Annotated in this window: 151 protein-coding genes, 1 rRNA gene and 2 pseudogenes (1 of these 154 cut by a window edge); 30 read left to right on the top strand and 124 right to left on the bottom strand. The window is 51.1% G+C overall.

All coding sequences use genetic code 11. The annotated features are described in order from the left end of the window. A 16S ribosomal RNA gene (locus AC0YNX_RS22640) occupies positions 1-306 on the bottom strand; the annotation flags it as partial. Positions 307-642: 336 nt separating this feature from the next. After that, positions 643-1,518 (bottom strand): nucleotidyltransferase-like protein, encoded by an 876-nt coding sequence (locus tag AC0YNX_RS22635; RefSeq protein WP_475817971.1) that lies wholly within the window; start codon positions 1,516-1,518, stop codon positions 643-645. 144 nt (positions 1,519-1,662) lie between these two features. On the opposite strand from AC0YNX_RS22635, the gene AC0YNX_RS22630 reads away from it, so the two are divergent. Next, complete coding sequence (locus AC0YNX_RS22630) at positions 1,663-2,037, top strand: YgzB family protein (protein ID WP_475817970.1); 375 nt, start codon at positions 1,663-1,665, stop codon at positions 2,035-2,037. A gap of 74 nt (positions 2,038-2,111) precedes the next feature. Here AC0YNX_RS22630 and AC0YNX_RS22625 read toward each other — a convergent pair whose 3' ends face one another. The 6 genes from AC0YNX_RS22625 to gatC all read right to left on the bottom strand — a co-directional run bounded on the left by AC0YNX_RS22625 (position 2,112) and on the right by gatC (position 9,717). Beyond that, the gene (locus AC0YNX_RS22625) at positions 2,112-3,836 is read right to left on the bottom strand and encodes a glycosyl hydrolase family 18 protein (RefSeq protein WP_475817969.1); all 1,725 of its coding nucleotides are present in this window, start codon (positions 3,834-3,836) and stop codon (positions 2,112-2,114) included. A gap of 138 nt (positions 3,837-3,974) precedes the next feature. Beyond that, positions 3,975-4,409, bottom strand: coding sequence for a Fur family transcriptional regulator (locus AC0YNX_RS22620; RefSeq protein ID WP_475817968.1), 435 nt, complete (start codon positions 4,407-4,409; stop codon positions 3,975-3,977). Positions 4,410-4,487: 78 nt separating this feature from the next. Next, on the bottom strand, positions 4,488-6,323 hold the full coding sequence (locus tag AC0YNX_RS22615; protein ID WP_475817967.1) for a DUF4097 family beta strand repeat-containing protein: 1,836 nt from the start codon (positions 6,321-6,323) through the stop codon (positions 4,488-4,490). A 125-nt stretch (positions 6,324-6,448) separates the two neighbouring features. Continuing rightward, complete coding sequence (gene gatB, locus AC0YNX_RS22610) at positions 6,449-7,891, bottom strand: Asp-tRNA(Asn)/Glu-tRNA(Gln) amidotransferase subunit GatB (protein ID WP_475817966.1); 1,443 nt, start codon at positions 7,889-7,891, stop codon at positions 6,449-6,451. Between the two features lie 36 nt (positions 7,892-7,927). Continuing rightward, entirely contained in the window at positions 7,928-9,385 is a 1,458-nt protein-coding gene (gene gatA, locus AC0YNX_RS22605; RefSeq protein ID WP_475817965.1) for an Asp-tRNA(Asn)/Glu-tRNA(Gln) amidotransferase subunit GatA, read from the bottom strand. A 44-nt stretch (positions 9,386-9,429) separates the two neighbouring features. Continuing rightward, positions 9,430-9,717, bottom strand: coding sequence for an Asp-tRNA(Asn)/Glu-tRNA(Gln) amidotransferase subunit GatC (gatC, locus tag AC0YNX_RS22600; protein ID WP_090581334.1), 288 nt, complete (start codon positions 9,715-9,717; stop codon positions 9,430-9,432). Between the two features lie 240 nt (positions 9,718-9,957). Here gatC and AC0YNX_RS22595 point away from each other — a divergent pair, with 240 nt between their 5' ends. Continuing rightward, on the top strand, positions 9,958-11,091 hold the full coding sequence (locus AC0YNX_RS22595; protein ID WP_475817964.1) for a hypothetical protein: 1,134 nt from the start codon (positions 9,958-9,960) through the stop codon (positions 11,089-11,091). A 222-nt stretch (positions 11,092-11,313) separates the two neighbouring features. Further along, positions 11,314-12,384: a fatty acid desaturase gene (locus AC0YNX_RS22590; RefSeq protein ID WP_475817963.1), complete on the top strand. Its 1,071-nt coding sequence runs from the start codon at positions 11,314-11,316 to the stop codon at positions 12,382-12,384. A 101-nt stretch (positions 12,385-12,485) separates the two neighbouring features. Here AC0YNX_RS22590 and AC0YNX_RS22585 read toward each other — a convergent pair whose 3' ends face one another. The 16 genes from AC0YNX_RS22585 to AC0YNX_RS22510 form a co-directional block, all read right to left on the bottom strand. After that, a complete protein-coding gene (locus AC0YNX_RS22585; RefSeq protein WP_475817962.1) occupies positions 12,486-12,866 on the bottom strand; it encodes an ATPase in 381 nt (126 codons plus the stop codon). An 86-nt stretch (positions 12,867-12,952) separates the two neighbouring features. Beyond that, on the bottom strand, positions 12,953-13,750 hold the full coding sequence (locus tag AC0YNX_RS22580; RefSeq protein WP_475817961.1) for an ABC transporter permease: 798 nt from the start codon (positions 13,748-13,750) through the stop codon (positions 12,953-12,955). Then, positions 13,747-14,712 carry an ABC transporter ATP-binding protein gene (locus AC0YNX_RS22575; RefSeq protein WP_475817986.1) on the bottom strand — a complete coding sequence of 322 codons (966 nt, stop codon included), beginning with the start codon at positions 14,710-14,712 and terminating at the stop codon, positions 13,747-13,749. The genes AC0YNX_RS22580 and AC0YNX_RS22575 overlap by 4 nt, the downstream gene beginning before the upstream one ends. A 17-nt stretch (positions 14,713-14,729) precedes the next feature. Next, a complete protein-coding gene (locus AC0YNX_RS22570) occupies positions 14,730-14,933 on the bottom strand; it encodes a PLDc N-terminal domain-containing protein (RefSeq protein WP_475817960.1) in 204 nt (67 codons plus the stop codon). A gap of 3 nt (positions 14,934-14,936) precedes the next feature. Beyond that, the gene (locus AC0YNX_RS22565) at positions 14,937-15,149 is read right to left on the bottom strand and encodes a hypothetical protein (protein WP_475817959.1); all 213 of its coding nucleotides are present in this window, start codon (positions 15,147-15,149) and stop codon (positions 14,937-14,939) included. Next, positions 15,137-15,541, bottom strand: a complete 405-nt coding sequence (locus AC0YNX_RS22560) for a YxlC family protein (RefSeq protein WP_475817958.1) — start codon at positions 15,539-15,541, stop codon at positions 15,137-15,139. The genes AC0YNX_RS22565 and AC0YNX_RS22560 overlap by 13 nt, the downstream gene beginning before the upstream one ends. Next, positions 15,538-16,080 carry an RNA polymerase sigma factor SigY gene (gene sigY, locus AC0YNX_RS22555; protein WP_475817957.1) on the bottom strand — a complete coding sequence of 181 codons (543 nt, stop codon included), beginning with the start codon at positions 16,078-16,080 and terminating at the stop codon, positions 15,538-15,540. Before sigY ends, AC0YNX_RS22560 begins: the two co-directional genes overlap by 4 nt. A 134-nt stretch (positions 16,081-16,214) precedes the next feature. Further along, a complete protein-coding gene (locus AC0YNX_RS22550; RefSeq protein ID WP_475817956.1) occupies positions 16,215-16,916 on the bottom strand; it encodes an SDR family oxidoreductase in 702 nt (233 codons plus the stop codon). Between the two features lie 140 nt (positions 16,917-17,056). Then, complete coding sequence (locus tag AC0YNX_RS22545) at positions 17,057-17,914, bottom strand: AraC family transcriptional regulator (RefSeq protein WP_475817955.1); 858 nt, start codon at positions 17,912-17,914, stop codon at positions 17,057-17,059. 85 nt (positions 17,915-17,999) lie between these two features. Further along, positions 18,000-19,085, bottom strand: coding sequence for a Gfo/Idh/MocA family protein (locus AC0YNX_RS22540; RefSeq protein ID WP_475817954.1), 1,086 nt, complete (start codon positions 19,083-19,085; stop codon positions 18,000-18,002). Further along, positions 19,072-19,884, bottom strand: coding sequence for a sugar phosphate isomerase/epimerase family protein (locus AC0YNX_RS22535; RefSeq protein WP_475817953.1), 813 nt, complete (start codon positions 19,882-19,884; stop codon positions 19,072-19,074). The genes AC0YNX_RS22540 and AC0YNX_RS22535 overlap by 14 nt, the downstream gene beginning before the upstream one ends. Positions 19,885-19,929: 45 nt before the next feature. Further along, positions 19,930-21,075 (bottom strand): Gfo/Idh/MocA family protein, encoded by a 1,146-nt coding sequence (locus AC0YNX_RS22530; RefSeq protein WP_475817952.1) that lies wholly within the window; start codon positions 21,073-21,075, stop codon positions 19,930-19,932. Further along, positions 21,076-21,966 (bottom strand): sugar phosphate isomerase/epimerase family protein, encoded by an 891-nt coding sequence (locus tag AC0YNX_RS22525; protein WP_475817985.1) that lies wholly within the window; start codon positions 21,964-21,966, stop codon positions 21,076-21,078. 32 nt (positions 21,967-21,998) lie between these two features. After that, the gene (uxuA, locus tag AC0YNX_RS22520) at positions 21,999-23,051 is read right to left on the bottom strand and encodes a mannonate dehydratase (protein ID WP_475817951.1); all 1,053 of its coding nucleotides are present in this window, start codon (positions 23,049-23,051) and stop codon (positions 21,999-22,001) included. 659 nt (positions 23,052-23,710) lie between these two features. After that, a complete protein-coding gene (locus AC0YNX_RS22515; RefSeq protein ID WP_475817950.1) occupies positions 23,711-24,940 on the bottom strand; it encodes a M24 family metallopeptidase in 1,230 nt (409 codons plus the stop codon). 149 nt (positions 24,941-25,089) lie between these two features. After that, positions 25,090-25,929, bottom strand: coding sequence for a helix-turn-helix domain-containing protein (locus tag AC0YNX_RS22510; protein ID WP_475817949.1), 840 nt, complete (start codon positions 25,927-25,929; stop codon positions 25,090-25,092). A 177-nt stretch (positions 25,930-26,106) separates the two neighbouring features. Here AC0YNX_RS22510 and AC0YNX_RS22505 point away from each other — a divergent pair, with 177 nt between their 5' ends. From AC0YNX_RS22505 to AC0YNX_RS22495, 3 genes are all read left to right on the top strand, one after another. Beyond that, positions 26,107-27,003: a carbohydrate ABC transporter permease gene (locus AC0YNX_RS22505; protein ID WP_475817948.1), complete on the top strand. Its 897-nt coding sequence runs from the start codon at positions 26,107-26,109 to the stop codon at positions 27,001-27,003. Beyond that, positions 27,000-27,833: a carbohydrate ABC transporter permease gene (locus AC0YNX_RS22500; protein WP_475817947.1), complete on the top strand. Its 834-nt coding sequence runs from the start codon at positions 27,000-27,002 to the stop codon at positions 27,831-27,833. Before AC0YNX_RS22505 ends, AC0YNX_RS22500 begins: the two co-directional genes overlap by 4 nt. A 74-nt stretch (positions 27,834-27,907) precedes the next feature. Beyond that, on the top strand, positions 27,908-29,224 hold the full coding sequence (locus tag AC0YNX_RS22495) for an ABC transporter substrate-binding protein (RefSeq protein ID WP_475817946.1): 1,317 nt from the start codon (positions 27,908-27,910) through the stop codon (positions 29,222-29,224). A gap of 124 nt (positions 29,225-29,348) precedes the next feature. Here AC0YNX_RS22495 and AC0YNX_RS22490 read toward each other — a convergent pair whose 3' ends face one another. The 10 genes from AC0YNX_RS22490 to AC0YNX_RS22445 form a co-directional block, all read right to left on the bottom strand. Further along, positions 29,349-29,831, bottom strand: coding sequence for a hypothetical protein (locus AC0YNX_RS22490; protein ID WP_475817945.1), 483 nt, complete (start codon positions 29,829-29,831; stop codon positions 29,349-29,351). Between the two features lie 21 nt (positions 29,832-29,852). Further along, positions 29,853-30,278, bottom strand: a complete 426-nt coding sequence (locus AC0YNX_RS22485) for a hypothetical protein (RefSeq protein WP_475817944.1) — start codon at positions 30,276-30,278, stop codon at positions 29,853-29,855. Then, positions 30,275-30,421 carry a hypothetical protein gene (locus AC0YNX_RS22480; protein WP_475817943.1) on the bottom strand — a complete coding sequence of 49 codons (147 nt, stop codon included), beginning with the start codon at positions 30,419-30,421 and terminating at the stop codon, positions 30,275-30,277. The genes AC0YNX_RS22485 and AC0YNX_RS22480 overlap by 4 nt, the downstream gene beginning before the upstream one ends. Before the next feature lie 18 nt (positions 30,422-30,439). Further along, entirely contained in the window at positions 30,440-30,592 is a 153-nt protein-coding gene (locus tag AC0YNX_RS22475) for a hypothetical protein (protein ID WP_475817942.1), read from the bottom strand. A 21-nt stretch (positions 30,593-30,613) separates the two neighbouring features. Beyond that, positions 30,614-31,504 carry a hypothetical protein gene (locus AC0YNX_RS22470; RefSeq protein WP_475817941.1) on the bottom strand — a complete coding sequence of 297 codons (891 nt, stop codon included), beginning with the start codon at positions 31,502-31,504 and terminating at the stop codon, positions 30,614-30,616. Positions 31,505-31,557: 53 nt separating this feature from the next. Next, on the bottom strand, positions 31,558-32,493 hold the full coding sequence (locus tag AC0YNX_RS22465) for a type II secretion system F family protein (protein WP_475817940.1): 936 nt from the start codon (positions 32,491-32,493) through the stop codon (positions 31,558-31,560). A gap of 9 nt (positions 32,494-32,502) precedes the next feature. Continuing rightward, complete coding sequence (locus tag AC0YNX_RS22460; RefSeq protein ID WP_475817939.1) at positions 32,503-33,909, bottom strand: ATPase, T2SS/T4P/T4SS family; 1,407 nt, start codon at positions 33,907-33,909, stop codon at positions 32,503-32,505. Continuing rightward, the gene (locus AC0YNX_RS22455; protein ID WP_475817938.1) at positions 33,909-34,778 is read right to left on the bottom strand and encodes a CpaE/TadZ family protein; all 870 of its coding nucleotides are present in this window, start codon (positions 34,776-34,778) and stop codon (positions 33,909-33,911) included. The genes AC0YNX_RS22460 and AC0YNX_RS22455 overlap by 1 nt, the downstream gene beginning before the upstream one ends. Next, complete coding sequence (locus AC0YNX_RS22450; protein WP_475817937.1) at positions 34,775-35,500, bottom strand: SAF domain-containing protein; 726 nt, start codon at positions 35,498-35,500, stop codon at positions 34,775-34,777. Before AC0YNX_RS22450 ends, AC0YNX_RS22455 begins: the two co-directional genes overlap by 4 nt. A 185-nt stretch (positions 35,501-35,685) precedes the next feature. Then, positions 35,686-36,612, bottom strand: a complete 927-nt coding sequence (locus AC0YNX_RS22445; RefSeq protein ID WP_475817936.1) for an AraC family transcriptional regulator — start codon at positions 36,610-36,612, stop codon at positions 35,686-35,688. Between the two features lie 87 nt (positions 36,613-36,699). On the opposite strand from AC0YNX_RS22445, the gene yicI reads away from it, so the two are divergent. Next, complete coding sequence (yicI, locus tag AC0YNX_RS22440) at positions 36,700-39,024, top strand: alpha-xylosidase (RefSeq protein WP_475817935.1); 2,325 nt, start codon at positions 36,700-36,702, stop codon at positions 39,022-39,024. A 123-nt stretch (positions 39,025-39,147) separates the two neighbouring features. Here the strand turns inward: yicI and AC0YNX_RS22435 are convergent, their stop codons facing one another. The 12 genes from AC0YNX_RS22435 to AC0YNX_RS22380 form a co-directional block, all read right to left on the bottom strand. Further along, a complete protein-coding gene (locus tag AC0YNX_RS22435; protein ID WP_475817934.1) occupies positions 39,148-39,978 on the bottom strand; it encodes a carbohydrate ABC transporter permease in 831 nt (276 codons plus the stop codon). Continuing rightward, positions 39,975-40,859: a carbohydrate ABC transporter permease gene (locus AC0YNX_RS22430; protein ID WP_475817933.1), complete on the bottom strand. Its 885-nt coding sequence runs from the start codon at positions 40,857-40,859 to the stop codon at positions 39,975-39,977. Before AC0YNX_RS22430 ends, AC0YNX_RS22435 begins: the two co-directional genes overlap by 4 nt. A 123-nt stretch (positions 40,860-40,982) precedes the next feature. After that, complete coding sequence (locus AC0YNX_RS22425) at positions 40,983-42,311, bottom strand: ABC transporter substrate-binding protein (RefSeq protein ID WP_475817932.1); 1,329 nt, start codon at positions 42,309-42,311, stop codon at positions 40,983-40,985. 152 nt (positions 42,312-42,463) lie between these two features. Further along, complete coding sequence (locus AC0YNX_RS22420; protein WP_475817931.1) at positions 42,464-44,071, bottom strand: response regulator transcription factor; 1,608 nt, start codon at positions 44,069-44,071, stop codon at positions 42,464-42,466. Beyond that, positions 44,049-45,935 (bottom strand): cache domain-containing sensor histidine kinase, encoded by a 1,887-nt coding sequence (locus AC0YNX_RS22415; RefSeq protein ID WP_475817930.1) that lies wholly within the window; start codon positions 45,933-45,935, stop codon positions 44,049-44,051. Before AC0YNX_RS22415 ends, AC0YNX_RS22420 begins: the two co-directional genes overlap by 23 nt. Before the next feature lie 293 nt (positions 45,936-46,228). Next, complete coding sequence (locus AC0YNX_RS22410) at positions 46,229-46,900, bottom strand: hypothetical protein (RefSeq protein WP_475817929.1); 672 nt, start codon at positions 46,898-46,900, stop codon at positions 46,229-46,231. Positions 46,901-46,913: 13 nt separating this feature from the next. Beyond that, entirely contained in the window at positions 46,914-47,606 is a 693-nt protein-coding gene (locus AC0YNX_RS22405; RefSeq protein ID WP_475817928.1) for a polymer-forming cytoskeletal protein, read from the bottom strand. 165 nt (positions 47,607-47,771) lie between these two features. Next, the gene (locus tag AC0YNX_RS22400) at positions 47,772-48,122 is read right to left on the bottom strand and encodes a type II toxin-antitoxin system PemK/MazF family toxin (RefSeq protein WP_090581240.1); all 351 of its coding nucleotides are present in this window, start codon (positions 48,120-48,122) and stop codon (positions 47,772-47,774) included. Between the two features lie 3 nt (positions 48,123-48,125). Next, positions 48,126-48,407, bottom strand: a complete 282-nt coding sequence (locus AC0YNX_RS22395) for a CopG family ribbon-helix-helix protein (RefSeq protein ID WP_090581236.1) — start codon at positions 48,405-48,407, stop codon at positions 48,126-48,128. Positions 48,408-48,644: 237 nt separating this feature from the next. Beyond that, on the bottom strand, positions 48,645-49,829 hold the full coding sequence (gene alr / locus AC0YNX_RS22390; protein ID WP_475817927.1) for an alanine racemase: 1,185 nt from the start codon (positions 49,827-49,829) through the stop codon (positions 48,645-48,647). A 165-nt stretch (positions 49,830-49,994) separates the two neighbouring features. Continuing rightward, positions 49,995-51,305, bottom strand: coding sequence for a DUF4367 domain-containing protein (locus AC0YNX_RS22385; RefSeq protein WP_475817926.1), 1,311 nt, complete (start codon positions 51,303-51,305; stop codon positions 49,995-49,997). Between the two features lie 179 nt (positions 51,306-51,484). Continuing rightward, positions 51,485-52,459 (bottom strand): MraY family glycosyltransferase, encoded by a 975-nt coding sequence (locus tag AC0YNX_RS22380; RefSeq protein ID WP_475817925.1) that lies wholly within the window; start codon positions 52,457-52,459, stop codon positions 51,485-51,487. A gap of 201 nt (positions 52,460-52,660) precedes the next feature. Here AC0YNX_RS22380 and AC0YNX_RS22375 point away from each other — a divergent pair, with 201 nt between their 5' ends. Beyond that, complete coding sequence (locus AC0YNX_RS22375) at positions 52,661-54,145, top strand: esterase-like activity of phytase family protein (RefSeq protein ID WP_475817924.1); 1,485 nt, start codon at positions 52,661-52,663, stop codon at positions 54,143-54,145. Positions 54,146-54,860: 715 nt separating this feature from the next. Here AC0YNX_RS22375 and AC0YNX_RS22370 read toward each other — a convergent pair. The 5 genes and pseudogenes from AC0YNX_RS22370 to AC0YNX_RS22350 form a co-directional block, all read right to left on the bottom strand. After that, the gene (locus AC0YNX_RS22370) at positions 54,861-55,316 is read right to left on the bottom strand and encodes an antibiotic biosynthesis monooxygenase (protein ID WP_475817984.1); all 456 of its coding nucleotides are present in this window, start codon (positions 55,314-55,316) and stop codon (positions 54,861-54,863) included. 30 nt (positions 55,317-55,346) lie between these two features. Next, a pseudogene (locus tag AC0YNX_RS22365) lies at positions 55,347-55,733 on the bottom strand (ankyrin repeat domain-containing protein); the annotation flags it as partial. A 31-nt stretch (positions 55,734-55,764) separates the two neighbouring features. Next, the gene (locus AC0YNX_RS22360; protein ID WP_475817923.1) at positions 55,765-56,622 is read right to left on the bottom strand and encodes an ABC transporter ATP-binding protein; all 858 of its coding nucleotides are present in this window, start codon (positions 56,620-56,622) and stop codon (positions 55,765-55,767) included. Further along, the gene (locus tag AC0YNX_RS22355) at positions 56,619-57,650 is read right to left on the bottom strand and encodes a FecCD family ABC transporter permease (protein ID WP_475817922.1); all 1,032 of its coding nucleotides are present in this window, start codon (positions 57,648-57,650) and stop codon (positions 56,619-56,621) included. The genes AC0YNX_RS22360 and AC0YNX_RS22355 overlap by 4 nt, the downstream gene beginning before the upstream one ends. Before the next feature lie 3 nt (positions 57,651-57,653). Beyond that, positions 57,654-58,931, bottom strand: a complete 1,278-nt coding sequence (locus AC0YNX_RS22350; protein ID WP_475817921.1) for an ABC transporter substrate-binding protein — start codon at positions 58,929-58,931, stop codon at positions 57,654-57,656. Between the two features lie 323 nt (positions 58,932-59,254). Here AC0YNX_RS22350 and AC0YNX_RS22345 point away from each other — a divergent pair, with 323 nt between their 5' ends. Together AC0YNX_RS22345 and AC0YNX_RS22340 are read left to right on the top strand one after the other, a co-directional pair. Continuing rightward, a complete protein-coding gene (locus AC0YNX_RS22345; protein WP_475817920.1) occupies positions 59,255-60,826 on the top strand; it encodes a methyl-accepting chemotaxis protein in 1,572 nt (523 codons plus the stop codon). A gap of 476 nt (positions 60,827-61,302) precedes the next feature. After that, positions 61,303-62,202 (top strand): copper amine oxidase N-terminal domain-containing protein, encoded by a 900-nt coding sequence (locus tag AC0YNX_RS22340; RefSeq protein ID WP_475817919.1) that lies wholly within the window; start codon positions 61,303-61,305, stop codon positions 62,200-62,202. An 87-nt stretch (positions 62,203-62,289) separates the two neighbouring features. Here the strand turns inward: AC0YNX_RS22340 and icmF are convergent, their stop codons facing one another. Together icmF and AC0YNX_RS22330 are read right to left on the bottom strand one after the other, a co-directional pair. Next, positions 62,290-65,586 carry a fused isobutyryl-CoA mutase/GTPase IcmF gene (gene icmF, locus AC0YNX_RS22335; RefSeq protein WP_475817918.1) on the bottom strand — a complete coding sequence of 1,099 codons (3,297 nt, stop codon included), beginning with the start codon at positions 65,584-65,586 and terminating at the stop codon, positions 62,290-62,292. Positions 65,587-65,723: 137 nt separating this feature from the next. Beyond that, entirely contained in the window at positions 65,724-67,328 is a 1,605-nt protein-coding gene (locus tag AC0YNX_RS22330; protein ID WP_475817917.1) for a PAS domain-containing sensor histidine kinase, read from the bottom strand. A 162-nt stretch (positions 67,329-67,490) separates the two neighbouring features. Here AC0YNX_RS22330 and AC0YNX_RS22325 point away from each other — a divergent pair, with 162 nt between their 5' ends. Then, a complete protein-coding gene (locus AC0YNX_RS22325; RefSeq protein ID WP_475817916.1) occupies positions 67,491-67,838 on the top strand; it encodes a VOC family protein in 348 nt (115 codons plus the stop codon). A 108-nt stretch (positions 67,839-67,946) separates the two neighbouring features. Here AC0YNX_RS22325 and AC0YNX_RS22320 read toward each other — a convergent pair whose 3' ends face one another. Beyond that, positions 67,947-68,930 carry a phosphotransferase enzyme family protein gene (locus AC0YNX_RS22320; RefSeq protein WP_475817915.1) on the bottom strand — a complete coding sequence of 328 codons (984 nt, stop codon included), beginning with the start codon at positions 68,928-68,930 and terminating at the stop codon, positions 67,947-67,949. Between the two features lie 288 nt (positions 68,931-69,218). Between AC0YNX_RS22320 and AC0YNX_RS22315 the strand changes: the two genes are divergently transcribed. Further along, complete coding sequence (locus AC0YNX_RS22315) at positions 69,219-70,016, top strand: class I SAM-dependent methyltransferase (protein ID WP_475817914.1); 798 nt, start codon at positions 69,219-69,221, stop codon at positions 70,014-70,016. A gap of 413 nt (positions 70,017-70,429) precedes the next feature. Here AC0YNX_RS22315 and AC0YNX_RS22310 read toward each other — a convergent pair whose 3' ends face one another. The 10 genes from AC0YNX_RS22310 to AC0YNX_RS22265 form a co-directional block, all read right to left on the bottom strand. Then, on the bottom strand, positions 70,430-72,211 hold the full coding sequence (locus tag AC0YNX_RS22310) for a DUF5107 domain-containing protein (protein ID WP_475817913.1): 1,782 nt from the start codon (positions 72,209-72,211) through the stop codon (positions 70,430-70,432). Then, a complete protein-coding gene (locus AC0YNX_RS22305; protein WP_475817912.1) occupies positions 72,205-73,995 on the bottom strand; it encodes a DUF4091 domain-containing protein in 1,791 nt (596 codons plus the stop codon). Before AC0YNX_RS22305 ends, AC0YNX_RS22310 begins: the two co-directional genes overlap by 7 nt. Further along, positions 73,995-75,584 carry a DUF4091 domain-containing protein gene (locus AC0YNX_RS22300; RefSeq protein ID WP_475817911.1) on the bottom strand — a complete coding sequence of 530 codons (1,590 nt, stop codon included), beginning with the start codon at positions 75,582-75,584 and terminating at the stop codon, positions 73,995-73,997. Before AC0YNX_RS22300 ends, AC0YNX_RS22305 begins: the two co-directional genes overlap by 1 nt. A gap of 26 nt (positions 75,585-75,610) precedes the next feature. Further along, on the bottom strand, positions 75,611-76,381 hold the full coding sequence (locus AC0YNX_RS22295; RefSeq protein ID WP_475817910.1) for a glycoside hydrolase family 16 protein: 771 nt from the start codon (positions 76,379-76,381) through the stop codon (positions 75,611-75,613). 73 nt (positions 76,382-76,454) lie between these two features. Next, entirely contained in the window at positions 76,455-78,071 is a 1,617-nt protein-coding gene (locus tag AC0YNX_RS22290; RefSeq protein ID WP_475817909.1) for an extracellular solute-binding protein, read from the bottom strand. An 85-nt stretch (positions 78,072-78,156) separates the two neighbouring features. After that, on the bottom strand, positions 78,157-79,068 hold the full coding sequence (locus AC0YNX_RS22285; protein WP_475817908.1) for a carbohydrate ABC transporter permease: 912 nt from the start codon (positions 79,066-79,068) through the stop codon (positions 78,157-78,159). Position 79,069: 1 nt separating this feature from the next. Beyond that, positions 79,070-79,987: an ABC transporter permease gene (locus tag AC0YNX_RS22280; protein ID WP_475817907.1), complete on the bottom strand. Its 918-nt coding sequence runs from the start codon at positions 79,985-79,987 to the stop codon at positions 79,070-79,072. A 973-nt stretch (positions 79,988-80,960) separates the two neighbouring features. Further along, the gene (locus tag AC0YNX_RS22275) at positions 80,961-82,481 is read right to left on the bottom strand and encodes a response regulator transcription factor (RefSeq protein WP_475817906.1); all 1,521 of its coding nucleotides are present in this window, start codon (positions 82,479-82,481) and stop codon (positions 80,961-80,963) included. Then, positions 82,474-84,252, bottom strand: coding sequence for a sensor histidine kinase (locus tag AC0YNX_RS22270; protein ID WP_475817905.1), 1,779 nt, complete (start codon positions 84,250-84,252; stop codon positions 82,474-82,476). Before AC0YNX_RS22270 ends, AC0YNX_RS22275 begins: the two co-directional genes overlap by 8 nt. Before the next feature lie 120 nt (positions 84,253-84,372). Further along, complete coding sequence (locus AC0YNX_RS22265; protein ID WP_475817904.1) at positions 84,373-85,386, bottom strand: iron-hydroxamate ABC transporter substrate-binding protein; 1,014 nt, start codon at positions 85,384-85,386, stop codon at positions 84,373-84,375. 249 nt (positions 85,387-85,635) lie between these two features. Here AC0YNX_RS22265 and AC0YNX_RS22260 point away from each other — a divergent pair, with 249 nt between their 5' ends. After that, on the top strand, positions 85,636-86,745 hold the full coding sequence (locus AC0YNX_RS22260; protein WP_475817903.1) for an undecaprenyldiphospho-muramoylpentapeptide beta-N-acetylglucosaminyltransferase: 1,110 nt from the start codon (positions 85,636-85,638) through the stop codon (positions 86,743-86,745). A 412-nt stretch (positions 86,746-87,157) separates the two neighbouring features. On the opposite strand, the gene AC0YNX_RS22255 is transcribed toward AC0YNX_RS22260, so the two are convergent. The 3 genes from AC0YNX_RS22255 to AC0YNX_RS22245 form a co-directional block, all read right to left on the bottom strand. After that, on the bottom strand, positions 87,158-87,817 hold the full coding sequence (locus AC0YNX_RS22255) for a P-loop NTPase family protein (protein ID WP_475817902.1): 660 nt from the start codon (positions 87,815-87,817) through the stop codon (positions 87,158-87,160). Positions 87,818-87,949: 132 nt separating this feature from the next. Then, the gene (locus tag AC0YNX_RS22250; protein ID WP_475817901.1) at positions 87,950-88,492 is read right to left on the bottom strand and encodes a hypothetical protein; all 543 of its coding nucleotides are present in this window, start codon (positions 88,490-88,492) and stop codon (positions 87,950-87,952) included. Between the two features lie 77 nt (positions 88,493-88,569). Then, on the bottom strand, positions 88,570-89,601 hold the full coding sequence (locus AC0YNX_RS22245) for a CobW family GTP-binding protein (RefSeq protein ID WP_475817900.1): 1,032 nt from the start codon (positions 89,599-89,601) through the stop codon (positions 88,570-88,572). Positions 89,602-89,753: 152 nt separating this feature from the next. On the opposite strand from AC0YNX_RS22245, the gene AC0YNX_RS22240 reads away from it, so the two are divergent. Next, positions 89,754-90,866 carry a CobW family GTP-binding protein gene (locus tag AC0YNX_RS22240; protein WP_475817899.1) on the top strand — a complete coding sequence of 371 codons (1,113 nt, stop codon included), beginning with the start codon at positions 89,754-89,756 and terminating at the stop codon, positions 90,864-90,866. 109 nt (positions 90,867-90,975) lie between these two features. Here the strand turns inward: AC0YNX_RS22240 and AC0YNX_RS22235 are convergent, their stop codons facing one another. From AC0YNX_RS22235 to AC0YNX_RS22210, 6 genes are all read right to left on the bottom strand, one after another. After that, positions 90,976-91,530: an MOSC domain-containing protein gene (locus tag AC0YNX_RS22235; RefSeq protein WP_475817898.1), complete on the bottom strand. Its 555-nt coding sequence runs from the start codon at positions 91,528-91,530 to the stop codon at positions 90,976-90,978. A 110-nt stretch (positions 91,531-91,640) separates the two neighbouring features. Then, the gene (locus AC0YNX_RS22230; RefSeq protein ID WP_475817897.1) at positions 91,641-92,294 is read right to left on the bottom strand and encodes a hypothetical protein; all 654 of its coding nucleotides are present in this window, start codon (positions 92,292-92,294) and stop codon (positions 91,641-91,643) included. A gap of 11 nt (positions 92,295-92,305) precedes the next feature. After that, complete coding sequence (locus AC0YNX_RS22225) at positions 92,306-92,677, bottom strand: iron chaperone (RefSeq protein ID WP_475817896.1); 372 nt, start codon at positions 92,675-92,677, stop codon at positions 92,306-92,308. Between the two features lie 754 nt (positions 92,678-93,431). Beyond that, a complete protein-coding gene (locus AC0YNX_RS22220) occupies positions 93,432-95,132 on the bottom strand; it encodes an S-layer homology domain-containing protein (RefSeq protein WP_475817895.1) in 1,701 nt (566 codons plus the stop codon). Positions 95,133-95,135: 3 nt separating this feature from the next. Next, positions 95,136-96,320, bottom strand: coding sequence for an S-layer homology domain-containing protein (locus tag AC0YNX_RS22215; protein WP_475817894.1), 1,185 nt, complete (start codon positions 96,318-96,320; stop codon positions 95,136-95,138). 175 nt (positions 96,321-96,495) lie between these two features. Then, entirely contained in the window at positions 96,496-97,416 is a 921-nt protein-coding gene (locus AC0YNX_RS22210) for an aminoglycoside phosphotransferase family protein (protein WP_475817893.1), read from the bottom strand. Between the two features lie 91 nt (positions 97,417-97,507). Between AC0YNX_RS22210 and AC0YNX_RS22205 the strand changes: the two genes are divergently transcribed. Together AC0YNX_RS22205 and AC0YNX_RS22200 are read left to right on the top strand one after the other, a co-directional pair. After that, positions 97,508-97,939 carry an NfeD family protein gene (locus AC0YNX_RS22205; protein WP_475817892.1) on the top strand — a complete coding sequence of 144 codons (432 nt, stop codon included), beginning with the start codon at positions 97,508-97,510 and terminating at the stop codon, positions 97,937-97,939. Positions 97,940-97,946: 7 nt separating this feature from the next. Continuing rightward, on the top strand, positions 97,947-98,882 hold the full coding sequence (locus AC0YNX_RS22200) for an SPFH domain-containing protein (RefSeq protein ID WP_475817891.1): 936 nt from the start codon (positions 97,947-97,949) through the stop codon (positions 98,880-98,882). Between the two features lie 44 nt (positions 98,883-98,926). On the opposite strand, the gene AC0YNX_RS22195 is transcribed toward AC0YNX_RS22200, so the two are convergent. The 4 genes and pseudogenes from AC0YNX_RS22195 to uxaC form a co-directional block, all read right to left on the bottom strand. After that, the gene (locus AC0YNX_RS22195) at positions 98,927-99,610 is read right to left on the bottom strand and encodes an HAD family hydrolase (RefSeq protein WP_475817890.1); all 684 of its coding nucleotides are present in this window, start codon (positions 99,608-99,610) and stop codon (positions 98,927-98,929) included. 67 nt (positions 99,611-99,677) lie between these two features. Continuing rightward, positions 99,678-100,088, bottom strand: a pseudogene (gene fabZ, locus AC0YNX_RS22190) (3-hydroxyacyl-ACP dehydratase FabZ). A 378-nt stretch (positions 100,089-100,466) separates the two neighbouring features. Beyond that, entirely contained in the window at positions 100,467-101,972 is a 1,506-nt protein-coding gene (locus AC0YNX_RS22185; RefSeq protein ID WP_475817889.1) for a tagaturonate reductase, read from the bottom strand. 27 nt (positions 101,973-101,999) lie between these two features. Beyond that, the gene (gene uxaC, locus AC0YNX_RS22180) at positions 102,000-103,406 is read right to left on the bottom strand and encodes a glucuronate isomerase (RefSeq protein ID WP_475817888.1); all 1,407 of its coding nucleotides are present in this window, start codon (positions 103,404-103,406) and stop codon (positions 102,000-102,002) included. Between the two features lie 159 nt (positions 103,407-103,565). Between uxaC and AC0YNX_RS22175 the strand changes: the two genes are divergently transcribed. After that, positions 103,566-104,447: a helix-turn-helix transcriptional regulator gene (locus AC0YNX_RS22175; RefSeq protein ID WP_475817887.1), complete on the top strand. Its 882-nt coding sequence runs from the start codon at positions 103,566-103,568 to the stop codon at positions 104,445-104,447. A gap of 804 nt (positions 104,448-105,251) precedes the next feature. On the opposite strand, the gene AC0YNX_RS22170 is transcribed toward AC0YNX_RS22175, so the two are convergent. From AC0YNX_RS22170 to AC0YNX_RS22130, 9 genes are all read right to left on the bottom strand, one after another. Next, positions 105,252-106,853 carry a response regulator gene (locus AC0YNX_RS22170; protein WP_475817886.1) on the bottom strand — a complete coding sequence of 534 codons (1,602 nt, stop codon included), beginning with the start codon at positions 106,851-106,853 and terminating at the stop codon, positions 105,252-105,254. Position 106,854: 1 nt separating this feature from the next. Continuing rightward, entirely contained in the window at positions 106,855-108,750 is a 1,896-nt protein-coding gene (locus tag AC0YNX_RS22165; protein WP_475817885.1) for a cache domain-containing sensor histidine kinase, read from the bottom strand. A gap of 123 nt (positions 108,751-108,873) precedes the next feature. Then, a complete protein-coding gene (locus AC0YNX_RS22160; RefSeq protein WP_475817884.1) occupies positions 108,874-110,604 on the bottom strand; it encodes a type 2 periplasmic-binding domain-containing protein in 1,731 nt (576 codons plus the stop codon). A 91-nt stretch (positions 110,605-110,695) separates the two neighbouring features. Beyond that, positions 110,696-111,583, bottom strand: a complete 888-nt coding sequence (locus AC0YNX_RS22155) for a carbohydrate ABC transporter permease (RefSeq protein WP_475817883.1) — start codon at positions 111,581-111,583, stop codon at positions 110,696-110,698. 24 nt (positions 111,584-111,607) lie between these two features. Continuing rightward, positions 111,608-112,582, bottom strand: a complete 975-nt coding sequence (locus AC0YNX_RS22150; RefSeq protein WP_475817882.1) for an ABC transporter permease — start codon at positions 112,580-112,582, stop codon at positions 111,608-111,610. A gap of 852 nt (positions 112,583-113,434) precedes the next feature. Beyond that, entirely contained in the window at positions 113,435-114,013 is a 579-nt protein-coding gene (locus AC0YNX_RS22145; protein ID WP_475817881.1) for a GNAT family N-acetyltransferase, read from the bottom strand. Between the two features lie 25 nt (positions 114,014-114,038). Next, positions 114,039-114,398 (bottom strand): VOC family protein, encoded by a 360-nt coding sequence (locus AC0YNX_RS22140; RefSeq protein WP_475817880.1) that lies wholly within the window; start codon positions 114,396-114,398, stop codon positions 114,039-114,041. Positions 114,399-114,422: 24 nt separating this feature from the next. After that, a complete protein-coding gene (locus AC0YNX_RS22135; protein ID WP_475817879.1) occupies positions 114,423-115,436 on the bottom strand; it encodes a dienelactone hydrolase family protein in 1,014 nt (337 codons plus the stop codon). 172 nt (positions 115,437-115,608) lie between these two features. Beyond that, the gene (locus AC0YNX_RS22130; protein WP_475817878.1) at positions 115,609-117,807 is read right to left on the bottom strand and encodes a hypothetical protein; all 2,199 of its coding nucleotides are present in this window, start codon (positions 117,805-117,807) and stop codon (positions 115,609-115,611) included. Positions 117,808-118,111: 304 nt separating this feature from the next. Here AC0YNX_RS22130 and AC0YNX_RS22125 point away from each other — a divergent pair, with 304 nt between their 5' ends. Continuing rightward, positions 118,112-120,184: a GxGYxYP domain-containing protein gene (locus AC0YNX_RS22125; RefSeq protein WP_475817877.1), complete on the top strand. Its 2,073-nt coding sequence runs from the start codon at positions 118,112-118,114 to the stop codon at positions 120,182-120,184. Between the two features lie 99 nt (positions 120,185-120,283). On the opposite strand, the gene AC0YNX_RS22120 is transcribed toward AC0YNX_RS22125, so the two are convergent. Then, entirely contained in the window at positions 120,284-122,389 is a 2,106-nt protein-coding gene (locus AC0YNX_RS22120; protein WP_475817876.1) for a copper amine oxidase N-terminal domain-containing protein, read from the bottom strand. A gap of 520 nt (positions 122,390-122,909) precedes the next feature. Here AC0YNX_RS22120 and AC0YNX_RS22115 point away from each other — a divergent pair. Both AC0YNX_RS22115 and AC0YNX_RS22110 read left to right on the top strand, forming a co-directional pair. After that, on the top strand, positions 122,910-124,661 hold the full coding sequence (locus tag AC0YNX_RS22115; RefSeq protein ID WP_475817875.1) for an ABC transporter ATP-binding protein: 1,752 nt from the start codon (positions 122,910-122,912) through the stop codon (positions 124,659-124,661). 35 nt (positions 124,662-124,696) lie between these two features. After that, the gene (locus tag AC0YNX_RS22110; protein ID WP_475817874.1) at positions 124,697-126,754 is read left to right on the top strand and encodes an ABC transporter ATP-binding protein; all 2,058 of its coding nucleotides are present in this window, start codon (positions 124,697-124,699) and stop codon (positions 126,752-126,754) included. A 680-nt stretch (positions 126,755-127,434) separates the two neighbouring features. On the opposite strand, the gene AC0YNX_RS22105 is transcribed toward AC0YNX_RS22110, so the two are convergent. Further along, on the bottom strand, positions 127,435-129,036 hold the full coding sequence (locus AC0YNX_RS22105; RefSeq protein ID WP_475817873.1) for an ATP-binding protein: 1,602 nt from the start codon (positions 129,034-129,036) through the stop codon (positions 127,435-127,437). A gap of 543 nt (positions 129,037-129,579) precedes the next feature. Here AC0YNX_RS22105 and AC0YNX_RS22100 point away from each other — a divergent pair. The 6 genes from AC0YNX_RS22100 to AC0YNX_RS22075 all read left to right on the top strand — a co-directional run bounded on the left by AC0YNX_RS22100 (position 129,580) and on the right by AC0YNX_RS22075 (position 137,322). Next, the gene (locus AC0YNX_RS22100; protein ID WP_475817872.1) at positions 129,580-130,482 is read left to right on the top strand and encodes a response regulator transcription factor; all 903 of its coding nucleotides are present in this window, start codon (positions 129,580-129,582) and stop codon (positions 130,480-130,482) included. A gap of 2 nt (positions 130,483-130,484) precedes the next feature. After that, on the top strand, positions 130,485-131,552 hold the full coding sequence (locus AC0YNX_RS22095; RefSeq protein ID WP_475817871.1) for a HEAT repeat domain-containing protein: 1,068 nt from the start codon (positions 130,485-130,487) through the stop codon (positions 131,550-131,552). Beyond that, positions 131,549-132,964: a glycosyltransferase family 2 protein gene (locus tag AC0YNX_RS22090; RefSeq protein ID WP_475817870.1), complete on the top strand. Its 1,416-nt coding sequence runs from the start codon at positions 131,549-131,551 to the stop codon at positions 132,962-132,964. The genes AC0YNX_RS22095 and AC0YNX_RS22090 overlap by 4 nt, the downstream gene beginning before the upstream one ends. Further along, the gene (locus AC0YNX_RS22085; RefSeq protein WP_475817869.1) at positions 132,961-136,263 is read left to right on the top strand and encodes a hypothetical protein; all 3,303 of its coding nucleotides are present in this window, start codon (positions 132,961-132,963) and stop codon (positions 136,261-136,263) included. Before AC0YNX_RS22090 ends, AC0YNX_RS22085 begins: the two co-directional genes overlap by 4 nt. Positions 136,264-136,492: 229 nt before the next feature. Further along, positions 136,493-136,771 carry a helix-turn-helix transcriptional regulator gene (locus tag AC0YNX_RS22080; RefSeq protein ID WP_475817868.1) on the top strand — a complete coding sequence of 93 codons (279 nt, stop codon included), beginning with the start codon at positions 136,493-136,495 and terminating at the stop codon, positions 136,769-136,771. A 47-nt stretch (positions 136,772-136,818) separates the two neighbouring features. Next, positions 136,819-137,322, top strand: coding sequence for a VanZ family protein (locus AC0YNX_RS22075; RefSeq protein WP_475817867.1), 504 nt, complete (start codon positions 136,819-136,821; stop codon positions 137,320-137,322). Positions 137,323-137,440: 118 nt separating this feature from the next. On the opposite strand, the gene AC0YNX_RS22070 is transcribed toward AC0YNX_RS22075, so the two are convergent. The 22 genes from AC0YNX_RS22070 to AC0YNX_RS21965 all read right to left on the bottom strand — a co-directional run bounded on the left by AC0YNX_RS22070 (position 137,441) and on the right by AC0YNX_RS21965 (position 163,349). Next, on the bottom strand, positions 137,441-138,820 hold the full coding sequence (locus AC0YNX_RS22070) for a sugar phosphate nucleotidyltransferase (RefSeq protein WP_475817866.1): 1,380 nt from the start codon (positions 138,818-138,820) through the stop codon (positions 137,441-137,443). Positions 138,821-138,917: 97 nt separating this feature from the next. After that, a complete protein-coding gene (locus AC0YNX_RS22065; RefSeq protein ID WP_475817865.1) occupies positions 138,918-139,949 on the bottom strand; it encodes a GDP-mannose 4,6-dehydratase in 1,032 nt (343 codons plus the stop codon). After that, positions 139,930-141,300, bottom strand: coding sequence for a UDP-glucose dehydrogenase family protein (locus AC0YNX_RS22060; protein WP_475817864.1), 1,371 nt, complete (start codon positions 141,298-141,300; stop codon positions 139,930-139,932). Before AC0YNX_RS22060 ends, AC0YNX_RS22065 begins: the two co-directional genes overlap by 20 nt. Positions 141,301-141,328: 28 nt before the next feature. Beyond that, a complete protein-coding gene (locus AC0YNX_RS22055) occupies positions 141,329-142,798 on the bottom strand; it encodes a lipopolysaccharide biosynthesis protein (protein ID WP_475817863.1) in 1,470 nt (489 codons plus the stop codon). Positions 142,799-142,808: 10 nt separating this feature from the next. Further along, positions 142,809-143,321, bottom strand: a complete 513-nt coding sequence (locus tag AC0YNX_RS22050) for a DUF1854 domain-containing protein (RefSeq protein ID WP_475817862.1) — start codon at positions 143,319-143,321, stop codon at positions 142,809-142,811. Between the two features lie 29 nt (positions 143,322-143,350). Further along, entirely contained in the window at positions 143,351-144,454 is a 1,104-nt protein-coding gene (locus AC0YNX_RS22045; protein WP_475817861.1) for a glycosyltransferase family 4 protein, read from the bottom strand. Further along, positions 144,451-145,671 carry a glycosyltransferase family 4 protein gene (locus tag AC0YNX_RS22040; RefSeq protein WP_475817860.1) on the bottom strand — a complete coding sequence of 407 codons (1,221 nt, stop codon included), beginning with the start codon at positions 145,669-145,671 and terminating at the stop codon, positions 144,451-144,453. The genes AC0YNX_RS22045 and AC0YNX_RS22040 overlap by 4 nt, the downstream gene beginning before the upstream one ends. 83 nt (positions 145,672-145,754) lie before the next feature. Further along, positions 145,755-146,882, bottom strand: a complete 1,128-nt coding sequence (locus AC0YNX_RS22035) for a glycosyltransferase family 2 protein (protein ID WP_475817859.1) — start codon at positions 146,880-146,882, stop codon at positions 145,755-145,757. A gap of 15 nt (positions 146,883-146,897) precedes the next feature. Beyond that, positions 146,898-147,800, bottom strand: coding sequence for an ATP-grasp fold amidoligase family protein (locus tag AC0YNX_RS22030; RefSeq protein ID WP_475817858.1), 903 nt, complete (start codon positions 147,798-147,800; stop codon positions 146,898-146,900). Between the two features lie 60 nt (positions 147,801-147,860). Beyond that, the gene (locus AC0YNX_RS22025; RefSeq protein WP_475817857.1) at positions 147,861-149,021 is read right to left on the bottom strand and encodes a glycosyltransferase; all 1,161 of its coding nucleotides are present in this window, start codon (positions 149,019-149,021) and stop codon (positions 147,861-147,863) included. 18 nt (positions 149,022-149,039) lie between these two features. Then, positions 149,040-150,344 (bottom strand): hypothetical protein, encoded by a 1,305-nt coding sequence (locus AC0YNX_RS22020; protein ID WP_475817856.1) that lies wholly within the window; start codon positions 150,342-150,344, stop codon positions 149,040-149,042. Position 150,345: 1 nt separating this feature from the next. Then, entirely contained in the window at positions 150,346-151,440 is a 1,095-nt protein-coding gene (locus AC0YNX_RS22015) for a glycosyltransferase (protein ID WP_475817855.1), read from the bottom strand. A 60-nt stretch (positions 151,441-151,500) separates the two neighbouring features. Then, complete coding sequence (gene gmd, locus AC0YNX_RS22010) at positions 151,501-152,496, bottom strand: GDP-mannose 4,6-dehydratase (RefSeq protein WP_475817854.1); 996 nt, start codon at positions 152,494-152,496, stop codon at positions 151,501-151,503. Between the two features lie 24 nt (positions 152,497-152,520). Beyond that, complete coding sequence (locus AC0YNX_RS22005) at positions 152,521-153,459, bottom strand: GDP-L-fucose synthase family protein (protein WP_475817853.1); 939 nt, start codon at positions 153,457-153,459, stop codon at positions 152,521-152,523. Between the two features lie 29 nt (positions 153,460-153,488). Beyond that, the gene (locus tag AC0YNX_RS22000) at positions 153,489-154,187 is read right to left on the bottom strand and encodes a sugar transferase (protein ID WP_475817852.1); all 699 of its coding nucleotides are present in this window, start codon (positions 154,185-154,187) and stop codon (positions 153,489-153,491) included. A 15-nt stretch (positions 154,188-154,202) separates the two neighbouring features. Continuing rightward, on the bottom strand, positions 154,203-155,093 hold the full coding sequence (galU, locus tag AC0YNX_RS21995; protein WP_475817983.1) for a UTP--glucose-1-phosphate uridylyltransferase GalU: 891 nt from the start codon (positions 155,091-155,093) through the stop codon (positions 154,203-154,205). A 253-nt stretch (positions 155,094-155,346) separates the two neighbouring features. Further along, entirely contained in the window at positions 155,347-156,051 is a 705-nt protein-coding gene (locus AC0YNX_RS21990) for a CpsD/CapB family tyrosine-protein kinase (protein ID WP_475817851.1), read from the bottom strand. Continuing rightward, the gene (locus AC0YNX_RS21985) at positions 156,032-156,781 is read right to left on the bottom strand and encodes a YveK family protein (RefSeq protein ID WP_475817850.1); all 750 of its coding nucleotides are present in this window, start codon (positions 156,779-156,781) and stop codon (positions 156,032-156,034) included. The genes AC0YNX_RS21990 and AC0YNX_RS21985 overlap by 20 nt, the downstream gene beginning before the upstream one ends. Before the next feature lie 22 nt (positions 156,782-156,803). Continuing rightward, entirely contained in the window at positions 156,804-157,565 is a 762-nt protein-coding gene (locus AC0YNX_RS21980) for a tyrosine-protein phosphatase (protein WP_475817849.1), read from the bottom strand. Between the two features lie 295 nt (positions 157,566-157,860). Continuing rightward, on the bottom strand, positions 157,861-160,833 hold the full coding sequence (locus AC0YNX_RS21975) for a right-handed parallel beta-helix repeat-containing protein (RefSeq protein WP_475817848.1): 2,973 nt from the start codon (positions 160,831-160,833) through the stop codon (positions 157,861-157,863). A 169-nt stretch (positions 160,834-161,002) separates the two neighbouring features. Then, positions 161,003-162,106, bottom strand: a complete 1,104-nt coding sequence (locus AC0YNX_RS21970) for a sugar-transfer associated ATP-grasp domain-containing protein (RefSeq protein ID WP_475817847.1) — start codon at positions 162,104-162,106, stop codon at positions 161,003-161,005. 169 nt (positions 162,107-162,275) lie between these two features. Further along, entirely contained in the window at positions 162,276-163,349 is a 1,074-nt protein-coding gene (locus AC0YNX_RS21965; protein WP_475817846.1) for an acyltransferase family protein, read from the bottom strand. 294 nt (positions 163,350-163,643) lie between these two features. Between AC0YNX_RS21965 and AC0YNX_RS21960 the strand changes: the two genes are divergently transcribed. The 3 genes from AC0YNX_RS21960 (at position 163,644) to AC0YNX_RS21950 (ending at position 165,186) form a co-directional block, all read left to right on the top strand. Continuing rightward, entirely contained in the window at positions 163,644-164,096 is a 453-nt protein-coding gene (locus tag AC0YNX_RS21960; protein ID WP_475817845.1) for a Calx-beta domain-containing protein, read from the top strand. 114 nt (positions 164,097-164,210) lie between these two features. After that, a complete protein-coding gene (locus AC0YNX_RS21955) occupies positions 164,211-164,858 on the top strand; it encodes a hypothetical protein (protein WP_475817844.1) in 648 nt (215 codons plus the stop codon). A 67-nt stretch (positions 164,859-164,925) separates the two neighbouring features. After that, positions 164,926-165,186: a hypothetical protein gene (locus tag AC0YNX_RS21950; protein WP_475817843.1), complete on the top strand. Its 261-nt coding sequence runs from the start codon at positions 164,926-164,928 to the stop codon at positions 165,184-165,186. Between the two features lie 184 nt (positions 165,187-165,370). On the opposite strand, the gene AC0YNX_RS21945 is transcribed toward AC0YNX_RS21950, so the two are convergent. The 3 genes from AC0YNX_RS21945 to AC0YNX_RS21935 form a co-directional block, all read right to left on the bottom strand. Continuing rightward, positions 165,371-167,233, bottom strand: coding sequence for a stalk domain-containing protein (locus AC0YNX_RS21945; protein ID WP_475817842.1), 1,863 nt, complete (start codon positions 167,231-167,233; stop codon positions 165,371-165,373). A gap of 394 nt (positions 167,234-167,627) precedes the next feature. Next, a complete protein-coding gene (locus tag AC0YNX_RS21940; RefSeq protein ID WP_475817982.1) occupies positions 167,628-168,734 on the bottom strand; it encodes a glycoside hydrolase family 172 protein in 1,107 nt (368 codons plus the stop codon). A gap of 79 nt (positions 168,735-168,813) precedes the next feature. Then, positions 168,814-169,170, bottom strand: coding sequence for a LytTR family transcriptional regulator DNA-binding domain-containing protein (locus AC0YNX_RS21935; protein WP_475817841.1), 357 nt, complete (start codon positions 169,168-169,170; stop codon positions 168,814-168,816). 269 nt (positions 169,171-169,439) lie between these two features. Here AC0YNX_RS21935 and AC0YNX_RS21930 point away from each other — a divergent pair, with 269 nt between their 5' ends. Continuing rightward, complete coding sequence (locus AC0YNX_RS21930; protein WP_475817840.1) at positions 169,440-169,784, top strand: helix-turn-helix domain-containing protein; 345 nt, start codon at positions 169,440-169,442, stop codon at positions 169,782-169,784. Here the strand turns inward: AC0YNX_RS21930 and AC0YNX_RS21925 are convergent. The 11 genes from AC0YNX_RS21925 to AC0YNX_RS21875 all read right to left on the bottom strand — a co-directional run. Next, on the bottom strand, positions 169,753-169,884 hold the full coding sequence (locus tag AC0YNX_RS21925; protein WP_475817839.1) for a hypothetical protein: 132 nt from the start codon (positions 169,882-169,884) through the stop codon (positions 169,753-169,755). The two genes, AC0YNX_RS21930 and AC0YNX_RS21925, sit on opposite strands and share 32 nt — an antisense overlap. A gap of 159 nt (positions 169,885-170,043) precedes the next feature. Then, positions 170,044-171,258 carry an iron-containing alcohol dehydrogenase gene (locus AC0YNX_RS21920; RefSeq protein WP_475817838.1) on the bottom strand — a complete coding sequence of 405 codons (1,215 nt, stop codon included), beginning with the start codon at positions 171,256-171,258 and terminating at the stop codon, positions 170,044-170,046. Next, entirely contained in the window at positions 171,249-171,560 is a 312-nt protein-coding gene (locus tag AC0YNX_RS21915; RefSeq protein ID WP_475817837.1) for an antibiotic biosynthesis monooxygenase, read from the bottom strand. Before AC0YNX_RS21915 ends, AC0YNX_RS21920 begins: the two co-directional genes overlap by 10 nt. Before the next feature lie 25 nt (positions 171,561-171,585). Then, on the bottom strand, positions 171,586-172,506 hold the full coding sequence (locus tag AC0YNX_RS21910) for an ATP-dependent DNA ligase (RefSeq protein WP_475817836.1): 921 nt from the start codon (positions 172,504-172,506) through the stop codon (positions 171,586-171,588). 38 nt (positions 172,507-172,544) lie between these two features. Next, positions 172,545-173,150 carry a pyridoxamine 5'-phosphate oxidase family protein gene (locus AC0YNX_RS21905; RefSeq protein WP_475817835.1) on the bottom strand — a complete coding sequence of 202 codons (606 nt, stop codon included), beginning with the start codon at positions 173,148-173,150 and terminating at the stop codon, positions 172,545-172,547. Positions 173,151-173,223: 73 nt separating this feature from the next. After that, positions 173,224-174,447, bottom strand: a complete 1,224-nt coding sequence (locus AC0YNX_RS21900; protein WP_475817834.1) for an MFS transporter — start codon at positions 174,445-174,447, stop codon at positions 173,224-173,226. Between the two features lie 187 nt (positions 174,448-174,634). Beyond that, positions 174,635-176,221 (bottom strand): polysaccharide deacetylase family protein, encoded by a 1,587-nt coding sequence (locus tag AC0YNX_RS21895; protein WP_475817833.1) that lies wholly within the window; start codon positions 176,219-176,221, stop codon positions 174,635-174,637. A 20-nt stretch (positions 176,222-176,241) separates the two neighbouring features. Beyond that, complete coding sequence (locus tag AC0YNX_RS21890; RefSeq protein WP_475817832.1) at positions 176,242-178,029, bottom strand: type 2 periplasmic-binding domain-containing protein; 1,788 nt, start codon at positions 178,027-178,029, stop codon at positions 176,242-176,244. A 177-nt stretch (positions 178,030-178,206) separates the two neighbouring features. Continuing rightward, positions 178,207-179,112, bottom strand: a complete 906-nt coding sequence (locus tag AC0YNX_RS21885) for a carbohydrate ABC transporter permease (protein WP_475817831.1) — start codon at positions 179,110-179,112, stop codon at positions 178,207-178,209. A 16-nt stretch (positions 179,113-179,128) separates the two neighbouring features. After that, entirely contained in the window at positions 179,129-180,037 is a 909-nt protein-coding gene (locus AC0YNX_RS21880; protein WP_475817830.1) for an ABC transporter permease, read from the bottom strand. A gap of 233 nt (positions 180,038-180,270) precedes the next feature. Next, positions 180,271-181,342, bottom strand: partial view of a response regulator gene (locus tag AC0YNX_RS21875; RefSeq protein ID WP_475817981.1) — the 3' portion only. 554 nt of this gene lie beyond the right edge of the window; only the last 1,072 of its 1,626 coding nucleotides appear in the window; its start codon lies beyond the right edge, outside the window; its stop codon occupies positions 180,271-180,273.

Below are 181,342 nucleotides of genomic sequence, written 5' to 3'. Positions count from 1 at the left end.
ACCCTCTCAGGTCGGCTATGCATCGTCGCCTTGGTGAGCCGTTACCTCACCAACTAGCTAATGCACCGCAGGCCCATCTGTAAGTGACAGCTTGCACCGTCTTTCCCAACTCAGCCATGCAGCTTAGTTGCATATCCGGTATTAGCATCCGTTTCCGAATGTTATCCCGGTCTTACAGGCAGGTTGCCTACGTGTTACTCACCCGTCCGCCGCTAACCTTGTCCCGAAGGACAAGATCCGCTCGACTTGCATGTATTAGGCACGCCGCCAGCGTTCGTCCTGAGCCAGGATCAAACTCTCCATAAAAGTGATCCGAAGATCATTCATGAATTTGCTTGTTAGCTCATTCAAAAAACTAGCTTGTTTTAAGACCTTTAACAGGTCGCTCATTGTTCAGTTTTCAAGGAACAAATTCGTTTCATTTATTCGCCCATGTCTCAGCGGCGACTTGATTAATATATCACATCCGGACGTTCAATTGCAAGCACTTTTTTTAAATCTTTTTCTTACTCGCTTGCCAGCCTTGCGGCTACTTGTCCGTTTCTCGGAGGCGGTAATAAAGAATTTATCACATCCCCCTATAGCTCGTCAAGCATATTTCGACAAAAAAATCGCAGGCCATTATAGCCTGCGATTCCTCCCTTATGAAACGCTGTGATAACGCAGTTCAAGAGCCTCCGTATCACCGGCTAACGGCATAAAAGCGACCTCGCGAATGTAGCCCCGTTTGACCAGCTTTTGCAACAAGAGCGATAAATCAATATGCAAATCCATAAGCAGTGGATGAAGCTGAAGCTCCATTACGCTCCACGCCTCCTCGCGGCTGGATAGAATCGTAAAGAGCAGCTCGCAGGAAGATTTCATTTTGCTCATCACAGAGAACTCACAAGCAAGCAATACAAGCTGCACCCGCTTCTCCAACGATTCAGGCGAAGTGGTTAGCTCTTCATACAACTTATAGATGCCGGGATTGAACCTGCGCATCTGCCGCCATACGGTAAGCTCCGGATGAGCGCCTTCTTCTATAAGTGCAATATGCGCCCAATGATGAAGCGCCGCAAGAATATGCGTATACGCATCAAGCAGGTTGTTGTCTTCCAGATCTTGCTTCGCTTGCAGATAAGTGCGAATAAAGTTTGAGAACTCGGCAAGCTCCTTCTGTCCGCGTACGGAAGATGGGAAGGACAACAAGCTGTCGCGTAAATCCGTCAAGTAATTGTCTCGATCCAATAGGATCTCCCCCTGTGCGAGCCATTGTATGATGCTTCGGTTCTCCACGCCTGCTGTCCATTGCTCAAGTACAGAAGGACTTACGGTACGAATTTGAATTCGTTCACCGCCGTAGCTGACATGCTCAATGCCCCGATCTGGTTCATCCACTGAAGATACAACGAGCAGCAGAAGATCCAAACCATCGATTAGCGGATTATACGGAAAAGGGTTCTCAATCGCGGCTAAGCTGATCACGTTCTCATTATGTTCAAAACTTTGTTTAAAATGTTCTTTTATATGCTCCACGTCTATCCTCCATATAGCTTCATGCATTCGTTTAAGCTATAATGATTTCGCAGTTGTTTATATATGTTGTTCGACAATGTCTGCGCATTTTCCTGCTTAGCTTATATAGAAAAGCGCTGGTAACTGTCAGAAAGGATTGAAGGCATGTTTGGAAAATCAAGCAAAATTAACGAATTTCGGCTCTGGGGCCTATTGTTCACGCTATTCGGCATGGGCCTAATGATACTGGGTACGGCCGGGATTGTATTCTGGGGACAAGCAGGCAAAGTATTCGCAGCAATCTTCATGGTCATCGGGATGATTGCCATGCTGGCCAGCGTAGGCGTCTACTTCTGGGCAGGCATGCTCTCCACAAGCGCGCGCATCATCACATGTCCGGAATGCAACCGTCAAACGAAAATGCTCGGCAAAACAGACCGCTGTATGTATTGTAAAACAAAGATGACGCTTGATCCAAAGCAGGCGACAGATCTAGACGAGACTGAGGAAATCGCAGAGAGTACACAGCCGCAAGTCTAACTCCATAAACAAACGAAACGCCCTTCACGCGAGTCCGCCGGACCGCATGAAGGGCGTTATTGTTTAGATAAGCATTATGGCAGCTGTTTCAATGATTGATTAATGATGCCCCAAATATCGTCTGACGAAAACTGTCTTTGCCAAGTGGCAACGCCAGCAAGTCCGTATTTCTTCGCGAGCGCGGTGCGTGATTTCATGGATGTTCCATCTTCGATCCAGATGCGCTGAAGTGCGCCGTCTTCTTTATATTCCACATAGTGCTGACCGGAATCTGCGTCAAAGGTCGGCTTCAGTTTACGCTCTGCAATGATTCCATTAACGGTGTCCATCCCGATTGCCTTCGAAGACACCTTTGTTTTGCCGTTATCGTCCTTCTTCTCGGTCCAAAGCCTTGCATAAAGAGGCATGCCCAGCACGAGCTTGTTAGCCGGAACGCCGTCCTCTTCAAGAATGGTCTTAAGCGCTTGCTCCGTCCAAGGCAGAGACGCTACGGAACCGGAGACAGGACTAGACGCCCAGTGCTCATCATAAGCCATAATCATCATGTAATCGACGGTCTTGCCAAGCGCGGCACGGTCCAAGAACAAGGACCACATCTCGCTGTTCGACTTCGGCGTCACGTCGATAGATACAACGACGCCTTGTTCATGCATAAGCGGAGTCAACTCACGCACGAACTGAACAAGATTCGCCTTGTCAGACGTGTTTACATTTTCAAAATCCAAATTGATTCCTTGAAGCTGATACATCTCCGCAAATGCCGACAGCTGGCGGATCATCTGAAGTCTTGCATTCGCGCTGCCGAGCGCTGCCGTGGTCCGGTCCGGCTCAAAGCTGTTGCTGAACACAGCCCACACCTGCATACCACGATTATGCGCCCACTGAACATAATGCATATCCGCTTTGCTCTTAATATTACCTTCGCCATCCAGCAGTTCAAACCAGGTTGGCGAGACGACGTTCACTCCTGTCAGGTCGCTGATCTTGCTCGTATCGACCGTCTGCTGGTAAACGGCCTCCCAAGTCAGATTAATTTTGCTGCCGATGACCTTCCAAGCATTATAAGGAGCCGGCTGCTGCTGCGTCTTCACTTGCTCGAGTTCCGTGAGCTCGATAGCCTTCTTCGGAGCGTATCCGGCAACGCCGTCGATGCTCTGAACGATGTACCAGCCATCCTTCTCGCCCCAAATGCGAAGCTCATCCTTCTGAGCCAGGCGCTTGACGATTGCTGCATGAATGGACGGGCTTGTCCGAATTGCACTCTCGGCAGGCGAGATCCCCCGCTGTACCGCGTCTCCGGCACGCATGACCGTGACGATATCAGCATCTTTGTTATATTCGATGTGTAAACCATAAAGCTCTTCAAGCGGCGTCGTAGGCAAGTAAACCTCTTTGTCCTTCACTTCGGCCGCAATACGAAGCGGATATGCCGCCTTGTTCATCGTCGCCGTCAGTGCATTCGTCTTGAAACGAAGCACTTTATTAGCATTCGTCATGACGATCGTGCCTGTCTTGTCCTCGAAGTATACCTCTTGCTCCAGCCCTAATTGATTATGAATAAAGGACAATGGCAATCTGATGTTGTCTCCATCAACTAATGCTCCGATATTGGCAGCCTCGCCATGATAGAGAATCGGATGCACTGAACCATAGTCAGGCTTCACTTCTTTATTGTTAGGGGACAGCCGTTCCCAGCCTACCCAAATCACACTTAGCATTGCGAGCAATCCGCTCAGCACGACAATCCATTTCAGCCAGCCGCCACTCTTTTGTCTGGGCCGGAAACGTACGGGTTCCACTTGGTAACACTCCTCCCTGATCGTAAACAATATGTGTCGCCCGGAATATGGGCATAAAAAACGCGCATGAAGGTGTCTTCCACTCCCCAGGCGCGCGTCAGGTTCAACTGTTCAGATCTTACAAAATAATCGTATCAATTAATGATTGTGCCGCGCCATGCAATCTGGGCAAATGCCGTAGATCTCCATGCGATGACCTTCTACCTGAAATCCGGTTTCTTTGGAGGCAGCTGCTTCCACATCTGTCAGCGGCGGATAGTCGAAATCTACAATGGTGCCGCAGGATCGGCAAATCGCATGATAATGCTCAGACAAATCAGCATCGAATCGGCTTGAATCATCACCGTAAGTCAGTTCCCTAATAAGACCTGCTTCAACAAACAGACGGAGATTATTATAAATGGTCGCAACGCTCATACTAGGGAACGAAGGCGAAAGCGACTTATAAATTTCATCTGCAGTGGGATGAGTCATGGCATGCATAAGATAGCTTAAGATAGCATAACGCTGCGGGGTCATACGAACGCCGGTGCTTTTTAATTGTTCTAGTGCTTGTTCAACGGTTGCACCCATATTGGCACGTCCTTTCCGCTTTGTTAGAACCATTTTACGTGGATGCTTTTCATTTTGTCAATGAAGTGGAAAATCATTTTATGATTTGTAACGATTTACCAGTATGCTGCTGTTCGCATTTATATTGATCCGAAACGTGCCTGCGCCGATGTTTCCACGAATCGTCTTCTTGCTGATCGTAAGCGGCAAGTCGCTCGAAACATCTCCAAATGTAACAGAGCCGTTAACGGAATAATTGCCCTGTACAGGAAGCTGCAAGCGGATCTCACCTATAGAACTGTCAATATCCCAGTCACCGCCAACGGCAGCACTAGCCACTCCAATATCACCATTGAGCGTATCTGCCTTAATTGCGCCTGAGGCTTCCTTAATCGTAATCTGGCCATTCTTCGTGTCCGTCTCGATATCCCCAGTAATTTGCCGCAGCTCGATGTCGCCGCTTTGCGTAGAAGCCTGCACAGAACCGGTAGCTTGCACCAACTTAATGTTACCGTTAAACGCGCTCAACATAGAATCTCCTTGCAAATCGGAGACGGCAATGCCTCCGTTCTTCGTCTCGGCGTCAACAGGTCCTGTGAGATTGCGTAGCGTAAGCTCCCCATATGTTGCTCGGATACGGAGACCCCCGGGCAGATTGAGACCAGAAATATCAACGGAGCCATTCATAATGTCGAGGCTAAGCTCTGGTTCAAGTTCAGCTGTCTGATCAGACGCCGTGTTGGTGCCAGCTGTCGCATTATTATTCGTAGACGATCCAGGCGACGTTATTGTTGCTTGCGGGCTGCCAAAAATGGATTGCGATGGTATCGTCACTATCATATTCATACGCGGTATACGGTTGCCATTAGCACCGTAGGGATGGCCTTTCGCCTCGATTTCTATTTTCTTGCCGCCGTTCATTGTGACAATCGACTTCTCCGCAACTTCGTCAGCTTCTGCCTTATCAGCCGAATCAACCCACATGACCGTCTCTACCGTGATTGCAAGAACATCACCGCGCCTCACAATCACTTTACCATTCGGGTTCTTGATCGCAACGCTTATGGAGTCGGACTGCAGCACCTCGCTCATCAGACCCTTATTATATTGAAAACCTTTCTCTTCGCTATATCCGCTCGTACCGGTCAAATTCACCTTGAATTCGTCCAGCCAGCGAAATGGCATTGAAGCATACTGCGTCACGCCGAAAGCGGTAACGGCAATTATTGTTGCGAGCACGGCACCGCCGATATCAAAGGCCGGCTTCCTCGTAGCTGTACGGTACACAAGGCTAAGCACGACCATCTCTATGCCGAGGATGACAAAAGCAGCTGGCCACCACTTACCGAGAAGCTCGATATCGTTGCGACCTCGGATTTGGTCCCAGAGCAGGAATGCGCCTATCGTCATCATTATTGCGGCTGCGGTAAAGCGGCCTAGCCTGAACATCGCATTCTTCTTCCTTGATGCCGCGAAGAGCCCAAGAATGATCAAGCCCGCTCCAGGGGCGTATGATCCTACATCATCAAGCGCAGCGAGCAGCGCTTCGGGGGCTTGCACGAGCCAGAGCAGGATAAGCGCCAGTCCGATGACGCCAACTCCTTGCAGCGCAGTGACGAACACATTCGCCCGCGGAAGCGATGTTGCCTCCTCGCTGCCCGCGGAATCAGAGATGCGCAGCTTGGCGGCTAATTGCAGCGTATCGAAGACGCTGTAGAACCAGAAGAATGGCAATGCAAGGCCAAGGAAAATAATAAGCAGCGCAAATTTGCCGCCGCCTTCATCGGCGAAACGAATCATCGCAGCTATATCCGTCAGCGTCCCGAGAAGCAGGAGCAGCCCTGTCAAATGTTTGCCCAGCGCCAAATGTCCGCCGCCAGGGACGATAAATGCAAACAGCGGCGCAAAGAACGCACTCCATGAACGCTCACGCATTGGCATGCCTCCTTCTTCTCCTTCATCCTGTCGTTATTATGTAGTACATATTGTATCACATTTATTGCCATGCAAAAGAGGCATGTCCACGCTTGGCGGACATGCCTCTCACTTTATGGTGAAGCCTATTGATTCAGGCGCTCAAGCAGCAGCTTGTTAACAAGCGCTGGATTCGCTTTGCCCTTCGTTTCTTTCATAACTTGACCGACGAGGAAGCCGATTGCCTTCTCTTTGCCGGCTTTGAAATCTTCCACCGACTGCGGATTGCCGCTTACGATGCGGTCAACCACTTCGGCAATTGCGCCTTCGTCACTGATCTGAACAAGCCCTTGTTCTTCGACGATTTGCTGCGGTCGCTTGCCAGTCTCAAGCATTTCCTTGAACACTGTCTTCGCAATCTTGCTGCTGATCGTCCCTTTCTCCATCAGACCGATCATCTCGCCGAGACCTTGGCCTGTCAGCTTGATATCATCAAGCTCAAGACCGCCAGCGTTCAAATAACCGAGCAGGTCGCCCATAATCCAGTTGGAAACGGCTTTGGCATCCTTCGTATATTGAAGGGATTCTTCGAAGAAATCTGCGAGCTTCTTCGAGGACGTGATAACGCCTGCGTCGTACGAAGGGAGCCCAAACTCCGCGGAGTAGCGAGCTTGGCGCGCATCCGGCAGCTCCGGAATCGACGCGCGCACGCGTTCCTTCCACTCGTCGTCGATATGCATCTGCACGAGATCTGGGTCCGGGAAGTAGCGATAGTCATGCGCTTCTTCCTTGGAGCGCATGGAGAACGTCTTCCCTTGCGTCTCATCCCAGCGGCGCGTTTCTTGCACGACTTTGCCGCCGCTATCCAGAATGTCTGCTTGGCGCATTTGCTCATACTCGAGACCGCGCTGAACGCCGCGGAACGAGTTCATGTTCTTCAGCTCGGCACGTGTGCCGAATTGCTCTTGGTCGTAAGGACGGAGACTGATGTTGGCGTCGCAGCGAAGCGAGCCTTCCTCCATCTTCACGTCGGAAACGTCGCAATAGAGCATGATTGCTTTGAGCTTCTCAAGGTAAGCCTTCGCTTCTTCAGGCGTACGGATGTCCGGCTCGGAAACGATCTCAACGAGCGGCGTACCGACACGGTTGAAGTCCACAAGGGAGCCGAAGCCGCCTTCGATATGCGTCAGCTTGCCCGCATCTTCTTCAAGGTGAAGGCGAGTAATGCCGATGCGCTTCGTCTTGCCGTCCACTTCAATGTCGATCCAGCCATGCTCGCCGATCGGCTTGTCGAATTGCGAGATTTGGTATGCTTTTGGCGAATCCGGGTAGAAATAGTTCTTGCGGTCGAACTTGCTAATGTCGGCGATTTGGCAGTTGAGCGCCATTGCAGCCTTCATCGCATATTCAAGCGCCTGACGGTTCAACACCGGCAGCACGCCAGGGTGCCCGAGACAGATCGGGCATGTATGTGTATTCGGCGGGGCGCCGAAGGACGTGGAGCAGCCGCAGAAGATCTTGCTCTTCGTGTGGAGCTCGACGTGCACTTCCAGCCCGACGACCGTTTCATATTGGTTCGGTTCAAACATCTCTTAGCCCTCCTGCTTCATTGGCATCCGCGTATCTTATAGCTGCGGACGCTGTTTGTGATGCTCAGTGTGCTGCTCATACGCATGCGCGGCGCGAAGCACCGTGCGCTCGTCGAACGCTTTGCCGATAATTTGCAGGCCGATTGGCAGGCCGTCTGCGAAGCCGCAAGGCACGCTGATCGCCGGAACGCCAGCAAGGCTGACCGGAATCGTACAAATATCGTTCAAATACATCGTGAGCGGATCGCCCACTTGCTCACCGATGCGGAAAGCCGTTGTCGGCGCAGTCGGCCCGATAATGAGGTCAAAGTCTTTAAACACATTGTCGAAGTCCTGCTTGATCAGCGTGCGGACCTTCTGTGCTTTCAGATAATAAGCATCATAATAGCCAGAGCTGAGTGCATACGTACCAAGCATAATCCGGCGCTTTACTTCAGGACCGAAGCCTTGGCTGCGGGATTTGCGGTACAGGTCAAGCAGATTGTCCGGGTTCTCTGCGCGAACGCCGTAACGGACGCCGTCGAAACGCGCCAGGTTGGACGATGCTTCGGAAGAAGCGAGAAGGTAGTAAGTTGCAACCGCATATTCGGTATGCGGCATCGACACTTCTTCCCATGTTGCGCCGAGGCTCTCGAACTGTTTCAGCGCTGCAAGCACAGCTTCTTTGACAGCCGGGTCAATGCCTTGGCCCATATATTCCTTAGGCACTCCGATGCGAAGCCCTTTAACATCACCGGAGAGCGCGCCGACATAATCGGGAATTTCCACATTCGCCGAAGTGGAGTCGCTCTGATCATAGCCGGCAATGGCTTGCAACACATAAGCGGAATCTTCAACGTTCTTCGTCAGCGGACCGATCTGGTCAAGCGATGAAGCGAACGCTACGAGACCGAAACGCGACACGAGGCCGTAAGTTGGTTTGAGGCCAACGATACCGCAGTATGCCGCAGGCTGACGGATCGAACCGCCTGTGTCGGAGCCAAGCGAGAAATAGACTTGTCCAGCAGCAACGGATGCTGCGGAACCGCCGCTTGAGCCGCCCGGCACATATTCAGTATTCCACGGGTTGCGAGTCGGGAAGAAGCTTGAGTTCTCGTTCGAGCCGCCCATCGCGAACTCGTCCATGTTCAGCTTGCCGATCGTAATCGACTGCGCTGCCTTCAGCTTCTTCACGACCGAAGCATCATAAATGGGATCATAATTGCGCAGGAACTGGCTCGCGCAAGTTGTCGTGATCCCTTCGGTTACGATGTTATCTTTAATGCCGGCTGGGAGACCGAACAACAGTCCTTGCTCTCCGCCTGCTTGCAATGTGCTGTCCAGCTCAGCCGCAGCCTTGCGCGCGCCATCTTCGTTCAATGTCAAAAAGGCTTTAATGGATTCATCCGTCTTCGCAATTTGCGCGTAGGAAGCCTCTACGAGGTCAAGAGCCGACAGCTCTTTCGTTCTTAACTTGCTATGTACGTCTTGAAGGCGTAAATCAAAGAGTGCCAACAGCCTTTCCTCCTTTCGCTATATAAGCGTATCTCGTAAAACTCTTATTCCAATACAGCCGGCACTTTAAACTGGCCGTCATCTTCGTCTGGTGCATTGCGCAGCGCCGTTTCATTGGAAACCGAAGGTTTAATGACATCATCGCGCATCACATTATATACCGGCAGCACATGGCTGGTCGGCTCTACATCATCTGTATTTAGCTCGTTCAGCTTCTCTGCGTATTTGAGAATCGCATTCAACTGACCGTTAAACTGCTCTTTCTCCTGTTCGGAAAGCTCCAGCCGGGCCAGATTGGCCACATGCTCAACATCTTTGATCGTAATGCTCATCGTTTCATGTCCCGTCCTTTCTAACCATTTTGCACATATTCTACCTATTATAACGTAAGCGGTCGTTCAAACTCAATGATAAAGCGCATGAGCGGAAGCGGCAAAAGGTTACCGAATATGAAGAGAATCTTCATCTGGAGCTAAGGGTGCACTATAGATTATTTCAGCTTTATTTAAGGTTAGGCGTACATACTGGGTCTCGTAACCAACTCCATTCCCAAAAAACAGGAGGAAACAATAATGAACAAAACGATGAAAGCGATTGGACTAACAGCAGCCATTGCGGTGATGATACCGCTGAGCGCGTACGCAGCAACAAACTCTACTTCTACTACGACGACAACGATCACGCCTACAACTACCCAGCAGCAAGGCTCGGAGAACGGCAAATTCAATGTTCGCTTCGAGCAAAAGGTTGGTTTCGGCGGCGCAGTGAGCCAAGAAGTGCTTGATCTGCTCAAGCTGGATGCTGCAGCGCTAAAAGAGAAGCTGGCTGCCGGCAAGACACTCGCGCAGGTTGCTGATGAGCAAGGCGTATCTCGCGACGCATTGAAGCAAGCGCTGACTGCAGCTTTCGATAAACAGCAAGCGACTGCGAAGCAAAATTTCACGGACAACCTCGACAAGCTTGTTGACAGCGATTCCGGTGCAATGCTGGGCGGGCATGGCGGTAAGGGCAAAGGCGGCTTCGGCATGGGATTCCGGGGCAATGAAGGCTTCCACTTCGAGAGCAAAACAGATATTAACGCAGCGGCAGCCCCCGTTCTCGGCATGACAGCGGACGATGTGAACACGGCGCTGAAATCCGGCGACAAATCGTTGGCAGACCTTGCAAAGGATAAAAGCGTGGACGTGCAGAAGGTCATCGACGCCGTGAAGCAAGCGATCGTCAACGATCTGAATGCATCCGTCACAGCAGGCAACCTCACACAGGATCAAGCGGACAAAGCGATTGCAAATGCAGCGAAGATCGCGGAAAACACAGTGAACGGCAAAGGCTCCCGCGTGAAGATGGGCGGTCAATTCGGACTTGACAGCAACGCTCTGACTTATGCTGCAACAGCGCTTAGCATGAACGTTGATGACCTGAAGACAGCGCTAGCTTCCGGCAAGACACTAGCAGATGTTGCGAAGGATAAAGGCGTAGGCGTGCAAAATGTCATCACAGCCGTGAAGCAAACGATCGTGGACGGTCTGAATGCAGCTGTAAAAGCGGGCAAATTGACGCAGGAGCAGGCGGATGCACAAATTGCGAAAGCGGATGAGCTAGCAACGAATTTGGTGAACAACAAGATCGAGCGTAAATTCCATATCATGCAGAAGCACGTGAAGGATGGCGACACTAGCGCTACAACTTCAACGACAAGTGCGTAATCGGGAAGTATACTTAACGGATTGAATTGAATTGGATTGATGAAATGGCCGTTCCTCTGTCTCTTGTGGCAGGCGGGCGGCTTTTTTCTATGGAGTGCGCTGTTCACGGCTGTTCATGTGTCAAATCCTCTCACGTAATTTTCGGAAAGCTTCACGCGCTTCATTCCCTTACACTAGAAAGTAAGCGTTGCCACTTTAGATGATAAGGAGCGGAGCGTTCCGATGAGTGATACTGCTGCAAAACGAGATTATAGCATTACAGGTCCCGAGCGGTTCCATGCGATGGAGAAGGGGCTCGTGTCGGCCGATTGGTACAAATGTGCAATTCCACGGAAACGATTGAAGGAGCTAATGGTGAGGCGGAACGGCCCGGCGCTGAGAGATATCTTGCTCTATCTTGCCGCTATTATTGGGACCGGTTATATCGCGTTTCTATCTTGGGGCACTTGGTGGGCTATCCCCGCTTTTGCCTTATACGGCACCGTTTACTTCGTTGGCTCTGTCTCCAAATGGCATGAATACAGCCACGGAACACCGTTCCGAACCGGCTGGCCTAATGAAGTGGTCTATCAATTCACTTCGTTCCTCATCCTCGTGCAAGCGACGAACTTCCGCTGGAGCCATGTCAGGCATCATACGGACACGTATATCGTCGGCAGCGATCCGGAAATTATGGCCCCTCGTCCGCCGAAGTTCAGCCAGCTAATTCGGGCAGCTTTTCGAATTGAAGATGTGAAGGGCAATACGCCAAAAACATTGTTCCAGCATGCCATCGGCCGTCTGAATAAGGACGAGAAAGAACTTATACCGGAAAGTCAGTATGGCAAGCTTATCTGGGAGGCACGGATATTTATCGGCGTGTTCTTGGCCTTAATTGGACTTTGCTTCTACATGCATAGTATTCTGCCGCTTATGTTCGTCGGATTGCCCGCTTACTACGGTTCCTTCCTGATGACCGTGCTGAATGTAACTCAGCATATGGGGTTGTATGAAGATAAACTAGATCACCGGCTCTGCTGCCGGACCTTCTATACAAATCCGATTCTCCGGTTTCTGTACACGAACATGAACTACCATATGGAACACCATATGTTCCCGATGGTTCCGTATTACAACTTGCCGAAGCTTCACGATGAGATCAAGCAGGATTGTCCTGCCGCCGCCCCAAGCTTCTTCGCTGCAGTTCGCGAGTCGGTCTCCGCTTTATGGCGCATCCGCAAGGAGCCGACGCATGTCGTGCAGAAATATCGCGAGTTCGCTGAACGGATTGAGCAGGATGCGAGAGGCGCATAGATTAGGTAGATTAGATGATATTAGATTAGAAAAAAAGAATTGCTTAGCGCAAAAAAGGCTGACACTGGTTAATCCCAGCATCAGCCTTTTTATCTAGTTCGTTAAATCCAAGCCTTCAAATGCACTTGGCGAATAAATTCTTCCCGTGTCTGAGGCTCGCCTTCTGTTTCTTCCTCTTCGGCATCCTCGCCGTCACCGTTCATAATACGCTTGAACAGCTCTTCATTATGCGTCGCCAGTGCAAAGTCGATAAGCGCTTCTCGCTCCAAACGATCCACTTCAAGTCGTACCAGCACTTCTTCAAGCTCCACATCCGCAGCAGTCACATAGAAATTACGGTTCGCTTTCGGAACCCGAATTACATAATCAAACACATTGTCCGCATTGCGGTCATACGCGATGATATAGCCATATTCCCCTACCGGAAGCCCCTGTTCAAAAAGGTCCGACATAATTACAACACGCTGGCCTAGCTTAAACATGTACAACCACTCCCGTCACCTTTAACCAAAGCTCTATCCTTCTATCCTACTAAAAAAAAGGAGTGAAGTCCAATAGAGCGAGATTGCTAGAGGGCATCTAGAGAAGGGCGTTTGCGAAGCAGCGCGGATGCAGCGACAAGTAAGGCGAGCATGAGTAAAAGAGTAGTCATGACGCTTGCTGCCAGGTACTGATTACTCGCAGCAGCGTCGTATTGCGAATACGCCAAGTGCGGCAGCATTCCCGGGCTAAACGCGAGCTCATGCGGAAAAGCAGAAGCGGTCAATGCGAGCAGCGCCGCCACGCCAAGCGCACAAGCCGCAGCTGCTGCTCCGCTTCGCAGCCATGAGCTAAAGAACAGCGTCAGCGAGCCCGCAAGGCAGAGCCACAGGCTGAATAGCAGATAGGCGCACATGCTGCTCTGCCAGTCGACGGAATGGAATAAAACCGTCGTATAGTACAGCGCAGCGCCGAAGCCCCCCGCGAAAGCAGCGATGACGAGCAGCGCCATTGCTGCCCATTTGGCCGTAACGTAAGAGAGATAGGAGATTGGTTTTACGAGAATCATGCTCGTTAAACCGCTTGATCGTTCTGCAGAGATGATACCCATGACCGAGAGGGCCAGAATAAGGACGCCGATCGAGTTGAACTGCCCCAGCGTCTGAGCCATCACTTCGGGAGCCGCCTGCTTAGGAATGGAAATGACAGCCCCAGGCGGCAAGTTCCCGGCATGCGCAAGAATGTCCGGCAGAAAATAGGACGTAACCGGCTGCATCGCGCCATACAGAATAAACACAAGCGGCACCCATAACAGCTTATAGCTGCGTAGCAGCTCCAGCTGTTCTTTGCGATACAGGACAAGCCACTGCCTTAATCCCATAGTCATTTGCGATTCACCACCTTCATGAAGAGATCCTCCAATGTTGAATAGCCGACTTCCAGCCTTGTTACCGGGAGGTTCGCTTCGAGCAACCGGGTCAGCACGATGCGCCTTGCTTCATTAATGTCACGCACGATTAGCTTTGCTGCGCAGCTGTTGAGCGGATCGATTTCGTAACGCACGATGCATGGTTCAGCTGCTGTCGGAGGAGCAATCTCTTGCAGCCATTGCGCCAGCGCCTCACGAGATCCTGATGCCGAGTCATTCTCGATTTCGAGCAGCAGAACCGGATCACGATTCTCCGCGCGGATTGTGCTTAGCGGTCCTTGAACCGCGATGCGTCCGCTCTCCATAATGAGCACATCATCGCACAACTCCTCCGCATCGTGCAGCACATGCGTCGAGAATAGGATCGTCGTCTCCCGCTTCAGCTCGCCGAGCAGTTCCATTACATCGCGACGCCCGATCGGGTCCAATGCGGACACCGGCTCGTCCAGAATAAGCAGCTTCGGACGGTGGATGAGCGCCTGCGCTAGTCCGAGGCGCTGCTTCATGCCACCGGAATAGCCGGCGATGCGCCGTTTGCCAGCTGCGCTAATTCCGACTCGCTCCAGCAGCTCGGCGCTTCTTTGAGACGCTTCGCGTCTCCCCATGCCGCACAGTTCAGCCGCGTACTGGGCAAATTCCAAGCCGCTCATCCAGCCGTGAAAAGCAGGCGTCTGCGGCAAGTATCCAATTAGCGCGCGGTGATCCGCTCCTTGCGGCACATCTCGGAAGCGAATGCTTCCCGATGTAGGAGCGAGCAGCCCGGTCAGCATGCGGATCGTCGTCGTTTTGCCAGCGCCGTTCGGTCCAAGGAGCGCAGTGCAGCGCCCTTCCCCGAGCGAGAAGGAGACATCCTGCAGTGCTTTGGCTGAGCTGCTGCCGAACTGTTTGGTAAGCTTATGAACCTCGAGAAGTTTCACCATCACGTATAACCCCTATCTTACGTTTGCTTTCTTCCAATAAGGAAGAACAAGACCGGACCGATGATATTGACCAGCACGATGATAAGAATCCACATCCACTTGGGTCCTCTTGTCTGTTCCGCCCGAGCGCATACGACGATTGCTGTAATCATCAGAAGAAGCTGAACGATCGCAAGCGGTAAAATGATCGTCATCAGCTGTGTAGTTGTAAGTTGATCCATCTTCTAATCTCCCTTTCTCTTACGAAATCGGCTCCAGTCTACCCGTACGATTGCTAGATAGAACAGAAGAGGCATCGGAAACTGGATGAGTCCCCATATTCCCCAGAACCATGGATATCTGCTATGCTTCCGCGCATCCGTAAACAGCCAAGAGGATTGGCCGATCAGCAGAATTGCGATTCCAACAAGAAGGAGGACAAGCTTCATTCCTGCCATTCGCGTCTCCGCCTCTCTCTGCGATTCACGCCGCTCACGGTCAGGAACACAGCTGCTGCCACAAAAGCTGTGCCTTGCACAATTGCGAATAAGACAATGCTGCTGTGCCAGATAAGCAACAGCCCGCTCAGCATGAGTGCGCCAATCAGCCAGAGCAACGCCAGCTCCTTCCAGTATCGCTGCTTCTGCGCTTTATTACGCTCGCCGACAAGCGTAGTTAGAGCGGCAAGCGAAGGCGGATTCGGTGGTGCGATGGACCGATCCCATTGCTCAACGTGAGGGGCGAGCAGCTCGCGGTAATCCTTTTCCAGTGCTTGCTCCGTTGTTTGCTCCAGCTCCCCCTCTTTCTCCTTCTCTTGCGCCGGAAGATTCTTATCTTCGCGCTTTCTCATTCGTCGTTCAGCTCCTTCCTCAATTGCTTTAATCCGTTATGCAGCCTGGATTTCACGGTCCCGACCGGAATCTCGAGCCATACAGCAATTTCCTCATAGGCGTAGCCGTAATAATATTTCAATAAGATCGGTACCCGGAGTTCATAAGACAACGCGCCGAGCGCATCGAGGGCATCCGGCCAATCTTGCTGCTGCATCGCGGCATCATATCGTATGGCATGCAGAGCCTGTTCTTCGGTCTGCCATCGCTTCTCCCGGTTCTGCTTGCGCATCTCATCCAAGTACCGCCTTGTCGCAATCGAGATTAGCCATGTCGAAAACTTGCTTCTTCGCTGAAAGCTATGGATTCGCTCAATCGCTCTCAGCATCGTATCCTGAACCAGATCTTCCGCTAGCGCCTTGTTCATCGTCACCTTCAGCATGTATCGGTACAGCATCGGATAATGGCTGTGCAGCAAACTCGCCAGCGCATGCTCGTCTCCGCGAACCGCGCGCTTGATCAGCTGCTCGTCTTCAACTGGCGGCTGTACTGTGTTCATGCCCTAGCTCCTTCTTATGTCTTTATGTTCGTTGTCGCCAATATGACGTACAGGTATGCCGATTTGTTCACTGCCCCTGCAAAAAAAAATCGGCCCGCTTCTGCTATGCAGCAGAAACGAGCCGGATATTCACGTTATATGGTCATTGCGCCGTAGCCGCCATCCACTCGAATGAGCGAGCCGGTCACGTAGCTGGACGCCGCATCGGAAGCAAGCCAAACGGCCGCGCCTTGCAGCTCCTTCGGGTCTCCGAAGCGCTTCATCGGCATATGCCCCATGATGCTGCTTACCCGCTCCTCCGACAGAATCGCGCGATTCTGCACCGCCGGGAAGAACCCCGGCACAATGGCATTAACGCGGATGCCGTGCGGCGCGAATTCGCGCGCCAGAAACTGCGTCATGCTGTTCACGGCATGCTTCGACGCCGAATACGTGAAGACACGGGACAGCGGCGGTCCTGATGAGACCGAGCTGACCGTAATGATGCTGCCGCCAGCGCCGGCGTCGATCATCGACCTGCCGAACACCTGGCAGGTGAGCATGACGCTCTTCGCGTTGACGTCCATGATGCGATCCCATTCTTCTTCGGTAATCTCGAAGAATGGGGTCGCGCTGTTCGTGCCTGCCGTGTGCAGCAGGATATTCGCCTGCCCTGACGGCGACCACGCGATGATCTCGCCGAGAACTCGCTCGAGATCCGACTTCACAGCGGCGTCCGCCTGGAACAACGCCGCGCGGCCCGTTGCCAGCAGCGCTTGCAGCTTCGGCTCCGCCTTCTCGGGATCGCGCACGACTAGTGCCGCGTGCGCGCCGTGATCGATAAGCGCCTCAGCCATAACGCTGCCGAGTGTGCTGGCAGCGCCAATGATGACCGCGGTGCGGCCGGTTAGGTCAAATAATGGGCTAGCTTGTGCGATGATAACCGCCTCCGATGGGAACCGGCGGCGGGCAGACAGGCCAATGCTTGATGCTTAAGCTAATGCTCCATTACATACTGAAGCATCTTTCTCCGGTACGTCTCAGGACTTGCGCCCACTGTCGTCTTGAACAACCTGCTGAAATGAGCCAGATGGTGAAAGCCGACTGCACGGCACACTTCCGATACGGACTGGCGGGGCTCGAGCCGAAACAGCATTTTGGCCTGATTGATTCGCCGGTTGTATAAGTATTTGAAAACGGTCGTACCTGTCACATCTTTGAACAAATTGGACAGATACGGCTTGGTGAGGTGAAGCGCGCTTGCGATATGATCAAGCGTGATCTCCTCCAGATAATGGTCTTCCAAGTACGAGATGACGCTCTGCACATGCTGCTCCTTCAGAGAGCGGTGATCGCGCTCATAGGCCGGCTCGCTGCACCAATCGCGAACGAGATGCAGCAGCTCGACGACTCGCAGCACGAAGCGGTCATAGGCGGTTCGCACGCCGGACTCGCTCTTGCGCAGATAGAGCTGGTTCATCTCTTCAAGCAGCCCTTCGAGTTCCGCTTGGTCGCGCGGGCTAAGCGAGATGCGGATGTTGCGCAGCTCCTCGAAAGGTCTAAGCAGCATCGCGGCGGTGTCCGCTTGAAGCACTTTATGTATGTAGGCCGGATCCATATGAATGATCGTGCGAATGTAAGGCTTATGCGGAGACGGGTTGGGACAGTGAAGCGTCATCCCATGCATGAGAATCAAATCACCAGGCTGAAGCGTTATCAGCTTATCGCCGATCAAGTAATTGCACTCGCCCTCTTGAAAATAATACAGTTCATAGAAGGCATGCGAATGGAATTGAGCACCAGGCATCGGTTGATCGTTCCGATACATGAGCTCGATCGGCTGTTGCCATTGCATCGTGAGCGGCACTTAGTTCCCCTCCATAGTGAAGTACATATGAACTGATTTTATCATGCCGCTCCGAATTTCAGTACCAGTTTTGCTAGATACGGATCGCTTTATTTTGCGCGAGCAGACAAAGCTCTGCTGCTTTGAAGGCATGTGCCTGCGTCATCGCGTTCTCCGTCCGGTTCAAGCAATCCAAGATGAGCTCCCCGAAGAAAGGAAATCCGATTTGACCGCCGACAGACAGATGATGCTCGCCCTCGTGGTTGACGAGATAGACGTGATCGCCGGTCTTCTCGCGCCCGACATCAATATACTTGCGCAGCTCGATGTAGCCGTCCGTGCCGAGGATTGTCGTTCTGCCGTCACCCCAAGTGCCAAGGCCGTTCGGAGTGAACCAGTCCACGCGAAAATAATTCGTCGCCCCGTTATCCCCGACAAGCGTTGCATCGCCAAAATCCTCCAGCTCCGGATAGTCCGGGTTGCTGTAATTGGCAACCTTGCTGTGGGCAACCGTTGCGTCCTTGCAGCCAGCAAAGTACAGAAACTGCTCGATCTGATGGCTGCCGATATCGCAGAGAATGCCGCCGTACTGCTCCTTGCGGAAGAACCAGTCAGGCCTCGAAGCTTTGTTCAACCGGTGCGGACCCGTGCCGAGAACCTGCAGGACGCGCCCGATGGCGCCATCCTGAATGAGCCTGCCCGCGTAGATCGCGCTCTCGACATGCAGCCGTTCGCTATAATACACCATATATTTGCGCCCGGTGGATTCTGCCGCTGATTTTGCCGCTTCAAGCTGGTCGAGCGAGGTGAACGGCGTTTTATCCGTAAAATAATCCTTGCCGTGGTTCATTACCTTCACGCCTAATGCTCCGCGCTCGGAAGGAATGGCAGCGGCTGCAACGAGACGCACCTCTGGATCTTCAAGAATCACTTCTGGGGATGAGGCGACTTGCGCCTGCGGGAAGCTCTTACGGAACTGCTCGACTCTCGCCGGATCAGCGTCGTACACCCATTTGATCGTACCGCCTGCTTCCAGCAGTCCGTTCGTCATCCCGTAGATATGGCCGTGATCGAGCGCCATTGCCGCGAAGACAAACTCTCCCGGGCCGCACACAGGCGACGGCTTCACGATGGATACCGGCGCGTAATTCATGCCGTCATTTCGATTAAACAGTGACATCGCCCTTTAGCTCCTCCTCCTGATAAACCCATTGCTGCAGCGCTTTGTAGCTGATCGCCAAGCTCTCGAACGGGTCGCGCTGGCATGTATCCTGCTCCACGACATACCATTCGACGGCAATCTCACGGCATGCTTCAATAATGGCCGGCCAGTTCAGATTGCCTTCGCCAATCTCTGCGAACACTTGCTGATCGTTCAAGATCGCCATGTCCTTGAGATGGATGACCTTCATCCGCTCGGACTTGCGAATCCATGCAACCGGATCGGCTCCTCCTGCCTGCACCCAGTACGTATCCAGCTCGAGGCTGTAAGCAGCTGGTTGTCCTTGCGGGGTTGAGCCATCAAGAAGGATATCCATGCCTGTTACGCCGCCGCTTCCGAACTTCTCGAACTCAAACTTATGGTTGTGATACACCAGCTCAAGGCCTGCAGCTGCGAGCTTCTTTCCGATACCGCAGAGAATTGCCGCCATCTCTTCATAGCCTTCGCGGCTAGCGCGATACTGCTGCGGCAGCCCGCCTAAGCCGATGTATTTGCAATTCCATAATTGGTGCTCGGCAATGAGCCCATCCAGATCGTCCAGCAGTCGCTCATACGGCACATGCGTCGCGCAGATCGTCAGACCATGACGTGCGCAAATGCTGGCAACTTCCTCCGGTGCAATCGGGCCGATACCGGATAGCTGTACGGCGTCGTAGCCGATCGCTTTTACTTTCCGCAGCGTTTCGTCGAGCTCCTCGGCAGTTCTCACATAGTCGCGGAGCGTATAGAGCTGCGCGGCGATTTGCTTCTTGAACAAGGTGGATCACTCCTTATTGGATGATGGTGGACGTCAATGTATGAACTATTTTGTCGCAGCAGGGGCTGGTTGCTTCTGGAATTTGGAGCTGGCGATTCGCTTGTTCAGCTCTGCCTCGTGCAGCGCTTCGTCAAGCGGCAGGTCAACCCAGCCGTCAATCCATGTCGAGAGATGCATCGCGTTCGAGAGCGTGAGGCCGAAGATGCCTTCCTCGCCCGGCGCAACAAGCGGCGTTCCATTCAGCACCGCGTCGGTGAAGTTCTGCAGAATGCCCGCATGCTCAGGGCTTTGTCCACCGCTTGGAATGTCGATCTTCCAGCATTCCGGCGAAGCGAACGGCACCGTATTGCGCGCGTTGAAGTCTGCTTCTTCCTCGCGGATACGGTAGAACGTCATTTTGTCGTCTTCGATGACGATTTTGCCGCGGCTTCCCGCTACTTCGAGCCTGTTCGTGCCCGGCGCTTCGGATGTCGACGTAATGAACACCGCTGTCGCACCGTTCTCATATTCCGCATAAGCGGTCACTTCGTTCTCTACCTCGATATCGCGATTCTTGCCAAATTGACAGAACGCGCGCATGCGAGTCGGCATCATGCCGGTCGTCCACTGCCACAGATCGAGGTTGTGCGGACATTGGTTAATGAGCACGCCGCCGCCTTCGCCGCCCCAAGTTGCGCGCCAAGTGCCGGAATCATAATAGGCCTGCGTCCGGTACCAGTTGGTGATGATCCAGTTAATGCGACGGACTTCGCCGACTTCACCGGATTGGATCATTTCGCGCAGCTTCTGATAGAGCGGATTCATCCGCTGATTGTAGACGATACCGAAGGTTCGGCCGCTAGCTGCTGCCGCTTCGTTCATCTCCCGGACCTGCTTCGCGTAAACGCCAGCCGGCTTCTCGATGAGAACGTGCATGCCTTTGCCGAATGCATGGATGGCTTCGGACGGATGGTCATAGTGAGGCGTTGCCACAACAACTGCATCCACGAGACCGGAATCGATCATTGCTGCGGAGCTCTCGAATACTGCAATCTGCTCGCCGTATGTTTCTCTTGCCCAAGCGCGTTTGCTCTCGAATCCGTCGCATACTGCGGTGAGGACTGCACCTTTGATATTGCCCGATGTCAGGATAGACGCGTGGCCCGAACCCATATTGCCGATCCCGATAATGCCGTAACGAAGCTGTTTCACTTAAATCTCCTCCATCCAAGTTTGAATTTGGTTCACATAGGTTTGAAGCATTGTTGGTGTATCAAAGGTTTGGCTAAAATCCTCAAGTCCCAGCCAGCCGTCATAGCCGACCGCCTTCAGGTCGCGCAGCACTTGCTTCCACGGCACTTGCCCGTTCGCGATCGGACGCCAGCCGCAGCTCCATTCGATGGATTGAAGCGGATCATCGGCTGATGCTGATTGCAGTGATTGTGCTTGCTGTGCCTGTGGATGCCAGCCTGCGTTTTTGACATGAACGTGCGCCAGATAAGGGCCGAGCAGCTCAAGCCCCATCCGGTAGTTCTCGAAGCCTTCGTATACCATGTTGCCGGGATCGTACAGCACCCCGATATGGTCAGGATTGAATGATGAGACAAGCCGGTGCGCAAGCGAGGCGCTTGGCGCGATGGTCACGTGATGCGTCTCGATGATTGCCTTGACGTTGTAGGTGCGTGCGAGCTGTTCGACTTCGTGCAAGTAGGTTTTGGCTTGATCATATAGATCGTTATAATTGCGATTGCGGTCGTAGCCGGGGACACCGGCACGGATCATAGTGGCGCCAAGCTGCTTGGCTAGACGCATGATCTGTTCGGTGCCCTCGACGTCGCCGCAGGTGAGATATGGCGTGACGGATATCGCTTGTCTGTTATGTGCGGATGCGGCTTGCTTGAATCGGCTGCTCTCGTCATCGTCCGCGCTCGGCGAGAGGGTGCAGCGGTTGTTGCCCCAGAAGGACGGCGGCTCGCTTAGCAGATGCGGCGCCGTTTCTTTGCAGCGCCATTCGATGCCGTCGATGCCTGCAGCGGCTGCGGCTTCGCACAGCTGCTCCGGTGTCACATCCGGCGTAGCAACGGTGAATACGGATAACTTCAGCTTGGATGATGATGATGCCATTGTGAGAATGGTCAGCTCCTCGTCTTCGTCTTCGATAGCGCTTCCCAAATGCCGTTCAAGTATGTCGCGCCAAGCGCTCGATCGTAGAGGCCGTAGCCTGGGCGGCCTTGCTCGCCCCAGATCATTCGGCCGTGGTCCGGTCTGAGCGGACCAGTGAAGCCGGTGTCGTAGAGCGCCTCCAGCACGCGAACCATATCAATGGAACCGGCAGAGGAGAGATGCGCCGATTCTTGGAACGAGCGCGGGCCGGTACGCAGGATATTGCGCGTATGAGCAAAATGCAGCTTTTTACGTGAGCCAAAATGATGAATGATCGCGATCAGATCATTGTCTTCGTTCGCGCCGAGCGAGCCGGAGCAGAACGTTATTCCGTTCGCGGGGCTGTCGACATGCTCCGTGAGGCGGCGCAGCTGATCGAAGTTGGTGACTATGCGCGGCAAGCCGAAGATTGACCAAGGCGGATCGTCCGGATGGATCGACATGACGACGCCCGCTTCCTCTGCGACTGGAATGACACGCTCGAGGAAATACGCGAGATTGCTCCAGAGTTTGTCCTCGTTCACATCAGCATAAGCGTCGATGAGCTGCCCCATCTCTTCTTTGGTATAACTGGCATCCCAGCCGGGAAGCGAGAGATCGCCTTTGACCGGATCCATGCGCGAAATCGTCTCGTCCTCGAACGTGAGCGTATTCGAGCCGTCTGGCAGCTGGAATGCGAGCTGGGAACGTGTCCAATCGAATACGGGCATGAAGTTGTAGCAAATGACCGGTACGCCAGCCTCGCCCAGGCGGCGTATCGTTTGACTGTAGTTTTCAATGTAGCGGTCGCGAGTCGGGCGTCCGAGCTTGATGTCCTCGTGCACGGGAACGCTTTCAATAACCGAGATCGTGAGTCCGGCAGCTTCAATCGTCTGTTTCAGTGCGAGAATGGACTCCATCGGCCAAGCTTCACCGACAGGCACATCGTAAAGCGCCGTAACAATACCGGAAACCCCAGGAATTTGGCGGATATTTTGCAAGGTGACCGGATCGCCTTGGCCGAACCACCTAAATGACATAATCATGCTCTACACCTCTTGGATTAGGAATGTTAGTGTCCGGCTAGTTGTTTATATATAGAATTTCAAGCTAATTGTAGCATAGCGCGCATAAATAAAAGCCAACTTCAAGGATGTGCTTAACCACAGTTAAATGAAGGGGTGAAAAGCAGTGTTTGAGTTAAGTTGGTGTGGTTGGCGAGATGGGTTGATGGGAGAGTGTGATGGGTCGTGGAGCGAGTGATGGGAGCGTGCGGCGGGATGGTGGAGCGTGTGGATAAAGGTGGCTGCCGGTAAGACGGTGGTGGGTGATATGGCTGATGGTGCTGGAGGCGTTCTGTAGTGTACATTTCGGCAGGTGATGATAGCTGGTGGTAATGCAGGCTAGGTGGATGGTAAGGCATGTTGCTGAGAGCACGTATATGTTCTCTCAGCGGATTTTGGTCGAGTTTTTGCGTTTGAGAGTACATATGAGTTCTCTCAAGTGCAAAATACTGCGGGTGTGGTTCGGTTTTGTCGCTGAGAGCACGTATGTGTTCTCTCAGCGGATTTCCGCCTCGTTTTTTGCTCTGAGAGCACATATGTGTTCTCTCAAATGTATAAAGGACGCTCCGACAACACTCACATTAAGTTAGTGAGAGAGGAAAATGCCTCTCTCACCTTCTCAAGCATGCCATTTCGCTCCACTAAGGAAGCACAATCAACCCTTCCGGCGAACGGGTCAATTGACGGCAGCCGGTGTCCGTAATGAGGTAGCTGTTCTCGATGCCGACAACGCCACGGCCGGGGAATGTGAACTTTGGTTCAACTGCGAGCACCATGCCGGGAGCAAGCTGTGTGTTGAAGCCTTTGGCGAGGACCGGCCATTCGTCGACTTCAAGGCCAATGCCGTGGCCGAGGAATTTGACTTGATTGACGCCATAGCCCATGAAGTGGTCGGCAAGTCCGGCAGTAGCCGCTCCTGCGAGCGCATCAGCGTAGAGACTGTCGCATGCAATACCCGGACGCATCGCAGCTTCCGTCTGATGGATGATCTGCTCCGCCGCCGCATACGCAGCTGCCAGATCGTCCGGCAGTCCCCCGATGACCGCCGTGCGCGTCTGATCGATGACATAGCCATCAATACAGCAGCCGATATCAATGAGAATCGGTTCGCCTCGCGTAATCACTTTCCGGCTGGTGCTCTGCGGGAAGGATGGCCCTAGACCAAGCCCTCCGGCAGGGCCGTCAAAAGCACTCGGCGTCGCAACTGCCTCGCCTGCCCCAACCATGCCCGTCGTAATTTCCATGTTAAACGTCCGTGTCCGCATCAATCCGATATGCCCGCGAACCCTGATCTCATATTCAATACGAGCCATCAGCTCAAGCTCCGTAATCCCTTCCCGGATGATGGAAGCCGCTTCCACAAGCGCTTTAGCAACGACCTGCGCCGCCGCTTCAATTCGGCTTATTTCCCATTGTGATTTCACCATGCGCACTTGTCTCATCAGCGATGATCCGTCCACTAGCGCACAGCAGCCGCCAAGCACATCAACCAACCGCGCATAGCTTGCCGCAGGCAACACATCCATCTCCGTCGCGATTCGAACCGCCTTCTCACTGCTGCCATTCGCGAACACAGCCGGATGATCCTGCTCTAGCTGTGCCCTAAATCCGCGCAGTGATGGCATCGCCTCAACGCGCACAGCCGACTCCAGCTTCGCCCGCTCCAAGCTGCGCCTGACATAGAAAACTGGCGTTCCCACCGCAGGAATAAAAGCATAGCCCGCCTGCATGGATCCCGTTATATAGAATAAGTCGACATGCTGCGTCACCAGGAAAGCATTCATAGACTCAGCAACCATCAGCTGCTGAAGCCGGACGACTCGCGCCAACACTTCATCCTTATCGATCGTTGCCACTACATTACTGTGCACCGCGTTCGCTCCTTGCGTAAAGCCGTATTTTCCTCCATTACAACAAAAGAACAGCGGCTGAGTCAACTAAGACGTCAGCTCTCCTGTTCCTTTAATTGTCCATTCTATCGAGTAAACGCCTTTATGCTCTCTTAGCCGCCCCTTGACATTTACCCCTCTGACCGGTGCAGCTTGCGATATTTGTGCGGCGGCATGCCTATTGTCTTCTTGAACACATTCTTGAAATGCGTCTCGCTCTGGTAGCCTACCAGCTCTGCGATGCGGTAGACTGGCTCGTTCTCCGTCCTCAAGTAATGCTTCGCGACCTCTATCCGATAACTGACCAAATACTGAATCGGACTGATCCCTTCCGATTGGCTGAACACGCGGCACGTATAGCCAGGGCTAAAGAATGATGCCTTCGACAATTGTTCAAGCGTTATTGCATCCATGTAATGATTATGGATGTATTGCTTGATGGCGTCGACGGTCCGGTTGCTGCTTGTGGACGTTTCCTTTGCAAAACCGCCATGTGTGATTTTGGCCATTTCGATTAATAACAGCGCCATATAGTAACGAGTGCTAAAACCGGCGGGCACGTAAGGATCATCGGCCAACCGGACAAGCATCCTCGACAGCTCCAGCGCTTCAACGTAGCGTTCGCCAAGATCGATCACAGGGCTAGCTCCTTGTTTGATGAGAGTACCCGGCTGCTGATCGGTCAGCTGAAATGCCGAGAAGGACAAGGAAATGGCCTTGAACGGCGAAACAGGATCCGCAAACTCCTCATGCCATACGCCGGTATCGTAGACCAGCAGCGAACGTGGACCTACCCGATAAAGTTTGCCGTCGATCTCGAACGAACCGCTTCCCTCGCAAATAAGCAATAATTGCGCTTGATCCGGATGATGATGCATCGGGAATGCGAATGATTCGCCCCGTTCCAAATCAAAATCCAACACCGCATGTACGTAAGGCAGGAATGGTTCAATAAATAGCGATTGAGACATGAGATCACCCCTCTGTTTATAAAAAACAAAAGCCCATATCTTTTCGTCCAATATACCATCTGCTAAGCGCTTACAAATTATCATATACTCGGGTTACCAGATATCGCAAGCGCTTTCCTTACCATTGTAGCAGTTGCAAATCTAATACGAATTCAACTCGGCGAGAGGTGAAAGGCTTTGGGAAAAGAGGCTAAACGCGAAGCAATCGCAGGCTATTTGTTCATTGCTCCGTGGATCGTCGGTTTCGTCGTATTCGTGCTGGGAGCGCTGGTCACCGCCTTCTACGTCAGCATGACGGATTGGGATTTGCTGACCCCATCCAAATGGATCGGCATGGACAATTACGAAGCACTCTTCCATGACAAGAGGTTTTGGATCTCGCTTCGGGTCACGGTCATCTATGTCGTTACCGCAGTCCCGCTCGGGATCATCTTCGGCTTCAGCATCGCGCTGCTGCTCAATCAGAAAATCAAGGGGTTGTCGATCTGGCGCACAATTTACTATTTTCCCGCTATCTTATCCGGCGTCGCCGTGTCGCTCATGTGGATGTGGGTGCTGAATCCGGATTTCGGCGTCATCAACCTGCTGCTCTCGTATGTCGGCATCCATGGCCCGGGCTGGATTGCCAGTCCGACATGGGCACTCCCTTCCCTCGTGATTATGAGCGTCTGGGGCTCGGGCGGCGGCATGATCATTTATTTGGCAGGCCTGCAAGGCATTCCTACGGAGCTGTATGAAGCAGCAGAAATCGACGGCTGCAGCAAGTGGAAGAAGCTGTGGAAAATTACGATTCCAATGATGACTTCCGTCATTTTCTTTAACCTCATCATCGGCATGATCAGCGCGTTCCAGACGTTCACCGAAGCTTACGTCATAACCAACGGCGGCCCGGACAACGCGACGCTCTTCTATGCGATGTACTTGTACCAAAATGCCTTCAAGTTCTTCAAGATGGGCTATGCGTCGGCCCTGGCCTGGGTTCTGTTCCTAATCATCCTCCTGGTGACGATGTTACTGTTCGCTTCTTCGAGAAAATGGGTCTACTATGCGACCGGAGAGGAGGACCGTGGATGACTTCAACCTCCGAGAAGGTGCAGAAAGCCATTGTGTATTTCATCATTGCATGCGGGGCACTCTTCCTGCTCGTTCCGCTTTGGTGGATGATTACAACCTCGATCAAACCTTATGCGGACGTGTTTATTTTCCCGCCGGAGGTCATTCCTTCGCGGTTCCGCTTCGAGAACTATTCGGATATATTCCGTATCCTACCTTTCGGCCGTTACTTTCTGAACACCTTACTCATCGCTGTATTCGTCGTCAGCGGCACCGTCTTCTCGTCCGCCATGATCGGCTATGGCTTCGGCAACCTCAGATTCCCGGGTAGAAACGCTTTGTTCATCGTCATGCTCTCCACGATGATGATTCCCTATCATACGACCTTGGTGCCTCAATTCATTATTTTCAAAGAAATGGGCTGGCTCGACACCTATCTGCCGCTGATCGCGCCTGCGTTCTTCGGCACTCCCTTCTACATCTTCTTATACCGGCAGTTCTTCATGAATATCCCGAAAGAATATAACGATGCGGCGAAGATTGACGGCTGCGGCTACTGGAGCACCTTCCTCCGCATCATCATTCCCATGTCGCTTCCGGTCATCGGCGTCGTGACGATCTTCTCCTTCAACGGGGTATGGAACGATTTTCTCGGCCCCCTGATTTATATCAATTCCGAGAGACTCCGCACCATTCAGTTAGGCATTAATGCGCTGAGAGGACTGCACACGGTAGAGTGGCATCTGCTCATGGCAGCTTCCGTTATCGCGCTTGTTCCAACGGTCACGATCTTCTTCCTATTCCAACGCAAGATGATCCAAGGCGTGGTCGTATCCGGAATCAAAGGGTGACGAGAGGGGGGATGCGCGAAGCATTGCACCGTGAGCATACCAAAGACGTAAGAAACCAAGGGGAGGCAACAAAAATGAAAACGCCGTCACTATCAAAATGGAAACGTTGGCTGCTGTTAGCTGCAGTTGGTCTACTCGCCTTATCAACGGCCTGTTCCAGCGGTAATTCAGGCAATTCCAAGGACAAAGTGACAATTAAGATGACGTACACCGGCGACGAGAACGCGACGAAGGTACTGAAGGCACGAATTGACAAGTACTTGGACAAATCGCTTAATATCGACGTCCAGGTGACAGCGATTCCGGGCGGCGAATATTGGGATAAAGTCACGACCATGTTTGCCGGCGGCACGCAGCCGGACGTTCTGTTCATGAGCGAGCCGCTTAAGAAGTTCGCCAGCCAAGGCAAACTGCTCGATATGACCTCATACATCGATTCCAGCTCTACTTTCAAGAAAGACGATTTCTATCCCGCTTCCCTGCAGTTCTATCAATATGACGGCAAGCAGTACGGTGTCCCGCAGGACTTAAATACGGCGCTCTTCTTCTATAACGAAGATTTGTTCAAAGCATCCGGCTTGAAGACCCCTTGGGAATCGTACGAAGAAGGCAACTGGACTTGGGATACTTACTTGGAAGACGCCAAGAAGCTAACCATTAAAGACGGTGACCGCGTGACGCAATTCGGAACCAGCTATCCGGGCATCGGCGGCTGGTGGTACAGCGCGTGGGTATACACGAACGGCGGCATGTATTTGAGTGACGACAATTCGAAGTCGGTATTCACGGATCCGAAGGTCGTCGGAGCGCTCACGTTTACGAGCGAGCTAGCCAACAAGTACGGCGTCGCCCCTTCACCTGCCGGTGGCGGCCAGGACGTGACAGGCATGACGTTCGCAACAGGAAAAATCGCCATGGAGCAGAACTTCTCGTGGGCCATCGGCGGCTACAAGGAATTGCCGTTTAAATGGAATGTAGCGCCTATGCCGGTTGCCAGCAAAGATATCGATCCGCTGACAACTTACATTCATAACTCAGGCTTCTCGATCTCGAAGGATACGAAGCATCCTGACGAGGCTTGGGCCGTCATCGAGGCGCTTACGACGCCGGATTCGTACGCGGATGATGCGGCGAGCCGCGGCATTATCCCGCCAAGACCGAGCGTCGTCGACAAGAAGGAGATTTTGAACGCCACAGGAATGCCGTCCAACGCCAAAATCATTTCGCAAATGTTGCAAAAAGGCAAGCTCTATCAGTTTACAGAAACGCAACCGGAAGAAGATCAAGTTTATTCGACGTATGGCGACCAGATCTTGAACAAGAAAGTAACACCTGAAGAAGGCGCCAAGAAGATCTCGGAAGAAATCGATGTGATTTTGAGTAAAAAGTAAATTTCATCTCCCTTCTATGATGAAGGCACTTCTTATGACGGGAGTGCCTTTTTTTCTGTCGAGCAGAGTTCGAAGCCGAATCTATTCGCTCGAATCCAAGCTCGAAGAACAACGGCTGAGTCAACTAAGACGTCAACTCTGCTGTTCCTTTGATCGTCCATTCTATTGGGGCAATCACATTGAATACGCGCGGATACACAATCCGGGCAATCAATACAACCCCAGGCCGCTGCAGCGTCACTTCGTAATCGAAACTATCGTTGCGATAGTTATACGGAAAAGCCTCGTCGTCATTAACCACTTCGAACGCCACCACCTCAACACGCTCTTTCAAAAAAGTGCCGGGAAGCGGCAGACCATTCGTATCCAGCTGCAAGTTTCGCTGCAAATAGAAGTCCGCCTTCGCTCTTGCGGCAGCTTCATCAATGTGCAGTCGGCCATTCGCTAACGCAGACTCATCTATCTGCTGAGCAGCTGCATGAGCGGCTCGGTTGACGGCATGTTTCCCTTGAAACAAGGCACTGATTGCCATTTCCTCATCTATTTGCAGAGCATGCAGCAGCATCCAAATGACCATCATCAGCATCATAAACACAAGCTTGTACATCGCTCTCGCCCCTTTCTCGCTCTAAGGGACATATTCGCTCATTTTCATGCCCGAAGCGCTTAGCTTCATCGCTGCTGGAGGCGCTGCAATGCCAATTAACTGATCAATAGCGAATAAGCCTTCAACCGGATAACTCGCTCGCAGCGCAAGCGTTGCTCCTCTTGGAAGCGGCGCTGCAGCATTCGTAGCATCCGCGCCTCCATCTGAGCTGACTTCAAACGTAACAGATCCTGGCTTGAGCCCAAACGCTGAGAGCCGAACTCTTGCTTCCTGCATCATTTGCGCGCTTATGTAGCCATGATTGCCATTCGCCCCAACCTCCAGCAAATAATCCACTTCCTGCTGCAGCACAGCTTGCCTAACGATAAGCACATGTTTGTAGATTGGAGAGAACATGAACCAGCACATCATCGCTGCAAGCAGAATAAATACAAGCAAACTCTTCATGGGCTCATGCTCCGTATGCGTTCCTGCATATGCGTGCCTGCTTGAACGAGTTGTTTCTTGGTGCCTTTCTCACCGCCGGTCACATTCGAGTAAATGACAAGGACTACGACAATGAGCAGCATGGTCATCAATAACGAACGCACAGCGAACCCTCCTTATCCTTATGGAAGTACGATGGTTCCGATCTTCGTATTGGCATTTACACCTTGTGTTTCAATCTGATCCTTCGTGCCAGTCGAATCCTTGGCAACTACAGCATTAAACAGAAGCACAACGACAACCAGCATCATGACCGTGATCAAAATATTTCTCATCCTCTTAAACGCCTCCAATAATTAGTTTAAAGTACTAAACAACTTCTGCCCTTCTCTAACCCATGGGTAGATGAAGATCTGAAACGTGTACATAATCGGCAAGCCAGCGAGCACGAATAACAGATAAGAAGTCGATTCCTTCCGACTGTTCTTCGCAAGCTCAAGCTTCTCCTTATAATCCTGAATTCGCTCGCGCAGCAGCTCATAGTAATGCTCGCTCTCATGTAATCGAAGAGAATCGATCGTCTCGACGAAGCTTAACCCCTCCTCAGTGCCGAGGCGCAGCTTTAGCCTTCGTAGCGCTCCTTCCGCATCGTGATACCACTCGCCAAGAAGCATCTGCATCTCGCTGCGCATCGTGCGGGTATAAGGCAGACATCGCATGAGCTTCGTATGAATATGAAGCGAGGAGCCTGCGAGGTAGAGCAGCTGGTTACTGACAATATAAATTTCTTTGGTCATTCGTTCCGCGCGCGTCCTTCGAATCGCATCCAGCCATGTCTGATCCCAGAGCAGAAGCAGCATAACGATAGATAGCAGCAACGGAGCGGCCACTCGCGGTATTCCCCCCATATCGACTAGCGATAACCCATATGCAATTAAGCACCAGAGAGGCGTCCCTGCAAAAAACAACCGGCGCGCCAATACGTACAGCGCCGCATCGCCAGTGAATCCGCAGCCTGCGAGCAGCCGCTCCCGCTCCTTGAACGAAGCTTCTGCCCGATTAATTCTAGCGACGGCAAGCCACTTGTCGCTCACTATTCTGGTCCGCCACTGCATGAAGGCCAAATGCGCGAACCTAGGCCGTCTTGCCGTAATAACCCTCAATAGAGAAGCGACGAATACAAAGCCGAGCAAGAATTGTCCAGCAAGCGCCGCCCACATGACCGTTGCACCAATGGAAATACTCATAAGTCCCACGTCTCTCCTTCCCTCCGCAAAGTTACCATCGTAGCTTCACATCTTCACATCTTTTTGCGAGACAGCCACAATCCCATCAAGAAGGAACAGAATATCATTACCGCTGCATTTAGCAGCATATTGCGGCCGCCTTGGTCGGCGATATAGTACTGATACGCATTGTCCGCGTTGTAATGAAAGTTGATCCCAAGAAACAAGATGAGGAAGAGCACTGGAGAGAAGTTGGCGATGCGAATCTCAAGCAGCTTGTTGCGCTCCTGTTGATTGGCGATGCGGGCTTTACGCATATCAACGATCAAATCCTTCAAGTTAGCAGCTATGGGATGTCCCTCTGCAAGTCCTGACCGGACGATATTGACGAAGTAATCCGCCCACACATGACCGAGCGACGCTGCAAAAATACGCAGGCTTGCTTCATCATCGCCACGAACGGACACATTGCGGTACAGCTGCTCGAACACGGCTTGCATCGGTCCAAGCAGCCGTTTCTCCTCGACAGTCCGCTGCAGCGCCGCACGAATTTGCCTGCCGCCGCTAACGAGACAGCATTGATAGAACAGCTCGACAGCCGGCAAGAAGTCAACGCGAGTCTTCATCTGACGGCGAATGAGCATGGAGCGCAGCGTCATATAAGGAAGCGATACGAGAAGTCCGCCAAACAGCAACGAGCCTTTGAGACTTTGAAAGAATAGGGCGCCGAATGAAACGCCGACGAGCAGCAACAGCAAGCTCAATCCGGCAATTGAACTAACTCTCCATTCCAGATGCAGCGACTCGAGCAGCTCCGACAAGTGGCGGTGCGGCCGTTCAAACTGTTCTAAATACCTGGAGATGCGCGCTTGCAGCCGTTGATCCTGCTTATAACTGAGCCGACCGGCAGCCTGCTGATGATGCAGCCATACGCCAAGCAACCCCCTAAATACGATGTACATACAGCAGAACAACGCAACTGTAAAAGTAATCAGTCCAAGCTTCAACATTCGCTTCGATCAGCTCCTCCCCCCTGGCCATGCACGCTGTATAGTGAAACCATCACAACTTCTCCCACCTTGAACTAGCTTCGTCCAAGCCTGCTCCGAAGGTGACCCCGGATAGCTCCATTCCAGTGACTCTTCTTGAAACACAGCCCAATCCCGAACCGCTGGCGAGCCATCCTTCCAACCAATCTCCGCAAGTCTCACTAGTCTGCGCTTACCTGCCGTGAACTGCATCTCTATGCCAATTTGCGTGACATATTCAGTGATCCGCTTCGCCAGCCGCTCCGGGCTCATACCACGGCCATCAAGCATGCACATATCAGTAATTGCTTCCGGCACATCCTCAAGCGCATTCGCATGCAGTGTCGTCATCGAACCGGCATGCCCGCGCGTGCAGGCACGGACGTAGATGTTGGCATCATCATCCCGTATCTCCGCGTGGATGATTCGCTGCGGCGACTGCCGCAAGGCCAGCTTGAACGCCTGGTTCGATCGGTGCTGCACATCTTCTTCGTCCACCTCGTATTCGATGACGTTCTTGGATGGAAAATCCCGCTGCAGCATCAGCTCATGCCGGCTCTCAATCGTCACAAGCCGCTCCTCGTCAGGCAGTTCGCCGATAAGCGCCTTGATAAGGTTCGTCTTGCCGGAGTTCGTCGGACCGATTATGACAACATTGAACCTTGCATCTAACACAGCAAGCAGCATCATGCGCAGCCGCTCGCTGATCGTGCCATATTCCGGCGTGCTTAGCTGAGCGAGCTGAAACCTGCGCACCGTGTAGAACCGCAGCGTCAATGTCGGCAATGCCGTGAAGCCAAAGCCGGTCATCGTCACTCGAGTTCCGTCACGCAGCATCACTTCGGCCCATCTTTTGCGCGGATTAATCCGGTCATTGTTGTAGAGCACGAGGTTCTGCTGAATCCGCTCCACCTCTCTTAGCGACTCGAATGCATACGCCGATGGTGCACTATGGCCGTCGCGTACTTCGAAGATGCGAGTGCCGACAACTTGAATTTCCTCAAGTCCATCGCGATCAGCCAATATGAGCTCCAGCACGTTCATGCCGATAACTTCTGCGAACAACGCTTCTGCAAGTGTGCCATAAAGATGATTGTGTCCAGGCAGCTCATGGATCCTCTGACGCAGCAGCCGATCTGCAATAACCGCTAATATACGCTCACGGTCATCCGTGTAGCCGAGCACCGCTCGGTTCAAGCTCTCGTTATATTCGCGCCTCTCTTCTTCCGTATCGCCGCGAGGCAGTGCAAGGTACGAGCGAATATCGTCGGCAAGCCGATTGAAATCCCGCTGCGCGCTTGCATCGCTGCCGCCCTCCGCCACCGCAGCTACGCCCGGCTCCATCGCCCAGAGCTTCGCAGAGAAAGCAGATGGAGAGAACTTCTCTTCCCGCTGCATCAAGAGCTCACCCCTCTGCGATGCGTCAGCAGCTTCTTATACCACGGCTGCACGGCAAGTTTGGCTGGACGCTTCAGTCCGTAGGCCGCTATAAGCTGCCTCGCAGGCTCCTTCATCGCCTCTCTACCCAGCTCGCTTTGCATCATCCACTCATCTAGCGTTCCTCGGTCAAGCTGCGAAAGCATTGGCTGGGACATAGCCATCTCCCCAAACAGCGAAACCCCCATCTCTTTGCAAATGTCCTTCACTTGAAAGCCTCCCTTACCCCATGGCTGATGTATAATAACCGCCTCGTAGTCATGAATCCCAATGCCGTAAAGTATAGAAAGCTGTTTCATCCAGCGCTGGCCATCCTCTTGAAAATGGGACAAAGCGCTCGTAGTAGTCATCAGCCGCCGGTCAGCTCTACGCAGCGCGCAAAGAATGGCTGCATTATCCCAGTAAGATCCGGCATCAACGACAACAACGTCAAAAGCCGCTTCAGCTGCACTCAGTAGATGCTCAATCTCTTCAATTGCGTAGAACTCAGCCTGATCACGCATCAGATTGCCAAGCAGCATATGAAGACCAGGCACCGCTTGGCTCATATGCATCGAGCGAAGCAGCTTATCTATTGTAAGCGTCCCCGTCCGCAGTTCAGGCCGAAGTGCATCCAGCGTAGCAGCAGGATGATCGATGCCAATGAAACGATGGAGCTTAGCGCTCTTCAGGTTCAACTCCAAATACCCGACCGACAAGCCGCTGAACTGAGCTAACCGACAAGCGGTTGCGAACGCGGTCACTGTCGTCCCGATATTCGGCGTCGTGCCGAAGAATGTAAGGAGCGGCGCTCTGTGCGCCATTCCCTTTTGAATTCGATCACCAATCATCGCACCGCCCCCTCACTAGAAGCTGTAATGTCGAGTGAATCCGAGGAGTATGCGATGACGACTTTGCTCGTGCCAGCCTTGCACAATGCATCAAGCTTCAGCCACTGCGCCTCCGTCAAATTCAAATTAATCGCATCGATGACGCCATTCGCATCGCGCCTTGCTGCGTACATCGCTTCCTGATCGCTGCTGGCCAGTGCTTTCAAATTCGAATCGTTCATATCGTCAATTTCCAAATTTCCTGATGTTTTCACAGAAGCGACCGTTATCGGTTCTGCAAACAACCGTACCGACTCCGTTTCCGCTCCCGATCCATATACAATGACCTTATCTCCTGCCCGGATGCCGCTTGATACAGACAGGACATAATCTCTTGGAATTTGGAAGGTCGACTCATTGCGCCCTGGCTGCAGTCGGAATTTCCCTACCTTCCATGACAGTACAGGCTCATTCGCGCCAAGCGGCACAACGGCCTCCGATCCGATCAATTCCTTGGCATCTATGGACATCTCTGGCTCATACGATGCTTTGGCGATCTGCTTAACTCCCAGCATCTCTACGCTTAATCGCTCACCAGCAGCCACAAAACGCTGAGGTACCACGATGTTTACCGTTTCTTGAAACTGTACCTGCCGCAGCTGAAGCACATAAACACCATATACGAGCAATGCCGACAGCAGCGCAGCCGTGACCGTGATGAGCATATTCCGCTTTCTGTTCATCTGTTATTAGCCCTTCCTTTCCGCAGCCTCAAAGCGAGAATAAAAAAAAGAACGCAAGCCGGGCATGTGCCCGTGCTTGCGTTCTTCGCATAGCGGTCGCTAATCATCTGCTTCTTAATATTGAACTCATAATAGCAGACAATAATAAAACTGTCTACCATAAAAATACATATTTTTCTCAAAAACTAACCTAATCCCTCGCGTTCCCGATAATCTGTCGGCGTGCATTGATAGACAGAACGGAACATTTTGCAAAAATAACTGAAGTTATCAAAACCGGACTCAAGGGCTGCTTCACCAATGGAGATTCGGTTATCGGCAATGAGTGCGGCAGCAATTCGAAGCCTCAGTGCATTAATATAATCGATCGGAGTCTTACGCATAAAAGACTTAAATACTCGCGTGAAATGCCCCTCGCTCATGCCGGCCTCCGCCGCCAGCTCCTTGATTGTCAGCTTCCTTGCATAATGAGTATCAATATAGGTCAGCACTGTTTTGAGCCGTTCCTGTGTATGCATATCGAGCGACGAACGCGGCTCCCTACGAACGAACGCATCCCGCGTGACATATTCCGCAAGCAGGAGGAACAACCCTGCCTTCAACCGCATCGGCTTCGCCGGATCTTCCGAATGCTCCATTGCAATCAACTGCATAAGCTGCCCATATAAACCTTCCGCGAGCTTGCCAGGCCCAGCTGTGGCATGAGGCTCCGGCACAAGTCTCCCCCGCCGAATCGGCTCCAAATATTGCGTCGTCGCGCTGTCCCCTTGGCTCATCAGCCAGTCCTGATGGAAGACGAGCGCCGCATACGAGCACGCAGCTCCATCCAAAGAATAGGCCCCGTGCAGCTCCCCGCCTGGAATAAACAGCACATCCCCAGCTCGAGCCGTATAGGTAGACAAGCCAATCTGGAACACGGCCTCTCCGCTCACAACTGCGAGAAATTCCGCTTCCTCATGCCAATGATTATCAAGAATAGGCTCACCTGCCGCCTGGTCCATAAGGTAGATGCCGACAGGCAATCCGGTGCTGCCATGACGGCGATTTTCGCGTAAATGATGGATATCCATCATACCATCCCCAAACATCATAATTGTATTAATATTAAGCATAATAATACAAGAATGAATACTTTTCAATCAGTATACTGTTATTAAATACATTGATTAAACAACCATTTTGAGAGGATGAACCGATCTATGAAATTCAGCGACGGTTACTGGATGACCCGCGAAGGGTATCAAGTACTCACCCCTTATGAAGTCCATGACGTTAAAGTTACTAATAATCGCATTACCGTATATGCTACTCACCGGCACTTGGAGAACCGTGCAAACACGCTGAACGAGCCGCTCATGACGATGGAATTCTCGTCGCCGATGAAGGATATTATTCGCGCAAAGTTCTATCATCATAAAGGAACTCGCCGTCTTGGCCCAGCATCTTTCCCGCTTATGAATGAAGGCGATGCCTCTGTCGAGATTCAAGATTCCGCAGAATCCGTTACTTTGAAGAGTGGAGACACAGCAGTTACGATTACCAAAGCACATCCGCTTACGATTACGTACACATACAAAGGCCGCAAGCTGACTCGCAGCGGCTTCCGTTCCACTGGTTATATCAAAGCAGCAGACGGCAATCACCAATTCCGCGAACAGCTGGACATCGGCATTGGCGAGACGGTATACGGACTTGGCGAACGGTTCACACCTTTTGTGAAAAATGGACAAGTCGTTGATATCTGGAACCAAGATGGCGGAACAGCTTCCGAGCAAGCGTACAAAAATGTACCGTTCTATGTAACGAACCGCGGCTACGGCGTATTCGTGAATCACCCTGAGCTCGTTTCCTACGAAATCGCGTCAGAGAAAGTGTCCAAGGCGCAGTTCAGCGTAGCCGGCGAACAGCTTGAATATTACATCGTTGGCGGTGAGCAGCTCAAAGACGTTCTTTCCAACTACACAGCGCTAACAGGAAAACCGGCACTTCCACCGGCATGGTCGTTCGGCCTGTGGCTGACAACTTCGTTCACAACAAACTACGATGAAGCGACAGTAACTAGCTTCGTCGACGGCATGGCTGAGCGCGATCTTCCGCTTGCGGTGTTCCACTTCGACTGCTTCTGGATGAAGGAATATGAGTGGTGCAACTTCGAATGGGACGAGCGTGTATTCCCGGATCCGAAAGGAATGCTGGAGCGCCTGAAAGCAAAAGGTCTGCACATCTGCGTCTGGATCAACAGCTATATCGCGCAGCGATCCCCATTGTTCGATGAAGCGATGGAGCTTGGCTACCTCGTGAAACGTGCGGACGGCAGCGTATGGCAGTGGGATCTGTGGCAGTATGGCATGGGTCTGGTTGACTTCACAAATCCAGCAGCGTGCGATTGGTTCAAATCCAAGCTTGCAGTGCTGATCGATATGGGCGTTGACAGCTTCAAAACCGACTTCGGCGAGCGTATCCCGACAGATGTCGTCTACTTCGATGGCTCCGATCCGCAGCAGATGCACAACTACTACACGCAGCTGTACAACAAAGTCGTCTTTGAACTGCTTGAAGAGAAGCGCGGCAAAGGCGAGGCTGCTTTGTTTGCCCGCTCCGCTACGGCAGGCGGTCAGCAGTTCCCGGTTCACTGGGGCGGCGACTGCGAAGCGACGTATGAGTCGATGGCGGAGAGCCTCCGCGGCGGACTGTCGCTAGGTCTGTCCGGCTTCAGCTTCTGGAGCCACGACATCGGCGGCTTCGAGCAAAGCTCCCCGCCAGATCTATACAAGCGCTGGGTTGCGTTCGGCTTGCTCTCGAGCCACAGCCGTCTGCATGGCAGCACATCGTACCGCGTGCCTTGGCTGTATGACGAAGAAGCGGTTGACGTGCTTCGCCACTATACGAAGCTGAAGCTGCGCCTTATGCCGTATCTGTTCGGCCAATCCGTAGAGTCCGTGAGAATCGGCCTGCCGGTTATGCGTGCAATGGTGCTGGAATTCGGCGAAGACCCGACTGTCGATTACCTCGACCGCCAGTACATGCTGGGCGATTCCATTCTCGTCGCACCGGTCTTCAACGCAGAAGGCGAATCGACGTACTACTTGCCGCGTGGCACGTGGACACACTATCTCACTGGAGAGCAAGTAGAAGGCGGCGTATGGCGTCAAGATAGCTATGACTATTTCAGCATGCCGCTCTTCGTTCGTGAAAATTCACTTATTCCTGTCGGCGCGGAAGACAGCCGTCCGGATTATGATTACGCAACAGGCGTTACGCTTGAGCTGTTCGCGCTTCAAGACGGCGCTGGGGCAACTGCGGTTGTACCGACGGTTACAGGCGAAACTGCATTCACAGCTCGGGCAACTCGCAGCGGCTCCACGATTACGGTGGAAACAGCGGGTCAAGCTGTGGGCTGGACAGTTCTTCTTCGCGGAGTGAACAGCGTTGTCTCCGTTCAAGGCGGCATAGCAGATGCTGGCGCTGAAGGCGTTCGGATCATCCCGGCTGCAGGTGCAGCGCAAGTGGTTATTGAGCTTTAGAATTAATAAAGGACGTAGGCAGATTGAATGATCTGCCTGCGTCCTTTTTTTCGTTCCGCCCCCACCCAAAACCAAAACCAACAAAAAAAGCCCACCGTTCTCATAACGGCGGGCCCCAACCTATTAACCTTTTACAGCACCTGCAACCATGCCTTTGATAATGTACTTCTGCAGCACGAGGAACACCGCAATCGGCGGAATCGACGTGTAGACAACGGCCGTGAGCGCGTATTGCCATTCGCTCTTGTACTGCCCGAAGAACTTGTACGATGCGAGTTGGAGCGTCGATTGCTTGCCATTCAGCATAAGCAGCGGCAGCAGGAAGTCGTTCCAGATCCACATGACATTCAAGATAATAACCGTGCTGATGACGGGCACCATAACAGGGAATACGATACGGACGAACACGCCATAACGCGATGCGCCGTCGATCGCGCCGCTCTCTTCAAGCTCCATCGGCAGCGACTTCACGAAACCATGGAACATGAATACCGCAAGCGGAGCGCCAAGTCCCCAGTAGATCACGCTTAAGCCGCCAAGCGAGTTGATCAAGTGAAACTGTTTGGACAGTTTCGTGAGCGTAATCATGAACGACTGGAACGGAATCATCATTGGCATGATACATAGAAAGAACAGGAAACCGCTCAGCCTTGTTTTCGTCCGGGACAGCTTGTAGCCAGCCATCGAACCGAATACGACAATGCCTGCAACGCCAGCAAGCGTAAGCAAGAACGTGTTCACGAACAGCTTCGGATAGCCCATCAGCTTCCATACTTCCGTGTAGTTGTCCAGCATGAGCGACTTCGGCAGTGCCAAGATATTCGTAAGGACTTGATCATACGTCTTGAACGAGTTGAACACGACAAGGAACAGCGGGTATAGGAACAATAGGGCGAGGATCGCGATGACGATCTCTAGGATGATATCGAATCTTCTCTGGTTGCGATGCGTCACGCTTCCACCTCCCTGCTTTTTGTAAAGCGCACTTGAATAACGGTAATGAGCAGGATGAGAACGACGAACACGAGCGACTTAGCCGTTGCGTAGCCAAAGCGGTTATTCACGAATGCTTCGTTGTAAATATCCATCGTAATACTGTTTGTTGCTCCACCTGGTCCGCCGAATGTCAGCGTGTAGATAATATCGAATACCTTCAGTGAGTTCGCAATCGATAGGAACAATGCGACTGTGATTGAAGGCATTAATAGCGGCAGCGTAATCCGGAAGAACCGGTTAAGGCCAACGCAGCCGTCAATCGAAGCCGCTTCGAGCAAATCGCCAGGAACGGACTGCAAGCCTGTGATGTAGATCATCATGTAGAAGCCGACCGACTGCCAAATACCGACGAACAGAATCGACCAGAACGCCAGATCCGCGTTTCCAAGCCAGCTCCACTGGAAGATGCCCCAGCCTGTTGCCTCGAACAAGACGTCGAAGCCCTTCGTGAACATAAACTTCCACACGAAACCGATAATGATCAAGCTGATAATATAAGGCACGAAGAACGAAACCCGGTACAAGCCGCGCAGTTTAAACGCCTTCGTCATTAGTACAGCCAGCACAATCGCGATTACGTTCGTAAGCACGACAGCCAGCAGCGTGTATTCAAGCGTAAAGATAAGTGCCTTTAGCGCGTTAGTGTCTGAAGTCAGCAATTCTTTGAAGTTCTTGAGGCCAATAAATTTAATGTGTTTGCCTACGCCATTCCACTTGGTCATGGAATAGTACATGGACATTACGAAAGGTATGATGGCCGAGAGCAAAATGCAAACGACGGCCGGCAATACAAATACGCCAAACTCAACTCTGTTTCCCCATCTGTTGCGTGTATTCATCCTGTCACTCCACTCGAATGCTGTAATGAACAGCAGGCCGGAAAGGATGCTTCCGGCCTGGCTGTCAGACTTGATGCTGTATCACTCGTTCGAGAACGATTGTTGTTGCTGCTGCGAAATTGCTTATTCCGCGGCTTCCGCCAGCGTGCGGTACGTCTTGTTCATCTCTGCCTTAACTTCATCTGCGCTCGCGCCGCCTGCAATGTACTTCTGCAGGATTTCGCCGACTTTCTGCTCGAAGCCGTCTGGCCAGTAGCCTTTTACCCAAGGGTAAGTAACGCCGTTCTGCAGGAAGTTTTGCGTTTCTTTGGACAGCTCAGCATCCGGGAATGGAGCGCTCGCTACTGTCGAGATTTGTTTCGTGCCAACCGGGATGAACGACTTGCCCGCTTCGGACGTTGTCATCCAGTCAAGGAATTTCAATACTTCCTTCAGGTTGTCGGAATCTTTGTTCACGCGCCATACGATGTTGGAGTCAACCATCAGACCCGCTTTCGATGCATCGTCGCCTACCGGACCTGGCATGAAGCCCATGTCAATGGTCGGGTTCAGCTTGCGTACGGAATCTTCAACCCAAGTTCCTTGGTGCATCATCGCTGCTTTACCTTCTGCGAATAGAGCAACCTGCGAGTTTAGATCCGTTTCAAGCGGCTTTGGATTGCCGTATTTCGTTGTCAGGTCGATCAGCTTGAACACGTTCGAAGCTTCCGGAATGTCGAACAGTTTCTTGTCGCCGCTGTTCAACTCGCCAAACGTCTTCGCGTAGTCGCCACCCATGGATGCCAATACTTGCGTGAACGTCTGCTCGAGAACCCACCATTCTTTATAGCCATTGGAGAAAGGAATAACGCCTTTCGCTTGGAGCTTCTTCGCTGCTTCTTCCAATTGAGCGAACGTCTTCGGAAGCTCAGTGATGCCAGCGTCTGCGAACAGTTTCTTGTTATAAATGAACGAGTGCGATTGCAGTACGAGCGGGAAGCCTAGTACTTTACCGTCCAGCGTCACGCCCGGAAGCGCGGTTGGAACGATATTTTTCATGAACGGCTCGTCCTTCAGGTCGTAAACATAATCTTGATACGTCTTATTCTCGTTATAAGCACCTGTCATAAAAATATCAGGGATATCACCAGAGTTGATGCGGGACTTGAGCAAAGTCGGGTAGTCATCTTGGTGAATCGTCGCCGTAATGGTAACGTTCGGATGCTCCTTCTTGTAATCCGCCGCCAGCTTGTTGATCGCTTCCGTCATCTCCGGTGCGTACTGGAGAATCGTGATTTCAACTGGCTTCGTGCTCTCGCTGTTGTTTGCAGCGGCGTTCGAGTTTGCATGCGCGCTCGTATTCGAGCCCGTATTCGCCTCGTTGCTATTATTCGAATTGCTGCCGCATGCCGTCAGAAGTGCCGGCACAAGTGCTGCTGTTGCTGCTACTGTTATCCATTTCTTTGCTGCCATGTTTCGTAAGCCTCCCCTGTTTGTTTAACGCTTACATGTTGCTGTAATGTCTTGCTGCTTCTTTATTTTCGACGGAATCGGGCATTATCACAATGCAAAAAACAAACGCCTTATGGGTAAAAAAATGACGAGTGGAACATGTCCACCCGCCTCTAGGATTCCATCTTTCCCCTAAACTCTTGCGGGGTCAGACCGGTATATTTCTTAAACGCCTTGCTAAAATAGTTCTGGTCGCGGAAGCCGACTCGCTCGCTCACCGTCTGAATCTTTAGCGACTTGTCGCTCAGCCATTCCTTCGCTTTGCCCATCCGAATCTTCAGCTGGTACTCGTGAATGCCGATGTCGTACTTCTGCTTGAACAGCCTTGCCAAGTGCTCTTTGCTCATATGGAATCGCTCGGCGAAGAACGAAACCGGCAGCTCGTCGCCGTAATGAAGCTCGATATACGCCTTAATCTTCTCTGCCGTCGACGCGTTCTCGCCGGATCGCCCCGCTTCGGCCAGCACGGTGAAGAACGGCTCGAAGTAATCCAATACAGCCGCCTTGAAGGCTGTAAAATCATACACGCGGCGGCGGAGCGTGCGGTCGAACAGCACGATGCTATCCGTGGCTTCCTGCTCTTCCGTCTTGAACTGAGCGAGCAGCGACTCCGCGAACATTCGCAGCTCCGCTTCAATCGCCAGCATGCCGCTCATCGTGACGACGCCGGAAGCTTCAAGCTCCTCTAGCCATTTGCGCAGCTCCTGCATCGCTTGTCGCTCACTGCCGGATTCGATTGGCTGGATGAACAGCCTTGCCCGCTCCAAGAGAGATCTGCGCCCTTCATCCATCTCCTTCTGCTGCGACGGTGAGACCGGACGCAAAGTAATCATGTTCAGCTCCATGAGCGATCTCAGCGCCGCATCATACGATTCACCCAGCCGCTCCATCGAAGCATCAGGTCCTTCCTCGGCAACCAGCTTAATGCCGAAGACAGAGGCCAATCGAGCTGCTAGCTCGCTGATGTCCATTCGCTGCGGATTGTTCGGATCAGCCAGCTTGATCACTGCTACGATTTCCGTGTCGTCGCGATTGTTCTTGAAGCTGAACGTCTTCCCGAATCGGCCAAGCAGCTCGTCCATCGCATTGGTAAGCGCGTAGTAGAAGGCGTGGGAATCGTACTTAAACCGCAGTTCAATGACATCTTGCGCATTGAGCAGCTTGAAGACGACGACGCGGCAAAGCGAGGACAACTCTTCTGTATCGAGCACAGCACGCAGCTCGTCAATGTGATGGAAGCGTCCGCTCTTGTCGATGATGGACGAATAGATCTTCTCCTTAACGAGCGGTGCCGACAGGTTTCTGTAAATTTGCGAACGACTCTCGCTTAGCAGCCGCTCCCGGCGCTCTACGATCATCGCAATCGCGCGGCCAATAGCGGCGTTCAGGTCTGCCTTGCGGATCGGCTTGAGCAAATAATCAACTGATCCTGCTTGCATGGCGCTTCGTGCATAAGAGAAATCGTCGAACCCACTGATGACGATATAACAGGCTTCTGGATATGAAGCTCTCGCCTTATCAAGAAACTCGACTCCGCCCATCAGCGGCATTTTCATATCGACGAATACCAGATCAGGCTCCTCTTCTTCTAGCAGAACCAGCCCCTCTTGCCCGTTATCTGCTTCCGCAATAATCTCAATACCGTAATACTCCCACTCTCCAAGCGCCCTTATGGCCCGGCGTGCCGGCAATTCGTCGTCAATGATGATAGCCTTGTACATAGGGTCTCTCCTCTCTTAACGGCAGCGTCACGATGACAGCCGTCCCATCACCATGCCTGCTGCGAATGTGAAGCGCGGACTCCGGCCCGAACAACAGTTTAATTCTCGCATTAATATTATTAAGACCAATGCCTTCCCGATACTCGAGCACTTGGCTGTCCAGCAGCGACCGGATTTCAATTAACCGCTGTTCCGATATGCCGGGGCCATTGTCAGCTACCGTTATGATGAGGTTGCCTTCAGACGCTTCCGCCTTCACATGCACCTGCATCTGTCCTGTCATCTGCTCCAGCCCGTGCTTAATGGTGTTCTCGACCAAGATTTGCACGGTCATCTTCGGTATCCAAGCTTCCATCACCGCATCTTCAGCCTCGACATGCAGCTGCAGTCTTGCGCCGAACCGCGCTTGCTGCAATAGCATATAGTTGCCGACGTGAGCAAGCTCCTCTTTCACCCGGACCGTCTCCGCTTGCTTGATGGCATATCGCAGTGAAGAAGCCAGCGCGTCGACCATCTCTTGAATATTATCTTGGTCGCTAATAATCGCCTCAGTCGAAATCGCTTGCAGTGAATTGTACATGAAATGCGGATTGATCTGCGCTTCAAGCGCAATTAACCGCGCATTGCGTTCACTGATCTGCATCTCATAGCGTTCGCCAATCAGCTCATTGATTCTCACGATCATTTGGTTGTACTTTCGGGACAGATGCGCAATCTCGTCGCTGCCCTCAATCTCGCTCTGCACCTCGAAATTACCGTCTCCGAGCATGACAATTTGCCGCGACAGCTTCATGAGCCGTCTCGTAATGGCATTCGCCGCTATGACGATGACGAATATGAGCAGCACGACGACTGCCGCGCCAGCGATAAGGTTGATCCAACGGGCATGCGAAGCTTCCTTGTTCAGCACGCTATATGGCGTCAAGGTCACCAGCTTCCAGCCATTCTCTTGCGAGACATTGTAAATCGCCAAGTACCGCTCTTTGCCAATCGTCCAGCTCCGGTGCTCCGTATCTGTCGCATCAATCGGAATGGTCCGCAGGAGCTTGGCCGTCTCCGATGCTGCCAGCTCGGGGCCTTCGGCGTAGAATAGCTCATTCGCCTCATTATAGATGCCGATGTATTCACCCGATTTGCCAGTCATGTCCTTCAAAATGCGCTTAATTTCATTGAGATTGTACGAAATGGATACCGCTGCGAGCGGCTTCTTATCCGCGATGTTTATGAGGATGCGATGAAAAATAAGGAAGTGTCCGCTGCCATTCTTGCCCGTGGCCGTTCCGTCGCCTGCACCAGCCCCCGTGTCGTTCGCAGCATCTGTGCTATCCTTTGCCAATGCCGCCGTTCCGCCCGAGCTATAGCCCGATTCAATACTTCGGAACCGCTTGCTCTGCAATGCTTCTCTATACCAGCGCTGCGCCTGAGGCGCGTTCGTCGCTTCCTGCTTGAGGTTTACGAATGCTTTCGACATCGTGTACTGCATGCCGTTAATCGGCGTAAAGATCGACACCGCTTCAATGTCATCACTGGAGTAATATAAGTTCTTCAGCTGATTCTGAATATATAACGGTCCACCGTACTCTTTGGAAATAATCGCGTCCATGAACTGAGCATCCTTGCGCAGCGAGATCGACAGCTCGTCCATCCTGCCCAAGTAGCCATCCAGATTCTGATTGACCAATTTCAGAATTTTACGGTTGCTCTCGATGAAATTATCCCGATTCATGCCTGCGGACTGCAAGTAGGACAAGTAGGTCAGCAAAATAACGATACATGCCCCAATCGCCGAGAACAGCGTAATAAGCTGGTTGCGCAGCTTGCTTGATATGTATCCATGAAGTCGTTGCCACAGCTTTACGATCACACTAGTTCCTCACCTTACGCAGAATAGTCTTATTATAGCGCGCGGGTAGGATTATACAACGTCAGAAGGAAACTCGGGCTAACGAATCGTATAGCGCTTATCCCGCCCATTTCGCCCTAGTAAAATCAGCTAACGAACTGAAATCACGCTATTGGCCCGATTTTGCCACCCAAATCATTAGAGGGAGAGTAGGGTAAGGTTTACAAAAGAGGCCGCAAGCTACCTGTGGAGAATCAGCCTGCAAAGCTGTTCCACAAGGCCGCCTGCGGCCCCTCCTATAAGCTGCTGCTCGATCACAGCTTCACCTGTTCACTCACTTCCGCATCCTTGCTCAGCTTGAGCGTCTTGCGATATTCCACGAGCCCGATCCGGCAGCCGGGGCCGATCGTCACTTCCGTCCCGCGAACGACATCCGCCGTCGTATGCTCCAGATAGATGTTGTCGCCCTCAATCAGCTCCGCCGTCAGCTCCCGCTTCTGCGAAGACGAGAACCACTGCTTCATGCCGCCCCATCTGCTCTTGCGCACGGTCACCTTATTGCCGCCAATCTCCTTCGCTTTACACGGCCCCCAAGTCCGGATGTCGACTTCCTTGCCGCTCAGCAGTCCATGGATATGGAAGCCTCCTCGCGCATCGAAGTGATCGACTTCGCATTCGCCGAGCACATCCAGCTGGCCTCTCAGCTTCATCGATCGGCAGCGGACGCGGCCGGAAACGCTCAGCTGACCGAGCACATTCAAATACCCGCCTGACACATCGCTGGACACTGTCGTCTCGCCAATTTGCTGGTACTGCCCCGCTTTAAGCGAGCCGGATACGTTAAGCGAGCCCATGCTTTTGAACGATTCGCTCTCAATATTGCCAAGCACTCTGCCTTCGCCCATAACACGGACGCTATCGAACAGACCGCCGGATGTCGTTCCCGAGCCGGTAATCTTCACTTTCCTGCTTACGCCTGTTGCCATCGCCTGCTACCTCCTAACGCACGAGCTGTTCGCGCGAGTGGACAACTGCGTCCGGATGCACGATAAGCTCGCTTTCATATTCAACACGGTTAATGACGCAGCCTGGTCCAATCGATACCCGGCGTCCCCGAACGAGCGAGGCAGTTGTATCCCGCAGCTCGATCTCATCGCCTTCAATGTAATCCGCACGCAGCTGTGTATGCCATGCAGCAGGAAGGATCGAGTGAAGCAGCCGCTTCAGCGTGCCGCTGTGCGTATTCTTCACACGCAGCTCTCGGCAGCGAATCGACTCTGCGCGAAATGGACCTTCCAGCCACACTTGCAGCTGATCCGCGCTGAGCACGCCGTCAACGGCGAGCGCCCCCCGCATGTCACAGCGGTTCGTACGGCAATCACCGCGCACTTTCACATAGCCGCTGCCTTGGAAGACGTCGCATTGTACGGACCCGTTCACCGTCACTTGACCCTCCAACTTCATCACTTCGGCCGCTACTGGCCCTTCCACCTTCAGCTTCCCGTTGCCTTCGAATCGTTCCTCCGCCCTAACGCTGCCTTTCACCGTCGCCATCCCGTTCATCTTGAACGAATAGCAATCCAGGTCACCATCCACGGTGCTGACGCCTTCCAGCTCTACGCGATGAAAGTCTCCGCCGCCTGTCCGTCCCATCCCTGAAATTGCAAAATCCGGCCGATTCATTGTGCTCATATCTGCATACCTCCATCAGTTCATCATCTTACTCTCATTATGGACCTGATGCGCAGCAGCCGACAGCGCCGCAAGATTGAACTTCCACTACGTCCGAAGACCGACCTCTATAAACACAAAAAAAACAGAGCCCTATTCGGCCCTGCTGTCGTTAATATCCCATATTCAAAAATCAATAAGTCCAACGCTGATCTGCAGCGCCTCGTCTACTTTGCGCATCGTTTCATCGTCGAGGTGTGTGATCTTGTCGGTAAGACGCTGTTTATCAATCGTGCGAATCTGTTCGAGAAGAAGGACGGAATCACGGTCAAACCCATGAAGCGCCGCATCAATCTCTACATGCGTCGGCAGCTTAGCCTTCTGTATTTGAGCTGTAATCGCAGCTACAATGACGGTTGGACTAAAGCGGTTGCCAATATCATTTTGAATAACGAGAACAGGACGCACTCCTCCCTGTTCAGAACCGACAACAGGTGACAAGTCAGCAAAAAACACATCGCCGCGTTTAACGATCAAGCTTTACACCCCGCTTACGAGTCGGCCGAGCGTATCGCCGGCATCTTCCTCCGCTTGAAAAGCTTCCGACGCCATCACTAAGTTGATTTTAGCCATTTCCAAATAGCCTCGCTGCATCGAATCGCGAATCTGACGTTTCTTCCGTTCAATCAAATACAATTTCATTGCCTGACGAATGAATTCGCTCCGGTTCGAGTTTTCTTTGGCGACGATTCCGTCGACTTCCTCCAGCAAATGATCCGGTAAGCTGATCATAATCCTTTTGGTGTTTTGCATATTGGCCACCGAACTCGCACCTCCAAAACATTTCCAACAAAAAACAGTAACAGTATGTCATTGTTTGGTCCGTATTATACACCCTCATATGTATGCGAGCCGTATATCAAGTATGCTGCATAACTGTATGACGTGGTTGACCTACAATGCATCCGCGAACGCCTCTAAGTTACATTATTCGCGGTAAGATGATAAAATCCTCTAAATCCAATGAAAATCCTTCACAGGCAAATGCTTCCTATGAGGTTACAGCAGCGGATTGGTTACCGCTGTTACGCTGCCTCCGCGCAAGTAAACGCGGGGCACGCGGTTTGCGATCATGCAAGTGATTTCATAATTAATCGTACCAAGTTGATCGGAAACATCGTCTGCCGTTATTGCTGCATCGCCTTGTCCGCCAATCAGGACAACTTCCTCGCCGACCTCGACCGGCTTGTTCCCTACCGCTGCCGCAGCATCAAGCCCAATCATGCACTGGTCCATGCAGATCGTGCCGCGCACTGGAACACGAACGCCTCGCAACAGCACCTCTGCCTTGCCAGTCAGCATCCGGCTGTATCCGTCTGCATAACCGATCGGCAACGTACCGATTGCTTCCGTCCTTTGCGTGAAATACCGCGTTCCGTAGCTGATTCCCCAGCCCGGAGGAGCATCCTTCACCATGACCACTGCTGTCTTCAAGCTCAGCACCGGCTCAAGCGCGATCCGTGTCTGATTCACTTCAGCAGACGGATAAAGGCCGTACATGCTAATGCCAAGACGCAGCATTCCGCAGCCCATCTCGGGCGTATCAATGCCTGTCGCGCTATTCGCGGCATGAATAATCGGAATTTCAAGACCCGCTTCCTTCAGCTGCTTCACCACCAAGGAGAAGCGTTCGTATTGCAGCTCCGTGTAGCTCTTATCGGTCTCATCCGCTCGTGCGTAATGCGTGAACAGCCCTTCGACTTCCAAGCTAGGCTCTTGCATTGCGCGCTGGATGAACGGCAGCGCATCGTCGCCAGCTAACACGCCAAGTCGGCCCATGCCGGTATCGACCTTGACATGAACCGTCAATTTCTTATCGCTTGGCGGCAGCGCAGCAGCTGCTGCGATAATGGCGTCGCTGAACAGCGCGATCGCGATGTTCGCTTCTCGTGCGGCAGCCAGCCCTTCCGGCGGCACATAGCCGAGCACAAGAATGTTCGCGGCGACGCCCGCCTGCCGAAGCTGCAGCGCTTCGTCTAGGAATGCAACGCCGAGGTAATCAATGCCGCAGCGCTCCGCTTCACGGGCGACTTCAACCGCGCCGTGGCCGTAAGCGTTCGCTTTCACGGACGCCATGAGCTTCATGCCTTGCGGCATCGCCTCGCGAAAGGACTGCAAGTTGCGCGCGAGCGCATCTAATGATATCTCTGCCCGAGTGGGGCGATAATAAGCACCAAAGTCCAACTTGGTCCACCTTCATTTCCAAAAGTAAACGCCTACCGCAAATTGGGCAGGCGTTTTCTTATTAAACCCGTAGCCTATATGTTAAACGCTTAGGCTTACGACTGTCAATGAATTGGCGGGTATTTCGGGCCAAACAAGTGCTGGAAATTGTTTCGTTCTCCAGCATTATTTTGACATTTCGCCTTGTACCGATTGTGCGATCTTCAGCATTTCGTTCTCTGGCAGGTCACCGCTCGTTAGGCGGAACTCCGTACCATTATAAGTCCAAGTCAGCGTCTGCTGTTCGCCGTCCAGAAGGGAGCCAGAGAGGGAGGCGACCGTGAAGCCAAGGTCTTTCAGCTCGCCCTTCGTTTGAGATACGGCAACATCCTTCGGTTGTGTCTGAATTAATGTATATTCGTAGTCGCCGGCGTAGCGGATGATGATACCCGGATTGCCTCCGAATACGATGTCTTGCTGATCCTTCTCCGACACGCCGTCAGGCAAGTAGGAAGGCTCCAGCGCTACGAAGCCTTGGCTGCCAACTGGCGCCATTGTATCCTCAGCATCCTCGCTTGCGTTAGTGCTGCTGTTATCGCTGCCGTTGCTGCTTGTATCGTCTGCATTGGTACTGCTCGAAGCGCTGTTGTCCGGATTGTTGCCGGCGGAATTGGAATCGGCATTAGAGTCCGCCTGCGCATTATCCGTTTGCGATGCGTTGTTGTCAGGTGAAGTCGCCGCTTGATCCGAATTGTTGCTGCTTCCATTGTTCGCTGCACTGCTATTGTCGGTGCTGCTGCTATTATTGCTGCTGCTGTTGCTGTCATCCGACGGAAGCGCTGTTGTCGGCTTGTCTCCGGCCGGCGTGCCCATATTCGTCTGCGTATCGAATACGCTCTTCTCCAGCTTCGAACCAAATTCGAAGGAATCGAATTTAACCTCGACCATCACCGCGGAGTTCGCGTCGCTCACTTCCACTTTGCTCGGCGCATAATCGGACTTGTTCAGCCAAATCTTCTGGCGCGCCAGCGAGCCGTTCTGATAGTTCGCCATGACGTCAAACACATACGCATCTTTGTCTACGGCAAACTGACGGGAATTATCGAGCAGGATGCTCTGCACCAGCGTTTGATACAAGTAGACTTGTCCTTGGTTAGCCGGCCAATCGCTTTGGAAACGGAACACTTTATTGAGGCGCGGCGTCAGAACGAACACGCCTTCATCGTTGCGAAGCACAATTTGCGTAATATCCTTCTTGGCATTCGTGAGGGCGATGCGATAGTACTGCGGCTTCTGGTACGATACGTCCACTTGATATTCCAGCGGCTGCTGGCCTGTATGCAGAATCATGGTGCCCTTGCCGTGATAGCTGCCCAATCCGGTTAACGTTTTGTCCAAATCTTTGACAACCGATTCCGCGTCCTTAGTCCCGCAGCCTGCGAGCACCGCCGTGAGGCACACCATAAGAACTACGAGAATACTGATTCGACGACGCATGAGATCAACCCCTCATTCCATTGATTTAAACGTATCCGGAGTTGTACGCATGCTGCAAAATAGTTGGCAGCTCGTACGGGACATAAGCCGTTTACGCTTCAGTTGATCTATGTCTATGAGGGGACTTGGACAATTATGCAGACTAGCATGACAAGCTTATTGAACGAGTTTGGCCGGGCCTACACTTGAACCAACATTAAGATAATGGAGGTTAGCCCGAAGCATGTGCTTAGCAGCATGAGTACCATAAGAGCTTGCTTCGTGTTAAGACCCGCACGCAGCAAACGGTAATGCGCCTGGCTGGCATCCGCTTGATACATCGGCTTGCCTTGCAGGTAACGTTTCACAACAACAAACAGATTATCAAAGATAGGTACGCCCAGCGCCAAGATCGGGATAAATAACGATAGGACCGTCGCCTGTTTGAACGCCCCATCCAGCGCGATAACGGCAAGTAAGAATCCTAGGAAGGTAGCACCGGCATCCCCCATGAATACTTTGGCAGGCGGCTTGTTAAACCGTAAATAGGCAAGAGTAACACCTAGCAGAATAATAGCCATCAACGCTGAATTTGACTGTCCCATAGCAATAGCTACAATAAATAGCGTTGTCGCCGAGATCGCCGATAGTCCTCCCGCCAGACCGTCCAGACCGTCGGAGAAATTGATCACCGTCGTCACTCCGAAGATCCAGAGAATGGTGAGCAGGAACTGAAGGATGACCGGCAGCACGATATAATCGCCTGACAACGGATTAATGAATCCCGTAAATACGATACCTGACGCATAAACGAGAATAGCCGCCGACATTTGAACAACCAACTTAGGCAGAGCTGGGAAGTCTTTTCCTTTTGTTTTGTACCAATCATCAACTGTGCCAATAATAAGCAGAAGAACTCCGCCCGCAAACAATGCGCCGGTCTCCCACGATACTCCTCTTGAAACAATTAGATATGTAGCAAAAAATCCGATGAAAATCGCATAACTGGCCGTAAGCGGAATCGGTTCACGGTGGATCTTGCGTTCAACGTTCTTACGAGGCTTGTCCACGAAGTCGAGCTTGAAAGCAAGCTTGCTTAAAGGAGGAATGAGCAGGTACACGATAAGGAATGAAACCATAAAAGCAATGAAATAACTGATCATAATCACCGCCATCTTATTATATTCGCTTCCATAATCCACCTTCTCTAACGATCTCTTTGAGACTAAAGTTGCAGAAAGTGACAATTTTCGAATAAAAATGATAGCGGCATTTACAAAAGCTCATTTCTGCATTGATACCCCGTTAACACAACTCCACTACTCTAGTTAAAGTTACTAAGCCTCACCACTATATTAGAGAATTGAGGAGAGCTAATGAAGAAGTTCCGCTTTACAAAATGGGCCGCAATCGCGGGGGTCGTATCCGTTGCCGTGCTCAGCTCGCAAATCGTAGAGGCTGCTGATACAGCGCTCAAAGCGATCGCGATCAAAGTGAAAGTGTTTGCTGGCGATAACGAGGTAGCGCTAGACAAGGACGCTGTCACAATCAACGGCAGCCTGTATGTGCCGGTTAGAGCGATGGGCGAAGCGCTCGGTCAGAACGTCACTTGGGATAATGCAAGCAAGAAGGTGACGCTTCGCGAGTATCCTTTTGTCGAAGGTAAATATACATGGACGAACGCGCCAAGTCTTGGATTCGGGCTGAAGGAAGGCGGCTTCTCTGGACTTCTGCATATGCCGGGCGACCCGGACAACGTGTTCTACACGCTGGCTGACCGCGGTCCGAACGGACAAATTACGATCGACAAATCCGTAAACCGCACGTTCCCGGTTCAGGATTACGTGCCGCGTTTCTATAAGATCAAGCTTGAGGGCGGACAAGTTACGATATTGGAGACGAACAAGCTCCTCCTTCCAGAAGGCAAGAAAGGCGTTGTCTCCGGCAACCGCAACACGACAGGTCTTAGCAATATCGCAAGCGACGAGAAATCCTACGATAATACGGGCACGAAGCTGCTTCCGCTTGACCCGGACGGCCTTGACCTTGAAGGCATTGCATACAGCCCGTCTGACGATACGTACTGGATGGCTGACGAGTATCGCCCATCCCTCATTCAAGTGAAGCGTGACGGCACAATCATTAGCCGCTATGTGCCTACTGGCGACAAAGCGAAGCTTGCGAACGCGCAGATCCCTATCGTTGAAGCGTTCCCGGCTATCTACTCGAAGCGCATCGTGAACCGCGGCTTTGAGGGCGTAACGATCAGCCCGGACGGCAAATATTTGTATGCGTCCATCCAGAGCCCGATGGCTGTGCCTGACAAAGCAACAGGTGAGGCATCCCGCAACCTTCGCATTCTGAAAATGGATCTGGCGACGAAGCAAGTCATCGGCGAATACGTATATATCGCTGAGGATGCGAAAACATTCGTCAATGTATCGCAGAAGGATGTCGTCATCTCTGACCTGCATGCGCTGTCGGCAGACGTACTGCTCGTGGACGAGCGTGACAAGAACGAAGGCGCAGCAGCGCAAATCAAGCGCGTGTACAAGATTGACTTGTCCAAAGCGACGAACATCTTGAATAAAGCGGACATTAGCAGCAATGTCGAAGCGCTTAGCAGCGACCAGCTGAAAGCTTCCAGCATCGCAACGGCGCCAAAATCGCTCATTCTCGACCTGACGAAGCTCGGCTATCCATTCGAGAAGTTCGAGGGACTTACTGTACTGAACAAGAACACGATCCTCGTTGCCAACGACAACGACTTCGGCGTAGGCGAATACGACGCGAACGGTGTTCTCAAGGTGACGGATAAGCAGACTCAAGTGTGGGAGATTGCAGTAAAAGATTTGTGGTAGTAGTGAGGAAGCAGGAGGGTACTTGGTACCTCTCCTGTTTTTTTGTGTTCAGATGTGCGTGCTGGTCGGGGTGGGGGACTTCTCCGCAGCCGCTAACGTTACTCCTATTCATCCAGCCCTCGCTCGGCCGAGTTTCCGCTCATGTAGGTACCTGGGGTACTCTCTTTGCCTCAAACTGGCGAGTTTCCGCTCTTGTAGGTACTTGGAATACTCTCTTTGCCTCAATCTGGCGAGTTTCCTCTCATGTAGGTACCTGGGGTACTCTCTTTGCCTCAAACTGGCGAGTTTCCGCTCTTGTAGGTACCTGGAGTACTCTCTTTCACTCAATCTGGCGAGTTTCCGCTCTTGTAGGTACCTGGGGTACTCTCTTTCACTCAAACTGGCGCGTTTCTGCTCATGTAATTACTTGCAGTACTCTCTTTTCTCTCAAACTAACCGCGCTTTCCCCTCTCTCGCATCTGCGCCACCGCTAACGAACCGTATTGTGCTTATTTGCCGAAAATCAGCCCTCCCCGTGCGCTAACGAACTCCAGCGTCCTTATTCGGCCCAAATCAGCCACCTTGAAGCCGCGTGGAGTCAAATAACGCTCCTGGAGTTCGTTAGCCTAGAAAAGCAGCCTAATGGGTCCGAATAGCGTTACCTGAGTTCGTTAGCGGCTGACGCGATTACAAAAAAGAAAACCGCCCAATTAACTCGGGCGGTTCTTCATAAATTCTATACCGTTTCAGCCGCAGCTTCTGGCTGGTGGGAAACGACAACCTTGTAGATCGTCACTTTGTTGCCGACGATCGGACCGCTTGCCGGCGCTTCGCCAGCTGCTGCCGATTGACCGCCGCCATGAGCGCCTTGCCCGCCATGTCCATGGCCTTGACCTTGGCCATGCGCCGAGCCGTGCGCAGGCTGCGCATCGGATTTGACAGCAGCTTCAGAAGCCCGCTTCGCGTGCGCATGTCTGAACGAGTCGCTGTTTGCCCATGCTTGGAAGTCCGCTTCGCTCTCCCAAGTGGTGCAAACGCGAATTTCTTCCGTCTCCTCGGATACTACAGCGTGCAGAACGTCCATACGGACGAAGCCTTTGAACGTATGTACACTCTTAGGCGTACGGAAACGCTCCAATACAGCGTCCGCCATGCCCGCACGAACTTCGATGCGATTCTCAACGACGATCATATAGCCACTTCCTTCCTCATCTTTGTACAGTAGCGATTTCAAATACGCCGCGACTTCCTTCGCTTGCTCGCCGCCGATTAAGGCATGCTGATATAGTGTAATGCCATGCGGCCCGAGTGCATGCAGTTGCTGCGGATATTGCGTTAGCGTCGACTTCACGAGCTCCAGCTCGCCAAGCATAGCTGCAGCGAAGAGGTCAATGCGCGCTCCTTTGGAAAGCAAAAATTGTGCAATGTCCCTGCGTCCAACATGGGATGCCGCGCCAAGCGCCGTCTCCCAATCATCGCCGCCCCAATTCATTGAAGCGTGCAGCAGACCCGGCTCCTGCGCCAGCAGTGCCTGCACCTTCGCGAGATCCGCATGTGCGGAGCCTACAAACTCACGTACGAGCTCATTGCTTAAAGCTGACTTTGCCATATTCTCTCTCCCTTTCGTTCGTTACTGCGGATTAGATTGCCGCGACTGCGGCTGGGGCTGTAGCTGTAACCTTCTGCTGAACGATCCCGCACGGCAAATAGACCGGCACGCCGTCATCATGGTAGACTTTCGCTTCGATGCCGAACACCTCGCGGAAGAAATCGACGCGGAATACGTCCGTCGGCGTACCTTCCCGTACAATGGCGCCCTGCTTCATCGCAATAATGCGGTCGCAATAACGCGCGGCTTGGTTTAAATCATGCAAAACCATCACAACCGTTATGCCCTGCTCTCTGTTCAGCTCACGGATCAGCTCCATTAACTCCAGTTGATGAGCAATATCCAAATACGTTGTCGGCTCATCAAGCAGCAGAATGCGCGGCGTCTGTGCCATACACATCGCAAGCCAAGCGCGTTGGCGTTCGCCGCCGGACAGCTCCAGAAGCGAGCGGTTCTGCAGGTCGCTCATGCTAGTAACATTCAGCGCCCAATCCACCACTTCCTCGTGCTTGCCTCTGCATTCCTCGTACCATTTCAAATGCGGATTGCGCCCCCGGCGAACAAGCTCGCGAACCGTAATGTCGAGCGAACCCTCCTGGGTTTGCGTCAGCATGGTCATCTGGCGAGCGATCGCCTTCGTATCCATGCCAGCCATGTCTTTGCCTTCCATCGTGACCGTGCCGCCCTGCGGCGAGACGAGTCTTGCTAACATACGCAGCACAGTCGACTTCCCGGAGCCGTTCGGTCCGACAATGCCGAGCCACTCGCCAGGCGACACTTGCATATGGAAGCCGTCCACGATTGGACTGGATGCATGGTAGCCGAATTTCAGCCCCGCAGCAGCCAAAGCTGAAGTTGATGATGAAGTTGATGATGGAGTCTTGCTCATCGTCTAGCCCCCCTTCGCAGCAAGTAGAGAAAGAACGGTGCGCCAAGCAGTGCGAGCAGAATACCTACAGGGAACTCAATAGGGTCGAACCAGCTGCGAGCAGCAGTGTCCGCCGCAACGATGAGCGCCCCGCCGCCAATCGCGGAGATCGGCAGGAAGATGCGATAGTCGTTGCCGACAACAAGCCTAGCTATATGCGGCACAACGAGGCCGATAAAGCCAACCATGCCGACAATGCTGATCGCCGCTCCCGCCAAGAAGGTCGAGAGCAGAATGATCAGCAGCCTGCCAATTTCCACCCGGCTGCCGAGCAGCTTAGCCGCATCGTCGCCAAGCACGAGCAAATTCGCGGTCTTAATGAGAAAGACGGACGCGATAAGGCCGACGATCGTATACGGCAGCAGCGTATCGAAGTGCGGCCAGCTTCTGCCATTCAAGCTGCCTGACATCCAAGGCAGAACCGACTGCACCTTCTCGCTGTTCAAGATCATAAGCGCAGTCATCGCCGCGCCGAGCAAGGAGTTCACCGCGACGCCAGCCAGAATGAGCCTAATCGGCGATGCCCCGCCTTTCCAAGCGAGCGAGTAGACGACTGCAGCAGCAGCCAATGCGCCGAGGAACGCAGAGATCGGCAAGTAAGCGATATGCTCAGGGAACAGAATCATTATAACAACAGCGGCGAGTCCGCCTCCAGACGAGACGCCGATGATGCCCGGATCAGCGAGCGGATTGCGGAACACGCCTTGCAGGAAAGCGCCTGAGATCGCAAGGCAAATACCTGCCAGCATGCCGGTTAATACGCGCGGAAGCCGCAGGTTCCACACAATCTGTCTCGCTTCCGTATCCGAAGCATGAAGCAGTGACGTCCATACATCACGGGCGGGAATCGCAATCGCTCCGGACATCAGACCATATAACCCCGCTAACACAAGCAGTGCCGCACTTATGAGCAGCACGGCACTGTTGCGGGTGAGGCGGGCAATGCCCGCCTCCTTCACACTTTGCTTGGTAGCAATTGTTGTAGCCATTGATTATTTCACCTGCAGCAGCAGCAGTTTGTTGATCGTTTCAATCGCTTGCGGAGCACGGATGCCTGGGTTCGCTGCGAACAGGTCGCTTGGCAGCACTTCGAAGCGGTCATTCTTCACAGCCGAGAGACTCTTCCAAGCCGGATTCGTCTCGAATTGTTTCTTGAAGCTTGCTTTTACTTCAGCAGCATCGCCGTGAGTAATCATTAGAATAAGATCTGGATTCGCAGCAATGATACGCTCCAGGCTAAGATCAGCATATTGTGGCATCATATCCATCTTAGGGAAGTTTGCCGCAACGTTCTTGCCGCCTGCAAGCTCAAGGAAGTTGCCTGGGTAGCTTGTAGGAAGAGCAACGACGAAGCTGCCTGGCGCGCCGTACACAATCAGCGTTTTTGGCGCTGTAGCTGGCTTTTTCAAGGAAGAAATGTCCAAGTTCATGCCTTTGATGATTTGCTCCGCTTTCGTTTCTTGGCTCAGCACTTTGCCATACAGACGAATCGAAGCTTGAATATCCGTGAACGTGTTGTGCGAGTTGAACAACACTTGCGCACCTAGCTTCTCAATTGTAGCTTGCTGCGACTTCAGCGATGGGCTGGCAATGACCAGATCAGGCTTCACCGAGGCGAGTGTCTCGAAATTAATGCCATGCGTGCTGCCCACTTCAGGTACGGAAGCTGCTGCCGATGGAATAACCGGACCGATTGCTGTCGAACGACCGACAACTTTGCCGCCAAGCGCATAGATAATTTCTGTATCCGATGAGGATAGCGTTACAATGCGGCTCGGTTTCTTCTTCAGTGTGAAGGCGCCTGTGCTTGTCGAGACGGTCAATGTGCTGCTGATTGCAACTGTGCTCGAGCTAGCGTTGAAGTTGACCCACTTGCCGAATGCTTCAGACACAAGGCGAAGCGGCACATATGTCTTGCCTCCCGAGATATAAGGAGCGGAATCCAGATATGTATATTGGCCGTTAATAGAAGCGGATTGCGAACCGACAGTCAGCTTGACGGTTGTATTGTCTTTAGTAGCTGTAACCGTCTTCGTGCTCGCATCCCAAGTCGCTTTGCCGCCTAGTGCGCTAACGATGCCGCTGTAAGGAATAAGCGTTCTGCCTTTCGAAATTTGCGGTCCGCTTCCAAGCGACAACGTCTTGCCATCCAGCGTTACTTTAATTGTAGATCCTGCCGCATTGGCAGTCTTGTCGACGCCTGCCGCCGTTACCGGAGCGAGCAGCACAGCCGCCGCTAATAAACTACGAGTTAAAACCTTGTGAAACACAACATCATCCCCCTGAAATATAAATTAATTAATAATGAGAATCAATCTCAATTCAATACTCACAGTTTATTCGATAATGATTCTCATTGTCAATTATAATTAATCGATACCTTTCGACATTATCCGAGTTCTATTCATTAGGTCGCTGTCATCCTATGTCGGAATATTTTTCTAGCACTTTTCTAGCAATTTGAACTTGAATCCGTTCTCAACGGCTATGAGCATACACAAACCAAATAGTTTTTACCCATTTTTTTTAACACTTTCGCACTACTATTAGTACTACAGATAGACAAATCGACGTAACTGGGGGAAGAACATTAATGAAACTATCCATTCGCACAAAGCTGATGTCCAGCTTTTTTGCCATTCTATTGCTTTTGGTTGGCATTGGAACGCTAGCCATCGTAGAAATGGCGTCCTTGCAGAAATCCAGCTACATCATACAATCGAACTGGCTGCCAAGCATGAGCAAGATCAGCGTCATCAAGGACTACTTCGCCGAAGCGCGCACCAATGTCAACAAAATAAATCTGGAGAGCGACTCAACTGAAATCGATAAAATCGCAAAAATAATTACTGACAGCATGGCGTCCGCTCAGCAAGGTATGCAAAGCTATGAACCCTTAATTAGTTCGCCGAGAGAAGAGACGATCTACAAAGAACTGGAAGAAGATCTGCAGGCTTATTCCGATAAGCTGCCTGCCATTATTCAAGCCCGCAAAGATAATCAGCCGGAGAAGGGCTATCAACTTGTGAAAGAACTGTCGCCGATCCGCATAGAAGTAATGGAGGATTTTACAAACTGGCTCGATTTCAATAGCGACGGCGCCAAAGCCGAAGTGGATAAAGCGGCCAATACGAACGCAGTAGGCAGAACGCTAATAATCGTCTTCGGCAGCATCGCCGTATTGATTGGCCTCGGCCTCGCTTACTGGATCTCTGGATCGCTAGTCAGAGGAATTCGCTCCATTCTTGAAGTCGCAACCAAGGCGGCAAAAGGCGATCTGCGCGACCAAGCAGCTGCAAAGAGCAAGGATGAGCTTGGCACGCTGGCGACAGCATTTAACGATATGATGGACAATTTGCGCAAGTTGATCAGCCAGACGTTGCATTCTTCCCAGAGCGTATCCGCAGCTTCGCAGGAAATTTCCGCAACGACCGAGGAAATTGCCAAGGGCAGCACGGAGCAAGCCGGATCGGCTCAAAGCATCAGCGAGCTTGTGCGTGAAATGTCCATCGCCGTTAACGATGTGGCAACAAAGGCAAGCCTGGTAGCCGATCTGTCCGAAAAGACGAAACGCGGCGCACTCACTGGCAGCGAAACGATTCAAGCATCCGTTCATAGCATGGAGAACCTCTCTTCCCAGATGAAGCTGCTGGAGAGCGACTCACAGAAGATCGGCCAAATTATCGAGGTCATCGACGATATCTCCGAACAGACGAACCTGCTTGCTCTGAACGCTGCCATTGAGGCAGCCAGAGCCGGCGAGCAAGGACGCGGCTTCGCGGTCGTTGCCGATGAAGTGCGCAAGCTCGCGGAACGCAGCAGCGAAGCAACGCAGCAAATCGCCGGAATCATTAAAGGCATGCAGCATAATACCGACCAAAGCCTGCGGGCGATGGAGCTTGCGACAACGCAAACATCCAAAACCGGTCAAACCTTCGACAACATCGTCCGCATGGTAAGCGATACAGCGGATCAAGTGACGGAGATTGCAGCTGCGAGCGAGCAGCAAACATCGCAGACAGAAGAAGTAATGCGCGCAGTCGAGACGATTGCCGCAGCAAGCGAAGAATCGGCAGCAGCGGCGGAGGAAAACGCCAGCTCCTCACAAACGCTCGCCCATCTCTCCGATGAGCTCAACCGGAATATTAATTTCTTTAAAGTCTAACTCGGTCAGATCAAGCTGGCGGCTTACATGCGGTCCGGCTTGATCTCTGCCTGCCGGAACTGCCGACAATATCGCAACTGGCGGCATTCCGAAGGGCATCTCGCATGACCTGCTCCTTCAAGTACAGTCGGTATTCGCCTCGTCGTTCAGGAATATTTTCGAAATCTCGCTCGCCTTCGTCATTGCTGCCTTCATCCTCTGCTGGTTCCTCAAGAAGGAAGTACTAACGAAGAGAGAAGACGACGATTCTGCGAGTGGCACGGGCTCTGGTTCGAGCTCTGATTCGCCAGCGGCTGCAACTGCTGCGCAGTAAATTGGTAATAATAGGCTGCAGCACGCACAACAAGCTATGGAACGAGATAGGATTTATTCCATTTATTTTCATTTAATAACCAAATTATTGAAACCTTTTCTCTTAACTGCCCGTCTGTATTTCGAAAACCTACAATAATTAATACAGATGGGAGTAGTTAAGTATGAAAATTGGAATGAAAGCTTTGATCGCCGCTTCTTTGTTCGGCAGCCTGTTAGCCGAGGGATCTTCGGTTCACGCGAGCAGTCCCGTTGAGAACCAGGTCTATATCGATGGTATGAAGCAAGATAATGTCATATCTCAACAGGGCAGAACACTTGTAGAGCTGAAATCTCTCGATGATCCGCAATGGCTTACTTATCAGTATGATGCGAAGACACAAACCGTTTCCATTCGAAGTAAGGATAATAGCAAAGTCGTGCAACTGAAAGCAGGTGAGAAAGTGTTCACCGTAAATGGGAAACAGATGACGCTGGATGTTTCAATTGTAAACAAAAACGGTCGTACCTATGTACCTCTCCGATTCATCAGCGAATCGTTGGAGGGCTACGTCTCTTATAATGCTGCAGATAGACGTGTCATTGTTAGGACTCCGGCGGGGCAGAAAGCATATAAGACTTTAATGAGCGGAGACCTGGCGGAAGCGCGGAAGATTGCGATCAAGTTACCCAAGTACCGTGCCGAGGGAGCATTATCTTCACTGGGCGAAGGTTTCACTACCGTATATAAATTTCCTGAAGGGCAGGCTCTGCTGTACACTTCAGATTACAAAGGACTGCTGGAGTACGTGAAGATTAATGAGGACGGTCTAGCAGAGGTTACCTATCAAACGGATTCCCCTGATATGGCTGGCAAGAAACGCGAATTCGGAGTGAAACCGGACAAGCTAGGCAATCAGGTATACTTTATCGATAATTGGATGGGCGGATCACTCACATATGGCAAGGAAGACGCTAGCGGTAAAGATACGGATCTCGGACAAATTAACCGCGAACAGCAGCCTGAATACAATAGTGTAGTCATCGTCCCGATTGAAGGCGAGGTTCGAACGGACGCGAAATAATAGTACCAGCAACAAGAAGAAAGGCTGTCTCAAAGTGAGGACACTTTGGAGACAGCCTTCTTTTGGTTGACGAATGGACCGTACACTCTAGATGTTACGCCGGTACTGCCCGCCTACCTCATACAGCGCATTCGTTATTTGCCCCAGACTGGCGACTCTCACCGTCTCCATCAACTCCGCGAACAGATTGCCGCCGCTTACCGCCGTTTGCTGCAGCCGTTTCAATGCCTCCGGAGCATGCTGCTGATGCCGTTCCTGGAACTTCAATAAGTTCGCAATCTGCTGCTCCTTCTCCTCGTCGCTCGCTCTCGTCAGTTGAAGCTGCATCGTCTCTTCCTGCGTCGGGTTCGGATTCAGAAACGTATTCACGCCGATGATCGGCAGCTCGCCGCTATGCTTCTTCATCTCATAAACCATCGATTCATCCTGGATGCGACCTCGCTGATATTGGGACTCCATCGCTCCAAGCACGCCGCCGCGCACATGAAGCCGCTCGAACTCGAGCAGCACCGCTTCCTCCACCAGATCAGTCAGCTGCTCAATAAGGAACGAGCCTTGCAGCAAATTCTCGCACCGCATCAGCCCAAGCTCCTTATTAATAATGAGCTGAATCGCCATCGCACGGCGAACCGCCTCCTCAGACGGCGTCGTCACCGCTTCGTCGTACGAATTCGTATGGAGCGAATTGCAATTATCCATAATCGCCATCAGCGCCTGCATCGACGTGCGGATATCGTTGAAATCCACCTCCATCGCATGAAGCGACCGTCCTGACGTCTGGATATGATACTTCAGCTTCTGACTCCGCTCGTCAGCACCGTATTTATCCCGCAGCACGATCGCCCAGATGCGCCGCGCCACTCGCCCGATGACCGAATACTCGGGGTCCAGCCCATTGCTGAAGAAGAACGACAGGTTCGGCGCGATTTCATTAACAGGCATCCCTCTGCTCAAGTAATATTCCACATACGTGAATCCATTAGCGAGGGTAAAAGCAAGCTGCGTAATCGGATTCGCCCCCGCCTCGGCAATATGATAACCAGAGATCGAGACAGAGTAGTAATTGCGGACATGGTGATCGATAAAATATTGCTGGATATCGCCCATCATCTGCAACGCGAATGCCATGGAGAAGAGACAGGTATTCTGTCCCTGATCCTCCTTCAGCATATCCGCCTGCACCGTGCCGCGAACGTTATGCAGTGTCTCCTTGCGGATATGCGCAAGCTCGTCTTCGGTGAGCGCCCTGCAATGCTTCGCGGCAGCTGCGTTCGTCTGCTGCTCAATCGCCGTATTCAGAAACATCGCGAGAATGATCGGCGCCGGACCGTTGATTGTCATCGACACCGACGTGGACGGATGGCATAGATCGAAGCCGGCATAAAGCTTACGCATATCGTCAAGCGTACAGATGCTGACGCCGCTCTCGCCGATTTTGCCATAGATATCGGGCCTGTAAGCCGGGTCCTCGCCATACAGCGTCACGGAATCGAACGCTGTGCTGAGCCGCTTCGCCGTGTCGTCCTTGGACAAGTAATGGAACCTTCGGTTCGTCCGCTCGGGCGTTCCTTCGCCGGCAAATTGCCGTTTCGGGTCCTCCTCCTTGCGTTTGAACGGGAACACGCCCGCGGTGTAAGGGAACTCGCCTGGCACATTCTCCTTGTACATCCAGCTGATTCGATCACCATCGTCGCGATAAGCAGGCAGTGCGATCCGCGGAATATCAAGCCCCGAGAGACTTCGCGAATACAGCTCTGTGACAATCGGCTTGCCCCGAACGAACGTGGTATAGGTCGCTGAGGAGTAAGCTTGAGACACGGACGCCCAATCCTTCTGCAGCTTCCGAGTATGCTCGCTCAGCTTGCTGGCATACGCAGCATAAAGCTGCTCAAGCACCGGCAAAGCCGCTTCTTCTCCCTGCAGGCGCGCCGCTTCGATCGCGCCTTCGATGCGATGGCAGGAGGAGGCCGCATCCGCCTGCTCCTCCGCCAGCTGCCGATACTGCCGCACCGCCGCGGCAATTTCGCTCAAATACCCGCTCCGATCATCGGGGATGATCGAGCGTTTGTGCGAAGGCCCCTGCCCGGCATGCACCTCTGCCAATGCTAGCGGCGCATCCCAGCCTAAACCGCACTTCTCATTGAGCCTCGCAATAAGCGCAGCGAAGAACCGGTTCATGCCGGCGTCATTGAACTGGCTCGCGTTCGTGCCATATACCGGCATGTCATGCCAATCGCGCTCGAACTGCCCGCGGCTGCGCTGCACCTGTTTCTTCACATCGCGGAGCGCATCTTCGGAGCCACGCCGGTCGAACTTATTAATCACGAAGAGATCGCCATAATCGATCATCTCGATCTTCTCCAGCTGGCTTGGAGCTCCATACTCGCTCGTCATGACGTAGACGGAGAAGTCGGCAACGGCGGTAATCTGATTATCCGCCTGTCCGATGCCGCTCGTCTCGATAATGATAAGCTCGTAGCCAGCTGCCTTCGCCGCAGCAATCGCATCCGCAAGCGCGCTCGACAGCTCCGAGCGCGAGCCGCGCGTCGCGAATGAACGCATGAAGACGCGGTCTGCATACACCGCGTTCATCCGAATCCGATCGCCTAGCAGAGCGCCGCCGGTCTTCTGCTTCGTCGGATCGACCGACAGAACAGCGATGCTGCGCTCCGGGTAATGCTGCAAGCAGCGGTGGACGAGCTCGTCGGTGAGAGAGCTTTTGCCGGCGCCGCCTGTGCCGGTGATACCAAGCACCGGCGCAGGTGTGCCAGCACCGGACTCCACCAGCTTGCTGACTTCAGCGAACAACGCACCTAGCAGTGCCTTCTCTTCGCTCGTCGTCCGCGGCTCTACCTTCAGCTCGGCGAGCGTCATAAACTTCGCCGTCGTGACGCTGCTTCCGGCTGCGAGCGTCTCCGGCTTAGGCTCGTAATCCGCTAAGGTGCTGTAATCGCAAGCCTGCAGCATCACATTAATCATCCCTTGCAGACCGAGCTTTCGCCCGTCCTCCGGCGAGAAGATCCGCGAAACGCCATACCCATGCAGCTCCTCCATCTCGGATGGAATAATGACGCCTCCGCCTCCGCCGAAGATGCGAATATGATCTGCCCCCAGCTCGCGAAGCAGATCCACCATATATTTGAAGAAGGCGACATGCCCACCTTGATACGACGATACCGCGATTCCTTGCACATCCTCCTGGATGGCGGTTCGAACAATTTGCTGCACTGATCGGTTATGGCCCAGATGGATAACCTCCGCGCCGCTTGCTTGCAGGATTCGTCTCATTATCGTAATAGAAGCATCGTGACCGTCAAACAATGCGGAAGCCGTGACAAAACGAATGTGATGAACAGGCACGTACCGACTGATCTCCTCGCTCATACCGATCGCCTCCGAAGCTATCCTTGTTTGTTATCTGTATGCTTTGGGGGCAGGTGTCATGTTGCTGGACATGCAAATAAGGCTCCCGACATGTGCTGTCCGGAAGGCTGTTCTATCGCACTACTATGGCCGTACTACTATGCGGCTGCACGATTATTAAGGGGCAGAATAAGTTCAACTGTTGTGCCGAGACCAACCCGGCTCTCAATCCGAAGGCAGCCTTCGTGGGCTTCTATAATCTGATGGCAGATCATCAGGCCAAGCCCTGTTCCTTTCTCCTTCGTCGTGTAGAAAGGCTCGCAGACCGATGCCAGCCGTTCCTCTGCAATGCCGCAGCCGTTATCCTTAATCCTAATCGCGACCTGCTGATCGCTTGCTTCCATCTGAATAACGATTTCGCCCCCGCCTGCCATCGATTCAATCGCATTTTTGAGCACATTGATGAATACCTGCTTGAGCTGATTCTGCTGGCAATAGAGCAGCGGGATATCGGGCGCCAGCTCAGCATGAATCTGTACATCTCTTAGCGCAGCTTCCGTTTCGAGGAGCGAGATAACGTCATCCATCATTTTGCGGATATCATTCATTTCAAAGACAACCGCCTGCGGCTTGGCAATCACCAGAAACTCGCTGACAATATCATTGATCCGGTCGAGCTCCGACAGCATGATCTGGTAGTAGGTTTGGTTAATTTTCGTGCTGTATAGCTGAACGAAGCCTCTTAATGACGTCAGAGGATTGCGGATTTCATGCGCGACACCTGCGGCAAGCTGTCCCACGACGGATAGCTTCTCGGATTTCAGCAGCAGCTCTGCCGTCCGCTTCAGCTCCGTAATGTCTTTGGCAATGCCATAGACGCCTACGATCTTGCTGTCTACAATGATCGGAACCATTTTTAAGTTAACATCAATATGCGTTCCATCCTTGTGGAGGATCGTAATTTCAATACTGGTAGACTCCCCTTGAAGGGACTGCTCGAAAATCGCTCTTGCAGGCGGTTTATCCCGTTCAAGAATCATTCCGCAAAAGGATTGCTGCAGCAGCTCGTCCTGCTGATAGCCGGTAATTCTCGCGATAGCCGGATTGACACTCAGCATGCAGGCATCCAGATCGAGCGAGAAGATCGCATCCGGATTATGTTCTACCAGCGATTTGACGGCCTGTTCATTCTCCGCCAGCTTGCGCCCTGCGCGCTTGCGTTCCGTAATATCCCGGCATAGCAGCTGCATTGCAGGCTTGCCCATGTACGTAATCGGCACAGAAGTAACTTCGACATCAATCGATTGACCATCCACCCGCTGAAAGACCTGTTCCGTAGACACGCCAGGATGAGACGCGCTTAGCAATACGTAGTCGTAAGAAACAAGGTGGACAATCGGTCTGCCAATGAGCTGCCGCGGTTCCGTCGCTCCAAATACGGTTGCCCCAGCAGGATTAATAAACACAATATTGCCTTCGCAATAAACCGCAATCGGTTCGGGGGAATGCTCGACAAGGATGCGGTATCGCTCCTCGCTCTCAGTAAGATCCTTCTTCGCTCGTTTGACCCAGAAGTATAAAATAAACGCGGTAATGAATACGTAGAAAATCCCTTTAGTTGAATGAATCCGAATGACATCGGCAAGATGCAGCAGCCCCATAATCTGATCGGACAGCAGGATCCAAATGGCTCCGATAATGACATAAGAGAGCGCAATTTTGAGCGCCGTATTCGATCGATGCTTTTTTGACCAATTTCGCATAGTGTCAGATCTTCCTTAAGTTTCAAGTAATTAGTCGTGATTTCTTGTCAAGTATACCATTTATCGGTCTGAAGAAGCTTATAGTTCTTTTTACCAAAGGGGGGAATCATAGAAATAGGAGCGAATACCTATATTATATTTGTCAGATAGGAGTGAAATAGAATGATTAAAGGCGTTGGAGGCATATTTTGGAGAACGAAAAATCTTGAAGCGATAAAAAAATGGTACAGTGACGTATTAATGCTTGAAATCAACAATTGGAATGGCACAGTAATCAAATCCGAAGCAGAACATCAGACGATCTTTTCTTTCTTTAGCGAGGATGCCGATTATTTTCCAAGCGATCAACAAGTGATGTTGAATTTCCAGGTACATAATCTAGACGAGACGATTCAGCATCTAGAACAGCTTGGCGTGCCTCTTGCAAAGAACAAAGAGGTTGGTGAATACGGAAAGTTTGTTTGGATCGAAGATCCTGACGGTCGACTAATCGAGCTGTGGGAGAAATGAAAATGAATAAACAGAGAATAATGGGGGGAGAGAACAATAGATAGACAGACAGAAGCAGCCGATCAGAAATGATCGGCTGTCTTGGTAATGATAAATATATATCGATGTTTACCTGAACGCTTCCCGCATCTGGCTGCACCAAGTCTGAACCTTCTGATGAAGCCCAATCACCCATTCCGGAGCATTCGTAAGTTCCAGCCCTTCGATGCATCTCAATAGTCGGGCGAAGGTGTACAGCTTAGCAAAGCGTCTGAATCGAGGCAGATCATTCAGGAGGTGCTCATCCAGCGATTTGAGTGACCGGTACCCTTGCAGGAATTGCATCCGGGCATAGACAGCTCGCTCTTCTTCGAGGTCATCCAGATCAGCAAGCGCGGCTGCAATGTCCATCGTGTACCAGTGGTACATCGCATCATCGAAATCGATGACACTGAATGCCTCGTGCTCCCCCATATCGAACACATTATCAAGCTGAAAATCATAATGGATAAGTCCTGTGTGTCCCGCTTCGTTCGGCAGTGTACGTAGCCATTGCTCAGAACGGCTAATCTCGGCTATGGCTGTATTCTCGTTCGGGTGACGATCCAGCACGTCAGAGATGAAGCGGAGTATATCTGCCCAGCTTCTTCTTGCTATGGTTTCAGGAGGCGGCTGATAGGCTTCCGCGTGCAGATGCAGCTGTGCCAGCGACTTGCCCCATCGCTCAAGTTGATCGTCTGTCACTTCGTTGACTTGTACGCGGACTCCCTTGGCCTGTTCAAAGACAACACCGTAATAAAGCCCCTGCTCCGTCTCGATGGTTTCGACGAAACGTCCGTTCAACGACAAGACAGGCGCAGCCGCAGAGTATCCCGTTGCGATTAAGTATTGGATATAGTGCAGCTCGGCCTCGATATTCGAGATCGTGTTATCCGCCTCGTGTATGAAACGAAGCCAGAATGACTTACCGCCGTCTGCTTCAAAACGATATACGAAATTGCTGCTCGCCCTCCAGAACTGGAGCGTATTCGGGTCGTGATTCCATCTGGAAATAAGTTGTTTCGCTGGCGCGTCATCGACTGTCGCACGCCACATGTTCTTAAGTAACATCATTGTCGCCTATTGGCCTCCCAGTGCCTGATGAGAGGTAAGTAGCATGGCGCTGTCGTTTCAACGGTTATGCTTCTTCGCGACCTCTCACCGGCTTATTGAAATGTTCGTTCGTATGCAAACATCATCACTCCTTCAGTAAGAGATAGTGTAAAAAAGGTTCCTCTAGCCCCCGTATTCGGAAGCTAGTTTCATTGTAGATCGCGCAGGGAGAAACTTCCATCTTTTTTATTCCACTTCGAGTTTGCTTGTGTCATAGTTGAAGCATACCGAACTAGGGGGGATGCTAGAATGGACACTCAGCAGCAGATCATTAGAAACAGTTGGAATGAATGGTCAGACACCTGGTACTTACGCTACCGGACAGAAGAAGCCATCGCTCAAATCATCAACGATCCAGCGTCAGCCTTCCATCCCGTGACCTACTCACTTATCCGAGAGGCATTCCCGAACCTACAGGGCAAAAAGGTCTGTGTTCCGTCGAGCGGAGATAACCACGCGGTGTATGCTTTTCATCTGCTCGGCGCAGAGGTCACCTCCTGTGACATCTCGGAGAAGCAGATGGCGAACAGCGCAGCTATTGCCCGCAAGCATGGGTGGGAGATTGAGTTTGTCGTGGACGATACGATGCAGCTGGGCAGCGTGGCGGATGGCGCCTATGACCTGGTGTACACCTCCAACGGGGTTCATGTCTGGATTCATGATTTGAACGCGATGTACCGGAGCATTCATCGGAAACTGAAGCCGGGCGGATGCTCGGTCATGTTCGATGTTCACCCGTTTATGCGACCGTTCTCCGGTGAAGCTGGCACAATTGAGGTCGTTAAGCCTTACGATATGACAGGTCCCCTCGGAGACGTTCCGACGTACAAATGGCGGGTGCAGGATTTCGTGAATGCGATGGTGTCATCTGGCTTCAGCGTAGCACGAATGGAAGAGATGTATGCAGTTGACGGCACGTTCTGGGTAGACGAGTCGGACGACAATGCGACACAGCCGTCGCAAGCCGAGCTGGACAGCTATTGCGACTGGAAGTCGAACCCGCTTGCGGCATTGCCGCAGTGGCTGTCGATAAGGTTAGTGAAATAGTCAGCGCGGAGAGGTGATTGTCAAAAGCAAAAAAGCGTGCATTCAAGTGGAATGCACGCTTTTGCGTTGCTGCAGTCGGTCGTATGTGGTGATGTGCCGAGGGAACGTTTTGCGTGCAGAGCTGCGCTGGCGCTTTCGTTGCGTGAGAGCACGTATACGTTCTCTCGGCGCGGATTGCGGCGAGTTTCGGGGCTGAGAGCACGTATTTGTGCTCTCAGCTTTATTATTGCTGCTGCGCTGGCACTTTCGTTGCGTGAGAGCACGTATATGTGCTCTCAGCTTTATTATTGCTGCTGCGCTGGCGCTTTCGCAGCGCGAGAGCACGTATATGTTCTCTCGGCGCGGATTGCGGCGAGTTTTGGGGCTGAGAGCACGTATTTGTGCTCTCAGCACCTTCGCCCGCCAAGCCGCTGCTACTTCTGCGCGTGCTCCGACACGCGATACGCTCCGTAGACGGCGAGGTCGTCTTCGCCGAGGCGAGCGAGCATGTCTTCGCTCGCGCCGCCTACCGGCTCCCCAGCCGTTGCAGCAAGACGCTGCCATAGCTGCGAGCGATCATACCGCTGGTGCACCTTGCCGAAGGCATGGCGCTCCAAGACCGCCTTCGCTTCGGCGACGTCGCCGCGGTCGAGCAGGAAGCTCGCTCTCCGCTCAATCAGCGCGTCATCCTGCAGCGAGTCGACCTGCGCGAACCACCGCTCGCGCTCCTCGAAAGCTTCCGCTCCGAAGTGCGCGAGGGTCACATCGCGCTCGAAGAACAGCTGCGGATGCAGGCTCCACGCCGCGGAGCGAATCCGTGCGTATGCAGCGCGCGAGCCTGCGTAATCCTGCCTGCTCACGCGCAGCAGCCGGGCAAGCAGCGCATAGCCGCAATCCAGCCGGATCGCCGCAAGCGCAGCAATCGCCTCATCGAGCGAGCCTCGCCCCGCTAGCCAGACGGCGAAGTAATACCGCCATAGTTGCCTGTGCTCCTCGCCAGCGGCACCACCTGCTCCTGCTCCCGCTTCCGCGGCCCACAGCAGCGCTTCGCCTAGCTGCTCCATACAAGGCGGCGGCCAGACGCAATCCTCGGCCGCCGGCGGAGCCGCCAGCGCGCCAGCTTCGCGACTAGCATATGCCGCCGCAAGCGCCAGCCACGGCGCCGTGCTCGCTCGCGGCGCCCAATCGAAGAGCGGGACCTCTTCGATTGGAATGAGCTGCGGCGCAGGCAGCTCAAGTTCCCGGATCTCCAGCGGCTCCGCGCTTGGGATCCAGAACTCCGTATGCATATGCCGCGCACCCGGCTGCAGCTTCTTATTGTCCGCTTGCTCAAGAAGCGGACCTGCTTGAATCTCTACATAGCTCTCTCGGCGAATCGCCGTCGAATGTGCCCAGTCCTCGTGCTTGCCGAGGCCATATAGCCACAGCTTTATGCCCGGCGTCTCCGCCGGATCTGCAATATGGTACAAGCCGCTGCCAAGGCTTGGCGTATACATGCCAAATGCGTTGCAGTCGGCTGATTTCCAGAAGAAGCCCTGCATCCGGTCGAAGTCCGCCAGCTCATAGCCGCGCTCACGAGACCAATCGATCTCTTCAAGAATATCCGCATGCCGCAGCACACGTCCCGCCGGAAAATGAAACTGAGAGTCTGCGCGCACCGGAAGCGCCGCATTGGACCAAGACATCCACGAATGCGCCTCCGAGGTCTTGTTCACGAACGTCGCCCGCTGCGTCAAGAAACGATCATTCTCGCCTAGCGAATATTCGACCGTCCAATGCATGCCGTAGCGCACTTCGCGCTCGCCGCACCAGATATAGAGACGGTCGCCGATTTGCCTCGCTTCCGCATGAACGGCTTCAATCTGCACAGGCGTATGCGCGATCGGGAAGCTCACCTCAATACCGCCGCTGATGAACGCCATGCGCGGGAGGATTCGCACAGGGCGCACCGCGCCTGCGTCGAACAGAATCTCCTTCCCGCTCGCTTTCAAGAAGACAGAGTGGATTTTGCCGCCGAGATCGGGACAAACGGTCACTTTCATCCACTCATTCTCGATCGCGATCATTCGGAACTTGCGCAGCACCGGCCGCTCCGCCGTCTCGCTGAAGCTCTCGTACGGATAGATGCCCTCGGCGTCGCAGATGGTCGGAACCGGACCACTCGGCACGACCGGATGATACAGCAGCGTCTCCTGCCATTCCGACAACTTCAGCACGACAAACCACGTCCCTGCATTTTTTCCTGCTCTTGCTCTTTGTCCTGCCCCTGCAGTCGCTCGTGCCCTTGCTCTTGCCCTTGCCCTAGCTCTTTCCCCTGCTCCGCCTTCATAACACACTCTGCAATATGTTGATTCACTCGCTCGCGCATTGCAAGCATCCACGCGCTGCCATGCTCATATTGGCGGAATGTAATCGGCTCGCTTAAACCTTCCTCCAGAAGCGCAATTACTTCCTCTTTGCTCGTCAAACTCTCCAGCAGACGAAGCGCCCGAATATCCTGAAGAGCTTCACGGAGTACCACGAGACGGATCGAGTCAATCGGACCGTCCTCTCCCGGATAAACAAGGAATGCATCCCCTGACGGGAACGCCATGTCGGCATCCGTCACTTGATACGGGTTGATTTCCCGCCGTGAACGCTGCGAGTACCAGTGGTTGTAGCCCCAATGCAGGAAGCCTTGAATGTCATACTTGTACAGCTGAACGCCGATGATCCGATTCCGCGCCGATGGCATGTTGAAGAACCGGTTCGATTCGTTATGCTTGTACTCGCAGCAACAGTAATACGCCCATAAATTGTCAGCTTGGTTCTCGATATACGTATGGATGTGCTCGGTCGACACGACCGGATGCGTCAGCAGGCCGCGCTTGTAGAAATCATACTCAGACAGCGCATCGATAATCGGAAACTCATCATTCAGCAACGAACGAACTGTCTCGCTCGCACTCGTATACGAGTCAAGGCACCATGTATTCGGCTCATCCGACAGATGGAAGTAACACTGCTGCTCAAGCCCATGCGCCCGAATAAACTGCACCAGCTGCGGAATAAACTGCATCAAGAAACCCTGATACGCTTCCCCTTCCGCATCTGTCTCCCAGCCAAAGATCTGCTGTTCACCCTCGCCATCCACTTCTGCATAGATTTTCGGTGCATGCTTCGCCCCCCACTGAGTGAACAGATGCGAGAACTCGAAATGCTTGACGCCATTTCGCAAACACACCTCAACCCACCGCTCCAGAAGCGCAAAATCAAACGTATACGTGCCTCCGGCAAGCTTCACGCCAATCAGTTGCACCGTCGGACGGTACTTCCCGTAATCAAGCTCAAGCGGAGGCGAGAACAGCGGCGTCAATATCATGTTCATGCCCGATTCCACATAGTGAGCCACATACTTCTCAATGATCTGCCAGTGGGCTTCGGAGAACGTCTCCAGCTTGTACCAGCTTGCAAGGCAGTCGAGATAGAACCACTCGGTATGCACAAGCTGCTGCTCCGGCAGTTCAGCGCCAATGACCTCCAGCTCGAACACGCTGGAGCCCAAAGCCTCTCCGTTCTCGTCCGTGAATGCGATCTCTACAGGATACTTAGCCGGTGCCGAGTCACCTGCGACTTGAACCGTCACCCACACCGAGCGCCACTGATTCGGCAGCGCATGGACAACTCCGCTTCCGGCTTCAAGCGGATAGAGCGGGTCCGGATACAGACCCGGAGTCGTCCGAAGCAGATAGTCATCCGGGTCATTGTAATTGGGCAGCTCGGAAGGAGCGAGGCCAACGCTTCTCAACGTCACCACCGAATCAGCCAAACCGCTTTTCACAGCCACCTTAATATTTTTCATATATAAAGCTGTTCGATAAGCCACCTGGAATGAATAAAACTCACCTCGCAGCGCAGTGCCTCGCTCGTAAGCCGCCTCTTGCAGTTCCTCATCCGCGAACACCTTCACCAGCGAATGAAGGCATCTTGTCTCGAATTTCACCGTCTGTTCTGACATCATTAAGCCCCCTCCGATACAGCTTCCAACAGCTTGCGAGTCACCTCGGCAAAATGAACCGGGTCTTCATTCGCCCGATTAAAGCTCATCAAGCAGGAGTCCGTCAGCTCGTCAGCGAGTGTTTTGTTCTTCGCAGCCAGCTGCCTGAGCAGCTCGTAATCCTCGACGCCCGCCCGCATTGCCTCGAGCCTCATGCCCCCAAGCGGACCGTTCGCCCCAGGGTACGTACAGTGCGTATCGCCCGGCGGGAAGAAGATATCTGTCTGATTGAGCGGGTCCTTATCATCGTCGCAGTGGTTAAGACCCCAATGCAGAAACCCTTCCAGATCATATTTATAATTGCCCCAGTGCAAGTAACGCGAGCGCAATAGCGGCATGTCCCATAGCCTGTTCATCCAAGTGCCGCCAGGGATGCAGCATGTGTAGTACCACAGCTTATCCCCGAGTGAACGCAGCTTCTCGAACTGCTCCCGATTCTCCTGATAGTAGATATTCTTCGGAACGAGAATGTCGACCGCGCCTGCCAGATCATAAGTCTCTACTGCTTCCAGCAGCGGAACTCCCGGCATAAACTTACGCACCATACCGGACAAGATGCGATACTCCGTCACGCTGTTCTCCGTCGGCTCATCGGCAACATGCTGCACGAGAACATCCAGCCAGCCGTTACGCTTAAGGAATTCACGCCATGCAGGCAGATACTGCGACAAGTACGCGTAGCCTTCCGCCGCGATCGCTTTGAGCGCCTCGCCGCCGTTCCATGTGTTGAAGATGTGGAATTCGGAACCCCAGAAGTCTTTGCGTCCTGCAACCAAACCTCCTTCGATATGCGTAAATCCGAGCTCGAAATAAAGCCTGATCAAGCGCTCTGCCCGCTCGAAGTTAAACTGATACCGGTCTTCGCCAACCAGAGTGACCTGAATGGCATCCATCGGTACCCAGAAATGCGTCTGCCGCGCGCGGCGCATCAAACGGCCGTATTTCTTAATCATTTCCCAGTGCTCTTCCGACCAGAGCTCTACGCCATAACGTTTCGCCATGTTCGGCAGACTGAACCAGTTCGTGACGGCAAGCGTCTCCTTCACAGGCACGACGGCAGCGAATACCTCAATCTCTACCGGAATGAGGCAGTTGTCCTCTCCGATTGTGATGGACAATTCACCATTGAACTTGCCCGCAGCAGCATCCACCGGAATTTCCCAACACACATAAAGCGCTTCCGTAGCTGCACGCGAAGCGGTAGCAGACACAAGAGGCTGCAAAGCTTCATAGACGCGGAAAGGCGCCTGTCTTGTCGTATAGCCTTCCGCCGACTCGCCCTCTTGCACGCAAAAGCTAACCGGGCCTGTATTTTTCTCCACGAAAATATCAATCAACTGATAATATTCCGGCTGGCGCAGAAACACGCTGCTCGTCGATCGAATAAATTCGCAATGAATCGGTGCGTTCGGTGCAGCATCGCCCAATAGAATCTGACATGCCGCATAGCTGCCTCTCGCCGTATTTAACTGGATCGCCTTAGCACCGCTGTCACTCACCATGCTATCTGGGTAAAGCCATTCATTCATGCCGACAACTTCGAATTTCATCATAATGGCCTTTTGCCTCCTAGCCTGGTTTAAATTGCAGATCCGTAATTCCCGTCTTCCGGCTGATAGACCCTAATATAATCAACCTCCAGCATCTGCGGAAACACCGTTGATTCGTCCGGATGTCCAGGCCAGTAGCCGCCTACTGCGAGATTCAGCGCCAAATAGAACGGTTTATTGAACGGCGCCGGAAACGGCACAGGTTCAGAAGATTCCGTCTCGCGCGAATACCACCCGCTGCTCTTATAGTACAATTCGCCGTCGATGTACCATCGTATTTGCCCAGGCGTCCAATCGAGCGTATAGATATGAAAGTCATCGGCAAAATTGCCATCCTTTAGCATGAAGCTGCCGCCTTGGTAGATGTGCGGGTTACCCATATGAAGCGTGCCATGCACCTTGTTCGGCTCATGGCCGACCATCTCCATCATGTCGATCTCGCCCGAGCTTGGCCAATTGCCATGCACCTGCGGATCGGTCGGCAGCATCCAGAACGCCGGCCAGATGCCCTGCCCATAAGGGAGCTTCGCACGAATCTCGAACCGGCCATACAGCCAATCCTTTTTGCCCCGTGTCACCAGCTTGGCCGATGTATATGCATTTCCCTCGTACTCTTCCTGAATGGCTTTAATGAAAAGTATGGAGTCTTCAATATAAGCGTTTCTGGCTTCTCTGGTATAGTGCTGCAATTCCTTATTCCCCCAACCGTGACCGCCAATATCATAATCCCACCGTGCCTTGTCGAGCCCCGCTCCGTCAAACTCCTCGTTCCATACGAGCTTCCAGCCGTTATCTGCCATTTCAGCGCCTCCAATCAAAAGGGAAAAAACAAGGGCGGAGTCATCCCGACTTCCACCCTTGTTTCGCATTCGCTTAGTTCTCGTCCTTGAACTTCTCATTCACTTTGTCGATCGCATCTTGGAGACCAAGTCCTATTTGCTCATCAGCAAACTTCTTCATTGCTTCCTTGATGTCTTCTTTGCCCATTACGAGCTTCGTTACGAGACCTTGCACGTCGCCGCCGCCTGTGTTGAGCGAGCCTGCGTATGCGTTGACTACCCAGTTAACAGGCGCTTTCTGACCCGTTTGCAGCTGTTGCGCCTCGACTTCATCGAGGTACTTCTGCGTTTGCTCGACTTCGCTTGGACCGTAGCCTTCTACGTAGCGCTTGCCGTCGGACCAAATCGACATTCCGTTAAAGATCGAGGAGGACGGGTATTTCTTCGCCAGATCAAAGTCCTTCTCTTCGGCATGCTTGTTCGTTACCAAGTCGCCTTTCGGCTCCCAGTCTACGCCTTGCAAGCCGTATCGAACGGTCTTCTGACCTTCAGGCGAAGCCAGCCAGTCGAACACCGCAAGAAGTCGCTCTTGCTTCTCGTCGCTCAAGCTGCCGTTAAACATCGTGCCAGACCAGTAATCATAGTAACCGTACAGGTAGTTATTGCCGTCAGCTGCCGGGATCGGAGGCAAAATCTTCACCGCGTCGATATATTTGACGCCTGGATTTTCTTTCGACCAGCTCGGCACGTCGTAAGCCATATTCTTAACCGTGTTTACAAGCGCTGCCGCTTTGCCTTGATTGAACTTCGCGCTTGCATCCATGTTCGGTACGGAGAAGTCTTTATCCAGAATGCCGGATTGGTACAGATCACGCTCATGCGCAACCACGTCAGCGAATGCATCCGTCATCCAGCCTGGCTTCCATTGTCCATCAATCTTCTGCCACCATTGCATCGCAGGAGCAAGGTTATGGAACACGCTGTCGCTCGTCCAGTCGATGCTTGAAGTTGTGAGAGGAATAACATGCTTCTTCTCACCCAGCGTCTTCAATACCACTTTCAGCTCATCATAAGTTGTCGGATCTTTAAGTCCGAGCTCTTCCATCCAATCCTTACGGATGAGAATACCGCGATCGTTCGGAAGCTCGTTGCGGCTTGCCAACATACGCGGAATGAAGTAGTTCTTGCCATCCGCAGCCGCTGCGCCTTTCACGTCTGGGAGATCCGTATATTGCTTCAGGTTCGGATATTTGCTCATATCATCCGGAAGTGCTTTGATGATGCCCTGCTCTACCCACTGGTTGAACAGATCGCCGCTCGTTGCATCCGTGAAGAATGCATCAGGCAGTTGGCCGGATGCTGCCCACAGCTTCGTCCGGTCGCCATAGTCGCCCCAAGATTCATTCACCGGCTTAATCGTAATGTTGAACTTATCCTCCAGCATCTTCAACATGTCATCCGTCTGGCCTTCCTTAATGACGGTGCCGATGTCCATGTAGGCAATCGAAATATCGAGATGATCTTTATATAAATCTTCTGGCGCTGCGTTGCCGCTGCCATTGCTGCTCGTATTCGCAGTGCCGCTGTTTGCAGCCGTATTCGCATCTTCAGAATTGCTTGTATTATCACCGTTAGAGCCGCAACCCGCCAGTAAACCGGATGTGAGCAGCAGAGCACTAAGACCAACCGTAAGAGCATTCTTTTTCTTCATGTCTCTTAACCTCCTTGGCATATGAACATTTTCTCGAAATTATCTGTTGACCCCACTAAACAATTATCGCTATTTCAGGCTGGCATCAGCCTTTGATCGAACCGATCATCACCCCCTTGGCAAAATACTTTTGCAAGAAAGGATAAACGGCCATAATCGGCACGCTTGCAATCATTATCGCAGCCATCTTCAGCGAATCCTGCGGGATGTTGATCTTGCTCTGCGCGACAGATGAGATGCCTGCATTCGCGCTAAGAATTTGGCCGATGTTCGCAAGCATGTTCTTGAGCATCAGCTGTAGCGGATACTTCGTCGTATCTTGCAGGAACAGCATCGGCGTGTACCAATCGTTCCAACGGTCAACCGCATAGAAGAGCGAGATCGAAGCGATGACCGGCATTGAAGTCGGAATGACAATCCGAAGAAGTATCGTAAAGTCTCCGGCACCGTCAATCTTCGCAGACTCTTCCAAGCTTACAGGGTAATCGCGGAAGAATGAAAGCATAATCCAGATGTAAAAAGTGTTAATTGCCGAGGGCAGGATCATAACCCAGTAGCTGTTGAACAGCCCCGCACCTTTGACGGTCAAGTAGTATGGAATAAGGCCGCCGCCGAAAAACATCGTGAATACGATAAAGCCCATCAGATATTTCCAGCCTGGCATTCCTTTCTTCGATAATGCGTAAGCAGCAATTGTCGTCAGGAACAAGCTCATGAACGTTCCGACCAACGTGACGAGAACGGATACGGTAAATGCGCGTCCCACGCCATACTGGATAATTTGCTTATAGCCTTCAAGCGTGAACCTCGTCGGCAGCACATGGCCTGTCGGCGTGCCGAATGAACTGATGACAACGGTATAGAACGGGAAGATCGCACATAACGCTACCAGTATGAATAAGACGTGCAGCACCAGATCGACACTGCTCTTGCCGCGGTTTGCGACCCGGGATTCCGAGAGGCCAGTAGCTTGATTGAAATCAGTCGTAGTGTCCATTTTACATCAGCCCCTCCTGACCCATACGTTTCACAATAAAGTTTGCCATGACCAGCAACACGAGGCTGATGACGGATTTGAACAAGCCAACCGCTGTTACGATGCCGAAGCCTAGCGATACATTGCCGGAGAACGACAATCGGTACATGAACGTATCGAGAATGTCCGACACATCATAAACGCCAGGACTGTACAGGTTAAAGATTTGTTCGAAGCCGCCGTTCAGGATGCCGCTGATTGCCAGAATGAGCATCATCGCAGCGACGCCGCTAATCGAAGGCCAAGTGACGTGCAGCATTTGCTTCCAGCGGTTCGCTCCATCCATATATGCCGCCTCATACAGCTCTGGGCTGATGCCCGCAATGGCAGCCATATAAATGATCGCTCCCCAGCCGGCTTCCTTCCAGATGTTCGTCAGATAGAGGAAAGGTCTGAACGTATCCGGATTAGATAGGAAGTTGACTTCCGGCAAGCCAAGCACTTCAAACAGCGCGTGGACCGTGCCGGTGTTGCCGAGTATATTGACCAGAATGCCTCCGAGAACGACCCAGGACAGGAAGTGCGGGAACGTAAATACGGTCTGGTACAGCTTCTTCAGGCGTGAGCCTCCAATTTCGTTGAGCAGCAGTGCGACGATAATCGCCATCGGGAACTCCACGAGGAGCCTGCCGAAGCTGATCATGATCGTGTTGCGGAACGCATTCCAGAATGCGGAATACCGGAAGATGTAATGGAAGTTGTCGAAGCCGACCCAGGGACTTCCGAGTACCCCTTTGTTGAACATGTATTTCTTGAAGGAAAGCGTCACCCCGTACATCGGGATGTAAGAGAAGATAGCGTAATAGACGACTACCGGCACCAGAAGCAGGTAGAAAATCCGATACTGCATCACTCTTCTCCATAAGGAGTTCTTCATCATGACCATCTCCAATCAGCTGTGCATGCACTAATCGTACTGATTTATGAAAGCGCTTTCCATGTACGGTGGTTAGCTGCTTTTGTTGTTGCAATCGTTGTTTTGCGGTCATCTCCGTGCGCGGGCACAAGTATTATCTAATCAAAATACAAAAAGATATAGCAATTGTCCATTTCTGTGGTGAAAATAGTTGGAGCATAGGTGATTACTGAGCAAATTGGTTGTAATTGCTCGTATGTGGGGTAGCCAGTACACTTCTTTGGCTGATTGGGTGGGAGTTGATCGTATGAAGGGTAGCTACTACCCTTCTTTCGCCAATTTGGCCGGGTTTGCTCGCATGAGGGGTAACCAGTACTCTTCTTTGGCGAGTTTGGTGGGGATTGCTCGTTTGAGGGGTACCCACTGCTCTTCTTTCGCCAATTCGGCTTGGATTGCTCGCATGTGGGGTAGCCACTACTCTTCTTTGGCCAGTTTGGTGGGGATTGCTCGTTTGAAGGGTACCCACTGCTCTTGGTGAAGTATTCTCTTTGAGGTAAAATTGCTGGTTTCACTCGATGAGTATCACTGGGGGATACTCTCTGAGATAATTCCGCTGACTTCAATCCATGTGTATCCCTGGGGGATACTCTTTGGGATAATTCCGCTGATTTCAATCCATGTGTATCCCTGGGGGATACACTTTGGGATAATTCCGTTGATTTCGCTCCATGTGTATCACTGGGGGATACTCTTTGCGGTTAACTCGCTGAATTAGCTCATTGTATATACTTGGTGGACTCTCTTTGCAATAATTTCGCTGAATTTGCTCATAGTAGATATTTGGAGGACTCTCTTCGTCTACTTTCACTCATTTCCAACCCATGTAGTCCACCTGCTGGACCTCTTTCGCCACTCTCGCCGCTCGCCACTCCCTCACAGCACAAAAAGAGGCTGCCCTTCGGCAGCCCCTCCCGCTAGTAAAGCTAATCTCACTCAATTAGTCGTTTCTACTCACTGTTCCTGTCCCTGTTCCCGTTCCCGTTACTGTCCCTGTTCCCGTTACCGTTCCCGTCCCAGCCCGCTGTTCCTTCTGCACAGCATCACTCGCGGCCCGATATTCCCGAGGCGTCTTGCCAATCATTTTCTTGAATATCTTACTGAAGTAGTACGCATCCGGATAGCCGGCTCGCTCCCCAACCCGGTGCACCGGCAAATTGCTGCCCCGCAGCAGCTCGCACGCATGGCGAACCCGCAGCTCGGCCAAGTAATCGGTGAACGACTGGCTCACATGCTTAATGAACAGCTGGCTGATATAGTTTCGGTTCATATAGAACTCATCGGCAAGCATCTGCAACGATATATTTTGATGAAAGTTACGGTTCACATAATCGATGACGGCGCTGAACGACTCGCTGCGAATTTGCCCCTGATGGTAGAGGCCGCCTAAGTACGCGCCAGACATCCGTTTCAAATCGTGGATCAAGTCGTCCATATCTGAATAACGCTCGATGAGCCGTTCGTAATCCACGATCCAATATTTGGCCAGCAGCTCTTCCTCGACATGCTGCGATTGAATAATCGTCGACATGACCGTGTTGTAGAGGTAGAACACATGCTTCATCTGATAAGCGCCCGTCCGAAACCATTCCGCATATTGGTCATATAGAGCTAGCAATGCAGTCATATTCTGCTGCCCAAGAGACGTCGTGAGCTGCTTGAAATCGCCGAATCCCTTGCTGCTGCTTACGTTCGCCACACAAACCGTCGGTCCACCGGCGATAAAATATTGGAACGCCGCAAGCTCCGCGTCCTCAATCGCTTCACGCAGCTGTGCTGTCTCGTAGACAAGCGAGCTTATGCCCATACCACGGAACTTCCCGCGATACGCTAGAAGATGGGCGTGGACCGAATCCGGGCCCATCTCTTCCGCTACATACAACACCTTGCCGCTTCCCGTGCTAAGTTTCAGGTGGCGGAACGGACGCAGCAGCTCGGCATCTTCTACATCCAGCCCTGCAATCGCACGCAACCCCCTCGCGGGATCCATGCCTGCGTTCGATAGCAGCCGACCGATCCGCTCGCCGCTCTCCTGTTTGTCCTCCATAATCCAGTCTATTAAGGACGGTACATCTCGGGCAGAACGGTCATCCAGCTTGTCCTTCGCTTTCTTCAATAAAGGAATAATCTCCTCTTCCTCAATCGGCTTCAGGCAATAGCCGAGCGCTCCGAGATTCATGCACTTCTGCACATAAGAGAACTCCGCGAAACCGCTGACGACGATAAAGAGCGTATCCAGCTGCGATTCATTGCATCTCTTAATTAGCTCCAGTCCGCTAATCTCCGGCATCCGAATATCAATAAACACTAGGTCCGGATTCATATCCTTGATAAGCTGCAACGCACGCGGGCTATTCGTTTCCGTGCCGACAATTTCAAACCCGAAGCGAGGCCACTCCACCGCATCCAGCAGGTTCTTGACGACCCACTGCTCATCATCTACAATCATCGCTCTATACATGGTGCCCCACCTCCATCTGCACAGGAATGCGAAGGGTTACAATTGTACCCGCCTTCTCTTTGCTCGAAATATCAATTCCATATGGATATTCATACAGATACTGCAGCCGGTTGTGAACATTCGCCAGTCCAACACCGTTACTGCCTTCTTCTTCACTTGCTGCTGCTACTTCCCGGTTTGGATGGAGCTGCTGCCGAACACGCTCTAGCTGCTCATTGTCCATGCCGACGCCATCATCTTGCACCGTTAGAATCAGATCTTGCCCGTTCGCGTCCAGCTCTGCGGTGACGGTAAGCCTCCCCTTCTCGTAGCGAGGCTCCAGCCCGTGATAAACAGCGTTCTCAATGATTGGCTGCAAAATCATCTTCGGCACCTTCAGCTGCCTCAGCGGCTCCGGTATATGACAGCTCAGCTCGAACCGATGCGAGAAACGGACCGCTTGAATGTTCATGTACGCTTCGACAACCCGTATCTCTTCGGACAACGGAACGGCATCGCTGCCTTTGATGCTATAGCGGAAGATGCGCGATAACGCGCCTGTCATCTCCCGAATTTCCGGCACGCCTCGCTCAGAGGCGAGGCCGCGTATCGTATCGAGCGTGTTATATAGGAAATGCGGATTCACCTGGCTTTTCAAAAAATCATACTCCGCCCGCTTCTTCTCAATCTCCGACGTCAGCAGCCGCTCCTTCGAATCGACAAGCTGCTCGGTCAAGTCCTGCACATTCGAGAGCATCTGGTTATAACGCGCCCCGATGACCTCCGCTTCCGCAGATCCGCTCAAATCAACACGCCGGTTCAAATCGGCCTGATGATTAATCCTCATATAATAATAAAGCTTGCGCAGCGGCAATATCATATTGTTCAAAATAAACAGGAACGGAATCAGCAACAGCAGCACGCCAATGCCCACAGCAATGAGCGTCTGCTCGCGGAGCTTGCGTATGTCCTTGAAGAACACGTCATCCGGAATGACACGGACGAACTTTCCGCCGATCTGGGGAATGTCCTTGATCTGGATATGTGCCAGCTTCCCATCGATGCGAACGAGGCCGCTAGTATCCTCGCCGCTCGGCAGCTGAAACGGCCTTCCGATCTTGTCGCGGTCGTTGCTCATGAAGATCGTATTGCCGCGATCGAGCAAATAGACGGTCGTGCCCGGTTGAAGCGTCTTCAAATCATAGCCGCCGGTAAGCGTTGTTGCATCAATGACCACGATAATCTGGCCGATCTCGCTCGTATACTTGTTATGAATGTTACTGGAGAAAATATTAGTTCCGACAGCGAAGCAATACCGCTCGATGCTGCCGGAAGGACATTCTGCTACGTTCGAGAAGTACGAATCGGCCCGTTTCGGCATAAAGTTGCCGAATGGCTCCGTTGAAAATCCCTGCAGCGAGAACGAATCGCCGTTCTTGCCGCTTACGATCAAGTCGAGGACGCCTGACTTGACCGTCGTCAAGTTGATGAACAAGTTCTTGAGCGTCGGGAAACGCTGGTACTTGGTTAGCGGATTCTCATCAAGCAGATAGTCTTGAATGGTTTGGTTATACGCAACGTTATAGGTTAGCCATTTGATGACATCATAATTGGATAAAATCGTCTGCTCCAATTGGTTGGAGATGTCCCTTGTATACATCTCATTGTTCTTCGTCAAATACGCAGCGCTGCGGCTATAGTTAAAGAGCACGATTACGATGATAACGCTTACGGTTAGTACAGCGATTAAGTACATTTGCCCGCGAATCGGCAATTTGCGTAACAGGTTCATCGGCCAGGCCATCCTACTTTTTTTTGCCTCATTATAGCACAAAGAGCGTACCTCCTCTTCGAATTTCGAAAAAGGAAATACGCTCCATTGTTAAGCTGCTGCTCGTACTAGCAGCCGTTATTATTTCGCGAGGTTCTTCAGAACATCGTCGATAATCATTTCGCCGGCGATTTTACCGGAGTACAGCCATGCGCTCGATGCTGGAAGCTCGATCACGTGCTTGTTCTTAACGGCAGGAATGTTCTGCCATACCGGGTTTTTCAATGTTTCAGCTGCTTCTGTCTTGTCGCTATTCACGAGGAAGATGTAGTCTGCGTTCAGTTCAGCCAGCTTCTCCATTGTAACGGGGTTCCAGCTTGCTTTCGCTTCAGCAGGCATGTTGGAAACAAGGTTTGGAGGCGTCAGGCCAAGGTCTTTGTACAGAACCGCGCCGCTCGACTTCGTATCGTCTACAAGGTAGAAGTTCTTCGCTACAAGCCACAATACCGCTGCGGATTTCTTGCCAACCGAACCTTCCAGCTTAGCTTTCGCATCTGCTGCCTTCTGATCGTATTCAGCGATCGCTTTGTCAGCTGCATCGCTCTTACCGAGCAGGCCGCTGATTGTCTTAAGCGCTTCGCGCCAGTCATTGTTCACTTTATCGCCCAGTACATAAGTAGGAGCGATCTTCGCGTATTGCTCGTACAGACCTTTCTGAACGGCAGATTCAGAACCGATGATGATCAGGTCAGGCGCGAAACCAAGCACGGATTCAACCGGCAGGTCGTACGAGATTGTAGGTACACCATTCAATTGCGGTGCCAAGTAGTCTTGGATGCCGTTCGCTACAGACCATTGTGCAACTGGCTTGAGACCAAGCGTTACAATTGGATCTTCGAGGTAGGAAGCCAGGATCTTCTGCGGGTTAGCTGGAATTGTAACTTCATGACCCATTGCATCTTTGACAACCTTTGGCTCAGCTGTTGCATTGTCTGAACCTGTATTTCCTGTATTCGCGTTTCCTGTGTTCTCGGTTCCCGTATTGCCGCTATTGTTAGCTTTGTTATTTCCGCAAGCGGAAAGTACAAGCATAATGGCTAGAATACTCATGAATACAATGCTGAATTTCTTAACGCGATCTGTTTTGCGCAACAACGTAGTAGCCCCCTGATAATGGTGATTTGTCTATGGATGAATGATAATGAATATCATTTTCAAAGTCAAGAGGTGTCAACAGTTCGTCACATAGAAAATAATGGAATGAATGCCAGGTCCGCGCATATGGTTTCTAAGATGTACTCCATCCATTGGCAAATACGACTGGTAGCAGCTTGATTTGCTCACGCAATGACATTATTTTGTGGTACGCTGGGCTAACGAGATTGTGATTAAGGAGTTCGGACCATGCCAACTAAACCCGCATCCCCCCCGCATCAGGATTCACCGCGCCATATTCTGTTTACCGGCGGCGGCTCGGCGGGACATGTGACCGTCAATACAGCAATCATCCCAACGATGATTGAACAGGGCTGGAAAGTGTCCTATATCGGCTCGCATAGCGGCATCGAGAAGCAGCTGATCAGCCGGCTGCCGGAGGTCGATTATTACGGAATCGCCACTGGCAAGCTGCGCCGGTATATCGATCTTGAGAATGTCAAAGACCCCTTCCGTGTCGTGAAGGGGGTATACCAGGCATACCGGCTCATTCATCGTCTGAAGCCGGATGTACTGTTCTCGAAGGGCGGCTTCGTCTCCGTCCCCGTCGTGCTTGGCGCTTGGCTGAACCGAGTGCCGGTTATCATCCACGAGTCGGACTTAACGCCTGGCCTTGCCAATCGGATTGCCGGCCCGTTCGCCAAGAAGATCTGCGTCACCTTCGCGGAGACAACGACACTGATTAAGGACGACAAGTCGGTGCATGTCGGTCCGATCATTCGCAGCGATCTGCGATCGGGCAGCGCGTGGAAAGGCATCCAGTGGTGCAAGTTCACGCCAGGAAAGCCGGTACTGCTTATTATGGGCGGAAGCCTCGGCTCGCAGCGCATCAACAACGTCATTCGCAGCAATGTAAAGGAGCTGACAGGGACGTATCAGATCATTCATATCTGCGGCAAAGGCGAGCTCGACAACAAGCTGAATGGGACGCCTGGCTATCGGCAGTACGAGTACATTCACGATGAACTCGCGAATGCGGTTGCCTGCGCGGATATCGTCGTCTCGCGGGCGGGCTCGAACTCGATCTTCGAGTTTCTGGCGCTGCGCAAGCCGATGCTGCTCATTCCGCTCTCGAAGTCTGCAAGCCGAGGCGATCAGATTCTGAATGCCGAATCGTTCCGTTCGGCAGGCTATTGCGAGGTGCTTCAAGAGGAGGAGCTGAGCGACGAAACCTTCTTGCAGTCGCTCGGCAAGGTGTATGATAGCCGCGAAGCGATTAAGAAGCAGATGCAGCAGGGTCAGCAAGGCGACTCTACGCTGCAGGTAATCGCGCTGATTGAGAAGTTGGCGCGTGAATAGTGAACGGCTGCCCGTGGGGGCAGCCGTTTCAGAGGTCCGAGAATGAAGTCCTTGCGACTTCCTCTCGGACTTTTTCTATCTCGTGCGGCCCGCTCGCGAACGCTAGCATGAACGCATGGGGGGCACTTGTTTGTAGACTAGACTAACGAGACTAACGGAACTCAGACGCGTTATTGGGGTGAATTAGGCGGCTTGGGAATTGTAACGGAACACAGAGACCTTATTACCTGCGATTTTGCCCATTTAGGGGTAAGATCAGGGCATTAACTTCTCTATGTTCCGTTAGCGCGCTAAATGCGCGGAAAAATGGCGAATAAGCGCTTGACGTTCCGTTAGGCCAACCGAGCAGCAGGTTGGTATAGTTGTGAGCGCAATGTTAGTGAAACCAGTGTGATAATTGGTGAGTGCAACCCTATAAAGACCGCCCCACACCCAGCGACTCCGCCAGAAACCGCTCCACCCGTTCCGTATTCTCATCCCAGCGGTAATCGCGATTCTCGATAATCAGCTTCGGAATGGACCAGTCATCGACTACCCCGCGGACGAAGACTTGAGCGCGTGACCATACTTCGCCAGCTTCCCTGAAGTCCTCGTTGGTATGCAGCGATACCGGCCCCCATTCATTGCCGCGAACACCGCAAATAAACCGCCACTGTCCCTCCACGTCCATCTGATAATAATAGATGAGCCGAGGATTCAGCGGTTCGAGCTGCTTCTGTAGCGATATCGCCAGTTGATGCAGCTTGCCCCGGTCCATCCCGCACAAATGCGAGACGCTGATGACGTCCTGCAGCATGACGCTCTCGATGATCGTGACCTGCTCTTCCTGACGAAGCCGTTCCTGCACGAATGCCTTGTAGGAAGCTTCCAGCTCGGCAATGAACTTGTCTGCTCCCTCGCCTTGTGACAGCGACGCATAATCGACGTCCTTTAGCATGAGCGGGTGATTCTCTTCCTGCTCCAAATAACAACGGTGCGATACGCCCGCAACCGCGAGCATCCCGGTTATATGCGTCGCCATCGTCGTCTTGCCTGATCCCGGCATCCCGTCGATAATAATGAGCTGCTTCATGCACATTCCCCCTCTATAACGTGATCTCCCATTGGTATTCCACAACTAGCTTCCTATTCCTGTAAAATCGGATATAAAAAAGCAGCAACTCGAGCACGATGCTCTTGCCGCTGCTTCTTATGTGCTTAACCGCTAATGTTTGCTAGGGACCTGGGAGGACTGAGCTCCCGATTCATCCTTGCCGCCGTTCTTCTTCGCGCTCTCCTTGCACTTCGCATGGATTTCCTCACGGAGCTGATGCGCCGTCTTGCCTTCGGTCTTGATGCCAAGGCCCTTCGCGACTTCCTGCAGCTTAGCGAGCCGCTTCGCTTTCATCTCGGTCTTGAACTTGTCCCACTTCGCCGGATCTGCATCACGCGCCGCTTTGAGCTCCTTAATGATCTGCTCGTTCGACTTGCCCTCGGTCTTAATGCCGAAGTAAGCTGCCGCTTCGTTCAGATGCTTGAGCTTGCGAGCTTCGTGATTCGGACCGTGATCGCCCTTGCCATGATCGCTCTTGCCATGATGTGACCAGCGCCATTGGTGGCCGCGTTCTTGCTCATGCTGCGCTTCCAGCTGCTCCGAAGGCGGAGTTGCCGTGCTTACAGGCTCCTGCGCGTAAGCGGGCACTGCGGAGAGCAGCAGAGCCGCTGCCGAACCGAGTACGAGAAGTTGCTTGCGTAGTTGTTTTTTCACTATGTAATAGCTCCCTTCCAGGACTGGAAATCAAATCCAGCCCGTTCAAGCGGTAGCATGCCCATGAGTGGAAGCTTCTATCCAAGACGGTTCTGCTCAAGTTCTTCCAGCTCATGCTGGAGCGCTTCCTTGCCGAAATGCTCTCCAATAAATACCGCGACATCACTCACATTCCCCTGCGGCGTGATGCGGATGAACTCCACTTCGCGATAGGCGTATTGGAACAGGAAGCGGCTGTTCGTGTCGGTGAACGTGACGATTCCTTTGGCCCGGTACACTTCGTGCGGGAGACGCTGGATAAGCTCCTCGAAGGCGTGGCTGTTAATCGGTCCGGCAAAATAATGCGTGAGCGTCATGACATGAGAATGCGAGCTATACTCGCCATGTTCGTGGTCGTGGTCATGATCGTGATTGCAATTCGCGCCGCATACATGCTTTCCACTCGCCGAGTCATCGAGCCTCTCCGCGGATGATTCGAGCTTCGCCTTGGGTGCTGCCGACAAGTCGAAGATACTGAGGTCCGTCACGCAACGAATGGTCACAGTCAGCGGAGCGAACGCGTTCAGCTCCCGCACCAGCTGCTGCACCTCAACAAGCTCTTCGGGCGCGAGTTTATCCGCCTTGTTCACGATCAGATCCGTCGCGCAGCGGATCTGGTCCTGCATTAGCTTGAAGGTCTTGCCGCCACGGCGGCTGCGCTCAAGCAGCTCAGGTCCGTCAACGACGGTCGCGATCGTACGCAGGTCAATGCGCATGAACAGCGCCGCCTCCGTCACCGCGTCGATAATCTCCATCGGATTCGCGGCGCCTGTCGATTCGATCAGCACGACATCCGGCTGGTGCTCGTCGATAAGCTCCTTCAGCTCGATGCTGAGATCGCCGCGAATGGTGCAGCAGATGCAGCCGGACAGCATCTCTGCCATCGGCACGTCGCCCTCGACGAACTGCCCGTCCAGATTGACGTCGCCAAGCTCGTTCATAATGATAGCGACCTTCACATCCTGCGCTTTATAGTAATCAACCACTTGATTAAGCAATGTCGTCTTGCCGCTGCCGAGAAAGCCGGACAGCAGATGAACCGGAATCGAATGTTCAATAGAAACTGGCATAATTTACGTCCTCTCACACATAGAATAGCTGGCTCAAATTATACCTTTATTTGAGCGAATTTAACAGTTGAGGAACGCCGGGGTTTTATTTTGGCTTACAGCCGCATATTCTTTCTTGCAATGGACCTTAGAGGGAGAGTGAGCGCGCAATCATGGAACAAACAGCAATTCCAGTAATCGTATTGAGCGGCTTTCTGGGCAGCGGCAAAACGACTCTGCTGCTAAGGCTGCTACAGCATGCGAGGTCAAGCGGCCTGCGGGCATCGGTGCTCATGAATGAGATCGGCGCCGTCGACGTGGACGGCACCCTCGTCAGCAGCGAGTCCGCCTATCAGATGCTGGAGCGCATTACAGAGGGCTGCCTATGCTGCAGCAAGAAGAACGAGCTGGCCTCTTGCCTGGAGCGGCTCGCCCTAATGCGGCCGGACGTTATTGTAATGGAGCTGACCGGCGTTGCGAACCCGGAAGAAATCGCGGAGGCGATTACCGAGCCGGACATTATCGGCAAAGTAAAGCTGCACCGAATCGTCACCGTGCTGGATGCCGAGCATGCGCTTGATTATAACAGTATCTTCTCATCGGATCGCGAGCTGATCCGGACGCTGCGCAAGCAGATTGAGGTCGCGGATCTCATCATCGCGAACAAAGCCGACCTCATCTCGAACCGTACGGCGGACAAAGTACACCAGCTCGCGCTGGACCGCAATCCTGACGCTCGCTATGTGCCGGCGATCCGCTGCGAGATCGACTCTGCAGTCGTCTTCGAGGGCGTCACAGCGACGGGACGGCGGCAGCCAGCCGTTGTGACCGGCGCGCGAGCTACCGCGACAGGCGGCGGGCGCATCGCCGCCGGCTCGGTAGCGGCCGGGGCCGGCAAGGCCGCTGCGGCGAGCGCCAGCGCCAGCGGTGGCGCGGCGGCATCCCGCAGTGGCGGCAGCAGCGCGGCGGGTACCGCGACCAGCACGTCGTTCGCGCGCATCCGCACCGCGGCGATCTATCCCGGCGCTGACGCCGGAGGACTGACGCGCCGCCAGTTCGAGAGCTTCGTCAGCGGGCGCGGCAACAATTGCTTGCGCGCCAAAGGGTATATGCCTTTCGGACGCGATGGGAGCCTAATGCTGTTCCAGCTGGCGGGCAAGCGGATCGAATGGGCGCCGAGCAGCTACGTCGGTGAGCCGTACTTCGTCATGATCGGCATCGAGCTCGACGAGAGCAAGATCAAGCAGGAATGGACGCGCTTCACCGCAGCAGGTGTGCGCAAATAAGAAAGGCGAGCAGGGCTTATGACCAGCCCCGCTCGCCTTTTTCATATGCCGTGATTTGCTACCCTTAGCCTAACGCTCGCAGCAACTTTTCTAGTGTGAGCCGAATCTTTTAAACCCGCTCCAGTGGACGATATGGCTCCGGCGGCAATTCGGCGCGGATTGTATCCCCTGGTGCAACGTCCCCTCCAGCTAGCACGATCCCCATCACGCCAGCCTTGCGAATGAGCTTCCCGTTCTCATCACGGTCCAGAACCGCGCTTAACAGCCCTTGCTGGAACTGGTCGATCTGCACGCATGGATTGCGAAGGCCAGTAAGTTCAATAATCGCTGTTTCGCCGATATACAGCTTTGTACAAGTAGGGAGCGCTAGCAGCTCGATCCCGCGGGTTGTAATGTTCTCACCCATCTGCCCCGACTCGACGTGAAAGCCAGCGTTCCGCACTTCATCGAACAGCTCCGAATGAATGAAATGTACCTGACGCAGATTTGGTTGACTCGGATCTTGAGCAACCCGTGAACGATGCTTTACGGTCGTGCCCGAATGCGCATCCCCCTCCACGCCTAGCCCGGCAAGCAGCCGTATGATCTGGACAGTTTCTTTGCTGAAAGTATGAGCTGTGCTGCGACTTACTGAAACGACTGTTCCAACTGTGCTAACTTCCATAACGATCATCACCTTTCGAATCTCTTCGAATAAGTATTCTAGCAGCATTGTAAACAGTACTTCTCTAATCGTGCAAGAAAAAAGCCCGCAATCTGCGGACTTTAGCAAGCTCAGTGGAATGATTCGTCGGATTGATCTCTCGGTACCAAAGCAAATCGACGATCCACTAGCCAAAGCGGCTGGGAAAATGAAATGACCTCATTCTCCCCACGGGGAGTCGATTCGATCGTAATCTCGACATGTACATCTCGAAATTGGAACGACGATGATGCTCCTTCAATCTGCAACAACCCTTGGCTATCCACTTCCCACGTGAATCGTTCAACCATTTGCTCGAATGCGTTCTGAAAGCATAACCAACCTTCCCCTGTCGGAGTGAAAACAACCTCGGTATCTTCCATAGCGCCCGGTGCGTAAAGCTGATCTGCCGACCATCGACCGATTATATTTACTGCAAGATTGCCCTCTTTAATGATTGCCGCCTGCTCTGCTACTTCCTCCTCCAGACTATCTTCCATTAAGTCTGGATAAGCATCCCCCAGCCATGCATCGATATCTACGGGTTCTAATATGGTTCCGCCTCTTCTTCTATGCGCGTCCTCACATCTCTTACATACGCTCACCCCTTCTCTGGGCCTTGTTTCATATCCAGAGAGGTGCGTGCCGCATAGAATCTGTTCGGTTTCATCATCCATGTAATGCAGCTTCATCCGCTTCTTCCCAGCGAATGCGCCTGCCGTAATCATTCTATATTCTTTTGACATGCGTTCCCTTTCTACTTCCGCCAAAAGGTCGTGCAATCCGCTTTGTCCAACATATTAAACGCAATAATTCGCTCAAGCAGCTCGTAATTAACCGAACTATTCCACTTTATACGGAACAACAGGTCTGTCCGGTCATAGCCCGCCTGTTCAATATCATCAGCAAAATGAACCATTCCGGCCCGTTCAGGAGCAACCGCCATATGTTGTTTGGAGACGCTAAAGCCGATGATGTAGGTATCGTGATCGGTAAACATCGGCTGTTTCCATGCAATGATTGGCACTAAGCTTGGGTATTTCTCAATAATCCAGCCGAGCACTTCTTCCGTACGAGCCCGGTGCAGCGGATCCTTGACGCTTGCCAAATATTCTGCAAATACTTCCATTATGATTCCTCCCAAAATAAGTCTATGCCTCAATCCTGCCCGCTAATAGTTTAACTCATTCCCTACATATACGGTTGTATACTCGATTATTTTCAGTTTTCTAAAAAGGTCATGTCGGTGAGCGAAAATAGCGAAAATGGTGTTGAGAGAGGCGAAAACCTCTCTCAGCAGGAGAGAACCGCTTCGCGCTCTGATTTTCTGCTCCGAGAGAGGAAATACCCGCTCTCGGTGTGCGAAAACAGCGAAAATGGTGCTGAGAGAGGCGAAAACCTCTCTCAGCAGGAGAAAACTGCTACGCGCTCTGATTTTCTGCTCCGAGAGAGGAAATACCCGCTCTCGGTGTGCGAAAATAGCGAAAATGGGTGCTGAGAGAGGCGAAAACCTCTCTCAGCGAATAATCGCGCGCGAGCAGTGGGGCAACCCCATCCGCAAAACCTCGCAAAAACCAAACTGAGAGAACCTATACGTGCTCTCAGCCTCCTAAATACGCCGAAAGCCTGCCGAGAGAACACATATGTGCTCTCAGCACCGAAATTGAACAAACTAACCGATTTTCTTTGTCTGAGAGAACCTATACGTGCTCTCAGCCTCTTAAATACGCCGAAAGCCCGCTGAGAGAACACATATGTGCTCTCAGCACCGAAGTTGAACAAACTAACTGATACTCTGTTTGAGAGCTGGTTTTTCTTTTGCTCGACTAACAGATCCACTAAAAAAAAGAGCAAGCAGGCCACAGCCCTGCTCACCCTTTCAATTAATTCCCTTGAACAACAAGTCCCGTTACGTCCCCGTCCGTCACTTCCAGCTCTGCTGTAGCCTTGGGATTGTTCGTGTCCCCGACTACAATCGTGTATGTGCCCGGAGCAATGTCGTTCAGCTTGAAGCCGCCGTTTGCATCCGTCGCCGGCCAATAACCGCCGGTATTGCTATCTGTTACTAACGAGATGCGGGCACCTGAGATCGGATTGCCTTCCGCATCGAGTGCTTTGCCCGTTACCGTAAAGGTCGGCACTGCGAGCTGCAGAGCTATCTGCTTCACATTCCCGCCATTGATCGTAATCGTTCCCGGCGTTTGCAGCACGTAGCCTGCATAGTGGAACTTGACTTCGTATATGCCGTTCGGAATGTTAGTGAAAGAGTACGTTCCGGTATCCCCACTATTACGCGAGGTTGGATAGTCCTTGCTCTCGCCTCGCAGATAAAGCCCTGTATTGACGGCGTTGCCATCCGCATCCGTTACTTTAACGGCAACGGAATACCCTTGCCCATCATCTTCTGGCTGCTCGGCATCTTCATTACCAGTTCCCGAATCGATGTCGCTATCATCGAGCTCAACGATCTCTTCCGTATCGTCCGACTTATTATCATCGCCGTACTGGTAAGCCCGCCATAGCATGGACGCCGCTTGCGCGCGCGTCACCGGCTGCTGAGGACGGAATGTGTCATCCGGGAAGCCTGAGGCGATGCCCGACTCGACTGCAATCGCTACGTAGTTGCGAGCATACTTGGATATGCCGCTGAAATCCTTAAACATCGCCTGCAGCATGCTTTGGTCAGGCAGATGAGTCTTGTCGTAGCCCTTCAGCTTCACTAGCGCAACCGCTATATCTTCTCGGATAGCCGGCGAGTCCGGCTTGAAGAGGAGCTTGCCGTTAGTTAGCTTGTAGCCGTTCAAGTAAGTCTTGGACGCTTCAACAAAAGGCGTTTCCCAGTCGGACGGCTGCAAATCGGCAAAGGTCGATTTCGTTACCTTCTTCGCTTTCGCGCCAGAAGCCAGAACCATAATCTTCGCAAACTCTGCACGCGTTACAACCTTGGTTGGCCTAAACTTCCCATCCGGGTAGCCGCCTAATACGCCACGGCCTGCTAAATCTTTGATCGCACTCAGCGCCCAGTAGTCGTCAGAGACATCGCTGAATGGGGAGCTTGTCTGCTTATCAGGCTCCGGATCAAGCTCACTGCCGTAATCGAGCGGATTACCCCCGTTGCCAGGCTGAGTTGTCGAAGAGCTGGAACCACCCTTGCTTACCGTTACGCCCGGCTCTACTTGCCAAGTGTACTCGGAGCTAATGGACGGCGGGACGAGCTGATAGTGTACGCCTTTTACCATCTGGCTGAGGTCTTCCACATGAAACTCAAAGCCCGTATCGGCAGGATCTCCGAAGCCGCCCATAATGGTAGCAGCAACATCCGGATGCCCGTCTGCCCGTAAAATAAAATCTTTGCCCGCTTTATCAAGGAACACCATATCTTCGCCATGGATATGTTCTCTCGTCGAAACGATGAAGTCGAAGGAAATCCCTTGAATCGGTTTAATGATGGCGGGATCACCTTGCCACAGCACCCTGTAAATATGAACATTGCGAAGCTGGCTTTCTTGCGCCGAGACGGAATAGGCTGGTATGAACATCGCAATGCATACCATTAACAGCAATAGCTTAGATATTCTCTTCATCCGTTACTCCGTGAACTCGACGATCTCTTCGCCATCGCCAGTATCGGCAGATTCCGCATCGTCGCTGTTCTCTTCCTTATTCTCATCGCCGTACTGGTAAGCTCTCCATAGCATCGACGCGGCTTGCGCGCGATTCACCGGTTGCTGTGCGCGGAACGTCTCGTCCGGGAAGCCGGATACGAGGTTATTCTCAACCGCCAAAGCGACATAATCCTTGGCATAAGACGAGATCGAGTTGTAATCCTTGAACATCGCTTGAATGATCGTACGGTCAGCCAGCTTCGTCTTGTTGTAGCCCTTCAGCTTCACGATAGCCACTGCAACATCCTCACGAGTTGCCGGCGCATCTGGCTTGAACGCCAGCTTACCGTTTGTTAGTTTGTAAGCGTTCAAGTACGGCTTAGCTGCTTCCACGTATGGTGCTTCCCAGTCCGTCGCCTTGATGTCGGAGAACGTAGACTTGTCCACTTTAACCGGGTCAAGACCCGCAGCCAGCACCATGATCTTCGCAAACTCGGCGCGTGTTACGACTCTCTCCGGACGGAACTTACCATCTGGGTAGCCAGTGATAACATTACGTGTGACCAAGTCTTGAATCGCGCTAAACGCCCAATATTGATTCGTAATATCCGTAAATGGGGAATCGCCGACATTATCGTAGTTCGGGTCGATATCGCTGCCATAGCTGTTCGGATCCGTTGATTTAACAGGATCCGGTTGCGTCGGCTGCGTGCCTTCATCGCCAGCGACAGTTACAGTCGCCTCGTTGTAAGCAAGTACATGACGATTGTTATCGTAAAGAATTGTCAGCGCATAGTACGTGCCGCCATTCGGTAGTCCACTGTTATAGCCCGTTTGAGAATACGGCTCCGGCAAGCCTGCGAACGCTTCGATGCCTACTTCGCGTGCAGCGAACGGCGCATTGGACGACTGAACCGTAATATGCGTGAAGCCCTGCGCTTGCTCCGGCAGCTCCGAACGGGTAATGACCGTCTTAAATCCCTTAACGCCTGGAATATGCTTCACGCCTGCCGTCAATTCAACCGCAGCTGCCGCTGTCGATTGTTCCGCCTGCTGCGCCTCCGTCTCTTCCGCATGGGCATAATCCTTCAGCCCGGCCGTAGCAAATACAAAGATTAAAGCAGCGGAAACCATAGACTTAACCCATCTGTTTCTTACTCGACTCATTACGACTTCCCCTTCCTATTGGCAAAAAATCCATCTATTAGGTTATACCATATCTACTAGTTATTTAGTAGGGTTAATAGGACATTTCACCTGGTTCACCACAGAAACCAATTTTCCCGTTCGACAGCAAAACAAAAAAACCGCCCCTTCAGGGTGCGGTTTCTACATAAATCAGTTATTGATCTATCAGAAGCGATTCTGCGAAAGCAACCACCTGAAGCAATCTTGGCAATTCCTCCGGAGGCGCTCCGTCTTCCACCATCCAGCATTCTCCCATTGCTGTTTCAACATAGAGACATTTTCGCAAGATATCATTAGGAATCTGAAGCTTCTCTTCTAGGCTGTATATGATACCGTTTATTTTCTGATAAACCTCTTGATTCACTTCATCTCCGAACTCATTTAATATAAACCGCGGCACATCAAATACAGGGTCGCCAATGACACCTTTAGGATCAATAATCACATACTGCCCGCCATCGCCCAGCAAAATATTATCATGATGAAAGTCGCCATGCAGCAGCATCTGCTTCGAATAGGAGGCAGCAACCGATAGGCAGATATCCTCTGCTTGTTTCATATGCCGGTATAGCTCCTTACAATCTTCGCGCGTGCTCATGTATGCTGTTATTTTGCTGACCCACTCTGTGTAAGTCGTATATATCTCTGCATTAGCAGGTGCAATGTGCAAACCATTAAATAGAGAAGCAAATACAGATAATCTCTGTTCAAGAGAACTCTCAGCCCTTAAAGGAATCCCCGGCTGCAAACACTCTTCAAGGATGACACCGTTCTCAATATTAGCGTCAAACACTTTGCCATATCGTCTGCCATTATATTCGCGCATCGTGCTGAATTCTGTATCTATGACACCTTGAGAAAGTCTGCCTAGCTTGAGAACGGCGCTGCCATGGACTTCCGAATTGCATTTAAAAACAAGCTTCGCGGAATAGGACGGGATAAGCTCAAACGATGTTAGCCCCCACTTCTCTGCATATACCTCAATATCCCTCTGAACCTTCTCATAGAAATCCGTGCCAAATTCCTTGATAATATTGTCGATCTCATCTTGTTTGAAGCTATAACGTGTGTTCATCCTCGCAATCATTCCTCCTGAACGGTTCTGTTCTACCAATTCAAACATAGAAATAGAAATGGACGCTTCGTTACGTGAAAGGGGGACTTCCTTGTACGCAATCGCTTGGCTCATTCTGGCCGCTGCGCTTGTGCTGGTTGAGCTGTTTACGGGAACGTTTTATTTTCTGCTGATGGCTGCCGCTTCTGCTATTACTATCATAACCGCACTGACCGGATTACCGCCATTGGTTCAATGCTTTACGTTCGTAATCTTGCTGGCACTGCTGTATATTTTCTTGCTGCCCATCCTTCGAAGAGTCGTCCCTTCGAGTACAAGAACGTTAATGAGGCAAGGCTCCGATTACTTGGTGGGACAAGAAGCGTTCGTCATTCAGACCATCACACCTGATGAGGCGGGGTTAGTCAAGGTGCAAGGCGAGATTTGGTCCGCGGTTTCTAACGCTGGCGAGAAGCTTGAAGAAGGAACGAAAGTAACCGTCGCCGAGGTGCGAGTAACGAAACTAATCGTGACAAAGGAGTAGATGCAGATTGGTTGGCATTATTGTTTTCATTGTTATCCTTGCCGTGGTTGCAGTCATTATCATAAAAGGCATTCGGATTATTCCGCAGCAGACCGTAGCGATTGTGGAGAGGCTCGGCAAATACAACAAAACGCTGCATGCTGGTGTAAACCTCATCATACCGGTCATCGACAAAATCCGGCTGCGCCACGATCTTCGCATTCATCAGGAAACCGTGCCCTCACAATCGGTCATCACGAAGGACAATGTTGCGATTGGGATAGAGCTTGCGACCTTCTTCAGCGTTGTGGATCCTAAGCTCGCCACCTACGGCATTGCGAACTATGTTGGCGGTATCCATAACATTGTGGCATCGGCACTGCGGGCGACCATTGGCAAAATGGAGCTCGACGAAATTCTCTCCAATCGCGATCGTATCCAGACGGAACTTAGAATGGTGCTCGATCAAGCGTCGGAGAATTGGGGCGTCCGCATTGAGCGCGTTGAGGTGCTGCAATTAGCCATCCCATCGGATATCCAGAATTCGATGGAGAAGCAGATGCGAGCGGAGCGCGAGAAGCGCGCCATTATCCTGCAGGCTGAAGGCGAGAAGCAATCGACGGTATTGCGTGCAGAGGCGCAGCGGCAAGCGGTCGTTCTCGCGGCCGAAGCAGAGAAGCAGCGGCAAATTCTCGATGCGGAAGCGAAGCAGAAGGCGCAGGAGCTCGAAGCGCGAGGCAAAGCGGAAGCGATCAAGCATGTCGCCGATGCAGAGCGAGCGAGGATCGAGGCCATTAAGCTGGCAGGACTGGACGCGCAGATACTGGCTTATAAGTCATTCGAAGCTCTGGGACAAATGGCGGAAGGCCGAGCAACGACGATCTTTATCCCGACGGACGCGGTCAATACGCTAGGCTCCGCGGGGATGATCGGCAAAATCTTCGATATCACCAATCCCAAATAAAAAGGGAGGTCCGCTTGCGGACCTCCCTTTCGTTTGGCTTGCTTTTACCCTGTCATTGAACCGCTACTGCTATTGCTATCTCTATTTCTAATGATCGACTTTAGCTCCAGCAAATCATCGATAACGAAATCCGCCTGTGCCAGCTCGTCTTCTTGGGAGAAGTCAAATCGGCAGCCGATGGATGGCAAACCATTGCTTCTCGCGGCATGAATATCGATAAGCCGATCGCCAACGACAACAGCAGCTTCAAGCTGGTACGCTTGCATCATATGTCTAACCAAATCCGCCTTCTCATCCGATTCGATCTGCTGGATGCTGAACGTCTCTGTTATCCATTGATCGAGCCTGTAGTAGCTCACGATGGCATTCAGATAATCCTTTGCCCCGTTGCTGGCAATGAAGATCGGGCAGCCTGTCTGCTTCAAGTAAGCGAGAATCTCACAGACATGCGGATACAGGGCACCTCTGCCCTTCCCAATGTAGTCGATTAGCCTGTCATGGAAGATTCTATTGGCATGCTGTCTAACCGTATCCGAGCGATTCGGAAGCAGTGTCTCCCACACGACCTGCAGAGGCACGCCCATAATTTCACGGTACGTATGGATCGGCGTCTCCCATGACCACTCCCCTGCTGACCTCAAGTATCTGAATGTATCCTCGAGCGACAGCTCCAATATCGTATTCGTCTGAAAAAGCGTTCCATCCATATCAAAAATGACGGCATTCATCGGCGATCCTCCGTTATCCAAGAACCCAGTCCACATACGAACTGGGCCCTCGTTATATCCACTCCATTCAGATGCCGCTAAAAGCAAACATGATCTCCGCTTCGCATACGATCTCACCGTTCACCGCAGCGACGCCACGGCCTTTGACGATCTGCCCCTTGTTTCGAGTGACCTCGAAAGTAAGCATAAGCTGGTCGCCCGCTCTGACCTGTTGTCTGAACTCGCAATGATCAATGCCGGTCAACAGACCGATTCAATGACTGCTCGGGTCTCCGCCAGCCATCAAGATACCGCCGACCTGCGCCAATGCTTCAACAACGAGAACGCCTGGAAAATATCCAGTCAAATACGACTCGCTCTGCGTTATATTCTTGACGCCTACCGCACGCTTCCCTTCGACCAGTTCCACTATTCGATCGACCAGCAGAAACGGATAGCGATGCGGGATAAGTGCTTTGATTTTACTTGCATCGAACATCGACTGTCCTCCAGTCCGAAAGCTTTCTCCCCTACACCGTTACGATCACCAGCTTATAATCATAAACACGGCGAAAGCTATGATCCATAGCATAGGTATAAGATTGATCACTATTGCAATTCGTCTTCTGCGAGATCGTTGAAACCATGCTAATGCTCCGCATACTACAACCATAATTGGATAGATGCTAATTACGATGAACATCAGAGAGTTCCAGAGAACAATGCCCCCATCGAATAGCATGAAGGACATCATCCACACGAATATCCATCCCAGCAAACTTAGTGCATAAATCGTTTGTGTAACAATTAAAAACCGTTTCATACCAACTTTCCCCCGACTATCTACACTTGATGTATAACATTATCTATACTTAGCTCAGCCTATTTCGCTCCACGCTGCCGCGATGCCCTCAGCTAATCCGGCAACCTTGGATAAATCCTGGCCCCAAACCTCCTCCATACTGAGCAAAGCTTCAGCCAGCTGGGCCGGAGAGCCATTGCTATTGAATTGCGACCAGCAAGCAGCGAGCGCCTCAAGGGCTGCAAGGTCGTCCTTCAGCTCATAGGTCGCGCCATCGAAAGTCCTTCCCCAGTAGCGACCGTCTGTATCTGCCGATGCTTTGTAATACCGCAGCAGCGCTGCAAATCCGAGGACCAATCCCTGCCGCGACGGGTCATGAAGCAGTGTTGGCAATAGCCGCGCCTTGAATTTGCTGACGCTGTTCATCGCAATCGCTTCAAGCTTGTGCTCGATAAACGGATTGAGGAACCGCTCCAGCACGGAGTCTGCATAGCTGCGAAGCTCCTCCTTCGCGGGCAGCGGCACCGCCGGGATAATCTCATCCCTCACCGTGCTCCGCACGAAGAAGCCAAGCTCTTCGTGCTCCATCACTTCGCGCACATGCGTAAGCCCGCGCAAGATCGAGAGCGGCGTCATGAGCGTATGCGCGCCGTTCAACAGACGCACCTTGCGCAGCCGATGCGGCGTCAAATCCGGAACCCATTGCACCTCAAGCCCAGCCTTGGCAAGCGGCAGCAAATGGTCAAGCTCCGGCTCGCCTTCAATGGCAAACAGATGATACGGCTCAGCCGTTGTAAGCGCCAAGTCCGAATAACCCCACTCCGCGAACCATTCATCCGCCTCGCGCTCAGGGAAGCCTGTAACAATGCGGTCCACCAACGTGTTCAGAAACCGGTTATGCTCGCTTACCCATGCAATGAACGCCTCCGGCAATCCCCAGTCCTGTGCATACCGCAGCACATATTGCCGCAGCAAATCTCCGTTTCCTTCAAGCAGCTCACACGGCAGCAGCAGCAGTCCTTTGTCAGGTGAACCGCCGAAAGTCACATACCTCCGATACAGCAGCACGGTCAGCTTGCCCGGGTAAGACAGCACAGGCTTCCCTTCCTCGTATGCTTCCGGCGTGTATACGAGTCCCGCCTCCGTCGTGTTCGACACGACCACCTGCAGCTGCGGCTCTTCGCCAAGCGCGAGGAAAGTCTCCCACTCTACATAAGGATCAATCAGCTTCGAGAATACGGCAATCGTCTCTCTACGCTCGACCTGCTCGCCATGCTCGAAGCCGCGCGTAACGAGATTATAGATCCCCTGTTGGCTGCGCAGCTTCTCCAGCTTCGCTCTGCCGCTCGGCCGAGGCTGGCACAGCGCGATGCTGCCGTTGTACAAGCCCTGCTGACGCAGCACATGAATCATCCAATCGAAGAAGCCGCGCAGGAAATTGCCTTCGCCAATTTGAACAATCGTGACTGGCGATTCCTGCATCGAGTCGAACTGCTCCTGCTGCTCGCTTGTCAAGGATGAACGGCTCAGTTCCGCCACATTTGCATGTGCAGTGGCATTGACGTTTATATTTGCGTTCATACAGTCAGCCCTCTCTTATGCGCCGAATTAGAAACGGAAGTATGCCTTCGCATTGTTGTAGCAGACGGCTTGCACGAGCTCGCCGAGCGCCTCGAACTCATTCGGCGCTTCGCCGTTCTCCACCCATTCGCCAATCAAATTGCAGAAGATCCGGCGGAAGTACTCATGTCGCGTATAAGAGAGGAAGCTGCGCGAATCCGTCAGCATGCCGACAAAACGGCTCAGCAGCCCCATGTTCGCGAGCGACTTCAGCTGCTCCAGCATCCCGTCCTTCGTATCGTTGAACCACCATGCGGAGCCGAGCTGGATTTTGCCCGGAATGCCTCCGCCTTGGAAGCTGCCGATGAGCGAAGCCAGCACATTGTTATCCGACGGGTTCAGCGAGTATACAATCGTGCGCGGCAACTTGTCATTCTCATCCAAGCGGCTAAGGAATCTTACAACCGGCACCGCAACCGGGCTGTCACTGATCGAATCGAAGCCGGTATCCGGTCCAAGCTGAGCGAACTTTCGCGCGTTGTTGTTGCGGTGCGCGTTCATATGTAGCTGCATCGACCAGCCCAGCTCTGCATACAGCTCGCCCAAGAACACGAGCGTGTGCGCCTTGTACTTCTTCTCATCTTCGAGCGAGACGCCTTCGCCTTGCAGTCCGCGAGCAAAGATCTCCGCCGCTTCCTCGCGCGTCGACTCTGCCCACGGCATATAGTCGAGCCCATGATCGGACACTCTGCTGCCGACTTCGTGGAAATAACGTACCCGCTTCTCCAGCGCTTGCAGAAGATCTTCGTAGCTTGCGATTTGAATGCCAGCAGCAGCACCTAGCTTGCCGATGTATTCGACGAATGTTCCACGGTTAATTTCGAGCGATTTGTCCGGACGGAACGAAGGCAGCACTTGGAAGCCAAGGTCCTTCTCCTGCGCGAGCAGTGCATGATGTTCTAGTGAGTCAGCCGGATCATCTGTCGTACAGACGACCTCAACACCTGCGTCTCGAATGAAGTCGCGCACCGCGAAACCGCCGCCCTGCAGCTTAGCGTTCGCTTTTTCCCAAATAATCGGCGCATTCTTCTCGTTAATCAGTTCTTCGATACCGAACAACCGGCGCAGCTCCAGATGCGACCAGTGATAGAGCGGATTGCCGAGCGTCATAGGCACCGTCTTCGCGTAAGCCAGGAATCTATCGTAGTCGCTGACTCCTTCGCCGCCTGTGATGTATTTCTCCTCAATGCCATTCGCACGCATCGCTCGCCATTTATAATGATCGCCGTACAGCCAAACCTCAGTGAGATTGTTGTAGGTCTTATTCTCGTAGATGTCTTGCTGGCTCAGATGGCAGTGATAGTCGATAATGGGCATTTCTTTCGCGTACTCGTGATATAACCTCTGCGCCGTCTCACTCTGTAACAGAAAATCATCGTCCATAAAAGCTTTCATTGCTGCTGGCACCATCCTTTTAATAGAGTCCATTCCTATATTCAGCATAGCGCAATATTTGCGATATTTCGTGACCAATCTTGCTATACTGCATTCAAAATTAACCGATCTTGCGCTAAAATCAAACTATACAGCCATTATGCAAAAGAGGTGCTCCAAGTGAGGCTAATTGCAGACGAACCGCTCTCCTATGGGGATGAGGAAGGCGATTTCTTCATTCAACAGGTCCGCCGGACGAAGCCGTTCGAGCGGAAAAACCACTTTCACCGTACCTATGAAATTTACTATCAAGTGTCGGGGCAGCGGTACAACTTTATCGATGACCGGACTTATACGATTGCCGCTGGCGACCTCGTGTTCGTGAACAAGCATGTCGTGCACAATTCCGCTGCGTTCGGACCGCTGGAGCATGAGCGCATCGTCATTAACTTCAGCGATGCTTTCCTCGGCGACGGCCATCCGCTGCACCATTCGGCGCTCTTCGAGCCGTTCGCCGGCAACGCCTGCCTGCTGCGACTTAGCTCGGAAGATCAACAATTCGTCCAGCAGCTTCTTGGCAAAATGGTCAACGAAACCGTGGAGCGCCGCCTCGGCTTCGAGACGTACTTGCGCGTGCTGCTGACCGAGCTGCTGCTGTTTGCGGCGAGGCATCCGGCCGTGCAGGAAGAGCAAGGCGGCAGCTCGGAGTCCAAGGCGGCGATGGCGGGGAGTCCGCTCCAGCACAAAATCTCCGAGGTCGTCCAGCACATCAACGAGCACTACGACACCAAGCTCGTGCTCGCTGACCTCGCAAAGCAGTTCTTCATGAGCCCATATTATCTCAGCCGCAGCTTCAAGACGATCACAGGATTTACGCTGGTCGAGTACATTCATTTGACGCGGGTGCGCGAGGCGCAGCGGCTGCTCAAGGAGACCGCGCTGAAGGTGATCGTGATTGCGGAGCGGACAGGCTTCGAGAACACGGGGCATTTTGATCGGATATTCAAGAAGGTGGCGGGGATGACACCGCTGGGGTTTCGGAAGCAGGAGCGGCAGGGTTAGGGGTTGCGCTGGGGGACGAGTTTACCAACAGATTCGTGCGGGAACTGGCATCCTTGATCGGCAAATAGCCATGCCAGAGCCGAAACTTGCCCCCACGACACCTCAAGCGGCTTGTCGGCAACTTTTCTCCCCCGTCTAACGAACCACAGAGTGCTTATTTGGCGTTAATCTCGCTGATCTGAGCGCTAACGAATCCAGGAAGCCTTATTGCCTCGAATTTGCTCATAAATTGCCCAACTTCCGCCCAATAACGCCGCTGGGGTTCGTTAGCCGATTTTCGATATCATTTTGGCCCGGATAGCTACGCTGGAGTTCGTTAGCCGGAGGTAGCCTACCTGCCAAACAAAAATCCCCGCGGGAACTAGTTCTCACGGGGAGGATAATACCAAAACAGGATTAGAGAAACCACGGAAACAGCGCGGCAAGGGTAGGGGATACCGAAGGTTGGTAGGCGAGGTGATCGAGGTACGTAACTGAGGTGCTGATGCGGATGAGGATGAGAAGTGAGCACTCAATCCAACATTCGAATTTCTAACGGTTCCTACAGCGCTTATTTGCCTATTTTTCGATTCATTTCGGCGCTAACGGTTACCAGAGAGGTTATTGTATTGAATTGGGCTTTGAACTACCCTATTGAGACCAAATAACCATGCTAGGAACCGTTAGAATTTTCTCAGCGCCGTTTTTCTTCAAATAAGATCGCTGGCATCCGTTAGAGGTAATCGATCTCTGTATGCGTTCACCAGCACCGTAGGCAGCAAAAAAGGCAGCCCCCAAGGCTGCCTTCCTTTACTTTCACCCTATTCAAACCCGCTGCACCGCAGCCTTCGTGCGGTACTCCATCGCCGAGATGCCTTCCATCTCGCGGAAGACGCGGTTGAACTGCTTCGCGTTCTCGAAGCCGACGCGTTCGCTCACTTCGTACACCCTACAGTCCGCTTCCGCCAGCAGCAGCGACTTCGCCTTCTCGATCCGCACCTTCTTCAAGTACGTGACGAAGCTCTCGCCCGTGAACTCCTTGAACGACTGGCTGAAGTACGAATAGTTCAGCGAGACGTGATTGGACACCATCGCCATATTCAAGTCGCGGTGATAGTTCTCGTGAATGTAGCAGACCGCTTTCTTCATCTCTTTATGCTCCGCATGCACCGAGCGCAAACTGCGCACGTAGTCGCTCAGCCGCAGCATCAGGTCCTCCACGCCGTGGAAATAATCGTGAATCGACTCGAAATTATAGATGCTGCCGACCTTCTTATAGATGCGCAGAATCTCTACCGATTCCTCGCCATATCGGTTGAAGACGCTGTCGAAGACAAGCTCGTTCAGCTGACGGCTGATCTCTTCAATATACGCCATATCGAAGGACGCCAGCTTCTTCGCATCAAGCAGCTCGGTCAGAATTGCCTTCATTTCCTTATCGCGGTCAGTGCCGAGCATGTTGGCGAGCTTCCGAATCTCTTCTATCGGCACCTGGTAACTCTCGTCGCCCGAGCGCTCTCTCGTCCGATCATAATGAAGCAGCAGCGACTCGCTGCTTGTCTGCAAGAAGCCGTACCCGAGTGCTTCACGCGCCTCCGTATATGCCTCTTTCACCCTGCCTGCCGTAAGCATCCGGTCACTGATGCCTATCTGTCCCGCCAGCTTATGCATCTGCATGAACGCAGTCAGTCGCTCAAGGGATTCAACAGCTTCGCACAACAAGACGAACCGGTCATCCTTAACCTTGAAATAAAATCGGATGCCCCCGCCAAGCTCCGCCGCGACAAGCGCTTCCAGCTGTCCGGCCCGGTTGCCGCCAGCCAGCTTGAGCAACGCGACATGGTACCCCGCCGAAGGCGCGACTTTCGCATTTGATTCCGCCTCACTGCCGCTAGCCACAACAGCGCTCCAGCCTGCTTTCTCACACCGCTCGGCAATCTCCGCCTCTGCCATATCCGGATGCAGGAAGATATAATTCAGCTGGCTCGCAAGCAGCTCATCCCGGTAATGATGCACCTCTTCCAGCCGGTCCGTCAGCGCCTCCCTGCGCGCAAGCTCCTGCTCCACCCGCGCAAGCGAAGCGAACAGCTCATCCCGTACGATTGGCTTGAGCAGGTATTCCTTCACATCGTACAGCATGGCTTCTTTTGCATATTGGAAGTCATCATGTCCGCTCAGAATCATCATAACCGGCTTCCGTTCAAGCTCAAGCGCCTGCACTTCACGGATAAGCGTCAGGCCGTCCATCCCCGGCATGCGAATATCGGTAATAACCAGCTGGATACCGCCCTCACGGATGAGCGCCACAGCTTCCTCACCCTCAGCAGCGAACTGGATCTGGTAGCTACCCGGAAGCCCGCGGTCGATAATCGCCCGAAGCCCGAGCCGAATATTCTTCTCATCATCGACAATCAATAAGTTTCGCATGTCAGCTTAGCCCTCCGCTCCATATAAAATAAGGAATTCGCATAATGACACGCGTATACGCGCCTTCGCTGCTCTCCACTCGCAACCCGTACTCTTTGCCGTAGAACAGCTGGATCCGCTGATGCACGTTGCGCAGCCCGATGCCGCTGCCTTCGCTCTGTTTCTCCTGTGCTGCGGCCACCTCCGCATGCCCTTTGCCAGCGCCAAGCATCACATCTTCCCGGCTAATTTTCGCATTCAATTCTGCCATCTGTTCCGGCGTCATACCCGTACCATTGTCGGCGATTTCCAGCACAATACTCGTATCCGTCACGACCGCCGAGATTGTAATGACGAGGTTCCGCTCCTCTGACGCTTTCCACTTCATCCCGTGCTTGACGGAGTTCTCGACGATCGGCTGCAGCGACATTTTGAGCAATTCCTGCTCCATAAAGTCCGGCGGCACATCAATTTGCAAACTCACCGTATTATCGAACCGCACATTCATGATGGCAATGTAATTCGTAATATGGCCAAGCTCATCCTTCAGCCGCACGTACTCACTCGTCCATTTGAGGTTGTAGCGCATCATACCCCCAAGCGAGGTGAGCGCATCTGAGATGACGGGCTGGTTCTCAATCTCCGCGAGCATCTTGATATTCTCGAGCGTGTTGTAGAGAAAGTGCGAATCGATCTGATTCTTCAGCGTCCGCAGCTCCGCCTCCTTGGAAGCCGCCTGCTTCGTGACGGCATCAGCGATGAGCTCATTGATTTTTTTTAGCATTTTGCGAAAATGATGGGCCAATTCCCCGACCTCGCCGCCCCCGCGAATCGTAAAATCGAAGTTAAAGTCACCCTGGCGAACCCGCTTCATGAAGTCCGATAGCGTATGCAGCTTCTTCAGGATAATGGCGTTCAGGAAGTAAGTGGAAATCGATAGAATGACGAGCAGCAGGATGTTGACAAAAATAATTTTGTTCCGCGATTTGTTAATGTCCGCGAATACGTTCTTCAGCGATACAACGTTGAACACGTAAGCGTCCAGTTTCTCAATATGAATATAGTTACCGAGGAAAGGCGTGCCCTTCTGCTCAAACAAGAAATGTCCTCTACCTACTCCGGTTAGGTGCTTGTTCAGCTCACCATGGATATCGCTCTCCGTTAAGCCGACGCTGCCGAGGAAGCTGCTTCCGTCATTACGGAACATTTTGCCCTCGCGGTCAATGATGAACATCTGGGACTGACCTTCGTCCGGAGTCTGGTACACGTTCGGGAAGAAATTGGTCAGCAGCATATCGACCTGCATAATGCCGACATGCCTGCCTGCCGGATATTCGATCTCGCGCAGCAGCGACAGCTTCGGTCTCGACTCCTTCGCATCCGACACAATCGGACGGATCGGCTCCCGGTCCATTCGGTCGAAGTACCACAGCTCCGCACCGTTCAGCTCATTCACTTTCTTGTACCAAGGCTCCGCTGCCATGCGGCTCTCCAGCAGAATGACCGGCCAAATCTCATTAATCTGCTTATTGTTCGAGAACAGCCGAATATGCTCGATGTTCGGATTGTTGAACTGCAACCGCAGAATGTTGGAGACGGCTGTCGTATCGAACTGAATAAGCTCCGACGCGTTCGGCTCGCTCGTCCGCTCCAAGTAATAGAGCACTTCTTTGTCCGAGATCGATAACTGCGCCGCCCGCTCCATCGTCTCGACGTTGTTGTTCATATTGACGCGCTCGATCTCGAGCGTATTCTCATACTTCTTGATGATGTCCTTCATGTAGTTGTCCTTCAGTTCTTTGAAGATAAATAACGAGATGAAGAGACTCGGCAGAAGGAGAATGAGGATATACGAGAAGAACAGTCTCTTCTGAAGGGACAGCTGCTCTAGCTTATATAGCATCTCTCGACTTGTCATTCGCAACCGATTTATCATGCACATGCAACCGCCTTCAGAAGAGATAGAGTATAGGCCAAGAAACGGGCATAAACAGCCGGCGGATAGTCCGCCGGCTGTTCACTGAACAGAAACGTCATTCTATTATTTCAGAAACTCTTTCAGCTTCGCTACATTATCTTCGTAGTGAGTCTGCTGGTACGCCTGAACTTTATCGAGACCAGCGTCAGCGCGCTTCTCGATGAACTCGTTAAACAACTTGTCGAAGTCCGCATCGGATTTGCTTAAGATCAGCTTCGGTAATGTTTTGCCCCAAGTTTGACCGATCTTCGTATTCGCAATGCCTTCCTCGGAGTTGCCCGTCGGGTCGATCTGGTCGAATTGGGAGAAGCTCGTCGTCTTGCCCTTCGTCCAATCTTCCATTTGCTTGGAAGGCTCAACGCTTGGCGGTGCCCACTGCAGGTTCATGTTCGTATCCATCAGCATCCAGAATGTGTATGATGCGCCGTATTTCTTATCGAACGCGGAGCGGTCCTTGTTCAGCAGCTCAAGCACTTCCGGCTTGAATGTCGCCTTGCCGTCCACTTCATCATACGTTTCACCTGGAATACCCATGTACAAGTCTTTGTTGCCTTCTTCACTGACGAGGTAGCTCAGGAACTTGATGGCTCTTGCTTTGTCCTTCACGTTCTTCGAGATCAGCGTTACCGTCCAGCCGGAGATGCCAGGGCCGGACAATGTTGGCGCATCTTGTGCTTCATTAGCAGGTCCGTCTACAGCGATGTACACCGAGTTCGGGTCCTTGGCGAACAAGGCATTCTGTTGAGCGGTAAAATCACTGCGTTGATACAGCATGGCGAAGTAACGGCCTTGCGCGATCTTCTCTTCCATCTGCGGACGTTTGTCGATGAAGATGTCCTTCGCAAGCAAGCCCATTTCATTCGCTTGGCGGAACGTCTTCAGCCAGCTGAGATATTCAGCATCCGTGCGGCGGTCGTACAGCTTGCCATCCTTCTCGTATGGCACGGCAAGGAAGTTCTGCAGGTAACCTTCCAGCGAGTAGTTGCCTGTTTCCGTGAATTCATGCAAGCCGAGCGGGATAAGCGGCTGTCCGTTTACTTCCGGGAACTTCTCTTTGGCCAGCTTCAGCGCGTTCAGGAAGCCTTCCTTCGTGCGCATGTCCGGCTTGCCGAGCGCTTCGTACATATCTTTGCGAACGACGAACGTTTGGTTCGACGTGTAATCACCGGAGAATTTCTCAAAATCCTTCGGCGACGACGATGCGTTCGGATAGCCGTAGAAGTTGCCGTCCGGCTGCGTGTACCACGATGTCTTCGCTCCGTCTGCTACTTTGAAGAAGTACGGATCGTACTGCTCCGCCAGCTTGTTCAGCGGCTCAACCATTCCGCCTTCGATCATTTTCTTCACGCCGTCCTCATACCAGCCAAGCGTAATGAAGTCTGGCAGAGAGCCGGAAGCGATCATCGTGTTCAGCTTCTCGTTCTCATTGCCTGCCGGCACGATGAAGTTGATGTTAACGCCGGTTTTCTTCGTAATGTATTGGGAAGTTGCATCTACGCCCCACTTATTCGGGAACCAGGAGAAGTTGAGGTACCAGTCGAACGTAATCGGCGATGTATCGGACTTCCAGCCCGGCTCGTCTGGGTTCGCTGCAGGCTTGTTGTCTGCTCCTGCATCGTTCGTTGCTGCTGCGTTTCCATCTGTGGATGTATTGGCGGCTTTGTTGCCGTTTGTTGAACTGTCGCCCGTATTCGCGGTGTTATTGCCGTTGTTGCTCGAGCATGCTGCCATGGTGAAGACTAAAGCAAGTACAGACATGAAAGCTACGACGCGATGAAGCTTACCTTTTCTCATGTGCTCTTCCCCTTTGCTTCGCTTATTATAAGGTCATCCCCGGTGTAAACGCTACCAGTTCAGACGAAAAACCAACTTTTGGAGCAGCTGCTTAGCCCTTAATTGAACCGATCATGAGTCCTTTGACAAAATACTTCTGAAGGAACGGATACACCAGCACGATCGGCAGTGTGGTCACAACCATCGTTGCGAGCTTGATCGACTGCGAGGTGACGCTCTTCGTAATGCCTCCTGGCATTGCCGCCATCATCAGGTTGGAGCTCGACTGGGCGATAACGCGGTACAGGAACGTCTGGATCGGCTGCAGATCCATGTTGTTAATGAAGATCATCCCTGTAAAATAATCATTCCACTGGTACACGCCATGGAACAGCGCAATCGTCGCAATAACCGGCATCGAGACCGGGATGATGACCCGCACGAAGATGCCAAAATCATTAGCTCCATCAATCTTCGCCGCTTCCACAAGTCCTGAAGGAATCTCGCGAAAGAATGCCAGGAAGATGATCAGATCGAAGAAATTAAACATCGCCGGAATGATGTAGACGAGGAAATTATCCAGCAGATGGAGATCGCGAATGAGCAGGTAGTACGGAATGAGGCCGCCGCTGAAGATCATCGTGACCGTTCCAATCAGCATGTACAGTTTGCGTCCGACGAGCTCATTTCTTGAGAGCGAATAGGCAACCATTGCGGTGAAGAAGACGTGCAGCGCGGTACCTACGATGGTCTTGGCGACCGTAATCCCCATCGCCGTCATAATGCCAGGGTTATTGAATACCGCCTGAAAGCTGTCGAGGCTGAACACTCGCGGCCACCAGTAAATGCCGCCGCGCATCGCATCCTGTCCTTCATTGAAGGCGTTGACGAGCACGTACCAGATCGGATAGAGCGTAATGAAGCAGACCGCCAGCATGCCGAGGACGTTGCCGGCATCGAAGATCGCTTCGCCGGGAGTTCTTCGTTTAAGTGTGAGCACCGTGAGTAGGACCTCCTTTTGCCGTTAAAATAACGATGTGTCGTTCAGCTTCTTCGACACTTGATTCGCCGTCAGCAGCAGGATGAGCGCGATTACCGATTTGATCAGCCCGACTGCGGCGGAGTAGGAATATCGGCTGCTCAGGATACCCGTCTGGTAGACGTAGATGTCGATGACATTGCTGGCGCTCTCATTGAGCGAGTTGCGCAGCACGAGAATTTGATCGAAGTTCGAGTTCAGAATGCCGCTCACCGCGAGGATGAACAGAATCGTAATGGTACCCTTGATACTCGGCAAGGTGACGAACCACATCTTCTGGAACCGGCCTGCACCGTCGATTGTGGCGGCTTCGTACATTTCCGGCGATACGCCTGCGATTGCCGCGAGGTAGATGATCGCTGACCAGCCGAGCTCTTTCCATATATCCGAGGTGATGACGATCGACCAGAAGTAGCTCGGTTCTGCGAGGTAGCTAATCGGCTCATCAATGAACCCGAGCGCCATGAGCACATGGTTGATAATGCCGACATCAGCGAGCCATGTTGTCAGGATGCCGCCGAGGATGACCCAGGACAGGAAGTGCGGCAGGTATGAGATCGTCTGGACCGCTTTTTTAAGGCGTAAGGAGCGCAGCTCATTGAGAAATAGAGCGAAAACAATCGGCAGCGGGAATGCGATGGCGAGCTTGATGACGCTCATGCCGACCGTGTTCCAGATGACCCCGGGCAGCTCGTCGTCGTCGAGAAATTCGCGGAAGTTATCGAGCCCAACCCAAGGCGCATCGTGCACCGAGTGGATAATATTGAAATTCTTGAAGGCGATAATAACGCTGTACATCGGGATGTAGTTGAAAATAACCATCCACACCACGCCGAGCAGCGCCATGATCTGCAGGTATTTCTGGCCAGCTAGCTTGCGGGCCAGCTTCAGCGCCTTGTCCTTCCGGCTAACCGGCAGCTGCTGCTTGGCAGACAGTTCATAACTCAAATAGGCACTCATGCTGGCAGACCTCCAAAAGCTTGATGATGAACATGCAATGATAGTGATAAACAAGGATAGTGGATAGGTAAGGATAGTGAGTAGGTAAGGATTATGGACTGGCAAGAATAATGAACAGGTAATGATGCAGCACTCAATGTAAGCACTTACAAACTTGCCGTGTGTTCATTGTACGCTGGCGAGAGACGGCAATATAAGGTCTCAAATTTTGCATCGTGGCACAAAATTTCGGGTGAGGGGACGATGGAAATGAAAAAGCTGCCCGAAATTCAGGGCAGCCGTGTAGGAGATTGCTGAGAGAACGTATATGTTCTCTCAGCTGAGTAATTGGTTAGTTTTGGCGCTGAGAGAACGCATGTGTGCTCTCGGGATCAGTAAGCACTTCGACGAAGGTGAGCACACGAAGTTTAGAGAGGTTTTCTCCTCTCTCGAACAGCTAATCGGCGGATTCGCCACAGTGAGAGAGGCTTTTGCCTCTCTCGAACACTAAATCGGCATGTTTTCCGCTGTGAGAGAGGCTTTTCACTCTCTCAACTACCGCCGTAGGCCGATTCGTGCGGTATGCGCGCGCCGAGAGAGGATTTCGCCTCTCTCGGACACCAAATCGGCATGTTTCCAGCAGTGAGAGAGGCTTTTCACTCTCTCAACTACCACTGCACGCCGATTCGCGTGGTACACGTGTACTGAGAGAGGATTTCGCCTCTCTTGGACACCAAATCGGCCTATTGATGCCATGAGAGAGGCTTTCCACTCTCTCAACTGCCAACGCGTGCCGACTTGTCCGTCAGGCGTTGGCTGAGAGGTACTTACCTCTCTCCCGGCACGGAACGTCAGGTCTTCACCGCTCGCAACCTACAGCGGGCTCATCAAACTCTCCAGCCGCTCCTTGACCGACGGCCATTCGCGGTCGAGGATGCTGAAGTAGACCGAGTCGCGGATGATGCCGTTCTGCAGGATCATGTGGTTGCGCAGCACGCCTTCCTTGACCGCGCCGAGCCGCTCTATTGCCCGCTGCGATCTGGTGTTGCGCAGATCGGTCTTCAGCTGGACGCGGATCGTGCCGAGCGTCTCGAAGCAGTGCCGCAGCAGCAAATATTTGCACTCCGTATTCACACTCGTGCGCCATACCGAAGGTGTTAGCCACGTCGAGCCGATCTCAAGACTGCGGTTGGCGACGGAGATATCGAACAGCCGCGTGCTGCCTAGCACCTCGCCAGATACGCGGTCCTTGATGACAAAACGTACATCGTTCTGCAAGCTGAGCGCTTTCTCCACGTATGCTTTTGCGTCATCCAATGTTGCCATCGTGCCCTGCGTAACTTCCCAAATTTCCGGGTAGCGCCCGGCTTCGTACAAGCCTTCAACATGTCCGGTCTCCATCGGCACAAGCTCGACCCGGCTGCCTGTCAATACAATAGGTTTCACGTCCATCTTATCCACGTATCCTCTCTAGATGCTATCTTGTCTGCGAAATATGCCAGCATACACCGGCTGGATCAGCGAGGTGAAGCTCACGTTTACCCCAGGGGTAATCCATCGGCTCCTTCACACGAATCGGGTACAGCCCCGACTTCTCAATGGCTTGAAGCTGCTGCCAACAGCCATCCAAATCCTCGATTTCTAGCTCCACCATCAAGTTGTGCTGCATCTCCTGGTTGTGGTAATTTTGCAGGAAAAACTCCTGCTCACCGCTTCGGAAGATGCTCAGTCCGCTGTCGGAATACCCCTTCTCGAAGCCCAGCTCTTCAAAGAAGCGCATCGCCAGCTCATAGTCCTCCCCCGACGGAATAAATGGTCTCAATTTGACTGCTTTCACCGCATTCGCCTCCCCGCATATATTTTAAGCCCAGACCCGCTTCAGCCATTCCAACGCCTGTTTGCCCGAAATTTCGTGTTCCCCTTCGAACAGGTCGAGCACAATTCGCTCCTCTACTCCGAGCAACCCATACACCGTCCGCAGCTTCTCGTACGCTTCGAGAACAGCATGCTCTGGGAAAATCGGATCGCGCGTTCCCGACTCCAGCAGCATCGGCTTCGGTGCGATCAATGCGAGCAAGTCCGGCATCTCCGCCACAAGCGACAGCCCCGGCACGAAATTATCGATACAGTGCGAAATCGAGAGAATGCTCGCCTGAAACGTATTGGCAAAGCCGCTTACGACAACTGCCGAGATACGGTCATCGACCGCAGCAGCGAAGGAAGCAACAAGCCCGCCGCCTGAGATGCCCATCGCGCCGATACGCTCAGCATCAACATCATCGCGCGAAAGCAAATAATCGACGCAGCGAAGCGTCTCATTGACCCGATAGCCCGCCATCGTCTGCCCCATCGCGAGCAGAAACGTCGACAGCCGGTGGCAGGAGCTATATTTGTCCGCATCCTCAGCGAGCTTGCGGTCACCGAAGCCAAGGAGCTCAGGAGCAAGCGTAAGGAAGCCCTTCTCTACAAGCTGTACGGCAAAATCCTTCTCATACCCCGGGTCGCCCGTCCGCGTCGTGCCATCCTCATTCAGCCCGACAATATCTTTGCTGCCATAACCATGGCCGTGCAGAGCAATAACCGCGCCGTCGCCGGCTTGATACGACTTCGGAATCAGAACATACACCGGCATGTAGAGCCCGTTGTACGTTTGAAGCTGAATCCGCTGCCGCGTATAGCTTCCGCAATCGACGGATTCCAGCAGCTCAGGCTTAAGCTCCGCCGCTTCCCTCGGAAAGCCTCCAAGCAACTCCACGAACCGGCTGCGCAGCCGCTCCCTCCATGCTTGCCATTCCTCCTGCGTCCCTGCTGTGAAACTTTCACTTGGCTGAACCTGATTATAGAACGACTCCAAATACTGGTCCGGATTCCACATCTATTGCTCCTCCTTGTCATTGGCACTTCGAGGCGACACGACTACATACTTACAACCAAGTTCGAGAAGGAACAGCCGAACTCCTCCCTGCCGCATGTCAAAAAAGCCGCCTCCTGACCAAACGGTCAGAAGACGGCTTTCCCTCAAGCAGCGAACCGGTAGCGGTCCCTGCTTACCATTCCAAGCTGACAGCTATTCCCTCTGGCGCGCCAGGGTAACGAAGCAGCACCGTGCTCGATGCAGTATCATAGATGCATTCCGCAGCCGCGCCGCCTGCAATCGCGCGAGCCGGCTCGCTTGCGACAGCAATTCGCGTGCTGATCGTCATATCCGATGGGGACTCGGATACGAAGGAGAAGCTCGCTTCATCCAGCTGTTCGTCACGAGTCTTCGATGAGCTTACAATGATTTGCGCTAAGCTGCTCCCTGCTGCTAAGCTGCCAAGATCATACAGCAAGCTGTCGTCGCCCGGCGCAAGCTCTACTGTCGTAAGAACCGGCAGATCAGCTTCGAACAGATCGATGAACGAACCTTGCAGCACCACGTTCCCACGCACGCCTTCCGAAGCCGAAGCCCCTAACTCGACCTCATCGAGCACATGCGTAATGAGATAAGGACCGCGCTTGATTTGAAGCGCCTGCTTTTCCTTGTAGTCGCTCTCCTCGCCGCGAATCGCAAGCCCTCGGCGCACTTGATCCTGCACGATCTTCGCGCCTTCGGCAGAACGGGACAGCTCCGTCGGATGCTGGCGCAGGAACAGCACAGCACCGTCGCCTACCGCATGCTCGCCCTCCGCCGGATTCCGTCCGAGGCCGAGCGATTCGAACAGATGCTCTTCCGGCCGCTCGTACGTCCGGCGCGCACCGCTGCGGTTCCACCACTCGTTCACCGTATGGAACGGATCCGAGCCGTCTCCAATGTAGATGAGCACGCCGCCCTCACGCACCCATTGCCCGATCGACTGATGGATGCCTGGATGCTCCGGCTTCATGAACTCATAGCTGAGCAGCAGAACGCGGTAACCATCCAGATAGCCCGGGAAGGTGAGAATATTATCGAGCTGCACCGTGCGAAGCGGAATGCCGCTCTTCACCAGCGGCAGCGCAATGCCATAGAACGCCGAGAAGTCGAGCAGTTCCTGCTGCGGCGGCGAGAGCAGATCGGAGGTCGTCGTGCCGTCGTATTTGTACTCGGCCGTATCCTCCTCCCCTTCCGGAATTACATCGCCACGCTGGTACATTGCGGAGTTCGCGAAGCAAAGTCCGATGCCGGACGTATAGCCGTCGCCCGTATGCTCCTCTTCATGATTGTGCATATCCCGCAGCACTTCCATCACCGTCAGGAGCGTAGTCGCATAATGGTTTGGAATCGTCTCTTTGTCTACGGCCTGCCTCGGGTATTCCAACGAGAATACGCGCCAAGGCCAAGGACAAACCTCGTACTGCTTCACTTCCGGATGAAGCAAGGAAGCGACGACGGTCGACTTGTAGTTCTTGCGGTAATCGCTCCATGTGTAGCGCGGATTGTCCTCGATTGGATCGTGCAAATACCACATTTCCCGCCCTGTGCCGCGAGTAAGCTCTTGCATGTTGCCATATTCCAGGTAAGCGGTCTCAAAAGTCCGCTCGCGGCGCACGCCTTGATAGACATTCGGGGTCCGCGCTGTGCCGGTCCAAATCTGCGCAATGAAGCCGTCGCATGCCGGCATTGAGACAAGCAGCGCCTCCGGGCTAATAATCCGCCACTGCGTATAGTTGATCAGACTGTGCGTCGGCACATAGAAACGAACGGTGCGTCCGTAGGTCACGAGCGCATATTCCTTCATCTGGCTGCACAGCCGATCCAGCGCCCGATAGTACATCTGCGCCTTCAGCTTCGATGCGCGGTATTGCGCGTCAGGGGACGAATGCGGCGCAACCCACTCTTCGCCGTAGAAATTCAGCCACTCGCGCTTGAATGCGTCCGAATAGCCTGCGGCGGCCCAGAACTCCGGCTCTTCCATATGGATCGCTTCTACGCCGGCATCAATCGCTTTCTTGATGAACGTCGCCAAATATTCGGCAAAAGAAATCGTCGGCACCATATAAGGCACATCCTTGCCATGGAGCAGATGATTGCCCGCACGGTCCTTCTGCGCTTCATCCCAATGGTCACGCCCGTCATAACGACCGAACAGGTAATCCTGATACTCTCCCCATGAAACACCGGTCATGAGATGGATCGTATAACCTGCTTTCTTCCAGCCTTCAATGCGGCCCGGCAAATCTTTGGAAATGCCGTACACCATGACAAAATCTGTCCGCAAATCATACTTCGGCCCATATGGACGCGACTCCTGAAAGCCGGTCCATTCGTTCCTCGCCTTCTTCAATTGCCTCATTCCTCCCTGGATCAAACGTCTTTGCAGCTTCATTTTCGCACATCTAGTTAGTATATATTTAATATATATTAAATGAAGTAAAAATAATAGACCCACCACAATATAATAACAATACTATCGAACTAGCTGTAAAAAAGTGCTGTAATATCCTGATAACCTTTGTCGAAAGCATTGAATATTTTATATACATTATATTAAATATACATTGTAGTTCAAAAGCTCAGCCGCTAAGGAGGTGGACGAACGAGGCAAGAGCAATGGAGCTAACAAATTCCGCTAAGATGAGGTGTGCAACTTGATCCGAAGAATCGCTTCAATTAGTCTTGCATTGCTATGTACTGTATCCTTATCGCTCGGCGCATCAGCCGCTGCCAGCAATCCTGAAGGGCAGACGGCAAGCGAGAAGCCGTCCGCTTCCTCCATCTCGTGGCCGAAGCAGCAAGAATTGCCTACCTTCGCCAAGGTGAAGCAGCTGGAAGTCGCTGATGTGTATGACGCGCCTGGAGATATTAAATTGCTGCTGGCTACGCTGCAGGGGATCGTGAACCGCACGGAGCCACGGATTTATTTGATCGAGAATAAAGAAGAAGGCAAGTTCACTTGGCTGAACGATCTCGACGTCCCTTACAAGGTGCGCGACAATTACTGGGACATCGTCAAGAAATTCGCCAAGGAAGCCAAAGGCATCATCGTCTATGATCCGAAAGTATCTGATTCCGTCAATGTCGCAACAACACTAGCAGGTCTGAAAGGCGCTGTCGTTGCAAGCCCTGATTTAGTGGCGAAGCTAACGGCCGCTCCTTACAATCTGAAAGTGCTGGAAGACCTTCAAGGCAAATTCAAGGATCGTATGGACGCCTATACATGGGCGTATGAGAACCTGTGGAACCAGACGTCGCACCGCATGCTGGTCGGTCTCAGCCCAGACACTTCCGTTAGGCTGCCTGCTACGCTTCCGCCGTCGTTCAAGACGATTGCGCAAGATACGACGCAGGAGCGTGACGGGAAGAATCGCAAAGTGTACGATCTCGACTTGACGAGCTTCCTCGGCAACTCCGATGTGTACCTGCGCTTCGACGATGCCTTCACGCAAGACGGCTGGGGTACGGCTGTGCATGAAGTGACGGTTCAGGCTGACGGCCAAACGATCGCGCACTTCATCCCGGGTACAGAGGACGAAGCACCTTTCCTCTATGATCCGCAAAGCTCGCAGCTCTCTTCCGGCAACGGCGGTCATCGCTTCGCGGACAACGGGCGGTATTTTGTGTACAAGTTCACGCCTCCTGCCGGCACGAAGCAGCTCACCGCGTCGGTAGATATGTGGAACCAGTACAAAGTAACTGCAGGCAGCGAACAGCCGCCATCCTCGCAGCAGCGTGAGCCGTATGGCTACCTCCGCGATTATGCGGTCGCGAACAAAGCCATGGTCGTCTGGCTGGACTCGAACGTTCCTGAGCAGAAAGAGTTGTTCGAGCGCTTCTTGTCTGGTGTAGAACCAGGCTCGCCTTACCTCGGCTGGTTCAGCAACGATGTGGATGGCGAATTCAGCGGCACCGAAGTGACGTCGAATCATAGCGTCTATGTGCTCGCGGCCGACTGGTTCAGCAATATGACCGTTTTCTCCGGCGCGAAAGCCGTAGCGGGCAATGCGAAGCCAGCAGCAACACCGAAACTTGCGAACAAAATCTATGTTTCCTACACGTTCAGTGAAGGCGACAACCTGCAATACAACCAGCACCGGATGCGTATTCTGTGGGATGATCCGAACCGCGGCAAAGTGCCAATCAACTGGACATCGAGCCCACTTCTCGTTGACGCTGCTCCTGTGATGCTGGACTACTTCAAGCGTACAGCAACCGCGAACGATCAAATTATTGCGGGTCCTTCCGGCGCAGGCTACTTCTACCCGGATGCATGGCCGGAGAGCACTTTCTCCACGTTCATGAAGCAATCTTACTCGTACTTGAAGAAGACTGGCATGACGATTCCTTACGTCCTGAACCGCGTAGATGGTCAGAACGTGCCGCTTAGCGAATCGAAAGCGAACTCCTACGTGAACGATCTGCACGTACAAGGTCTGTTCCAAAGCTGGGAGGGCAACTACGGCGTTAAGATCCAGCAGGGCAAACTGCCGGTATCGACGATCCAAGGCATCAGCACCGCGCAAGACGGCAAGAGCATCCTAGCAGCTGCAAAAGCGAATTGGGACGGCAAGTCGCCGCTCTTCGTCTCCCTCGGCCTGTTGGCATGGAGCATGACGCCTACGGATGTCGTCGAGATGAGCAAAGAGCTTGGTTCCGATTACCAAGTGGTACGCGCTGACCAGTACTTCTCCCTCATTCGCGAGGCGAACGGTCTGTCGCACTAACCTAAGCTTGCTTGCTTGTTTGCTTGCTTGAACCGCAAAGAGGCTGGAAGCCATCATCCTGAGATGATGGCCTCCAGCCTCTTTAAGTTAAGCCATATCCTACTGGCGGATCTGCGGCAGCTGCGTGAACACCATCGCAATCGGCAGATAAGCGCCCGAAGCGACGGTGAACACGATATCGACCGCTTCTTCCGTATCGCCAGTCCGATACAGGACGGTAGCTTGTGTATTATTTCGTAGTGACGATACCGTTACGAGCTGACCATTAACCAAGAACGCGCCCGTATACAATCCGCCGCGCGGATTGAGCGAGATCAGCGTATGAGGCGCGACGTGCGCCATATGCATGTGGTACAACACCCCATAATTGCCTTCGTTATACTCGAGATTCCCCGATGTCTCGTCAATTCCGTCCAGGAACGGGTCAATGACTTTATCTCCAACCTTAACCACTTCCGGCACATTGCCGAGCGTGTCTGTGATTTCAATGTAACGATCTGCATTGTAGAAAGTACCTCTAACATGCCCGTCTCGCGGCATAACTGCCAGATTCGGCAGCTCTGCGATCGGGTCCTTGCCCACTGCCGTGACGACAACGGTATACTGCAGCTCCTTGTCGGAGAAGACGTCAGCATATGAGCTGAAGGACTCGTTAGGCTTGAGCGGCACCTTCGCGATTTCAGGCAGAATCTCAACCGTCTGACCTGGCGCAACCGACGTCCAAACCGGCTCCGGATTGCTCGAGAGCGAGCTCAGGTAACGAGATGTGGACAGCTTGCCGGCAAGCTCAGGCGAGGCTGTCGGTCCACCCATGCCGATTGCGGATTTGTTCACTCGTGCCGTTGAATTGCCCATATTCGTTGCAAGCAGATGAACCGTGACGGAATATCCGATTTTGTTCACGTTATGGAACATGAATCGCACCTTGCCAGTCATCTGAGCATGATACGCAATGCCTTCCTGCAGAAGGACCTCTGGGCTATTGCTCCGTACCATCTGGGCAGGCTCCGATTGGATCGTATATTTGTTCGTTGCATACTTCAGCACGTCTGAGCCGTTGATTGTATAGATATCGCCCGGCGCCGTGAATAACCGCTGATATTCATCCTTCGTGTAGAGCACGTCATTCGTAATCGTGACCATCTTCGTAACCTGCGATTTCAAGCCGCTCTTATCTTCGACTTCAAGCGTAACAGCCTTATCGCCCGGTTCGAAAAAGGCTTTATCATTGCCAGTGAAGGTACTGCGAACAATCGCATTCTCATCGTCGGTGCTGATATCGGTGTAAGTGATATTTTCGCCAATGCGGTATTGCGTCTTATCTGTTGTGAAGTCTGCAACCGGCGGCAAGTTCGGCGCCTTGACCGTTACGGTAACGCTGTACGGATCACTCCAAACACCGTTGCTGTCCTCAACCTGTCTTGTGACGATATAAGTGCCAGCCGAAGGGAAGATGTCCATCCGGTTCTCCCAGCGCTCGTCTACAAAAGGCTGTCCCGTCGCATTAGTCCCATGATCCACATAAGTAACTACCGTTTGACCGGCATAGATTTCAGTTGGCTGTACTTCGAACTCCGCTGTCGGCTTCGGCGGAATGACGATGGACGACCATTTCAGCGTGATCTGCTTGCCAACGACTGCAATTGTGCTGTCGGACATCTCGCCCCAGGAGCGAAGCGGGACCATCAAGTATCCCTTCGATATGAAGGTTGCACCTGCCAGCTTCGTCTGAACACCGTCTCTCGTCGCCACATCGCTGCCGATCTTGAACACAAGCGTATGCTGAGTGCCTGTCGCGATGGACTCCTTCGTCTTCGCATTGTACGAGATTTTGTAGCCATAGCGGGCTGCGATCGAACTAAACGGAAGGAACGTTCTTCCGTTCAGGCTAGTGACCGGCTGAGCCGACTGATACGTGCTGCCGTTATGCAGCATGTTCGTGCTTCCGATCGTCAAATCCAGTCTGTCCGTCTGCACGGGTGGTGGACTCATGCAAGGGTCCGAGGGATTGCCTGGATCAGGCGTTGTTGTGCCTGGGTCTATTGATGCGTTCGGATCTGTTGTTGTGCCAGGGTCTGTTGTCGTACAAGGGGCTTGCGTAGGGTCCGTGCTGATGGTACCCGCTGCATAAGTATCCTTAGGTACTGTGGTAGCGATTGGCAGTATTAAGAATGATAAGATCAACAACCATTTTAACGATTTCATGCTTCGTCTCCTCTGCTCGCTTAACTTCGTTCGAATGCGTATTGTTGCATACGTATTTGTATAATTACAACAGGTACAGTTCATTTGACGCATCATATACCGGATTAGTTGCAAAAAACTGGGAAGTGCCATATTTTAGACACATTTTCGTGTTTCACCGTTGACAATGTTTAGGGGCAAATGATACAGTGGCTCATATATTCGATGAACGGAAAGGAGGGTTACGTCATGATGAACCGACGCACAGCACATTTGATTGTTTTTACTCGCAATGCAAATTTCACGGTGAACGTAACCCTCGCGCAAACGAGCGTTAACTAGGCGGAATTCTCGCTCGGTAACGGAAGTAGGTGCATGGTTGCGGCAACGTAATCGTGCGCCTTTTTTATTGCATCCGGCTTAGCTGCGGCAGCTCTCACGCTGACACGCAGCCGGCATGCAGGATGAGGCGTATCGCTTACGGCGGTAGGCCTCTTTTTTATTTTCTGTTCGATCCAAGCTGGAAAGGTTGTTGATCTACGTGTTTGACGTATTAAAGAAATTAAGCTGGTTTTTCAAAATGCATTGGAAGCGGTACACGCTTGCGCTCGTGCTGCTTACGATCTGCGGTATCTTCGAGGTTATACCTCCGAGACTGATCGGCTACGCGATCGATAGCATCGGCCAAGGCACGATGACGCGTATGAAGCTGACGGAGCTGCTGCTCTTATGGGGCGGCCTCACTGTCATTGTTTATCTCATCACTTATGTCTGGTGGTCGCAGCTGTTCGGTTCCTCCTTCATTCTGGAACGTAAACTCCGCTCGCGCCTCATGCGGCATCTGCTGAAGATGACGCCTACCTTCTATGAACGCAATCGTACCGGCGACTTGATGGCCCGGGCGACGAACGATATTGGCGCCGTATCGAATACGGCAGGCTTCGGCATACTGACGATGGTCGATTCTACCATCTGGATGGCGACCATTCTCGTTATGATGGCAGGCTTCATCAGCTGGAAGCTCACGCTTGCAGCGATGCTGCCACTGCCGATCCTCGCGCTGGTGATGCAGCATTTTGGCAAGAAGATTCATGAACGGTTCACGATTCAGCAGGACGCATTCGGCAAGCTGAACGATCAGGTACTGGAATCCGTCTCGGGCGTTCGGGTCATCCGTGCGTTCGTGCAGGAAGATGCGGACCGCAAACGGTTCAGCGATATGACCGATGAGGTGTTCCGCAAGAACATCGAGGTCACCAAGATCGACGCGCTCTTCGAGCCTTCGCTCAAAATATTGGTTGGCATCAGCTATTTGATCGGTCTCTGCTTCGGCGGCTGGCTCGTGTTCCGGGGAGAAATTTCCCTTGGCGATATGGTCTCGTTCAATATGTTCCTCGGTATGCTCATCTGGCCGATGTTCGCTATCGGCGAGCTCATCAATATTATGCAGCGGGGTAACGCCTCGCTCGACCGGATCAATGAGACGCTTGGCGTTAAGCCGAACGTCGTTGATAAGGAGTCGCCAGTGAAGATGCAGGTGCCGGATTCCATTGAGTCCGAAGGGCTCACCTTCCGTTATCCGTCCTCTTCGATCGACAATCTGGTCGATATTAACGTGAAGCTGAAGCGCGGCCAAACGCTCGGCATCGTCGGCAGAACAGGCAGCGGCAAGACGACCTTGCTGCGCCAACTGCTTCGCGAATACCCGATGGGCCAAGGCAGCTTGAAGGCTAGCGGCGTTCCGATTACGGACATCGAGCTCGATCAGATCCGCAGCTGGGTCGGCTATGTGCCGCAGCAGCCGATCTTGTTCAGCAAGACGATCCGCGAGAATATTGCTTATGGCGTGGCAGGCGGTCCAATGGATGATGAGCTGCTGAACAAAGCACTGGAGCTGGCTGCTTTCCGCAAAGACGTGACGTTCCTGCCAGAAGGTCTGGAAACGCTCGTTGGCGAGAAAGGCGTTGCTCTCTCCGGCGGACAGAAGCAGCGGGTCAGCATCGCAAGAGCGGTCATCGCGAACCCGGAAATTCTTATGCTGGATGATGCTCTCTCGGCAGTCGATGCCAAGACAGAGACAGAGATTCTGGAAGGGCTGCGCAATGAACGGGCGGGCAAGACGACGCTCATTACGACGCACCGTCTCTCTGCCGTGCAGCATGCGGATTGGATTATCGTGCTTGACGAAGGACGAATCGCGGAAGAAGGCACGCATGAGCAGCTTCTTCTGAATAATGGCTGGTACAAAGAACAGTATGATCGGCAGCAGCTCGCTTCCTTGGTGGAAGAATAATGCGCAGAAGCGTCTAGGCTGGCTGAAGACTTGATATGAGAGATAAGGAAACGAAGGTGACACCTACAATGGGCAATAACGGAAAACGATTATTTCAATATGCATGGCATTACAAACGGCCGATCCTGCTGGCGCTTCTGCTGCTTGCACTCGCGATCTCCGCGGAACTGGTCGGACCTTTTCTCGCCAAGCGAATGATTGATACGAACATAATGGGCATCGAGAAGCCATGGTACGAGAGCAAGCAGAACGGGCGCTACGATGTCGAGTACAACGGAAGCTATTATAAGCGCGCCGATCACTGGAAAGATGGCGAAGTGAAAGGCCGCGAGGTGCGTGTGCTGCAGACGGGGCTTACGTATTATTTTGTAGATGCAGCTGATGTGGCTGATAAAGGTAAGCGCACGTTCGCGGGCGACAAGTTAACGATTACAGCTCAGGATGGCAGCACGCATCAATATCCTGCCGCTCTGCTGAGCCGAGATGAGACGTATCACTTCTATCAGCCTGAGCTGAGAAGCATGATTACGCTGGCAGCGGGCTATGTCGGGATGCTGCTTATCGGAGCGGGGCTTGCTTACGGGCAGAAGTACCTGCTTCAAGTATCGGCGAACCGCATTGTACGCAAGATGCGCAATGACGTATTCCGGCATATTCAAGAACTGCCGGTTCAGTACTTCGATAATCTGCCGGCAGGCAAAGTCGTCGCGAGGGTAACGAATGACACCGAGGCGATCCGCGAGCTGTATGTATCGGTGCTGGCGAACTTCTTCTCCGGCATCATCTATATGACCGCGATTATTGGCGCTCTGTTCCTGCTCGACGTGCGGCTTGCTCTAATTGCCTTGCCGCTGCTGCCGATTCTATACTTCTGGATCGTAATCTACCGCAAGTATGCGGGCAGCTTCAACCATGTCATTCGCTCGCGACTGAGCGACATTAACGGCATGATTAACGAATCCATTCAAGGCATGCCGATCATCCAAGTGTTCCGAAAGCAGAAAGAAACGATGGCGGAATTCGATGTGATGAACGACGAGTACTTCAAGTATCAGAACAAGTTGCTTCGCCTGAACTCCGTGACGAGTCACAATTTGCTGAACGTGTTCCGGAATGTGATCTTTCTCTCGGTTATCTGGTTGTTTGCTGGCGGCTGGTTCGGTACGGCTGTATCCGTCGGCGTCCTCTACGCTTTCATTGATTACATGAACCGGATGATGCAGCCGATCGTCGGGATGGTGAATCAGCTGTCGAACCTCGAGGTAGCGCGGGTATCGGCAGAGCGCGTATTCGCGTTGTTGGATGAGCCTGGAGTGCCGGTTTCTGAACAGCGGATGGCGCGATATAAGGGGAATGTTTCATTCGAGGATGTCACGTTCGGCTACAAGGAAGGCGAAGATGTGCTGAAGCATATCAGCTTCAGCGCGAAGCAAGGCGAGACGGTTGCACTGGTCGGCCATACGGGTTCAGGCAAAAGCTCGATTCTGAACCTGCTCTTCCGCTTCTACGATATCGACCGTGGGACAATTACGGTTGACGGCACTAATGTGCGCGACATGACGAAGCAGCAGCTGCGCCAGCATATGGGCATAGTGCTGCAGGAGCCGTTCCTCTTCACCGGCACAATCGCTTCGAATATTAGCCTGGATGACCCAGCGATTACGCGGGAGAAGATCGAGCAGGCGCTTCGCGACGTTGGCGCGTACGACATGTTCATGCAACTGCCTCACGGGCTTGATGAGCCTGTGATCGAGAAAGGAAGCACGCTGTCCGCCGGACAGCGGCAGCTCATCTCCTTCGCGCGTGCGCTCGCTTTCGATCCGGCGATTCTGATCCTCGACGAAGCGACCGCGAGCATCGACACAGAGACCGAAGCGATTATCCAGCAGGCGCTCGATGTGCTGAAGCGCGGACGGACGACGTTCGTCATCGCTCACCGGCTGTCGACCATTCGCGCGGCAGATCAAATTCTCGTGCTCGATCGCGGCCGCATCGTTGAGCGCGGCAACCACGACGAGCTGATGGTACATGGCGGCAAGTACTTCGCCATGTACCAGCTGCAGCAGGGCGCCGCGGTTGGCGTCGGCGCATAGGCGGCATATGTAAAAGGGAGAGCCCCGTTTTGTTGGGGCTCTCCCTTTTACATGTTTGAGTACGTCGGGGGAGCTTGGCCCCCGACGAGAGCGAGAGAACGTATATGTGCTCTCAGCGCAGGATTCCGGGTAACTGCTGCTCGCGAGAGAACGTATGTGTTCTCTCAGCTGCTCGAGCGCTCGTTTTTCGCGCTGAGAGAACCTATTTGTGCTCTCAGCTCCGAAATCGCAGGATTTCGGGCACTTGCTGCTCGCGAGAGAACGTATACGTTCTCTCAGCTGCTCGAATGCTCGTTTTTCGCGCTGAGAGAGCGTATTTGTGCTCTCAGCTCTGAAATCACCGTTGGTGCCCTAGTTTGCTCGGCGAGAGAGGCTTTTCCCGCTCTCGCGTGATCATTCGAGGCTCATCTGGTGTTGAAAGAGGGTTTTTCCGCTCTCAGCGACGCTTTCCGGTGTTTTCGAGCCAGTTTGCTCGGCGAGAGAGGCTTTTCCCTCTCTTGTCTGATCATTCGGGGCTAATCTGATGGTGAGAGAGGGTTTTTCCGCTCTCAGCGACGCCTTCCGGTGTTTTCGACCGCCGCCGCTCTTACGTGATCACTCGGGGCTTGCAGCGAGGCTTTCCGGTGTTTTCGACACTCTCACATCTGTGCTCACACCATTCACGCACACGCTTCCCACCGCTACTCCGCTACCGACTTAGACACTAACGGTAGCTCGATCAGGAACACCGTCCCCCTCGCACTCGTCTCCTTCACATCCATGCGTCCGCCATGATCCTGGACAATTTTGTGGGAGATCGATAGGCCGAGACCTGTGCCGTGCCCTTTTGTAGTGTAGAAAGGTTCGAATAGTTTCTCCCTCGTCGCTTCAGACATCCCGGTTCCCGTATCTAACAATTCAATGCACGCATGCTTATCCTGCTCGTACACCCTGACGCCGATATGCCCGAGATCCTCCATCGCATCAATGGAGTTTTTGAACAAATTAACGAGCACCTGCACGATTTTGTCCTTATCCACTTTGACATACAAGGGAGTCCCCGGGTGCTCTACGCTGAGGCGATGCCCTCTCCGCTCAACTTCCGTACCCATGATGGAGATGGCGCGGTCGATGCAGGACTGGATGGATTCCGCCTTCATTTGGGACAGATTCGGCTTGGAGAACTGCAAGAACTCCGAGGTGAGCTCGCTCACGCGCGTGATCTCGTCCATAATCATCGGATGGTATCTGTTGAAATCTTTGTAGTCGTTCTGATTGGCCAGTTGCAGGAAGCCTTTGATCGTCGTTAGCGGGTTGCGAATCTCATGGGCCATGCCCGCCGCAAGCTCGCCGATGACTTTCAATTTATCTGCGCGGAAGAAGTGTTCATCTCGCTTCATCCAAATTTCTTTCTTCAGGAGGAACAACTGCTTCTCCACATTCTCTACCGTTTCTTCCGTCGTGCACCCGTTTGAGAAGGCATAAGCGTAAATAATGTCCATTTCGGGCATCTGTTCAATAATCCCGGCGACAGCCTGTTTGATATAATCCTCCGCTGCAGCAGTATCCGAATCCGTATGATCCATCGCAATTGCAAACTCGCTTCCGCCATAACGTGCCACAATAGCCGGGCTAAAGTGGCGCTCTAACTGAACGGCAATATCTTTCAAGCTGTTGTTCGCTTGCTCGTAACCATGCTTGAAATTGATCATGCGCAAATCCTGGCAGCTCATAATGATTAAACCGTACTCGCTGCTCTCCTTCATCTTGCTTAGCTCTCTGCGGAATTCGTGATAATTGAGCAGCCCGGTGAGCACGTCTTTCTTCAAGAGCTCGTCGTTTAATTGCTCAAGGCTCTTCTTCTCGATTTCTTTGCTCTTAATGATCCATACCAACGTGACAAATACGAGCGAGCTAGCAAGGTCGGAGAGCGTAACAAGTACAGAGTAACCATTCGTTACCGAGTAGGAGAAGCGTACAGCGCTGTAAAGCGACATAATGAGAATCGCATGAAGGAGTGCCCGAATCAGATTTTCGCTGCGTGTAATCTGTCTGATCAGCAATATCAAATACATCGTCAAGGACCAGTTCAGCTGGCTGAGCCAGTGAAAGAGGACAAGTAAAGCGATTTGGATATAGATCTGCTTGTTGTTTGTTTGCTTGGCATTGATCGACATGTACACAGCGATGCCCACTGCAACCATCAGATAGGGATGGCTTGTCCGATCGAGATAGATGGAGGAAAAGGAAATAATGACGAGCAAGATCGGAAGCAATATTCGAAAAAGAATGGTGTTGGCCATGACAATGTCACCTTTACCTTTGAAATGTTAACGTGAGACGAAAAAAGACAGCCGGTGGTTAGAGATGGCTGCCTGATCTGAGATGTATTATTGTGAGTCCTAGTCGTATAGTAGGGCGTTGTTCTTCCATCTTATCACATTTTTAGTTAGCAAATATAGTTAATAAAGAGAGAGTCAATAATGGCTCTCCCCGGTCGGCGAGCTAGCTGGGCTAACGAATCTTAGGAACGCTATTTGGTCGAAATAAGCAGCTAAAAATTTCTAACGAACTCCAGCAGCGTTATTCGATCCGTTTGGCATTGGATTGGGTTTGAAATGCTGGAATAGCGTGACGTGGATTCGTTAGACGATATACGAAGCTATTTTGGGGCGAATAGCGCTGATTGAGTTCGTTAGCGCAGGGCAATCACCTAGCAGCGCGAATTCTGCTCTCAGTTGAAGTCTGTTAGCCCCGACAAATCCCCAGCAATTCACTAAACATTATTTTGCACGTTCCGTCTATACTGGAAAGACAACATGATTTTACTAGAATTGAGGTGTGCTATGAGTAGTACAACCACACGTACCTCTCCCCACTCTCCTCTCATCTCGCTGCTATACAACGAGGAGAACGGGCTGTACCACAGCGACTTGCTCATGTCGTTCATTCAATGGAAGCTTGCCGACATGCCGCGCATCCGGACCAAATTCTCCGTCGTGGCGATTGAAATAGCACAAACAAGCGAGCTCCCTGCCCTGCTACATACGAGCAAGCTGATCGCAAAGCATTTGCGCAATACGGATTACCTGTTTGCTACCGAGCAGCCGCTCCGCTTCATCGCCGTGCTGATGCATACCGGTTTTCTCGAAGCAGAGTATCTATTCCAGCGAATCTACACGGACTTCCAGACGACGTCTACGGTGCAGCTTACGGCTGGCATGACGGAGGTTGTCTATTCGACGACCACCTATGAGGATATTCTCGCAGCGACTTCGAAGGCGCTGACTTTGGCGCGGGACAAAGGCGATTACCAGCTGGAAGCTGTGTCTGTCGCCGCCGAGCCTGATGTGAGTACAATAAAAGTCTCGATTATTGAGGACTCGCCGATTGCGCAGAGCATCCTCACGAACATGCTGGAGAATCTTACGATGCCGCATATGGAGTTCCAAATCCGCAGCTTCCATGACGGCGCCAGCTTCGCGGACTCGGACTGGCATCATTCCGGGCATACGCATCTGATCTTCCTCAGCGACATCCTGCCGCAGCGCGACGGCATTGAGGTGCTTCGCGACTTGCGCAGCATGCCCAATGCCAGCAAGTATATTGTCATTATGCTCGGAAGCCGCAACACGGAGCATATGACAATCTACAGCATGGAGCACGGCGCAGACTACTATATTGCGAAGCCATTCAGCATCAAGCTTCTTGAGGCCAAGGTGAAGCGGCTTCTGGAAAGGCTGAAGTAATCATGTATAACAGTCATGCAGTCATTGCACTTGGCGTATTCACGGCGTCGCTGCTCATGATGAGCAGTCTCGTCCTCCTCTATATCACGATCGTAAAAGCACGCGACATACGGCTTTCACGCTATATGAGTGGCTTCGCGCAGAAGAATAGCTCGCTCATGTACAAGTATCTGACTGGCGGCGAGACGAGCCGCGCGCTCGTGCCTCATAACAGGCGAACATTCGCCGCCTCGGAGAAGCTGCTGAGCGATTACTTGCAAATTACGCAGAGCGACGAAATTCAGCTTCGGGCGAAGCAGTTCGCTGAGGAGCATTTTACAAGCACGTATCGGGAGATGCTGCGACACCGCAAGTGGAGCATACGGATGAATGCGCTCTACCATGCTTCTGTGTTCGGCATGGACAACCTCCAAGAAGACATTACGGAGCTGATGAACAATCCAAAATGCACCGAGCAAGAGCAGTACCAAGTCTGCAGGCTGTTCATCCATTCCCGTCACAGCAGCTTTATACAAAGTCTCATTCGCCTGCCAGGCGATCTAACGGCATTCAATTACCGCCAATTGTTGTCCATGCTGACGGACGACCAGTTCGAAACAGCATTGGCGCAGTTCCATGAGCTGCCGGAACCGATTCAGCATAGCCTCGTTGAGATGATCGGCATTCTGAACAAATATGAACAGCTGGATTTTCTGGAGCAGCAGCTGTTCCGCATCGCAGATTCGGCGAGTCAAGGTCAATCGTCTGAGCTGCGCATTAAGCTATTGAAGTCGATCGCGCAGCTCGGATTCACGGAGCGGGCGGAGCAATACAGCAAGTTCGCCACCTCCAGCAGCTGGGAGGAGCGGGCAATGACCGCGAAGCTGTTCGGAGCGCTGAGGAAGCCGGAGCTGGCAGAGCCGCTTACCGAGCTGATCAAGGACCGCTCATGGTGGGTTCGAACGCAAGCGGCCGGCGCGCTGCTGAACATGAAGGAGGGAAGGCAATTGTTAACGCATATTGCTGAGCATGATCACGACCGGTTCGCCCGGGATATAGCCAAAGAAACGTTAGGACTGCATCCCGGATGAGTGCGGAGACGTTGTGGATCGACGTTATCGGCATCTATGGTCGCTTCATTCTATCCTTCATGCTCCTCGCGACCGCCTTTTATCTGATCATGTTTTTATTCTCCTTCATGTCGATGCGCCGCGAGTACAAGCTGAACCGCTTCCGCTCGCATGAAGCGCTGCTCAACATTGCATTCACGAAGCCCGTATCGGTCATCGTGCCCGCACATAACGAGGAAGCGGGCATTGTAGAGAGCATCCGCTCCTTGCTCGGACTGCACTATCCGGAATTCGAAATCATTGTCGTGAACGACGGATCAAGCGATGGCACGCGGGAGCAGGTCATCGAGCATTTTCAGATGGTGCCTGTTGATCGGAATGCCCAGCAGTTGATTGCTACGGAAGCAGTCACAGGGGTCTATCAATCGCAGCTGCTGCCTCATCTGTATATGCTGGACAAGCAGAACGGCGGCAAAGCCGATGCCCTTAATGCCGGCATTAATTATGCCAAATATTCGTATTTTTGTTCCATTGATGGAGATTCTATTCTTGAACAGGATGCGCTTGTGAAGATCATGAAGCCGATTATGACCTCGAATGAGGACGTCATCGCCTCCGGGGGATCTGTGCGAATAGCGAACGGCAATACGATTCAGATGGGCAGCGTGAAACAGATTAAGCTGTCTAAGAAGCCGCTTGTCATCTATCAAGTCGTTGAATATTTGCGCGCCTTCCTTGTCGGCAGAGTCGGACTCAGTCGCTATAATCTGCTGCTTGTCATATCGGGAGCATTCGGAGTGTTCTCGAAGGAGTGGGTCGTAGCGGCAGGCGGCTATTCGACGAAGACAGCCGGTGAAGATATGGAGCTTGTCGTTCGGCTGCAGCGGCTTATCAAGAAACGCAGATCGAACAAACGCATTGAATTCGCAGCCGATCCGGTCTGCTGGACGGAAGCGCCGGAGACGGCTGCTGATTTGCGCAAACAGCGCAACCGTTGGCATCGCGGCTTGCTTGAGAGCTTATGGAGACATCGGGGCATGACGCTGAATCCGAGGTATGGCTACATCGGACTGGTGGTGTTCCCTTACTTCTGGATCATTGAGCTGCTTGGACCTGTTGTTGAGCTGTGCGGCTATATTTTCATCGTGTTGTCCCTGTTTATGGGGGGCATCTCGATTGAATTTGCAGTGTTGCTGTTCATGTCGTTCCTGCTCTATGGCTCATTAATCTCGCTGCTCGCGCTAATCTTGGAAGAATGGGGATTGCAGAAGTACTCCAATAAGAAGGATGTCCTGAAGCTGTATCTCTATTCCTTGACCGAAATTATATGGTACCGTCCGTTAACGGTGCTCTGGCGCGTAGAAGGCATATTCCAATTCTTCCTCGGCTACTCCGCTTGGGGAGAAATGAAACGCAGAGGAATTTCATCATGAGAAAGCTTGACCTCATTAATCGCCGATGGCTCATGGCTGCTGCCGTGACCGTCGGCCTCTTGGTCGTGTCGTCGCCGATCTGGAGCTGGTACTTGAAACAAGAGCATAAGCTGAACGTGCTGATCGTCGACAAAACAGTGCCGGATACATCCTATCGCAGCCATTCAGGGCTGACTTGGATGCTTAACAATGCGAAGGTTGTGCAAGCTTCGGGCAAAGCCTATAACCCTTCAAGCGACTACTATGGTTTCAAGCCGCTGACTGGTGGCAAGTATCGCATCGATGCCGTTCCTGGTAATGTCGATAACTATGATCTCATCTATCTGGCGAGCATGTATGGCGTAGACAAAGAGCAATACACCGGCAAGAAACCAGAAGCGTCAGAGAGCAAAAGCCTATACGGCGGCATGACGAAAGCGGAGTTCGATCCGATTCGCAGCAAGCTGCTGACGAAGGGCGGCACGCTCATCGCCGAGCGTAATCTGCTAGGCAAGCCGACTGAGCCTGAGCTGCGTGAAGATATGTACAGCTTGCTGAACCTGACCTGGGACGGCTGGTCGTATAAGTATGTGGCTGACCTCGCGGGCACTGAAGTGCCGGACAAGCTGAAGGCCAGTGTCGCTCAAGCTAACGGGAGCAGCTGGACCTACAAAGGCAGCGGTTATCTGTTCATCAATGAATTTACCGAAGAGAATCTCGTTCTGACGGAAGCGGATTTGGCTGGCGGCGCGCCGTCCTTCGCTTACACAGCGGAAGGCGAGCAGCAGCTGGGGCTAACGGGCAAGGGAAAACAACCCTATACAGACTGGGTAGATGTAATTAAGCCGGCCGATGGTCGTGAGGTGCTGGCAAGCTATACGCTAGCGCTCTCGCCATCCGGGCAGGAGAAGCTCAGCCGCAGGTACATCCCGCTGACGATGCCTGCCATCATTCATCATCAGAATGATCTGTACGGCACGTATTATTTCAACGGGCAGTTCTCCGTCAATACGGATCTCCCGTCGATCTATCAAAGCTCGATTCAGACGGCGCTTCGCAAGCTGCCAACTTGGCATGACGCCGAGGATGCGTTCTATTGGGAGACGTACATTCCGCTCATGAAGGCGATTCTCGACCATGGCATGACGAATCCTGCTGTGCATACGCAGGTTGAGAAGATCCGTGCTGACAACACGTCTTATTCGGCTCGCGTGTTCGGTGATCATTTTCAGACGCTTTCGAATGGCAAATGGACGGATTTCACCGTAAAAGGGGTTAACATCGGGATGGGCAAGCCCGGCGCTTTCCCGGGAAATGCCGCCATCGGCCTCGATGAATATTATCGCTGGTTCCAGCAGATCGCGGCGATGAACGCGAATGCGATCCGCGTCTATACCTTGCAGCCGCCTGCATTCTATGAGGCGCTGTACGAGTTTAATCAGACGACGGATAAACCGCTCTACCTGTTCCACGGCGCTTGGGTGCTCGAAGATGCGCTCGTTTCCTCCGGCAACGCCTTCTCGGATGCCGTGATGAAGCCGTTCCACGAGGAGATCGTGGATGTCGTGAACGCCGTGCATGGCAAGGCGAATTTGCCGAAGCGTGCGGGGCATGCCTATGGCAGCTACACCTACGACGTCTCTCCTTACCTGATCGGCTGGATTCTCGGCATCGAATGGGATCCGCATGCGGTTGCGGACACGAATAAGCAGTCGGCGCATAAGCAGCCTTACAACGGACGCTATATCTATACCAAAGGCGCATCCCCGTTCGAGAATTGGCTCGCTCAGGGCATGGAGTACATGGCGACGTATGAGCAGGATCATTACCAGGTGCAGCATGCGCTCAGCTTCACCAACTGGCCGACGACGGATATGCTGAAGCATCCGCTGGAATCGTTCGCCGAAGAAGATATGTCGGTGGTGAATCCGAACCATATCTATACGAAGGACAGCTTCTACCCGGGCTCCTTCGCTTCTTATCACATCTATCCGTACTATCCGGATTTCATGAACAATGAATATAAGAATTACGTGGATAAGTCGGGGACGAAGAACAACTATGCCGGCTATTTGCACGCGCTGAAGGCGGTACACCGGTTGCCTATTCTGGTGGCGGAGTTCGGCATTCCAAGCTCGCGGGGCATGACGCATCGCAATGTGAGCGGGAAGGATCAAGGGCATCACTCGGAGCAGGAACAAGGGCAGCTTATCGCGGGATTGTATGGAGATATGCTGAATGAGGGCTATATGGGAGGAATGATTTTCTCCTGGCAGGATGAATGGTTCAAGCGGACTTGGAACACGATGGAGTACGATAATGCGCATCGCCGTCCCTTCTGGTCGAACGTTCAAACGAACGAGCAATACTTTGGCCTCCTCTCCTTCGATCCCGGCGAGAATGTGGTGCCAATCGACGTCGATGGCGATACGCTTGATTGGGATGCGCTGCATCTTGATCCGATCTATAAGGCGGCGGCAGGCAGCAAGCAGAATCTGAAGGCGCTCTATATGACGAATGATTCGGAGTATGTGTACTTGCGCCTCGATTACGGCAAGCTGACCAAGGACAATATCCATACGTCGATCATGTTCGATACGGTGGATGGCCAAGGAAATACGAAGCTGCCTAAGGGCATACCGCTTGCCAACAAAGTCGGGTTCGACTTCTATATCGACCTCTCTAGCGCAAGCTATGCGGAGACGTTCGTGGACAGTTATTACGATACCTTCTATTTCGATTACGCGTACTTGAAGAAGCTTATCAAGGCTGTCAGCGGTGTGAGCACGAAGAATAACGGCATGTACAATCCGATTCGGCTTGTGCTTAATAAGGGTTCTCGGAAGGTGCTGCCAAGCGGTAAGCAGCTCAACTACCCGTTCGAGTCGTACCATACCGGGCTGCTGCAGGAAGGCAACAGCAATACAAGGTCGCCGGATTATAACTCGCTTGCGGACTACAAGGTGAATGAGCAGCGCGGAATCGTTGAGCTGCGCATTCCGTGGCTGATGCTGAACGCCAAAGATCCGAGCCTGCATGAAATGACAGGCGATCTGTGGTCATCCGGCAAAGGCTATCAGTCCAGCGTGACGACGAAAGGGTTTCATCTGCTTGTTGTGGAACAAAACGGAAACGGTGACGTTGGAGGCGGTGACAGCGGTGGCAGCAAGCTGAGCACGCTGCCGGAGCTGAAGAGCGGCGAGCCGGTTACGACCGCGAAGCTGAAGCTCTTCCAGTGGGGCGAGTGGAACCAGCCCGCTTATCATGAGCGGCTGAAGAGGTCATATGAGATCCTGCAGCAGGAATATGCGAAATATTAACAGGCGGAGGTATCCCTTTGCCTAGACGAAAGCCCACATACGTTTCTTTCCGAATGAGCGAATGAAACGTTATGCGGGCTTTTTAGATTAGATACACTTCGTATCAAAATTGGCGGATAAGCCTGTAAATTATTTTAATCATTCGTAAAAAACAGATTGACATGATACGTTTAGTATCATAGTATAATGGTAGATACAATTAGTAGTATTGAAATTGGGAAAATGTGATATGACGAAGCTTTCCTTAAGTGAATCGATGCTTTATCCAATAGGCTGGAGTAGGAGGGATCAAGTCGTGCTACACCTCGGCAACACAATCGCAGAACTACGAGAAGCAAGAGAAATCACACAAGAAGAATTAGCAAAGACACTTGGCATTTCCAGATCGACACTCTCGCACTATGAGAAGAACCGAAGGAAGCCGCCGCTAAACTTTATCGTCCTATTAGCCGATACATTTAATGTTTCCGTTGAACAAATTATAAACCCTCACAAAAGGGTTCAATAAAACTTACATAACATTCACCATGAACCAAAAGAGGTGTAACAATTAGATTGTCACATAAATTGCTGTATTTCGTTCCCGCACTCCTGTGGGTCGCGCTCATCTTTCATTTCTCTTCAGAGCCTTATAACGAACAGACCATTATCCCGTTTCTCCATCGTCATCTTAATGAAGCTACTTGGAGCAAGATTCTGCCCGATATTACCATTCATTATTTTCATTCCGTCGTATCGGCCAAACAAGAACCCTTTCAGTTTATGGAATTCGTATTCCGCAAGTGCGCTCATCTGTTTGTATACGGCATGTTCGCAATTGTCATGTATATCGCATTTATTCCATTTCGGTTCAATGCCATTCGCGGCGCTGCAGCTTCCCTTGCAGTCGTAGCCTGCATCGCGCTATCCGATGAATGGAATCAGAAGTACACGACGCAGCGTACCAGCACGATATTGGATGTATTCGTCGATGTAACCGGCGGATTGATATTCTTGCTCATCTTCTTGCTGCTATTCAGATGGATCAAATTAAGCATCAAAAAGAAGTCTACTCGCTGAGAGCTGGCTTCTTTTTTTATTTGGCACATTTATTGTCAGAGCAACAAAAAAAGCCGGCACCATAAATAGGTTAGGCTGATAAGCCTAAGTCCTATTCATGGTGCCGGCTTTATGCGCTTTATAGTGATTTCATGCAGCTATCCGTGATTTCTTTCCATGTGCTGTATAATTCAACGATTCGATTCTCTTCATGGCTGAGACCGCTCTGAACGACAATAAGCTCAACATCTGTGCTCGCCCTTAACGTATGGAGCGTTTTCATCGGAATATGAAGGACATTGCCTGCCTTTACCTTCATATAGTTGCCGTTCTGCAGGAATTCCCCTTCACCGTTAACGATCGTCCATACCTCTTCACGGTAGGTATGCATGCGGTAGCTCAAGTTCTCCCCCGCCCGGATTCCCACGCGTTTGGTCGCTACGCACCGGCCGTCCTCATAGATTTGGTCGTCCAGAATTCGTAACCAGCCCCACTTGCGTTCTTCATATCTCGGCTTCTGATTATAGTTAATATAATTCTTTATTCGGGTGCTGGCACTCTTACTCGAGACCAGGATCCCGTCAGGGCTGGCTGCGACAACGATATCCGATAATCCGATTATGGAAACGGGGATCTCGATCTCATTAATTAAATGCGTGTTCTGGCAATCCTCGCTTATCGTTCCTAGACCGATTTGCTTATTATTCATCTCTTCGGTGAGCGTATTCCAGGTACCGAGGTCTTTCCAGCAGCCTTCATAGGGAACGACTGCGATATTGCTTGCTTGTTCCAACACTTGATAGTCGAAGCTGATCTTCGGCAGTGCGTGATAGTGCTTCCGCAGCTCATCATATTGAATCGGCATATTCAGCTGCTCTAGAAGCGAGATCAGATAGCCAAGCTTGAAGGCGAACACCCCGCAGTTCCATAATGCCTGCTGTTCGAGCAATTCCACCGCTTGTGCTTCGGTAGGCTTCTCGCGGAAATTTCTGACGCGCTTGTATCCTCCTTCGCTTGCTTCCTCTGCTTCCTGTACCGGAATAATGTATCCGTATTTGGATGATGGATACGTCGGTTTTACCCCGATGAGCGCCAAATCCGCATCAGATTCGGCGAGCACATGCTCCAGTTCCTTCACGGTTTCAAAGAAGTCCTTCTCTACCAAGGGGTCTACCGGCACGATGGTAACCGTCTCGCTCAGGCTGATCTCTTCCACGGAGTACAGATAAACCGCAGCAAGTGCAATTGCAGGAAACGTATCTCTGCGTTCCGGCTCGATAATGAGCGGCACCTCTGCTCCGATCTGGCTCTGCATCATCTCCACCTGACTTTTGCTCGTGGCAATGAAACTATCTTTGCTCAGATTGCTCTGTTCAAGCTGACCCCATAGCCGCTGTACCATGGATGTTAACTGCTGATCTTCGTTCTCCAGAACTTTGAGAAATTGCTTGGATCTCGCATCGTTGGATAATGGCCACAGTCTTGTTCCTGAACCGCCAGACAATAATATGAGCTTCACTTCCACTCCTCCATTCTCTCTGTAAACGATCTTTATTTTCTAGTAATAAAAATAGGGAGCGGCTGCTAGCAGCCACTCCCTATTTGCAAATTAATCGTTAATTCAGCCTATAATATTCGCAGTACCAATCCGTAAACTTCTGCAAGCCTTCTTCGATCGATGTCCTCGGCTTAAACGCTACGACCTTCTCTAACCGTTCCGTTGAGGCGTAAGTCGCCGGTACGTCGCCAGGTTTAATCGGTTCATAGGCTTTCTCGAATTGTACTTCTCTATCTAATGAAAGACTCAGACATTTCTCAAGCGTTTCAATGAAGGTCATCAATTTCTCGGGGCTATTATTGCCGATATTGAACACCCGGTGCGGAGCATTCCCCTGCTCCACCGGAGGTTGACTGAGGAGGCGCGCAATCCCTTCCACAATATCGTCGATATATGTAAAGTCGCGATACAAATCATTTTCAAAATCGCCGTTGTTGAAGATCTTGATGGTTTCGCCTGCGAAATAATTCTTGGTAAACCCGAAATACGCCATATCCGGACGCCCCAATGGACCATACACCGTGAAGAAGCGTAATCCCGTTGCAGGAATCTTATACAGATGGCTGTAGGTATGCGCCATTAATTCATTAGACTTCTTGGTTGCGGCATAAAGCGATGCAGGGTGATCCACCGGATCGGTTTCTTCAAAGGGCACCTTCTGATTGGTACCGTAGACTGAGCTTGAAGATGCATAGAGGAGATGATCAACCGGATGATGTCTGCACGCCTCCAGAATGTTGTAGAACCCAACAATATTGCTCTGTATGTATGCATCAGGGTTCTCTATGGAGTACCTGACACCGGCTTGAGCAGCCAGATTCACCACAACGTGAGGCTTATATTCGTCAAATGCACTCATCACAAGCGCCTTATCGGAGATATCCCCTTTGATAAACGTGAACTTCTTATAAGGCTTGAGAAGATCCAGCCGCGTATATTTCAGGTTTATATCGTAGTAGTTGTTTACATTATCGATGCCAATTACTTGGCAGCCTTGTTCTAGCAGGTTTCTGGCCAAATAATAGCCAATAAACCCCGCTGCTCCGGTAATGAAGTAGGTTTTACTACGATCAAGAGTATTGTAAATCAATATTCTTCGACTCCTTTACTCCTTCTTTGCTTGCAGACCTTCTGCCAATGGAATGATACTCTACGCCCGCTTCCTGCATCTGCGCGACGTCGTATAAATTCCGGCCATCAAAGACAAGAGGCGTTCTCATCAATTGCTTGTAGGTTCCTGGAAGCAGCGTCTTGATTTCTCCCCATTCCGTAAAGATAAAGCATACGTGCGCGCCTTCCAGCGCATGCTCGATTTGATCGACATACGTCATGCTGCCCTTGCTGCGCTGACCTTCCGGGTATCCTTTGGCGAAATTGCCCGCCCCTACCGGATCATATGCATATATATCTGCCCCTTGCTCTAATAGCAGCGGAACATTCTCAAGAGAGGCGGCCTCCCTTAGATCATCCGTGCCGGGCTTGAAGGTTAAGCCTAGTACAGCCACCTTAAGGCCACTCAGGGTAATCAGTCTTTGACTCGCCTTCTTGAATAGAATCGTCTTCTGTTCTTTATTGACATCAATGGCGGCTTTCACCGTCTTCAACTCGTAGCCCTTCTGTCTAGCGATGTACTCCAATGCCTTCGTATCCTTGGGAAAGCAGGACCCGCCGTATCCGATTCCGGCATTCAAGAATTTACTTCCGATCCGCTCATCATAGCTCATGCCTCGTGCGACATCCTGGACGTCAGCACCTACCAATTCACACAGGTTGGCAATATCATTCATGTAGGAAATCTTAAGCGCCAGGAAATTGTTAGCGGCATACTTAATCATCTCTGCCGATCTTCTGTTTACGGAAACGATAGGCAAATGAAAAGGCTGATAGATCTGCTTCAGAATCTCTTCAGCCCAGCTGCTCTCCACGCCAATAATAATTCGCTCTGCGTGCAAAGTATCATGGACAGCCGAGCCCTGCGACAAGAATTCCGGGTTGGATGCGACTTCAACTCGAACATCATTAATCAGGAAGTCTCTGATAAACTGTTCTACTTTATCATTCGTGCCAACCGGAACGGTTGACTTCACGACGACCAAGCAATCCGATTCCACTGATTCCGCGATCTGTTTGGCTACCGTCGCAATGTAAGAAAGATTGGCAGAGCCATCAGGCTGCTCAGGGGTCCCAACACCAATGAAGATCGCATCTGCGTGACGGTAGGCTTCTTGATAATCCGTCGTGTATGTGATTCTTCCGGAAGCGTAGTTCTTCTGCATGAGCTCTTCTAGTCCCGCTTCATAAACAGGTGATACTCCAGATCTCATTACATTGACCTTGTTCTCATCGATATCTACACAAGTCACCTGATGTCCCATCTCTGCAAAGCATACACCAGCAACTAAGCCGACATATCCGGTTCCTGCTACTGCAATCTTAAACATTTGGGGCCCCCTCTGCTTCATAAAGGAATTAAGTCGAGGCTACCAAGGCGCCTCTTCTCCGCAACTTCGTCGCGACCATATTTGATAAATACACATAACTATCCAGTTTAAATAAGTGGGAAGCTCCTACGTAGATGATTGCCCCGCACAATACTTGCAGCAGCAAGGTTGAGATGGCAGGGAGTTCCAGCCACGAAATCGTATAAATGCTCCCTCCCATCACGAGCGCTAATGCCAAGGAAGGCGCTAGATCACGAAATTGCTCCGCCATCGAATAATTCATCAATTTCTTATTTGGCAGCATATTGATTAGCATCGAGATACCTGCAAAAGCAGCATTGGATAGCGCGATTGCATATACGCTTATGTTCATCGTCATTAATAGCAGTGAAACCCCGATTATCTTCTTGAAGATTTCCAGCTTCACCAGCAGGTCGCTTCTTCCTAATGCTTTAATCGCTTGCCAGTTGGCTGTTTGCATAGGCTGGAATAACCAGTACACGCAACAAATCTGCAAGAAGGGCACTGCGGAAACCCACTTCTGCGTCAGCAACACTACGATGAGAGGATGTGCAACACTCAATAAGCCGATCATCAGCGGAAAGATGAGATAGGCTGTCGTCTTCATGGAGCGCCTCGTCACATTCTTCAAATGCCTGATATCATTATTCACTTCCGCCATTGCCGGGAACAACACTTTCCCCACCGCTGTGTCGATGCTCGTAATCAGAAGAGTCGGAAACTGATTGCCTCGGTTGTAATAAGCGAGAGCCGTCGTCGTATATAGTTTACCAATCATTAAGCTTCGTAGCTCATTATAGAAAATATTAATAAAGTTAGCGGCTACAAGCTTCCAGCCGAATCCTACGAGCTGCTTCAGAGAGCTCATGGAGAATAGAAGTCTCGGTCGCCAATGTGCAATGAAGAACAGCACAATGGTATTCACGACCGCATTGATTAAGTATTGGGCAACCAGTGCCCATACTCCAAACCCATAATAAGCCATCATAATCCCGATGAAGCCTGAGGCTAACGTGCCCCCTATCGTCGCGAAGAACATCTTCTTAAACAGCATTCGCTTGGATACGTAGGCTTGCTGAATGGTAATGATAGATGAGAGTGGCAGGATAAGTGCAATCACCTGAAGTACCGGCACTAACTTAGAATTACCATAAAACATACCTATGTATGGTGCCACAAAATACAAAATCGTATAAAGCAAGGTAGAGAGAATCAGGCTGAAATAGAAGAGGGAGGAGAAGTCGGTTTCATCTGCATCCTTCTTCTGAATGAGTGTCTCTCCCAATCCACCCGTCACGAAAACATTGGCTAAATTCGTAAACACAAGAACTAAAGCGATGACTCCATACTCACTGGGCATAAGCAGCCGTGCTAACACAATGGACAGAACAAAGGAAACTCCCTGTGAAATCACCCGCTCGCCAAATGCCCAGATCGCCCCGGACAACACCTTATCTTTAAGACTTTGATCGCTCATGCCATCCCCACTACTTTCTGGTTTTGAAAATCACTATCTTCCACCATCGCCGGCTTTCCGCATCCATCTGCTCCGCATTCGACAGCATATAGCGGCGGCCTTCAGTATCCGTAATGATCCACCTATCGGCGTTGATCTTATGAATGTTGTCTCGCAAATTATCCATCATGATCGTCATCCGGCCGAGATCGGTATCGACCTGCCAGCTCCATTCCGACGCCAGCTTGCGAATGAACGTAATTCGTTGAATATGAGGTACCACGAAGGATCTGCTCAGTTCTTCCTTCGCCGAGCACTGGCTGCTCTCATCCAAAACCGTCAGATCGTGAAGGAGATCAATTTCTTCGCCCAGCTCACTTCTGACGGAGATGAATCGATCCGGAAACGAATACGGGATTTCGCGAACCAGCTTTACCCGCTCGAATACCTGTCCTTCTTTCTCGGCCATCAGCGTCCCGTCGTTCGATCTGTAAAGCATGATCAGCCCCGATCGATTCGGTAGCATATAGACGATGTTGCTCATCTGCTCGTTCACCTCCAGCGGATAATCCGTTATCCCAACCGTTTGTATACGTTGAGCGTGGACTGGCAAATCTCGTCCCAGTTATATTTTTGCATGACGTATTCCCGGGTCTCGGCCCTGCTGGATTGTACAACGTCCGGATGGTCCAGCAAATACCGCAGTTTGTTTGCTAGATCTGCCGTATCGGCCGCCGCGAAGGTAGCACCGAGTTTGCCGACAACGTTAGCGTTCTCCGCAATGTCGCTGGTCAAGCAATAGTTCTCGTAACTCATCGCTTCCAGCAAGCTGATGGGAAGACCTTCAACATCGGAAGGGAGCACATACAAGTAACAATTGCTGTACAGTTCTTTCAGCTCATTTCCCGTAACAAATCCTGTAAATACAATATCGGCGCGGTCTGCAGCCAACCGTCTGAGACTTTCAGCATATTCGTCGCTATGACTGGATCCCCCGGCAATAACGAGCTTCTTGCCCGGAGGCAGCGACTTGAACGCTTCGATTAGATAATGCGCTCCCTTCTCTGGGACAAGGCGAGCTAGGAAGAGTACGTAGCTGTCTTTGTCCAGCCCGTATTTATGGAGGATAATGTTCGGCGAGAGATTCATCGGCTTCTCGACGCCGTTAGGAATGTATTTAATTTCACGCGTGTATTTGTTTCTGTAGTAGTCGACTAAGGCGTCAGATACGGTAATGGTCTCATGCGAGAACTTCGCAGTAGCATATTCGCCGAATTTCAAGTAGCTAGATGCGAGCCTGCCCCATTTGGCCCTCTGCCAATCCAGTCCGTGAACGGTGCACACGACTTTTTTGCCGAATAGCCTCGGAATGAACGATAAGGTGGAAGGGCCTAATGCATGATAGTGAAAAATATCGCACTTGGCGAACAAAGCATGAATAGTCGAAGAGAGCGTATGCGAGATAGCGTCCAGATGCTTGGACTTGATCGAACTCGTCTTTTTCACTTGCAAACCTTGGATCGGTTCGATAATCGGAGCGTCGCTGTAGCCTTCCCGGCAATACACGATCAAATCGCAGCCTTGGCCAGCCAGCCGTTTGGCTAGCTCCTCAACATGTACCTCGATCCCTCCCGATCGGGACGGAATGCCTTTCTGTCCGATCATCGCAACTTTCATGCGCCCTCCTCCTTCGCTTTGTGGAGCACACTCTCATACACATTCATTAACTCGGCGTAATACCGATCAATAGAAAACTTCTGAACTTTCACGACGCAGCGCTGGGTGTATTCCGTTAGCACGTCCCGGTTGTCGTACAGATAACGAATGTTGTCAGCCAACTGCAGAGCATCGCCAGGCGGGAACAGCAAGCCATCGACTTGATGGTCGACCAATTCCGGAATGCCGCCAATATTGGCGCCGATAACCGGCGTGCCGTACATTTGCGATTCCAGCACGGACATCGGGCAATTCTCGTACCATTCCGATGGATACACCGTGAACAGCGCACGCTTGATCAAGTCGTTGAGCTCATCCCCCGTACGGAAGCCGACGTATTCAATGTTGGGCACTTCGGCGACCTCCTTCTCCAGGTCCCCTTCGCCCGCCACGATCAGCTTCAGATGCGGCAACCGCTTCATTGCTTGAATGAGCGTCCGAATTCCTTTTTGCACGGAGAGTCGACCGAAATAGAGGATGTAGTCGCCCTTAACCGTTGCTTCTGTCGGAGCCGGCTGATCAATAAAGTTCGAGATGACTTTAATACGGCTGGCTGATTCTCCGAACTCGACAAACTTATTTTGCAGAAACCGGCTCGGTGCAATGAACATGTCAATCGCATCGTCATAAGACTTGAGCTTGTGGTGCAAGTAGCCTTCAAACGCAGCCAGCATGCTTTTTATCTTCGAGTCGTGCAAGCAGTTGTTCGTCACGCAACTGAAATATTTGCGACCTTTGCAATCTTCGCAAATACGCGCCTCATGCTCGAGGTACAGCATGTGGTTCGGACAAACAAGTTGGAAGTCGTGCAGCGTCATGACAACCGGGATGTTGTGCTTCTTGATTTCGTACAAGATCGAAGGCGTAAGCTGAAAGTTGATATTGTTGAGATGAATGATATCCGGCTTGAACGCCTCAATGACCTGTCTGATTTTTTTCTTAGCTTCAAACGAATAGATAATCCGAAACGGATAGTTGATTTTATTAATCGACATCTTCTTGAACTCGACATTGGAAACGTTGACCCCGAGCGCATTACCCTTCACGTTGCGTTCATGATCCATGCCGAAAAACTGTACCTCATGCCCTTGCTTCGTCAAGTGATCCGACAGCTTGAAGCAATACGTCTCGCTGCCGCCGAACCAATAGAGAAACTTGTTGACTTGCAAAATTTTCAACTGATTGTCCTCCCTATTTCGTCAACTTGCGCTTAAGCTTGCAGATTTATGATACATTTCGTATCAAAATAGTTTCGGAAGTACTATAACATCGCACAATACTGGTAATACTGCTTGTAGTTATAAGATCTCAAAGAATTTTCCAAATCTTTATAGGCAGCTGTAGATGTTTTATAATCCTTGAATTGTGTTTCCATAATATTTATTGAAAGAGTAAATATGCTTTTCTGCGCCATATCGTCCATGCGCTTCGTTCGTTTAAAATTCAAATGAATCTGTCGTAACGTCTCCTCGTAGAGATCCTGAGTCAAACTTAAATTAAGCTGTTTCATATCTTTGAACATTTGTTCTAGTATCCAGTACGTATCGATACATTTATTATTTTTTTTAGAAATCTGGGTGATTCCTGTGGGATTTTGGCGATACAGATATACATGATCGCTAACGGTGGATGACTTTTTACTCTGTGAATAAATTAAGTATGAAATAATCGTATCTTCATACCAGAACCCTTCTGGAAACCCAATATGCTCGAATAATGATGACCTGATGACTTTTCCCCATGGGAATCCGGTTAAGTTCCCTAGTGCTTTCGTGTCATTATTGGTGCGGTGGGTATTTTTATGCAAGACATTATCATGAGTGAATTTGCAATATCCTCCTTCAACAACATCGGAATTATTGTTAAAAGCGGAGGTCAGCAAGGCTTGTATGGCATTGCTCTCAAGTTTGTCATCGGAGTCAACAAACATCAGATAGGTACTATTAATATTCTGCAGTCCTGTATTTCTAGCCCCTGAATGACCTTTATTGGCTTGATCAATAATTTCCATATTCGGGAACCCTTCATATTTTTTCAGAATTTCTCTCGTGTTGTCTTTCGAACCATCGTTAATCACAACAATAGAGAAGGTGTATTCTGTTCTTTGAGCAAAAATAGAAGACAGACATTCATCTATATATTGCTCCACGTTATATGCCGGAATAATAATTTTCAAATCATATTCTATTTTTTGAATCGTATTATTAACGCAACTGGTTCCTGCTGGCTTAGCGCTTAAATCACATAAATATTTTCTAGCCGTATCTGAAGTTGGAATTTTATTATTAACGGATGAAGCCAATATTTTACGAGCAAAGTTGTTACTATACAAAATTTCATTTATTCTAGCTTTTTTGAAAACATCTCCAAGTACGATGCTTAATTTCATTCTCCCCCTCCTTTGTTACACAGGTAAAGTTAGTTTATTGCCAATCATTTTGTTGGACTCTAGAGGGTAGAACGTTCCAATACCGTTATTCGGATAAAAGGTCATTTCTCCGAAATATAGTTTGCCGGCAAAATTATAAAAATCGATTCTTACAAAAGGAAATCCTTCGGCTAGAGTGGCAGCGTAGCTTACCATCTCATTCAAATGCTGCGGTTTAGGCACTTCTTCTAAAGAATTTTCTTTGACAAACTGTAAGTCCATCTGAGTCCAATCGACATTGTAGTAATTCCTCCGATGATCTCCAAAACGATCCAGGTCGATTTGGATCATTTCCGGTTTGCCATGAAAACATAAAATCTTGTAATCAGCTGGCGGACGACCATGATCATCGAGATACTCTTCAATAATAATTAATGGCTTTATATTCTTGTAGGCCCACTCTCTGCCATAATAATAATGATTGGTTTTCATAAAGTCCTTGATTGATGAGAAGGCTTTATTAAAATCCATTTGGCTCTTATCCCGGCATAAGATATTCTGTCCGCTGCCGTGATTAACCTTAATAACGAAGGAGCTCGGTAGCACTGATAGATCAATATCCTCTACTTTTTCGTAAACGCCATAAAGCTTATTCAAAAGTCCTTTGCCGATCTTCTCTTCAACATAGCTTCTGACCTCATACTTATCCGCACACTTCGTCATTAGAGGATTTCGATCATACAGCTTCATCCATTGGATCTTTTCATTAAATGTCTGAGGATTATTCAGATCGATTGTCTTGCCCATTTGTATTCTGTATTGCATTTTGATATAGGGCTCGTCAGGCACTAAACTGGAAATTGAATTCTTTGCGTTCCGTGCTGCTTTAAACGCGTTGAATAAGAGTGGACTGCTTTTCACGAACTCTTTTATCGTCATTTCACTTGACCTCCAAAATAAAGAACCCGTCTTCCATGAAGACGAGTTCTTTCATATTCGTTATAAGCTTTCAAGAGCATGATGGATCTTTCCAACCCAATTTCGATAATCGAATTTCTTCTCAGCACATTCCCTTGACCTGGCCGATAATTCTGCAATCTCTCTTTGCGTCATCGACAACGCTTGATTGATTTTGTCCAAGCACAGATCGATATCGCAGCCGTCAAAGATCAGGCTGTTCACATTGTCCTCCAGATAATATTTGGTATAATCACCTACACGAGAAACGATCGGTATGACACCATAGCACATGACTTCAGGAACTTTGCTTGGGAAGTTCGCCAGCGTCATTTGATTCTCTTCTCTTGCTAGTATTAAGAAATGCATAGCCTGATATAACGTTATAAGTTCTTTGTACTGCATCCATTGGTGTATGACGAGTACATCTTTAAGACTCTCATATTCTTGTGGAGTCAATATAGCTTCAATTTGCTCCTGTTTAACACCGCATAGATGTAATTCCACCCGCCTCTTGTCATCAGGAGCAAGCCGACTAAAGCTCTTTAGAATCACTTCAATTGCATCCTTCATCATCCCGTTACCCGGAAAAATGAATTTGATCTTAGCAAATGACTTCGTTCCTACCGAATGCTCATGTACATCGGCCATAATCGGCAAGCACATCGTATTACAGTCCTTCTCCAAGAAATGATTTTCGATATAAGTTGAGATGGGAAAGAGTAAGTCATGTCGAGGTAGGAAACGATCAAAATATATGTTGTTCTTCTTCCATTCGCGTCTTGACTTGTATTGGCTCATAGCGAACCACTCCAAGGCGCAGCTAACGGTCTTAAATCCAATTTTCTTTTTGTAATTTAGTACCTCACGATGAACGTGTACATTTGGAGAAATTAACATAACAATATCTTCTCTTGTAATCTTGTGCTGCTTCAACATATTGACGACGATATGCCCTCTCATCTTACGTTCTACGAAGTTTAAAATTTTATTCTTCGGCATGTTATATGGAATGATCTTAACACCGTTATATTTCAAAATGCCTTCTTGCTCCAGAAGCTTAAATTCATCATTCAAGTTTGAATTCAGGTAGACATCGTAATGCGCCTCTTTCAACGCCAAAGATAAATATTGCATATAATTAGCAGCGGCTGAACCGCGAGGATAATTACACAGTCCATGAAGAAAGACTCTCTTCCTCATTAAAGTTCCTCCAATAGATTAGCCTGTTATTTTATCAAGATAAATGACGCTCTTGTGCACTCGCGGCTTTACAACCCGCAACTCGCTATGATTCTGAAGCTCTCTTGCCTCGCTCATTATCTTAAGCCCTCGCCCAATAAAGACAAATACCAATAATGTACTCAGATTCCATCCGAATTTGAAATAGACAGACAACCCGCCTAAAGCCGCCAAGAAGAAGAAGCTCATCATCCGGCATCCGATAATATAGGCTCTCTCTTCCGCAGTAAGACGATCCTTATTGATTTTTCTAAATAGACCGCTGATAACACCTAATAAACAAAGAACGGGAAGAGCTCCATAATGAAACATGATGTAGATAAACTGGTTATCAAAGTATTGATAGTTTTCAATTCCTATATAGCTGTAGCCGGCATTAAACCCTTGTCCCCATATCAAACTAACCGGCTGGACTTGCGAGAAGAACGTTTCATATTGACCGGATCTCGTATCTTCATTGATACGGTTAAATAGAGCCCCTGTTACATTAGGCAGCAGATAAATAATGAGGACAAACACGAGTACAACACTGAAAATCGCAAGTACTTTCCGCAATGCTGCCTTCTTTCCAGAGCCATAGGTGGACATGGCATATAGGAGCAACACACACTGAATAACCCAGCTTCTGGAACGAACCATAAACGCACAAATTAACAAACAAATACCTAGCACATATTTAAAGGATCTATGGAAACGATAGTTTTCAGGCATCCCCAGCGCATAACACCAATATGCACTTATTGCGACAGCAAACATTTCTTTGCTAGGGGAGGATATTGTTTCCGTAGATACCCCATATTGCAACATAAAAGAAACACTGCTCCATATAATCAACCCGCACATGATGACGAGGATATATGGCATCATTCTTCTGGCGCTCTCAAAAACACTCTTCTCATAACCAAGTAAATAGAAGAGCGGAACCAGAATAATATTGATCGATACATCACCAAGAAGCATGGCTTGGAAGCTCGCTTCGTAGATGGTAAATAAAGCCCATACAACAAAAACAAGCGTGCTTAAATAGATAAATAAAAGAGCCTTCCCTCTTCGGTGATTACTCCAGATGCAAACAATCAGCAGCAGATAAATGAAACAGATTGCCATGGAAGAGCATAATGTTGTAAGCGTTGAATAATGAAAGGTGTACGTATACGCCATCCAAGCGTCATTTCTTGTCCATGACCCCGTCATTCCTGGAAGAACTAAACCGATCAGCATGAGCACAACAATGCTGGTAAATAGAATGCCTTTCAAATTAATACTCATCTCGTTCTGTTTCATATTAGGAACACCCTTTAACCCCGTTTATTTCATGAATAAACTTATCGATGATGATATCCACTTGATATCCTTCTTTGATCTTTTTCTTTGCCGCTCTTCCTGCATGATTGCAAAATACGGGATTCGTGATGCAGTAATGAATCGCAGAAACTAAATCGCTGACATTGTTGCTTTTAACCAAGATACCGTCTTTCATATGATCAATTAAATCCTTCGGGCCAGTCGGGCAATCCGTCGAAATACAAGGTATCCCGACCGCCATAGCTTCCATTAATGCATTAGGCATCCCTTCATATTTGGACGATAGAACAAACAAATCTGTAGACATCAACGCCTCACCAAGGCTAGCTGCTCTTCCTCTAAACGTTACAGCATCCTCTACGCCCAGTTTGCCCACGAGCGCCTTCAAATTGTGTTCTTCTTCTCCTGCTCCATAAAGGCTCAATCGTATAGATGGATTCGATTGAAGCACGATTGCAAAAGCCTCAATCAGTAAATGTTGGTTCTTCTGGGTGCTTAACCTTCCGAATGTTGCTATTTCTTGAATATGCTCTCTATTCGAATAGTTACAATCAATTAAGTCGTTACTTACCGGATTAGGAATTACGAACGTTTTACGTTTTGCAAATCTCGGGAAGAAACCGGCTTGTTCATCCGTTTGAAGGAATATCCCTGATGCCAATAAGGCAACGATCTTTCCAATCGTTCTCATCGGTTTTGAATCCGGATATACAAACGGATTGTTTCGAACGGTAGCCACGAACGGAATATTCATCAATCTGGACGCGATAAAGAAGTGAATCACTTGATTGGGCAGAAAAGGTATGATGACATCAGGGTCGACTTCAGCGATCTTTCGTCTCATAGCTGAAAGCATTTTAGCAAAATACTTGATTCGGTGCTTGCCCTCAATTTTAGGCAGAAAGTGAATGTTCACTTTATCAGAGATCGGATATTCATCCTTATCTTTTTTATAAAGGATTAAATGAACTTCATATCCACGTTCAGCAATGCCGCTTGCTAATATAGATACAACTTTCTCTGCTCCGCCGTATGAAAGAGCATTCGTTACAAAAAGATACTTTTTAACAGCCATATCTCTGAATCTCCTTAGAACAAGATGTCCAGCAAGCTGCCACTAATTGCTCAGGATGCTTTAGAACGTTAACATAAGCTGATTGTAACGATCCTCCGCCTTCACTCGTTTCAAATCCTCGTCGACCATCATATGAATCAGCTGTTTGAAGCCAACGTGAAGCTCCCATCCTAGCTGTTCCTTCGCCTTCGAGCAATCGCCCAGCAATAGATCGACTTCGGCCGGCCGTACGAAAGCTTCATCAATAACAACATAGTCCTCATAATTAAGTCCCACATAAGAGAATGCCACTTCCAGCAGCTCTTTAACGGTATGCATCTCACCAGTCGAAATCACATAATCATCAGGCTCATCCTGCTGGAGCATCAGCCACATCGCTCTCACGTAATCGCCTGCAAAGCCCCAATCGCGCAGCGAATCGATATTTCCCATTCGAAGCTCGTTCTGCAGACCCAGCTTAATTCTCGCAACGCCATCCGTTACTTTACGTGTAACAAATTCCAAACCACGACGAGGCGATTCATGGTTGAACAGAATGCCTGAGCAAGCGAACATATTGAAGCTCTCCCGATAATTCACAGTAATCCAATGCCCATATACCTTCGCTACACCATATGGGCTGCGCGGATAGAAAGGCGTTGTTTCCTTCTGCGGCGTCTCTACGACTTTGCCGAACATCTCGCTGCTCGATGCTTGATAGAACTTCGCTGTCGGCTTCATGATTCTTACAGCCTCCAGCATATTCGTTACGGATAATGCCGTGACATGACCTGTCAATAAGGGCTGAGGCCAAGAGGCAGCTACGAACGATTGAGCGGCCAAGTTGTAGACCTCATCCGGATCAGAAGCCTTGACCGCTTCAATTAAGGAAGCAAGGTCTGTCAGGTCTCCGGAGATCCATTTGATTCTGTCTTTAATATGGCTGACATTCTCGTAGTTTGGAGTACTTGTTCTTCTTCGCAGTCCATATACCTCGTAACCTTTCTCCAGCAGCAATTCTGCCAGGTAAGATCCATCTTGACCCGTAACACCTGTAATCAGAGCACGTTTCTGCATATATGTTCCTCCGGATATCGATTATTAGTGATTCACTAAATACTGTTGTTGAAAAGCCGCATAGGCTGACTTAATTCCATCCTGAAGCGGAATGCCAGCCTTCCAACCTAGACGATTGATCTTCGTAACATCCACCAATTTTCTTGGCGTCCCATCTGGCTTGGAAGTATTGAAGGCAAGCTCGCCTTGATAACCGACAAGCCGCTGAATAAGCTCCGCCAGTTCCCGAATCGAGATATCTTCTCCCACGCCGACATTCACGATCTCGCTATCCTCGTAATGGTCCATTAAGAAAAGACAAGCTTCTGCCAGATCGTCGGAGTGCAAGAACTCACGCCTTGGCTGCCCTGTTCCCCATATCTCAACCTGAGACGCGCCTGCTAATTTCGCCTCGTGAAATTTCCGGATCAGTGCCGGCAGCACATGCGAAGTATCCAGATCAAAATTATCATTCGGTCCGTACATATTCGTCGGCATGACGGATATAAACTTCGTTCCGTATTGGCGATTATACGATTGGCACATGTTGATTCCGGCAATCTTAGCAATCGCGTAAGGTTCATTCGTAGGCTCAAGCGAACCAGTCAGCAAGTACTCTTCCTTGAGCGGCTGAGGCGCAAACTTAGGATAGATACAAGTGGAACCGAGGAACATCAGCTTCTTGACGCCAGCACGATACGCGGTGTCGATGACGTTCGTTTGGATCAATAGATTATCTCGGATGAAATCCGCCGGATAATCATTGTTCGCCACGATGCCGCCTACTTTAGCCGCAGCCAGGAAGACATAGTCGATCTGATGCTGCTCAAAGAAGTCCTGAACTTGATCAAGCTTCCTTAGGTCGAGCTCTGAGCTGGAACGGTAGATGAGATTGTCATAACCTCTTCTCACCAACTCTCTTAGAATCGCTGAACCTACTAATCCCCGATGACCTGCAACATAGATGCTCGAGCTTTTATCCATTTGCGCACCTCAATCTATATAATCTCCAGTTAGAAGGCATCCTTCGTTCCAAGCAATACCCGGACTGTCTTGAACATAATTTTGACATCGACAAAAACGCTTCGTTGCTCGATGTAAGTGAGATCTAGCTCAACCATCTCGCCGAAGCTCAGCCCATTTCTTCCGCTGATCTGCCATAAACCGGTGCAGCCCGGCATGGCTATAAGTCTCAATTTGTCGTAACTCGTATACTTCTCTACTTCACGCGGAAGCGGCGGTCTAGGTCCGACAATGGACATATTACCGATGATTACGTTCCATAGCTGTGGCAGCTCATCAATACTCGTTTTCCTAATGAACTTCCCTACTCTTGTAATTCTCGGATCTGCTTTCATCTTGAACATTGCACCGTCAATTTCGTTCTGGCTGAGCAGTCCATGAAGCAGCTCTTCCGCATTGGAAACCATGGACCGGAACTTATACATCCGAAACGGCTTCTCGTCCTTGCCAATTCGAACTTGATGAAAAAAAATAGGACCGTGAGGGTCCTCGAGTTTAATCAGTATGGCCACGATAAGGAATAGAGGAGTTAAGCACATTAATCCAAGCGCTGCCAGAACAATATCCAATGCCCGCTTTACCATTAAGTACTGCACCAGACCTCTTGATCCTTCCATCGATTGGATTGAAGTAGAAAGCTTGGCGCCCAGTATGGTATCCCCATCATTTCTCTGTGTGGATAAACTCATTCTTCCTCACCTATCCTACAATTTATATTTCTTTAATTGTTCATGTTCAAGAATTTCTTCAATTGCCGCTAACAGCGGAAGACGCAGATCCTTATTCATCAGCGCAAAATCAAGCATTGTGGTGATGAACCCTAGCTTCTCGCCAACGTCATAGCGTTTCCCGTCGAAGTCGTAGGCATAGACGCCGCTGGCTTCGTTCAGCTTCTGAATGGCATCTGTAAGCTGTATTTCCCCACCTGCTCCAGCCTCTTGTTTCTCCAGATAATCAAAGATGTCAGGCGTCAGAATGTATCTGCCCATAATGGCCAGATTCGAAGGCGCGGTACCTAGCTTAGGCTTCTCCACGAAACGATTGACGGAATAGAGCTTGCCGTTTGCCACTAATGGGTCAACGACTCCGTATCGCTCCGTCTGTTCAATAGAGATAGCTTGAACACCAATAACGGATCGCTGTACCTCCTCGTACTGGGTGATCAGCTGCTTTGTACAAGGTACATCAGCAACGACGATATCGTCCCCTAGGAGAACGGCGAATGGCTCGTCCCCTATAAACTTGCGGGCGCACCAAACGGCATGACCTAGACCCTTTGGTTCCTTCTGCCTGATGTAATGAATATCTACACTGGATGATTTGCGCACTTCTCCGAGCAGCTCTATCTTTCCCTTCTCCATCAGGCTAGATTCCAGCTCAAAAGCAATGTCGAAGTGGTCCTCAATCGCACGTTTTCCCTTACCCGTCACGATAATAATATCTTCAATCCCAGATGCAATGGCTTCTTCAACGATGTATTGAATGGTAGGTTTGTCGACAATGGGAAGCATCTCTTTAGGCATGGCCTTCGTGGCTGGCAAGAAGCGTGTTCCTAAACCGGCGGCTGGAATAATCGCTTTTCTAACCTTCTTCATCATCATTTACACCCCTATTGATCTGATTTATAAGCAGGTAGCTGTTGTTAAAAAAACCAGCTATACCTTTATCCGCACTAAAAACATAGCTCGTTTTTTTAGCTGTAATCACTCCAGCTAGTAGGGGGCATTAAACCCCGCCTCACATCACACCCTTGACGATGAACGTCTAAGGCTGGCGAGCCAGCCCACAGCATGATCGAGTGCCTACTTGTGATAATGGTCCAGTAGACATTACCAAAGGAACGCTTACTTAAGACTCTCTGCTATTCTTCTTCTCGGCATAGTAGTAATATTGCCCTTCTTTCTTAGAACGTTCCTTATTATTGAGAACGACGCCGAGAATGCGGGCTTTCACATGATCCAGGTTCGCTTTCGCTTTCTTGACCATCTCTTTCTTCATCTTGCCGGCATGAACAACAAGAATAACGCCGTCACAGTAAGAAGAAACGATAAGACTGTCAGCGACCGGAAGAACAGGCGGTGTATCGAAGAGAATGACATCGTACATGTCCTTCAGCTCATCTATCACCATTTGCATCCGCTGCGAGCCTAGTATTTCGGAAGGATTAGGTGGAATAGGTCCGGATGTGATTAAGTAGAGATTCTCTACACCCGTCTCTCGAATAACCTCCGTAAGCAGCTGGTGACCCAGAATGGCACTCGTGAGACCCGCACGGTTCGATTGTTGAAAGACATGATGCAAGGAAGGCCTGCGCAGATCGGTATCAATGAGAAGCACTCTCTTGCCTTCTTGGGCATAGGTCACAGCCAAATTCGTAATCGTCGTTGTCTTCCCCTCACCAACGCTTGCAGAAGCAACCATAAGCACTTTCATAGGCTGATCAATCGCGGAGAATTGAATATTCGTACGCAGCGTGCGGTAGGCTTCGGAAACAGGTGACTTTGGATTAACAGCTGTAACTAGAGGGCGCTGTTTATTGTCTAGCTGTGACATATGTGCCTTCACCTACCTTTTTCTCAGATGTCCGCGATCTGCGGGGGTTCAAATCTGATTTGCTGATTTTGGTCACATGGGATAGCACGGGAAGCTCGAGCGATTGCAGAACATCTTCTTCGCTCTTAATCGTGTCATCAAAGTAGTCGAGCAGGAAGACGAAGCCAACGGCTAGCATGAGAGATACGATAAAGCTAAGAACGATATAGAAGATGGGGCTCTTATTGATCGGAGAAGCTTCTGCGCCTACATTCGCTTCTGTCAGAATCGTAACGTTATCGACATGCATAATGGATGGAATTTCTTGCTTGAAGACGGTCGCAACGGCGTTCACGATTTTAGCTGCTCGCGTGTAGGAAGTATCCGTCGCTTGAATGTTCATGACCTGTGAATCACTCGCCGAAGTGACTTGCAGGATGGTGCTAAGCTCTCTTGGCGTTGTTTTTAAATCCGGATATTTACTTGTCACTTTGTCCATGATGGCCGACGAATTAATAATTTCTTTATAGGAATTAATGAGCTTGATATTCGATTGAATAGCATCCCAGTTCATCGTTCGCGTTCCATTCACTTCAACCGATTGACTGACAATCAACTTCGCTGACGCTTTATAGACGGGAGTCGTGTACAGAAAGCTCTTTACCCCGGTTAACCCGCAAGCAACAATGACAAAGACCGTGATGAGGAACAATCTCTTTCTCACCATTTTTAGTAACTCTTTCAGTTCCACGTAAGCTACCTCCAGTTGGCTCTTATTTTGACCAAAACCGTCTTCTGCGCTTAATAACCGGCTCTTCTACCACAATTTCCTCGTTACGCAGCAATCGTGATCCATTCTCTTGATAGCGCTGCACATAGGCTTCACCTAATGCGCTGCGAACCGCTCGATAGGCCTCTTGTAAGGCAAACGGCCTCAACCTGTCATCATGAGCATCCGATGAAACGTAATGTATCATTCCGCTCTTGCATAGATGCAAGGAAAGCTTCTGAACCTTCCTGCCGAAAAAGCCCATTAAGGAGTGCGAAGTCAACTGACATAAAGCGCCTTGTTCAATAAGTGAGCCAAGCTTGGCAGGCGCTTCACTGAACGCCTTGTTGCGTTCGGGATGAGCAATAACCGGAACCAATCCGCGAACCGCGAGCTCAAAGATGAGATCATCCATATAGCTGGGTATGTGATTGGGTGGCAGCTCAAGCAATAAGTAGCGGCTTCCTGCCAGTGTCACAAGCTGGCTCTGCTCGTACTCATCGATCAAATCTGCATGAACTCGAACCTCTTGTCCTTCATAGATGGTTACAGGAACGTCATGCTGCTTGCATACTTCATTCAACCTCCTGGTTGCTTCAAGTACGACGCTTCTTGGTGTATCGTATGCGGCATCCCCATGATGCGGCGTTGCAATGATATGTGTGATTCCCTGATTTACTGCTTGACGCGCCATCTTCAGCGCTTCGTCAGTACTTAAAGCACCATCATCCAAGCCAGGCAATATATGCGAATGTATTTCGACCATATCCCTCACCTAACTTCGAATTTTGTAGCAATTTGTTTAAAAATGATACGAATCGTATCCTTTGATACGTCTAACATTACGATACAAAACGTAACATGTCAATAGTTTTTTCTTTTAAAACCATGAAAAGATGCCGTTTTGTATCAAAGGAACTATGTAAGCGTTTGATATAGATTCCACGAGAATAATGAAACCTTAGTCCGGTTCATACCAGACTAAGGTTCCCTATTATCCCGACCTTTTTTCTACGAATTCCTAGCGACAAATCCGTATACAAGACAAAGTTCAAAGTTACTTACCCAAACGACACTTTGATATTTTTAATGAAGCCAATAATGTCATTTGTGTTCACGCTTCTATTGCTATCCACCCCGATACCAACTGTGAGGTAGATCGTGTAACCCGATTCATTGCTATAGATGAGCGGCATCCATCCAGCGCCGTACATCCACTCTTTGTTATGATTCACGTTTGTTGCTTTTACATATCCGGTTTCATTGATCGTTTGATGTGCGGTGCTATTCTCTCCGGGCGTGAGGAAAATGGATAGTCCCTCAAGCGCTTTCGATTCATAGCTGATGTAAATCTTGGTCTTCCCTAAGACATTGTAGTTCGCTGTAGTAAGAATGATCCTCTGGGTAAAATAATTTGATGTTGTCAAAGATGCCCCCGAAAGCATGGTAAAATTAATTCCCTTGCCGCCTGCAACAGTAACGCCATTAGCATTAGGCCCACTATGCGTGCTGGAAATTGTTGCGTTCGTACCGATTAAAACATTTGCAGGAGTGTAATCAAAATAATCCAAGTTGTTCAACTTAAATACGGAAGTATGGTCATTGACCTGTGAAAGATAGTGTCCTTTGAAGCGCGGGTAGTTGCCAGATACATTGTAGAAATAAGGCGCGTATGTGAAATTATACGTACAGTACGGGCTTTTATCGTCCACAACAATGCCGTACTGGCCGGCCATGTTCCACGGCATACCCTGCTCCACATTCACAAATCGTCCATCGGCAATTATTCCGCTAAACCGGTTAAACGGAGAAGATTTTACGTTGATTTGCCCGAAAACACCTGGAGGCACACTCTCCACGCCGATCTTATTGTTACTGTCGAATACGCAGTCCGTAATCGTGTGTCCGCCGCCGCCTACAATCATAAGACCGTCATAACAGTTCTGCTGAAATTCACAACCCGTCAGCATGACATTTAGTGCATTTTCTATGTGCATGGCCGCGTATGATGTGGTCAAGTCTGTGCCAGCCATAAACACCTTTGTTCCGACAATTCTATAGTTACTGTCGGTGATGCGGATAGCATTCTTTTTGGTCCCACCGATATGACATTGAGAAATACTACTGTCCGAAACGTTAGGCAAATTTATGCCGTACCCGCCAATATTCCACATCCCAATATCATTGATAACGAAGTCCATCGCTCTGCCTGTAAGGTTAATCCCATTTCCGTTGAAATTTACGATGTCGAGTTCATTGAACTTGCTTGAGTACCGGATATAGCTTGGATTGCTTATCACATCTGCGATGCAATCAATCGTATTGACGGTATTGTCAATGTTTCCGTCAATACGCAATTTTTCTATCGTAACACCACCTGTGTCTTTAATTGCAATGACACTTCCCACGGTTTGGGGATGCGCCTTAATGAGGGTAGCCTGACCCGATCCGCTAATAATGCTTCGGGAAGCATTATTGATCGCGATCGTTTTCGTAAGGAATGTCCCTGCCGGGAAATAGGCCGCATTATTGGCATCCAAACAAGCTTGAATTGCCGCCGTATCGTCTGTTACCCCATTACCTACTGCACCATAGTTCTTTACGTTGCCGGCCACGCCGCTGCCAGTAGTCACAATTGATATATTTGCAGAACCGTCGAAGGCCGCCGACCCAGTGACGCTTCCTGTTAAGGAGATCGTGCGGGCTGCAGCTAGCTTTGCTGCTTTATCCACTGTTCCGTCATTATTGGTGTCATAGACGGAGCGCTGCATATCACCCTTAGCGTTCCATGCAGCTTTCTCCGAATCCGTTACGAAGCGGTGAGTAGCGTCTTCCGTTAGCATCGTAGCTGGGTGCGTTGCAGGATGCACATAATTATTCGCTCCGGTTGCAACGCCATCTAATTTGGCTTTATCCGATGCGGCCATTAGCCCTTTCACGTTCGGCGAGGCGGTTGGTATAGCCGCGTTAATCGTGACATTGGCAGATCCGTCAAAGATCGTCGTACCTGTTACATCACCGTTGATCGCAATCGTCCTTGCCGTTTGCAGTTTCTCTGCTTGATCGACTGTGCCGTCATTATCTGCGTCATAAACGGATCGCTGCATGTCACCCTTAGCGTTCCATGCAGCTTTCTCCGGGTCCGTTGCGAAGCGATGCCCTGCGTCTTCCGTTATCATCGTAGCTGGGTGCGTTGCAGGATGCACATAATTATTCGCTCCGGTTGCAACGCTATCTAATTTGGCTTTATCTGATGCTCCCATAAGCCCTTTCACGTTCGGCGAGGCGGTTGGTATAGCCGCGTTAATCGTGACATTGGCAGATCCGTCAAAGATCGTCGTACCTGTTACATCACCGTTGATCGCAATCGTCCTTGCCGTTTGCAGTTTCTCTGCTTGATCGACTGTGCCGTCATTATCTATATCATAAACAGAGTGCTGCATATCACCCTTAGCGCTCCATGCAGCTTTCTCCGAATCCGTTACGAAGCGATGCTGAGCATCGTCAGTAATCATCGTAGCAGGGTGCGTTGCAGGATGTGTATAATTGTTGGCACCCGTTTCCACGCCATCTAACTTTGTTTTATCCGCAGCACTGAATAAACCCTTATCGGTTGGGGTTGCGGTTGGAATGGACGAGGGGATGGATATGTTCGTGGAGCCGTCGAAAGCCGCACTCCCTGTCACATCACCTGTTAACGTGATTGTTCGGGCAACTTGCAGCTTTGCTGCTTTATCAACAATACCGTCATTATTCAGATCATATACCGATTTAAGCATGTCTCCGTCTTCAGTTGGCGGAGCTACATTGTTTGAGAGTCGCAAATATGCAGCATTCTCAGGTGTCCCTGGCGTTCCTGCTGCTACATAGACATTTGAGAATTGTTCCATCGCAACCGTCAACAGATCGACGTCGTTATTCTCTGACATAAGCGGTTGCAGATAGCCTGGAATGTCACCATCCATAAATACATCAAATTGGTTTAACCCTTCGTCCGGAAGTGTGGGTCCCGCATATATTTTCGTTACCCCCATGCGTATCTACCTCCATCATTATATGAAAATGAGTCTATCAACGTATCATATGCGAGATTAGAGATACCTGTGTCTGAGCTGCAAATACAAAAACACCTCCAAGTTGTCCTCATATCTTACGACATGAGGCATTCACTTGAAGGTGTTTTAATTTTTGACCGTTTTTTGTTTAGGACACAATATCTCTCATAATTTCCTCGGTCAATTCTTTGAACAGTGGACCGTTATTGAATTGATGAAAATTGATTTCCTGGCCGTATAAGTTCAATTCAATTAATAGTGGTCTAGCTTCTTGGTCAATAGCAATATCCCAGGATATAAGATCAAAGTAACTGAGCTGTTGGTGCAAGTCGGAAACAAAACCGCGAACTTCATCGTAATTAGGAATTTGGACACCCTCGAAGGGTATCTTCGTAAAGGGATGCTGCGTAAATTTACGTCCAACTTTATCGATCGCGTAGTGATTGAGTTTCCCTTGCTCGTCCACTTTGCAAGACACGCCACCGGAGGCCTGATTATCCACATTGCTTCCGTTATTTCCGAAGCGAATAATCGTCGATAGAATACGTATGGTTCCCTTATATCGCAATGTAATAATACGAAGTGTATTCAGAGATGAGGGATGGATTGCAGCGAGCTCTGAATGCTGTTTGACTCGCTCCTGTATGATAAAGTCTTTCTTGTAGCTTCGTTCGATCTCCAAGAAATCGATCGGTTTATTTGAGAGGTAAAATTGGCCGGCTTTGTAAGTCAGAAGACTGACATCCCTGCCTCCTCCACTATCTATACTTGGCTTGATGACCCAGTCTCCATCGGCCTTGGTAAGAAATTGCTTCATGTCTTCCCGATCGATTATTCGGCCATTGTCATCATAATAGATCGAATTTTTATTTTTCAGGATCGTTTTTGGAGCATGGAAATCTGTCAAAAATGTAGAGTAGCTGTTCTTATCCACATAGGCTTGGGCGAGATCCGTACGATTGAGCTTAGGTTCAACGACAGCGTAGTAGATATCCTCGGGAATATACTTTTCATCCAAGATGCCGTTTACCGAACTGTATGCGTAATGCCATTTCTTGCTCACTTTTAAACCAAGCTTTTGTCCCCAGAACGAATCAATTTGATTTGAAAAGTGTTGTGGTGGTTGCTTCTCAGTAAGGTCGGGATTACTTCGAATCAGATATTCGATTTTACGTCGGTAAAAAGTAGTGGTCCGCCATTTCTGCAATTTCTTTCTTCCTATTTTCAATCCACGAATCAGTTGACTTTTCAATTCCTCTTCCCTCCGCATCGAGAACGTTCAATAGTAAGTAAAGTTGATATAATTTCATTTTATTACAGCACCCAAATATTGTTAATAGACATCTTCTATCGAAATTTGACTGCTTTTGCCGAAACCATTTCATTTATAGGGTAATTTACCGAAAAAAAGTCCGCACTCGTTAAGTATTAACTTTTAGCGGGATTGTTGACGGATTCTTTGGACGATTCATATCTATACCTATTCCAATGCGTCCTATAATATAGCTTCCCCATGGGAACCGATTAAGAAGGGATACTACACCTATTGAACCCAACAAAACGATAGCAAAGATAATGATTGAGCCAATTATGCTGTTGTGAAAAGAAATAAAATAATCACATACTGAAAGCACCAATGGATGGACTAAATAGATGCCAAAGGAACACTGGCTTATTTTTACGATAAAAGATGGTACTGCTTTTAATCTAGATGCTATGATAAGCAGCAGGAACACTGTACTTATTGTGAAAAAAATGATATCAAAGCGCTTGGAGGTTATAACAGGAATAATATCCTGCTCCAACAGATAGATCGAAGCTATGCCTGACAGAAGGACTGACGCGTAGATGTAATATCGATATTGAACCAACCTTTTTAGATAAGTGTTGTAGTTTCTGCCCAAATAATAAGCTACCACGAAATAGAAAACCCACGCAAAAAACGGCATCTTGTAGAAACTACCCCAAATAAATTCCGCTATTGAATGATCAGGAGCACTTACTAAGTTAAAGAAAGCAAGATAAACCAGGTTTACCAAGCCGGCTATAATCAATATCCACAGTGGGCGGAAACGATTGAAAACATGTCGAACGAAGAACATATGCAGAAGATAAAATTGAAAAATAATAAGGACGAAATAGGCTGGAGTTACACCAAGAAATAAGCTAGAGATAAATTGAGTTACTTTAGGCTCTCCATCGGAGGTAAACAGGCTCTGGAAGTAATAAATAGTGACAAAACATAAATACGGTACTAGGATATAACGTAGTCTTTTTTTCAAAAATCCTTTAGGAGTATGCAAAGGATATGCATTTGCTAGGACAATTTCGGAAATAAGGATAAAAGCAGGTGTACCAAATGTAAGAAGCAACCTTAATGCACCGACCCAACCATCATCACTGCCGTATACTTGAGAAAAGGAGTGTAGGAATACGATGCTTAAACACGCGACCGCACGAAGTAGAAACACTTCTTTTATTGTAGCCTTTCCCATTACTTCACATCCCCTCCAAACACTTTTATCCGATTAGCCCTGCTCATGACTCCACATCCCCCTCCATATTCTACTTACAATACTTTTGTATACGAATTGTATCAAACCGATGGAATGATGTAAATGGTATGAGAGAATAATTAACATAAAGAAAATGTGAAAAATCAGATAAACTCCCGATTTTTGCGGATTTACAAGTCTTTTAAAATTTAATTGACGAGACACTAATCGTGTCATAGAATAGCGTTAGATACATTTTGTATCAAAAAATAATTTAGTGGAGGTTGTTCCTACATGGTCAGATCGTCAGCAAGAAGTCTTCGCAAGGTCTCATTCTTGTTTCTCGTTTTCTGCACGGCCTTTTCACTGCTGCTGCCGTTTCAGGCTTCAGCAAAGGTAGTCAAACCTGGAAAGCTATCGTTTAAACAAGACCATCTCAGTGTTAAGGAGAATGACGGGAAGATTAAAATTACCGTCCGCCGTATCTCCGGCAGTGACGGCGTAGTTAGTGTGGATTACTGCAATTGCAGCTATACAGCTGCTGCCGGAATCGACTTCACTCATGTATCCGGTACGCTCGTATTCCGCAATGGCGAAACCGAGAAATCCTTCTATGTTCCAATCATCGACGACAAAATTAAAGAATCCAAAGAAGCTTTCCTGATTCAACTGAAAAACCCAACTGGTGGCGCAACGTTGGATCCACATTCTTCAAACTATGTAGACATTATCGATAACGATCGATAGAGATTAACGCTTTGCTGCAGAGACGGCTCTGTTCCATTCATTTGGGCTGAGCCGTCCACCCACTAACTCCCTTGAATGGGGAAGGAGATTCATATGTTTAGGAACCATTTTATCGTGTTACTCTCATTATTGCTTGCCTTGACTACTGGGACAGTGGCGTCTGCAGCAAGTAACAGCAGTACCGTGAGCAGTAAACCTTCAGTCATTTTGTCAATTGATGAAGAGCTCAGTACAGGCGAATTCACGTTGAAGCTGTCCTCACCCATTACACTCAAACAACTTGAGGCAAACTTTTCGATACCGAATAAGACAATCACCTGGTATACCGAGTATTATGGAGGCACTAACAAGTACTTCTATGGCGTAATGAAGAACGTAGCCAGAGGTTCGAGTTATAAGGTGAAATTGGGGAAGTTACTTGTTCTCGGTAAAACAACCGATGCAAACTTGTTATGGAGCAAAGATTACATCTTTGGGGAATTGGGCTTCTACCCGGAGGTTGGGAAATTCGAAATAACGACAACCACGAAAGTCACCGCTGATCAATTGAAGAACCACATTAAAGCGAACGGCGTATCCGTAATGGTTGGGCCTGCTCCTGAAAATGACGGAATGAATTGGATTCTAACCATTCCGGAAGCAAAAGCGTATGTGAACTATACGATCAGCTTCACAAAGCCGGTTGTTCTATCAGGCACCAAATATATGTGGACATCACCCCCTTCCGATACAACCGAAAATTCGGAAGTCGCATCACCTTAATAACTTACGATGCAAATACGTGGGGGATATGGGAGTTACACCACCAATCAGGAGGAGTGATATTTCCATGAATCAAAGTAACGAAATCCGCATGGAGAAGCTGCGAATTGAGATTAACGGTGAACTATCGGAACTTGATGCCCAAACAATCAAGGTAACGATGTGGACGATGGAGCGGCTGCTCGAAAAAGGCACGATTAATTACGAGCAATATGAAGCAGAAATGCACTCCTATCTCAGATATTTACGCTTTAGATATTTGACTGTCAGTGAGCGAACTGACCTTCAATTTAATTTGATACCTAAACTCGTTCATCGCATGCATTAAGCCTCTCCTCCTTGCTTATTTCTCTATCACTTCTCTCGCTCCCCCTACAAATACAATGTTCCACAAACGCCAAGCAGGCCCAGTACATATGTACGGGCCTCTTACGCATGCAAGATGCAGATCATCCAACCCCCTTACAAGAGAATAAGCCACCATAGCGGTGGCTTATCACGACAATATTGAACTATTTTCCAGTCGTAATCGTAGCTACTTTTTTATCGTTATCCCAGTTCACAGAAGCGCCAGCGGCTTCACTTATAAATCTGAGATTCACATAAAACATGCTTGCTGGTGTAATGAATGGCGTTTGAGTCAGCTTGAATTCCTTGTTATTAACAGTGGCTTTAAAACTACCGTTAGTCAAATTGATGGTTAAATTCTCTTTTGATGCTTTAACCGATTTGTCCTTATTGTTCCATTCCACCTTCATATTCAACGACTCGAAGATGGGGCGAAAAGGAACCATAATATTGCCGTTAATGATCACTGGTTTGGCTTCGAAACTAAGCGCTTTATTGTTTACGATAACTGCGCTGATTCGACTGCCGATAGACCCGTTATACGAGCTGTTTTGCAGACTATATCCAAGCGTCGTATCCGATTGCAAGCCTGCGAACGAACCGAGATTCTGATCGGTTGGATTCATGCCGATGCCGACTTTACCAATCGGTGTTCTACCGCCAGTATAATAGTTGGTATTCGCGAATCGAACGCTTGGCATCCAGCCGGCCGGATCCAGTATCGAGAGCGCCAGTGTATAGGTACCCTTCGGCACAGACTTTGGAATCGCAAACGTTCCGTTGACCAGATTAACAGCCGGAGCATCATTGTATGCACGTGTTGTCTTGTTCCATTCTGTCCCGGGCAGCCAGGTTCGAATATCATCCGAGAACAATCCTTTCCAAGCAACTGTTCCATCACTCTTCAGCAGACTCGCTTCCACCGGCCAATTATAATAGAATGGCGATGAACCTTTGTTCGTCACTTGGAAGGATACGTTCATCGCTCCGCCGGGCGAAACATTGCCCGTAAACGTTGCCTGACTGATCACATATCGATAACCAAGCACCTTCTGCATAGCAGCTGCCCCGGCTTCAACAGCGGGATTGTTTGCTTTATAGTCGGCAATCCACCCTAAGCTCGAGGTGTGGGTGTCCATAATCCAATCAATGACATAGTTCGTATTGGACGTACTGCTGAGTGTTCCATTCGGACTTCCGCCCAACTTGGATTGATTGCCCCAATTATAGGCAACTTCACCGCTGTTGATTTGCGTCCTCCAACTATCACGTGAAATCTCCCCATTCCCACTAAAAGCATCATCTGGTAGCGCGAATGAGTCCCACTGAATACCGAAATCATAATCTTCGAACGTCTCTGGATAACGCACGAGAATTTTTTTGTTATGGAACGCTGCTGTATACGCGTCACCAAGCGCCGTCTGAAAACTGAGTGGGATCCTACTGCCCCTGTCAGAAAACTTATAGGGATAAATATGGTGCTCGCCCCAGTTGCCGTACAATCCGAGTTCTACAAAAGCAACACGAGGATCATTGTCCCAAGCCTGCCCAAGCTTGCCGATGAACGCCACAAGCCGGGATTTCAAGTCCTCTGACAGCCATTGATTGACTGGATCTCCATGCTCGACTCCATTCGGCCAGAACTCTCCAGCACCAGGGTACAAAATAACGACTCGAGGAACGACCTTAATATTCTTCTTCTCAATGCCCGCCCAAGCCTTATTGCTCCAATCGATAATCTTCTGAACGGAGTCCTGTGCGTTATACTCCAGATCGGTGTACTTGATATAATGTTTATAAATATCTGCATATTCCCGCTTCGGGAAAGAGGTATCGTTAACGTTGCGTGACGGTCTGAAGCCCATAATCGGATTTTTGAAAGCTTCCTGTGTTTCGGTCAATTGGGTCGTGATGGTATCAACTGCCCCATCTACATGCTCGTAGAAGCTCGTTCCCCTCTCGTACCAGATCATTGTAAGCAGTGCTGCCGTGCAGAGAAGCAGTCTTAGACTTCGTTTCTTCATCATGCCCCTCCTTCAAATAATAGACTCCAATTCTCTCTCTCGTTCATACGAAATCAAGCGCCAAAAGTGCCGTAAATCAATCAATCCAACCCCTGTTTAGAAAAGAAAAAGCAAGCCGGCAACAGAAGCCTTCTTGCTTGATTAACGCTCTAGGTGCGTGATTGCACAACGAGATTTGAAATGATCATTGATGCTCCCGACTCACACACAGAACCATTTGATCTCAAATATTATAATGGTTTCGGACAAGAATGTCAATATGAGGACTAAGAGTATGATAATGAACGCTCTTCCAAATATTAGTAATTTATGATCATTTACTAGCTTAGACACAATAAAAAAAAGAGGCTTCCACAAGTTTAATAAACTCATGAAAAACCTCTCTCGCTTCAAGTCTCTAAACATCGCTCCGCGCCGGCCCATCCTCACCCTTGCTGCTTTGCAGGTCCCTACTCCGCACTTCCCTGTTCGGGAATTGATCAAACGGCTGCGATGGCAATGTTTGGTACCAATATGCCACCGCGCAGTAGTCGTCACTCAGTTCGAAGTACCGATGGTCATCTTCCTCAGAAGCACCAGCAGCACGGTAATGAACGAGGCGGTCACCGAAATATTGCTCGGCTTTATCGAGAGGACCGTAACCGATCTGCTGTACCGTTACCTTAAGGCTGCTCTGGAAGTAGATTGGATCTCGCACATGGAAACGGTAGATTGAATACAGCCCGTTCTCTCCATCCACGAGCGGAGCGCCCTGGTAAGGCGTCAGCACCTCTTCCAATCCCCAGGCAGAGCCCATATAATCCTCAGCGCCTGTACCGCATATCGTGGGATAGTCGGAATCGCCATCCATATAAAACTTCACTTCGCCCTCGCCCCACCAGCAATCCCGGTAGATACTTCGCACCCCGAGGGTCGTGCCGAGGTATACGCCTTGGCCCTTGATATTGTCGGCGATAACGAAATCCTCGTGCATTGGACACGGATTGCTGCGCCGAAAGCTTGCATGGAAGTAACCTGCTTGCTCGTCTAGCTCGTCGCCGATCGTCGCATCAATCTGGTAGAACAGCATCGCGACATCAGTACTAGAATCGTTCTCGATTGTAATGACCGCCTTCTTCTGAAACGGCATCGGAATCCAGCAGTTAAAGCCTTTGCCAGCTTGCATGGAAACACAGTCCGACTGCATCATGCGCTGCCGTCCATGAGCGACGCCGAAGAAGTCGCCGATTGGCGCTTCTACGCTTGGATACTCCTGCCCATCCCAGTACATGCGTAGAATAACATTCCGCATGTGATCGAAATTGCCAGGCGGCAGCGTCATCCAGATATGCCTGACGACACCAGGTCCCTCGCAATTCAGCAATTCTATCGTCTGCCCCTGCTTGAACCCCTCGATGCAAGGCGCCCCTTTGCGTCCATTGTTCGCTTGACCGCCGCTTCCCGCTGCCCCTGACCTGTTCTCTGCCGTAAACGCTCTGCTGCTCGATTTCTTCAACTGATACATCACATCCACCATCCTCCCTATTAAAGCGCTTCAACGCTATCATAATAGATTCTGGGGATTGTTGGTACTGGGATCATTGTCATCTTACCGGAGGAAATTTGTTTAGATCTGAGTCCGCCTTCACCACCAGATGCGGGTACTGTACAGTCTTCGCCTTGGAGATCGGCACAGAGATTTCGCCCGCTCCCTTGAAATAAACGTCATTGCCGTATGGTCCCGCTTCTATCCGGTCGATAAGCCGCACATTCACTAAGCAAGACGGATGGAACCGATCGAAGCCAAGCGATGACAGCGCATCCTTATAGCCCGTAACGTTACCAAGCTGCAAGTATGTTCCATCCTTCGTAACGAACATCGGAATACCCGCCCTATAGCCCGAGGTTCCATTTAGCCGCGGCGTTACTCCCATATACAAAACCTCTGTTGTAATGTTCAAGCTTCTGCATATGACGCGATCATTCTGAGGCTCCATCTTCACGCAGTAGACATAGATCGGCGACCGGCTATCGCTTGGGCATCCGTCATGAGTTAATATGTATATTCACCTCCACAAGCTAACAACGTTACCAATCCCACTTAGTATATATTCACATTTCGCGATTGTAAACTTATTATAATCACATTACGAGATTGACCAAAAACTCGTCCTTCTGTTGTAAGATATAATATCAGTTGATTAGCGCTTAGCTGATGGAGGTGCTACTGTTGCTTACATTCGGAGAACGACTCGCCTATTTGAGGTACAGAAAAGATATGTCCCAAGAGGAGTTTGCGAAACGCCTTAACATTGGGAAAAGCACCTTAGGCATGTATGAGACGAATAAACGTGAACCCGGCCATGAGATGACGGCCCAGATCGCCGCTTTCTTCGAGGTGAGCGTGGATTGGTTAACGACAGGCAAGGAGTTTAAGCATAGACCCATGTCGGCCACGCAAGAAGAACTGATTATTAAAGATCTCGTATCACGCTACAAGATTAATCTGTCCAACCAGCACACGAGAGAGAAGCTGGAGAAGATTATTCAGCTTGTTTTTGACGACTTGCCATAAGGAGCGCCTGAATGAGCTGAATGAACTCTTCGCTCGACACATCGCGCAATTCAGGGATTTCCTTCATTAATTCTTCAACGGCTTTGCGAAGCTCATCCATCTCTCACTCGTCCCCTATCCGTAATCGACTATCTATTACCAGTATAAGAATGAAGAACGAGATTTGATATACCGTTTTAAATCCGTGGAAAATGCTTGACAAACAAACAGAAGACTGGATCCTCGTTACGAGGAACCAGTCTTTTTCTCTATCCGCCAGCTAGATTCTCGCCAGCACAATCTCCCGCATGACAGCTTTGTCCAGCTGAACCGGACTCTGCTTATTATCTGACGCGGCAAGAATCGCATCCAGATTGTCCGCATTGACGCCATAGGCGCCAAGCCTTGGAATGTGCAGCGACTCCGTCCACGCCTCTAACGTCTCAACTAACCGCATTCGGCAGCCCTCCGCATCTTCCTTCGGATGACCGGTTAGCAGTGCGCCGACAGCAGCATACTTCTCCAAAGCCAATGCTGCCGCCGTCGCATCTTTTTCCCCATCAACCTTGCTGAGCTGCTCCAAGTTCCGCTTCGTCACTTCCGCCAGCAGCGTTCCGCAGATAACGCCATGCGGAATCGGAAATTGCCCGCCGAGCGGCGCTGCAAATCCGTGAACCAGCCCAAGTCCCGCATGCGCCAGCGTAATGCCTGACATCATGGAGGCGTAAGCCATCCGCTCGTGCAGCTCCACATTCTCGGCAGCGTCGGTACAGATCGGCAGCAAGCTACTCACGGCTGCCTCAATGCCGGATAAAGCGAGTGCATCTGTCATCGGTGAGGCCTTGGTCGATACGTACGACTCGATCAATTGTGTTAGCGCATCGAGACCGCTCGCAGCCTTCACCGATGTTGGACAGCTCATCGTAATGCTGCCATCTACGATAGCGACGTCAGGAATGAACCGGTCATGCCGCAAGGAGCGCTTGAACCCGCCTTTGATGGAGATCACAGCATTCTTCGTCATTTCGCTTCCGGTTCCGGACGTTGTCGGGACAGCAACGAAGAAGATTTTGCTCCCGTTATGCGCTCGGAACGCGGCTTGCCCTTCCAAATAATGCAGCACCGTATCGCCAGGCTCCGTCGTCAGCATTGCGGATACCGCTTTGCCCGCGTCCATCGCACTCCCGCCGCCAATAGCGATGACCGCATCAACCTTGGCATCGCTCCGGTAGCGGTCTACTACATCATCCACCCACTCCACCGTAGGCTCGTGGCGGATATGAGCAATATCATAGGCGATGCTTGCGGCAGCAAGCGCATCAACGACTCGCTTCCACTGCTCCGCGCTTGCCTGTTGGAAGCCGCCCATCACAAACAGAACGCGACTCGCTCCCTCTGGCAGCACCTGGATCAGCTTATGAAGCATACCGCTGCCGAATAAGATATGAGGCGTTCCGGTAAATGCAAAAGGTGCCGATTGCCAATTTACCGCCATTGCGAAGCCTCCGCAGGCGCGATGACCCTGTGCGGCGTACCTTCGCGCGGCTTCGCCATCCAAGGCGCCACCGTATCCCGCCATTTCAAGTAATGGCTCGTTTCCTTATGCTTCGCTGCCGCTTCCTCCGACTCATACGCCTCATAGAACGTGAACACGGACGGATCATCACGATGCTGCAAAATATCAAACCGCAGATTCCCGTCCTCTTGCACGGAACCAAGGTGGTTATCCAGCGTTGCAGCGATGAACTCTTCGATGTGCTCCGGCTTCACGAATACTTTTACAGTGGTTACGATCATTTGCGACAACTCCTCTCACCTAAGATTAGTTATAATTCCAGACACAATCCTCCGGCCGCCCATGAGGCAGGAAGCCTCTAAACCATGTCGTATGCAGCTGATGCATATCCGTCCGATCGAGGTAATCAATCCGGCAGCAGAGCTTCGGTACGATCCACTGTATCCCGGTTTGCCGATCCTTCTGCGTGTGGAGCTGCTCCGCAACAGCGAGGAATGCCTGCCTATCCTCGTGGCCGATCCCTTCTTCCACAGTGCCAACAGGCTTATTCTTCATCGTGCGAAAATGCAGCCCAATCACAAGCGCGAACGGCTCCGTCCGGTACCCGACAATAACTGCATCAATTGTCCGAACATGCTTAATCGACAGCCAATCCGCTGATCGACGATCCAGCCGATAGATCGAATCCCGCCGCTTCGCGACAATCCCTTCCATGCCTTTCTCCTTGGTCAGGGCGAACAGTGCTGCGCCTTGCCCTTCTATATATAGCGTCTTCGTAAGCACAGGCGAATCCGCAATGAGGCTGGCCAACCGTTCCTTCCTCTGCATGAGCGGCTCATCTATATGCGACTGTTCTCCCGAATACAACACGTCGAAGGCAACAAAGGTCGCCGGATGCGACTTCGCCGCTTGTGCAATTGTTGTCGCCTTGCCAAGCCGCCCGCGATGATTGAAGTCGTCAAATATAGGCCGTCCATCTCGCAAGCAGATGCCCTCACAGTCCAGAATCACCGTGTCCGCTTTGATTGCATAGGCCGCATCCAGCAACTCCGGGAACTTGGCCGTGACGACATGCCCGTATCGCGTATAAGCTTCTACACGCTCACGCTGCTTATGGATAAGAAGACGACCGCCGTCATATTGCGGCTCGAAGATGAATCTATCATCGTCGAACGCTTCCATGCCCCTGCTTGCAAGCATAGGCTTCAATGGTGTAAAGAGCAGCATCCAGCATCCCTCCCTATCACCATTGTCGCCGCAATGCATTAATTCGATTCGCGTTCGATCACGTATCCGTTACGCGTAATATGATCCTCGAAGATACGCTGAATGTTCGGGAATTCCTCCCGGTTCAGCCAAGTCTCCGCATCCCATACATCCGAAGTTTTGAGCGCCCGAGGACAATGGATGAAGCATTCTTCCACCGTAACCTTGACGATTAGATTCGGCTTCCGGCCATTTAACGTCATGCCTTCCAGCAGCGACTCGTTGAGGATCATTTGGGCACGGCCATTAATGCGAAGCACCTCATTCATCCCAGGCAAAATGCAAATCATGCCAAGCCGTGGATTGGACAGCAAGTTGATCATCGAATCGACTCTTCTGTTTCCCATCCTTTCAGGGAATGCCAGCGTATGATCATCCAGCACCTGCACGAAGCCCGGTCCGTCGCCGCGAGGCGATACGTCGCATTGTCCTTCTTCATTGGCGGTCGCCAGGAAGAACAGCGGGCACTTCGCCAAGTAGCCCCGAACATGATCGTCGATATGGTCAATACTCTTCTTCACAACAGCCTCATGCGGAACGCCAACCAGCTCTCTCAGCCGTTCAACAGTATCAATAATTTGGTCTTCTTCCGGATTATATTTCATCGTCATAATATTCCTTTCTTTTCTTGAGATAGAGATGCTTTCATCCTAACCTTTGATGGGAGGAATGACAAGATTAAGCTCGATGAGAATGGCCTGATCTGACGAAGATTAGAAATGTAAAACCAGCTGCTACCACAAGGAACAACATTCCCCCTGTTAAACCTAATGTTCGTGGTGATACAACTTCGAGCAGGAACCCTGCTGCAAACATAGAGATCCCCATTATCGTATTTTGAAGCGTCGCCAATATGCCGAAGAATTGACCTTGCACGTGTAAGGGAACTTCATTCATAAGAATCGTTCTTTTGCACGCGTTCCCGATTGCTCCGCAGCTTGCAGTGAGAGTCAGGAGTATGGCAGCCATTACAAAAGAGGCCGATTGGCTAATGATTATGTTCATCGTCCCTTCTATTATGAGAAGAACAACGACAGTAACCCTCATATGCTTTGCAAATCTCCCAAGCAGCGCCGAACCCAATACAAGTCCGCATCCTAATGCGCCATAAGAGATGCCGATTCCGATATCCCCCATCTTAAACTCCTCTACAGCATATACACTAATAAGAATGTTAAAGATGCCATCCCCAACAGGAGTGAGAAGAAAAACGAGAAGCATGCCGCGAATAAAGGGAGACTCCGGTATTAATTTGCGATACTCATTCATTCTTCTAAAGCGGCTTTTTTCAATCTTAGATAGGATGATAGCAGTGGATTTACTCTGCCTTGGAATTATAACTTGGCGCAGAATAACAGCTGAAAACAGAAACGACAGCGCGTTTAGAACAAACGATGCATGAACCCCAATCGTTGCAGACACAACACTTCCAGTAACAGATCCGCCAATTAACACAATCCCCAGCATGGCCTGCTCGAGACCATTTACCGATAATAAATTTTCCTTCTGGACGATCTGGGGAATCGAAGACATTCTTGCTGGAGCGTATAAGGCCTCGCCCGCTGATAGAAGAAACGAGCTTACATAGATAATCCAAACGTCAGAAGAGTCTCTTATTAATAAAGGTATTAGAGCAAAACCAATTCGAGCTGCATCGGTGATTATCATGACGTTCCTCTTTGAGAACCGGTCGGCGATGATTCCTCCCAGAGGACCGAATATCAAATAAGGAATCAATCTCACTGCAAAGGTAATCCCAACCGCCAAGCCGGAGCCGGTAAGCGATAATAACAAACTGAGTATGGCAACTTGGCTGAATCGGTCCCCAATCCCATTAATAAGACCCGACCAGAACAAGCGGCTATACTGTCTTTCCTGACTTAACACACGGATATGATTCATGTCACACCCCACTAATTAGATAGTTGTCTAATCCGATAAACAAAAAATAAATCTAATTAAATAAATATCTAATTAGATTCTTGTTGAATTAGATGATACTGGATTATGGCAGCATTGTCAAAAAGAAAAAGCCTCCCACAAGTTCGATTGAACTCATGAGAAGCTTTGCTCTCTATGAAACGTCTACTTATAATCGCAACCGCAATTCCTGCCCCGCAGAGCGAAGCTCAATCCGCCCCGCACCATTGCTATCGCTGCTTCGATCAGCCTGCTGTACGCCGGTCAGCCCAAGCTTATACGGATGTCCATTGAACACATACCCGATCGTTTCCGGCTCCAGACGGATCTCCGGCAAGTCCTCTACATCTCCCCATTCCAACAGGAGGCCCCAGTTCGGCATGTCAGTGGAGATGATAATCTCCTGATCCGCGCAGCGAATGCGCAGCTCATGCTCGCCTTCCAAGCGTACAAGAATCGTAAGCTCGCCTTGCACCGTTTCATCCGTTTCGAGCGATTGCACGTTTACCGGAACCGCATTTCCTTCGCTGTCATAGATAACAGGACGAAGTCCGGCAGACGTCTGGTCGTTGCTCCAACGGGCACTGTCTACAACAGGAAGCGTATCGTAATGAGCATTCTTGTCCGGGCATGTAGCGTCCAGGTACCGCTCCGCATACTGCTCGTCAAACCGGTGTATATCACGGATCCAGAGCTCGCCATCATTATTCAGCAGGTTAAGCCTGTAATTCCGGTTGTTATACCATACCGATTGACGGCCTTCACCCCGCCAGTCTGTCAATGCGCTGATGGAAGCAGCCGGCGTGACGGGATATTGGCGTCTGAACCAGCGACCTGATTCCGCGAGCGTTTCTACCTTCAGCACGCCCTCCGCTTGTTTAACGGCAAGCAAGTCGACCTGATCGATCAGACCGTCCTTCATCGCCGCCCAGCCGAAGGAGTTCTCTTGACCGACCTGCGTATAGCCGAACGAGACCTGCTCCTTGCGGAAATTAACGTCATAGAACCATCTTACCCACTCCGGAATGCCGCCTCCGCCTTCTTTGCCCGAATAGACAGGCTCCAAGGTAATAACGGCTTGGCCGTTACCGCCAAGCTTGGCGTCATATTGGTAGATCGGATCGCTTCCCAGCATGCGGAACACGGGAACCGGAATTTGATTGGCCTCCGTCTGCGCAGGCATGAATCCGTTCAAGCGGCTCGGATAGTAGGCTTGATTCCAATAACCGCCCCAGAGCGTGTAGCCATCGGTTCCCCATTGATCCTTGCAGTTACAAGAAGCTACGATCTGATAGCGGTCCGACAGATAACCGAGCAGGTGCGCATCCATAAACCACGATCCAACGGATTGGGGATAATGGCCGAACTTCGCGCGGAAATCCTCCATGAGCACGTCTGCGAGTCGCTCCCGCTCCTCCGGCGTGTATCCGACGGAGAAAGCAATATGCGAGTGCCAATCCCAAGGGAATCGGCCGCGCCAAGGGATGCCGGCCTTCTCCGTAAGCGGCTGCACGATTTCAAACCATGCGCCGATTTCTTGCCCGGCATCTGCCTCGTTCACCAGCAGGTCCGTAAAAGCCGGGTCGATCAGCGCATCGTATTGGAGCAGCCATGTCGCCCGAAGACCGTGCTTCTGCACAAGAGCGAGCTGCTCTCTCACCGGTTCGACGAGATCCACCGCTTCCCGGGGCTCTACGCCCCGGATGAAGTTAATAATATTGACATGATTCGGATAAGCTGGCGATAAGTTACTCAAGGTTTCACGCTCCAATTGTATTATTCACCGACGATGACAGGCTTGTCGTTATATACGTTACGATCCAGAGCTCGCTTGACCGTAATCGTGATTTTGCCTGCCGGCGTCTCGCTGTATGCTTTGTACTCTTTGTTGAACTCCGCAATCGTATCTTCATCATGACCGCGTACCTTCATCTCGTTCTGGAACTGATTGTAGACCTTCTCGAATTCCTGATCGTTCTTGGCAAGCAGCAGCTTCGCGTAATATTGCAGGCGGATATCGCTCTGTACCGGGTTGTATTTCTCCACTGCTCCGCCGATGATCGGCTTAATGCGGCTCGACTTCGGAATCAGCCCGAATGTGCCTTGCTCGTGATTGATTTCTTCCGCTTTGTACAGCATCGCGTTATACGACGGCCATGGCGATTCCATCGTTTTGATATGCGTGTTGCCGACGCTTGCAAGGTTCTTCCACCACCAGAAGCCGTTCTCCGTGACGCTCGTCATGCCGCCGTTATCGCCGCCCCAGAACTTCGGACCTCTGAAGACGTCATCGTTGACGACTACCGCGCCGTTCTCCATTTTGTACGCTCCCATGCTCTCCGGACCGTATTCCATGAGGATGAACGCTTCCTGCGTTTGCATCCAGTCCAGCCCTTTCATGAGCGCATCCGGATTGTCAATCTTCGCGCTGACGCCCGTGCCGGAGCCTCCAAACGGATTAAAGGATGCGTATTGCGCCAACTTCACACCTGGATTGGTTGGCAGCTTCGTCGGCGAGAACCAGCCTTCAGGCAGCCCTTTCTCTGCCAACGCTTTGTACGAGATCGATTCTGGAAGCTTGTTCGCCTTGATCAGCGACTGGTTCGGATTATCCCAGCCATCGAACAGCATCGCGCCGAAGCGCAGGTTGTTCACTTTCTCCATGAACAAGTCTTTCTTCTGGAAGCTCGTTTCCGGATCTAGCAGCCCGTTCAGCTGGAGATGATTCAACCACTCGAACGCTTGCTTGAAGCCTGGCAGCTTGTAATCCGGAACGACGGAGCCGTCCGCTTGTTCATTCCAGCCATAGCCCGTGCTTTGCACGCCGAACATGGACATAACCACTTGAAGCCCGGCAAAGTTCTCGCCGCCGAGTGACAATGGGATCATTTTGCGACCTTGCGAGTCCTTAAAGTCCTTGATCGCGTTCAAATATTTCTCGAATCCTTCGATCGTCTGCAGATCTTCGGTCTTCATGCCCGCTTTCTTCAGAATGGACTCCTGAATCCAGAGTCCCTGCGCGTTGCCCTGCCATGCGGAAGGCTCGTCTACCACTGGCTCGTAGCCCGACGGCACGAAGTAGATATGCCCATCGGCAGCGCGCCAGTTATCGATAATGCGCTTGTCGATCTTCGCTAGATTCGGATAACCCGCTGCATCATCGAAGTACTTGTCGAGCGGAAGCAGCTTCTTCTCCGAAACAAGACGCGACCAAATGAGACTGTCAGAAGGCAAAATAATCGCATCCGGGAAATCTCCGCCAACCAGCTTCAGATTGATTTGCTGCGTGACGTCACCGCCGTTGCCGATCTCCACTTTATCCCAGTGAACGCCGGACTTCTCCATCACTTCTTTGGTGATCGGTCCGTCCAAATTAACAGGTGTCGTTTGTGTCGGAGCATACAGCGTGTAATGTGTTTCTTTCGCTGTGCCGGTAGACGAACCCTGCTTATTGCCTTCAGCCGTATTCGAATTATTCCCATTCGTTCCGCAACCCGTGGTTAATGCTGCTAGCATTGTCACTGCCGCGACCGAAATCATACTCTTCTTCCATCTGTTATTCATACCCTGATTTCCCCCTCATAATAGCCTGCTGGTAATCATGCGTGGAACACATCTATATCATCAAACGAACGAAAGAAGCAGAGATTCGTAAAGGCTGGCCCGGCAGGATCCATGCCGCGGCCGGTGCTCTCGCAATACCTTCGTTCCTTTGTCGCTCAGCTCGGATGGACGCTAACGCTACTCTTTGACGGAGCCGATTAGAACGCCTTTGACGAAGAATCGCTGAACGAACGGATATACAAACAGAATCGGCAGGATCGTAATGACGATCGTTGCCATGCGAACCGACTTGGACGTAATAGCGTCCGGGTTATATAAGCTGACCGAATGTGCGCTGGTCATCTGACTCGCGCTGATCATCTGGCTCGCTTCGATCGTGCTCATAATGCGCTGCAGATAGGTCGGCAGCGGCTGCAAATTCAGATCATTGACGAAGAAGGCGCCGGTGAACCAATCATTCCAATGGCCCACAGCTGTAAACAAGCCGAGCGCTGCGAAAAGCGGCATCGAGAAAGGAAGCACGACATTGAAATAAATGCGCGTGTACCCTGCTCCGTCGAGCTTCATGGATTCTACTACAGCTTCCGGAATCGAGTTCTGGAAGGAGGTCTTCATGACGAACATGTTCCAAATACTGAACAGTCCCGGCAGTACATAGACCCAGAAGTTATTAATCAGCTTCAGATGAACAAGCTGCAGATAGAATGGAATCAGTCCGCCGTTGAACAGCATGACGAACAGGAAGACTAGCAGCAGCTGGTTTCTGCCGGGCAGCTCTTTCCTGGACAAGCCGTAGGCAACCATGGAGGTGATCAGCAGCGAACCTGCCGTACCGATTGCCGTGCGTGCTACCGTAATCCAGAAAGCGTTGACAATTGTATTGTCGTTCAGAATGACCCGGAAGTTATCCAGCGTGAACAATCTCGGCCACCAGAATATGCCGCCGAGGGCTGCGTCCCGGCCTTCGTTGAATGACAGAACCAATATATACCACAATGGATAAGCGCATACAAAAGCAAATATTGCCAGCAAACTGCTGTTGATAACGTCAAAAGTTTTCTCGCCTCGCGTTAACCGCCACATACGTACACCTGCTTTCCTACCATATCCCGTCGCCTCCGATGCGCTTCGAGATCCAATTGCTGAGCAGCAGCAATATCGTGGACATGACGCTCATCACAAGTCCGATCGCCGTTGTCTGGGAATATTGCGCCTGTCCGATACCGAGCCGCAGTACGTACGTATCAATGACCTCGGCCACGCCGATATTCGCCGGGTTAATCATCGCATATATCTGGTCGATGCCGACACTGAGCAAGCTTGGAACCGTCAGGATAAGCACGATAGAGATGATCGGAACGATGCTCGGCAGCGTGATATAACGCATCTGCGCGAAACGGCCGGCTCCATCCATGACCGCGGCTTCGTAGAACACCGGGTTAATGCTCGAGATCGCGGCGAGGTACAAGATCGTGCCCCATCCAATTTCTTTCCACATGCTGCTCAGGACGAAGATCGGACGAAACCACGTCTCCGATCCCATGAACGCAATCGGATCTAACCCGAGGAAGTGCAGCAAGGAATTGGCACCGCCTCCGTCGATGGATAAGAAGGCATCCAAGAATCCTACCACCACGATCCAGGAGATGAAATGCGGCAAGTAGCTGAACGATTGCACGAATCGCTTAAACCGGAATGCCCGTACCTCGTTAATCATTAACGCCACGAGAATCGTTGTGGGGAAGATAAACAGCAGCCTTAGCATCGTTAGCAGAAACGTATTGCCGGTTGCTCTCCAGAAATCCGAACTCGCCGTAAACTCCTTGAAATTTTGCAACCCGACCCATGTGCTTCCCCAGATTCCGCCTTGGAAGTTGTAGTCTCTGAATGCGATCTGCATGCCTAGCATCGGAATATAGTTAAACAAGAGAATAAGCACCAGTCCCGGTAGAATGAAAATATAGAGCGGGAGAAGGCCTTTCCGTTTAACGACAGAGAGACGATTCATATTCGGCGTTTCTCCTTTCTTAGGCTTAAGTAGCAGCCTTGTATAATGCACCGAGCACTCAAGGCCCCAGCACTTATATTGATTATAGAAAAGCAGGGAAGCGCTCTCAATAATCGTAATGCACGATTAGTTGCGCTATCGCATGATCTTGTTTTCACGTTTCTTTGCATAAAAAAAAAGAGCGATCATCGCGATCACTCTTTCGCTTATTATTCAGGCAAGTTATTGCCTCGCTAACTGGCCACTCCGAGTAACGCTCTATATTCCTTCGGACTGTAGCCCGTAATCTTCTTGAACACGTTCGTGAAATACCCGATATTCTGATAGCCGACACTCTCCGCGACCTCGTACAGCTTCAGCTGCGAGTATTGCAGCAGCTCCTTCGCCTTATTGACCCGGATATGAATCAATTGATCGGTAAACGAGACGCCTAGCTCCTCTCTGAACAATGCTCCCAAATAATTCGGGCTCAAGTAGACAGAGTCCGCAACTGAGCGCAAAGAGAGATTGTCTTTATAGTGTTCGTTCATCCACTCCAGCGCCTTCTGAACGACGATTTGGGTCGGGCTTTTCTTCCGCTCCGCGATAAAGTCGCTCAGCCTGGTAATGATCCTCACCGTTTCTTGCAGCAGCTCCGGCTCCTCTCGGCACTCTAGAAGTTGCTCCCACAGCTTCTGTTCAGATCCGACATGACGACTCACGTCGCCGATTTCTGCCGCTATTCGGTTGGCTCCGCTAATGAGCTGGAGACATAGGCTTCTCAAGTTTGCGCCTTGAATGTGAGGATCCCCAGCAATGCTTCGCAGCAGTTCTCCCAGCAGACTCAGACTAATCTGGCTATCTCCGGCTCCGAATACTTCCAGAAAATCTCCCCGAAGCTCCTCTACGCTCTTGCTGTGAATATCCGCTTGCTCCTCTAGAATCTGCCAGCTGAACGTCCGCTCATCGCTTCCCAGCAGTCTCTGATTCACGGCTCTTTGCGCCAAGCGGAAGCTCTCGCTCAAGCGGCTAAGCTCCGCGAAGGATGGTCCCGCTCCAATGGAGACCGAGCAGCAGTCGATTCTCTCTGCTTCCTGGCCGAGATTCCGCAGGATGTGCTCCGTCTTCTGCTCGAACGCTTCTATCGCCTCCGCCTTCGAGTTCGCATCCCGCAGAATCAATACGATATTTCCGCGTAGTGTTGTCGTCTTCTCCTCCAGCAGTGAACCGCAGATCGCCGCCACCGATTCATTCAGCAGCTGTTGGGCGCGCCGCACCTGCTCTTCCTTGGGAAGCGGCGACCTCGGATCGGCGTCCAGTACGACG

Source organism: Paenibacillus sp. J31R98 (assembly GCF_056269245.1).
The sequence above is the reverse complement of the archived record's forward strand: the minus strand, read 5'-3'. Positions and strand labels throughout refer to the sequence as shown.

Excerpts from the sequence above, each read along its gene's own strand:
- AC0YNX_RS22630 (WP_475817970.1), top strand. The coding sequence starts at position 1,663 with ATGTTTGGAAAATCAAGCAAAATTAACGAATTTCGGCTCTGGGGCCTA.
- AC0YNX_RS22620 (WP_475817968.1), bottom strand. The coding sequence starts at position 4,409 with ATGGGTGCAACCGTTGAACAAGCACTAGAACAATTAAAAAGCACCGGC.
- AC0YNX_RS22615 (WP_475817967.1), bottom strand. The coding sequence starts at position 6,323 with ATGCGTGAGCGTTCATGGAGTGCGTTCTTTGCGCCGCTGTTTGCATTT.
- gatB (WP_475817966.1), bottom strand. The coding sequence starts at position 7,891 with ATGTTTGAACCGAACCAATATGAAACGGTCGTCGGGCTGGAAGTGCAC.
- gatC (WP_090581334.1), bottom strand. The coding sequence starts at position 9,717 with ATGAGCATTACGATCAAAGATGTTGAGCATGTGGCCAATCTGGCCCGG.
- AC0YNX_RS22595 (WP_475817964.1), top strand. The coding sequence starts at position 9,958 with ATGAACAAAACGATGAAAGCGATTGGACTAACAGCAGCCATTGCGGTG.
- AC0YNX_RS22590 (WP_475817963.1), top strand. The coding sequence starts at position 11,314 with ATGAGTGATACTGCTGCAAAACGAGATTATAGCATTACAGGTCCCGAG.
- AC0YNX_RS22585 (WP_475817962.1), bottom strand. The coding sequence starts at position 12,866 with ATGTTTAAGCTAGGCCAGCGTGTTGTAATTATGTCGGACCTTTTTGAA.
- AC0YNX_RS22580 (WP_475817961.1), bottom strand. The coding sequence starts at position 13,750 with ATGACTATGGGATTAAGGCAGTGGCTTGTCCTGTATCGCAAAGAACAG.
- AC0YNX_RS22575 (WP_475817986.1), bottom strand. The coding sequence starts at position 14,712 with ATGGTGAAACTTCTCGAGGTTCATAAGCTTACCAAACAGTTCGGCAGC.
- AC0YNX_RS22570 (WP_475817960.1), bottom strand. The coding sequence starts at position 14,933 with ATGGATCAACTTACAACTACACAGCTGATGACGATCATTTTACCGCTT.
- AC0YNX_RS22565 (WP_475817959.1), bottom strand. The coding sequence starts at position 15,149 with ATGGCAGGAATGAAGCTTGTCCTCCTTCTTGTTGGAATCGCAATTCTG.
- AC0YNX_RS22560 (WP_475817958.1), bottom strand. The coding sequence starts at position 15,541 with ATGAGAAAGCGCGAAGATAAGAATCTTCCGGCGCAAGAGAAGGAGAAA.
- sigY (WP_475817957.1), bottom strand. The coding sequence starts at position 16,080 with ATGAACACAGTACAGCCGCCAGTTGAAGACGAGCAGCTGATCAAGCGC.
- AC0YNX_RS22550 (WP_475817956.1), bottom strand. The coding sequence starts at position 16,916 with ATGGCTGAGGCGCTTATCGATCACGGCGCGCACGCGGCACTAGTCGTG.
- AC0YNX_RS22545 (WP_475817955.1), bottom strand. The coding sequence starts at position 17,914 with ATGCAATGGCAACAGCCGATCGAGCTCATGTATCGGAACGATCAACCG.
- AC0YNX_RS22540 (WP_475817954.1), bottom strand. The coding sequence starts at position 19,085 with ATGTCACTGTTTAATCGAAATGACGGCATGAATTACGCGCCGGTATCC.
- uxuA (WP_475817951.1), bottom strand. The coding sequence starts at position 23,051 with ATGATTATGTCATTTAGGTGGTTCGGCCAAGGCGATCCGGTCACCTTG.
- AC0YNX_RS22510 (WP_475817949.1), bottom strand. The coding sequence starts at position 25,929 with ATGTCTCAATCGCTATTTATTGAACCATTCCTGCCTTACGTACATGCG.
- AC0YNX_RS22500 (WP_475817947.1), top strand. The coding sequence starts at position 27,000 with ATGACTTCAACCTCCGAGAAGGTGCAGAAAGCCATTGTGTATTTCATC.
- AC0YNX_RS22495 (WP_475817946.1), top strand. The coding sequence starts at position 27,908 with ATGAAAACGCCGTCACTATCAAAATGGAAACGTTGGCTGCTGTTAGCT.
- AC0YNX_RS22490 (WP_475817945.1), bottom strand. The coding sequence starts at position 29,831 with ATGTACAAGCTTGTGTTTATGATGCTGATGATGGTCATTTGGATGCTG.
- AC0YNX_RS22485 (WP_475817944.1), bottom strand. The coding sequence starts at position 30,278 with ATGAAGAGTTTGCTTGTATTTATTCTGCTTGCAGCGATGATGTGCTGG.
- AC0YNX_RS22475 (WP_475817942.1), bottom strand. The coding sequence starts at position 30,592 with ATGAGAAATATTTTGATCACGGTCATGATGCTGGTTGTCGTTGTGCTT.
- AC0YNX_RS22470 (WP_475817941.1), bottom strand. The coding sequence starts at position 31,504 with ATGAGTATTTCCATTGGTGCAACGGTCATGTGGGCGGCGCTTGCTGGA.
- AC0YNX_RS22465 (WP_475817940.1), bottom strand. The coding sequence starts at position 32,493 with ATGTTGAAGCTTGGACTGATTACTTTTACAGTTGCGTTGTTCTGCTGT.
- AC0YNX_RS22460 (WP_475817939.1), bottom strand. The coding sequence starts at position 33,909 with ATGCAGCGGGAAGAGAAGTTCTCTCCATCTGCTTTCTCTGCGAAGCTC.
- AC0YNX_RS22455 (WP_475817938.1), bottom strand. The coding sequence starts at position 34,778 with ATGATTGGTGATCGAATTCAAAAGGGAATGGCGCACAGAGCGCCGCTC.
- AC0YNX_RS22450 (WP_475817937.1), bottom strand. The coding sequence starts at position 35,500 with ATGAACAGAAAGCGGAATATGCTCATCACGGTCACGGCTGCGCTGCTG.
- AC0YNX_RS22445 (WP_475817936.1), bottom strand. The coding sequence starts at position 36,612 with ATGCTTAATATTAATACAATTATGATGTTTGGGGATGGTATGATGGAT.
- yicI (WP_475817935.1), top strand. The coding sequence starts at position 36,700 with ATGAAATTCAGCGACGGTTACTGGATGACCCGCGAAGGGTATCAAGTA.
- AC0YNX_RS22430 (WP_475817933.1), bottom strand. The coding sequence starts at position 40,859 with ATGAATACACGCAACAGATGGGGAAACAGAGTTGAGTTTGGCGTATTT.
- AC0YNX_RS22425 (WP_475817932.1), bottom strand. The coding sequence starts at position 42,311 with ATGGCAGCAAAGAAATGGATAACAGTAGCAGCAACAGCAGCACTTGTG.
- AC0YNX_RS22420 (WP_475817931.1), bottom strand. The coding sequence starts at position 44,071 with ATGTACAAGGCTATCATCATTGACGACGAATTGCCGGCACGCCGGGCC.
- AC0YNX_RS22410 (WP_475817929.1), bottom strand. The coding sequence starts at position 46,900 with ATGGCAACAGGCGTAAGCAGGAAAGTGAAGATTACCGGCTCGGGAACG.
- AC0YNX_RS22405 (WP_475817928.1), bottom strand. The coding sequence starts at position 47,606 with ATGAGCACAATGAATCGGCCGGATTTTGCAATTTCAGGGATGGGACGG.
- AC0YNX_RS22385 (WP_475817926.1), bottom strand. The coding sequence starts at position 51,305 with ATGCGTCGTCGAATCAGTATTCTCGTAGTTCTTATGGTGTGCCTCACG.
- AC0YNX_RS22380 (WP_475817925.1), bottom strand. The coding sequence starts at position 52,459 with ATGGCGGTGATTATGATCAGTTATTTCATTGCTTTTATGGTTTCATTC.
- AC0YNX_RS22375 (WP_475817924.1), top strand. The coding sequence starts at position 52,661 with ATGAAGAAGTTCCGCTTTACAAAATGGGCCGCAATCGCGGGGGTCGTA.
- AC0YNX_RS22370 (WP_475817984.1), bottom strand. The coding sequence starts at position 55,316 with ATGATCGTCGTTGAGAATCGCATCGAAGTTCGTGCGGGCATGGCGGAC.
- AC0YNX_RS22360 (WP_475817923.1), bottom strand. The coding sequence starts at position 56,622 with ATGAGCAAGACTCCATCATCAACTTCATCATCAACTTCAGCTTTGGCT.
- AC0YNX_RS22355 (WP_475817922.1), bottom strand. The coding sequence starts at position 57,650 with ATGGCTACAACAATTGCTACCAAGCAAAGTGTGAAGGAGGCGGGCATT.
- AC0YNX_RS22345 (WP_475817920.1), top strand. The coding sequence starts at position 59,255 with ATGAAACTATCCATTCGCACAAAGCTGATGTCCAGCTTTTTTGCCATT.
- AC0YNX_RS22340 (WP_475817919.1), top strand. The coding sequence starts at position 61,303 with ATGAAAATTGGAATGAAAGCTTTGATCGCCGCTTCTTTGTTCGGCAGC.
- icmF (WP_475817918.1), bottom strand. The coding sequence starts at position 65,586 with ATGAGCGAGGAGATCAGTCGGTACGTGCCTGTTCATCACATTCGTTTT.
- AC0YNX_RS22330 (WP_475817917.1), bottom strand. The coding sequence starts at position 67,328 with ATGCGAAATTGGTCAAAAAAGCATCGATCGAATACGGCGCTCAAAATT.
- AC0YNX_RS22325 (WP_475817916.1), top strand. The coding sequence starts at position 67,491 with ATGATTAAAGGCGTTGGAGGCATATTTTGGAGAACGAAAAATCTTGAA.
- AC0YNX_RS22320 (WP_475817915.1), bottom strand. The coding sequence starts at position 68,930 with ATGATGTTACTTAAGAACATGTGGCGTGCGACAGTCGATGACGCGCCA.
- AC0YNX_RS22315 (WP_475817914.1), top strand. The coding sequence starts at position 69,219 with ATGGACACTCAGCAGCAGATCATTAGAAACAGTTGGAATGAATGGTCA.
- AC0YNX_RS22305 (WP_475817912.1), bottom strand. The coding sequence starts at position 73,995 with ATGATGTCAGAACAGACGGTGAAATTCGAGACAAGATGCCTTCATTCG.
- AC0YNX_RS22300 (WP_475817911.1), bottom strand. The coding sequence starts at position 75,584 with ATGATGAAATTCGAAGTTGTCGGCATGAATGAATGGCTTTACCCAGAT.
- AC0YNX_RS22295 (WP_475817910.1), bottom strand. The coding sequence starts at position 76,381 with ATGGCAGATAACGGCTGGAAGCTCGTATGGAACGAGGAGTTTGACGGA.
- AC0YNX_RS22290 (WP_475817909.1), bottom strand. The coding sequence starts at position 78,071 with ATGAAGAAAAAGAATGCTCTTACGGTTGGTCTTAGTGCTCTGCTGCTC.
- AC0YNX_RS22285 (WP_475817908.1), bottom strand. The coding sequence starts at position 79,068 with ATGGACACTACGACTGATTTCAATCAAGCTACTGGCCTCTCGGAATCC.
- AC0YNX_RS22280 (WP_475817907.1), bottom strand. The coding sequence starts at position 79,987 with ATGATGAAGAACTCCTTATGGAGAAGAGTGATGCAGTATCGGATTTTC.
- AC0YNX_RS22275 (WP_475817906.1), bottom strand. The coding sequence starts at position 82,481 with ATGTATAGAGCGATGATTGTAGATGATGAGCAGTGGGTCGTCAAGAAC.
- AC0YNX_RS22270 (WP_475817905.1), bottom strand. The coding sequence starts at position 84,252 with ATGAACCTGTTACGCAAATTGCCGATTCGCGGGCAAATGTACTTAATC.
- AC0YNX_RS22260 (WP_475817903.1), top strand. The coding sequence starts at position 85,636 with ATGCCAACTAAACCCGCATCCCCCCCGCATCAGGATTCACCGCGCCAT.
- AC0YNX_RS22255 (WP_475817902.1), bottom strand. The coding sequence starts at position 87,817 with ATGAAGCAGCTCATTATTATCGACGGGATGCCGGGATCAGGCAAGACG.
- AC0YNX_RS22245 (WP_475817900.1), bottom strand. The coding sequence starts at position 89,601 with ATGCCAGTTTCTATTGAACATTCGATTCCGGTTCATCTGCTGTCCGGC.
- AC0YNX_RS22240 (WP_475817899.1), top strand. The coding sequence starts at position 89,754 with ATGGAACAAACAGCAATTCCAGTAATCGTATTGAGCGGCTTTCTGGGC.
- AC0YNX_RS22235 (WP_475817898.1), bottom strand. The coding sequence starts at position 91,530 with ATGGAAGTTAGCACAGTTGGAACAGTCGTTTCAGTAAGTCGCAGCACA.
- AC0YNX_RS22230 (WP_475817897.1), bottom strand. The coding sequence starts at position 92,294 with ATGTCAAAAGAATATAGAATGATTACGGCAGGCGCATTCGCTGGGAAG.
- AC0YNX_RS22225 (WP_475817896.1), bottom strand. The coding sequence starts at position 92,677 with ATGGAAGTATTTGCAGAATATTTGGCAAGCGTCAAGGATCCGCTGCAC.
- AC0YNX_RS22220 (WP_475817895.1), bottom strand. The coding sequence starts at position 95,132 with ATGAAGAGAATATCTAAGCTATTGCTGTTAATGGTATGCATTGCGATG.
- AC0YNX_RS22215 (WP_475817894.1), bottom strand. The coding sequence starts at position 96,320 with ATGAGTCGAGTAAGAAACAGATGGGTTAAGTCTATGGTTTCCGCTGCT.
- AC0YNX_RS22210 (WP_475817893.1), bottom strand. The coding sequence starts at position 97,416 with ATGAACACACGTTATAGCTTCAAACAAGATGAGATCGACAATATTATC.
- AC0YNX_RS22195 (WP_475817890.1), bottom strand. The coding sequence starts at position 99,610 with ATGAATGCCGTCATTTTTGATATGGATGGAACGCTTTTTCAGACGAAT.
- AC0YNX_RS22185 (WP_475817889.1), bottom strand. The coding sequence starts at position 101,972 with ATGAACGCAAATATAAACGTCAATGCCACTGCACATGCAAATGTGGCG.
- uxaC (WP_475817888.1), bottom strand. The coding sequence starts at position 103,406 with ATGAAAGCTTTTATGGACGATGATTTTCTGTTACAGAGTGAGACGGCG.
- AC0YNX_RS22170 (WP_475817886.1), bottom strand. The coding sequence starts at position 106,853 with ATGCGAAACTTATTGATTGTCGATGATGAGAAGAATATTCGGCTCGGG.
- AC0YNX_RS22165 (WP_475817885.1), bottom strand. The coding sequence starts at position 108,750 with ATGACAAGTCGAGAGATGCTATATAAGCTAGAGCAGCTGTCCCTTCAG.
- AC0YNX_RS22160 (WP_475817884.1), bottom strand. The coding sequence starts at position 110,604 with ATGAGAAAAGGTAAGCTTCATCGCGTCGTAGCTTTCATGTCTGTACTT.
- AC0YNX_RS22150 (WP_475817882.1), bottom strand. The coding sequence starts at position 112,582 with ATGAGTGCCTATTTGAGTTATGAACTGTCTGCCAAGCAGCAGCTGCCG.
- AC0YNX_RS22145 (WP_475817881.1), bottom strand. The coding sequence starts at position 114,013 with ATGGACGTGAAACCTATTGTATTGACAGGCAGCCGGGTCGAGCTTGTG.
- AC0YNX_RS22135 (WP_475817879.1), bottom strand. The coding sequence starts at position 115,436 with ATGTGGAATCCGGACCAGTATTTGGAGTCGTTCTATAATCAGGTTCAG.
- AC0YNX_RS22120 (WP_475817876.1), bottom strand. The coding sequence starts at position 122,389 with ATGAAATCGTTAAAATGGTTGTTGATCTTATCATTCTTAATACTGCCA.
- AC0YNX_RS22110 (WP_475817874.1), top strand. The coding sequence starts at position 124,697 with ATGAGAGATAAGGAAACGAAGGTGACACCTACAATGGGCAATAACGGA.
- AC0YNX_RS22105 (WP_475817873.1), bottom strand. The coding sequence starts at position 129,036 with ATGGCCAACACCATTCTTTTTCGAATATTGCTTCCGATCTTGCTCGTC.
- AC0YNX_RS22100 (WP_475817872.1), top strand. The coding sequence starts at position 129,580 with ATGAGTAGTACAACCACACGTACCTCTCCCCACTCTCCTCTCATCTCG.
- AC0YNX_RS22095 (WP_475817871.1), top strand. The coding sequence starts at position 130,485 with ATGTATAACAGTCATGCAGTCATTGCACTTGGCGTATTCACGGCGTCG.
- AC0YNX_RS22090 (WP_475817870.1), top strand. The coding sequence starts at position 131,549 with ATGAGTGCGGAGACGTTGTGGATCGACGTTATCGGCATCTATGGTCGC.
- AC0YNX_RS22085 (WP_475817869.1), top strand. The coding sequence starts at position 132,961 with ATGAGAAAGCTTGACCTCATTAATCGCCGATGGCTCATGGCTGCTGCC.
- AC0YNX_RS22080 (WP_475817868.1), top strand. The coding sequence starts at position 136,493 with ATGACGAAGCTTTCCTTAAGTGAATCGATGCTTTATCCAATAGGCTGG.
- AC0YNX_RS22060 (WP_475817864.1), bottom strand. The coding sequence starts at position 141,300 with ATGTTTAAGATTGCAGTAGCAGGAACCGGATATGTCGGCTTAGTTGCT.
- AC0YNX_RS22055 (WP_475817863.1), bottom strand. The coding sequence starts at position 142,798 with ATGAGCGATCAAAGTCTTAAAGATAAGGTGTTGTCCGGGGCGATCTGG.
- AC0YNX_RS22050 (WP_475817862.1), bottom strand. The coding sequence starts at position 143,321 with ATGAGCAACATCGTCTATATGCTACCGAATCGATCGGGGCTGATCATG.
- AC0YNX_RS22045 (WP_475817861.1), bottom strand. The coding sequence starts at position 144,454 with ATGAAAGTTGCGATGATCGGACAGAAAGGCATTCCGTCCCGATCGGGA.
- AC0YNX_RS22035 (WP_475817859.1), bottom strand. The coding sequence starts at position 146,882 with ATGAAATTAAGCATCGTACTTGGAGATGTTTTCAAAAAAGCTAGAATA.
- AC0YNX_RS22030 (WP_475817858.1), bottom strand. The coding sequence starts at position 147,800 with ATGACGATAAAAGAGTTCGTGAAAAGCAGTCCACTCTTATTCAACGCG.
- AC0YNX_RS22025 (WP_475817857.1), bottom strand. The coding sequence starts at position 149,021 with ATGAGGAAGAGAGTCTTTCTTCATGGACTGTGTAATTATCCTCGCGGT.
- AC0YNX_RS22020 (WP_475817856.1), bottom strand. The coding sequence starts at position 150,344 with ATGAAACAGAACGAGATGAGTATTAATTTGAAAGGCATTCTATTTACC.
- AC0YNX_RS22015 (WP_475817855.1), bottom strand. The coding sequence starts at position 151,440 with ATGGCTGTTAAAAAGTATCTTTTTGTAACGAATGCTCTTTCATACGGC.
- gmd (WP_475817854.1), bottom strand. The coding sequence starts at position 152,496 with ATGCAGAAACGTGCTCTGATTACAGGTGTTACGGGTCAAGATGGATCT.
- AC0YNX_RS22005 (WP_475817853.1), bottom strand. The coding sequence starts at position 153,459 with ATGGATAAAAGCTCGAGCATCTATGTTGCAGGTCATCGGGGATTAGTA.
- AC0YNX_RS22000 (WP_475817852.1), bottom strand. The coding sequence starts at position 154,187 with ATGAGTTTATCCACACAGAGAAATGATGGGGATACCATACTGGGCGCC.
- galU (WP_475817983.1), bottom strand. The coding sequence starts at position 155,093 with ATGAAGAAGGTTAGAAAAGCGATTATTCCAGCCGCCGGTTTAGGAACA.
- AC0YNX_RS21990 (WP_475817851.1), bottom strand. The coding sequence starts at position 156,051 with ATGTCACAGCTAGACAATAAACAGCGCCCTCTAGTTACAGCTGTTAAT.
- AC0YNX_RS21980 (WP_475817849.1), bottom strand. The coding sequence starts at position 157,565 with ATGGTCGAAATACATTCGCATATATTGCCTGGCTTGGATGATGGTGCT.
- AC0YNX_RS21975 (WP_475817848.1), bottom strand. The coding sequence starts at position 160,833 with ATGGGGGTAACGAAAATATATGCGGGACCCACACTTCCGGACGAAGGG.
- AC0YNX_RS21965 (WP_475817846.1), bottom strand. The coding sequence starts at position 163,349 with ATGGGAAAGGCTACAATAAAAGAAGTGTTTCTACTTCGTGCGGTCGCG.
- AC0YNX_RS21960 (WP_475817845.1), top strand. The coding sequence starts at position 163,644 with ATGGTCAGATCGTCAGCAAGAAGTCTTCGCAAGGTCTCATTCTTGTTT.
- AC0YNX_RS21950 (WP_475817843.1), top strand. The coding sequence starts at position 164,926 with ATGAATCAAAGTAACGAAATCCGCATGGAGAAGCTGCGAATTGAGATT.
- AC0YNX_RS21945 (WP_475817842.1), bottom strand. The coding sequence starts at position 167,233 with ATGATGAAGAAACGAAGTCTAAGACTGCTTCTCTGCACGGCAGCACTG.
- AC0YNX_RS21940 (WP_475817982.1), bottom strand. The coding sequence starts at position 168,734 with ATGTATCAGTTGAAGAAATCGAGCAGCAGAGCGTTTACGGCAGAGAAC.
- AC0YNX_RS21925 (WP_475817839.1), bottom strand. The coding sequence starts at position 169,884 with ATGGATGAGCTTCGCAAAGCCGTTGAAGAATTAATGAAGGAAATCCCT.
- AC0YNX_RS21920 (WP_475817838.1), bottom strand. The coding sequence starts at position 171,258 with ATGGCGGTAAATTGGCAATCGGCACCTTTTGCATTTACCGGAACGCCT.
- AC0YNX_RS21915 (WP_475817837.1), bottom strand. The coding sequence starts at position 171,560 with ATGATCGTAACCACTGTAAAAGTATTCGTGAAGCCGGAGCACATCGAA.
- AC0YNX_RS21910 (WP_475817836.1), bottom strand. The coding sequence starts at position 172,506 with ATGCTGCTCTTTACACCATTGAAGCCTATGCTTGCAAGCAGGGGCATG.
- AC0YNX_RS21905 (WP_475817835.1), bottom strand. The coding sequence starts at position 173,150 with ATGAAATATAATCCGGAAGAAGACCAAATTATTGATACTGTTGAACGG.
- AC0YNX_RS21900 (WP_475817834.1), bottom strand. The coding sequence starts at position 174,447 with ATGAATCATATCCGTGTGTTAAGTCAGGAAAGACAGTATAGCCGCTTG.
- AC0YNX_RS21890 (WP_475817832.1), bottom strand. The coding sequence starts at position 178,029 with ATGAATAACAGATGGAAGAAGAGTATGATTTCGGTCGCGGCAGTGACA.
- AC0YNX_RS21885 (WP_475817831.1), bottom strand. The coding sequence starts at position 179,112 with ATGTGGCGGTTAACGCGAGGCGAGAAAACTTTTGACGTTATCAACAGC.
- AC0YNX_RS21880 (WP_475817830.1), bottom strand. The coding sequence starts at position 180,037 with ATGAATCGTCTCTCTGTCGTTAAACGGAAAGGCCTTCTCCCGCTCTAT.